Origin of the sequence: Micromonospora sp. WMMD723, assembly GCF_049863385.1 — a bacterium.
Classification (GTDB): Bacteria; Actinomycetota; Actinomycetes; order Mycobacteriales; family Micromonosporaceae; genus Micromonospora; species Micromonospora wenchangensis.
The window spans coordinates 4,588,158-4,818,843 of sequence record NZ_JBMKNR010000001.1 but is presented as its reverse complement, the minus strand read 5'-3'; the positions used below and the strand labels follow the sequence as shown (position 1 = coordinate 4,818,843).

The following is a 230,686-nucleotide window of genomic DNA, read 5'->3' as shown; positions in this document are numbered from 1 at the left end:
TCGACGTGGAAGTCGACGCCGTTGACCGCGTGCACCAGGCCGGCCGGGGTGTCGAACCGGGTGGTCAGCCCGCTCACCTCCAGCAGGTGGCGACCCCCGGGGTGGTCGGGGTCCGGCGCGGCGGGCCGGGTACGCGACCGGCGCAGTGCGTGCAGGGCGCTCATCGTTGCCTCGCCCGGCCGAACGAGTCCTGCAACTCGTCGCTGATGGCGTTGAAGCACAGCACGGTCAGGAAGATGGCCAGTCCCGGGAACACCGAGACCCACCACTGGCCGGTGGTCATGTTCTGCGCTCCTGTCTGGATCATGGCACCCCAACTGGCGTCGGCGGCGTTGATGCCGATGCCCAGGAAGGAGAGCGAGGCGATCACCACGATCGAGTGCGCCACCGCCAGGGACGCCTGGGCGAGGATGATGCCGGTCATGTTCGGCAGGACGTGCCGGAACATGACCCGGGGCCCGCTCGCGCCGATGGCGTGCGCCGCCTCGATGTAGCGGCTCTCCCGGATGGTGAGGCCCTCGCTGCGGACCAGTCGGACGAACCGGGGGACGTTGATGATGGCGATGGCGACCACGACGTTCTCGATGTTGTTGCCCATCAGCGCGACCAGGGCGATGGCCAGGATCAGCAGCGGGAAGGCCTGGAACACGTCGAGCGCGCGGACGACGCGCTCACCCCAGGGGCCCCGGTGCAGGGCGGCCAGGCCGAGCAGGACGCCGATCACCAGGGAGATCAGCATGCCGGCGAGGGCCAGCGGGATGTCCACGCCCGCCGAGGCGACGAGCCGGCTGAACACGTCGAGGCCGAACTTGTCGGTGCCCATCCAGTGCTCGCCGTCGGGTGCCGCGAGGGTCTCGGGCACCGGCACGGCCGGGTCGTGGGGCAGCGGCGCGACGTAGGCGGCCGCCAGCATGGCGGTCAGGATGCCGGAGGGCATCCACAGCCGTAGTCGCCGGCCGCTCCTGCGCCGTCGCGCCGTCGCCGGTGCGACGACCGTGGTGGGGTCTGCGGTCAGGGTCTCAGTCATAACGCACCCTCGGATCGAGCGCCGCGACCAGGATGTCCAGTGCGGTGAAGGCCAGCAGGGTCCCGAGGCCGGCGGCCAGGATGAAGCCCTGCACGGCCGGCATGTCGAGCTGGAGGATGGAGTCGATCGCCCACTCCCCGAAGCCGCCCCACGAGAAGATGGTCTCGATGATGGCCGCGCCGCCGAGCAGCGCGGCGAGCAGGATGCCGCCGTAGGTCAGGATCGGGGTCCGCGCCTGGCGGAAGGCGTAGGCGAGGACGGTCCGCTCGGACAGGCCGCAGGCCCGCGCGAACTCGACCTGTTTGGACTCCAGCGCCGGCACCAGTGAGGCGTACGTGCTGCGGGCGAAGTACGCCGAGTAGTAGATCCCGAGTGTGAGCACCGGCAGCATCGAGTGCGCCAGCGCCGACCGGAAGATCGCCATGTCGCCGGCGAGCAGCGAGTCGAGCAGCAGGGCCCCGGTCACGGTCGGCGGTGGTTCGTCCATCAGGCCGAGCCGGCCCACCGGTGCCGGTGCCCACCCGGCCAGGTAGAAGCAGAGGTAGATGAGCAGCAGGGCCAGGAAGAAGTCGGGGATCGACTGGAACGTGGTGATGACGAACCGGGAGGTCCGGTCGGCCATGGTGCCCTTGTAGTAGGCGCCCAGCGTGCCGAGCCCCACGCCGAGGAGCGCGGCGACGGTCAGGGAGAGCAGGACCAGTTCGAGCGTGGCCGGGGCGAACCGCAGGATCTCCGAGAGGATCGGCCGGTCGGTGTAGTACGACGAACCGAGGTCGCCCCGGAGCAGGCCGCCGAGGTAGTCGACGAACCGCTCCCACATCGGCCGGTCCAGGCCGAGCCGCCGCTCGATCTCGGCCAGTTCCTCCGGTGAGGCGGCCGGCCCGGCGATGACCCCGACCGGATTGCCCGGCAGCGCGTTGACCAGTAGGAACGCCAGCGCGATGACGGAGAGCAGCCCCAGCGGCAGGAACAGCACCCGCCGTCGCGCGTAGCCGAGGACCCGCATCACACACCTCCGGGCGAGCCGAGCAGCAGCGTCGCCTCGTCGAGGTCGACGATGTCGGCGTACTTCGCGCCGAGGTCGAACAACGCGGCCTGGTGCGGGCGTGGGTCCCGGTCCAGGCACGCGTCGGCGACGACGAGCGGGACGAACCCGTGCTGCAACGCGTCCACCACGCTGGCCCGTACGCAGCCGCTGGTCGAGCAGCCGCCGATGAGCAGGGCGTCGACCCCGAGCACCCGCAGGGTGCTGGCCAGGCTGGTGCCGAAGAACGCGCTGGCGTACTGCTTGGTCACGACCGTCTCGCCGGTGGCCGGGGCCAGTCGGGGCGGCGCGGCGGCGAATGCGCCGCCGCGCTCGAAGACCCTCAGTGCGGGCACCTTCCGCACGAACAGGCCGCCGTCCTGACTGCCGGGGGCGAGTTCGACGCGGGTGTGGATCACGGGTACGCCGGTGCGCCGGGCGGTGTCCAGGAGGGTGGCGCAGGCCCGCAGGGCCGGCGGGTCCTGGTCGCCGGCGAACAGCGGCGACGCCGGGTCGAGGTAGGCCTGCACGAAGTCGACCAGGAGTAGTGCCCGGCGTAATCCGCGGCCGAGGTCCGCGCCGAAGCCGGCCCTGCGGTAGTCCACCTGAAGGTCATTCACCGTGTCCGCCTCTAGATCACGCCGCTGGTGCGCAGCTCGTCGATCTCCGCCGTCGTCAGGCCGACGACGGCGGCCAGGATCTCGTCGGTGTGCTCGCCGAGCTGCGGCCCGGTCCACTTGACCCGCCCCGGGGTGGTCGACAGCCGCGGTACGACGTTCTGCATGGGGAACTCGCCGAACTCGGGGTGCGCGACCCGGATGATCGCCTCGCGGGCGGCGAAGTGTTCGTCGCGTAGCATCTCCGGGGCCCGGTAGACCCGGCCCACCGGCACGTCGTGCGTCACCATCACCGCCATCAGCTGCTCGGTGTCGTGCTGCTCAGACCATTTCGCGATGATGCCGTCCAGCTCGGCCTGGTGGTGGCCCCGGGCGGCGTGGGTGGCGAAGCGCGGGTCGGTGCCCAGCTCCGTCATCTCCATGGCCGTCGCCAGCCGCCGGAACACGGTGTCCTGGTTGGCGGCGATGAGCACCAGCCCGTCGTCGCGGGTCGGATAGACGTTGGAGGGGGCGATGTTGGGCAGGATGGCACCGGTGCGCTCACGTACGTGACCGGCCAGGGCGTACTCGGGAAGCAGCGACTCCATCATCGCCAGCACCGCCTCGTAGATGGCGGAGTCGACGACCTGACCGTGGCCGGTCCGGTCACGCACCCGCAGCGCCAGCAGCGCGCCCAGCGCGGCGAAGGTGCCGGCCAGCGAGTCGCCGAGGCTGATGCCGACCCGGCTCGGTGGGGTGCGGGGGTCGCCGACGACGTACCGCAGGCCACCCATCGCCTCTCCGACCGAGCCGTAGCCGGGTCGCGCGGAGTAGGGGCCGTCCTGCCCGAAGCCGGAGACCTGGACCATGACCAGGCCGGGATTGTCCGCCGAGAGCTGCTCGTAGCCGAGTCCCCAGCGCTGCATCGTGCCGGGGCGGAAGTTCTCGACCACCACGTCGCACCGGGCGATCAACCGCCGGGCGACGGCCTGCCCCTCGGGTGTCCGCAGGTCGACGGTGACCGACTTCTTGTTGCGCGCCACGATCGGCCACCAGAGCGACTTGCCGTGCGGCTTCTCCTGACCCCAGTCGCGCATCGGGTCGCCCTGGCGCGGTGGCTCGCACTTGATCACTTCGGCACCGAAGTCGGCTAGCAGCTGGCCGCAGAAGGGGCCGGCGAGCAGGGAGCCGAACTCGACCACGCGCACGCCGTGAAGCGGTCCGTCGGGGTGCAAATCGCTGGACATGAACACCTCTCATAGCAACCGCCGAGTGGTTGTTGTATACAACAACTCAATCCCACTCGCTGTCAACAACGGTTTTTCCTAGTCGTGAACACAAGGGGGTACACAGTCGGACATTCGTGCATACAGAACAGTCGGGATCAGCCTGCGGCGATCACGACCTCCCGCCCAGTCGCCGGCCGAGCAGTCGCCCGAACGCCAGCGCCGGGGTCACCGCCATCCCGCCACAGAACGCGGCCCCGCTGGTGGCCCCCATCCCGAGGGCCTCCCCGACGGCGAACAACCCGGGCACCACACCGCCACCGGCCCGCCGGACCCGCAGGCCGGTGTCGACGTCCAACCCGCCGAAGCTGCACAGCAGCGCGGCCACCGACCGCACCGCGTAGAAGGGCGGTCGGCCGATCCGGTGGTCGAGGGCCCGCCGCCCCCACGGATCCTCGCCCCGGTCGACCGCCAGGTTGTACTCCCGCACCGTGCGCGTCAGCCCCTCCGGGTCGATCCCCGCCCGGCGGGCGAGACCCACGAGGTCGTCGGCGACCCAGGCGGTGTCCCCCGAGGCCGCCTCGGCCCGAAACCGCTCGGCGTCCCACGCGGGCACCAACGGCGCGCCCGCCACCACGCCGGCCTCGTCGCCGACGATCCAGAACTCGGCCCCGCGCTGCTCCTGCACGGCCCGCTCGTGGCGCGTGACGTCGTCGAGGTCCTCGGCGACGAACCGTTCCCCGGCCGCGTTCACCCATATCTCCCGGGGTGGACGCTCCGCCGGAGCGAGGCTCGCCAGCTCCGACCAGAAGTCCACCCGACCCGGCTGCGAGCGGCGTTCGAGCAGGCCGAGGCGGGGAGTGTGCAGGTCACCGAAGCGAACCTGGGCCCCCAGCGGCACCGCCATGTCGATCGCGGCACCCGTCGAGGTCGGGACCGCGTTGGTCACCAGGCGTGGTCCGCCCGGCGTCAGCGCGGCGAACAGGCCGGGATTGGCCCCGTAGCCGCCCGAGGCGAGGACCGTGACGCCCGCGCGCAGTTCCCGGGGCCCCTCGGGGGTGCGCACGACGGCACCGGTGACCGCCCCGCCCTCGCTGGTCAGGCATTCGGCGCGGCAACGCAGCCGCAGCCGGATCGTCCCCCGGGCGACCTGCTCGTCGAGCATGGGCCGCAGCGTCTCGCGGATCGACCGCCCGTGCCCGACCCCCCAGTACGTCCGGGGCCGGGAGTACGGCGAGTGCCCGTGGTAGACCACCGGCGTGCCGGGGGCGAACGGGAAGCCGTTGTCGTCCAACCAGTCGACGACCCCGGCGGCCTCGTCGACGGCGAGCCGGATGAGGGCAAGGTCGCCCTGCTGGTGTCCGATGCGCAGCACGTCGGCGTAGTGCCGGTCCGGGTCGTCGTCGATGCCCGCCCGCCGCTGCCGGCGGGTACCCGCAGCGCTCAGGTGCCCCGCCGACACCCGCAGCGTGCCGCCGATGTCGGCGTCCGCCTCGATCAGTTCGACCCGCAGCCCGGCCCGGGCGGCCTCGACCGCGCAGGGCAGGCCGGCGGTGCCGGCCCCGATGACCAGCACGTCGGCGTCCTCAGCCACGATGCCCCTCCGGGATCCCCGACGGCCGCCGGGGCGCTGGCCCCGGGCCGGTGACGAAGGACGACACCACCGAGGCGAACTCCTCCGGCACCCGCCACGGCAGCTGACCGGTGGTGTCGGTGAGCCGGACGGCCTTCGCGTCGGGACGGATCGTCAGCGCGAGCGCGTCGCAGTGGGCGAGCATGTCCCGTCCGGCGGTCAGCAGCAGCACCGGGCAGGGCAGGGTCCGCAACGGCTCCACCGGGTCGTACCCGAAGGCGGCCCGGTACGACCAGTTGTACCGGTCGAAGACCGACGCGATGTTCGCCACGGCGAGGTTGACCAGTTCCGGGGGACGTTCCCACAGCTGCGCGTACCGCGTCCAGAGGTGCCTCAGGTGACCACCGTCCGGATCGATCGGCCTGTCCGGTGCCCAGGAGGCACCCAGCTCCTCCCGTTCGGCCCGGTCGAGGACGAGTCCGGACAGGACCGCGTGGGTGACCCGACCGGGCGCCGCGAGGTGGGCGACCGCCAGAGCCAGGGAGGCGCCGGTGTGCTGACCGACGACGGCGAACGTCTCGATGCCCAACGAGTCGATCGCCCGCAGCAGCAGACGGGCGTAGCCGGGGATGTCCAGGGGGTGCGGGGGCGGGTCGGAGAGCCCGTAGCCGGGGGTGTCGAAGGCGTGGGCGCGCAGCGACCGACCGAGGGCGGGCATGGCCGGGGCGAAGACGTTGGAGGCCTGCGGCGACTCGTGGAACAGCACCACCGCGGGCCCCTGGACGCCGCTGGCCCGGTAGTGGATCTGCGCACCCTCCGGGCCGACGTATCCGCGCATGTCACGTCCCTCCTGGCTGGTCGGTCGGTGCGCCGGGTGACGGTCCGGGCCCGCCGGTCGACGGTGGCGCTGGCCGCTTGCGGGTGGCCCGCCGCTTCGGGACCGTGCTGCTCCCACCGGGATCGCCGGTGCCCACCGGGCCGGTCGGCTCGGGTGCAGCGGGTTCAGCCGGCGGGTCCGGCAGCTCGGCCGCGCTGGTGGCTGACGGTCGGTGCTCACCCGGGGCGGTGTGCCGGAAGAGATCCGTCGGTACGGCGGGTCGGCCGATGACGGTCGAGGTGAGCGACCCGCCGGTTGCCGTGACGGCCTGCCGGGCGCTCTCGGCCGCCGCCGTCACCGAGGCGATGTCACCGATGAACGACACCGTGACAAGACCGCCACCGATTCGACGCACGCCGATCACTGTCACTTCGGCAGCCTTCGTCATCGCGTCGACGGCGACGATCGCGACGGCCAGTCCCTGCGTCTCGACGACGCCGAGGGCACCCGCATCCCAGAGGTCCACGTCAGTCCTTTACGTAGTTGACCCATGTGTCGGTCTCCAGCCGGTCGACGATCGCGACGATGGTGGAGTCCACGGGCGCCTGGGTGGGTTGCCGATCGGCCAGCCGCGCGGCTCCACCGGTGGCGATGAGGACGACCTCTCCCCGACCGGCACCGACCGTGTCGACCGCGACGAACGGCTCCGCAGCGGGCGTCTCCCCCAGGGGCACGACGACGAGCAGCTTGGCTCCGGTCAGCGCGTCGGCCTTGACGGTGCTGACGACCGATCCGATCACCCGGGCGATGCGCACTCCGGATCACCTCGTTTCACTAGCGTCGTTTGGACCAGGGCTTGGTGTCGAAGGCCTGCCGGACGGCGTCCCGCGCCGAGTCGACCTCCGAGTGCAGGCCCGAGACCCACAGCCGGCCGAACTGACCGACCCCCCGGACATCCACGATCTTGATGTCCGCCGATTTCTCCACCTCGTTGCCGACGGCCGAGATGTAGGCCGCCGGCTCGCACTCGACGACGAGCATCGACTCACCGGCCACCAGCAGCGAACCCTTGCGGGAACGGTTCACCAGCTGCGCCTGGTAGGCGTCGATGTTGGAGATCATCTTGGCCGACACCAGTTCCGCCGGTCGCGCGTCCGCCTCGGTCATCGTGAGCAGGTCGAGGATGGTCCGGCCGGCCTGGTGGACCGCGTCCTGCGACACCGAGTGCAGTTCCGTCATCCCGTACTGCCGCTCGACGACCTGGGAACCGGGACGGACACCGGCGGCCTTGACGGCGGCGTCCACCAGCGCGTAGACGTCACTGCCCGGGGAGATCTCCAGATAGAGCTGGGACATCCCCTCGACGACGGGGTCCCCCGACATCACGCTACCGAGCAGGGCCGCCATCTGCGGTTGCAGCCGGTCCACGAACGCGTACGTCCGCAGTTCAACATTGCTGTGCGGCATGTCAGCGCCTGCCCACCAGCAGCGCCAGGGTGCCACTGCGTTGCCGCTCGCCGCTCTGCAACACCCGGCCGGTCGGGGCGGTGACCTCCTCGACGCACTCGCGCTTGCAGGACAGCTCCGAGCAGTCGCCGGTGAATCCCGCGTCCCGGGCGGCCTGGACGAGATCCATGTCCCGCATCGGGCCCCAGAAGGGCTCGTTGTTGTTCCAGGTGTCCCAGTCGATGAGGAACTGCACCAGCGGGTCCAGCCCCGCGTAGCCCGGGAAGTCGGCATGGATCATGATGCCGCCGGGGGCCAGCAGCCGGTGACACTCCTTCAGGACCGCGCGGACCGCGTCCGGTGGCATCTCGTGCAGCAGGATGTGTGAGACGACCAGGTCGAAGTGGCCCGAGGGGAACGTCGTCGCCTCGGCGTTCTGCTGCGAGAAGTGCACCTTCCTGCCGAGGGACTCCGCACGACCGTGGGCGTACCGGAGCAGGGCCGCGCCGACGTCGATGCCGTGCACCTCGGCGTCCGGGTAGGCCTCGACGTACGGCAGTGTCGAGTTGCCCACCCCGCATCCGACCTCCAGGATGCGGCGGGGACGGAAGTCCCGGTGCTCCTTCTTGAGGTAGTTGTTGACCACGGATTGGCCGTAGTCGTCGTTGAGCGCACCCATCTGGCCCATGGCGTACACGTAGACGCCCCGGTCGTAGAGGGCCCCGACGGTGAGGTCGTCCGGCGCGTACTCGCCCCGGTAGCCACCGGGCATGGCGTGGATGTCGATGCCCCAGAAGTACCAGGGCAGCGTGAAGGCGGGGTCGAGTTCGAGCGAGCCGAGCTTGCGCCCTGCGGCATCCGCCCGCGTCTTCAGGTCGTCGAGCTGGCGGGCGATGCTGTCCGACACCACGTTCCAGAGCAGATCCTGGCTCGCCCGGCGGACGGAGCTCCAGAGCTGGTAGTACGGCTCCGGTTCCATCGCCCGGCGCACCGTCTCCCGGTCCCGGGGCGCAACTCCCATCTCGCGCTGGTACCGGGGTGCCACGCGGTGCACGTACAGCTCCCGCACCCCGGGCGTCACGTCGGTGGAGATGTGCGACTTCAACGCCCGGACGAAGTTCTCCCGGGCGAGTTCGTCGTGGTTCTCCTGCGGCAACAGGCCGTGCCGCTGCTGTTGCTTCACTGTTCCTCCCCCACCTGCGTGAAGGCCCGTCGGATGACCTCCCGGTACGACTCCGGGGTCTCCTCCCGCACGATCTCCTCACGCCATTCGTAGAAGACCCGCAGCACGCGGGCGACGAAGGCCGCCGCCTCGGTGTCACGGACCTGCGCGTCCTGCGCGGAGACGGTGAAGTCGTCCACCGCGCCACGGTCCAGCACGCGCCGGTCGGCGAGCAGCTGTTCCAGCGTCATGACCCGCTCCCGGAGCACCCACACCTCGGACGAGAGGGTCACCAGCGTCGAGACGACGGCCTCCATGCCCGGCTCCGCGAAGAACTGGGGGCGTGCCCCCTTGGCCTTCTTGGGCAGCCGCTGCCCGGGCAGCGGCTGCGCCTGCTCCGGGCTGCCCACCCCGGGCCCACCGAACGCGCCGAGCGCCCGCAGGGTCTCGTTGGCGACCGTCGACGCGTCCGCATCCGGATTCGCCGACTGGACGGCGGCGGCGATGGTACGGATGGTCCGCTCCGCCTCCTGCGCACCCTCGCAGCCGCACGAGCAGCCGTCGGCGTCGTCGCATCCGCCCGTCGTCGCGCCCGGGTCGGCCACCGCCCTGTCGTCGTCGCGGGCCGATTCGGTCGGCGTCGTCGGCGCGTCCTGCCCGACGCGACGGATGTCGATGCCCAGGCCCCGGGCGATGTCCGCCGCGTGCGGCGAGATCAGGTCACGCGGGCCCAGCAGGATCTCGCGCGGCTCCTGCGATCGGGCGACGTCCTCTATATCGACAGCAGTCCATACCCGACTCATGTGTCAACTCCTTCGGTGAGCACGCGGCGGCCCCGATCAGGCCTTCGTTCCACCCCGGGTCGCCCCGGTCGGCAGGATCGCCTCGACCTCGCCGTGCGGACGCGGGATGACGTGCACGGAGACGACCTCACCGAGCCGGGAGGCGCTGGCCGCCCCGGCGTCCGTGGCGGCCTTCACCGCACCGACGTCACCCCGGACGACCACGGTGACCAGGCCACCGCCGACGTACTCGGTACCCACCAGGACCACGGTGGCAGCCTTGACCATCGCGTCGGCGGCCTCGATCGCCGCGACCAGACCACGGGTTTCGATCATGCCGAGCGCGGACATCTGCAGGTCAGCCATGACAGTTCTCCTTCGAGAGTTCGTCGACGGGCGGGTGCCCGTCGTGTCCCCAGGGCCGTACCGGCCCCGAAGCGGTGGTGGATCACCGCCCGGTCAACTGCCGGGCGATGTGATGCACGAACACCTCCAGCGGCGAGTGCGCCGCCGGCTCCGGCCGGGCGGTCGACCCGGCGGGTCGCCCGCCGCCCGGCCCCGCCTGCGCGGCGGTCGGTCGGACACGGGTGGGCACGGCAGGCGGGCCGGCGGTCGGCTCCTGCGACCGTGGCCCCCGCGACGGATCACGCGGGGCCGCCAGCCCGGTCTCGGTCAGGCAGCTGGCGGCCAGTTCCTCCAGCGTGCCGCCCCGGTTGAAGCGGGGCAGTTCCCCCCGACCGGCCGCCAACCGTGCCCGCAGCGCGCGGGTGCCGTCGAGGTCGACGGCGCCGCCGGTGAGGACCACCCCGTACCGTCGGGCGCCCTCGGCGGTGACCAGGCCCCGCTCGACGTCGTGTCGAACCAGTTCGGGGTCCCGTTCGAGCGGATCTCCCCAGCCGCCACCACCCCAGGTCACGAAGTGCAGGAGGTCACCGGGGCGCACGGCGAGCCGATCGCACTTGGCCGGCACGACCTGCCGCGAGTCGTCAGGCCGCTCCAGGATCTTGGTCCCCCGTCCGCCCGGTTCACCGCCGAGCACCCCCCAGGGCTTGGTGAACCAACGGTCGTCGTGGATCGACACCTCGCCCGGTTCGAGGAACCGGTAGCCGACCCGGATGCCGTTGCCGCCCCGGTGCAGGCCCGCACCCCCGGAGTCCGGAACCGACTCGTAGGCTTCGATCCGCAGCGGGTAGTACGCCTCCAGGTACTCGTTCGGCACGTTGGTGAACGAGGGCCACATCGAGTGTCCGTCGAAGCCGTCGCCCACGGGCCGGGCGGGAACGCCCCCGAAGCCGATCTGGTAGAGCTGGAACCAGGTGCCGGAGCGGTCCAGCCCGGAGTACATCAGGTGCGGGCTGGAGGAGAAGCCGGCGGCGGCGAGGAACTCCGGCTGACACTGCCCGAGCAGTCCGGCCAGGACGTCGAAGAGCCGGCCCAGCGCGTGGGTACGGCACGAGATGGCCGCCGGCCGCCGGGGCTTGAGCAGGCTCCCCTCCGGGATCCGGACGTCGACCAGGGGATAGAACCCGTCGTTGAACAGGATCATCGGGTCGACTGCCATGATCGTGTAGACCCCGAAGAACATCCGCAGGACGTTCTCGTTGAGCAGGAAGTTGATCGATCCCTCGGCCTGCTCGCTGGTCCCGGTGAAGTCGAGCACCACCCGGTCGCCGTCACGCCACAGGGTGCAGCGGATCCGGAACGGCCCCTGACCGCGCCCGTCGTCGTCGACGAAGTCCTCGAAGGTGACCGGCTGCTCCGGGACGACCTGGCGGAAGAGCTTCGCCATCGCCTGCCGGTTGCGCTCCAGCAGCAGGTCGAGCGTCGACAGGTAGGTGTCCGCGCCGAACCTGTCGCACAGCTCGCGGACCCGGGTCTCGGCGGTCCGGCAGGAGGCCAGCACCGCGTTCAGGTCCGCCCGGTTCCAGCTGGGCAGGCGTACCTGGTTCAGGATCGTGTCGAGGAGTTGCTGGTCGAGCGTGCCGCCCCGCAGCAGCTTCACCGGCGGGACGATCACCCCCTCCTCGTGGATCGACACCGCGTCGGTGGGGAGGCTGCCGGGCACCTTGCCCCCGACGTCGCTCATGTGGCCGAACATCGCCGCCCAGCCGACCAGCGACCCCTCGAAGTAGATCGGCAGCAGCACCAGCCAGTCGTTGGCGTGGCTGATGGCGCCCTCGCAGGCGTAGGGGTCGGAGGTGAAGAAGACGTCGCCCTCCTCGACGGTGCCGTCGTATCCGGACAGGAAGCCGTCGATGAACGAGCCGAACTGACCGGCGACCATCCGACCGTGCCGGTCGGCGATCAGCGGGAAGGCGTCGTGCTGCTCCCGGATGCCGGGCGACATCGCGGTCCGCAGGACCACGGCGTCCATCTCGAACCGGGCGTTGCGCAGCGCATTCTCGACGATGTCGAGCACCGCGGTCTCGACCCCGACCGGACCCTGCGGACGTGGGGTCTCGACGATGACCGCGCTCATCGCGCCACTCCCTCCTCGGCGGGCAGGATGAGCAGGTTGCCCAGCCTGTCGACACGCGCGACGCAGCCCGGCAGGACCAGGCTGGTCGAATCCATCTCGACGACGATCGCCGGCCCGGGCAGTTCGTTGCCGGCCCGCAACGCCGTCCGGTCGTAGAGCGACGCCTCCTGCCAACCACCGTCGACGTACACCTGCTGCCGGCCGATCACCGCCCGGGACGCGTCACGGTCGCCCTGCTCGATCTCGACGGGCTTGATCCGTTCGGCGTCCGAGACCCCCACCGCCCGGATGTTGACGATCTCGTGCTGCTCGTCGAGGGCGAAGCCGAACAGCCGCCGGTGCGCCTCGTCGAAGCCGTGGCGCAGCTTGGGAAGCAGCGCCTCCCGTCGGGACGAGCCGACGTCGACGGAGACCTCGAAGCCCTGACCGTGGTACCGGACGTCCGCCTCGTACCGGATGGTGCGGGCCTGCGCGGGCACCTCGGCCCGGTCGAACTCCGCGCCGATCCGGTCCGCCAGCTCGGCGAACTCGCGCCCGAGGTGCTCCTCGTCAAGGTCGTCGAGCGGGCGTACCAGAGACTTGTTCGCCTCTGCCCGGACCCCGGTCGAGGCGTCTCCGTAGGCGCAGAGCACCCCCGGCGACTGGGGGATCACCACCGGCCAGGATCCGAGGAGCTTCGCCAGGGCGTTGACGTGCAGTGGGCCGGCACCGCCGAAGCCGAACAACGCGAAGCGCCGCGGATCGTAACCGCGCTGCACCGAGACCAGCCTCAGCGCACCGAGCATGTTCTCGTTGACGATGTCGACGATCGCGGCGGCGGCGGCCTCCACGGACACCCCGAGCCGGGACGCGACGGAGCCTACCGCTGCGCGGGCCTTGTCGACGTCGAGCGGCATCGCACCGCCCAGCAACGCGTGCGGGAGGTAGCCGAGCACCACGTTCGCGTCGGTGACCGTGGGCAGCACGCCGCCCCGACCGTAGGTCGCCGGGCCGGGCAGGGCACCGGCGCTGGCCGGTCCGACCCGCAGCGCGCCGGTCAGCTCGGGCACGTGCGCGATCGAACCGCCACCGGCGCCGACCGTCTGCACGTCGATGGACGGGGCCCGGACGGCCAGGTCGGCCACCGTCGTCTCGCGTCGGATGACCGGGGTGCCGTTCTCGATCAGGGCGACGTCGGTGGAGGTGCCGCCCATGTCCAGGGTGAGCAGGTCCGGGTGGCCGGCCGCCGGCCCGAGGGCCACCGCCGCCGCCACCCCACCGGCGGGACCGCTCATCAGCAGGCTGACCGGGATGTCCTCGGCCCGTTCGAAGGTCATCAGACCGCCGTCGGAGCGGAGCACCCGGCGCTCACCGACCAGCCCCTCGGCGGTCAGTTTGACGCTCAGGTTGCGCAGGTAGGAGCCGACACCGGGGCGGACGTAGGCGTTGGCCACGGTGGTCAGCGTCCGCTCGTACTCGCCCAGCTCGGGCAGGACCCCGGCGGAGGTGGAGACCGGCAGGCCGGGTGCCTCGGCCAGGGCGATCTCGGCCGCCCGCAGTTCGTGGGCGGGGTTGGCGTAGGAGTTGACGAAGCCGATGGCGAGGGCGTCCACCCCCCGCTCGACGAGGTGGCGGACCGCATCGCGCACGGCCGCTTCGTCCAACGGTTCGATCTCCTCACCCCGGGCGTCCAGGCGGCCCCCGACCTCGCGGACGTCCTCCAGCGCGACCAGTTCGGCCGGCCGGTCCCAGACGATCCAGCCGCCGAGTCCGCCCGGCACGAAGGATCTCGCGATGTGCAGGACCTGTCGGTAGCCGACGGTCACCACCAGGCCCACCCGGGCCCCACGCCGTTCCAGCACCGCGTTGGTGGCGACTGTCGTTCCGTGCAGGAACTGGCGGACGTCCGCCGCACGGGCCGCGGCGTCCGCGAGCACCCGGGTCACGCCTTCGAGCACCCCGACGGACTGGTCCTGGGGCGTCGAGGGCACCTTCGTCCGGCGGGTCCTCCCGGTCGCCTCTTCGATCAGAAGAACGTCCGTGAACGTGCCACCGACATCAACGCCTAGTCGGTACATCAGTGAACATCCTGCTTTCTCGAGTGCCGGTTTCGTCGGATATTCCAGCTTCTCGGTGGGCGTCCGGCTGGTCGCCCGGATGGGCGGGTGTCCCCGTCACCGCGGTGGCGGGGACACCCGCCCGGGCTAGCCGATGGAGATGTCGTAGTAGTTGACGTGACCCTGGGAGTAGCTCACGAACCCGGTCACGCTCTTCTTGAACACGTAGTACTTCTGGGCGTCGACCAGTGGGACGGCCGGCATGTCGCCCACCATGAAGTCGTTGACCTGCTTGACCAACGCCTCCCGCTCGGCTCCCGGCTGGGTTTCGAGGATCTTGCGGGAGAGACCGTCGAGCGTCGGTGAGCTGTAGTTCTGCAGGTTGGTCAGACCACCGGTGGAGTAGAAGACCTGCAGGTAGTAGGCGGGGTCGGGGATCAGCGGCGTGCTGGTGGCCAGCCAGGTCTGCAGCTTGCCCTCGCGTTTGGCGGTGTCGAAGTCCGCACCGGACGCCACGTTGTTCAGCTTCACGTCGATGCCGACCCTGGCCAGTTGCGACCGCAGCAGCACGGCCACCTGCTCGCTGTGCGCGCCGACGTTGGCCGCGTTGTAGGCCAGTTCCATCGGGAACCCGTTGGGCAGGCCGGCCTCGGCCAACAGCTGCTTGGCCCGGTCGACGTCGGTGGTCAGGGGCTGACCCGCCGCCGGCGCGCCGAAGTCGTCGTGCATGAAGTCGGTCGAGGCCGCCGAGAAGCCCTGGTACGCGGAGTCGACGATCGCCTTGCGGTCGATGGCGTACGACAGGGCCTGGCGGACCCGCTTGTCGTCGAAGGGCTTGGCCTTGAGGTTCGGCACCAGCACGTCGATGTTCGGGTAGAGCACCCGTTCGAGTCGTACGTCGCCGTTGCTCTTCAACGACGAGAGCTGGTCGAAGGTCATCGCCGTGGCGACGTCGACCTGGCCGCTCTGGGCCAACTGGAGCCGGTTCGACGTGTCGGCGACCGCCCGCACCACCACGTCCTTGACCTTGGGCACACCCCGGAAGTAGTTCTGGTTGGCGGTGAGCCGGACCTCCTTGCCCGGGTCGAAGGACCGCACCTGGTAGGCGCCGAAGGTGGCGGTGTTCTCCCCCAGCCATTTGTAGGCGAACGGGTCGTCGGCGGTGGCGTGCTTCTTGGCCTCCACCGAGTCGTAGATCGTCATGAAGAACGTGCTCAGGATCGTGACGCTCACCGCGTTCGGCTTGGCCACGTTGATCGTGAACGTCTTGTCGTCGGTGACGGTGATCGGGTTGGCGATGTCCCAGCCACCGACCCCCATCAGGATCTTGGCGATCGGCACACCGGTGCTCTTGACCATGCGGTCGACCGACCACTTCACGTCCTCGGCGGTCAGGGTGTTGCCGAACTGGCTCTTGGCCTCACGGAGCGTGAAGGACATCTGCTTGCCGTCCTCGCTCAGCTTCCAGGACTCGGCGAGCTCGGGTTCTATCTGGTCAGGTGTCTGGAGTGTCGTCGCGCCGGCCTCGGGCTTCTTGAAGCGCACGAGCGTTCCGGCGGTGTTCGGTAGCAGGTCGATCGAAATGAATCCCTGGTAGCGCTCGGAGTCGAGACTCGACAGGACCCCGGGTGCGGCGATGGTCAGGGTCCGGCCGTTGCCGGCGTCAGACCTCTGCGCGTCGTTGCCGCCGCAGGCCGCGGAGGCAAGGCTCGCCACGGCGAGCACTGCCACGGCCCGCACCCGCACGGAACACGTCCCCATGCCGATACCTCCAATTGTGTGCAAGCTTGCTTTGTCCACCGCAACGAACCTGGTAAAGCGGATAACACGAGGGATGCTTGTATACAACTTGGTGTGTGTCAAGACTCTTCCCAGGTAGATCCCACCGACCTACGCCGCACGACGGGACACGAACCGACCGGCGTCCTGACGACCGACGAACCGGCCGCGACGGGCGACGAGTTCACCCCGGAGGTAGACCGCGTCGATCCGTCCGGGCACGTGCCACCGCTCGAACGGCGTGTAGTCGCAGTCCTGCGTCATCGTCTGCGCGAGCACCACCGAGGCCGCCTGCGGATCGATCACGACGAGGTCGGCGTCCGCACCCGGCCGGATCACGCCCTTGGTCGGGTACAGACCGAACCGGCGGGCCGGACCGGTCGACACCACGTCGACGAACCGCTCCAGGCTCAGCCGGCCGGACCGCACCCCGTGCCCGTACAGCAGCGGCACGCGGTGCTCGATCCCGGGCGCACCGTTGGGGATCCGCCTGAAGTCGTGCACACCCAGGGTCTTCTGTCCGGCCATGCAGAACGGGCAGTGATCCGAGCTGACCACCGCGAGGGTGCCCTCCCGCAGCCCGCGCCAGAGTTCCTCACGGTGTTCGCGACCGCGCAGCGGCGGACTGACCACGTACTTCGCCGCCTCGAAGCCGGGCCCGTGGTACAGACCCTCGTCGAGCAGCAGGTAGTGCGTACAGGTCTCACCCGAGATCGGGCGCCCCGCCGACTGGGCCTCGGCGACGGCGGTGACCGCACCTGCGGTGGACAGGTGCACGAAATACAGCGGGGCGTCCGCCATGTTCGCGAGCATGATGGCACGCCGAACCGCCTCCACCTCGGTCTCGGGCGGCCGGGACAGCAGGTGACCCAACGGTCCGGTCTTTCCCGCCCGGATGAGCCGCTCGGCCAGGACATCGATGACGTGACCGTTCTCGGCGTGCACGCAGAGCGTCGCGCCCAGCCGGCTCGCCTCGGTGAGGACCGTGAAGAGCTGCCCGTCGTCGAGCATGGCCAGGCCCTTGTACGCCATGAACACCTTGAAGCTGGTCACGCCGTCGGCGACCACCAGCGCCATGTCGGCCGCGAGATCCGGGTACGGCGACGTCACCGCCAGGTGGAAGCTGAAGTCGACGGCGGAGCGTCCGCCGGCGCGGCCCGCCCACCGGGCCAGCACCTCGGGCAGACGCTCCCCCGGCCGCTGGAACGCGTAGTCGACGTAGGTCGTGGTGCCACCCACCGCGGCGGCCCGACTCGCCGAGGCGTGGTCGTCCGAGGTGACGGCACCCATGAACGGCGTATCCATATGTGTATGCACATCGACGCCGCCGGGAATGATGATCTTCCCCCGCGCATCGAACGTCTCGACGTCCACCGATGGCGGAATCCCGCCGACCCTCTCGATGCGCCCCGACTCAATGAGCACGTCAGTGATGCGAGCGCCGTCCTCGACGACCACCGTCGCACCAACAAGACCGAACCTTCGCGGCATCTCTCCCCGATCTGAGTAGATGAGGAAACGCAGCTAGCAGGGCAACTCGGATGCTGGATCGTATACAAACCGTCAAGCCAGGCACAAGGAGAACATCCGCAGCGCGCAGGACCGGCGCCACCGTCCAGCCCGCCCGGCGGAACTGGTCCGACTGCGACGGCCACTGCGACGCGAGCCAGCGGCAACGCTTGCCATCGAAACCACAGTTGCATACAACAAGACACCTGTGGTTGCTCAGCACGATCACCGACCCGGCACAAAACCGCATCTACCTCATGATATGCCAGGCAAGCCTGGACGCGGCCAACAGAATTACATACAATCCGACCCCAACGTGAAGGAGGCTACCGTGGCGCACACCGGCAAGCGTCGAGTCATCATCGAAGGGGTGCCCCAACGGGTGTGGCGGGAGGACGGACTGCCCTTCGGCCTCCTCACCCGGCACATCAACGGCGACCCGCAGACCGGCGCGCAGACCCTCGTCGTCGACGTGCCGCCCGGCTGGAGCATGCCGGAGCACTGGAACGCCGCCGACCTCGAACTCCTGGTCCGTGCCGGCGACCTGACCGTCGCCGGCCGGCAGTGCGGGCGCGGGCGCTACCTGTTCCTGCCGTCCGGCACCGGCCTCGGTCCGATCTCGTCGGTGGGCGGCGCGAGCCTGATCTTCTGGAGCGACTCCCGGTTCGAGGTCCGCACGGGCGAGCCGCCCGCACCGACGAAACCGCTGAGCGAGATCGTCGACGTGTTCGACCCGGCGAACTGGTCGCCGGTGCAGGAGGCGTTCGCGGGCGTCACCGACACCAGCAGCCACGGCGACCTGGAGGTGCCCACCCAGTGCATCCGGCTGCGCAAGGTCGAGGACACCGGCAAGGACACCATCCTGTTCGTCCTGCCGCGCCGGTTCGCCAAGACCGCGCTGGAGTTCCACCACAGCACCGAGGAGATCTTCTTCCTCGACGGCTGGTGCGCCACCGACCCGGAGCACGTCTACCACGCCGGCGAGTACCTCTGCTGGGAGCCGGGAGTCATCCACGGCGTGGTCTCCGGCTGGGAGGCCATCTGCCTGTCCAAGCACCACGGCCCGCTCACCAGTCCCCAGATCCCGTTGGGTGCGACAAGCGTGGACGCCGAGCGGTGACGGCCCTGCCCGCCGGAGGCCGCCGGACAGCGGCCACCGACGCCGCTGCGGGCGCGCCGCGTCCGGGGTTCGTCATCCACCGCGACGACCTGGAGTACGAGTTGATCTCCAGCCTCAACCACAACGCGGAGGATGAGGGGTCGGTGCACCGCCTCGTCGACCGGCACCGGACAGGCGACCCCCGATGCGAGTTCCTCACCGGTGTCTACCGGATGGAGCCGGGCATGACGCACCCGCTGCACCTGCACGCCGCCTCGGCCGAGTTCTACTACGTCCTGTCCGGTACGGCACTGTTCACGCTCGCCGGCGAGCGGTTCGAGGCGGGGCCGGGCACCGCCATGTACATCCCCGCCGGTGTCAGCCACGCGATCAGGACCGGCGGCACGCACGGCATGGAACTGCTGTATTCCTTCAGCACCCCCGACCTACGAGGCATCGGCACCCGGTGGCTCTAGGCAGCACGCACGGCCGGCGGTCCGCCCACGTACACCCCGGTGGCAGCTGACGGTTCACCCGACCACGACACCCACCAGACAGCAGGACGAATCAGGCGACGTTGAGAGCGCCAGGCAACGAAGGAGAGTGCGGTGCGCAGCATCGAGCACTGGATCGGCGGGGCGTCCGTCGCCGGTAGCGAGTACACGACGGTGTACCAACCCGCGACCGGCGAGCCCCAGGCACAGGTCGCCGTCGGCGACCGCTCCGAGGTCGACCGCGCCGTCGCGGCGGCGGTGACGGCCCACCGGTCGTGGGGCGAGATGTCGCTGTCCCGGCGGACCAAGGTGCTGTTCCGGATGCGGGACCTGGTGGAACGGCACGAGAGCGACCTGGCCCGGCTGATCACCGCGGAGCACGGTAAGACGGTCGAGGACGCGCGCGGCGAGGTGATCCGGGGTCGCGAGGTGGTCGAGTACGCCTGCGGCATCCCGGAACTGCTCAAGGGTGCCTACTCCGACCAGGTCTCCACCGGCGTGGACTCGTACTCCCTGCGGGCGCCGCTCGGGGTGTGCGCGGGAATCACACCGTTCAACTTCCCCGTCATGGTGCCGATGTGGATGCACCCGATCTCCATCGCCTGCGGCAACACGTTCGTGCTCAAGCCGAGTGAGCGGGACCCGTCCGCGTCGAACCTCGTCGCCCAGCTGTACGCCGACGCCGGCCTGCCGGACGGGGTGTTCAACGTGGTGCACGGCGGCAAGGCCGCCGTGGACGCGCTGCTCGACCACCCGGACATCGCTGCCGTGTCCTTCGTCGGCTCCACCCCGATCGCACGGTACGTGCACGAACGCGCCGCCTCCTCCGGCAAGCGGGTCCAGGCGCTGGGCGGGGCGAAGAACCACGCCGTGGTGCTGCCCGACGCCGACCTGTCCGACGCCGCACGCCAGATCACCTCGGCGGCGTACGGCTCGGCCGGGCAACGGTGCATGGCGATCTCCGCCGTGGTAGCGGTCGGATCGGCCGGTGACGAGCTGATCGAGCTGCTCGACAAGGAGGTCGCCGCGATCGTGGTGGGTCCCGGCGACCACGACGCCTCCCAGATGGGTCCGCTGGTCACCCGCGAGGCGCGTGAGCGGGTCATCACCGCCGTCGACGAGGCGGAACGGGCCGGGGCGACCCTGGTCGTCGACGGCCGGGGGCTGCGGGTCGACGGCCACGAAGGCGGATACTTCGTCGGACCGTGCCTGCTGGACCGGGTCACCCCCGGGATGTCCGCATATCAACAGGAGGTCTTCGGCCCGGTGCTGGTCGTGCTGCGGGCGGACACCCTGGACGAGGCCATCGAGATCATCAACTCCAACCCGTACGGCAACGGCACCGCGCTGTTCACCGCAAACGGGGCATCGGCCCGCCGGTTCGTCAGGGGCGTCACGGTGGGCATGATCGGTGTGAACGTCCCGCTGCCGGTCCCCATGGCCTACCACTCCTTCGGCGGATGGAAGGCGTCGCTCTTCGGCGACACCCACATCCACGGCCCGGAGGGGGTGGCGTTCAACACCCGGGGCAAGGTCGTCACCAGTCGGTGGCCGGCCCGGGCCGAGACGTCCCCCTCGGACCTCCGCTTCCCCACCGCCACCTGACATCCCTTCCCCTCACACCCACATCGCACAGCGCAATCGACGCCTGACCGGGAGGCCAGAGTCATCCTTCGCGGGTCGCCTGCGACACCAGCGTGCGGTCGGAGGGATCACGGTGGCGCGGTGGCAGGAGTCGGGTGGCGTCGACGGCGGCGAGCGGCTCGTTCGTGCCGGCGCTACGGGCGTGGCCAGCGGGAGCCGGTCGTCGTCGGGCTCGGTCACCGGTGGCAGTGGTGTGGGTAACCGCGGACGCCGTCAGTGGGGCACGCCGGTCGGAAACTCCTCGACCCCCAGCACGCGCAGCAGCTCAAGCCGCTCCCGGGCCTCGGCGTCGGCCGGGGTCAGCACCAGCAGTTGCTGGCCGAGGTCGGGGGTGACCAGGGTTTCGCAGTCCATCGTGATGCGGCCCACGCGCGGGTGGATGAACGTCTTGCGGTCGGCCCGGCGTACCGCCACCTCGTGCTCGGCCCACAGCCGCCGGAAGTCCTCGCTGGCCGTCCGTAACCGGTCGATCAGGCCGGTCACGGTCGGGTCGCCGGCCCGCCGGCCGGCCACCGCGCGCAGGTCGGCGACCTGCTGGCGGGCGTGCCGCTGCCACTCCCCCGGGTCGTGCAGGTCGCGGACGGTCGGGTCGGTGAAGTAGCGGTAGGGGACGTAGCGGCGGTCGCCGGTCAGCCCGGTGTGGTCTCCGCTGAGCAGGACCGACATGCGGTTCTGCGCCAGGACCTCGCCGAGGTCGGACAGGACCATGGCGGGGGTGTCGCCCACCAGGTCGAGCAGCCGGACCAGGCCGGCCCGGGCCAGGCGGGCGGTGCCCTCGGCGGGCGGCGGCTGGTGGCCGGCGAGGTGGAACAGGTGGTTGCGCTCGTCGTCGGTCAGGCGCAGGGCGCGGGCCAGGGCACCGAGCAGCTGGGTGGACGGCTGGCTGCTGCGGCCCTGTTCGAGACGGACGACGTAGTCGACGGACATGCCGGCGAGCATGGCGACCTCCTCGCGGCGCAGGCCGGCGGTGCGGCGGCGGGGGCCGTCGGGGATGCCGACCTCGGCGGGGCGGATGGCCTCGCGCCGACGCCGCAGGAAGTCGGCGAGCTGCTCACGCTGCATGCCTCCATGCTGCCCGCCGGGGCTGGCACCGAGCCAGGGAGTGGCGCTCCCACGATGAGCGCTCCGCTGCCGGCGGGCCGGGAAGTGGCGCAGGGTGGAGCCGGGATCGACCGACGAGGGAGAGTTTCGATGCAGACACGCAGGTTGGGTGACACGGGTCCCACGGTTTCCGCGGTGGGGCTGGGGGCGATGAGCATGTCGGGCACGTACGGCCCGGCCGATCGTGGGGAGAGCATCGCCACCGTACGGGCCGCGCTGGACGCGGGGGTCACGCTGGTGGACACGGGCGACTTCTACGGCATGGGGCACAACGAGCTGCTGTTGTCGGAGGCGTTGCGGGGACGCGACCGGGACAGCTATCTGCTGAGTGTGAAGTTCGGGCAGCAGGTGGGGCCGGGCATGCGGTTCGCCGGTCAGGACTCCCGCCCGGATTCGGTGCGCAACTTCCTGAACTACTCGCTGACCCGGCTCGGCGTCGACCACGTGGACATCTACCGGCCGGCCCGGCTCGACCGGTCGGTGCCGATCGAGGACACGGTCGGCGCGATCAAGGACATGATCGACGCCGGTTACGTGCGGTACGTGGGGCTGTCCGAGGTCGACGCGCAGACCGTCAGGCGGGCGCACGCCGTACACCCGGTTGCCGATCTCCAGATCGAGTACTCGCTGCTGTCGCGGGCGGTCGAGGCCGACGTGCTGCCCACGCTGCGGGAGCTGGGCATCGGGCTGACCGCGTACGGGGTGCTGGGCCGTGGCCTGCTCTCCGGCAACTGGGTGCCGGGGCGGGCGGACGATCCGCGTAACCACGCTCCCCGCTTCTCCGCCGGGAACGTGTCACACAACCTCGCCCTGGTGGAGGCGTTGCGCCGGGTCGCCGACGCGAAGGGGTGCACGGTGGCGCAGTTGGCGGTCGCGTGGGTGGCGGCGCAGGACCCGTCCATCGTTCCGCTCGTCGGTGCGCGTACCCGGCAGCGGCTGGCCGAGGCGTTGCCGGCGCTGGACGTGGAACTGTCGGCCGGTGATCTCGAAGAGATCGAGGCGGCCGTGCCGAAGGGCGCCGCGCGCGGTGACCGCTACCCGGCGGCGTTCATGGCGAGCCTCGGCGTCGGCAACTAGCGCCTCGGCACGCCGCCGTGAACGGCCGGTTCGGACCGGCCACGAGATCCCGGGTCGGGCAGCGCGCGACGGACGGCCACGACGTGACCGCCCTGCGGCGAGGCACCGGCCGGGGTCGCCGGTCGACGGCCCCGACGCCCTGAGATACGATACGGCACGTGGCGTATCGGAATGGAGAGTCTCCAGCGGCCCGCGGCCGACCGCGCGATGCCGACCTTGAGCGTCGGATCACCGCGGCCGTACTCGAAATCCTCGCCGAGGACGGGTACGAGGACGTGACCTTCGAAGCGGTGGCTCGACGCTGCCAGACGTCGAAGGCCAGCCTGTACCGGCGCTGGGGAGCCAAGCGGGACATGGTCATCGCCGCGGTGAAGGCAGGGCCCGCCCGGCACTCGACGTCCCCGCCACCGCAGGGGGCGACCCTGCGCGAGGACCTCCTGATCCTGGCCCGACGGCTGGAGGGCACGATGGCCGCCGCCGACATCGGCACCGCGTTGATGCTGCTCCAGGCCGGGCTGAAAGACCCCGAACTGTGCGACGCCATCGAGAGCTCCGCGGGACCCACGGGGGCCAGACTGCCGCAGGCGGTCATCGACGCCGCGGTCGCTCGCGGCGAACTGCCCACCGGGGCGAGCCCGTTCGCCTTCGACGAGGTCGTCGGGTCGGTGCTGCTGCTCCGGCACGCGAACGGCCTTGCGGTCGACGACGCCTACCTGTCCGCACTCGTGGACACCGTGATCATCCCTGCGCTCGTCGCCTCCGCCACCAGCGTCACCACGTTGCCCGCCGGCCTCTTCTCCGGCCATCCCGAAACCCGCGCCACCAACCGACCCCAGGAGGACCAGTGACCACACCATTTGTGATCGACAACTTCACCTACCGCACGATCGCCGGCGACACCGGCGTCGACCTCAACGTCGCCGTCGGCGGCCAGGGGCCGGCCGTCGTGCTGCTCCACGGTTTTCCGCAGACCCACTACATGTGGCGACACGTCGCCGGGAAGCTCGCGACCGACCACACCGTCATCGTCCCCGACCTGCGCGGCTACGGAGCCAGCGGCAAGCCCGTCGCCGACGACCCGGGCACCTACGCCAAGCGCACGATGGGCAACGACGTGATCGCCATCACCGGTCAGCTCGGCTTCGACCGCTTCGGGCTCATCGGCCACGACCGCGGTGCTCTCGTCGCCGTCCGCGCCGGGCTCGACCACCCCGAGGCGGTGCGCTACCTCGGCATCCTCGACGTCCTGCCGACCCTGGACACGTGGGCCGTCCTGCAGGGCGTCAACGCCAAGGTCGCCTGGCACCTCTACCTCATGGCCCAGCCGGCCGGCCTGCCCGAGAAGATGATCGCCGCCGTCGGTCCCGAGTTCTTCGGCTCCTTCCTCGACGCATGGGACCCCACCGGCACCACCTTCACTTCCGACGAGCGCGACCACTACGTCGACAGCTCCGTCGCCGCGATCGACTCGATCGTGGCCGACTACCGCGCGACGGCCAGCATCGACCTCGACATGGACATCGCCGACCGTGAACGCGGCGCACACCTCACGATGCCCGTCGGTGTCATCTCCCAGGACTGGGGCTCCCAACTCGGCTTCGACGCCTCCGCGCTCTGGCGCGCGTGGGCCCCGGACCTCACCTACCAGGCCACCGACAGCGGACACTTCATGGCCGAGGAGAACCCCGACGAGATCGTCACGTTCATCACCGCGCTGGCCAGGCGCGCTCCCGCCACCGGGCACCGGAACGAGGAATGAGACCTGTCCCGGGGGTCGAGTCGCCCGCCCGGCCGTACGAAAACCGACGCCAACGCCTCACACCACTGCGACAAGGCTGCCGCTCGTTGATCAGCGGCCCGTCCAGCAACTGAGTTCCATGCCGTCCTCGACCGGGAAGTCGATGCTGACGTAGCCGTTGGCCGGGTCGCGGACGTAGGCCAGGTAATCGCTCATCGACTCGAACGTGGAGTCGTCGCCGACGACCAGGGCGCCCGGGGCGAGCCGGTCCTCGATCAGGCGCAGGACGGGCAGGCACATCTCCTTCCAGCCGTCGAGCAGCGCCAGACCGATCGGGCCGCCGACCGCGCCGAGAGTGGTCAGCGCGTCGCCCTCGAGCACGGTCACCAGGTCACTGAACCCGGCCTCCTCGATGGTGGCGCGGGCCGCCCTCACCTTGGTCGCACTGAGCTCGGTCGTCGTGACGTGCCCGATCCCGTTGTCGCGCACGGCCGCGGCGAGGTAGAGCGTCGAGATCCCGTACGAGGTGCCGAACTCGACCACCGTCTGCGGTCGGGCCGCGCGGACCAGGGCGTAGAGCAGGTCGCCGCCGCGGGCCGAGATCGGCATGTAGATGTCTTCGAGCAGATCGGAACGTTCCTGGGGGGTGGCCGTGGGGGCGGGCCGACCCGGCGAGCGCTCATCGTCGCGCTCGGCCTCGGTGAACAGCCGGGCGATCAGGTCGCGGACCGCAGGGTCGTGCAGTGTCGTCGTCATGAGCATTAGACTAGACGCAACGTTGCGTCTAGGAAAGTGGCGGGTCTTGTAGCGTCTCCGAAGACGTGGATCTCACGGGAAAGGCACCTCACGGGAAGGAGCGCCCGATGCATCGCGGCAACCGGCACGGCCGCAGCGAGGCGGCCCGCGAGGCCGTGCTCCGGGCGGCGGACGACCTCGTCGCCGAGATCGGCTACGCCAGGGTCACCATCGAGGGCATCGCCGCCCGGGCCGGCGTCGCCAAGCAGACGATCTACCGGTGGTGGCGTTCCAAGACCGACATCCTGGTCGACGCGTTCACCGCCGACAGCGTCCAGGAGCTGACGCTGCCCGACACCGGTGCCTTCCGCACCGACCTGCGCGCCCACCTCGACGAACTGGTCCGCTTCCTGGAGGTGTCCGACTCGGGGGCGGTGTTCCGGGCCCTGGCCGGCCAGGCCCAACACGATCCCGACCTGGCCGCCCGGCTACGCGCAGAGGTCCTGCCACAGCTGCGCGCCCGCGACCGCATGCCGTTCGACCGGGCAGCGGCACGCGGCGAACTACCCGCCGACACCGACGTCGACCTCCTCGTCGACCAGGTGGTCGGGCCGATCCACTTCCGGGTACTGGTGACCGGCGAACCGGTGACACCCGCACTGCTGGACGCGCTGGTCACCAGGGCGGCCCAGCAACCACCGCGCGCGGCAGCCACCTAGAAGCGGCCCGCCGCACCGGCTGTCGGGGACCGGGCTCTCATCAGCGCCACGATCGCTCGGCTGCGAGCCGCGTACGGCCTCCACCCCACGGCGGTTGCCAGACCCCGGGCACTGACCATGATTCGAATCGCCTGCCTCCAGGCACGCCAAGGCGACGTTGCCAGTGCGCTCCAGTCGGCACGAGCCGGTTCAGCCGACGCGGACGGCGTGCACTCCAGCCGGCTACAGGACGACCTTCGCGTCCTCCACAGGGCTTTCGAATCCGTCGCTGTAGAGCCCGCTCTCCAAGACGAGCTGGCAGCGATGCGCGCCCACTCGGCCGACGTGCCGAGTAGCAGATCTAGAAGCCTGTCCAGCCAGCCGGAGCCGACCCGTCGCGCAATGTGATCAGCCGATGCGTCAACTGTCGCTGTCGCTGCGCATCAGTGTCCGCCGACTGCGCCAACCACAACGTCATCCGCAACATGCGGATCTGCCGAAGTGCCGGCCACGCAGGGCCCAGGCGGACGTCATACCCGTAGGTCTCCGCAGACGTCGCGTACCCGTGCTCGGTGAACCATCCGCACTCGTAGTAGAGAGCGCTGAGGGTCGGATCCCACTCCGGTGGTCCGACACGCACGGCCTCCGGGTCCACGAATGCCCACCGACCACCGGAAGTCATGAGAAGGTTCTCCATGTGCGCGTCGCCGTGCAGCACCGTCTCCCCGAGCGCAAACGTCGTCTGCTCCCACTGTGCCGCGAGATGTTCGCGCTGCTCCCGCAGAAACGTCCGGTCCCTCACACCCAGAGCGGCAGCCCTGTCCAACTGCTCACCGAGCTTGGCAAACGGCGACAGGCGGGGGGCAGCAGCCCTGACGGCCGGGAGACGCCGTGTAGTTGGCGTAGACAGTCAGCAAGTGTCACCAGGTCAGCTGCGCGACCGTCCATCACGTCGGTCGTGCTCGAAGACCGGCGGTGTCAGACGATGGGCCCGGCCCGCAGTCACGGCGTCACCACGATCTTGCCCGCCGCCGTTCCCTGCTCCAGGTACCGGTGGGCCCCGACGATGTCGTCCAGCGTGAACACCCGGTCCACCGCCGGTTGCAGCACCCCGGTGCCGACACCGGCGGTCAGGAACGCGGCGACCCGCCGGGCGGTCACCGGGTCGACCATGTCCGCGATGCTCATGTAGCGGTGGATGGTCAGCGACGGATTCGCCGGGAACGACGCCGGCCGTGGGTCCAGCCAACCCACCGTGGCCAGGGTGCCGCCGAGCTTCGCGGCCAGCGACAGTTCGGCAAGGCCCGGACCCATGACGGCGTCCAGGATGATGTCGACGCCCACTCCCCCGGTGTGCCGCCGCGCCGCCTCCACGACGTCCTCCCGGTCGGTGGCGATCACCGCGGCGGCCCCGGCGGCCACCAGGCTGTCCACCTTGGCGCTGTGTCGGGTGACCGCGATCGGGACCGCGCCGATCTGGTTGGCGATCTGGATCGCGGCCCGCCCGACACCGCCCGACGCCGCGGTGATCAGGATCTGGTCCCCGGGTCGCATTCCGGCCCTCTCCACCAGCGCACCGTAGGCGGTGAAGTACGACACCCAGAGCGCCGCCGCGTCGACGGGCTCCAGCCCGGCGGGCCGTGGCACCACCCGGTCGGCCGGCAGCGTGGTGTACTCGGCATACGCGCCTGTGGTCTCGAAGTCGGGGATCGCCCCCAGGATGACGGGGTCGCCGACGGCCAGTCCGGTCACTGCGGATCCGACCGCGTCGACCACACCGGTTCCCTCGACGCCCAGCCGCGCGTGCGGCAGCCGTACGGGCCGCGGGGACTGCCCGGCCCGGACCATCTGGTCGAGCGGGTTGGCGGCGAAGGCTTCGATCCGTACGCGTACCTCGTCGGCTGCGGGCGCGACGACCGGCTCGTCGACGATGCGCAGCACGTCCGGACCGCCGGTCTCGTCGAATACGACCACTCGTGGCATGAAAGGGCTCCCTGTGCTCCTGATGGGCTTCACCGGAAACGCTACGGAGCCGATAGGAACCTGCTGGTACCTTTCGACCTTGTGCACAACTCCCCCGGTCAGGTCTTTCTCGCCGACTGCCCCACCCGCCTGGCGGTGGAGATCATCACCGAGAAGTGGGCGGTGATCGTGCTGTTCGCGCTCAGCCGGCAACCCCGACGCCCCGGTGAACTCGCCCACCTCATCGGCGGCATCTCCCACAAGGTCCTCACCCAGACCCTGCGCCGTCTACAGGGATACGGCCTGGTCGAACGCCGCGCCTACGCCGAAGCGCCCCCACGCGTCGAGTACAGCCTCACCCCACTCGGGCAGACCCTGGTCGAGCCGATCAGGGTCCTGACCGACTGGGCCCGCGACCACGGCGAAGCCATCGTCGACTTCCAGGAACAGAACGCGCACTGACGCACCCGTCCCGCCGAGGAGATCGAGACGACTCCGGCCGGCCGGTGCGCCGCAGCGAGAGCCACGTCGACGAGGGCAACTGATCGCCACCGGGCGTCGTCGCGCCGTCGGTGACCGGTTGCCAGCGGATCTCCCCGGCGCTAGGTTGACGATCTATCGACAGACATCTACGTAATTGTCGGGGGTCACATGTCCACGTCGGTCACCCGCCGTACCGTCCTGGCCGGCGGTGCCGGCGCCGCCGTCGGCCTCGCGCTGCCCGGTGCCGCCCACGCCGACGGCCACCACCCCACCAGCGTCAGCTTCACTCTCAACGCCACGACGCTCGACGGTGGCGAACAGGTCACCTCGGTCACCCTCGACACCGGCCGACTCGGGCCGATCGACCCCACCGGGCTCAGCACCGGCACGTTCACCGTGCACGCCAGGGCCACCAGCCCGATCCCGATCGCTCCCGGCGACCTGATCTTCAGCGAGTACGACCTGGACCGCCCGGTGACCGCAGCCCGGCTCGACCGGCAGGGAAACATCGTGCTCGACCTGAGCCACGGCGAGGGTCAACTCGGCGGCGGCACCCTCGGCTACATCCTGAGCAAGGGCCGCAACGTCCGGCTGGACCTCGTCTACACCATCACGCAGAACACCCCGCTCGCCCGGCGTCACGGCCCACCCGTCACCGTCACCAGCTTCGTCCAGGGACGGCTGTCGAACCCCGAGGTGGACGCCTTCAGCCACCACGTCTCGGGCTCGGGCATGAAGTACCGGCTGTACTCCCCGAAGCGTTCACCGCGCCATGGCCGGCGACCGCTGATCCTCTGGCTGCACGGTGCCGGCGAGGGCGCCTCACTGCCCGACGGCTACTACGACAACGAAACCACGCTGCGCGCCAACCGCGGCGCGTTGGGCTTCGCCACCCCGCAGGGGCAACGGATCTTCTCCGACGCGTACGTCGTCGCCCCGCAGAGCACCTCCTACTGGATGCAGGACGGTCCCCGGTTCGCCCCGCTGATCGCCGACATCGTCAAGGACCTCGTCCGCCGCGAGCGCGTCGACCCCGACCGGATCTACGTGGTCGGCTGCAGCAACGGCGGATACATGTCCCTGAAGATGACCGTCGCCTATCCCGACCTGTTCGCCGCGTCGGTGCCGATCTGCGGCGTCGTCGAGCCACTCGGCGGGGAGGGCCCTCCGCTGGTCAGCGACGCGGAGCTGGCGGCGATCCGCACCCCGACCTGGCTGGTCACCTCGCTCGACGACGACACCGTGCCACCGGCGACCAACACGATCCACGCCCACGACCTCATTCCGGGGTCCCTGGTCACCCTGTACGACCACGTCGTCTGGAACGGCTACCGGTTCCCCGGTCACTTCTCCTGGATCTACGTGGCCCGCAACGACCCGAGCCTCGACGACACCCACCTCTGGCAGTGGATGGCCCGCCGTCACCGCTGATCGGCCGCATCCGCACCCGCAGCCAGCGGTACGGCTCGCCCCGACGGGCACGTACACGGCCTGATGGCAGGTCCTATTCCTCTCGGGCGGGACGGAGCACCCGGCGCACGGCGTCACGCAGCCACTGGTGGGCGCCGTCGACGCCGTGCCGGGGGTGCCAGGCCATGCCGATCGTCAGTGGTGGCAGCGGCAATGGGATCTCCAGCAGGCGCAGCCCCAGCGCGTGCGCCGCGTCGCTGAGCCGGGACGGAGGCTCACCCGGCAGCGCGGTCGGCACCAGGCAGACCACGTCCTCGGTTGCGGCCAGCATCATCGCGGCCAGGTGTCCGGGCAGGACGGCGCTGACCCGCCGGCTGAGCCCCTGTGCGGCCAGGGCCGTGTCCAGCGGGCCGGTGAAGCGTCCGCGGCGGCTGACCGCCACGTGCTCGGCCGCAGCGAGTCTGGCGGCCGTCAGAGTTCCCTCGGCGAGTGGGTGCCCGGCCCTGACCCCGGCCGCCATCCGCAGGGTGACGAGTTCTTCGACGTGGGTCTCCGGGTCGACGTGGTCGATGGCGCCGACTTCCAGGTCGATCCGTCCGTCACGCAGCGCGGGGCCCGCCTCCCACTCCTCGGCCAGCACCCGCAGCGAGACGCCCGGCGCCCGCCGTCGGGCCAGCCGGAGCAGACCGGGCGCGACCGCGTCACCGACCAGGTCCGCGGCCTGGATGGTGAAGGTCCGCCGCAGTGCCGCGGGATCGATTCCGCCGCTCGGGGCGAGCAACGCCTCCAGCCGGCGTACCACCGCGGCGGCCTCGTCCCGCAGCGCCTCGGCGCGCGCAGTGGGCACCATCCGCTGTCCGGCCCGCACCAGTAGTGGATCGCGGAGCACCCGGCGCAACCGGGCCAGGGTACGGCTCATCGCCGCAGGGGAGGTCTGCAGCCGCGCGGCGGCGCGGGTGACGCTCTGCTCGGTCAGTAGGGCGTCGAGAGCGACGGCGAGGTTGGCATCAAGGTTCGGGGCTGGGCTGCTCACCGCATTTATTCCACTTCAGGCAATGATTGGATGCTGAAGTTCCCATTGTGGCAATGCGGTGCCCGTCCGCACGATGGGTGAGTCCTGCCGATCCGACAATCGAGGTTTCATGATCGTCATTACCGGACCCACCGGGAACATCGGGCGGCACCTGCTGTCGCTGCTGATCGAGGCCGCACCCGCAGGCCGTGAGGAGTTGCGTGTCGTCGTCCGGGACCCGGCCCGGCTGCCCGAGGACGTCCGTGGCCGGGTCGAGGTGGTCGTCGGCTCGCACGGCGACGCCGCGACCGTCGAGCGTGCCGTCGCCGGGGCGGACGCCGTGTTCTGGCTGGTGCCACCGGACGCCTCCGGCACGCCCGACGACGCCTACAGCGGCTTCACCCGCCCGGCCGCGCGTGCTTTCGCCGCGCACGGCGTCGGCCATGTCGTCGGCGTCTCGGCGCTCGGCCGTGGCACCCCGCAGGCCGCCCGGGCCGGGCTGGTCACCGCCTCCCTGGCCATGGACGACCTGATCGCCGGCTCCGGCGTCGCCTACCGCGCCCTGGCCTGCCCGTCCTTCTTCGAGAACCTGCTGGAGGAGGTGGACGCGATCCGCGACGACGGCGTCTTCACCGACACCGCCGTCGCGGACCGTCCGGCCCCCATGGTGGCCGTCGCCGACATCGCCGCCGCCGCGGCCGGGCTGCTGCTGGACCGCTCCTGGACCGGTGTGGGCGACGTCCCGGTGCTCGGCCCGCAGGACCTCTCGCCCGACGACCTGGCCCGCATCATGACCGAGGAACTGGGTCGTCCGGTCCGCTACCGGCGTCAGTCGCTCGACGAACTGCGCTCCACCATGCTCGGCTACGGCCTCAACGCGGCGTTCGTCGAGGCCATGGTCGACATGAAACGCGCCAAGGACGAGGGCCTGGACTCGGGCGTCGACCGCTCACCGCAGGCGGGGCCGGCCACCACGTTCGCGCAGTGGTGCGCCCGAACGCTGCGGCCCGCCGTCCTCACCACCCAGGGGACCGTCGATGCCCGCTGACCGAACCGAGCCGCCGGTCACCGCTTTCATGCTTGTCAAAACCACCCCCGAGTGGCTGGCGATGACCGTGGCCGAACGCGTCCAGGCCTTCACCACCCACGTTCTCCCCGTCATCCAGGCCCGCACCCACGGTGTCCGCTCCCGCTTCTACGACACGGAGTTCTACTCGGCGCGGGTCACCGACATCTGGGTCTGGGAGGCGGACGACCACGACGCCTACCGCCTGCTGATCGACGCCTTGCGCGAGACCCCCTTCTGGGACCGCTACTTCGAGGTCGTCGACCTGCTCGTGGGCATCGAGAACGGCTACGCCCGCACCTACGGCCTGAAGCCGCTGGCCACCCTCGCCACCTGAGGCTCCACCGGACCGGCCGGTGCCGCCGTCGCCCGACGGCGGCACCGGCTCGGCGGAAGGCGATCCCCCGGAACCCTCCCGTTCCGTTCAGCGGGCGGCGGCCAGCCGGGCCAGCTGCCCGTCCTCCAACGGCACGTGCACCGCGTCGACGGCCTCGTCGAGCTGCGCGAGGCTGCTCACGCCGACGATGGGCCGGATGCCCTGCCGCAGCAGCCAGGCGAGCACCACCTGGTTGCGTGTCGCCCCCGTCTCGACGGTGATCTCGTCGAGCACGCCGAGGACCCGGCTCGTCCCCGGGTGGTCGTAGGCCTCGGGGAGGGGCTTGTCGGGGCGCACGTAGCCGCCGTTGATCAACGGGGTGTAGGCCCACACGTCCAGGCCCTCGGTGTGGGCGTAGTCGAGGTCGTCGGCGGTGAGAAGTTTGTGGCCCAGGTCGGGCAACACGGCACCGGGTCTGGGTTGCGCCAGCGAGTGCCGCAGCTGCACCGCCGACCACTGCGCCACCCCCTGGTCCCGGGCCAGGGCGCGGGCCTGCTCGACACGCCACGAGGCGTGGTTCGCCGCCCCCACCCGACGCACGGTCCCCCTGCCGACGAGATCGCCGAAGGCGGTGACGGTCTCGGTAAGCGGCACGCTGCGGTCCTCGCCGTGCGCCCACAGCAGATCGACCACGTCGACACCCAGCCGCGACAGGCTGCCGGCCACGCCCGCCGCGATCGCCCCGGCCGACAGCCCCTCGGCCGACTCGGGCCAGCGGTGCGCCACCAGCGGGTCGTACCGGACCTTCGTCGCGATCCGCACCCGGGCCCGCCCTCCCGGCCGGGCCCGCAGCCACGCCCCGATCACCCGCTCGCTCGCCCCGCCGACACCGGCCGGGTCGGACCAGAACGCGTAACAGTTGGCGGTGTCGATCCACTCCCCGCCCACCTCCACGAACCTGTCCAGCAGCGCGAACGCGCGTTCCTGGTCCACCGTCGTGCCGTAGTTCATCGTCCCCAGCACCAGCCGGGCCACCGCCCTGTCCCCTGCCACGGCGTCGACCCTGCCACCTGGAGCGCACTCCAGGTCAAGCCGCCCGCGACGGACAGGGCGGCACGCCCGGGTACGACGGCGGCTACCGGTGGCGGCTGGGCAGCGGGATCTCGAAGTGCACGGTCTGGCAGGTGGCGTCGGGGCCGTCACGCGCATCGTGGACCGGCGTCGCCAGGCTCCGCCAGAACGGTTCGGCACCGGCGACGCGGGTGTCGGTGTGCAGGTACAGCGCGCGGTAACGGGGTTGCCGGGTGACGAAGTCGACGGCGAGGCCGACCAGTGCCCGGGCGAGACCGCACCGTCGGTGTCCGGGCCGCACGTAGACCCGGAACAGCTGCGCGGTGGTGTCGTCGGGGTAGCGCTCGGCGAGGAAACGTGGGTGGGGTGGGCTCTTGGGCGCGGCGGCGCGTACCGCGGTGGTGCCCACGACCTCGTCGCCCTTGGTCGCGACGAACAGGGCGTGCCGGTCGGGTGTGAGATAGGTGCCGTCGAGGTCGATGACGTCGGCGTGCCATTCGGGCCGGTAGCCGAAGCCGAAGTCGCGGTAGAAGGTGTCCAGCATGACGCTGCGCGCCCCGTCGACGTGCCGGGGGCCGGCGATCTGGACCTCGTACGGGCCGACGCGCTGTCGGTGGTGCGGCATGGTTCCTCCGGTCACGGGTGGGTGGGTGCGGTGTCGTCCGCCGGGTGGGTGTGCAGCAGGGCGCGGCTCAGCGGGTGCTGCGCGTGGTGGAGCAGGTCGTCGGCGGGGCCGTCGTCGACGACGCATCCGTTGTCGAGAACGACGATGTGATCGGCGAGGTGCGCGACCACGTCCCGGTCGTGGCTGATCACCACGACGGTCAGCCGGAGGCTGTGCCGCAGTTCGTCGAGGAGGGTGAGGATGCCGTGCTGGGTGAGCCGGTCGAGCCCGGCGGTCGTCTCGTCGCAGATGAGCACCCGGGGCCGGCTGGCCAGGGCCCGGGCGAGCGCGGCGCGGTGCAGTTCGCCGCCGGAGAGCCGGTCGGGGCGTCGGGTGACCGTGGGTTCGGTGAGGCCCACCCGGGTGAGCAGGTCCAGGGCGGTGCGGCGGGCCTGCGCCGGTGGGGCGTCGTGGAGGCGTCGCGCGGGGGCGGCCGTCTGGTCGAGGACGGTCCGGTGGGGGTCGAAGCTGGCGCGGGCGTCCTGGAACACGTACTGGATGGCGGCGAGTTCGTCGGGGCGGCGGCGGTCAAGGTGCCCGGCGAGGGGTTGCCCGTCGAGGGTCACCAGGCCGGTGCGGGTGGGGTGCAGGCCGGCGAGGCAGCGGGCGAGGGTGGTCTTGCCGCTGCCGGAGCGGCCGACCACGGCCAGGCACCGCCCGGCGGGGACGGTCAGGGTGACGTCGTGGAGCACGTCACGTCGTCGGCCGCCGTCGCGGTGGGCGGCGCTCAGACCGGCGACGTGCAGCAGCGGCCGGTCCTGCCGGGTCGCCGTCGACGGCGGGTGCGGTGGCGCGGCGAGCAGGTCCCGGGCGTGCCGGTCTCGGGGGGTGGCGAGGACGTCGGCGGCGGTGCCGTATTCGACGGCGGCTCCCCGGTGCAGCACGAGAATCTGGTCGGCGACGGCGCGCACGAGGTGCAGGTCGTGGCTGAGCAGGAGCACGGCGATGCCGTCGCGGGCGAGGGTGGTGAGTTCCCGGGCGACGTCGGTGCGGGTGAGGGCGTCCTGCCCGGTGGTGGGTTCGTCGGCGATGAGCAGGACGGCGTGGGCGAGTAGGGCGTGGGCGATGACGAGGCGTTGCTGCTGACCGCCGGAGAGCTGGTGCGGGAAACGGCGCAGGAACCGGCGGTCGGTGGGCAGGCTGACCCGGTCGAGGACGGCGGTCACGGCGCGTCGGCGGGCGTTGCGGCCGGTGCCGGGCGTGTGGTGCCGGGCGATCTCGTCGAGCACGGCACCGATGCGGCGTACCGGGTGCAGTGCGGCACCGGGTTGCTGGGGGACGTAGCCGACGCTGCCGGGCGGTGGCGGGGTGCGGGTGGTGACGGGCGCGCCGGCCAGGGTGACGGTGCCGGTGTGGGCGACGTCGCCGAGCAGGGCCCGGCCGGTGGTGGTCTTGCCGCTGCCGGAGGCGCCGACGACGGCGAGGATCTTTCCGGCGGGCAGAGCGAAGGAGACGCCGTCGACCAGGCGGGTGTCGCCGCTGGTGACGGTCAGGTCCCGTACCTCAAGGAGGGTGCCGGGTGTCGGCGGGCGGGGGGCGGTCGTGGGGGGTGCGGGCCGGGGCGGGGGGTCGGTGCGGCGGCTGACCAGCATCTGATCGGTGGCCAGGTTGAGGCCGACGGCCAGGCAGATGAGCAGGGCGGCGGGGACGGCGACGGCCCAGGGTTGCAGGAACAGTCCGGCGCGGTTGCGGTCCACCATGACCGCCCAGTCGGCGGCGTCGGGTGCCACGCCGATGCCCAGGAAGCTGGCGGTGGCCACCAGGTACGTCGCGCCGACGAACCGGACGCCGGCGTCGGCGAGCAGGACCCGGCGGATGCCGGTGCCGACGTAGCCGGGGCCGCGTCGCCACCAGGTCTCGCGGTACAGGCGCATCGCCTCCATGGCCGGCCCGTGGGCCAGGGGCAGCGCGGTGGCCCGGGTGATCCGGGTGATCTCCGGCAGCCCGATCAGCGCGACGATCCCGACCAGGGTGAGCGGTCCGGGCGGTGCGGTGGCGGCCAGCAGGATCAGCAGCAGCAGTGACGGCACGGCCAGCGCCAGGTCCAGTGGGCGCATGAGCAGTTCGTCGGCCCACCGGCGGCGGGTCGACGCGGCCAACAGCCCGAGCGGCACCCCGACGAGGTACGCCAGCAGCGTCGCGGCGACGGCGACGGCGACGACGGACCGGCCGCCGAGCAGGACCTGCTGGCCGACGTCGCGGCCGACGAAGTCGGTGCCCAGCGGCCCGTCGGCGGCGAACGGGAACGTGCGGCCGGCCGGCTCCCCGGCCAGCAGCGGGCCGCCCACGGCCAGACCGAGCGGCACGCTGAGCAGCGCCGCCACGGTCAGGGTGCGCAGCCGCCTCATCGGCCCACCGGGGTACGCGGGGCGAGGCGGAACGCCACCAGGTCGGCGGCCAGGTTCACCAGCACCGTGGCGACGGCGACGAGGACGCACAGTGCCTGCACGGTGGGCACGTCGCGGGTGGACACGGCGTCGACCAGGGCGGTGCCGAGTCCGGGGATGACGAACACCGCCTCGACGACGATGACCCCGCCGAGCAGCCAGTCGGTGGTGCGGGCGAGTTGCTGCACGACCGGTGCCAGGGCGTCGGGCAGGGCGTGGCGCAGCCAGAGCCGGCCGCCGGTGATGCCGAGGCGTCGGGCGTGGCGGAGGTGCTCGGCGCGTAGCGCGTCGAGCAGGCCGGCGCGGGTGAGTCGGCTGATGGTGCAGACCGGCCGGGCGAGCAGCACGAGCAGGGGCAGTACGAGCACCGACGGCTGGGTGAGCAGGTCGGCGCCGAACGCGGTGGGTGGCAGCCAGCCGAGGCGCACGCCGAAGACCGCGACGAGCAGGATCGCCAGGGCGAACTCCGGCACCGCGTACAGGGCGACCGACACCGCGGACACCGTCCGGTCCAGTGGTCCCCCCTCCCGGCGGGCCGCCAGCATGCCCAGGGCGACGGCGAGCGGTACGAGCACGAGCAGGGTCACCGCCGCCAGCAGCAGGGTGACGCCCGCGCTGTCGGCGAGCCGGTCGACGATCGGCCGTCCCGAGATCAGTGACACGCCGAGGTCGCCGTGGAGCAGGTCGGTCAGCCAGTCGAGGTAGCGCTGCCAGGCCGGCCGGTCGAGGTCCAGCTGTTGCCGGACGGCCGCGATCCGGGCCGGGTCGGGCTGGTCGCCGGCGATCACCACGGCGGCGTCACCGGGCAGCGCCTCGGTGAGCACGAACACGATGGTGGTGATCCCGGCGACCTGCCCGAGGCCGAGCAGCAGCCGCCCGGCGGCGTAGCGGGGCAGACTCACCCCAGCCAGACCTTGTCGAAGCGGGCCCAGTCGAGGGTGTTGGCCGGCGCCTGGGCGGAGACGCCACCGACGCGGGGTGCGGTGGCGACGAGGAAGTCGGCGAAACCCCAGATCAGGAAGCCGCCCTCGGCGTGCAGGACGCGCTGCATGTCGCCGTACGCCTGCCGGCGGGTGGCCTCGTCGGTGCTGGAGACCGCCCGGGTGTAGAGGGCGTCGAAGTCGGGGCGGGTCCACCGGGTCGCGTTGGTGGTGGAGGTGGTCAGCAGCCGCTGGGAGATGTGCGTCTCGATGGGCATGGCGCCGGAGCGGTACGAGGACAGCACACCGGTGTCGAGGATGTCCTTCCAGTAGGTGTCCTTGTTGCCCAGCGCGGTGTCGATGACCAGGCCGGCCTGTCTGGCCTGGTCGGTGAGGATGCTGGCGGCCTCGACGAAGCCGCTGGCCACCGAGGCGGTGTCGAGGCGTATCCGCAGGCCCCGGGCGTCGGCCTTGTCGATCAGGAAGCGGGCCCGGTCGAGGTCGTGGGTGCGTTGGGTGATGTCGTCGGCGTAGTGCTGGTAGCCCTTGCCGAACAGGTCGTTGCCGATCTGCCCGGACCCGGCGAGGACGGTGTCGACGAGCTGTCGGCGGTCGGTGAGCAGGAACATGGCCTCGCGGAGGTCCCGGTTGTCGAACGGCGGCCGGTCGACCTTCATGGCGAAGGACTGCATGGTGCTGTTCGGCATCCGGGTGACGGTCAGCCGGGTGCTGCCGGCGTGGGTGCGGGCGGTGGTGGGGGTGATGTCGTGGGCGTACTCCACCTGCCCGGCGAGCAGGGCGTTGACCCGGGCCGACTCCTCGTTGCTGATCAGGTATTCCAGCTCGTCGAGGTGGGCTGCGCCCTCCCAGTAGCCGTCGTAGCGTTTGAGCAGCAGTGACCGGCCGGGCTGCCAGGAGTCGAAGGTGAACGGCCCGGATCCGACGGGCCGGGTGAAGCTGTCGGTGCCCTCGGGGACGATGTACGCGCCGAACGCGGCCAGGGCGTTGGGGAACTCGGCGAAGGGGCGGGTGAGGGCCAGTTCCACGGTCCGGTCGTCGATGACGCGGCTGCGGGGCAGGTCGAGCAGGCCGAGGCTGGCTCTGGCCCGGTACGCCTTCTTCGGGTCGGTGATCCTGGCGTAGCTGTACAGCACGTCGGCGGCGCGGACCGGCCGCCCGTCGTGGAACGTCGCCTCCCGCAGGCTGATCCGCCAGCGGGTGAGGTCGCCGTTGGGTTCCCATCGTGCGGCGAGGCGCGGCCGGATGGAGACGTCGGGGCCGTAGTCGGCGAGCTTGTCGAACATCGCCTTGGCCCGGGACGCCTCGTTGAACAGGTTGGCCAGGTGCGGGTCCAACGTCTCGTTGACGCCGCCGCCGGCGAACGCCGCCCGCAGCCGGCCGCCGCGCCGGGGTCGCCCGGCGGCGGGGGTGCTCGGGTCGTCGCCCCCACCGCAGCCGGCCAGCAGGGTGGCGGAGACGGCGGCGACACCGCTGAGCAGGCCGCGACGGGTCACCCTCGACACGTCCGCAGACGAGCTATCCATTATGAATGTCCTTTCCGATAAGATGGTGGGTCTCGCCGCGGCACTCCGCGGCCGGAGTCAGGCCGGGCCGACGCGTCGACGCGCGACCAGGTGCAGGCGGTCACCGGACAGCGTGGGCGACAACGTGGCGTTCGGCTCCCAGGGCGGGTCGGTGCGGGGACCGGGGGCGTCGAACAGGGCCACCACGTCGAACCCGGTGGTGTCGAGCAGGTACCGCAACTCGGCGGGGAACAGCAGCCGCCAGGCCGAGGTCTGCACCAGGGGTTGCGGGCAGGCCGGCCAGGTCCAGACCCGTTCGCGGCGCAGCAGCTGCCCACCGTGGTCGATCCACAGCCGCGTGCCGGACGTGTACGGGACGCCGCGCCAGGTCACGGTGCGGGTACGGGTGCCGTCGAGGAGTTCGGTGTTGCCGAGGAAGAACGCCCCGTTGCGCATCTCGGCCAGCAGCAGCCCACCGGGGCGCAGGTGCCGGTGGCAGCAGCGCAGGAACGCGGTCAGGTCGGCGTTGGTGTGGCAGTACAGCAGCGCGCTGTCCAGGCAGGTGACCACGTCGACGGGGCCGGCCAGGTCGAAGTCCCGCAGGTCGGCGTGGACGAACCGGACGCCGGGGTGGCGACGCCGCGCGTAGGTCAGCATCGGCACCGACGTGTCCAACCCGACGGCGGCGTAGCCGAGGGTGGCGAGGTGCCCGACGTCGCGGCCGGTGCCGCAGCCGACGTCGAGCAGCCGGGGCGCGACGTCGGTGCGGTCGGCGAACCGGCGTACGACGTCGTCGACGAACCGGGCGGCACGGTGACCCGGGTCGGGGAACTGCTGTTCGTACAGTTCCGGGTTGTCGGTCAGGAGGTTCCCGTCGCTCATGACACCCCCACCGGGGCCCGCGGGGGCACGGGCGTGCGGGGGCCGTCGAGGCGCAGCAGCCACACCGCGCCCGCCGAGGCCATCCCGACGGCGGCGGTGAGCAGCCACGCCGCCGGCGGCACCCCGGTTGCCGGGGCGGTGCCCACCGCCGCGCCGACGGCGGCGGTGCAGCCGGCGGCGAGGACCCCGGACACCAGGTAGAACAGGCCGAAGTAGGTACCGGTCAGCCGGGGGCCGGCGAAGGCGGGGATCAACTCCAGCACGAACGGCTGGGCGATCATCACCCCCAGGGTGAGCAGCACCGCCGCGGCCAGCACCGGCACCAGCCGCAGCACCGGCGACGACGACTCCACCCGCAGCAGCGGCAGCAGGAACCCGGCCCCCATGACCGCCATCCCGACGGTGATGCTCGCCCCACGGTGCCAGTGGCCCTGCAGCCAGACGGTCAGCGGCAGTTGCAGGGTGAGCGTCACGGCGGTGGAGACGACGAACAGCACGGCGACCGCCACCTGCTGCCCGGTGACGTGCTCCGCCTGCACCGGCAGGATCAGGTACAGCTGGGTCTGCAACGCGAACATGCCGGCCAGGGCGACGCTGAAGGCCAGGAACCGGCGGTCGGTGAGGCCGGTACGCCAGTCCTGCCAGAGCGTCGCCTCGGGGGAGGTGGCCGGGGTGGCGGGCAGCCAGACCGCCTGCGCCACGGTGAGTACGGCGAACAGCCCGGCGGCGGTCAGCGCGGCGGCCCGGAAGTCGACCAGGAGCAGCGCCGAGCCGAGCAGCGGCCCGAGCAGAGCGCCGGCACTGGCGAAGACGGTGAACAGGGCGAACGCGTCGGCCCGCCGGTCGGCGGCGGCCTGCGCCACGTAGCTGCGTACGGCCGGGTTGAACAGCGCCCCGGCCAGTCCGGACAGGATCGACGCGGCCAACAGCACCGGCAGTGCCGTGCCGAGGGCGAACAACCCGAAGCCGACGGCGCGCAGGGCACAGCCGGCGATGATGACACCTCGGGCGCCCAGCCGGTCGGCGGCGGAGCCACCCAGCAGGAACAGGCCCTGCTGGCTGAGGTTGCGCACGCCGAACACGATGCCGATGACGGCGGCGGAGAGGCCGACGTCGTCGGCCAGGTAGCCGGCGAGGTAGGGCAGCAGCAGGTAGAAGCCGACGTTGACCCCGAACTGGTTGACCACCAGCAGCCGGATCGGCAGCGGGAAACTGCGCAGGGTGGACCACGTGTTCATCGGGCCGCCCGCACGCCGAGACCGGGTGCCCCGCTCACCCGCAGGACGCCGTCGTGGCCGCCGATGCCGGTCCACGGATCGTCGGCGAGCAGCAGGTGCCCGTCCAGGTCGATCCAACGGGCGTCGCCGGTGAGGTGCACCGCCGGTGCGATGCCCAGCGAGCTGGCCACCAGGCAGCCCAGCATGAGGTCCATGCCGTGGGCCCGGGCCGTGGCGGCGATCTGCCGGGCGGCGTGGATGCCGCCGCACTTCGCCAGCTTGACGTTGATGCCGGCCACCGTGCCGACGAGGGCGTCGACGTGCGCCGCCGTGGCCGCGTCCTCGTCGGCGATGACCGGCACGTCGGTGCGCGCGCTGATCCAGCCGAGCAGCTGCGGGGTGCCGGGCGCGATGGGCTGCTCGACGGCGTCGATGCCGTACGGGCGTAGCGTGTCGAGCAACCGCACGGTCTGCTCGGGGGTCCACGCGCCGTTGGGGTCGAGCAGGAGCCGTGCCTGCGGCAGTGCGGCGCGGACGGCGGCGACCCGGGCCACGTCGGCGGGGTCTCCGCACTTGACCTTGACCAGTCGGAAGCCGCGTCGGGCCAGGTCCCGCGCGGTGGCCCCGGCGTGGTCGGGCGCGACGAGACCGATGGTGTGGGCCGTGGCCGCCGGGGTCGGGGCGGGACGGCCGAGCCACCGGTGCACCGGCTGTCCGGCCCTGCGGCCCAGCAGGTCGTGGACGGCGGCGTCCAGGGCTGCCAGCACACCGGTGGGCAGCTGCGTGGCGAGTGCCGGTAACTCCGCGAGCAGCACCTCGGGTTCGCCGCAGTCGCGCACCCGGTGCCGCAGCCCGGGCAGCAGCCCGAGGATGGCGACCAGGTCCGGTCCGTAGTAGACGCTGGTCACCACCTCGCCGTGCCCGGTGACGCCGTCGTGGGACAGGTCGAGTTGGACGGCGTCACGGCCCGGCATCGTCGCCCGGGAGATCCGCAGCGGTTCCCGCAGCCGCAGCGGGTAGCTGTGCCAGTCGAGCCTCATGCCGGCACCGCCAGGCGGCGCAGCGGATCGAGGACGGTCCGGCAGCGGCTCCACCGGGTCACCTCGACGACATCCGGGTACGGGATCTCGATCGGATGGTCCGGAGCCGGGGCGAACAGCCCGTGGCGGGCGCAGTACGCGTCGTCGAAGATCGAGTCGAGGTAGCGGTGCGGGCCGTCCGGGAAGATCGTCACCACCCGGGCACCGGGCTGCATCCGGCAGATCCACGCGGCGACCCGGGCGACGGCCCCGGTGCTCCAGCCGCCGGTGACGAACGCCGCCCGGGCCAACCGGCGGCAGGTGTCCACCGCCTCCACCGGGCCGACCCAGTGCACCTCGTCGAAGGCCGCGTAGTCGACGTTGCGGGGGAAGATGCTGCTGCCCAGCCCGCGCATCAGCCGGGGCCGCGCGGGCTGTCCGAAGATCGTCGAGCCGACGGTGTCGACCCCGACCAGCCGCATCCCCGGCCAGTACCGGCGCAACGCCCGGCCCAGACCGGCACTGTGCCCACCGGTGCCGACGCTGCACACCAGCACGTCCACGGCCTCGACCTGGCCGGTCAGCTCCTCGGCGAGGCTGCGGTAACCGGCGGCGTTGTCCGGGTTGTGGTACTGGTCGGGCCAGTAGGCGCCGGGGATACAGGCCAGCACCTCACGCAACCGGTCCAGGCGGGCCTGCTGCCAACCACCGACCGGGTGCGGCTGCGCCACCACCTCCACCGTCGCCCCGTGGGCCGCCAGCAGCGCCCGCATCGGCCGTTCGATCTCCCGGTCCACCACGAGGACGACCGGGTGGCCCAGGGCCTGCCCGGCGAACGCGAGACCGAGCCCCAGCGTGCCGCTGGTCGACTCCACCACGGTGCCGCCCGGCCTCAGGTCACCGCGCCGCCGGGCGGCCCGCAACATCGCCACCGCGGCCCGCGCCTTCATGCCCCCCGGGCTCAGGTACTCCACCTTGGCGTGGAACCCGCCGTGCGGGTGCGGCAGCGGGGTGTCGACGAACGCCACCGGGGAGCGTCCCAGCAGACCCAGCAGGTGCGGCGCGCGGGCGGCGGGCACGGAGGCGGTCAGCACGGCGACCCGGCCGCGGCACGGTAGCGGTAGACCGTCGTCGCTGCGCCGTCGAGCCAGAAGAACGGGTACGGCTCGGCGGACACGCCACTCAACCCCGCGCCGAGGAAACACGGCAGGATGGCGCTGCCGGTCTGGGCGAAGGCCACCATCGGCTTGCCGGTGGTACGGGCGTGCCGCAGCAGCGGCGCGAACGTGTCGTTGCCCAGGGTCATCCCGGACACCAGCAGCGCGTCGCAGCGTTCCAGCAGCACGGCGGCGTCCGGCAGGCACGGCTCCCCCCACTCCGTGCTCCCGCCGGCCCGGTCGCACGGCAGGTAGCCGACGCCCCGGTCCCGCAACTGCGCCAGCAGGGAGTTCACCACCCCGACGACCAGGACCCGCTGACCCGGCACCACCGGCAGCAGGTCCACCACGGCGGCGGCCCGGGCGGTCGACTTGGCAAGCGACGTCCCGGCCGGGATGGTCACCCTGTCGCAGGCGGTCTGCGGGTGCGGTCGGACCGTGGCGAGGTAGGCGTCCAGGGCCGCGACACGCACCGCCGACGCCGGGTGGGTGAGCAGTTCGGCGACGCTGCGACCGACGCATTCGTGGGCGACCTCGTCGGTCGGCTCGTCGGGTTCCGTCGCGCACGAACCGACGGCGGCGTCCACCCGCAGGCTCAGCACCTGGTTGCGGTAGCCACGGGCCCGGCCGGCATGCCGGGCGCCCTGCCGGGTGGTGAACGCGACGGTGACCTGCGCGGTGGCCGGGTCGGGGCCGAAGCGGCCCGCCCGGACCGCGTCGATCAGGTCCGGCACCGACGTGACCGGCCCACCGGTGTCCACCGGGGTCACGCGCGGGCTCCGGCCAGCTCGTCGACGTACCGGACGCCGAGCCCGGCGACCAGTGCGTCGGCCCGGACCCGGGCGCCGGGGCCCGTGGTGTCCACCGTCATGACGTGACCGAGGTAGTTGTTGTTGCTCACCGCGTCGCCGGTGCGGTGCCCGGCGGGCTTCACCGCCCAGTCGACCACGTCGGGAGCGGCAGCCAGCGCGGTCACCCCGTCGATCCCGGCGACGGTGCCGGCGCGGGGCGGGAGCAGGAACGCGATGGCGGCGCTACGGACACCCGTGTCGGCCACCGTGACCTGCGGCTGCTCACCCACGGCCAGCCGGGCGTACACCATGGGCAGGTCCACCCCGGTCGCCCGCCGCACCAGTTCGGTGATCTGGTTGCCCGCCGGGCGGGGGTTGATCTCCACCACCCGTGGCCCGGCGGCCGTCAGTCGCAGCTCGGTATGCGCCACCCCCCGGTCGAACCCGACCGCGGCGAGGGCGGCGACGGCCATGTCACCCACCGCGCCGGCCGTCGCGGCGTCGAGCGCGGCGGGGAACATGTGCCCCGTCTCCACGAACCACGGCGCACCGGCAAGGCTCTTGTCCGTCACACCCAGCACCGTCGTCTCCCCGTCGACGGTCACGGTCTCCACGCTGACCTCCGGCCCGACCAACACCTCCTCCAGCAGCACCAGCGGTGAGCGCTGCTGCCCCCGGGCGTTGACCGGGAACCCGCCGAGGGCGTCGAACGCCTCGCGTAGCTGGGTCCGGTCGGCCACCAGCCGGACGAACATCCCGGCGCACAGGTCGACCGGCTTGACGACCAGCGGGAAACCCAGCGCGCGGGCGGCGGCCTCGGTGCCCGCCCAGTCCCCGGTGACGGCGAACGCCGGGCCGGGCAGGCCGGCCGCCTGCATCCGCTGCCGCGCCAGGTCCTTGCGGTAGGCGCACTCGACGGCTTCCGGCCGTGCGCCCGGCAGGCCCAGGTCCGCGGCGAGCCGGGCCACGGTGCCGAGGTAGTAGTCGCAGGACGTGACGACACCGTCGAACCGCAGCACCTCGTGCAGCTTCCGTACGTGCGGCAGCAGCCGTTCCGGATCGTTGGTCTCGGCGGTGATCACGTGGTCGGCGTCGAGCAGCGGATGCGTTCCGGTGCCGCCGCCCTGGCGCAGGTAGTGGTGCAGGTTCCTGGTCAGGAACGTGAACCGATGTCCTGCCTCCCGGATCGCCCGGGGCAGCAGGGTGCTCATCGCACCGACCCAGCTCTCGACCAGCAACACATGACCCACCGCGCACTCCCGACGCTCGACGACTCGGACGAGCAGACGATAACGGTTCCCATTACCAATAGCTAGCGACACGCCCCGGGATGTTCGCCTGTGGAGCCGATCGAACCCGGAGCGCCGGCAACAGCGGGCAGATGCCATCGCGCGAACACCGCCGCCACCCACAGCGACCCAAGGACTGCAAAATGCGTAACTTGCCCGGTTTGTCCTCGTTCATTCGTTGACGGCTGCCGCCACATCACGCAGGCCCGTCATCCATCTGAACGGGGGAAATTGGTGAGGACCGTCCTGCGAAGAACCACGAGCGCCGCCACGGCGCTCCTGGTGACCGGCCTGGCAACCCTGGCCCTGGGTACGCCGGCACTGGCGGCACCGGGCGACGCGAGCGCCCGTGGCGTCGTCGTCGACCTGTCCGCCGAGGTGGCCGGGATTGCCGTGATCAGCGCCGACGCGACCGTCGGCACCGCCACCGCGCCGGCCGCCGGGGGCACCGACACCGAGACGCTGCTGGCGATCTCGGTGCCCGGGGCGGTCGGTGTGACCGCCAGCGGCACCGTCGAGGAGGTCACCGCCACCCGGGCGGCCGACGGATCGTCGGCGTCCTCCAGCGTCAACGGGCTCAACCTGACCGTGCTCGGCATCGACGTGCTGGACGCCGCCGAGGTCACCGCCACCGCGGTCTGTCCGCAGGTCGGCGCGACCAGCGCGGACACCACGCTCGTCGGGCTGGAGTTGTTCGGCTCGGCGGTGACGCTGACGGCGAACACCCCCGCCGTCGTGGGCAGCGCGGCGGTGGTGGTGCCGGGGCTGCTGGACGCGAGCCTGAACGCCTCGTTGACCCGGGTCGAGACGACCACCGCCACCGGCGCGACCGCGATCACGGTGCGGGCCGTGCTGACCCTGTCGGGCAGCATCCTCGGTGTTCCGACCACCATTCCCGTCGGCACCGTCATCGTGGCCGAGGCGCTCTGCGAGCGTCCGCCGGCGGCACCGACCACCGCGACGATCACCCCCGACGAGGGCCCGCAGTCGGGTGGCCAGACCGTGACGATCACCGGCACGGGCTTCATCCCGGGTGGCACCACGGTCACCTTCGACGGGGTGCCCGCGACCGACGTCACGGTCGCGCCGGGCGGCACCTCCCTGACGGCCGTCACCCCGCCCGGCGCGGTCGGACCCGCCGAGGTCGTGGTCGGCACGGTGAACGGCACCGCCGCGCCGCTGGGCTACACGTACCTCGCCGACGGCAGCGCGGCCACGATCACCGGCCTCACGCCGACCTCCGGGCCGACCGTCGGCGGCACCACGGTGACGATCACCGGCACCGGCTTCACCGGGGCGGCCGGCGTGGACTTCGACGGACTGCCCGGCACCGGGTTCACCGTCAACCCCGCCGGCACCACGATCACCGTGGTGACGCCGCCGAACCCGGCGGGCCCGGCCCTGGTCGAGCTGGTCTTCCCGGCCGGTCGGGTGACCGCGCCGACGTTCACCTACCTCGGGCCGACGATCACCTCGATCGTCCCGGACACCGGGCCGACCGCCGGCGGCACCACGGTGACGATCACCGGCACCGGCTTCACCGGGGCGACCGGCGTGACCTTCGGCGACACCCCGGGCACCAACGTCACGGTCAACCCGGGCGGCACCTCGCTGACCGTGGTGACCCCGCCCGGTCAGGTCGGCCCGGTGGACGTCACCGTGCTCCTGCCGGGCGCGGACGCGACCGCCCAGGACGGATTCACGTACGTCGCAGCGGCACCGACCGTCGCGTCGATCACCCCGAACACCGGCCCGCAGGCGGGCGGACAGACGGTGACGATCACCGGCACCGGCTTCGTGCCCGGTGACACGACAGTCACCTTCGACGGGGTGCCGGCCACCGACGTCACGGTCGCCCCCGGCGGCACCTCCCTGACGGCGGTCACCCCGCCCGGCGCGGTCGGACCGGCCGTCGTGGTGGTGACCACCGGCGGCGGCACGGCGGCACCGCTGGGCTACACCTACCTCGCCGACGGCAGCGCCGCGACCGTGACCGGGCTGACCCCGACGAGCGGGCCGACCTCGGGTGGCACCACGGTCACCATCACCGGGACCGGGTTCACCGGAGCGACCGGGGTGACCTTCGACGGGGTGCCCGGCACCGGGTTCACCGTCAACCCGGCGGGCACCACGATCACCGTGGTGACCCCGCCGAACGCGGCCGGGCCGGCGGACGTCCGACTGGTGTTCCCCGCGGGCACCGCCACCGCTCCGGTCTTCACGTACGTCGCACCGACGATCACCTCCATCGTGCCGGGCACCGGACCGACCACCGGCGGCACCACGGTGACCATCACCGGCACCGGTCTCACCGGCGCCACCGGCGTGAACTTCGGCAACACACCCGGCACCAACCTGGTCGTGAACCCGGGCGGCACCTCGCTGACCGTGGTCACCCCGCCCGGCTCGGCGGGGCCGGTGGACGTCACCGTCCTGCTGCCCGGTGACGACGTCACCGCACCTGACGGGTTCACCTACGAACCCGTCCCGCCGCGCATCGACACCGTCACCCCCGGACAGGGGCCGACCGGTGGCGGCACGACAGTGACGGTCGGTGGCTCCGGGTTCGTACCCGGCGGCACCACGGTCACCATCTGCGGCACGACCATCCCGGCCGACCAGGTCACCGTGTCGCCGGACGGTCGCTCGCTGACCTTCCGCACACCGCCCTGCGCGGCCGGTGACACCACGGTCGTGGTGAGCACCGCAGGCGGCACCTCGAACGGATCCACCTTCCGCTACGTCGGGGGGATCCTGCCGGTGACCGGTGACGCCGTCGCCGCGCCGCTGGCCGTCGGGGTGCTGCTCGCCCTGCTCGGCGTCGTCCTCGTCGTGCTGACCCGCCGCCGGCACCGCGCCGGCCGCACCGGCTGACCGGACGTTCCCGGCCAGGGTCCGACCGGACCCTGGCCGGGAGCGACGCCGCCCTTTCCGGTACGCGTGCTTCGCGCGCCGCCGGGGCAGGGCGGTTCGTCATGCCACGGTGCACCCGCCGCACGGCGTCCGCTCGGGCTGCACGGTCGAGGGGGCCGTAGGCCGGTCTTCGAGGGCGTCGAGGTAACCGGCGAAGCCGTGCGGGGCCCGACCGTGGTGGCGGGCACTGGTGCGTACCGCACAGCCGGCGTCGGTGACGACCCGCATGGCCTGCCGCCGACCGCGTTCGACGAGGTCGTGGTCCTCACCGTGGCGCAGGTCGGCGAAGCCGCCCAGCCGCTCGTACGCGATGGCGGCGCAGCCCAGGTTCGCACCGTGGACGTGCCGGTGGCCGGTGCCGGTCAGCCCCTGCCGGTACCGGGCCTCGTACCGGTCACGGACCTGGGGGGTACGGGGCGTCCAGTCGGTGACCCGTACCGTCCCGACCAGCAGGTCGGTGCCGGCACGGGCGTGACGCAACTGCCAGCCGCCCCACCGCCGGGGTACCCGGCTGTCCGCGTCGGTGGTGGCGAGCCACAACCCCTGCGGGCCGTCGCGCAGCGCGTACGCCATGCCGGCGGCGCGGGCCCGGCCGACGTTGCGGGCCCGCACCGTCAGCACGACGACGCCGGCCCGTTCGGCGACGGCGGCCGTGGCGTCCCGGCAGTCGTCGGCCACCACGATCACCTCCGAGGGCACCGGCAGCTGCCGCAGCGCGTCGAGGACGGAGGTCAGGCAGCCGGGCAGCAACGCCTGCTCGTCGTGGGCGGGCACCACGACCGCCATCCGGTTCACCACAGGCCGTCGGCCTGGGCGACGGACCTGGCCGGCGGCGGCACCCGCAGGAACACGTCGAGCAGGAAGTCGGCCTCCTCGTGCCGTGCCGTCCGCGCCAGGGCGTCCACGCCGGCGAGCAGCCGGTGCACGTCGTCGCCACTGCGGGCGTGCTCGGCCACCGGCGGCCGCCAGTGCACGGCCACCAGCGTGCCGCCGGGTTCGAGCGAGTCGACCGTACGGGCCACCAGCAGATCCAACCCGGCGTCGTCGAAGTAGTAGCCCAGCTCGGAGAGCACGATCAGGTCGAACCGGTCGTCCGCCACGGCCGGCCACTCGTCGGGGACCCGCATCCGCTCCACCCGGACGTGCGGCTGCTCCGCCAGCCGCCGTCGGGCGCTCGCCACCGGCGCGGCGGCGATGTCGACCGCCAGCAGCCGGTCGCACCGCGGGGCGAGACGGCGGGTGAGCATCCCGGTCGAGCACCCCGGTTCGAATGCCGACCGGTACCGCCGGCGCGGCAGGCAGGCCACCGTCACCTCGTGCTTACGCTGGTCGTACCAGCGGGTTTCGAAACTCCACGGGTCCTCCGCGCCGGCGTACAGGTCGTCGAAGTAGCCGGCCGGGGTGCCGCCTGGGGTCATGGCAGGAACACCGTTTCGTAGGGGCGCGCGAAGCGGGCGAGGACGTTCGGGGGAAGGATCGCGGCGTCGGCGGGTGCCGGCCCCAGCGGCAGCACCTGACTGCGGAAGGCGTCGATCGCGGTCAGCTTGGCCGCTCTGGCCGCCCCGGTCAGGTCGATCCGGCGCGCGCGGTGCCACGGCACGTCGGGATGGTCGGGTCGGGCCCAGTGCCACGTCCACACCGGGAACTCCACCAGCGTCGCGCCCGTACGCCGGCAGGCGGTCGCCGCCGCCCGTCCCACCGCCTCGTGGTCCGGGTGTCCGTCGCCGCGCCACGTCGTGACACACCACCGCCCCGGCACCAGCCGGCCGGTCAACGCCTCGGCAAGCGCCGGCTCGTCGACACCGCCGTCGGGATGCCCGAGGTGGTCGATGGCGGTGGGGGCGACCCCGAGCAGTCCGCAGGCCGTGACCGTCTCGGCCCGCCGGATCGCGGCCAGCGTCGCCCGCGGGTGGACCGTGGAGTCCGGATGTGACGCTTCGCCGTCGGTGACGACCGCGATCTCGACGTCGCCGGCGAGCATCGCGACCAGACCGCCCACCCCGAGCACCTCGTCGTCGGGGTGCGGGGCGACCACCAGCGGCGGCACCGTCCGCACCCGGTCGTCCAGCGCCAGTACGGGCCAGCCGGCCGGTGCCGGCCACGCACGCCAACTGCTCTCGTCGGTGCCCGCGTCGACGATCGGCCTCACCATCCGGGGTCCCCGACCGCCGCCGCCAGCTCGCCGAGGTGGGCCAGGTCCGCCTCCGCGTGACTCTGCCGCAGGTACACCGTCAGGTCGGCGACCCGGCGGGCATGGTGGGCGTCCTGGCACAGCGGGCCCGCCCCCAAGGCCCGGCCGACCCGGTCGACGACCGTGGTGGCGGCCGCCTCGACGGTGGCGCGGACCTGGTGGGCCAACCGGTCGGCGTCCCCGGTGGGGTTCGCGTCGATCTCGTCGGCGGCGGCGAACAGGACGCTCCGGGCGGCGGTCAGGGCCGCGTCGACCGCGCCGAGGTGCGCCAGGGCGTGCGGGCCGAGACGGCGGTGCCGCGCCGCGGTGTACAGGGTGTCGGCGACCCCGACCGCCCCGCCGTACCAGCACGCCGCCACCCCCAGCCCGCCGTGCCAGAAACCCGGCCGCGCGGTGTAGCTGCCCGGTCCGCCCACCGCGACGGCGGTCACGCCGTCGAAGCTGACGGTACGGCTGTCGCTGGCGGCCATGCCGACGGCCGGCCAGGTGTCGGGCAACGCGGTGACCCCGGCGGCGTCGACCTCGACGGCGAACAGCCGGATGCCGTCGTCGGTGGTCGCGGTGACCAGGGCGTGGGCGAGCAGACCGGCCCCGGAGCACCAGGGCCGGTCACCGGTCAGCCGCCACCGGTCGCCGTCGCGGGTCGCCGTGACCGACGCCGGCACGGCCGCCCAGACACCCCACGGCTCACGACGCCGGTCGGGGTCGGTCGTCACGCCGAGTTCGGCGAGGATCGCCAGGGCATCGGCGTGCCCCTCGCCCAGCCGGGCCAGGGGCAGGTCGGCGCGGCCGAGTTCGACGAACCGCAGGAAGCGGTCACGGGTGCGGCCGCCGCCGGGCAACGGCAGGTCGAGCAGCCCGGCGAGCACGGCCGACCGGAACGCCGTACCGGGGTCGTCGCCGTCGGGGCTCACCATGGGGTGCCCGCCGCCCGGGGCGGGTTCCCGGACCGCACCGGATGCCGTCCGGCCCGGTTCGACCCGCCGTCGACCACGGGCACCGTCTCCGGACGGTCGAGCGTCACCGGGGCACCTCCGTACGGGCGATGTGCGGCCCGTACGGGTCGCCGCCGGAAAGTGCCCCTCTCCCCCGGGGTGAAACATGGCGCGGCCGACGGGCCCGACCCGTCACGATGCTCGCGGCCGTCCGCAGCGGCGGCCATGATCGGTGCTGTGGTGGATCAGGCCCGGGGAGCACCCCCACCAGCGCGCTCGGCGAGCAGGGTGTGCGGGTCGCGGGATTCGTACCAGCCGAGGAACGGGGGACACACGTCGTAGCCGAGCAGGCGTTGCAACTCTTCGGGGTACTCGCGGACCACCTCCATCGGCACCGCGAGGTACTGGTTCTCCTCCTGGCGCATGTTGCCGGCGATGTAGGACAGCGTCAGCCCGGTGCGCGGCTGCGTGGCGGTGTTCTGCCCACCGCCGTGGTAGAGACCGCCGAGCCAGATCAGCGCCGACCCGGCCGGCATCTCGGCCGGCACCGCCTCGTCGCGGCGCGGCGCCCGCTCGTCGTCCCAGCGGTGACTGCCCGGGATCGCCATCGTCGCGCCGTTCTCCGCGGTGAAGTCACTCATCGCGACCATCACCTGGACCCGGGTCGTCGGTGCAGGGTAGGGCCGCAGGTGTGAGGTGTCGTCGCGGTGCAGGCACTGCACCCCCTCGTCCGGCCAGATCTGGATCACCTGGGTAGCGCTGACCTGGATGTTGGGGCTGATGCTCACCTGCTCGCCGCCGAACCACACCGGCACCGGCCGCTGGATGAGGCGGCGCGCGGCACCCAGGAACAGCGGGTGCAGCGCGACGGCGGCCATGTGCCGGCTGCGGGCGAACAACGACGACATCCGCTTGGTCTTGTGGCCTGAGAAGTCGTTGTCGCCGTAGCCGGACTCCTCCAGGGCGGGCCCGAGATCGTCCCAGAGCGCCTGCCGGGTCCCGGCGTCCAGGAACTCCTCGACGATGACGGCGCCGTCGTGGTCGAGCAGAGCGCAGACCCGGTCGATGTCGGCGTCGGAATGAACCGTGACGATGGCGTTGTCAGTCATTTCTCTTCCTCTCGGTGCGGGAACGGCTCGACGGTCCCTGAGCCCGACGGGTGGTGTGCCGGGGTCGTGTCGACCCGCGCCGAAGGTCGTCCCAGGGCCATCCGAGCCGGGTCGTCTCAGCGGACCAGCCCGGCGGAGCGCGGCGGCGGGGTCGGCACCTCAGGCCGCGATGGCCTTGAGGCTCTGGGCCCGGTCGGTGTTCTCCCAGGTCAGCTCCGGCAACTCCCGGCCGAAGTGGCCGTAGGCCGCGGTCTGCCGGTAGATCGGACGCAGCAGGTCGAGGTCCCGGATGATCGCGGCCGGACGCAGATCGAACACCTCACCGACGGCCCGCTCGATCCGCTCCACCGGCACGTTCTCCGTCCCGAAGGTCTCGATGAACAAACTCACCGGGTGGGCCTTACCGATCGCGTACGCCACCTGCGCCTCACACCGCTCCGCGAGACCGGCGGCGACCACGTTCTTCGCCACCCACCGCATCGCGTACGCCGCCGAACGGTCAACCTTCGACGGATCCTTACCCGAGAACGCACCACCACCGTGCCGGGCATACCCACCGTAGGTGTCCACGATGATCTTCCGACCGGTCAGACCGGCATCACCCATCGGACCACCGATCTCGAACCGACCCGTCGGATTCACCAGCAGCCGGTAATCCTCGGTGTCCAGACCCAGACTCTCCAACTCCGGGGCGATGACATGGTCCCGCACATCCGGAGTCAGCAACGAATCCAGCGAGATGTCCGCGGCGTGCTGGCTGGACACCACGACGGTGTTCAGCCGTACCGGACGCAGCCCCTCGTACTCGATGGTGACCTGGGTCTTGCCGTCAGGCCGCAGGTACGGAATCGTGCCGTCCTTCCGCACCGCCGACAACCGCTGAGCCAGCCGGTGCGCCAACGCGATCGGCAGCGGCATCAACTCGGGCGTCTCGGAGCAGGCGAAGCCGAACATCATGCCCTGGTCGCCGGCACCCTGCGCGTCCAACGCGCTCTCCGACGCACCCGTCCGCAACTCGAACGCGTTGTCCACACCCTGCGCGATGTCCGGCGACTGCGCACCGATGGAGACGCTGACGCCACAGGAAGCGCCGTCGAAACCCTTCTTCGACGAGTCGTAACCGATACCCAGGATCGTCTCCCGCACGATCGTCGGGATGTCGGCGTACGCCTTGGTCGACACTTCGCCGGCGACGTGGACCTGACCCGTGGTGATCAGGGTCTCGACCGCCACCCGACTGTGCGGATCCTGCCTCAGCAGGGCATCGAGGATCCCGTCACTGATCTGATCAGCGATCTTGTCCGGGTGGCCTTCCGTGACCGACTCGGAGGTGAACAGGCGGCGTGCCATGGGTAGTCCTTCCGTCGATGAGGGCATGACGTCGAACCGGCCTTCCACCTCGACCGATCGTGGGGGCGGACGGCTGACCCGGTGATCCCGCTCCGCTGCGGGACCGATCGAGCGGGCCTCCGGACGACGTGTCGCTGTCGCACCCGCAGGCCGGCGCGGCACGCGGGTGCCTGTGGGCAGTTGACCGACCGGCGTCGCCTCGCTGACGGTCGGGTCAGCGAGGGCTACCACCGGTCGGCCGGTCAGCCCGCCGGAACCGGTTGATCGCGTCGAGATGCTGCTCGCGCATCGCCGTGTCGCGGACGCCGAGACCCTCGTGCGGTGCCAGCGCCAGCACGCCGACCTTGCCGAGGTGCCGGTTGCGGTACACGTCGTCGACCGCCTGTCCGGCGTCTGCCAGGGCGTACGTCTTGGACAGCGTGGGGTGGATCCGGCCCTTGGCGATGAGCCGGTTGACCTCCCACGCCTCGCGATAGTTGGCGAAGTGCGATCCGACGATCCGCTTGAGCGACATCCACAGGTAGCGGTTGTCGTACTCGTGGCGGTAGCCGGAGGTGGAAGCGCAGGTCACGATGGTGCCTCCCTTGCGGGTCACGTACACCGAGGCACCGAAGGTGTCCCGCCCGGGATGCTCGAACACGATGTCGGGATCCTCCCCGCCGGTCAGTTCCCGGATCCGCCGGCCGAACCGTTTCCACTCCCCGGGGTCCTGGGTGTACTCGTCCTTCCAGAAGGTGAAGGCCTCGTCGGTGCGGTCGATCACCGCGTCAGCACCCATCGCCCGGCAGATGGCGGCCTTGGTCGGACTGGACACCACACAGATCGGCTTCGCCCCTCCGGCCAACGCGAGCTGGGTGGCGAACGCGCCCACCCCGCCGGAGGCACCCCAGATGAGCACATTGTCGCCCTGCTTCATCTGGGCGCCGTTGCGGGAGACCAGCTGCCGGTAGGCCGTCGAGGCGACCAGACCGGGAGTCCCCGCCTCCTCCCAGGTCAGGTGCGCTGGCTTGGGCATCAACTGGTTCGCCTTGACCAGTGCCAACTGGGCGAGACCGCCGAAGTTGGTCTCGTAGCCCCAGATCCGCTGATCCGGGTCGAGCATGGTGTCGTTGTGTCCCTCGGGTGCCTCCAGCTCGGCCGACAGACAGTGCGCCACGACCTCGTCGCCGGGCTTCCAGGCGTAGACCCCTGGCCCGGTACGCAGCACCACTCCGGACAGGTCGGAACCGATCACGTGGTAGGGCAGGTCATGGCGGCGGGCCAGCGGTGAGCGTCGGCCGTACCGGGCCAGGAAGGTGAAACTGGGCATCGGATCGAACAACGACGACCACACGGTGTTGTAGTTGATCGAGCTGGCCATGACCGCCACCAGTGCCTCGCCGGGCCCGACCTCGGGGACCGCCACGTCGTCGAGGTGCACGGCCCGGCGCGGCTCCCGGGCCTCGGCGGCGACCCCTGCGAACATCTCGACCTCGTCGGCGTGCAGGGTGACCGCGCGATAGTGCTCCGGAACGGGCAGGGCCGCGAAGTCCTCCGGTCGGGTGTCCGGGTCGAGAACGGCGCTGATGATGTCTTCCATCGGTGCTCCTCGGGTAACGCGACTGAGGAAAGGAGGTGGCTGCGGCCCGCTGCCTCGCCGTTCAGTGCACGAGCCGTCCCATCAGGCGCTTGAGTTCGGCCGCCGGATCGGTGGTGAGCCCGCCATGGACGGCACTGGTCTGGATCACCGTGCTGCGCGGCGCGGTCAGCCAGCCGAACCGCGCCCCCCGGGTGCCGGCTCCCGCCCGACCAGCAGCGGGATCACCGGCGCAGATCGCACGGATGGCGTCGAGGGCCGCAGCGACCATGTCGACGTCGATGTCCGGATCCAGCATCCGTAGCCGGTCGGCGTCGACATGGACGGCGGCACCGAGGAAGTCCGCGCCGGGGCAGTAGAGCAACGCTCCGACGTTGACCTGCTCACCGCGGTCGACCCGGGGCACGGCGCGCAACAGCGCGTAGTCGAAGCTGAGGATGGACGCCCTGGCGGTCATGCATCGACCCCCGGCCACCAGGCACCCACGCGGGTACGCCGGGCGAGGAGGTAGTCGACGTAGCGTTGTCGCAGCTCGGGCGGGTCCGCATCCTCGGGAACGGAGTTCATGCCCAACAGGAAGCTGTCCGGAACCATGGCGACGACCTCGGTCAGCAGGCCCTCGGTCACCGCCTCGGACAGCTCGGCGTCCAGCTTGGCCAGCGTCGCGGGCCCCAGCGAGGCGACCAGATCGGCCAGCACGTGCTGGGACAGGTCGTAGCGGCGCTCGGCCCAGGTGGCGACGGTCGGCCAGGAGTGGTGGAACAGCAGCGCGGCGCCGTGGTCGATGGCCCAGAGCTGGCGGTGCCAGATGATCAGGTTGGGGTTGGACCAGGTGCGGTCCACGTTGGCGGTGAGGGCGTCCAGCCAGTAGATCCTGGCTGCCTCCTCGGCCGGGGGCTGCCACCCGACGCCGTCGAAGCCGACCGAGCCGGGAAGGAAGTCCATGCCCAGGTTCACCCCGGCGCTGGCCCGCAGGAGTTCCTGGATCTCCTGATCGGGATCGCGGCGTGCCATCTCCGGGTCGATGTCGATGGTGACGAGCTCGGGGACGCGGATGCCGAGCCGGCGGCCGAGCTCGCCGACGACGATCTCGGCGACCAGGGCGGCACTGCCCTGGCCCGCGCCACGGAACTTGACGACGTACACGCCGTCGTTGTCCGCCTCCACCACCCCGGGCAGGGATCCACCCTCACGCAGGGCGGTCAGATACTGCGTTGCTACTACTGTGGGTAACACTTTTCATCCTACTGATCGTTGTCGGTCTTGGAGAACGGTGATCACACGAGCCGTACGGGCAGGCGTGACACGGCCTTGAGGAACCGCGGTCCCACCTCGTCGGGGTCGCCGGCCAGGCGGACACCGGGAAAGCGCGCGAACAGCTTGTTGAGCGCGATCTCGGTCTCCGCGGTGGCCAACGACGCCCCCGGGCAGAAGTGGTCGCCGGCAGCGAAGCTGAGCTGCGGATTGTCGACCCGGGTGACGTCCAGGGTGCGCGGGTCGGTGAACCGCTGCGGGTCGTTGTTGGCGGCACCCACCACGAGCTGGATCTGCCCGTCCTTGGGGATGGTCACCCCGTCGACCTCGATCGGCTCCACGGCGAAGCGGGGCAGGGCCATCTTGATCGGGCCGGCGTAGCGCATCAACTCCCGCACCGCCTGGACGGTGTTCTCCGGCTGCGACCTGACCAGTTCGAGCTGATCGGGATGGGTCAGCAGGTGGAAGAGGCTCAGCGAGATCGAGTGCCGGACGGTGTCGAGGCCGGCCTGCACCAGCACCAGCACCAGGGCGACCAGTTCGACCTCGTCGAGCTTCTCGGTCTCGTCGCTCGCCTTGACCAGATCGGAGATCAGGTCGTCGCCGGGCTGGGCCCGCCGCGCGCCGATCAGCCTGATGACCGTGTCGACCATGCCGCGCAGCGCGGGCGGCAGCATCACCGGGTCGGGGCGGACGAAGGTGGTGAACGCCTCGGTCCACCGCAGCCACCTGTCGCGGTACTCGTCGTCGACGCCGAGCAGCTCACAGATGATCGTCGTGGAGATCGGATGGGCGTATTCGGCGACGAGGTCGACCTCCCCGGCGGCATCCATCTGGTCGAGCAGGTCGTCGACGAGCTGCTCGATCCGGGGGCGCAGGGTCCTGACCCGCCGCGCCGAGAACGCCCGGTCGATCAGCGACCGCACCCGTCGGTGGTCCTCCGGCACCATCGTCATGATCGTGGAATCGAAGTACTTGAGCAGTTCCTCGGGCACACCCCGGCGGCGCATGCTGTCGAGATGGACGCCCTCCGGGGGATGGTTGCTGACCCGACGATCGGTGAACAGGCTACGGACCGCGTCGTAGCGGGTGACGACATAGACCTCGTTACCGTCGGAGAACCGGCCCGGACACACCGGCCGGGGCGCACCCAGCCAGCGCTCCCCGGCGTCCCGGTCGGTCACGAAGTTCACGTTGGACAGGTCGAACTCGACGTCCGTCCAGTCGAATGCTCCGGTCACCAGCATCCCCATTCGATTGCTCACGACGTTGACCCGAGTGTCGGTGCGCCGCCGGTGTTCGCTGCGACACGCCCCGGGGTGGGTTATGCGGCATTCGGATACAACACTGTATCAGAATACGGTACCGTATCTGAGTCTCACGAGGAGGTTGATCATCAGCAAACGACTCACCCGCCAGCAGAGCCGGGAGATCACCCGCCAGGAGCTGCTGCAGGCGGCAGCCGAGCTGTTCGCCGAGTTCGGTGTCAACGGCACCTCGGTCGAGCAGATCGTCGAACGCGCCGGGTACACCCGGGGTGCCTTCTACGGGAACTTCGACGGCAAGCAACAGTTGGTGCTGGCCCTGTTGGAGCAGCGCACCGAACGCGAACTGCAGGAGGTGCAGGCGCTGAGCCGCAAGGCCGGGTCGTTCGAGGAGACGATCGAGCACCTGCGTGCCTGGCACCGGGAACGGGACAAGAACTTCGCGAGCTGGCTGGCCCTGCGCACCGAACTGTGGCTCTACGCGAGGCGCGATCCGCAGGTGCTGTCCCTGATGGCCGACCGCGAACGACGGTCCCACGAGGCCATGGCCCAGGCGCTCGCGCGGGGCTTCGCCGCCCGGTCGGTCACGCCACCCGCGCCGGTGGAGCTGTTGGCGCTGATCGTGCACGCGTTGGACGACGGACTGTCCATCCAGCGCGTGCTGCTGGCCGGCGACAGCCCGGCCGGGGACGTCATGGACGTCGTGGAGCTGCTGATGCGGTCGTGGACCGCGCTCGCCCGTACCGGCACGTCCGAGGCGGACGGCGCGTCCGCTGCGAACCCGACCGCCCCCTAAGCCATCGCCGGTGTCCGCTACCGGCGACGAACCGCAAGAACTGGAGCACATTTCATGAGTCAGGAAGTGGAGCCGGCGCCCGCAGGGGCCATCGGAACTCCCGTCGCGGCCACCGACGGCCCACATCCCCACCGTTGGCTGGCGCTGATGGTCCTGCTCGTCGCGACCTTCATGGACCTGCTCGACGTCAACATCGTCACCGTGGCGATCCCGAGCATCCAGGAGGATCTCGGCGCTTCGGCGGCCGCCGTACAGGCCCTGACAGTCGGCTACACGCTGTGCTTCGCCGTCGTCCTGATCACCGGAGGGCGGCTCGGCGACATCTTCGGCCGCAAACGGATGTTCCTGACCGGGGTCGCCGGCTTCGTCCTGGCCTCCGCCCTGTGCGCCTTCGCCCCCACCTCCGAGGTCCTGGTCGGTGCCCGGGTGCTGCAGGGCATCGCCGCCGCGGTCATGGTCCCGCAGGTCCTGGCGATCATCCACGTCACCTTCCCACCGCAGGAGATCGGCCGGGTCGTCAGCCTGTACGCCAGCATGATCGGCCTGGCCATCGTCGCCGGGCCGCTGCTGGGTGGGCTGCTCATCTCGTGGAACCCGGCCGACCTGGGCTGGCGCACCATCTTCGTGGTCAACCTTCCGATCGGCGCGGCCGCCCTGGTCGCCGGCTGGATGTGGATGCGGGAGTCGCGGTCGCCGCGCGCCAACCGGCTGGACCTCGTCGGCATGGTGCTGGTGACCGCCGGCCTGCTGCTGTTGCTGCTGCCGCTGCTGCGCGGTCGTGAGCTCGGCTGGCCCGTCTGGAGCATCGTCTCGCTGGTCGCCTCCGCGCCCGTCCTCGCGGTGTTCGTGCTCTACGAGCGCTACAAGACCGCCAAGGACGGATCGCCGCTGGTGGCCCTCTCGCTGTTCAGGATCCGGACCTTCGGCGCCGGCGTCGGCACCCAACTGCTGTTCAGCTGCATCCCGGCCGGGTTCTTCCTCAGCTGGACGCTCTACCTTCAGGGTGGCCTCGGCTGGTCGGCGCTGCACACCGGCCTCACGGCGATTCCGTTCTCGCTGGGCGTCCCGATCGCCGGCAACCTCGCCGTCCGTAAGCTGTTCCCCCGCTACGGCCGCAACTGCCTGTTCGCCGGAGCGCTGCTGATGCTGGTCGGGCTCCTGCTGTACGCGCGGATCGCCCAACTGGCCGGCGAGACGATCACCTCGTGGCACGCCGTCGTGCCCATGCTGCTGCTCGGTTCCGGAATGGGCATGCTGCTCGCCCCGCTGACCGGCATGATCCTGACCGAGGTCGAGCCACGGGAGGCCGGGTCGGCGTCCGGTCTGATCAACGCTGCAGGTCAGCTCGGTGCCGCCCTCGGTGTGGCGATCATCGGCGGCATCTTCTTCTCGGCCCTCGCCACCAACGCGGGGACGCAGGCGGACCGGGTGCTCCCGGATGTCCCGGCCGTCGCCTCGCAGCAGACGGCCATCCGCACCTGCGCCACCGAGGCGCTCGGTCAGGCCGACATCACCGCCATCCCGCAGAGCTGCCGCACGCTGGCCGGCGGCGACCCCGCGCAGCAGGCCGCGATCGGGAGCACCCTGGCCGACATCAAGACCCGGACGTTCATCGCGACGTTCAGCGAAGCCCTCTACTGGGCGTCCGCCGGACTGGCTGCGGTGATCTGCCTGCTCTTCCTGCTGCCCCGGCGACCACGGCGGCTGGGGATGTCCTGAGGACCCCCGCGCCCCCGGCATCCGGGCCTCTGATCGGCGGGTTCCGTCCCGCACCACGGGTCGGGCACCCACCGGCTGGTGTCCCCCGTCGGGTCCGGCCATCATCGTGAACCTGCCCGCGCCGGCGCGGGCCGGGGAAGCCGGACCGCGTCCAGGACCGCGTCCTGGTAGGCGGTGAGTCCCGGAGCCGGCGGGGCGAGTGCCGGCCAGTGCACGTCGTGACCACACGCGTAGAGCGTGCCGAGCGACGACAGCACCGTCCTGCGCTCGGCCCGCCGGCGGCCGGAGGGCAGCAGTTCGGCCGTCCGCCCCACGCTCTCCAGCGTCTGCCTCAGGCTGCTGATCAGCACGGGGTGGGTGCTGATCTCGACGAAGACGTCGTGACCGTCCTCGGCCAGCCGGGTGACGGTCGCGGCGAACCGGACCGGCTCCCGCAGGTTCCGCATCCAGTACGCCGGTCCGAGCGCGGTGCCGGGCACGGGTGCGCCCGTCACCGTCGAGTACACCGGCACCCGTGACGCCACCGGGCACAGCGGGCGCAGCGCGGCGGCCAGGTCGTCGCGGAGTTCGTCGACGTAGTGGCTGTGCGAGGCGACCGTGCCCCGCACCATCCGGCAGTAGACGTCCCGCCGGTCGAGGTCCTCGATCAGCGCGGTCAGGGACCCGGTGTCCCCGGCCAGCACCGTCGACCGGGGGCTGTTCTCCCCGGCTACGCAGATGCGCCCTCCGCTGGCGTCGGCCAGCGCGTGCGCGGCCTCCGGCGACAGTTCCGTGGTGGCCAGGGCACCCCGACCGGTGATCCGGCGCAGCAGGGAGCTACGGCGGCAGGCGATCAGCAGGGCGTCGTCGAGGGTGAGGGCGCCGGCTGCGTACCCTGCGGAGATCTCACCCATGCTGTGGCCGACCACCGCGGCCGGTTCCACGTGCCAGCTGCGCCACAGGGCGACGAGGGCGACCTGCAACGACACCATCGTCGGTTGCAGCACGTCGATCTCGCCGAGCCGGGACGTCGCCGGGTCGGCCCGCAACTGCTCGGTCACCGAGAAGCCGGCCAGCGTACGCACCCGCTCCTCGCAGCGCAGTAGCGCCGCGCGGAAGACCGGCTCGGTGGCCAGCAACTCCAGGCCCATCCCGTCCCACTGCGCGCCCTGTCCGGCGAAGACGAAGACGGGGCCCGGCCGTCGCCGCAGCGGCTGCGCCGCCTGGCGGTCCGGCCCTGCGGCCGACAGTTCGGCCAGGCCGGTCGCGAGGCTGTCGTACGAGTCGGCGACGAGCGTGGCCCGGTGCGGCAGGCCGGCTGTCCCGGTCGCCGCGTCGTGGCAGTACCGGTCCAGCGGGGGCAGGTTCCGGCCGCCGCGGATCCGGTCGGCATGCGCGCGGACCGCGGCGAGCAGGTCGTCCTCGGTTGCTGCGGCGACGGCGAACAGGTGGCTGGTCACGTCTTCCCCCTCACACCCGCACGGCGACCTGGTGCCGGTAGCTCTCCATGGGCAGGCCGCTCATCCACGGCACGACGCCCAACCGGCTGAGCGCCCTGATCGACGCGGGTGGCCGGTAGCCTGCGAACATGCCGCCGAACATCAGGATCTGGCTGTGCGTGGCGATCGTCCGCACCAACGGGTTCATCCGCTGGCGGTCCAGCGTCCGGCGGAAGCGGCTGCCCGGGGTCATCCGTCGGCGGACCGCGGCCCGGACCGCAGCGGAGACGTCGTGATCGGTGACCCACGTCAGCTGGGGAAGTTCCGCGGTGATGCGCCGCATCGTCTGCAGCCGCTGGCGGGTGAACACGTCGATGTGCGACAGGGCCCCGCCCGGACGCAGCACCCGCGCGACCTCGCGCAGGAACCGATCGAGGTCGGGGTACGTGTGGGAGCTCTCGATGTTGATCAGGAGGTCCACCGAGGAGTCCTCGAACGGCAGATCCTCGGCGTCACCCTGGACGAAGCGCAGGTTGTCACCGCGCGCCAGGGTGGCGTTGGCCCGGGCGACCGCCCTCGGCGACAGGTCCAGGCCGGTCATCCGGGTGTCGGGAACGAGCCGGGACAGGAAGTTGAGCCCCTCCCCCGCCCCGCAGCCGACCTCCACGAGCGTCTGCCCGGCGCACCCGTCCAGGCCGCCCGGGAGGTCGCGCAGGGCCAGGTAGTAGAGCTGTTCGCTGAAGCCGTCCGTGCCGAACTCGGCGAACCCGGGCAGCCGGGCCTCGATCTCGGCGGCCAGGTCGGGATCGCACATGCCCCAGTTCCACAGCTCGCCCCGACCCGAGAGGGTGGCCGCCATGTCGTAGATCGAGGAGCTGGCCGACTTCATGGCGGCGGCCTGGGCCCCCGCCCGCCGGCCGTCGGTCTCGTCGAGGTTGATGTCGGCGAGACCGGTGGTGAACGAGGTCATCACGTCGGGTCGGTTCATCGCGGTCTCCGAGTTCGCCGGGTCGGTGCGCTCACGCATTGACGGTGTCGCCACGCATCAGGTCGTCGACGCCGGCAGGCACCTCGGCCGGATCGGACCCGATGTTCCGGGGGCGGTTGGCACCGTCGACGAAGACCACCGTCGGCCGGTACGAGCGGGCCTGCTCGTCGGCCATCGCCGCGTACGAGATGATGATGACCAGGTCACCGGGGCTGATCAGCCGGGCGGCGGCGCCGTTGATGCCGACCACGCCGCTGTCGGTGGGCCCTTCGATGACGTAGGTGCTGAGCCGGGCACCGTTGTCGACGTCCACGACGTCGACCTTCTCGCCGGGCAGCAGGTTCGCGGCAGCCATCAGGGTGGAGTCGAGCGTGAGCGAGCCGACGTAGTGCAGGTCCGACTGCGTCACCGTGGCGCGGTGGATCTTTGACTTGAGCATCTCTCGGTACATCGGGTGGTCTCCGTTCACCATGTCACCGGCAGCTCGTGCACGCCGTAGATGATCATCTCCGGACTGGTGCGGACCTGGTCCGCAGGTACCGCCAGGCGCAGCCCCGGCAACCGCCGGGCCAGCGACTCGAATGCGATGCGCAGTTCGAGCCGCGCCAGTTGCTGCCCGACGCACTGGTGGATGCCGTGGCCGAACGCGAGGTGCGGCACCGGCGTCCGGGTGATGTCGAGGCGGTCCGGGTCGTCGCAGAGCGCCGGGTCCCGGTTCGCCGCGGCCAGCGACAGCGACACCGCGTCGCCGGCGGTCAGCCGGTGCCCGTCGAACTCCAGGTCGGTGCCGGCCGCCCGGATCGACCCGGCGTGCACGATCGTCAGGTAGCGCAACAGCTCCTCGACCGCGTTGGTGCCCAGGCCCGGGTCCGCGGCCAGAGCCGCGTACTGGTCGGGGTGCTCCAGCAGGGCGAACGTGCCCAGCCCGAGCATGTTCCTGCTGGTGTCGTAGCCGGCGACGAGAAGCACACTGCCGACGGTCGCCAACTCCTCGTCGGTGAACTCGCCGTCGGTGACGAGCGTGCCGAGCAGATCGTCGGCGGGCTCTGCCCGCTTGGCCCGGACCAGGTCCGCCAACAGCCCACCGATCTCCTGCCAGCCGGCGATGGCCTGCGCCGCACTGGAGTGGACGGTGAACAGCGCCTTGATCCCCCGGACGAACACCTCACGCTGGTCGACCGGGACGCCGAGCAGCTCGCAGATCGCCAGCGCGGCCACCGGCTCGGCGAACGCGCCGACCAGATCGGCCGGACCGCCCGCTTCGATCATGTCGTCGAGGTACCGCTCGACGTGTTCGACCAGCCGCGGTTCCAGGGTGCGGGTGCGTCGGGCCGAGAACCAGGCGGTCAACCGACGCCGGAAGCGGGTGTGCTCCGGTGGGTCCATCGCCGTGAACATCCCCGGCGCCACCTCGGTGCGGTCCCCGGCCATCGGCAACGGGATGGGCGAGCGCAGCAGGTCACCGCGCGAGCTCATGCCCTTGTCGGCCAGGAGCCGGCGGACCTGGTCGTAGCCGGTGACCAGCCAGCCGAGGTGGCCGTCCGGGAACTCCATCCGGGCCACCGGTTGCTCCCGGCGCAGCTCGGCGAGCTCCGGCGCGGGGTCGAAGGGGCATGTGCCACGTGCCATGGGCAGGCCCTCGACGACACGAACGGTCTCGGACACGACGTTCTCCTTACTCTCTAGAGGCCGGCCGACCCGACGATCTCGGCGGCTTCGGTCATGAGCCGGTCGGCCAACTCGTCGACGTGCCGGTCGCGCCAGTCGGCGTGCGGGGTGCCACGCAGCCAGTGGTTGCAGGCGCCCAGCGCGGGCCCGCAGGCCACCTGGTAGTCCGCGGTCCGGGCGGGGGTGCCCTCGATCGCCCAGCGCTGTGCCTGGGCGCAGTACCACCGGAAGACCAGGGCCATCCGGCGCTTGGGGTCGGTGGCCGGACCGCCGGAGGCGGCGAGGCGCGACGCCACGTCCTCGAAGCCGGCACCGAGGTAGTCCCGCTCCACCCGGGACCGGACCGGTGCGGGCACGGCGTCCCAGGAGTCGTAGGTGCGCCAGAGGTCGTACAGCTTGCCGGCACGGACGTGGAAGAGCACGCCCTTGCGCATCACCCGGGCCCGGCCGCCGAGTTCGAACAGCCCGCCGTACGGAGCGTAAGCGGTGTCGTGCACGTCGAGCTCCGGCAGCAGGTCCTTGGTGGGCGCGGCGAGCCCGCTCTCGGCGGTACACAGGTTGATCGAGCCGGTGAGGACGAACTCGGCACCGAGCACGAACGCCGCCGCGGCCGACTCCGGGGAGCCGATGCCACCGGCACCTCCGACCCGTACGGCGGACGCGACCCCGCCGAGCCGGGTGCGCAGGCGGCGCACCGAGGGCAGCAGTGCGGTCAGTGCGCCCTGGTCGGTGTAGTCGGCCCCGTCACCGATCGCGCAGATGTCGTCGGCCAGGGCGATCCGTTCGCCGGCCGCGGCCTCCTCCGCAGTGAGCAGGCCCTCGTCCACCAGCCGTCGCACCAGGGACGGCGGCGGCGGCGCGAAGAACAGGCGGGCGGTGTCCAGACGGGTCACCTTGGCCAATAGCCTGCGCGGGGCGTGCACGCCGCCGTCCGGCAGGATCCGGGCGCCGGTCAGACGATGGCGTACCAGCGGGGCGGTCACCTCGACGTACGTGGCCGCCTCGACGAAGCGGACGTCCTCGCGCACCAGCAGGCCGACCAGATCCACCTCGGCGCCCGGGTCGAACGGATCGTAGGTGAGGTTGACCCCGAACGGCGCACCGCGCCCGGCGGCGGCCCGGATGCCGTCGATCGCGGCCGCGACATCCGGGACCGGCAGTCCGGCCGCCCCGAAGTAGCCGAGCAGGCCGGAGCGGGCCAGCCGGGAGACCAGCTCGACGGAGCTGACGCCGTGGTACATGCCGCCGGCGGCGTAGGCGTGCCGGACGCCGTACGCCTGCCGGAAGGCCGCCGAACCCAGCTCCGCGCGCCGCGGCGCGACCGGGGCCGGCACGGTGACCGCGACGGTCCGCGCCGGCTCGGGTAGCATCCGCGCCGGCTCGGGTAGCAGTGGGTCGGCCTCCTCGCGGATCCGGGCGACGAGCTTGGTCAGCACCTGCCCCGGGCCGAGTTCGCGGACGCGGAACTCACCCCGGCCCATGAGCAGCCGGATGCTGTCGGTCCAGCGCACCGGCGACACGATCTGGCGACGCAGCGTGTCGGCCACCGCGCCGGTTTCGTAGGGCCGGGCGTCGACGTTGCTGATCACCGGGATCTTCGGGGCGGCGAAGGTCGTCGCGTCCAACAGGCGTCCGAACTCCTGCGCCGCGGGTGTCATGTAGCGGCTGTGGAACGGGGCGCTGACGTTGAGCGGGGCACAGCGGGCACCCTTCTCCTTGAACAGCGCCACCGCACGCCCGACCGCGTCGGCCGGCCCCGCGACGACCGTCTGGGTCGGCGCGTTGTAGTTGGCGATGTCGACGTCGGACAGTTCGTGAGCGCGGAGCACCTCCAGGACCAGGTCGGCGTCGACGGCCGAGACGGCCGCCATCGTGCCGCCCGTGACCTGCCCCATCAGCCGGCCACGTTCGGCGACCAGGCGCAGCCCGGTCTCGAAGTCGTAGACGCCCGCGGCGAACAGGGCGGCGAACTCGCCGAGGCTGTGGCCGAGCAGGTAGTCGGGCAGGCGACCGCCCTCCTGCAGGACGGCCAGCCAGGTGAGGACTTCGACCACGTACAGCGCGGGCTGGGTGTACCGGGTGTCGCGCAGGTTGCGGTCCGGGTCCTTGAGGCACAGCTCCCGCAGGGAGTACCCCAGGACGGCGTCGGCCCGGTCGACCAGGTCCGGAAACCTGTCGAACACGTCGCGGCCCATCCCCCGGGCCTGGGCACCCTGGCCGGGAAAGACGTAGACGTCGAAGCCGTCGCCGGGGGTGGCGGGGCCGACGACGGGGGTCGCGTCGGTCACGGTGGTCACCTCGCTTCGTCGGGCCGGTGCGGCGACCAGGGGACGGGTGTCGAGCACCGCCCGGTACAGCACCTGGCCGCGGGCGTACGGGGAGAGCAGGGGCAGCACCCGGGACCGGCTGCCCACCGGCAGTCGTGCCCGCACCAGGTTGGCCATCGACCCGGACGGACCCAGATCCAGGAAGAGCAGGTCATCGCGCGCCAGCAGCGGTTCGAGGGCCCGCGACAGGTTGAACGGCTCGCGCAGCACCTGCCAGAAGTGCTCCGGGTCCGGGCGGCGTACCTCGGTGCCGGTCGTCCCGGAGATCAGCGGAATCGTGGCGGGCCGCAGGGTGAGCCCACCCACCAGTTTCGTGAACGTGTCGCGCACCCCGTCGATCAGCGGTGAGTGGAACGGGAACAGCACCGGCAGCCGCTGACAGAGCACCCCCGAGGCGTTCAGGTGACGTTCGATGCCGTCGAGCCGGTCGGCGGTGCCGGCCAGGACGAAGTTGTCCGGCGCGTTGATCGCGGCCAGGTAGGCACCGGCCAGCGCCGGATCGCGCTCCACGAGCCCGGCGTCGGCGAGGACCGCCAGCATGCCACCGCGCGGGCACTCCGCCTCGAACAGCTCCACCTGGTCGAGCAGCGAACGCAGGCAGTCCGCGGGGTCCATCATGCCGGCGACGGCGGCGGCGACCACCTCACCCAGGCTGGCGCCGAGGACCGCCGCCGGCTCGAATCCATGGGCACGCAGCATGCTGGCCAGCGCGTACTCCACCATGAAGATGGCCGGTTGGGTGAGGGCGAACCGGGTCATCGGCCGCTCCGCGCCCTGTTCGTCGCCGTGGATGCCCGCGACGACGGAGTCGCCACGGACGTCACGCACGACCGCGTCCAGGGAGTCCAGCGCGTCCCGGAAGATCGGATCGGCGCCGTAGAGCCACCGGCCCATCCCGTGGTACTGGGAGCCCTGGCCCGCGAAGAGGAAGACCGGTGTGAGCATGGTCAGGCGGGCCGCAGCGAGGTCTCGAGCACCTTGTGGCCGGTCGGCAGCGGGGTGACCGACTCGACGATCAGACCCGCCTCGGTCAGCGCCCGACGCAGCTCCTCCTCGTCCAACCCGAGGGTGCCCTCGTCGCAGGCGACCGCCTGGAACACCGCACGCCAGCCGTCCAGGTCGGTCTCCACCAGCGGCTCGACGACCAGTAGCCGGGCACCGGGTGGACTGCCGGCCAGGGCGGTCGCCACGGTGCGCAGGATCCGGACGCAGTTGTCGTACGTCCAGTCGTGCAGCACGTTCTTGAGCACGTACCTGTCGGCACCGGCGGGGACCTCGGTGAAGAAGTCGCTGGGGGCGAAGGTGATCCGGTCGATGACCGTCTTGTCGGTCACCCGGGCGAGGGTCGCCGGGCCGCGTGCGCAGACGCTCGGCCGGTCGACGACGGTGCCCTGCATGACGGGGTTGGCGGTGAGCAGCCCCGGCAGCAGGCCGCCGCTGCCGCCACCGACGTCGACGATCGAGGTGACCCCGCTGAAGTCGTGTACGGCGACCAGGCACGCCGCGATCGGCCCGGCCAGGTCGACCATGCCCCTGTCGAACAGGTCGGCGTCGTCCGGGTGGGTCTCCAGGTACTCGTACAGGGACTCCCCGAAGACCTCCTTGAAGCCGGAGCGGCCGGTCTTCACCGTGTGCATCAGGCCCGCGAACGCGTCGTCGTACAGCTCGGCGGAGAGGATGACGAAGTGCCGCAGGGTGTACGGGTGGTCGGCGCGCAGCATCTCGTGCCCCTCAGCGAGCCGGAACTCGTCCCCGGTGTGCACGACCACGCCCGGCACCGTGAGCATCTGCAGGAGCCGGTAGAGCACCTGCGGATCGGTGTCGGTACGTCGCGCCAGCTCGGCCGCCGTCATCGCGCCGTCACCCAGGATGTCCGGGATCTCCAGGCGGATGAAGACCGCCAGCGCGCGGGCGAACCAGCCGCTGATCGCCAGTTTCAGGATCTCCATGGATGTCCCCTTCCGGTCGCTCAGGTGAGTCCGCGCAGCCGGTCGGCCAGCACGGCGGGGGTCGGGTTCTCGAACACGTCGGTCAGGGCGAGCCGGACACCGGTCTCGTCCCTGATCCGCTGCGCCAGCGCGGCGGCGAGCAGCGAGTGCCCGCCGTTGGTGAAGAAGTGCGCATCGGCGTCCAGGTCCGACCGGCCGAGCAGCTCGGCGAAGAGCGCGACCAGGGTCGTGGTGAGCCGGTCGGCGGCGGCGGGGCCCCCACCCGGTGCGGCACCGCCCGCCCCCGCCGGCTCCCGGGCGGCGAGGTCCGCCAACGCCAGGTAGTCGACCTTGTCGCTGCCGGTGCGCGGGAACGCCTCCACCGCGAGGAACCGGTGCGGCACCACCGACCGCGGCAACCGCCCACGGGCGTACTCCCAAAGCTCGTCGACGGCCTCCGGCCGATCCGGGACCCGGACGAACGCGGCCAGGCTCCCGTCGGCGCCGGGATCCCCGACGACGACCACGGCGGCCGCCTCGACGTCCGGATGATCGGTGAGGACGCCCTCGATCTCGCCCAGCTCGATCCGGTTGCCACGCAGCTTCACCTGCCGGTCCATCCGGCCGAACAGGTCGATCCGGCCGTCGGGCCGCCAGCGCGCCACGTCGCCGGAACGGTAGAAGCGGCCGTACCCGGGATGCACACCGAAACGCTCGGCGGTCAGATCGGGGCGTCCGTGGTAGCCGTCGGCGACGCCGACCCCGGCGACGCACAGCTCGCCGCGCAGACCGACCGGCAGCGGCTCCCCGTCCGGGCCCGCGATGAAGATGCGGGTGTTGGCGACCGGTGCCCCGACGTCCACCCGGGGCCCCGGGTCCGCCGGTACCCGGCCGGCGGTCGCCCAGATCGTGCTCTCGGTCGGGCCGTAGACGTTCCACAGCCGGGCACCTGCCGCGGTCAGGGTGGCTGCCAGCCCCGGCAGCAGTGGCTCGCCCCCGCTGAGCAGCGTCCGTCCGGCAACCAGGTCGGTGATCTGGTCGACGACCAGTCGCCAGGTGGTCGGGGTCGCCTGGAGGAAGCCGATGTCGTGCGTCCGCACCGCCGCCGCCAGCAGGCTGCCGTCGGTGCGGGCCTCGTCGGGCAGCACGACCGTGTGCCCGCCGTGCAGCAGCGGCATCATCACCTCCAGCGACGAGGTGTCGAAGCTGTACGTGCTGAGCCAGCCGGTCGGCCGTTGCGAGCCGGCGACGCCGAAGCGCACCGCGTAGTCGGTGATGTGGTTGACCAGGCTCCGATGGGTGATCGGGATGCCCTTCGGCCGGCCCGTGGAACCGGACGTGTAGATCACGTAGGCCAGGGCGGACGGTCGCGCCACGGCGGCGGCGGTGGTGTCGACCCGGACCGTCGGGGCGGTGCCGACGTCGGGCACCGCAACCGTCCGCCGGTCGCCGGGCGGGACGAGCCCCGCTCCGGTCACCACCACCCGCGCTCCGGCGTCGTCGAGCTGGTAGGCGATCCGCTCTGCCGGGTGGTGCGGGTCCAGGGGGAGGTACGCCGCGCCGGCGAGCCAGGTGCCGAACACGGCGGCGGCCAGCGTCGCGCCCCGGGGCACGAGCAACGCGACGACGTCGCCGGGGCGGACGCCGGCCGCTGTCAGCCGCTCGGCGGTGTGCACGGCGGCGGACCACAGGTGTCCGTAGCTGACCAGCTGGTCGCCGTCGCGGACCGCCGGGGCGGCCGGGTCGGCGGCGGCACACCGGGCGAATCCGGCGAGCACCGACGTCAGCTCGACCGGGCGGTCGGTCGCGTTGGCTGCTCCGATGATCGCGTGGTCCTGCGGCGACCAGATCGACAGCGAGCCGGTCGGCGCGTCGAGGTCGTCGCCGACGGCGACCAGCAGCGCGTCGTAACGGCGGACGATCAGCTCGACGTCGGCGCGGTCGAGCACGCCGGTGTAGAACGCCGCGCGCACGGTCGCGCTGTCCCGGTCGGACGTCACGAAGAACTCCAGGTCGAACTGGCTGAACCCGTTCTCGACCACGACCAGTTCGGCGGCGGCGCCGGCCACGGTGAAGCGGCGCTGCCCGGCGGCGAACGGCACGTAGTTGAACACGTGCCGGAACAGCACGTTGCGCCAGCCGGAACCGTCGCGGTCGACCACGTCGAGCAGTTCGTCGGCGGGCATGTCCAGGTGGGCCATCGCCTCCATGAAGACCCGGCGGGCACGACCGGCGAGTTCCCGGAAACCGACGGTGCGTTCGGTCAGCAGGCGCAGGGTGAGCAGGTTGCTGTGGTAGCCGACCGCGCCGGCCGCCTCCCGGCTGCGGGCGTTGACCGGTGATCCGATGGTCAGGTCGGGGCCGGCGCCGTGTCCGGCCAGCAGCACCGCGTACGCGGTGAGCAGGATGACCGACTCGGGGGCGCGCAGCTCGCGTTGCAACCGCCGGACGACCGCGTGCGCCTCGGGCGACAGGACGTGGGTGACCTCGTCACCCTGGAGCGTGGTGGTCGACGGTGCCGGCTTCTCGCACCCCAGTTCCAGACCGGACGAGCGGAAACCGCTCATGGTGTCGCGCCAGAACTTCTCGCTCTGCTCGGACGGCGCGGGCTCGTGCCAGACGGGCACCTCGCCGGGGTCGGGGTCCCGGCCGGCCAGCACCGCCTCGTAGAACTCGACGAGCTGTGCCCGCAGGATGGCGGTGGACGTCACGTCGGCGACGGCGTGGTGCAGGGCGAGACACAGGACGTCGTCCTCGGGGCCGTGCAGCAGCAGGGCGCGCAGCAGCGGGCTGCCGTCGGCGTGGAACGGGCGGGCCACGAAGGCGGTCAGTGTGCCGCGCTCGTCAGCGGGCCGGCTGACCTGCTCCGGGGTGATCCTGAGGCTGGGCAGGACCGTCCTGGTCAGGGCGGCGTCGGTGCGGTGGAAGACCGTGCGCAGCGCCTCGTACCGGCGGGGTAGGAGGTCCAGCGCGGCCGTCAGGGCAGCCGGGTCGAGACGGCCGACGACGCGGAAGGCCAGCGACAGGTTGTTCGCGCCGCTGCCGGGCACGAGATCGTCGAGCAGCCAGAGGGCGGTCTCCTTGCGCGAGGCGCGGACGGGTGGGTCCGGGGCTACGGCCCTCACCGGCCGGCCCGCGATCCGGCGGCCAGGAGGCCGGCCACGGTCGCGGCGACCTCCGGGGTGCGCAGCAGGTCGCGGTGCTCCACCGCGAACCGGACCTCGTCGGCGATCCCGATGGGGGCCGTCCCGGCGGTGGCGCGCATCCGGTTGAGCCCGCTGGTCGGGGTCGCCGAGGTGATGACGGTGGCACGGGACCAGCCGGGACGGGGATCCAGCCCCGCGGCGACGCCGAGATAGGTCATGAACGACCCGACCAGCGCCACCAGCTCGGCGGCGTAGTCCTCGTCGAGGCCGGCGCGGCGTAGCGCCGTGGAGCCGACCGGCTCGAAGACCGCGTACAGTTCGGCGGCGAACTCGGCCGGTGTGCTCCCGGGGCGTGCCGCCAGCCGCTGCGCCGCGCCGGCCAGTTCGCTGACCTCCGCCGGGGTCAGCACGGCCGTCATGTTGCCGACGACCCGGCCGAACTGCAGGTGGACGGTGGGCACGTCGACCAGCTCGGGATCGAAGACCACCACCTGCGGCGCGGTGGGTTGCCGGGCGGCGATCCGCTCGGCCAGGACGCCGGCGAAGACCGATCCGGCGCAGTAGCCCAGGAGCGCCCGGACGGTGCGCCCGCTGTGGGCGACCTCGGTCAGCCAGGGGGCGAGGTACTCATCCTGGTCGACGCCGGAGGTGGGGACGCGGACGGGGGCGACGGTCTGCCACAGGGCGCAGTCCAGGCCCAGGTGCGGCGTCAGGTCGGCGAAACCACCTTCGTTGCGGCCCGTCACCGGGAAGTCGGTGGCCAGCACGACGTCGGCGTCCGGTGCTGCGTCGAGCACCACGTTCCACACGGCAGGGCTTGGCATCTGACAGTTCTCCTGATCAACTGAAGTCAATACTTAATTGTCTCTGACGCATCGGCGGAAGCTGCTTTCCGGCGAGACTATTCCACTTTCCCTCACGTTGTCCACCCGAATGGGAAAGTCATTGGACAAGCGATATTCGGGCGCGTCTAAGCAGGCGAGGATCCACTGGACCACGCTCGGAAAGTTGATTTCGGTATCAACCAGCGGCTATTCTTCCTCACTCAGTCGAGCGACTACCACATCGGCGAGCACCTGCGGGGTGTGGCATTCATAGAGCACGTCCGCCGCCCATTCCAGACCGGTCAACGCGACCAGGTGGTCGCGCAGTTCCAGCGCGGTGACCGACGACAACCCCAGGTCGAAGAACTCGTCACCGGGGTCGATGTCGGAGGCGGAGTCGTGCCCGAGTACGGCCGCCGTCAGTTTCCGCACCCCCGCCAGGACCTCGGCGTTCCACCGGTCACGGGGCAACCGCGTCAGCGCCGCCCGCAACTCGCCGGACGGAGCGGGGTCCTCCGGCGCGACGGCGGACGGCGCGGCGGCGGACGGCGCGGCGGCGGACGGCACGTGGGCGGCGGACGGCACGTGGGCGGCGGACGGCGCGTGGGCGGCGGACGGCTCCACCGCGACCGCGACCGCCGGACCGGTCGGTTCGTCGTCGGCGTACTCGCCGACGAACACCCCCTCCGGCCGGATCCGGGTCACGGGGTACCGCTGCGCGATGACCGCGCACAGCCGACCCCTGGCCAGGGCGTCCACCTCCGGTGGAAGGTCGACGACATGGTCGGCGACCGGGAGCGAGGCGTCCCGGGTGAGCGCCCACGACGGCACCCCGGGCACCACGACCGGCTCGGCGCCGGGCAGGGCGATCACCAGGTCCGGCCGCCCGGTGACGTCGACCGTCACCCGGGCGCCGTGTCGGGCCAGCGCGCCGGCGAGGGCATCGGTCAGGTCCGGGTCACCGCCGGGCGGTGGCACCAGTGCGACGGTCCCGTCCAGCACCGGTGGTGCGACGTCCGGCACCAGCCGCCACCGCACCGGCCGCCGGACCGCACCGGGCCGCAACCGGGCCACGGCCGCGAGAACCTGCTGCGGTGTCTCGTCGCCACGCAGGCCCAGCATGCCGAGGGCGACCTGCGGGTCCCCGGACCCGAGCGCAGCCCAGAGGGCATCCGCGGCGGGTCGGCGCGCGGTGGCCGCGACGGGCGTCGGCATCGGCTCGGGCCAGAACCGGCGCGCCTGGAACGGGTACCGCGGCAGCGCGCAGCGCCGAGGCTCGCGGCCCGCGTACACGGCCGGCCAGTCGACGTGGAGGCCGCGCGTGTGGAGGGTGCCGACGGCCGCGAGAGCGGCGTGGACCGCTGGCCGGCCCCGTCGGGCCAGCGCGACCGAGGACACCGGCGCCTGCGGCAGACAGGCGTGCACGGCCGGAGCCAGCACGGTGTCCGGTCCCAGTTCCAGAAACGCGGTGCCACCCGCCCGCTCCGCCTCGTGCACCGCGTCGACGAAGCGCACGGCACCGCGAAGCTGGTCCACCCAGTAGGCCGGCGAGATCAGTTTCTCCTCGGTCCGTACCGTGGAGACGACCGGAATCCGGGGCTGCTGGAATCCGAGTGTCTCGGCGACCGCCCGGAACCCGGCGAGCGCCGGTTCCACCCGGGCCGAGTGGAACGCGACCGCGACCCGCAGACGCCGGTGGCGGTGTCCACGGTCGGCCAGCACCCCGGCGACCTCCAGCACCGCGTCCTCGTCCCCGGAGAGCACGACCGCGTCCGGGCCGTTGACCGCGGCGATCGACACCCGGTCCCCGTAGCCGGCCAGCAGCGGCAGGACCTGCGCCTCGGCGGCGCGGACGGACACCATCGCGCCGCCGGCCGGCAGGTCGGCCAGGGCCCGCCCCCGGGCCGTGACCAGCGTGGCGGCGTCACCGAGCGCGAGCATGCCCGCCACGTACGCCGCGGACAGTTCACCGATCGAGTGGCCGATCAGCAGGTCGGGTCGCAGCCCCCACGAGGTGACGAGGCGGAACTGGGCCACCTGGAGGGCGAACAGGGCGGGCTGCGTGTACTCCGTGCGGTCGATCAGGTCGCCGTCGCCGAACACCACCTCGGGCAGCGGCGTGTCCAGTGTGAAGTGTGCGCTCACCTCGTCGAAGGCGCGGGCGTACTCGGGGAACGTCTCGTACAGCCCGCGACCCATCCCCCGCAGTTGGCTGCCCTGGCCGGTGAACACCAGGACCAGCCGCTGCCGCGTGGCGGTGGCCCGCAGCACGCCCCGGTCGGTCCGCCCCGAGGCGAGCGCGGCCAGCCCGGCCCGCAGCTGCGTCTCGTCCCCGCCGGTGACCATCGCCCGGTGCCGGTGGGTGGCGCGGGTGGTGGCCAGTGAGTACGCCACCGACGCCGGATCCGTGGCGGTGGCAGCCGCCAGCCGGGCCGCCTGTTCCCGCAGCGCACCCTCGGACCGCGCCGACAGCAGCCACGGCACCCCGTCGAGGACCGGCCGGTCCCGGTCCGGCTCAGGCTCCGGCGGTGCCTCCTCGACCACCACGTGGGCGTTGGTGCCGCTGATGCCGAACGACGACACGCCCATGCGTCGCGGCACCTCGTGCCGCGGCCAGGGCTGCGCCGCCGTCAGCAGCGCCACGTTCCCGGCGGACCAGTCCACGTGCCGGGACGGCTCGTCGACGTGCAGGCTGCGCGGCAGCAGGCCGTGCCGCAGCGCCAACACCGCCTTGATCACCCCGGCCACACCGGCTGCCGCCTGGGTGTGTCCGAGGTTGGACTTGATCGAGCCGAGCCACAGCGGCCGGGGGCGCTCGGCGCCGTACACCGCGAGCACCGCCTGCGCCTCGATCGGATCGCCGAGTGCCGTGCCCGTGCCGTGCGCCTCCACCGCGCCGACGTCGCACGGGCGCAGCCCGGCGGCGTTCAGCGCCGCCCGGATCACCCGCTCCTGGGCCGGCCCGTTCGGCGCGGTGAGCCCGTTGCTCGCCCCGTCGGAGTTGACCGCGCTGCCGCGCAGCACCGCCAGCACCCGGTGGCCCTGCTCGCGGGCCCGCGACAGCCGCTCGACGAGGACCACACCGACGCCCTCGCCCAGGCCGGTCCCGTCGGCGGCTGCGGCGAACGGCTTGCACCGGCCGTCCGCGGCGAGTCCGCGCTGGCGGCTGAACTCCACGAACACCGCGGGCGTGGCCAGCACGGTCACCCCGCCGGCGAACGCGAGGTCGCACTCGCCCGCCCGGATCGCCTGCGCGGCCAGGTGCAACGCCACCAGCGACGACGAGCAGGCGGTGTCCACGGTGACCGCCGGGCCCTCCAACCCGAAGGTGTACGCGATCCGTCCGGACAGCACGCCCCCACCGACGCCCGGGGCGAGGAACCCCTCGGCGGAGCCGCCCTCCAGCAACCGTCCGTAGTCCTGGTACATGGCGCCCATGAACACGCCGGTTCGGCTGCCCCGCAGGACGCCCGGGTCGATGCCGGCGTCCTCGCAGGTCTCCCAGACGGTCTCCAACAGCAGCCGCTGCTGGGGATCCATCGCCACGGCCTCCCGTGGCGACACCCCGAAGAACGCGGCGTCGAACCCGCCGGCATCCGCAAGGAAGCCACCCGACCGGGCGTACGAGGTGCCTGGCGCATCCGGGTCCGGATCGTGCAGGTCGGCGAGCGGCCAGCCGCGATCGTCGGGGAACGGCACGATCGCGTCCCGTCCGGCGACCAGCAGGTCCCACAGGTCCTCCGGGCCACGGACACCGCCGGGCAACCGGCAGCCGACGCCGACCAGCACCACCGGATCGTCTGCGGCACCGGTCGCGGCGGCGACGTCCCGGACGGTGACCGGTTGATCCGCGCCGGCCAGGCGTTCGTCGAGGTGCCGGGCCAGCGCAGCCGGGTTGGGGTGGTCGAATGCGAGCGTGGCGGGCAGCCGCAGCCCGGTGGCGCCGGCGAGCCGGTTGCGCAGTTGGACCGCGCTGAGCGAGCCCAGCCCCACCGTCTTGAACGCCCCGTCCGGGTCGATCGCGTCGGGGGAGGCGTGCCCCAGCACGGCGGCGGCGTGCGCGAGGACGAGGTCGAGCAGCATCCGGTGCCGGTCGGCCGGGGTCCTGCCGGCGAGTCGGCCCGCCAGCTCGGAGGCGAGGGCACCGCCCCGTGCGGCCAGCCGCCGCACCGGCGCCCCGGCGAGGTCCCGCAGCACCGGCGGTACGGCGTCGCCGGTGGCCCGCAACGCGGGCAGGTCGAGCCGGACCGCAACGAGCACCGGCACGGCGGTGGTGAGGGCGGCGTCCAACGCCGCCAGCGCGGCTTCGCGGGGCAGCGGCAGGAACCCCGAGCGGCGGAACCGCGACATGTCGGCCTGGCCGGTCATCGCACTCTCGTCGGCCCACATGCCCCAGGCCACCGAGACGCCGGGAAGCCCGGCTGCCCGGCGGACCCGGGCCAGCGCGTCCAGGGCGGCGTTGGCCGCACCGTAGTTGGCCTGGCCGAGCCCGCCGAACACGCCCACCGCTGAGGAGAACAGGATCAGCCGGGCCTGCGGAAGCAGTTCGTGCAGGAGCCAGGCCGCGTCGACCTTCGGACGCAACACCCGGGCGAGCCGTTCCGGCGTCAGGTCCGTCACCAGGCCGTCGTCAAGCAGACCGGCGGCATGCACCACCGTGGTGACGGTGGTCGTGCCGAGCAGCGCCGTCAGCTCCGCCCGGTCCGCGACGTCGCAGGCGACCACCGCGACCCGGGCACCGCCCGCGCTCAGCTCCGCGGCGAGGGCAGCCGCCTGCGGGGCCTGTGGGCCGCGTCGACTCGCCAGCACCAGGTCGCGGACGCCGCGTTCGTGCACCAGGTGCCGGGCGACGATGCCGCCGAGCGTGCCCGAGGCACCGGTCACCAGGACGGTGCCGAGGTCACCGGGGGGTTCACCCGTCGGTGACACCCGGACCAGTCGTAACTCCCGCGCGGCCCCGGCGGCGAGGCCCAGTTGCGGCTCGTCCGCGGCCAACGCGGCCGGCACCGCCGCGATGGTGGCGTCGTCGCCGTCGGCGAGATCGAGCACCGCCAGGCGGTCCGGGTGCTCCAGCTGCGCGCAGCGCACCAGCGCCGCCGCCGCGGCCTCGCCGGGGTCGTCGAGCACCCGCCGGGTGACCATGACGAGGGTGGCGGTGGCCCCGCGCTCGTCGGCGAGCCACTCCTGCACCATGGCGAGAGCCCGCTCGGCGGCTGCGGCGGGTGGGCCGGTCGGGGCAGGGACGAGCACGAACCGGGCGGCCTCGTCACTCGGCGTCACGCGCAGCAGTCGCGCCAGGGCGGGATCACCGACCGTGTACCCGACGGCGGATCCGTCCGGCAGGGGGCGGGGTGTCCACTGCGGAAGCAGCAGGTCGCCGTGGTCGGGCGGGCCGAGCGCGCCGTCCGGGAGCGGACTGAGCAGCAGGGACCGTACCGACGCGACAGGTGCCCCCGACGGGTCGGTCAGCTCGATACGCACGCCACCGTCCCCGGTGCCCGTGAGGGTGGCCCGGACGGTGTCGGCACCTGTCGCGTGCACCCGGATCCCGGTCCACTCGAACGGCAGCGCGGGCCGGTCCTGCGTCCCGGTCCCGAAGTCCCCGAGCGCCACCGGGTGCAGGCAGGCGTCCAGCAGCGCGGGATGGATGCCGAATCCACCGGGCTCGACGCCGGGCAGGGCGACCTCGGCGTACAGGTGCGCGTGGTCGCGCCACAGCGCCCGGACGCCCCGGAACAGCGGCCCGTACCGGAGCCCGACACTGGCCAACCGGTCGTAGAGGTGCTCCACGTCGAGTTGCTCGGCGTCCGCCGGGGGCCAGGCCGTGGCCGTCGGCGGCGGCGGGTCACCACCCGCGGTGAGCACGGCGGTGGCGTGCAGCGTCCAGCCGCCGGTGCCGACCCGACCGTGCACGGTCAGCTCCCGTGCGCCGTCCGCACCGGGTTCGCCGGTCTCGACCCGTAGCCGGACCTCGGTGTCCTCGGGCACCACGACGGGAACGAGCAGGGTCAGTTGCGCGATCACCGGGCAACCGGCCTCGTCGCCGGCCCGGGACACCATGTCCACCACGGCCGCGCCGGGGAGCACGACACGGCCCTGGACGGTGTGGTCGGCCAGCCACGGATGGGTGGCAACCGACAGCCGGCCGGTGAGCACGATCCGGTCGGCACCGGACACGGCGGCCCGCAGGACGGGATGCTCGACGGCGTCCAGGCCGAGCGCGCCCGGGTCTGCGCCGCCGGCCGGCAGCCAGTACCGCTCGGTCACGAACGCGGTGGTGGGCAGCTCGACCGCCCGGGTGCCGGGCCACACCACCGACCAGTCCGGCCGGACGCCCTGCACGTGCAGCTGGGCCAACGCCCGGACCATCTGCTCCGGTCCGCCCTCGTCACGCCGCAACGTGTGCAGGACGGCGACGTCGGCGTCGAGCGCGTCCACCGTCTCCTGGGCACCGGTCGACACCACCGGGTGCGGGCTGACCTCCAGCAGGGTGGTGCAGCCGTGGCGGGTGAGGGCCGTGACCGCCTCGTCGAAACGGACCGGCTCGCGCAGGTTGCGGTACCAGTAGTCGGCGTCGAGCGGGTCGTCGCCGTCGATCCACCGGCCCTCGACGCTGGAGAAGAAGGGCACGACGGGTCGGGCCGGGGTCACCGGGGCCAGGGCGTCGCGGACCTTGTCCCTCACCCGTTCCACGTGCGCGCTGTGGGAGGCGTAGTCCACGTCCACCCGGCGGGCCCGTACGTCCTCGGCCTCCAGCTCGGCGAGCAGTTCGTCGAGCGCGTCGCCGTCACCGGAGACCACGACCGAGGAGGTGCCGTTGACCGCGGCCAGCGACAGCCGACCGGTCCAGGCGCGCAGGCGCTCGCGCATCTGCCCGGCGGACAACGCCACCGACATCATGCCGCCGAGACCGGACAGCTCCGTCAGTGCCCGGCTGCGCAGTGCCACCACCCGGGCGGCGTCCGGCAGGGTCAGTGCCCCGGCGACGTACGCGGCGGCGATCTCACCCTGGCTGTGGCCGGCGACCGCGGCCGGTGTCACGCCCACCGAACGCCACACCTCGGCCAGTGCCACCATCATCGCGAACAGCACCGGCTGCACGATGTCGACCCGGTCGTAGTCCTGCTCGCCGCGCAGCACGGCGGTCAGGTCGAAGTCGACGTACGGCGCGAGAGCGGCCTCGCACTCGGCGATCTGCCTGCGGAAGACCGGGCTGCCCGCCAACAGGCCCACCGCCATCTGCCGCCACTGCGATCCCTGCCCGGGGAAGAGGAACGCCACCGGACCGGGTGCCCCGGTGACGCCCTCCACCACGGCCGGCGACGGCCGTCCCGCGGCGACGGCGGCGAGACCGGCGAGCAGTTCGTCGCGGTCGGCACCGCACACCACGGCCCGGTGCTCCCGTCCCGTCCGCGTGGTGACCAGCGACGACGCGACGTCCCACGGGTCCAGGTCGGGTCGGGCTCCCAGATGGGCGGCCAGCCCCGCGGCCTGGGCGCGCAGACCCGCCGGGGTGCAGCCGGACACGGCCCAGGCGTAGGGCCAGCGTCCATCGGGATCGGCCACCGGCACCGGTGCGGCAGCCGGGGGCTCCTCGAGGATGACGTGCGCGTTGGTGCCGCTGACACCGAAGGACGAGACGGCCGCGCGGCGCGGTTCGTCGCCGGCCGGCCAACCAACCGGCTCGGTCAGCAGCTCGACGGCGCCGGCCGACCAGTCCACGTACGGCGTGGGCCGGTCCAGGTGCAGCGTGCGCGGCAGCACCCCGTGCCGCATGGCCATGACCATCTTGATGATCCCGGCGACGCCCGCCGCAGCCTGGGTGTGCCCGAGATTGGACTTGATCGAGCCCAGCCGCAGGGGGACGGGGCGTTCCCGGCCGTAGACGGCGAGCACCGCCTGCGCCTCGACCGGGTCGCCCAGCGGGGTGCCGGTGCCGTGCGCCTCGACCACCGCCACCTGGGCCGGGGTGAGACCGGCGTCGACCAGGGCTTCCTGGATCACGCGGCGCTGGGCGGGGCCGTTCGGGGCGGTCAGTCCGTTGCTGGCCCCGTCCGAGTTGACGGCGAGGCCACGGATCGTCGCGTGGATCCACCGGCGGGCCGCCCTCGCGGCGGAGTGCCGTTCCAGCACCAGCACGCCGACGCCCTCGGACCAGGCGGTGCCGTCGGCCGCCGCCGCGAACGGCTTGCACCGCCCGTCCGGGGCGAGCCCGCGCTGCCGGCTGAACTCGACGAACGCGTCAGGCGTGGCCATCACGGTCACGCCGCCGACCAGCGCCATGTCGCATTCGCCGCGTTGCAGGGCCCGGACCGCCTGGTGCAGTGCGACGAGCGACGACGAGCATGCGGTGTCCACGGTGACGGCGGGGCCACGCAGGCCGAGCTGGTAGGCGACCCGCCCCGACACGACGCTGCCGCCGCCCTGGGCGCCGTGGTAGTCGTGGTGCATGGCCCCGACGTATACCCCGGTACGGGTGTCGCGCAGCGTCACCGGGTCGATGCCGGCCCGTTCCACCGCCTCCCACGAGGTCTGCAGGATCAGCCGCTGCTGGGGATCGGTGTAGGCCGCCTCCTTCGGGGAGATCCCGAAGTAGGCGGCGTCGAAGGCCGCGGCGTCGTGCAGGAATCCGCCGTCACGGACCGTGGAGGTGCCCGGGTGGTCGGGGTCGGGGTGGTAGAGGGCGTCCACGTCCCAGCCACGGTCGCGGGGGAACCCGGTGATGCCGTCGCGGCCCTCGGCGACCATGGACCACAGGTCCTCCGGTGAGTCGACACCGCCGGGGTAGTGGCAGGCGATGCCGACGATGGCTACCGGCTCGGCGGACCTGCTCTCCGCCGCGCGCAGCCGCTGGCGGGTGACCTGCAGTTCCGCGGTGACGCGGCGCAGGTAGTCCCGGAGCTTGTCCTCGGTGGTCATCGGTCCTCCTGACCCGCAACGGGGCTGCCGAGCTCAGCGTCGATCATGGCGAACACCTCGTCGTCCGTCGCGGCGGCGAACACGTCCGGCGGGGCGGCGTCGGGGGCAGGGGTGAGGGCGGTGAGCAGGTCCCGTACCCGCTGCACCACCCGGGTCCGGGACACGTCGTCGGTGGCCGCCGCCCCGGTCAGGCCGACGGCGACGCGGTCGAAGTCGGCGAAGAGGGTCGGCAGTTCATCGGTGCCGGTGGCGTCGTCGAAGCGGCCGGCGAGATGCTCCACCAGGTCGCCGGGGGTGGGGTGGTCGAAGACGAGGGTGGCCTCCAGGGCCAGTCCGAGCGCCGCGCCGAGGCGGTTGCGGAACTCCACCGAGCTCAACGAGTCGAATCCGAGTTCCTGGAAGGAGCGTTCCGGATCGACCGCGCCGGCTCCGGCGTACCCGAGCACGGCGGCGGCCTCACCGCGGACCAGGCCGGCGAGGCGGGCCCGCCGCACGGCCGGCCTCAGTTCGGCCAGGCCCGGCCCGCGCAGACCGGGATCGACCGCGCCTGCCGGCGCGTCGGTCAGCAGTCCACGCAACATCGGGGGCACGACCGCTGACGCCCGGGTGTGCAGCCGCAGCGCGACCACGTCCGGTTCCGTGCCGGCCAGGGCGGTGTCCAGCAGGTGCAGTCCAGCGTCGACCGTCAGCCGGTCGAGGCCCGCGCGGGCGAGGCGGTCCCGGTCGGCGGTCATGCCGTCGTCGAGGTCCCAGGGGCCCCAGGCGATCGAGACCACCCGTCCGCCCGCCGCGACCCGGTGCCGGGCCAGCGCATCCAGGTACGCGTTGGCTGCCGCGTAGTTGCCCTGGCCGGGTCCGCCGAGCACACCCGCCACCGACGAGAAGAACACCGTCTCGGCGTCCGGCAGCAGCTCGGTCAGCCGGTCGGCGCCGGTGGCCTTGGCCCGCCACACGTTCTCCAGTCGGGTGGCGTCCAGCGCGGTCACCACGCCGTCGTCGAGCACCCCGGCCGCGTGCACCACCGTGGTGACCGTGCGGCCGGCGAGCAGCGCGGTCAGCGCCGCGCGGTCGCCGACGTCGCAGGCGGCGGCCTCGACGCGGGCGTCCAGGCCGGACAGTCCGGCGGGGACCAGGCCACCGCGGCTGACCAGCAGCACGTCGGTGACCCCGTGCCGGGCGACCAGGTGACGAACCACGGGGACGGCGAGGCCACCGCTGCCGCCGGTGACGAGCAGCGTGCCCCGCTCGCGCGGCGGCACCGGCCCGGTCACGGGGACGCGGACCAGCCGGGGCGTCAGGAGCCGACCGTCCCTGACCGCGAGCTGCGGCTCGTCCGCGGCCAGCGCCCGCAGCAGGGCGTCCGGGGCACCCGCCCCGTCGAGCTCGACGAGGGTGAACCGGCCCGGATGCTCCGACTGCGCCGAACGCAGCAGTCCCCACGCGGCGGCCGTCGTCGGGTCCGGGTCGGTGGCGACGAAGACCAGCCGCGCGGCACCGAACCGGTCGTGTTCGAGCCAGTGCCGTGCCTGGGCGAGCACCTCCCGGGTCACCGCGAGCGCGGCGTCCGCCGACGACCCGGCCCCGGCGACGGGCACGATCACCACCTCGGGGACCTCGGACAACTGCGTCAGGGTGTCGGCCCGGGTCACTGTCACACCGGCCGTGGCGAGCGACGCGCCGACACCGGGGCGGTCCGGGCCCACGACGGCACACCGGCCGGGCGGGCCGGCGGGCGGGAGGCCGTCGAGGGGCACCCAGTCGACGCGGTACAGCGGGCTGTCCGGGGCCCCGGACGGCCGCAGGGTCACCGCGTCCACCGAGGCGAGGAGCCCGCCGGTGGCGTCGGTGAGCCGCACCGCGACGGTGCCCGCCCGGATCGGGGTGACGCGGGCGCGCGCGGTGACCGCCCCGGTCGTGGCGACCCGGACCGAGGACCAGGCGAACGGCAGGTACGCCCGCTCGTCGGGGACGAATCCGCCCAGGGCCACCGCGTGCAGCGCGGCGTCGAGCAGGACCGGGTGCAGGGCGTACGGGCCGGCGTCGCCGCCGGGCACGCAGACGTCCGCGTACACCGCGTCGCCGGCCCGCCAGGCGCGCAGCAGGCCCCGGAAGGCGGGACCGTAGCCGGGCAGCCGGTCGTAGAAGCCGCCGAGGTCGACCTCCTCGGCGTCGCCGGGCAGCGGTGGCGGCTCGGTCGCGGCGGTGTCGACGGGGGCGAGCACGCCTGTCGCATGCCGGATCCAGGTCGGCTCCCCGACGGCACGGGCGTGCACCTCGAAGGCGCGCCGCCCGTCGTCGCCGGGCAGCGCCGCGCTGAGCCGCACGTCGGTGTCGCCGAACGGGAGTGGCGTCCCGAGGACCAACTCGGCGACCACCGGACGGCCGAGCCGGTCGCCGGCCCGCAGGGCCAGGTCGACGAAGAACGTCCCGGGGACCAGCGTGGTCCCGTCGACGGTGTGGTCGGCCAGCCAGGCGTGTTCGTCCTGCGCGATCCTGGCCAGCAGGACGTGGCCGTCGGGCAGCTCCACCAGGTCGGGCAGCTCCAGCAGGGCGGGCCGGGACCGGCCCGAGTGACCGCCGGTGGCGACCCAGTGCCGGTCCCGGGCGAACGGGTAGCCGGGCAGGGAGAGCCGGCGCGGGCGGGCGGGCAGCGGCGGGGTGATCTCGGCCCCGGTGACCCACGCGGCGGCGAGTGCCGCCAGGTCGTCCCCCGCCGCCGCACCGGCCGCCCCCCGCCGACGGCCGCGATGACAGCCGTCACCGGTACGCAGCGCCGCCACGAGTTCGGCGGTGGTCGTGGCCACGACGGCGAGCCGCTCGTCGAAGTGCTCGCGCCCGGCCCACAACGTGTACGCCAGCGCGCCCGGATCCACGGCGACGGTCGCCGTGGCCAGGGCGGCCGTGAGGCCGGCGGCGGTGGTCTCCCCGTCGATCGGCGGGCAGGTCCCGAACACCGCCTCGACCCGGTGGGCGAGATCGGTCAGGCGCGGAAAGTCCAGTCCCAACTCCACGAACGGCTCGTCCGGTAGCGCCGTCGGCGCACCGGCCCGGGCCAGCAACGCGCCCACCGTCGCGGCCACGTCCCCACCGGTGTTCTCCAGGTGGGCCACGAGCCGGCCGACGGTCTCGTCGAGGCGGACGGTGTCCCGGGCGGACACCACGAACAGGTGCGGCGCGGCCGGTTCCGGTACGGCCGGCGGTACGGGCCACTCGGCGAGGACGACGTGCGCGTTGGCCCCGCCCGCACCGAACGAGCTGATCGCTGCGGCCCGGTGCCCGTGCGCACGGGCCGGCCAGGGCGCCCGCTCGCGCTGCACCCGGAACCGGGAGGTCTCCCACCGCACCGCGCTGGTCGGCGGGTCGGCGTGCAGCGAGGGCACCAGTTCCCGGTGGCGCAACTGGAGCACGACCTTGGTGAGCGCCGCGATGCCGGCGGCCGACTCCAGATGCCCGATGTTCGACTTGACCGATCCGAGCGGCCATGGTCCGCGGCCGGCCCCGATCCGGTCGAACGCCTGCTCCAGCGCGGCCACCTCGATCGGGTCACCGAGGCTGGTGCCGGTGCCGTGCGCCTCCAGGTAGCCCAGGTCGTCGGGGTCCACCGCGGCGTGTCGGATCGAGGCGGCGATCAGGGCCGCCTGGGACGCCGGGTTCGGCACGGAGAAGCCGGCGGTACGGCCGCCGTGGTTCACCGCGGTCCCCCGGATGACCGCGTGCACGTGGTCACCGTCGCGCACCGCGTCCCGCAGCGGGCGCAGCAGCACCACGCCGACCCCTTCGCCGGGCACGTAGCCGTCCCCGTCCTCGCCGAAGGCGCGGCAACGCCCGTCGCTGGACAGGAAGGAGGACTGGCTCAGCAACAGGTACTTGTTCGGGTGCACGGCCAGGTTGACGCCACCGGCCAGGGCCGCCTCGCACTCCCCCCGGCGGATGGCTTCGACGGCCAGGTGCAACGTGGTGAGCGAGGACGAGCACATGCTGTCCAGGGCGATGCTGGGGCCGCGCAGGTCCAGGAAGTACGACACCCGGTTGGCGATCGACGCGCTGAACGACGAGGGCACCGGTTCGGGTGCCGCGTCGACGCCGTACAGCTGGTACTGGTTGTACATCACGCCGGCGAACACGCCCACGGACCGGCCGCGCCAGGCCGACGGCGCATGACCGGCCTCCTCGAACGCGTGCCACGACTCCTGCAGGAACAGCCGCTCCTGCGGGTCGAGCACGGCCGCCTCCTTCGGCGAGACGTGGAAGAACCCGGCGTCGAACTCGTCGACGCCATCGAGGAATCCGCCCCACTTGCCGTACGACCTGCCGGGTGTCCGCCGGTCCTCGGAGTAGATCGCCGAGTGGTCCCACCGGTCCGCGGGCACCGTCGTGACACAGTCGCGGCCGTCGCGCAGGTTCACCCAGAACTCGTCCAGGTCGCGGGCCATCGGGTAGCGGCCGCTGATCCCCACGACGGCCACCGCGTCGTCGCCGTCGGGGATCGCATCGTCGCCGTCGGGGGCCGGTCCGGCCGTCACCGCTGCCGGGGTGTCCGCCGTGGCGTCGTCCGGCGTGAACGCGGCGGCTATCCGGGCCGCTTCCCCGGCCAGGACCACGACGTGGGAGCGGCCGCTGCCCACCGCCCGTAGCAGCACGTCGACCGCGAGCGGGGTGTCCATCGCCCGCAATCCCATCCGGCGCAACCCGGCGGCGTCGACCGGCATGCCGCCCTCCGCCCAGGCCGGCCACCCCACCGACACGATGTCGCGGCGGCTGCCGGCGAACAGGTCCAGGAAGGCGTTCGCGCACGCGTAGTCGGCCTGACCGGGGTTGCCCCAGGTGCCGGCGGTGGAGGAACACAGCACCAGGAAGTCCAGGGTGAGGTGCCGGGTGGCCGCCTCGACGTGACGCGCACCGTCGACCTTCGGGGCGAGCACCGCCCGGACGTCCTCGGCCCGTTTGCCCGTCAGGAGCCCGTCACGCAGCACCCCGGCGGCGTGCACGACCCCGTGCAGGGCACCGAAGCGGTCGACGGCGGCGCGCACCGCCCGGTGCACATCATCCGCCCTGGTCACATCCATCACGACGGTGAGCACCTCGGCGCCGAGAGCGGTCAGCTCGCCGACCACGGACGGGTCCGCGCCCGTGCGTCCGCCGAGCACGAGCCGTGCCCGGACCGACCGGGCCAGGTGCCGGGCCAGGGCGAGGCCCACCCCGCCGAGACCTCCGGTGATCAGGTAGACGCCGTGCTGCCGCAGCGGGCCGCCGCCCTGCGGCTCCGGCATCGTGCGGACGACGCGAACCTGCCGCGTGGCGTCGACGTACCGCACCTCCACGTCGGGCAGCCCGGCCGCGAGTTCGGCCAGCGCGTCGGACCGGTGCGGCGAACGGACCACCGCGGCCCGGGTGCCCGGCCTCTCCCGCAGCAGGGTCCGGAACAGGCCGGTGACCGCCGCCACGGGCGCGGCGTCGTCCTCGACGTGGCAGACCAGCCGCAGGGCGTCCCGTCCGGCGTCGGACGCGGCCCTGAGGAACTCGGTCAGGGCGACCGCCTCACCGGTGAGGTCCGACGGGTCGACGGGTTGCCACACCACCCCGGTGGCGGAGGTGGGTCCGATCGCGTCCGGCCACCGGCTCCGGGTGTGCGCCCCGATGGTGACCACCCGGGCTGGAGGCGGTCCGGGCGGCAGCGGAGCCGGACGCCAGAGCGACTCGAACCACACCGTCTCGGCCGGGACCGGAATCCCGGCGGCCGGCACCGTGGGCGGCGCGGACACCGCCGCGAACCCCCGCAGATGCTCGGCCAGCAGAGCGAACGTGTTGTGCTCGAACAGCAGGGTCGGGGAGAAGTCGACACCGAACGCCTGCTCCAGGTCGGCCGCGATGCCCAGCAACGCCGAGGAGTCCATGCCGAGCTCGTAGAACCCGGCCGTCTCGTCGAAGTCCGGGCGACCGAGCCTCGCCTCGATCAGCTCACGGACGATCCGCCCGGTGTCCGGTCCGGCCGGAGGGTGCGCGTCGAGACGGGTGATGGCCGCCGTGTCGCGGATCCGCTTGGACGTCAGCCCGTGCAGCCATGCCACAACGGTCCCGTCCTCGGCATGGAACTCCAGGTCGCAGGTGGTGAGATCCCCATCCGGGCCGGCCGGACGCGGCGGGGTGGCGTGCACCAGGGTCCGGGCGCCCAGCGGGCCCCGGGCCCGGACCGATTCGATCAGCATCGGCACGTACGGGCGGGCCTCGGCACCCGGCGGTGCGGTGGCGAACCGGGTGGGCAGCAGTGTCGAGGAGTCGAGCGCGGCGGGGTGCAGGTGGAAGTACCCGGCGTAGCCGGCGGCCGGTGGGCTCAGCGACAGTTCGGCGAGCAGTTCGTCCGGTCCGACGTGCAGGGTGCCGAGGGCCCGCATGAACTCGCCGTGTTCGATGCCGGTGGCGCGGGCCGTCGCGTACAGCTCGGTCATGTCGACGGTCTGCCGTGCCGTGGCCCGCAGTGCGGGCAGGTCCCGACGCCGTCGCGGGAACGGAAGGCCCAGGTGCAGCTGACAGTCCAGCACCGGTTCGCTGTCCCCACGGGGGCGACGCGTCCCGGTGACCGACACCCGGAAGTGACCGTCACCGCGGGCGAAACGCACCGTCAGTTCCGTGTCGAAGTCCGGGCCGGCGGCGACCGGGTTGCGGAACAGCACCCGGCGCAGCTCGACGCCGTCCGGGTCGACGCCACGCGCCCGCACCACGCGGAAGATGATGTCGAGGAAGGACACTCCGGGCAGGATCCGGGTGCCGTGGATGCGGTGGTCGCGTACCACAGGATCGCTGCTGCGGATGACGACGGTGCAGGCCAGACCATCCAAGGAGTCCACCGGACCTTCTCCCCCGCGCACTAGAACTGGATCTCGAAGAACGGCGCGAACGACTCCGGGCCGTGGTCGTGCCCGTGGCCGTTGGCTGACGTCGACACCGGTCCGTCGAACCAGAACCGGCGTCGCCGGTACCGCGGTGGCTCCAGCGGTTCACGCACCCGGGCCTGGGGCGGCGCCTGCCGCACCACCACGTGGGCGTTGGTGCCGCCGAAGCCGAACGAGCTGACCCCGGCCCGGCGTACGCCGTCGCGTCCGGTCCAGTCGCGCAGCTCGCGGACCGGGAACAGTGGTGACCTGTCGAACTCGAAGCGCCGGTTGAGCGTCGCGCAGTGCAGGGTGGGCGGCAGCTGCCCGTGGTGCACGGACAGGACCGTCTTGATCAGGCCGGCGATCCCGGCGGCGCTGAGCGTGTGCCCGATGTTGGTCTTCACGCTCCCCACGCCGCAGAACCCGACCTCGTCCGTGGCACCGCGCAACACCTCGGTCAACGCCTTCAACTCCATCGGATCGCCGATCATGGTGCCGGTGCCGTGCGCCTCGACGTAGCCGAGCAGTGCCGGGGACACGCCGGCGACGGCGAGCGCGGATTCGATGACCTCGCGCTGCGCCCGGGGGTTCGGGGTGGTGATGCCCATGGTGCGGCCGTCGTTGTTGACGGCGCTGCCCTCGATGACCGCGTACACCCGGTCGCCGTCGCGGAGCGCGTCCTCGACCCGCTTGAGCAGCAGGACGCCCACGCCCTCACCGAGGACGATGCCGTCGGCACGCTCGTCGAAGGTGTGGCACCGGCCGGTGGGTGACAGCGCCCCGGCACCGCTCATGCCGACGAACGGCACCTCGTCGAGCAGGATCTCGACGCCGCCGGCGAGCGCCGTGTCGGTTTCGCCGGCCCGCAGGCTCTGCACCGCGAGGTGCACCGCGACCAGCCCGGACGAGCAGGCGCTGTCGACGACCATGGCCGGACCGTGCACGTCCAGGTAGTGCGAGAGATGCGCGGCGATGAAGTTCTGCGCCATGCCGCTGATCGAATGGGTGGTCGCGGCCGTGTGGTGGGCGCCGAAGTTCGCCACCCGGGCACCGGCGAAGACCCCCACCCGGCGGCCGGCCACGTCGGCGGGTGTCAGGCCCGCGTCGGCCATGCACTCGGCCCCGGCCTCCAGGAACTGCCGCACCAACGGGTCGACGTGGGCGGCGCCGGCCGGGTCGAGACGGAAGAACTCCGGGTCGAAGTCCTCGATGGCGTCCAGGAACCCGCCCCACTTGCTGACGGTTCTGCCGGGCTGCTGGACCGGGTGCCAGAAGCGGTCCACGTCCCAGCGGGACGGCGGCACCTCGGTCACCGAGTCCACCCCGTCGACCAGGTTGCGCCAGAAGGTGGTGTGGTCGGGGGCGCCGGGGAAGTGTGCGGCGATGCCCACCACGGCGATCCCCCGCACCTGCGGCGTCCTCGGGACCGGTCGCGGCCCACCCTCCGCTTGCGTCCCACCCTCCGCTTGCGTCCCACCCTCCGGTTGCGTCCCACGCTCCGGTTGCGTCCCGCGCTCCGGTTGCGGCCCGCGCCCCGCTTGCGGCCCGCGCTCCGGTTGCGGCTCCGTGGGCACCGACTCCTGCGGCAGTACGCCGTTCAGGGTGGTGCTCAGCCGGGCGATGGTGGGGTTCTCCAGCAGCACCGACGGCTCGACGACCGCCCCGAGGTCGCGCTCCAGGGCGGCGAGCAGTTGGGCGATCATGATGGAGTCCACGCCGAGGTCGGCGAAATCGGCGTCGGGCGGAATCTGCGCGGCGTCCAGGCGCAACGTCGCTGCGAAGACCTCGGTGAGCCGCCGTACCCCGTCGTCGCCGGACCGGATCCCGTGCCCCGCCGGCAGCGCCTGCACGACGGCGGCGGCCGGCGCGGACGGGGTCGCAGCCGGGGTGACCTCCAGGAGGGCACGCGCGTCGAACCGGGAGGCGTCCACCACGCACGGCAGCACGACCGGGTCGGGCCCGGCCAGCGCCGCGTCCAGCAGCGCCAGGCCGTCCCGCGGGGGCAGCGCCAGCAGCCCTCGGGCCCGGTAGGTCGGGGTGTCCACCTCCGGCATGCCGGCCGCCTGCCAGCTCGGCCACTGCACCGACCGGAAGACCGGAACACCCGTGCCGGTGGCGGTCCGGTACTCGGCCACCCGGTCCAGCACCGAGTTGGCCACCGCGTAGTCGCTCATCCCGACCGCCAGGGTGGGCACCTGACCGGCGACCGACGAGTACAGCACCACGAAGCGCAGCGGGTCGTCCGCGCACGCGTCGAGCACGGCCTGCAGGCCTGTCGTCTTCGGTTCCAGCACCGCGCGCATGTCGGCGGTGCGCTTGCCGATGAACGCGGGGTCGGTCATCACCCCCAGCCCGGCACAGTGCACGAGGCCGGCGATCGGACCCCACTGCCGTCGTACCCGGTCGAGCACCTGCCCGACGCGCTCCAGCGGGGTGCTCTCGATCATCAGGTGCACCCCGGGGCGCTCCAGCGCGGTGAGGTCACGGAGCCGGGCGGCCAGGTCCGGATCGGTGTCCGCGGCGGCGATCAGGGCCGCCCAGGTCTCCCGGGCGGGCAGTGACGACTGCCCGAGCAGCACCAGCCGGTCCGCGCCCCGCGCGACGAGTTCGGCGGCCAGCAGCCGGCCGAGCGCACCGGTCCCACCGGTGATCACCACCGGCTGCCCGGCCAGCGCGGCCGACCACCGGGCCGGTGCCGAGGAGGCGTCCACGGGCCGCAGCACCGGGGTGTACCGGAGGCCGTCGCGCACGCACGCCTCGGTGACCGGATCGGTCGCCGCCAGCTCCGCGGCGACCACGTCGCGCACCACGTCCGGGTCCGTGACATCGACGTCGACGGTACGGGCGGACACGGCGGGGTACTCGGCGGTGAGCATCCGGACCAGCCCCGCGAACGCTGCTCCCCGCAGCGTCGGGTTCTCGACGCCGAAGGTCACCAACCCCCGCGTCAGGTGCAGGTAGGCCAGTCCGGTGGTCCGGTTCGCCGCGACCAGCTCCCGGGCCAGCACGATGCGCGCCCAGTCGACGTGCACCTCGGCCACCGGGACCGCGGACAGGTCGACGAGGTCCACCACGACCGTTGCCCGGCCGATCGCGGTGGCGGCCCGCAGGCCGGTCTCCTCGCTGGTGTCGTCCAGGCGGACCACCCGCGCGGTCCCCCCGAACGCCGCCAGCGCGAGCGCCTCGGTCTCGGCACCGACCAGGACCACCGGTTCGTCCGGTGCCGACGCGGACGGCAGCGACGCCGGCTCCCACGCTTTGACCAGCAGCCGCCGGGAATCCTCCGACGTCGGGTCGGACCCGGTGGGAAGCCAGTGCCGTTCCCGCGCGAACGGGTACGTCGGCATCGAGGTGAGGGCAGGTCGGTCGGTGCGCAGCGCAGCCCAGTCGATGGCCGCGCCGTCCTGCCACAGCCGCGCGATCCGGTCGAGCCGCCCCTCGCGGGCCAGCCGCCGCAGATAGCTGACGCCCTCCGGCTCGGTGAGCCAGTCGTGGTCGCCGGCCACGGTACCCGCCGCGAGGTCGCCGGCCAGGAACGCGGCGAGCAGGTCCCGCAACTGCGCCACGGACGTGCAGACCAACGCCAGACGCACCGCCATCGGGACCCGACCCACCTGCGAGGTGTGGGCCAACGACGACAGGGCGGGCTGCCGGTCCCCCAGGAACGTCCAGGTCGCTCGGGCGTACCGGTGCAGGGCGGCCTCGTCGCGCGCCGACAGCAGGAACACCTCCGGTCCGGTGTCCGGCGGTGACGGCGCGGGCGCGGGCGGTTCCTCCAGCACGACGTGGGCATTGACCCCGCCGAAGCCGAACGAGCTGACTCCGGCGCGCAGCGGCACGGACGTGCCGTCGGCGTCGCGCGGCTCCCACCGGCGGGTCTGCCGGACCGGCTCGAACGGCGTGCCGGTCAGCTCGATCAGCGGGTTGAGCCGGGAGAGGTGCAGCGTCGGCGGAAGCTGTCGGTGCCGCATCGCCAGCACCACCTTGATCACACCCGCGATGCCCGCGGCGGGTTCCAGGTGCCCGATGTTGCTCTTGACCGTGCCGATGCCGCAGGTGACCGGGGGCCGGACGGCCAGCGTCCGGTGGGCCCGGACCAGGCCGTCGATCTCGACGGGGTCACCGAGTGCGGTGCCGGTGCCGTGCAGCTCGACGTAGGACACCGTCTCGATCGGCACGTCCGCGTCCCGGTACGCCTCGACCAGCAGATCCGCCTGTGCGAGGGGGTTCGGTGAGGTGAGTGACGAGGCGCGGCCACCGTGGTTGACCGCGCTGCCGCGGATGACCGCGTGCACCCGGTCGCCGTCGGCGAGGGCCCGGGACAGCGGCTTGAGGACGACGACGCCGACGCCCTCCCCCTTGACGTACCCGTCGGCCCGCTCGTCGAGCGTCTTGCACCGGCCGTCGGGCGCGAGCACACCGAGCTGGTTGCCGGCGACGACGGTCTGCGGGGACAGCACGAGGCTCACCCCACCGGCTATGGCCAGGTCGCTCTCCCCCGCGCGCAACGAGCGGACGGCGCGGTGCAGGGCGACCAGCGAGCTGGAGCAGGCGGTGTCGATGCTCTCGCTCGGGCCGCGCAGGTCGAGCAGGTACGAGATGCGGTTGGCCAGCATGGTGCGGGCCAGTCCGGTGCCGGCGTGCGCGTTGACGTGCTCGCCGTTGAGCACCATCGACTCGTAGTCGGTGAACTGCACCCCGGCGAAGACGCACACCCGGCCACCCGCGAGCCGGTCCGGGCGGCATCCCGCGTCCTCCAGCGCAGCCCACGTCTGCTCCAGGAACAGGCGGTGCTGCGGGTCGATGACCTGCGCCTCGGCCGGTGAGATGCGGAAGAACAGCGGGTCGAACAGGTCTACGTCGGTCAGGAAGCCACCCCAGCGGGCGGTGCCGCCGAAGCGACGGGCGACCTCCCGCCAGTCCCACCGGTCGGCGGGCGTCTCGGTGATCAGGTCCCGGCCGGCCGCGAGGTGCTGCCAGAAGGAGTCCAGGTCGTCGGCGCCGGGCAGCCGCCCGGCCAGGCCGATGATCGCGACCGGCTCGTGGTCCGCCGGTGCCGGAGGGACGGGCCCGGATACGGGTACGGATGCGGGTGCGACGAACGGCGCGGATACGACCGGCTCGGGTACGAACGGCTCGGGTACGACCGGCGCGACGGCCGGGGTCGCGGGTAGCTCGGCCGCGAGGTGCGCGGCGAGTTTGGTGATGGTGTTGGCGGCGAACAGCGTCGTGGTCGGCACGGTCACGTCGTAGCGGACGGCCAGCGCTGCGGCCAGGTTCTGCAGGCCGAAGGAGTCCAGGCCGTACTCGCCGAAGCCGGCCTCCGGGTCGAGCGTGGACGGGGCGATCCCGAGGATCTCGCCGACCAACCCGCGGACCTGCCCGACCAGCTCCGACCCGGGAGCGACGTACGGCCCGGAAGCGATGTCCGGCCCGGAAGCGACGTCGGGCCGTGGTGCGGCGTCCGGTCCGGGAACAGCGGGAGCGGCGTCCGGCCCGGGAACAGCGGGAGCGGCGTCCGGCCCGGGAACAGCGGGAGCGGCGTCCGGTCCGGGAACAGCGGGAGCGGGGTGCGGGGCGGGAACAGCGGGAGCGGGGTGCGGGGCGGACGTCGGCACCGGGTAGCCGTCCTCACGTAGGCGCATCCCGGCCACCAGCTCCCGCATCGCGGCCGGCTCACCGGGCAGGACGGCCACCTGGTCCCGGTCGAGGCGCAGCACCAGGTCGAGCACCTGCCCGCCCTCTGCCGCCTCCAGGTAGCGGAAGCCGGTGGCGGCCAGGTAGCGGCGCTCGTCCCCGGCGTCCACGTGCATGCCGCCGGCACGCCACATCGGCCAGTCCACCGACACGGTGCGACCACGTCGGCGTCCGGCGCGGCGCTCCCGTTCCCGCGCGGCGGCGAACCCGTCGAGGTACCGGGCACCGACCGCGTAGTCCAGGAGACCGTAGTCACCGAGCTGCCCGGCCAGCGACGAGTAGAGCACGAACACGTCCAGCGGCTGGTCGCGGGTGACCTCGTCGAGAACCACGGTCCCGGTGAGCCGGGCCCGCAGGTGCGCACGGAACTCGTCGAGGCCCTTGCCGGGCAGCGGGGTGCGCGACACGGTGCCGGCCAGGTGGAAGACCCCGTCGAGAGGGCCCCAGGCGGCGGTCACCTCCGCCACGACACGGGCCATGGCGGCACGGTCGTCGACGGCCGCCTGGTGGTACCCGACCTCGCCGTGGGCACGCAGCTCCGCCAGTGCACCGCTGCGCTCGGCGGCCGGCGAGCGGCCGGTCAGCGCGACCCGGGCGCCACGCGAGAGCAGCGTCCGGGCCAGCAGCACGCCGAGGCCGCCCAGACCACCGGTGATCAGGTAGACGCCACCGTCGCGCAGCGGCGAGGGCAGGACCGGCTCAGCGGGGATCTCGCTGAGCACCCGGACCGTACGGCCGGTCACCGACACCCGTACGGCCGGACCCGACAGCCGGTGCGCGGCGATCTCGGCGAGTAGTTCGTCGGTACCGGTGGGGCCCTCGACCCGTACGACGCCGACGTTCGTTCCCGGCAGCGCGGCCCGCAACGACACGTCGAACCCGCCCCACGCCTCGGCGTGCGGACCCTCCGGCACCAGCACCTGGATGCGGGCCGGGGCGCGGGTGCCACGGGCCGTCAGCTCCTTGACGATCCGGAACATCGCCTCGATCCCCAGGTCGTCGCGGCCAGGCGTGAGCAGCGGCCACTGGTGCACGATCCGGGTCGGCGGGTCGGCCAGCAGCCGGGCGTAGTCGTCCTGCTCGCCGGGCCGGATGGTGACCACCGTGCCGTCGTCGCGGTACTCTGCGCCCGCCACGACGTGCACCGCGCCCGGCACCGGCAGGTCACCCAGGACCAGCACCCGGCCCGGGTGCTCCCCGGGCGCCGGGACCGGCTCGTCCCGCCAGGTCGCCGTGAAGTAGCTGATCGGCGGGGCCGTCGTGCCGTCGGTGAACCAGTGCCGTTCCCGCGCGAACGGGTACGTCGGCAGGGACCGCCGACGGGGCCGGTCCACCCACCGGCGACGCCAGTCCACCCGCGCGCCCCGTACCCAGGCGGCAGCGGTCTCGTCGTCGCCGTGGCCGTCGTACGGGTCACCGCTCGCGCCCCGCTCGACCCGCCCGGTGTGCAGACCGGTGGTGTCACCGGCGAGGAACCGACGCAGTGTGGTGACGGCGTGCTCGGCGGAGTCCGTGACGAACGCCAGCCGCTCGGCGTACGCCCCACGCCCCACCTGCAGGGTGTACGCGGTGCCCGCCAGGTCGTGCGCCCACCGGTCCGGCCGGTCGGCGAAGGCACGCGCGTACGCCCGCAGCCGGTCGCCGTCCCTGGCGGACAGGACGAACACCACAGGTCCCGTCGGCGGGTGCGGCTGCGGGCTCGGGTACTCCTCGAGGACGACGTGGGCGTTGGCTCCGCCGTACCCGAAGGCGCTCACCCCGGCGCGGCGTGGCACTGCCGGCGCGGGCGGCGGCCACTCCCGCAGCCCCGTCGCCAACTCGAACGGGGTGCCCTCCAGACCCAGGTGCGGGTTCGGCCGCGGGCCGTGCGGGTCGCCGGTGATCCGGCCGTGCCGCAGCGACAGCAGGACCCGCAGCACGGCGGCTATCCCCGCCGCCGGTTCGAGATGGCCGATGGTGTTCTTCAGCGCCCCGAGGGCGCAGTGCGGCCGGGCCGGCGTCCCGTGGCCCCAGTCGCGGTAGAGGTCGGCGAACGCCTCGCGCAACCCGTTGGTCTCGGCGGGGTCACCGATGACGGTGCCGGTGCCGTGCGTCTCCAGGTATCCGATCGTCCGCGGGTCGACCGCCGCCTCCCGGTGCGCCTGTCGGATCACCTCGGCCTGGGCACGCGGGTTGGGTGCGGTCAACGAGTTGGCCCGGCCGCCGTGGTTCACCGCGCTGCCCCGTAGCACCGCCAGGATGGGGTTGCCGTCGGCCCGGGCCCGGCTGAGCCGGGTGAGTACCACGACGCCGACCCCCTCGCCGCGTACGTAGCCGGCCGCGTCGGCGTCGAACGCCCGGCCGACACCGTCCGGGCTGAGCATCCCGGCGCGTTCCAGCGAGGCGAACGTGACCGGGGACAGCATCAGGCTGACACCGGCGACGATGACGGTGCCGCACCGTCCGAGGCGCAGCGCCTCCGCCGCCCGGTGCAGCGCGACGAGCGAACTGGAACAGGCGGTGTCCACCGGTTCACTGGGACCGTGCAGGTCGAGCTGGTAGGAGATGCGGTTGGCCAGCATCGACGGGGCGAGACCGGTCGACGAGTAGGCGTCGGTGGCGGTACCGGAACGCTGGATCAGCTCGGCGTACTCGGAGGAACCGACGCCCACGAAGAGCCCGGTGTCGGTGCCGGCCAGGTCGCCGGGGTCGATGCCGGCGTCCTCCAGCGCAGCCCACACCGTACGCATCAGCAACCGCTGCCGCGGGTCCATCCAGCGGGCCTCCCGGGGGGAGATGCCGAAGAACAGCGGGTCGAACCGGTCGACGTCGGCGATGAAACCGGCCCGGGTCACCCGGGTGTGTTCCGGGTGGCCGGCGGGATCGCCGTGGTGCTCCCGCACGTCCCACCGGTCGGCCGGCACGTCGGAGAAGAGGTCCCCGCCACGTTCCAGGTTGGCCCAGAACTCGTCCAGATCGGCGGAGCCCGGCAGCACCCCGGCCATGCCGACGATCACCACCGGATCGTCCGTCCCGGGCGGACCGGACGGATCCGGTGCCGCACGCGGGTCGTCGCGGGTGAGCCACCCGGCCAGGGCCGTGGCGGTCGGGGTGGCCAGCAGCTGGTCCGGGCCGACCGGCACCCCGAACGCGGCGGCGACGTCACCGGCCAGCCTCAGCAGCGCCAGCGAGTCGAGCCCGTGATCGTGGAACGACGCATCCGGGTCGAGGTCGGTCACCGGATAGCCGCTGATTCCGCTGACCAGTCGCAGCACGGTGTCCAGCGCGGGGCGGCGCGGGCCGGTCGGCCGGTCCGGCACCGGCGTGGCGGCCGTCGGCCCGGCGGACCGGATCCAGCAGCGGACCCGCTCGAACGGGTACCCGGGCAGCGACAGCGGCTCCGGTCCGCGGCCGGGCGTCCCCCGCCAGTCGATCACGTCGCCGGCGACCCAGCGGCGTGCGACGTCGCGCGGGTCCGTGCCCGGCGCGACCGGGGGGCCGGGTTCCGCGGTGACCACACCGGTCCAGCCCGACGGCCGTCCGGCGAGGAAGGACTCAAGCTGGTCGATCAGCTCGTCGGGCCGACGGGCGACCACGGCGAGCCGGTGTGCCATCGCCTCGCGCCCGGTCTGCAGCGTGTAGGCCAGCCGGTCGAGGTCGAGGTCCGCAGCGGCCGGCAGGGCCGCGGCAAGCTGACGCAGGGTCGATCCGCTGTGCACGGTCCCGACGTTCAGGGTGCTGTCCCGCCCGGCCAGCCGCATGATCACGGCGGGGTCCAGGCCGAGTTCGTCGAGCGGCTCGTCGACGGCGGTGACCGGCACCCCGGCGGCCGAGGCGATCTCGGACAGGCCGGGTCCGGCCGCCCCGCCGCGCAACCGGTCCAGCATCCGCTCGACGACGCGGCGCAACGCCTGCGCGTCGCGCGCCGAGAACGGGAAGACGGCCGGCACCGGCACGACGCCGGAGGGTGATCCGGCCCGGTACTGCTCGACCAGGACGTGCGCGTTGGAGCCGCCGGCGCCGAAGGCGCTGACCCCGGCACGCAGTGGCTGCGGGCCGGTCCACGGGGCCACCTCGCGCTGCACGCGGAACGGGACGCCCGCCCAGTCGACGGCCGGGTTGAGCTCCTCGGCGTGCAGTGACGGCGCGAGTTCCCCCACCCGCATCTGCAGCAGCACCTTCGTCAGACCCGCGATGCCCGCCGCAGACTCCAGGTGACCGACGGACGACTTCACCGAGCCGATGGCGATCGAGGCGGCGGGGGCGTCGCCGAACACCCGGGTCAGGCCGGCGATCTCGGCGGGATCGCCGAGCGCCGTGCCGGTGCCGTGCGCCTCCACGTACGACACGGTGGCCGGGTCGACGCCGGCGGCCCGCAGGGCGCTGGTGACGACCTCGCTCTGGGCACCCGGGCTGGGTACGGCGTACCCGCCGGTCTTGCCGCCGTGGTTGACGGCACTGCCGAGGATGACTCCGAGGATGCGGTCACCGTCGCGTTCGGCGGCGGCCAGCGGCTTGAGCAGGACAGCGCCGACACCCTCGCCGGGGACCATGCCGTCGCCGCCGGCCGCGAAGCTGCGGCACCGTCCGGAGTCGCCGGTGAACCCACCGGCCGCGAGTTGCCGGTACTTGCGCGGATGTGGGGTGAGGTTCACGCCGCCCGCCAGCGCGTAGTCCGCGCTCCCGGCGGCCAGTGCCGTACAGGCGAGATGGATGGCGGTCAGGGACGACGAGCACATGGTGTCGACAGCCAGGCTCGGGCCGTGCAGGTCCAGGACGTACGACACCCGGTTGGCGATCGACGCGTAGCCCATTCCCCCGGCCAGCCCGCGCTCGTCCTCCAGGAGCTGGTAGTGGCCGTACATGACGCCGACGTAGACGCCCACGCGGCTGCCCCGGAGCCGGGCGTGCGGATAACCGGCGTCCTCCAGGGTGTGCCAGGCGGTCTGCAGGAACAGTCTCTCCTGCGGGTCGGTCAGTTCCGCCTCGCGCATCGACATCTGGAAGAACCGCGGGTCGAACTCGTCGATGTGGTCGAGGAAGCCGCCCCACCGGCTGACCGGTCTGCCGTCCACCTCGGAGACCACCGACGGATCCCAGCGGTCGGCCGGCACCTCGCGGACGCAGTCCCGGCCGGCCCGCAGGTTGGCCCAGAACGTGTCGACGTCGTCGGCGAGCGGGTACCGGCCGGCCATGCCGATCACGGCGATCCGGGTGTCCGTCGTCGGCGTCGGTCGCCCGGCGGGCTCGACCGTCGCCGCCGGCACGGACGGTGCCGCCGGACCGACCACCGGTACGGGCGGGGGTTCGGCGGGCAGCAGGCCCCTGACGCTCTGCGGGTACCGCTCGACCAGATGGTCGGCGACCTCGCGGATGGTCGGGTGCTCGAACAGCAGGGTGGCCGGCAGGTCCCCCATCCGTTCGGCGAGCAGGTCGGCGATGCGGGGCACGGTCAACGAGTCGACCCCGAAGTTCTCGTACGTCTCGTCCAGCCACAGCCGGTCGCGGGGTACCTGGAGGACCTGGACGAACGCGTCCTTGACGTACTCGCGGGCGGCCTCGACGAGCCGCTGCGCGTCGCCGGTGCGCGGCGGCGACCCGGCTGTCGCCTCGCGGGCGGGCTCGGCCAGCGGCTGCGCGTCGCCGGGGCTCGGCTGCGACACCGCCGGCACGGGTGTCGCCGGGGCCGGGCCGGTGGCCGCGACGACGACGTGCTGGGTGAGCGCCCGGTCGGCGGGGAAGGCCCGGCTGCGGGCGAACCCGGCCAGTTCGAGCGCGGTGCGCCAGCCGGCCCCGGACAGCAGGGGGGATCCGGGCAGGCGCAGGCCGGTGTCGCGGTGCAGCCACCAGCCGTCGAGCAGGCCGAAGGTGAGCGTCGTGGTGACGGCGTTGTTGCTGGCCTCGTTGAGCACCAGGTGTCCGCCCGGTTTGAGCAGCGCCGCGACCGCGCGCAGGGTGTGCAGCAGGTCCGGGGTGGCGTGCAGGACGTTGGCCGCCACCACGAGATCCGCCTCGCCGGGCGGGAATCCCTGCGCGGCCGGGTCGCCGGAGATGTCGAGTCGTTGGAAGCGCACCGTCGGGTAGCGCTCGGCGAACCGCTGCCGGCCGTGTTGCAGGAACGCGGGTGAGATGTCGGTGTACACGTAGGTCAGATCCCTGCCGGTGGCGGTCAGGGCGGGCAGCAGGCTCGCGGTGGTGCCACCGGTCCCGGCCCCGATCTCGACGACCGTGACCGGTCCGCCCAGCCGGCCGACCCGGTCCAGCGCCGCGGCCACCACGAGTTCGTTGGCACGGTCGACGACGGGGCTGCCCCGGTAGGCGTCCTCCACCAACGCCGTGGACCCGCCGGGGAACATCACCTCGGTGGCGCGCACGCTGCCCCTCAGCACTCCGAACAGGTCGCGCATGCAGGGCCTCAGCAGGCGGTCGATGCGGTTCAGTGCCGGCTGGCGCGCGCAGAGTGCGATCAGCTCGTTCTCCGGGTCCACCGGGGCCGACCGGTTCGTGGGGACCAGCGCGGTGCCGTCGTCGCGCAGGAAGCCGGCCGCGGTGAGCACCCGCAGCAGTTCGGCGAAGAGCCGGGACTGCCCGTCGGCGATCCGCAGCCGTCGCTGGACGTCGGCGGCGGTCCACCGCTCGTCGTCGCTGCGGAACACGCCCTCGTTGCGGAACAGCTCCCACAGCCAGCCGGTCACGATCCCGTCCAGCGACGCCTGGTCGGCGTCGGTCAACAGCGGCGCGACCGGTGCCAGGGCGGCCGCCGACGGCGCCAGTTCGTCGTCGCCGGCCGGGTCCCCCGGCCGCTCGACCCCGGCGGCGGCCAGCACACCGGCGTCCGCCTTGATCACCACGACCTGCCGGTCGGTACGACCCAGCACGTCGTGCACCGCCGCCATGCCCTCCGCCGGGGTGATCGACCGGATTCCGGTCCGGGCCAGTCGCTGCCGGTACCGTTCGTCCGCGACGATGCCCACGGTGCCCCAGTAGCCCCAGTTGATGACGGCCGAACGGGCGGGCAGGACGCCGTCGAGGTGCTGCGCGAACGCGTCCTCGAACGTCGATCCGGCGGCGTAGTTGGCCTGCCCGGCGCTGCCCGACAGCGCCACCGCGGAGGAGAAGAACAGCACGAAGTCGAGCCCGGCGGCGGTGGCGATGGCGTGGTGCAGTGCCACCGAGGTCCGCGTCTTGGCGTCGAGGACGGTCCGGAAGGTCTCCTCGGTCATCGTGGCGACGATCTGGTCACGCAGCACGATGGTGGCGTGCACGACCCCGTGCAACGCGCCGTGCCGGCTCCGGACAGCGGTGACCACGTCGGCGAGTGCCGCCGGGTCGGTGGCGTCGGCCCTGCGGTACGACACCAGCTCGCCGGCCGGGTCCAGGCGGCGCAGTCGTTCCCGACGTCCGTCGTCCAGCTCGCTGCGGCCGACCAGCACCACCCTCGCCCGGTAGCCGCGTACCAGCCATTCGGTCAGCTCCAGGCCGATACCTCCGGCGCCGCCGAGGATCAGGTAGACGCCCCCGTGGCGGATCGCCTCGCGGGGTGCGGCGGCGGTGACGGGGACCAGGCTCCGCCGGTGCAGGACACCGGCGCGCAGGGCGTACGGGCCGCCGGCGGGCACGTCGAAGACGTCGGCGGACAGGGGATCGGTCGACGAGCGGTCGACCACCGCCACCCGCCAGCGCGGGTGTTCCCGGGCCAGGGAGAGGGCCAGTCCGTGCAGGCTCGCCGCGTAGGGGTTGCCGACCGGCTCCGGGCCGGTGCTCAGGGCGTCTTCGGTGACCACGGTGAGCCGTACCGGGGCACCCGACCGCTGTAACGCCTTGGCGACGCGGAACAGGGCCAGGACGCCGTGCTCCTGCGCGCGGTCGAGGGCGGCGAGGTCGTCGGTGCGGCCGGTGGCAGGGCCGGAGAGCACGACCACGTGGCCCGGCCGCCCGGGCGGTACGACGGAGCCGTCGGCACCGATGTCGGTGACCGCACCGCCGAGCCGGGCGGCGAGGACGGCGGCGAGCGGAGCGGCGGCGGCAGGACCGATCACCCAGGTGTCCGGGTCGTCCACGGTCAGGGGCTCGGCCGGAGTCGGGGACCAGCGGGGTACGTACATCAGGTCGTCCACCGCCGGCCCGGCCACGGCGGACCCGACCCGGGACGCCCGCGCCCCGGGAGCCGGGCGCAGGGCCAGGTCACGTAGCCGGACGCAGACGCCGCCGGCCCGGTCGGTCAGGGTCAGGTCGTACCGGTCCGGGCCGACGGCCCGGACGTGGGCGTACACCTGGTCCGGTAGGGGCGCGAAAACCTCGGCGGCGGCGAGCGCGAACGGCACCATCGCCGGTCCGTCGGTGGGGTCGCGCAGCACCGCGAACGTGTGCAGTGCCCCGTCGACCAGGGCGGGCGGCAGCGCGCAGCCGGCGAACGGGGCGGCCCCGCTGGGCAGGCGCAGGCTGGCCAGCGCCTCCCCGGTGCCCGACACGATCCATTCGACGGCACGCAGGGCGGGGCCGTAGACCAGGCCGGCGGCGGCGAGGTCGGCGTAGACGGCCGCCCCGTCGTGCCGGTGCGGCAGGGCCGTCCGGATCCGCTCGACCGCGACGGGCTCCGGCACGGTGCCGGTCAGTGTCTCGACGCCCCCCTCGGCCACCAGGTCACCGGCGTCGTCGAGCAGGGAGAAGACCAGGCCGGTGCCGTCGCTGCGCAGCCGGGTCGCGAGGCGGCGGGTGGCGTCGGCGACCACGAACGGGCGCAGCCAGCGGACATCGCGCAGGCGGACCGGCACCGGGTGGCCGACGGTCGCGGCGGCCGCCCGGGCCATCTCCAGGACCGCCGCGGCGGGAAGCAGGCGCATGTCGCCGACGCGGTGTCCGTCGATCAGCGGATGCCCGGGTGGGAAGGTGGTTCGGTAGGTCAGTCCGGTGATGCTGCCGGCCGGATCGATCGCGCCGAGCAGCGGGTGCGTGGCCGGTCCGACCGTCGGCGGTGCCCAGGTCTGCTCGGTGATCCAGCAGCGCAGTTCCTCGAACGGGTAGCCGGGCAGCGGCAGCCGCCGACCGGTGCCACCCCAGTCGACTGTCGCGCCGGCGGTCCAGGCCGCCGCCAGGCCCGAAAGGTCCGTGCCGGCCGCAACGACGGCACGGGAGGCGTTGCGGCCGCGGACGCTACCCGTCCACACGCCGTCTCCGGTGCCCGCGCGCAGCCGGTCGACCAGCTCGTCCGCCGTCGAGGCGAGCACCACCATGCGGTCGGCCCAGGCCTCACGTCCCTGTTGCAGGGTGTACGCCACGTCGGCGAGCCGGTCGGCGGGGCCGTCGGCCACGGCGTCGGCGAGCCGCCCGGCCAGCAGGCGCAGGCTTTCCGGCGTACGGGCCGACAGCGGGAAGAGCCGGGGGCCCGGCGCGGCGGCCGCAGGGGGCGCGGCGAGGTGTTCCTCGACCACCAGGTGGGCGTTGGCTCCGCCCGCGCCGAACGAGCTGATGCCGGCGCGGCGCGGCTGCCCGCCCCGGCGGGGCCAGGGGGCCACCTCGGTCTGCACCCGCAGCGGCGTGGAGGCGAAGTCGATGTTCGGGTTCACCGGGTCCGCGTGCAACGACGGTACGAGTTCCCCGTGCCGGATCTGCAGGAGCACCTTGCAGAGTCCGGCCATCCCGGAGGCCGACTCGAGATGGCCGATGTTGGATTTCACCGAGCCGATCGGCAGGCTGTCGCGGGGTAGGCCGGAGGCGTCCAGAGCGCGGGCCAGCGCCCGGATCTCCACCGGGTCGCCGAGGGCGGTACCGGTGCCGTGCGCCTCCAGGTAACCGAGCGAGGCGGCCGTGACGCCGGCCTCGGCCAGCGCCCGCTCCACGAGGTCGCTCTGGGCGACCGGGTTGGGCACGGTGAAACCGTTGGTCCTGCCGCCGTGGTTGACGGAGGTGCCGAGGATGACGCCGTGGATGTGGTCGCCGTCCCGGATGGCGGCCGACAGCGGTCTGAGCAGCACCACGCCCACGCCCTCGCCGGGCACGTAGCCGTCACCGTCCGCACCGAAGCTGCGGCACCGGCCGTCGCTGGAGGTGAAGCCGCCCTGGCCGAGGAACCGGTACTTGTAGGGGTGGACGTGCAGGTTGACACCCCCGGCGAAGGCCATCTCGGTCTCACCGGAGCGCAGGTCGCGGACGGCGAGGTGAATGGCGGTCAGCGAGGAGGAGCACATGGTGTCCACGCCGAGGCTGGGACCGGTCAGGCCCAGGGTGTACGAGACGCGGTTGGCGATGGACGCGTGCGACGACGCGCCGATCCGGCCGTCGGCGGCCTCGTGGAGCTGGTAGAGGCCGTACATGGCGCCGGCGTAGACCCCGACGCGGCGGCCCCGCAGGCCGGCCCGGGTGTGTCCGGCGTTCTCCATGGCGTGCCAGGCGGTCTGGAGGAACAGCCGCTCCTGTGGGTCGATGATCTCCGCCTCCCGGGGGGAGATGCCGAAGAAGAGCGGGTCGAAGCGGTCGATGCCCCGCAGGAAGCTGCCCCACCGGCTGTACCGGGCCGCCCGGTCGGCCGGGGTGGCCTGGTCGTAGTCACGCCAGTCCCAGCGGTCCGCCGGGATCTCGGTGATCAGGTCGCGGCCGGCCCGCAGGTTCGCCCAGAACTCGTCGAGGGTGTCGGATTCGGCGAACCTGGCCGCGACGCCGACGATCGCGATGGGCTCCGGCTGCGGGGACCCGGGTGCGGCGTGGTCGGGTCGCGGGGCCGTCACCGCGGCCGGGACCACCGGCGGCTCCGGTGCCGGATGTGTCGTCGGGACGAGTTCGGTCAGGCGGGCGCCGTGCTGCTCGGCGAACCAGCCGGCGAGGCCGCGCAGGTCCTGGTACTCGAAGAAGAGGGTCTTCGGCAGCGATCCGAAGTGGTCCTCGAGCCGCCGGGTCAGGTCCATGATCAGCAGCGAGTCGATGCCGTACTGCTCGAACGCGGTGTCCGCGTCGATGTCCTCCGGCGGGTAGTCGAAGACCTCGGCCAGCACGCCCCGCAGGAACTCCTCGGCGACCGCGGTGACCGCAGCGGTGGCGTCGGCCGGCGTCGCCGCCGGGGCCGGTGCCGCTGCCGGGACCGGTGCCGGCGCGTCGAGCAGCTGCCGGATGCGGTCCAACTCCCCGTGCGCGACCAGCACGTGGTCGCCGTCGTGGCCCAACGCCCTGTCCCAGGCGGCCAGGGCGGCCGCGGTCGGCAGTGGACGCAACCCGGAGCGGCGGACGATGCGGTCCTGCGTGGCGTCGTCGGCGTCCATCCGGATCCCGCCGTCGGCCCACAGCGACCACAGCACGCTGAGACTGCGGCCGGGCCGGTCGCTGTCGCGTCGCCAGGCGGTGAACGCGTCGAGGAAGCGGTTGGCGTAGGCGTAGTCGGCCTGTCCCGGGCTGCCCGCCCCGGACATCGAGGAGAAGCAGACGAAGAAGTCGAGCGGGTCCGTGGCCGTGGCCCGGTCCAGGGCGAGCGTGCCGTGGACCTTGGGCCCCAGCACCGCGGCGATCTCCTCGTCGGTCTTGCGCAGGAGGAACGAGTCACGGGTGACGCCGGCCAGGTGCAGCACCCCCCGCAGCGGCCCGAACGTCTCACGGACCCGCGCGACCAACCGCTCGGCCGCGCCCGGCGCGCCCAGGTCGCAGGACAGGTAGTGCACGTCGATCCCGGCGGCACGCAGGACGCTCAGGTCGGCGTCGGCGGACCGCCCGGTCAGCACGTACCGCGCCGACGGCCCCAGGTGGGTGACCAGGTGTCGGCCGATCACGCCGGCGCCGCCGGTGACCAGCACCGTCCCGTGCGGCGTCAGCGGCGTCGGGGCGGGTGCCGGGACGATCGGCTCCCACCGGGCCACCTGCCGGCCGCCGGCGGCGTACCGGACCCGGAACTCGTGTTCGGCGGCGGCCTCCCCGGCGGCGACCGCCCGCGGGTCGGCGTCATCGGTGGTGATCACCGCGACCCGGAAGTCCGGATGCTCGTTGGCGATGCTGCGCGCCATGCCGTCCAGGGCCAGCAGGCGGGCGTCGGTGGCCGCACCGGACGGTCGGAACACGTGCAGCACCCGGACCGGCCGCCGGCTCGGCTGCGCGGCCCAGGCCCGGAAGAGCCGGATCAGGCCGGGTAGCGGATCGTCGTCGCCGAGGCGGACCACCACCAGCGGGTCGGGGCTCGGGAAGGGGCTGTCCGAGCCGGGGTCCAGCACCACGGTGCGCCCCGCCGGGACAGCGGGGCGCACCGGGGCGTCCCGCCACCGTTGGGCCAGCAGGTGGGTGGCCACCGCGTCGGCCTGGTCCCGGACCGCGCGGGTGACGACACCGTGCAGCCGGACGGCGACACGGCCGTCGGCGGCGGCGAGGGCGATGTCGTGTCCCGTACCGGTGGCAACGGCGTGGACGTACCCGTGCTCCGGCAGCGGCCCGAGGATCTCCACCCGGTCGATGGAGAATGGCAGCTCGCGCGGGCGCGGGGCGGACGGGTCGGCGGCGGTCCAGAGCGCCGCCTGCAGCATCGCGTCCAGCAGGGAGGGGTGCAGGGTGAAGTCCTCGAACGGCAGGTCGGCGGCGTCCGGCACGCCGACCTCGGCCAGCGCCTCGCCGGGGGTGCTACGGATGCCGCGTAACCCGCGCAGGCTCGGTCCGTACCCGCCGCCGAGCGCGGTGAAGACCGCGTAGCAGTCGTCCGCCGAGGCGGTGCGGGGCAGGCGGGCACGCACGGCGGTCAGGTCGAGGGGGGCCACCGTCTCGACGTCGTCGAAGCGCAGGGTCCCGGTCGAGCACAGCTCCCCGTCCCGGGTGCCGTCGACGCGGCGCAGCTCGTAGGCGACGCCGTCGGGGGCGGGCACCAGGCGCACCCGCACCCGGACCGGCTCGCCGGTGAGCACCACCGGTCGGGCCCAGATGACGTTCTCGACGCCCGTCGCGGTGCCGTGCCCGGCCCGGGCGGCGGCGTCGACGGCGAATTCGAGGGCCACGACGGCGGGCAGGATGCGCACCTGGCCCAGGGCGTGGTCGCGCAGGTAGAACTCGTCGCCGGTGAGGGTCCGCTCGGCCGGATCGGCGGCGAGGGTGGCCGGCGGGTCGATCCAGTACCGGTGGGTCACCGGCGGCGGCTGCGGTAGTGACAGCCGGGCCGGTCGCCGGCCCGTGCGCTGCGGCGGGGCCACCGCGGCACCCGCGACCCACAGCCTGGCAGCCTCGTGCGGGTCGCCGGTCACGACCGGCTCACCGGTGGTGCGCGTGGCCGTGCCGGTGACGGTCCCCGTGCCGTCACGGAGCCGTTCGGTCAGCTCCGCGACGCTGGTCACCACCACGGCGAGCCGTTCCGCCAGCTCCTCCCGGCCCGTCCACAGGGTGTTCTCGATCTGGTCGAGCGTCGTCTGCGGGTGCGCCTGCAACCATGCCACCAGCTCGGTGCGGTACCGGTCGAGCTGTTCGCGGCCGGCGGCCGACAGGACGATCAGCCGGGCGGCGCGGTCCTCGGTGCTGTTGCCCATCACTGCCTCTCCGCTTCCGCCACCACGACGTGGACGTTGCTGCCGCCCATGCCGAAGGAGCTGACGCCGGCGCGTGCCGGTACGCCCCCAGCCGGTTCCCAGGGCTGTGTCTCGGCCTGGAGCCGGAACGGGCTGCCGGTCAGATCGATCATCGGGTTGGGGGTGCACAGGCCGACCAGGCCGGGCAGCAGCCGGTGTCGCATGCTCAGCAGCACCTTCACCACTCCGGCGACACCCGCGGCGGCCTCGAGGTGGCCGATGTTGGCCTTCACCGAGCCGAGTCCGGTGCGCCCCGGCACGACCGGCAGTCCCCAGTCGCGGTACAGCTGCGCGAACGCCTCCCGCAGCGCGTCCACCTCGATCGGATCGCCGAGCGGTGTCCCGGTGCCGTGCGCCTCGACGTAGCCGATCGTGTCGGGTGGCACCGCCGCCGCCCGGTGCGCCGCGATCAGGACGTCGCGCTGAGCCTGCGGGTTGGGCACGGTCAGGGAGTGGGTGTGGCCGCCGTGGTTCTCGGCCGAGCCGATCAGCACGGCGTGCACCGGATCACCGTCGGCCACCGCCCGGTCCAGCAGCTTGAGCGCCAGCAGCACCACGCCCTCGCCCCGGCCGTAGCCGTCCGCGCGCTCGTCGAAGGTCTTGCACCTGCCGTCGGGGCTGAGCATGCCGGCCCGACGCAGGCCGGTGAACCCGTGGGGGGACAGCAGCAGGTTCGCGCCGCCGGCCAGGGCCAGCTCGCAGTCGCCGAGGTGCAGGGCACGGGCCGCGCGGTGGATCGCCACCAGGGAGCTGGAGCAGGCGGTGTCGTAGACCGCGCTGGGGCCGCGCAGGTCGTACACGTACGAGATGCGGTTGGCGGCGATCGACGCGACGTTGCCGATCAGGAAGTGGTCACCCATGTCCGGCGATCCGGGGGGCAGCAGACTCAGGTAGTCGGCGCCGCTGAGACCGACGAAGACCCCGGTGCGGCTCCCGGCCAGCGCCGCGGGCCGAAGCCCGGCGTCGAGCAGCGCCTCGTCGGCGGCGTGCAGCAGGAGCCGGTGCTGCGGATCCATCTGAGCCGCCTCGCGCGGCGAGATCCGGAACCGCGCCGCGTCGAAGGCGTCGACGTCCCGCACGAACGATCCGCGGAACCGTTCCGGGAACAGCCGCGCGGAGAAGCCGCGCCCCACCGGGTAGGGCTCGGTGAGGTCCCGGCCCTCGGCGAGGTGCGTCCAGAACTCGCGCAGCGACCCGGACGCCGGTAACCGGCCGCCGACGCCGACGATCGCCACCGGCGGATAGCCGGTGCGCGGCGGCGGTGCGTCGGATCCGGCGACCCGGACCGGCGTCACCGTCGGCGACCCGGCGTCGGGTCCGCTGTCCGTGACCGCTGCCGGGTGGGTGGCGCCCAGGTGCGCCGCGAGGGAGGTGAGGACGGGGTGGGCGTAGAAGAGCGTGGGGCTGACCGGGACGCCGAAGCGGACGCGGACCGCCATCGCCAGGCGGGTGAAACCGACCGAGTCGAAGCCGGCCTCGCCGAGCGGCCGGTCCACCGGGATCTCGTCCGGGTCGACGGCGGCCACTCCCGCGGCCAGCTCCCGCAGGGTGGCCAGCAGCCGGCCGCTGTCGTCCGGCCGGGGTGCCCGTGGCGTCTGCGGGTGGCCGAGGTCACGGATCAGCTCGTCGAGCGGGGCGGTGGCGAGCCGGACGGTGTCGACCTTGGCGTTCGGGGTCATCGGCAGCCGCAGCAAAGGCACGGTCCGGGACGGGATCATGTACGCCGGCAGCCACTCCCCGATCCGCGCGACGACCGTCGCGGCAGCCTCAGGGTCGGCGACGACGAAGGCGACCAGGCGCGGCTGCTCGTCGCGCAGGACCACGCCCGCCTCGGTGGTCACGCCGGTACGGCGGATCGCCGCCTCGATCTCGCCCAGCTCGATGCGGTGGCCACGTAGCTTGACCTGCCGGTCGGCCCGGCCCGACAGCAGCATCTCGCCGTTGTCGGTCCACCGGCCCAGGTCCCCGGTGCGGTAGCGGCGCTGCCCGTCCCGCACGACGAAACGCTCGGCGGTCAGCTCGGGACGGCCCCGGTAGCCCCGGGCGACGCCGTCCCCGCCGATCAGCAGTTCCCCGGTGGCGCCGAACGGGACCGGGTCACCGTCCGGGCCGGCGAGGTGGAACGTCGTGTTCGCGATCGGGGTGCCGACGGTGATCGGCCGGTCGCGGCGTACCCGCAGCGCCGAGGACCAGATCGTGGTCTCGGTCGGGCCGTACATGTTCCACAGCTCGCCGGCCCGGTCCAGCAGCTCCGCCGCCAGTTCGGCGTTCAGCGCCTCCCCACCGCAGAGCAGCCGGGGCACCCGGCCGCGCCAGCCGGCGGCCAGCAGCATCTGCCAGGTGGCCGGGGTCGCCTGGACGATCGTCGCGCCACTGTCGTCGAGCAGACGGGCGAGCGCGAAGCCGTCGCGGGTGACCTCCGCCGGTGCGAGGTGGACGGTGGCGCCCCGGGTGAGCGGCAGCAGCAGTTCCAGGCCGGCGATGTCGAACCCGGCCGTGGTGACGGCCAGCAGCACGTCGTCGTCGGCGCAGCCGGGCTGCTCGGCCATCGCGGTGAGGAAGTTGACCAGGTTGCCGTGGGTGACCTCGACGCCCTTGGGCTGGCCGGTGGAGCCGGAGGTGTACAGCACGTACGCGAGGTCGTCGTCGCGGCAGGCGACCACCGGACCGGGGGCCGCGGTGGCGGTGCCGTCGAGCGGAATCCGGGTGCCCGGTGCCGTGGCGGGCAGGCGGTCGGCGTACGCGGGGTCGACGAGGACCGCGGCGAGACCGGCGTCGGTGCAGACGTGGGCGAGGCGGGCGGGTGGGAAGTCCGGGTCGAGCGGCACGTACGCGGCACCGACGGTGTGCGCCGCCAGCATCGCCGCGATCATCGCGGCCCGCCGGCCGGACAGCACGCCGACCAGGTCGCCACGGGTCACCCCGGCGGCACCGAGGGTTCGCGCCAGGGCGTGCACCCGCCCGGCCAGCTCACCGAAGCCGGTCGTGCCGTCGGCGTCGACCACCGCGACCCGCTCCGGGGCCGACGCCGCGCGGGCCAGCACGAGATCGGCCACGGTCACGTCGTACGGCCGCCCGACCCGGGTGGCGTTGGCCCGCTCGACGAGGGCGTGCTCCTGCGCGGTGGTGAGGGCGAGGTCACCGATCCGCTGCCCCGGGTCGGCGGTGACGGCCGCAAGCAGCAGCCGGAAGTGCTCGGCCAGCCGCTCGGCCGTGGTCCGGTCGAACAGCTCACGGTCGTACTTGACGTACACCAGCGCCGCTGGTCCGCGCACCACGACCTCGACGACCAGCGGGTTCTCGCCCTCCTGGGTCAGTTCGAGGGCGTCTCGGAAGACGGTCTGCCCGGCGGCCATGTCCTGGTCGCCGCCGACACCCTGTTGGAGGTAGAAGCCGATGTCGAAGGAGACCGCGGCGCCGGATTCGCGGCGCAGGTCGCCGACCACGGCCGCGAACGGGTAGTCGCTGTGCTCCTCGGCCTGCGCCATGTGGTCGTGCACGGCGGTCATCAGCTCGGCGAAGCTGCGCCGTGGGTCGCAGTCCACCCGCACCACGACCGGATTGATCAGGTAGCCCACGGTGCGGTCGAACCGCTCGGAGATCCGGCCGTCGGTCGGCACCATGACGCTGACGTCACGGTGGCCGGAGTGCCGGTGCAGCAGCACGCTGAAGGCGCCCAGCAGCACGCTGAACGGGGTGAGCCCGGCCGCGCCGGCGGTGCGGCGAACGGCCGCCCAGCTGGCCTGCGGCAGGCGGAACTGCACCATCGCGCCGGTGTCCCCGGTGGCCGGCCCGGTCCGCCGCCGGTCGGTGATCGCGTCGAGGACGGGCCCGCTGGACGCGCCGGCCAGCCGGTCGAGCCACCAGCGGCGGTGCGTCGCGGCGGCCGGCCCGTCGAGCAGTTCCTGCTGCCGGCGGACGAACTCGCGGTAGCTGGCGGCCGGTTCGACGGGTGGCAGGACGCCGGGGCCGGCCAGCGCGTCGTGGCAGGCCACGATGTCGCGCAGCACCAGGTGGCTGGAGATCCCGTCGGTGATCAGGTGGTGGAACACCAGGAGCAGCAGGGTGCGGTCCCCGGGTGCCGTGATCAACCACATCCGGTGCAGTGGGTCGTGTTCCAGGTCGAACGGGGTGTGCACCAGACGTCGGACCCGGGCGGTGAACTCCCCGTCGGTGACGTGCCCCAGGTCGAGCCGCACCACCTCGACCGGTCGCTCGACGATCTCCTGCACCGGTGTGCCCCCGTCCAGGCGGACGGCGATCCGCAGCCCCGGCTGCCGCTGCACCGCGGCGACCAGGGCCCGGGTGAGCACCCCGGGATCGACCCCGTCACCCAGCCACAGCCCCAACGGGAGGTTGTACGAGGTGGTGCCGGGCCGGCTGGCGTGGATCGCCCAGAGTGCCGCCTGACCGCGGCTCAACGGGTACGGTCCGGCCGTCTCCGGTCCCGGACCGGTCAGGCCGCGCAACAGCGACTCGGCGACGTCGTCGGGCAGCTCACCGGCGGCGACGGCGGCGAGGATGTCCCGCAGTGCCGGGCTCATCGGCCGTTTCCCCACCGCAGGTCGGCCAGCACGTCGTCGACCTTGACCGATCCGTCGCGCAGCCCGGCCAGCAGGGCGCCGATACCGTTGCCCGGGGCAGGGGCCGGGACGGGTGCCGGCGCGACGGCTGCGGGCAGCGGCCCGTACGTCTCGTGCATCGTCCGGGCCAGGGCGCGTACGGTCTGCCCGACGTTGAACAGACGGGTCGGTACGTCGACACCGTAGGTGGCCCCGAGGCGGCGGCTGAGGCGACGCAGGCCCAGCGAGTCCACGCCGACGTCGGAGAGCACCCGGTCGGGCGACAGCCGGTCCGGGTCCATCCCCAGGTGCGCGGCGAGCAGGTCGCGGACGTGGTCGCGTACCGCCGCCTCCGGGTCGCCGCCGGTGCCGGTGGCCGTGGGTGCGGGGGCCACCGCGCCCACCGGTGCCGGGTCCGGCGGTACCGCCTCCGGCACCGCGTCGACGACCTGCGCCGGATCGGCTGCGACGAGCCCGGTCGCCGCGGCCTGCACCCGGTCGAAGCGTGGTCCGGGCGTGATCCAGTAGCTCTGCCGGGCGAAGGCGGAGGTCGGGGCGGCGATCCGCCGTACGGGCTCCCCCGGCCACAGGTCGGCCCAGTCGATCGCGGCACCGTCCACCCACAGCCGGGCGATCTTGTCGAGCTTTCCGGCCGTCATCACGGCGCGCAGGTACTGCCGTCCCTCGACGCCGTCCAGCAGCAACGCGGTGGCGGTCCCCCGGCCGTCGCCCACGCTGACGCCGTCGTCGCTCGTCCCGGCCAGCCACCCGGTCAGGCGTCGCTCCAGTGCGGCGGTGCCGTCCGCGACCACGGCGAGCCGTTGGGCGAAGACCTCCCGGCCGGTCTGCAACGTGTAGGCCAGGGCCGCCGGGTCCACGTCGGTGGCGTCCCGCACCCAGCGGACCAGGTGTTCGGCGTACCCGCGCAGCCGCTCGGCGTCCCGGGCCGACAGCACGAACAGGTGCGGGCCGGGCCGACCGGCACCGGGCCGGACGGGGAACTCCTCCAGGACCAGGTGCGTGTTGACACCGCCGAGACCGAACGAGCTCAGGCCGGCGCGCAGTGGAACCTCGACGCCGTCCGGGTCGACGGCGGGCCGCCACGGCTCGTTGCCGCGCAGCACGTGCAGTGGACTGCCGTCGAGCCGCAGGTGCGGGTTGAGCGTCTCCAGGTGTGGATTGCCGGGTAGTTCCCTGTGCCGCATGGCCAGCAGCACCTTGATGAGTCCGGTCACCCCGGCGGCCGCCTCCAGGTGACCGGTGTTGCTCTTCACCGCGCCCAGCGCGACCCGATGTCCCCCGCCGTCGATGCCACGATCGGCGTACAGCTGACGGAAGGCGGTCTTGAGTCCCTCGATCTCGACCGGATCGCCCAGCTCGGTGCCGGTCCCGTGGGTCTCGACGTAGGTCACCGTGCGCGGGTCGGTCCCGGCCCGACGGTGCGCGGCGACGATGCAGGCGGCCTGGGCCGCCGGGTTCGGCGCGGTGAGCGAGTTGCTGCGCCCGCCGTGGTTGATCGCGCTACCGAGCAGCACACCGTGGATGACGTTGCCGTCGGCGAGGGCGGCGCTGAGTCGTTTGAGCACCACGATGCCGGCGCCCTCGGCGCGGGCGATGCCGTTGGCGCGGGCGTCGAAGGCCCGGCAGCGACCGTCCGGGCTGAGCATGTCGGCCTGGCTCATGTCCACGAACAGCGTCGGTGACGCGATCACGTTGACGCCGCCGGCCAGCGCCACCGTGCACTCCCCGCTGCGGATCGCCTCCGCCGCGTGGTGCACGGCGACCAGCGACGACGAGCAGGCGGTGTCGATCGTCTCGGACGGGCCGTGCAGGTCCAGCAGGTACGACACCCGGTTGGACAGGATCGCGTGCGCCCGGCCGACGGTGTGGTACCCGTCGAGCGGCACCGCCAGGGCGTGCTGGAGCTCGAAGTAGTCGTAGGTGCTGCTGCCGACGAACACGCCGGTGTCGGAGCCGGCGAGATCGCAGGGGCGGATGCCGGCGTCCTCGATCGCCGTCCAGGCCGCCTCGAGGACGAGACGGTGCTGCGGGTCCATCGCGGTCGCCTCGGTGGGCGAGACACCGAAGAACTCCGCGTCGAACAGGTCCACCCGGCGCAGGAAGCCGCCCCAGCGGGCGGTGGTGCGGAACTCGCCCGGTTCGGGGGTGCCGTGGATGCGCCGCCAGTCCCAGCGGTCCGGTGGAATCTCGGTGACCAGGTCGTCACCGGCGACGAGGTGGGCCCAGAACTCGTCCAGGTCGTCGGAGCCGGGCAGCATACCGGCCATTCCGACGATCGCCACCCCGTCCTCGGCGGTCGGCTGCGGGTCCGGGACGGGCCCGGTCAGCGCGGCCGGAGCGATGCTCCGGGGGGCCACGGTGACCGGAGCGGCCGGGGTCGGCGCGGGCGGGGCCGGCGCGGCGGAGGTCGGCGCGGCGGAGGTCGGCGCGGCGGAGGTCCGGGGGCGGTGGTGGCGGGCCAGTTCCGCCCCGTACTCGTCGAGGATCTTCGCCACCAGCTCCCTGGCGGTGGACACCCCGAAGAACGCCGCGGGGGTCGCGTCCAGGTCCCATCGCACGTTGACCTGGTGACTGAGCCTGGTGTACATGATGGAGTCGAAGCCGAACCGGTTGAGCTGGTCGTCCTCGCCCAGTTCGGCCACGCTGAGCCCGGCCACCGCACGCACCATGGCCAGCAGCTCGGCGGCCACCGGCTCCCGCCAGGGGGCTTCGGCGGCCACCGCCTCCCGCCAGGGCTCCACGGCCGCGACGCCGGGTGACTGGCCCGTCGTCTCCACGCCGATCCCGTTCAGGGCGCTCTCGGTGCCCGACATGACCACCACCTGAATCTCCGGCCGGTCGAGCACGCCGGCCAGCACCTCGATGCCCGTACGGGGCGGGAGTGGATGGAAACCTGCCGCGGCCAACCGGCTGCGGTGACGCTCGGTGAGCGTCGAGCCCGACCACGGTCCCCAGTTCAGGACCCGGACGGGGTACGGCAGCCGGGCGGCGAGCGCGTGGCCGATGGCGTCCTGGGCGGTGCAGGCCGCGGCGTAGGTGGCCTGGCCCGGATTGCCGAGGAACGACTGCAGCGAGGAGAAGATCGCGAAGAAGTCCAACCGGCGGTCACCGATCGCCTCGGCCACGGCCAGCGTGGTCCGGGTCTTCGCGATGAGCCCCTCGACGAACCAGTCCTCGTCCAGCGCGGCGAGCGAGCGGTCACGCGCCACCGTGGTCGCGTGCACGACCCCGTGGACCACGCCGAGCCGGTCGAACACCGCCCGCATCCGGTCGGCGTCGCGGGCGTCCGCCTGCTGGAAGTCCACCAGGGTCCCGGTCGGGTCGAGGGCGCTGATCCGGGCTGCCCGCTCGCCCGCAGGGCGGGTCCGCCCGACCAGCACCACCCGGGCGCGGTGGCTGCGGACCAGGTGTTCGGCCACGTCCAGGCCGACGTCCCCGGCCCCGCCGACCAGCACGTACGTCCCGCCGTCGCGGAACACGGGACGGGTACCGGCGTCGTGCAGCGGTTGGAGCACCCGCCGGTACCAGCGGCCCGAGCGCACCGCGTAGTCGCCGGGCGTGGCGGCCGCGACCAGCGTCGGGTCGGCGGGGCCGACGTCGATGGCGCTGACCCGCCACCGCTCGCACTCGCGGCGGGTCGACTTCACCAGCCCGTGCGCGGCCGCCGCGACCGGGTCGACGACCGGTCCGTCCACCGCGGCAGCGGCCCGGGTGACCACGGTCAGCGTGAGGTCGCCCGCGCCACCGGGCCGGGTCTGCAGATGTCGGATCACCCGGAACAGGTGCAGGACGGCCGGCTCGCCGCCGGTGACGACCGCGTGCACCACGGCGGGTGTGGGCAGCGACTCCAGCGACGCGGAGGTGACCCGGTGCACGTCTGCGGCCGGGTAGTCGCCGTCGCCAAGCAGCCAGACGGTCCCGGTCGCCGGCAGGTGGGTTCCCAGGTCCGCGATCTGCCGCCAGCGCGGTGCGTAGCTGACCGCCGGCCCGCCGGCCCCGGCAACCGTCTCCGGCCGGGGGTCGGTCCAACACCGACGTCGCTCGAACGGGTAGGTGGGTAGCGGGATCAGGGTGCCGCCGGTGTCCGGCCAGTCGACGTCGGCGCCGGCCGTCCACCGGTCGGCCGCCGTGACGCCGTCGGGGTGGGCCAGCGCGGCGTGACCGGTGCCGTCGATCGCCGCGGTCAGGGCCGCGACGAGCGTCGCCCGGTCACCGGCGGTCACCGCCAGCCGCACGGTCATGGCGTCCCGGCCGTGCTGCAGCGTGTGCGCCACGTCCGCCAGTTCGACGTCGGTGTCCACGGCGGCACGCAGCGCCAGCGCGTAGCGGTGCAGCGCCTGCGCGGTGCGGGCCGACAGGGGGAACACCCACGGGCCGGTCGACGCCGTCGGGACGGCCGGGGCCGCCGGCTCCTCCACCACGACGTGGGCGTTGACCCCGCCGTACCCGAAGGAGCTGACCCCGGCGCGGCGGCGGCCGCCCGGCGGTCGGTGCCACGGCGTCGCCTCGCGGATCAGCTGGAACGGGCCGCCGTCCAGGCGCAGGTGCGGGTTCGGTTCGCCGAGCCCGGCCACCGGCGGCAGGACGCCGTGCCGCATCGCCAGCAGGACCTTGACCAGTCCGGCCACGCCCGCGGCGGACTCCAGATGGCCGATGTTCGCCTTGACCGCGCCGAGTGCGCAGAACGGGTCGTCGGGCAGCGGCCGGCCGTGCCGGCGTGCCAGTTCGTCGAAGGCCAGCCGCAGCCCGTTGACCTCGACCGGGTCGCCCAGCTCGGTGCCGGTGCCGTGGGTCTCCAGATATCCCACGGTGGCCGGATCGACGTCCGCCTCCGTGTAGGCGCGCACGATCATCGCGGCCTGTCCGGCCGGGTTGGGCGCGGTCAGCGACCGGGCCCGACCGCCGTGGTTGACCGCCGAGCCCAGCAGCAGCCCGCGGATCAGGTGCCGACCCGCCGCGCCGGCCCGGGTGAGCACGACCAGGCCCAGCCCCTCACCCCGGACGAAGCCGTCCGCCCGCGCGTCGAACGCCTGGCAGCGCCCGGACGGGCTGAGCATGCCGGTGCGGCTGAGCAGCACATGGTTGTGCGGCGACAGGATGAGGTTGACGCCTCCGGCCACCGCGACGTCACACTCCCCGGCGCGCAGCGCCGCAGCCGCACGGTGGATCGCCACCAGGGAGCTGGAACAGCCGGTGTTGACGGGCTCGCTCGGGCCGCGCAGATCCAGCAGGTAGGACACCCGGTTGACCAGGATGGAGTGCGCGGTCGCGGTGGCGGCGTACGCGTCGACGGGTCTGCCCGAGCGGCGGCGGATCTCGTCGTAGTCGCTGGACCCGACGCCGACGAACAGCCCGACCGGTCGACCGGCGAGGGTGCCCGGCGGCAGTCCGGCGTCCTCCAGCGCACTCCACACCCCCTCCAGCAGCAGGCGCTGCTGGGGGTCCATGCCGTCGGCCTCCTCCGGCGATATGCCGAAGAACAGCGGATCGAACCGGTCGACGTCGCCGATGAAGCCGCCGCGCCGGGCGTGCACGCCGTCGGGCAGGGACCGCCAGTCCCACCGGTCGGCGGGTACGTCGCTGACCAGGTCGGCACCGGCCACGATGTTGTTCCAGAAGGCGTCCAGGTCGGGGCTGCCGGGCAGTCGCGCGGCCAGGCCGATCACCGCGATGTGGTCGTCGGCTCCGGTCCGTCGCGCGGGCGCCGGCCGCCTGTCGGGCTGCGCCGTCTGCGGTACGGCCTGCGGGTACCTGTCGCGCAGCAGTGCGGCGTGGTCCCGCCCGAGCCGGGTGACCAGTGCGCGCAGGGTGGCGGTCTCGTAGAACAGGGCGGGCGTGACGTCGAAGCCGAAGGTGTCGTTGAGCCGCCCGGCAAGCAGGCTGTAGCTGACCGAGTCGAACCCGTACTCCCCGATCTCGGTGTCCAGGTCGAGATCCTCGACGGGGATTCCGGAGGCCGCCGCGGTGAGCGCCAGCAGTTCGGCGGTGAACGGGGCGTCGTCGGGTGCCGGGGCCTGCGCCGCGACCGGCCCGGGTGCCGGTGCCGGTTCGTCGACGGGTGCCGCGGCGGCGGCCACGATGACGTGCTGGAAGTTCCGGGAGGTCGGTGCCGGCCCGGGCACCGCCCGGACCTGGGCGTAGCCGGCTGCGCTGAGCACCGCGTCCCAGCCCGACACGCTCAGCAGCGGCGACCCGGGCAGGCGCAGCCGGGTGTCGGTGTGTGCCCACCAGCCGTCGAACAGTCCGTACGTGACGGTGGCGGCGAGGGTGACCGTGGTCAGCTCGTTGAGCAGCAGTTGCCCGTCGGAACGCAGCACGGCGCGCAGGTGCCGTGCCGCGCGGCTCACGTCCGAGGTGGCGTGCAGGACGTTCGCCCCGACCACGAGATCGAACCCGGCTGCGGGGAACCCCTGGGCGACCAGGTCGGTGTCGAGATCCAGCCGCTTGAACCGCACGAACGGGTACCGTCCGCCGAACTCGCGGCGACCGTGCGCCAGGAAGGCCACCGACAGGTCGGTGTACCAGTACTCCAGGTGCTCGCCGTGGGCGGCCAGGGCACGCAGCAGACCGGCGGTGGTGCCACCGGTGCCCGAGCCGACCTCCAGGATCCGGATCGGGTCGTCGGGGCGCAGCCGTCCCCGGCGGTGGTCGACGTGTTCCAGCAGCCGTGCGGTGAGCAGGTCGTTGTACAGGTCGCTGATCGGGTTGCCCCGGTAGATCTGTTCCATGGCGGTGGTGCCCGAGGCGGGGAACAGCAGGTCGGTGGCGAGCAGCTCGCCGCGGAGCAGCTCCGGGTAGTGGTCGAGACAGCGACGCAGCAACGCGACGAAGACCGCGGAGTCGGGGTTCGCGGCGGCCAGCTGGTCGAGGCGCGCGCCGTGACCGCCGGCCAGAGCGTCGGCGAGCGCCGCCGGTTCGGGCCGGAACCGACCCTCGTGGACGGTGAGCACACCGCCGTCGGCGAGCATGGTCAGCAGGGTGTGCAGCAGGCGCTCGTAGCGGGCGGTGACACCCACCCGGCGGGCGACCTCGGTCGCGTCCGGGTCGGGTCCGCGCCAGGCGTGCATCTCGTGCAGCAGGGCCAGCAGCGCGCTGCGGGCGATGGCGGTCAGCTGCCCGTCGACGGCGTGGAAGTCGTCGACGACCATCCGTTCGGCGTCGGTCAATCCGTCGGTGGCGGCCACGCCCGTTGTCGTCCCTTCGCTGGCGGTCATCCGCTCCCGTAACGCGGCGGTGCCGGGCACCACCACGAGTTGGGGAGCCGGTCGGCGCAACGCCTCGGTCAGCGTGCCGAAACCGGTTTCGGCGGTGATGGAGTGGAAACCGGCGGCGGTCAACTCGGCGCGGTGCCGGTCGGTGGCGACCGAACCGACCGTCCCCCAGAAGCCCCAGTTGATGGCCCGGACCGGGTACGGCAGACGCTCGTCGAGGGCGTGCGCGTAGGCGTCCAGGAAGGTGGAGCCGGCAGCGTAGTTGCCCAGACCGGGCTCGCCGAGGAAGGACTGGGCGGAGGAGAAGAAGAGCAGGAAGTCGAGTTCCCGCGCGTCGATGGCGTCGATCAGGGCGGCGGCGACGCCGGACTTGGCACCCAGGCTCTCGACGAGATCGTCGTCGGTGAGGTCGCGGACCAGCCGGGAGCGCTGGACCATCGCGGCGTGCATGATCCCGTGCACCGTGCCCGCCCGCTCCAGCACCGTGGCGAGTTGCCCGACGTCACGGGCGTCGGCACGCAGGTAGCGGATACCGTGCTCGGCCGCGAGGTCGGGTCGCTCCCGGCGGCCGACCAGCACCACCTCCGTGCCCCGGTCCGCCACGAGTTTCCGGGCGAGGGCCAGGCCGATCCCGCCGCCACCACCGACGATCAGGTAGCGGCCGCCACGGCGCAGCAGCTCGGGACCGCGTGGGGTGGGCGCCGGGCGCAGTGTCAGCCGGTGCGGGGTCGCCCCGGTGTAGGCGACCCGGGTGCCGCGCCGGACCGGGGCGAGCAGGCCGGCGGACACGTGGGCCGGGTCGACGTCGACAGCCGCGACCGACCAGCCCGGATGTTCGTTCTCCAGTACCCGGGTGAGGCCGAGGACCCCGGCCACGTAGGGGTCCGTGAGCTGCCGTCCGGGCGGGGCGGCCGCACCGACGGTGACCACGATCCAGTGCAGCTCGGGCAGGTGCGCCCAGCGACGGGCGTAGGCGGCCAGCGCGCGTACCCCGGCCGCCTCGCCGTCGGCGACCCGCGCGGTCTCGGTGCCGACGGCGGGTGCCGACCCGGTGAGCAGGTAGATCACTCCCGGGTCGCCGGTGACGCTGCCGCCGAGTTCGACGAGCTGCGCGCCGGGGTGCCTGGCGGCCAGGCCGGTCGCCAGCCTCTTGCGCCCGGGCGCGTAGAGCACCAGAACGGGCCCCTGCGTGGGCACCGGCTCGGGGCTGGCGCACACCTCCCACGACGGAACGTCGGCGTCGCACGGCACCGGCTCCCGGTGTCGGGCCGCCCCGTCGGCCCCGGCCGCACCGCCCGTGCCGGCGGCACCGCTCGCGTCGACGGCACGGCTGGTGTCGACGGCAACGGCCGTGCCGTCGACGGCACCGGTCGCGTCGGTGTCCGTCCCGACCCAGCACCGCACCCGCGCGAACGGGTAGCCGGGCAGGGCGACCTTGTGTGCCCGCCGGTCGCGGTGCAGCGCCCGCCAGTCCGGGGCGGCACCGGTCACCCAGGCCGCGGCCAGGGTGTCCGGGTCGGTCGACGCGGGCGCGGTGGCCGGCGTCGTGGCGCGGCCCCGGTGGACCCGCGACCCGTCACCGGTCAGGAAGGCCCGCAGCGCCGCCCGCAGTTCCTCGACGTCGGTGGCCACCACGGCCAGCCGCTCGACCATCGCGTCGCGCCCCACCTGGGTGGTGTAGGCGACGTCCGCGAGCGGGATGCCGCCGCCCAGCGCCCGCGCCACCGCGGCCAGGCTGGACTGGGCGTCCATCCGTGGCACCCGTCCGTCGCTGCGGGCGGCCACCGCCTGCATGAGCCGACGCAGATCGTCCGCGTCCAGACCCAGGTCCTCGAAGGAGGCGTCCGGGTCGGCGTCGCTGAGCCCGGCCGCGTCGGCCAGCTCCGTCAGCCGGTCCCCGGCGGGCAGTTCGGTGTACCGCTCGGCGAGCAGGCGCAGGGCCTGCGGGGTACGTGCGGACAGCAGCACCACCTGCGGCCCGGTGCCTGTCTCCGGGGCGGGTTGCGGGTACTCCTCGACGATGACGTGGGCGTTGCTGCCCCCGGCGCCGAAAGCGCTGATCCCGGCCCGCCGGGGCAGGCCATCCGGGCTGTGCCACCGTTCGGTCTGCTGTTGGACGCTGAGCGGCGAGTGCTCCCAGTCGATCGCCTCGTTCGCCGGGCGCGCGTGCAGCGAGGGCACCAGGGTGCGGTGCCGCAGTTGCAGCAGCACCTTGGTGAACGCGGCGATCCCGGCGGCGGATTCCAGGTGGCCGATGCCCGACTTCACCGAGCCGAGCCGGGTGGTCCCGGTGTCGAAGACCTGGCTGAGGGCGGAGATCTCCACCGGATCGCCGAGGGCGGTGCCGGTGCCGTGCGCCTCGACGTAGCTTACCGTGGCCGGGTCGACCCCGGCCCGGCGTAGCGCCTGCCTGAGCACGTCGGCCTGTGCCGACGGGTTCGGGACGAAGAATCCGCTGGCGCGTCCACCGTGGTTGATCGCGCTGCCCTTGATCACCGCGAGCACCCGGTCCCCGTCCGCCACGGCGTCCGCGAGGGGTTTCAGGACGACGACACCGACACCCTCACCCGGGACGTACCCGTCGCCGCCGGCGCCGAAGGCCCGGCACCGCCCGTCCGACGAGACGAACCCGACCTGACTCAGGTGCAGGTACTTGTACGGGTGGACGATCAGGTTCACCCCGCCGGCCAGCGCCAGCCCGCTCTCCCCGGAGCGGAGGCTCTCGCAGGCCAGGTGCAGCGCCGTCAGCGAGGACGAGCACATGGTGTCCACCGCGAGGCTGGGGCCACGCGCGTCGAGGAAGTAGGAGACCCGGTTGGCGACCGACGACGCGAACGACGTCGGCAGCACCGGTAGCCGGTCCTCGGCGCCGAGGCCGAGCATCTGGTACTGGGTGAACATGACACCGGCGAACACGCCCACTCCTCGGCCGGCGACGGCCGTGCGGGTGATCCCGGCATCCTCCAACGCGTGCCACGCCACCTGCAGGAACAGCCGCTCCTGCGGGTCCATGCCCTCGGCCTCGCGCGGCGTGATGCGAAAGAACGCGGGGTCGAACTCGTCGATCCCGTCCAGGAATCCACCCCACTTGCTGTACGAACGCCCGGCGGCCGGCTCCGGGGCGAAGAAGCCGTCCAGCCGCCAGCGCTGCTGCGGGATCTCGGTGACGCAGTCGCGTCCGTCGAGCAGGTTCGCCCAGAACCGGTCGAGGTCCGCAGCCATCGGGTAGCGGCCCGCCACGCCGATCACGGCGATGTCCCGGTCGGACGACCCGGATCCGCCCACGGCGGCCCGGTCAGGTTCCCCGGACGTCGACGGGCGGGCGGCACGCGAGCCGTCCGTGGGCGGTGCCGCGGTCGTGACCGCCGAGGGGGTGGCGGGCTCGCGCAGGCCCAGTGCCCGACGGGCCTGGTCGGGTCGGCCGTGCAGCACGACGATCTCGGTGCCCCGACGGTCCCGGATCGCGTCGAGGACCGCGAGACCCGTCCCGGTCGGCAGGGGCGTCTGCCCCTGGCGGCGGAACACCGCCCCGGTGGCCGGGTCGGTGCGCATGCCCCCGTCCGCCCACAGCGGCCAGGCGACCGAGGTGAGCCCGTGCTCGCGTGCGTAGGCGTCGACGAAGGCGTTCGCCGCCGCGTAGTCAGCCTGCCCGACGTTGCCCGCCACCCCGGTCACCGAGGAGAACGCGACGAAGAAGTCCAGGTCGAGGTGCCGGGTCGCCTCGTGCAACAGCACCGTGCCGCGCACCTTCGGTGCCAGCACCGCCGACAGGTCGTCCGGGGACTTCCCCGCGAGCAGGCCGTCGCGCAGGACACCCGCGGCGTGCACCACGCCGTCGAGCCGGCCGTGCCGGGCGATGATCCCGTCGACCAGCCGCCGCACGTCGGCGGCCACGGTGACGTCGGCGCGGACGAACTCGGCGGCCGGCGACTCCCGCGCCGGGTTACGTCCGGCGAGCACGACGGTGGCGCCCCGCGACGTGAGGGACGTGGCGAGCGCCCGGCCCAGGCCACCGGCCCCACCGGTGATCAGGTAGACGCCGCCGGGCCGCAGCGGTTGCCCGTCGCCGGGGGTCTCGTCCCGGTAGCGGCGCACGAACCGGCCGGCCTCGTGCCGGACCCAGGTCTCACCGTGATCGGCCAGCTCGGCGAGCACGGCCTGCGGATCGGGGTCGCCCGCGCACTCCACCGCGGTCACCGCGAGGCGCGGTTGTTCGAGTCGGATGGTGCGGGCCATGCCCGCCACCGCCGCGGCCACCAGGGGCTGCGCCACGTGCACGACGGGCACCGGGGCGGCCAGCAACACCTGGGCGATCGCCAGCATCTCCCGGCACGCGGTCTCCACCGCCGCCGGGAGGTCGTCGCCGACCGGCGGTCCGACGTGCACGACCGCCCCGGGGGCGGTGGGCAGGCTGGCCAGCAGGGTCTGCAGGTCGGCCCGGTCACCGGGGCGGAGTTCGTACTCGCGGTCGCCGCAGCGCCGGAAGGCCGGGCCGCGCCGGACGACGATCTGGTCGGGCCGCAGCGGGGCATCGCCGATGACGACCAGCGGTCCGATCGACGGCACGTCCGGCCGGACCGCAGCGCACCACTCGCCTGTCACGTACGCGGTGCCGTCCGGGACGTCGTCGCGCGGTCCCGGTGTCGTCCCGCCCGGCGGAGCGGCCGGGACGAGGCCGGCCAGGTGCTCCGCGACCGCGTCGACGGTGGGGTATTCGAACAGCAACGTCGGATAGAGCGTGATGCCCCACCGCTGCTCGAAGGAACGGACCAGCGACAGCAGGTGCGTCGACTCCAGGCCGAGGTCGTAGAAGCCGCAGTCGGTCTCGACGTGCAGGTCCGGGTCACCGGCAGCCTGCCGGACCATGGCGATGATCTCAGCGTGCAGCGAGCCGTCCGTTCCGGACGCGGCGGTGGTCACGGGAGGTGCCGTCGCGGTCGCCGGGGTGGTGAGCCGGGTGATCGCCTCGGTGGACCGGACCCGCTTGAAGACCAGGTCGCTGAAGCGGGCGGACAGCACGCCCGATGCGTCGTACAGATCGATGTCCGCCCTGACGATGTCGGCGGCCGGTCCCGCCGGGGCCAGCCGGACCGCGACGGTGCACCTGTCACCGAGGGGTCGGGTCGCCCGGAACTCCCCGATGTGCAGCGGGATCAGGGGCCGTGCGTCGGCGTCGGCACCGGCGAAGGCCAGCGCGTACGCCTGCATGGTGGATCCGTCGAGCAGTGCGGGGTGCAGCATGAAGTCGTCCACCGTGGCTTGTGCCCCGGTGCCGAGCGCGAGTTGCGTCACCACCGTGTCCGCCTCGACCCGCAGCGTGCCGTGGCAGCGCATGAAGGCCCGGTGTTCGACTCCGACGGACCTGCCGGTCGCGTAGACCTCGCCGACGTCGCGCGGCGCGGCGGCTCCCGCCGGTGGCGCCGACCCGGTCAGGGCCGGCAGCCCGGTACGGACGGTGGCCCGGAGGTGGGTGGTCGGGTCGTCGGCCGCGACACCGTCCACGACCCGCCGGCTGGTGGCGGTGACCCGCACGACCTCGCCGTCCGGTTCCAGCGCGACCGTGACCTCCCGGTCGACGTCCCCGCCGGTGGTCAGCGGGCTGACGAAGAGGACGTCGCTGAGCCCGACACCGCCCGGCTCGATGCCACATCCGTCGAGCAGGCGGTACACGATGTCGAGGAAGGTCACCCCGGGCAGGGTGCGGACCCCGTGGACCCGGTGGTCGTCGACGATCGGGTGGTTCCCGATCACCCGCAGACGGCAGCTGACGGCTGGAAGGTCCACCCGGCCGCCTGCCGGCGGGGACGGCCCGAGGGCGGGGGTCGGTGCGTGCGCGGCGGTGACGGTCAGGTCCAGTCGCGCCGGTCGGACCGGGGTGGCGACGGGGTGGGCCGGGATCGTCCGGGTCGCGGTGCCGCGGGGCCAGAACCGACGACGCCGGTACGTGGGCGGCGCGAGCGGAGCCCGACCGGTTCCTTCGGGTGCGCCGGGGCCGAGCACGACGTGGGCGTTGGTGCCGCCGAATCCGAACGCGCTGACCGCGACGCGGCTGCCGGCGGGCAACTGCGTCGTCGTGCGCGCCGGGAAGAACGGCGACTCGGCGAACGCGAAGCGTGGGTTGGGCCGCTCGCAGTGCAGGGTCGGGGCGATCAGCCCGTACCGCAGCGTCTGCACGGCCTTGATGAATCCGGCGATTCCTGCCGCGCTGAGCAGGTGACCCATCGAACTCTTGACGCTGCCGATGCCGCAGTAGGCCCGGTCGTCGGTGTGCCGCCGGTAGACGGCGGTCAGCGCCTGCAACTCGATCGGGTCGCCGATCATGGTGCCCGTGCCGTGCGCCTCGACGTACCCGATGGTGCGCGCGTCGATCCCGCCGCGGGCCAGCACCTCGGTGATCAGGGCCCGCTGGGCGGGACCGCTGGGGGTGGTGTGACCCATCGTCCGTCCGTCGTTGTTGACGCCTGACGACTCGATGACCGCCAGGACCCGGTCGCCGTCGCGGTGCGCGTCGTCGAGCCGCTTGAGCAGCACCAGCCCGGCGCCCTCGCCCGGAACGAACCCGTCGGCGGACTCGTCGAAGGTGCGGCACCGTCCGGTCGGCGACAGCGCGTTGCCGGCGCTGAGCATGAGGTACGGCTCCTCGTCGAGCAGCAGGTCGACACCGCCGGCCAGGGCCAGCTCGGACTCGCCCAGCAGCAGGCTCTGCACCGCCAGGTGCACGCTGACCAGCGCCGACGAGCACGCGCTGTCGACCACGAGGTTCGGGCCGGTCAGGTCGAGAAAGTGCGACACGTGCGCCGCGATGTAGTTCTGGTTGATCCCGATGATGGACTCGCGGGTCAGCGGGCGCAGGTAGGTGCGGTGGTTGCCGGTCCGGCTGCCGACGAAGACGCCGACTCGGCGGCCGTGCAGCTCCTCGTCGGTGTATCCGGCGTCACGGACACACTCGACGGCGACCTCCAGCGTCTTGCGCACCAGCGGGTCGAGCTGCCGTGCCGTCTCGTCGTCGAAGCCGAAGTAGGCCGGGTCGAACAGGGCCGCGTCGTCGAGGAAGCCGCCCCACCGGCTCTGGCTGAGCCCTGGGCCGCCACCCGGCCGGTAGAGTGCCGTGACGTCCCACCGGTCCGGCGGCACGTCGCCGACCATGTCCCGCCCGGCGAGCAGCGCCTGCCACAGTTGCCCCGGGTCGGCGGCACCGGGCAGCCGGCAACCCATCCCGATCACCGCGATCCGCACCGGCGTGCCGGGCGGGACGGGCGTCGGTGCGGGCACCACGGCCGGACGGGCCGCCGGGGGGTGCGTGCTCCGGGTGGTGAGGGCCCGGCCGAGCCCGGCCAGCGTCGGATGTTCCTGGAGCAGGCTGGGGTCCACGGCGTCGTGGACCGCCACCTCGAGGTCGCGGACCAGTTCGGCCATGAGCAGCGAGTCCACGCCCAGGTCGACGAGGTTCGTCTCGGGTCGCAGAAGGGACCGTTCGGTACGGGTCGTCCGGGCCACCACGTCGAGCAGCCAGTCGATGTCGTCCGGCCTCGGCTCGTCCCCCGGGTCGAGGACCGGTGCCGTCTCCCCCGGGTCGAGGACCGGTGCCGGCTGCGGCGGGGCGGCGGGGCGGGGCGCGCGGAGGAACTCGTCGGCCGGTACGCCCGTACGACGGGTCAGGCAAGGCAACAGGACCGGCTCGTCCGGTACCCGCAGCGCCAGGTCGAACAGGCGTAGCGCCTCCGCCTCGCCCAGGTCGGGGATGCCGAGGTCGCTCCCGGCGCTGGTGTGCCGCTCCCCCATTCCGATGCCCCGCCAGAGCGGGAACCGTAGCGACCGGACCAGGCACCGGGGTTCGTCGGCGTGCGCCTCGGCGAAGTCGTCGAGGACGCCGTTGGCGGCGGCGTAGTCGAGGTGCCCGCCGGCCAGTCGGGGAGACGAGGCGGCGATCGACGAGAACAGCACCAGCAGCCGCGGCAGCCGGTCACCGAACGCCGCCCAGAGCGTCTCGACGGCGAGCTTCGGCCGGAGCACGTCGGCTGTCTCGTCCCGGGTCCGGGCCAGGAACGACTGGGGCGCGTGCATCACCCCCGCGCAGTGCAGGACCGTGGTGAGGTCGCCTGCGGTGCCCCGCACCCGGTTCATCAGTCGACGCAGCGACGTCACGTCGTCCAGCGGATGGGTGTGGACGGAGAGCGTCACGCCCCGGTCGGTGAGCGCCAGCAGTCGGGTCAGGCGGGCGCGCAGCAGCGGATCGGTCGATTCGGCGGCGGCGAGGGACACCCAACGCCTGCGGACGGGCAGCGGGGAGCGACCGATCAGGACGAGGTGTCGCGCGCCGCGATCGGCCAGGTGGGCGGCGAGGCGCAGGCCGATCGCGCCGGTGCCCCCGGTGATCAGGACGGCACCGTCGTCCAGGTTGGCCAGCGGGTCGGGGTCGGTGGGTAGGGCGAATCCGACCGTGCGGCGCTGCCGTCGGGAGCCGACGTACCGGATCTCGGTCTCGCGGTCGTCGGCCGCGCGCTCGGCGGTGACGGCGGCGGCCAGGTCGCTCCGGTCGCCGTCGACCCGGACGGTGCGGGAGACGACCATGGGCAGCTCTCCGGAGAGGGCACGGTAGAAGCCGGCCAGCACCGACCGGCGGGCACCGCTGACGTGCAGGCAGCGCAGTCCGGTACGCGGGAGCCGGCCGAGCACCTCACGCAGCAGCTCGATCCGCTCGGTGACCAGCGCGCCCGGCTCGCTCCAGTCGACCAGGTCGGCGAGCCCGGTCAGGCCGTCCACGGCGGGCAACGGGTCACCGGGCCGGTGTGCGACGGCGTCGTCGCCGAACAGGGCCGGTGCCAGGTCCGGGTCCGTCGTGACGACCAGGAGGCGGCCCCGCGGGGCGGGCGTGGGCGGTGGCGCGTCCCGCCAGAGCGCGGTCAGGAACTCGGGCGTCGCGGTGGGCGCGGCCCAGTGCTGGTCCCGGCGGAACGGGTAGGTCGGCAGGGAGACCACTGGTGCGGCGGGCACCGGGCCTTCGACCGGGGCGTCACCGGCGGGCGGCCCGGCCTCCAGGACGGCGGCGAGTCCGTCCGCCAACTCGCCGAGGTCAGCCGCCGCGACGGCGACCCGGCAGGCCAGCGCGGCGCGCCCGGTGCGCATCGTCCGGGCGATCGAGGCCAACGGGGGTGCCTGGGGCGACCGGACCACGTCCAGCAGCGCGGCGACCGCTTCCCGCAGGGCCTGCGGGGTACGGGCCGACACCGGCACCGTCACCCGGCCGGTGGGCGGCGCGTCGGCGGTGGGCGGTGCCTCCTCCAGGACCACGTGGGCGTTCGTGCCGCCCATCCCGAACGAGCTGACGCCGGCCCGGCGGGGGCCGCCGCCGGGCGGGGGCTCCCAGGCGGCGCGGTGCACCTGGAGGCATAGTGGCGATCCGGCCAGGTCGATCATCCGGTTGGTCCGGCGGACGTTGCGGGTGGCGGGGAGGGTCCGGTGGTGCATCGCCAGGATGACCTTGATCATTCCGGCGATGCCGGCGGCCGACTCCAGGTGACCGATGTTGGTCTTGACGGAGCCGATCCCGCAGTGCGGTAGCTGCGGCATCGGGTGCGGGCTGCGGGCGTACAACCGGCGGAAGGCCGTCACCATGGCCGAGACCTCGATCGGGTCGCCCAGCCGGGTGCCGGTGCCGTGTGCCTCCAGGTAGCCGACGGTCGTGGGGTCGACGCCGGCCGCGGTGTACGCGCTGACCAGCAGATCGGCCTGGGCGTCCGGGTTGGGCGCGGTGAACGACTGGGCCTGGCCGCCGTGGTTGACCGCGACCTCGCGGATCACCGCGTGCACCCGGTCCCCGTCGGCGAGGGCCCGGTCGAGGGGCTTGAGCAGCAGCGCGCACGCTCCCTCGCCGCGGACGTAGCCGTCGGCGGCGTCGTCGAACGTGTGGCACCGCCCCCGCGGGCTCAGTACGCCGGCCCGCTGGTACGCGGCGTGCCGTCCCGGGTCGCACAGGACGTTCACCCCGCCGGCGAATGCCTGGTCGCAGATGCCGGCCCGCAGCGCCGCGACGGCGTTGGCGACCGCGACCAGCGACGACGAGCAGAGCGTGTCCACGGCGACGCTCGGGCCGCGCAGACCCAGGGCGTAGGAGACACGGTTGGCCACCAGCGACGGTGAGACCGCCACACTCAGGTGCGGCTCGTCGCGCCCGGCGTGTTCGGCCAGCACGGCGGCGTAGTCGGAGTGGCACACGCCGGTGTAGACGCCGGTCCGGCTGCCCGCCAGCGTGCTGGGGTCCTGTCCGGCGTCCTCGGCCGTCGCCCAGGTCACCTCGAGCATGAGCCGCTGCTGCGGGTCCATGAGCGCGGCCTCACGGGGGCTGACGGCGAAGAACTCGTGGTCGAAGCGGCGGATGTCGTCGAGCAGCGCCGCCCGCCCCACCAGTCCGGGATGGGCGGCGGTGTCCCAGCGGTCGGTCGGGATGTCGCGGATCGCGTCCTCGTCCCGGCCGAGCAGGTCCCACAGCTCCGCGACGCCCGCCGCGCCGGGGAAGCGCCCCGCCATGCCGATCACCGCGATCGGAGCCGCGGTCTGCGGCTGCGGCACGGCCGTGACGGCGGCGATCGGCTCCGGATCGCGGTCCTCGCCGCGGATCACCCGCCCCATGGCGGCGACGGTGAATGCCTGGAACATGGCGCTGGGATCGATCCGCAGACCGTGCTCGCCCTCAGCCAGCGCCACGACCTCGGCCAGCGCGACACTGTCCAGGCCGTACCGGCGTAGGTCGTCGTCGGCGGCCAGGGTGCCGGCGGGCCGGTCCAACGCCCGTTCGAGCAGCGGCAGCAGCAGCGCGTCCAGGTCGGTCGTCCCGGGGCCGGTGTCCGCCGGCGGGGCGGTCGTGTCGGGGCCGGCGTCCGCCGGCGGGGCGGGGGCACCGGTGGCGGCGACGTGGTCGCCCCAGAGGGCACCGAACACGCTGCTACCGCGGAGCACCTTCACGGTCTCGATGCGGGCCAGCGGCCTGCCGTCCCGCTCACGTAGCAGGGTCGAGGCCAGCACCACCCGGTGGCCGTGTTCCCACCGGAGGTCGTCGAGCCGGTACCGCACCGCGTCCTCGGCACCGCAGTTCGCCAGGTACATGATGTCGCGGCTGACGGTGGCGGCGGCCGTGGCCCACTCGCCGCCGGGTGCCAGCGAGTGCAGGTACCGGCGCTCGCCGTGGTCGTTGATGTGCGGGTACGACGCGAAGTAGAGCAGGCCGAGGGCGTTGACGTCCACGACCGGATTGAGTTCGTAACGCTCGGTGTGCAGGCCGGAGCCACCCGCTTCCCGCCCACCGTGCGTCTGGAAGTCGTGCAGGAAGTCGAGCTGGTCGGCGGTCGGCTCGCGCACCGGCAGGCAGCCGGGCACCTGTGGCACGCCGGGGACCAGCCAGTTGCGGTCCGAACGGCGGACGAAGACGGTGAGCAACCGGACGTCGACGTGCGCCGTCCCGGTGGTGAAGCGGATGTCGGACAGGAAACGGCGGTCGTCCAGCCTGGTCAGTTGGCCGGTCATCTCGCCCTCGTCCAGCTCGGCGAACGAGGCGAAGGAGGCGCTCGCGGTGTGCCGGACCCGGACGAAGGCGGGGAGCAGTCGCGTGCCGTCGGAGTCGGCGAGCTTGGTCACCGAGGTGCCGAAGTGCTCGCCGATCAGGGACCAGTGCAGGTCGCCGCACTCGCGTAACAGCCAGTTCTCGGAGAGACCGCCGGTGGCGAGCGTCGGCAGGCCCAGGATGACGTGTCGGGCCGTCATGACGGGGTGCCGGGATGCCGGTGGCTCGGAAGCTGTGGCCAGCCGAACGGCTGCCCGCTAGATCCGCCTCTCTCGTGAAATAGACGTCCAGAAGTGGCCAGAGCGCGACTCAAAAGATCACCCCGTGTCATCGACTGCTCTCGGAACGTAGCCCATAGGGCACCGTCCGTCGATAGATACACGTGATTGCTTGGCGACCCGCCCGCCACGACCCGGGGTCATCCCCGGGCCACCTCGACCCCGCCGATCCCCCAGCACAGGCCGGGGTTCGCCGCACCCGCAACAGCGGGACCGAACATCAGGCCCCTAGATCGTTAAGTACTGTTATTGCGATATAAGTCACACTAGACAACCCCGGTTGGGCATGACCACCGTGCCCGCGAAACACCCGGTCGATCCGTCCCGCCACGCGGACAGGGGGCGCTCACGTGCCGGGAAAGCTCCCGCCACAGCAGGGCTGCGGCGGGAGCGGGAGCGCCGAACGACCAATCCGCCCGGTGGACACCGTCGCCCAACCGGGCGGCACCGGTCCGCTCCCTCCCGGGCATCCGGGGCGGTGTGGACCGGGTGGCGTCGAGCGTCACCGGCCTACCGGCTCCTCTGCGGACGCGACCAGCACGTACCAGCCGGCCGACCGGTTCAGCAGTCCGGCATCGACGAGGAGACGCCGGAGGGTGACCGCGTCGAGCACGCCGTCGGTGCACCACGGCCGCAGGCGGTCGGTCACGACCCGCTCGTCGTACCGCTCGTCGGGGGCGAAGCTCTGCCCCGCCACGTGCCGCAGCACCGTCCGCCGGGCACCGTCCTCCTCCGGCAGCCGGACGACGACGTTGCCCCGCACGAAGCCGCGCAACCCCGGATCCGGCTGGTCGGCGACGGCCCGCTCCTCCTGCCGTCGGGCCGCCGTCGCCGCCACCCCGGCGAGGCTCTCCCCCGCCAGCGCGAGCCGCCCGGGGCCGTCCATCCGGAGCAACCCGGCCCGCAGGAGCTTTCCGATCGCCGGGGCCGCCTGCTGCCCCGTGAGCCCGGCGGCGGCCAGGATCTCGGTCGAGGTGGCCGCGCCGAGGGTGACGGCAGCGAAGACCTGACGTACGTCGGAGTCGGCGAGCAGCAGTGCAAGTTCTTCAGGGGTCATCGAATTCCCTCCCGGGTGCCGGCCGGCACCTCAGCGGCTCCGGCGACGGAGCATGTCCTCAAGATCGCTGGAGACGGAGTTCAGCTCCGTGCAGTCCGCACCCAGCTCCCGTACGGCGGCGGCGGCCGACCGCTCCGCCTTGCCGAAGATCGCGGCCTCGCCGTCGTCGGGAGCGCCCGAGACCAGGCAGCGGAAGGTGAACGTGCGCAGCGACCGCTCGTAGGTCACCGTGCCCTCCGACGTGAAGCGGGCGGAGAAGAGGTCGTGGTCGTCGGCCCGGGCGAGCAGCGCGGCGCGCTGCCCGTCGGTGAGCGGGGCGAATTTGCCACGGACGATGACCTTGTAGGTGTTGCTGCTCATGACTGCGGATCTCCCCATCAGAGGGTGGGCCGGTCGACCGGTCGACCGGAGCCGGCCGGCAGGGACGAACGGGGCGCGGACGGTTCCGCCGGCGCCCGGCGTCGGCTCCACCGGACCAGCGGCCCGTCCGGGGACAGGCGGTAGACCGGCCGGGTTCGCGTCCCGCCGACGGTGCTGGGAGTGCGGGCGCTCCGGCCCCGGATACAGCACCATATCCTAATACGGTGCTGTATCTGAAAGCCCGACGTTACCTCCTGGCAAATCATGATCTTTCGCGATTTCGGCTGTCGCCGGCGGTCCCGCGTCCCGCAGAATTAGCCAGGTGTTGATTCGGTACCTCCTCTCCCACGCCCTGTCCCTCCTGGGCAACTCCATGGCCGCGATCGCCCTGCCCTGGCTCGTGCTGGTACGCACCGGGGACCCGGCGGCAGCCGGGGTGATCGCGGCGGTGAGCGCACTGCCCATGCTGCTCGCCGCAGTGGCCGGCGGGCTGGTCGTCGACCGCTTCGGTCGCCGCCGGACGTCGATCTGGGCCGACCTCGCCTCGGCGGTGGCGGTGGCCGCGCTCCCTGTCGTCGACCAGGTCACGGGGCTCACCGTCGGCTGGTTCGTGGTGCTCGGGGTCGCGGGCGCGCTGCTCGACGTGCCGGGCATGACGGCGCGCGAATCCCTGGTGCCGGACGTCGCAACGGCGGCGGGGGTCGGCCTGGAACGGCTGGCGGGCCTGCGCGAGGGGATCAACGGCGTGGTCCTGGTCGTCGGCCCGGCCGCCGCCGGCGGCCTGCTCGTCCTCTTCGACCCGACCACGGTCCTCTGGGTCACCGCGGCGTGTTCGGCGGCGGCGGCCCTGACCACGCTCACCCTCCCGGCCCGGCTGGGTCGAGGTTCGGGTGAGGCGGGCGGCGGGATCCGCACCGAGTTGCTCAAGGGCTTCCGGGTCCTCGGCGGCGACCGGGTGCTCGCCGCGATGACCTTCGTGGTGACGATCAGCGTCCTCGTGCTGGCCCCGCTCCAGAACCTCCTGCTCCCGGTGTACCTCGTCGGCCGCGACTCGCCCGGCGGCTTCGGTCTGATGGTGGCCTTCCTCGCCGTGGGCGGCATCGGTGGGTCGATCGTGTACTCGATCGCCGGGGCGGGCCTGTCCCGGCGTACGGTGTTCGTCGTCGCGCAACTGCTCACCGCGGTGGGTACCGTGGGCCTGGCCCTGCTCCCACCGGTCCCCGTGCTGCTCGCCGCCGCCACGCTCGCCGGCTTCGGCGCAGGGCCCATGCAGGCCCTGGCCCTGGTGTTGGTCACCGAACGCATCCCGGAGCGCTACCGGGGTCGGGTCCTGGGCCTGCAGAACGCCGCCACGACCACGGCGGTTCCGGTCGGTACGCTGGTCGCCGGCCTGCTGATCAGTGGGATCGGCCTGCGTGAGACGGGTGTCCTGCTCGCCGTGGCCTGGGGGGTGGTCGCCGCCTTCGCCCTGCTGGTGCCGGCTCTGCGCCGGCTGGAGCCGCCGACGGACGCACGGCGGACACCGGACGCCGACGTCGACCGGGAGCCGACGGTGGAGAGCGCGTCGTCGGTCGACTGACGCGCGCTGCCGGCCCCGGGCAGGGGCCGGCAGTTCCCCGGTCAGGGGAAGGCGAAGCGCGAGAGGTGTCCGACGCCGCGCGAGACCGGCAGCTTCGCCAGCACCTTGGTGTCGAGCAGCAGCCGCAGCCGCAGGCCCAGAGGCAACCGTCGGTGGTCGTCCGGGTCGGCGGTGTCGTAGGCCCTGACCGACTCGACCAGCCGCAGGCCCGGGACGTCCTGCGGCACCTCGCGCGGGTCGTCGATGCCCCAGCGCATCTGCGCGCCGGTCTGTCGCATCACCGGTAACGGTCCGCTCAGGCGCACGGTGGCCCGGGAGTACGAGTCGAAGGCGATCTCGCCGCCGAGCGGGAACCGGGCCACGATGGTGCGCAGCATCCGCGGGCCGTCCTGGGCACCGAGGTACATGGCCAGTCCTTCACCGAGCACCAGCACCGGCCGGTCGGTCGGGATCTCCGTCAGCCAGCTCTCCTCGACCACCGAGGCACCGAGGGTGCGGCAGCCCGGACGCGCGGGATAGAGCGCGTCCCGCAGGGCGATGACCTCGGGTTGGTCGATGTCGAACCACCGCACCCCGGGACCAGGGGCAAGCCGTTGCGCCCGCCCGTCGAGGCCACAGCCCAGATGCAGCACGGTGGCCTCGGGGTGGGCGTCGAGGAACCGCCGGGTCCAGCGGTCGAAGAACCGTGTGCGGAGGGCGACACCGACAGCGGTCGCCGGTTGGATCTGCAACTTCGCGAAGTCGTAGTCCAGCTTGTCGAGGATCCCGGCCGCAGTGTGGTCACCGAGTATCGGGTGCGGTGATCGGGCGTCGACGGCCCGCGCGCAGAGGGTGGCGAGCGTCGTCTCCGCCGCTCCGGTCAGCGATACCTTCATTCCACATCCCCAGTCGGGTGGACGCGGGTCCCATGGCACGGGTGGACGGTGCGGCGGGGGCCGGCAGTGGCGGCACACCTGGTGTGGATCTCCGGCCGCAGGTCGATGCTATCGATGCCGGCTACGGTAGGCAAGGCAGCACTGACTTTCCGTCACCATCTTCCGTCCGCTGTGGATCCGCCCGCCACATCCGACCGGCCTGGTGGGCCCCTCCGACACACCGGCGCACCAGGAGCCTGAGTTCTGCGGTGCCGGGATGGTCGCGGACACCCGGTGCGGTCAGCCACCGGTCGGCCAGGACCGGCCACGGGGCGCACGGGGGGATGACCTGGTGACGGAAGCGCCGGCGTCGGGCCAGCCAGCGGGCCACCGCCCGCGCCTCCGCCCCGGGGCGATCGGCGCGGAGCACGTGCAGCGTCCCGTCCGGCACCGCCGCCTCCACCTCGGCCAGGAACGGGATCAGCCGCCGGGCCGGGCCCGACGCACCGCCCGCCGGGCCCGGCCCGGCGACGCTGTGCAGCGCCGGCGGGGCCATCACCGCGGCGGGGGCGGCGACGCCCGTGGCGTCCGGATGATCCACGGCGAGAACCAGGGTGCTCTCCCGACCCGCCAGGTGTACGCCGACCACGCCACGCACGGCGGCCACGAACCCCGGATCGGTCACCAGCCGCCACGCGCGCACCCGGTCCGCCCGCAGGCCGTACTCGCGCCAGATGCGCGAGACCGTGGTCTGCGAGACACCCGTGGCGGCCGCCAGTGCGCGGGTGGTCCAGCGCTCGCCGGTGGGCGGCGGCAGGTCGAGGGTGGCGACCACCACCCGGTGTACGAGGTCGGTGCCGATCGTGCGCGGGGCGCCCCGGCGCGGCTCGTCAGCGAGGCCGGCGAGCCGGTGGACGGCGAACCGGTTGCGCCACTTGCGGACGGTCTCCCGGCAGACCCCGAGTCGTTGGGCCACCTCGGCGGTGGTGTCCCCGGCGGCGCAGGCGAGGACGATGCGGGCGCGTAGCGCGAACGCGGATGTCCCGGCCGGAGTCCGGGCCAACTGCTCCAGCGCGATGCGCTCTTCGGTGGAAATGTGGTAGCCGTCGTCGGCGACAAAGGTCATGGAACATCCCGCCAACGAACTTGAAACTCATCGGCTGAATCTCCGCACGTCGAACGTGGTTCTGGGGATGAGTGATCACCGAATGGGACTTGACGGACGCGCTGCGTAGTAGTGAACATGAGTCCAGAATGACACATCGATCGAGGTGGTGATCGGTCATCAAACCACGCAGAGTCTCACTTGTATCAATGCCGTGGAACAGCGCGACACGACCGTCCATTCAGGTGGGAATTCTACGTTCGGTGGCCGAGGCCGAGGGCTGGCAGGTCGACTCCCATTACGCCTACCTCGACTTCTATTCAATGGCTCCGAAGATTCTCGGGCTGTCCGACGACGACTGGGCCCAGGCGTACGAACTCATCGCCGAGCGGCTCTACCACCTGTCGGTCGGCGACTGGATCTTCAGCCGACGCGGTGCGGCGCCCGAGGAGCGGGCGGCCTACGTCGACCTGCTGCGCTCCAAGCGGGTGGACGAGACCAGCATCGGGGTGATCGACGCGCTGCGGGCGGTGGCCGAACGGCACGTCGCCGCCACGACCGAACGGCTGCTCGCCGCCGAGCCCCAGGTCATCGGGTTCACCAGCATGTTCAGCCAGAATGGTGCGACCCTGGCGGTGGCCGAACGACTCCGCGAGGCGGGCTACACCGGGACGATCGTGTTGGGCGGCAGCAACTGCGAGGGCTCGATGGGCCGCGCGCTGCTGGCCAACTTCCCAGCCCTGGACGCCGTGGTCGACGGGCCGGGCGAGGAGGCGCTCGCCGCCCTGCTCGCCCAGGTGGCGGCAGATCAACCGGTGCGCTCGGCGGGCCGCCTGGTGGCGCGCGGGGAGGGGACCGCCCAGGTCGCCGAACTGATCCCCGCCGACCGGTTGACCGTTCCCATGCCCAACTACGACGGATTCTTCGAGCAGTTGTCGACGGCCGGTCTCGACCGGCTGGAACCGGATGTTTCATTGCCGGTGGAATTCTCACGCGGCTGCTGGTGGGGGGCCAAGACGCACTGCACCTTCTGTGGCCTGAACGGGGCCACGATGCGCTACCGAAGCAAGCACCCCGACTCGGTGGCCGGCGAACTCCGGCACCTGATGGACCAGTACGGCGTGCTCGACTTCTTCGCGGTGGACAACATTCTCGACCTCGGTTATCTGGATACCGCCCTACCGGCGGTCGAAGAACTGCGGTCGGACCATTCCCTGTTCTTCGAGGTGAAGGCCAACATGGAGTGGGCGGACATCCGCCGCATGCGTCGGGCCGGGGTGCGTTCGGTGCAGCCGGGCATCGAGAGCCTGAGCACCGAGGGGCTGCGGGCACTCCGCAAGGGTGCCACCGCCTTCCTGAACGTACGGTTCCTGCTCGGCTGTGCCGAGTACGGGGTGCGGGCGGACTGGAACATCCTCACCGGCTATCCCGGGGAGGCGCCGGCGTCCATTCTGGCCCAGATCGATCTGGTCGCCTCCCTGTCACACCTGGTACCGCCGCACGTGACCCTGATCCGCTTCGACCGCTTCAGTCCCTACGTGGAGTCCCCGGCCGAGTACGGGCTCACGTTGACCAAACCGTTCCCCGGCTACCGCTTCGCCTACCCGGCGCTGTCCGAGTCGGACCTGTGGAACATCGCCTACCACTTCGAGGGTGAGTTCACCGACGACCCCCGCAACGTCGAGTTGCGCCGCCGGTTGGCCGCACGCATCCGGCTCTGGCGCAGCCGTCACGGGGAGGCGTCCTTCACCTACCGGCTCGGCTTCGCCAGCGTCGTGCTCGACGACCGGCGGCCCGGCCTGCCACCGCAGCGGGTCACCCTGAACGGGGACTCGGCCCGACTGTTCCGTGCGGTGATCGGAGGTACCCGGTTCCGGGATCTCCAGGCCCAGGGGTGGGACGGGCCACGCTGGGACGCCGCGCTCGAACTGTTGCAGTCCTGGCAGCGGCGGCGCTGGGTGTTCGTCGAGGGCACCAAGGTGATCGCCCTGGCGGTGCGCTGGCGACCCTCGGCCTACCGCACGCCGCCGGCCAAGGGCACGCCGAAGCGCGTCCGGACCCAGGTCCCGCTCACCCTCTCCAGCCCCGCCACGCGTCGCTGACGTGGTGGCGGTGGACCACCGTCCGTACGACGCCCAGAAGGGAGGAAACATGGGACCGGTTGTCGTGTTCGACTGCATGACCGCAGATTTCCTGAACGACGACCCCAACAACGCCGAGCTGAGCGAGCTGGAACTGCACGAGCTCGAGACGTGGGGGGCCTGGTCGGACGAGGCCGAGCCGACCACGTGAGTCGGCCGGCGTGAGCCGCCCAGCGGACGCGTCCTGACCTGACCGGCGGGGCGTGACCAGTCGACGGGCGAGCGGGTCCGGGAGGAGGGTGATGATGACCGTGACAGCGGTGGTGACGTGCATGTTGCGCAGGGTCGAGTACCAGGCGTTCCCTGCGGAGCAGACGATCACCGTCCGGTGTACGGCCGTCGCCGACACGGCGCTGGCCCACGGCTACGGCACTGCCGTCACCGAAGCCGTCGCACGGCGTAAGGCACTGTCCGAAGCCGTCGAGCGCATGCTCGCGTGTACTCCCTTCGCCCTGCTCGCCCGCCCGTCGACCAGCCGGGCCACCGCAGCCGACGCGCGGTCCGGCCCCGACGGTGCGCGTACGGTCCCACCGGGATGCCGGCTGCGCCGCTACCGGGCGCTCGACGGTGGACCGGACCTGGCGGTCCCGCTCTTCTGGTCCGCGCCGTGGGTGGCGGGCACGGAGTTGGCCGAGGGGACCCTCACCCCGCCCGTGGCGCGACTGTCCAGCACGATCGGCTGGGCGGTGGCGCCGACACCCGACGCGGCGCTGCGGGGGGCGGTGCTGGAACTGACCGAACTCCTCGACCACGGCGCCTTCCTCTACCGGTCACTCGCCGTCGCCCCGGCCGGACGCTGCGGCACGGCGGCGACTGACCGGGCCGAGGTGGAGACGATCCCCCTCTCCTTCGTCGGGGGTACCCCGGTGGTGCTGGTCGTGGCCCGAGCCGGCCGGCGGATGCCCGCGACGGGCCTGGGCGCGGCGCAGACCGTCGCCGCCGCCACCGAGCGCGCCCTGCTGGAACTGGCACAGGCCGAGACCATGTGGCGGGCCAACGAGACGGCGGTACCGGCCGAGCGGTACTTCCTGCGTCGCTTCGAACGCTGGCCCCTGCTGCTACGGTGCGCCACCCTCGACTTCGAACCGGTCCCGGCCCCCGTCCCCGGCCGGCCTCCCGAAGCACCCGAGCAGGAGTTGGCAGCCGCCGGTGTACGGGTCTGGGCCGACACCGGGGAGCTGGCGGTCACCGCGCCCGAACTACCGACCACCCGGCTGCACTTCGCGCACGCCGTCTCCCGACCACAGCCGCTCCTGGGCCTCGTCCGCGCGGGCGTTCCCGTCTTCGACATGGGAGAAGTGAGGAAGATCCTTGACGACCGAGTACGCAGACAACGACCTCTTGACCGCCGTCCTGCAGGGCGGGGCACAACGCGATGACGTCCCACCGGAACGGGAGACGCCCATCGGCACCGCCCTCACCGCCGTGCGCGACTGGCTGACCGCCGAGCGGCTCACACCCGACATCCGCAGGTACGGCCCGGACACCGCACCCACCTACGAGGTACGTCTGCACGACGCCGACGGCGTGCTCTGTTCCCGCAGCTCCGGCAAGGGCCTCGGCCACCGGAGCCTGGCGAGCGCCCTGTTCGAGAGCGCCGAGCACTACCACCTGGACTGGCGGCGCGACGCGGGCGGCGGCTGGAGTGGCTTCATGCCCGGCCGGGCGGTGGCCGGGCAACCCACCGCGCGCCGTTCGGCGCTGCTGCGGCGGCTGGGCGGGATCATGCCGGACTCCTCGGTCTTCACCCGCGACTATGTTCCGGTCGCCACCACCCTCGGGCAGGACGGCGGCAGCTCCCACCGCCAGCCGGTGTTCCTGCGCGACGGGGGCTACCAGAACTGGCCGCATCCGCAGGACGACGGAGCCTTCCGTCCGCTGTGGCACTACACCTCGAGCGCCGGCTACGCCGCCGGCACCACTCTGCACGAGGCGTTGGTCCATGCGATCAACGAGGTCATCGAGCGGGACGCGTGGTCCTGTCAACTCGCCCGCAGCTACTTCGGCCTCGGCGAGCCCGGCCTGGTGGTGGTCGATCCGGCGACGCTCACGACGGAGCTGCGGGCCCTGGCCGACGACGTGGAGGAGCTGACCGGCGCGCCGATCCTCATCGTGTCGATCACCTGCGACACCGGGGTGCCCGCCTACGTGGTCTGCGACGGCAGCGCCGACGAGGTGATCCGTCTCATCGGCAGCGGCGCCTCGCCGGTGCGCGCCTACGCCCTCCAACGCGCGTTGCTGGAGTATCTCCAGGTACGCACCATGTTCCAGCACGGGCCGGTGAACGCCGACACCGAGGCGGGGCAGATCACCTCCGCACTGGCCCGCTATCCCCGGCACCTGGCCGCCGCCCGCTTCGACGTCCGCACGTTGCCCCGACGCACCGAGCCCTTCCGTCCCGAGGACGGGCTGCCCGTCGAGGCCACGCCCGAGCAACTGCTCCGCCATCTGGTCGATCGGCTGGCCGCGGTCGGGGTGCACGCCTACCACCGGGTGCTCACCCGACCGGGGTCGATCACCGTGGTCGACGTGGTGGCACCGGGGCTCGAACTGCTCGACAAGGCACGTGCGGGTTACCCGGTGCTGCCGACCGGGCGGCTCGGTGCGGCCATGGCCGGGCAGGGAGGCGCACGGCCATGAGACTCGTCCTCGTCGCGCCCCCGTGGAACAGCCTCTACCGGCCGTCCATCCAGGTCGCCTCGCTGATCGCATTGGCCGCCGGGTCCGGGGGCGGTCCCGTGACCGCCGAGTACATCTACCTGGACTGGTTCGAGTTCGCCGTCAAGGAGCTGGACTGCGAGCCGGCGCGGTTCGCCGCCGTCTACGACACCATCGGCGAGGAACTCTACGGCCTCGGCGTGGGTGACTGGATCTTCGGGCGCGGCCTGCCCGCGGCGCGCGACGAGGACGAGGAGGCCGCCCGTGCCGAGTACGCCGGATTCCTCCGTGCCCGCGGCGTCTCCGCCGAGTTGGTGGACCTCGTGCTGGCGATGCGTGCCAGCGCGCCCCGGTTCGTCGCCGACACCGCCGACCGGCTCCTGGACACCGGCGCGCAGGGGTTCGGATTCACCACCTCGTTCAGCCAACTGGTGCCCGCCCTGGCGGTCGGCCGGGCCATCAAGGACCGGGCCCCCGACCGGCTGGTCTTCCTCGGCGGCGCCAACTGCGACCGGCCGATGGGTGAGGCGGTCATGCGCGCCTACCCGTTCGTGGACCTGGTCGTGCAGGGTGAGGGGGAGGCCGCGGTCGCCGCGCTGTGCGCGGCCGAGGACCCGAGCGTGCCGATCTCGGCACCGGGGGTGGTGACCCGCGCCGGCACCCGGCTGGTGGTCAGCACGCCGGTGGTGCAGTCGGTCGACGCCGTGCCGGTGCCCCGCTACGACGACTACTTCCGCCGGCTGGCGGAGCTTCCCTGGAGCGAGCTGATCCGTCCCCACGTGGCGCTGCCGTTCCAGATGTCGCGCGGCTGTTGGTGGGGCGAGAAGATGCACTGCACGTTCTGTGGCGAGAACGGCAGCGGCATGCCGTACCGCAGCAAGCCGGGCCGGCAACTGGTGCACACCCTGCGTGAGCTGACCGAGCGGCAGGGGGTGCTCGACACGTACGCGGTGGACACCATCCTCGCCAAGGACGACAACGGACTGGCCGAGCTGGCCGAGGCCGAGGTGGACGTGACCACCTTCTTCGAGGTCAAGGCGAACCTGGGACCCAGGGCGCTCGGGCAGCTGCGGGCGGCCGGGGTGATGACCGTGCAGCCGGGCATCGAGAGCCTCAGCACCGGGTCGCTGAAGCTGCTCCGCAAGGGTGCCACCGCCTTCCACAACCTGCGTTTCCTGGTGCTCTGCCGCGAGCTGGGCATCGAGGTCGGCTGGAATCTACTCTCCGCGATGCCCGGGGAGCAGGCGGAGATGCTGGAGGAACAGCTTCGGCTGATCCCCTTCCTGTCGCACCTGGACCCGCCGTCCACGGTGAGCAAGGTCCGCGTCGACCGCTACAGCCCCTACTTCGAGAGGCCGCAGGAGTTCGGGATCGAGCTGCGCGGACCCGAGGCGAAGTACCGTTTCGTCCACCCGGGCGACGACGTGGACCGGGCGACGCTCGCCTACTCGTTCGACCACGCCGAGCCGGACGCCGCCGACGGCGCGCTGCTGCTGACCCTGCGCCGGCGGCTAGGCGCCCGGGTCGGACTGTGGAAGAAACTGCACCCGCAGAGCCGCTTCACCTACCGCCTCGGCCCCAGCGTCACGGCGGTCCACGACCATCGTCCGCACGTCGGACGGGGTCGGGAGGTGCTGCGGGGCTGGGAGAACGTCCTGTTCCGTGGGCTGACGCACGGGGGTCGGATCACCGGGTCGGTGGCGGCGGCCGTCGAGGCGGGTGCCACACCGGAGCTGGCCCACGGGAAGCTGGCCGAGTGGTCCGTGCGCGGCTGGGTGTTCCTGGAGGCACCGCAGGGTCTGGTGCTGGCCGTACACGACAGCGGGCGCGACGAACTGGGTCGGGCGATGGCCTTGGGAGGGCGTAGTGCAGCAGCGTGACCTGGAACCGTTCGAGACCACGTCCGCCGACGGCGCCCGGTTGCACGGCATGCGCAGGCCGGGGACGGGGACACCGGTGGTGCTGGTGCACGGGGTGGCGATGGACTGGCGGATCTGGGCCGACTCGGGGTTCCTCGACGCCGTTCCCGACGCCGACCTGCTCGCCCTCGACCTGCGGGGGCGGGGGGCCAGCGAACGCGTCGGCGTGCCGCAACGGCACGGTATCGACAGGCACGTCGAGGACGTCCGGGCGGTGATGGACCTCTTCGGGCATCCCGAGTACACGGTGTTCGGTGTCTACTTCGGCGGGCGGACGGCCCTGCGGGTCGCCGCGGACGATTCGAGGGTGACCCGGGCGTACTCCTTCTGCGCGCACGCCGAGGAGGTGGAACTCCCCGACGACGCGGTCGAGCAGGAGGCGGCGGCGATCGAGGCCCCCGACGGACACCGCTACCTGACCGACCACTTCCACCGGGTCGGCGCGCCCGACTGGATGGTCGACGCGTGCCGTCGGGTCGACCTGCCGGAGCTGGCGGCGGTCACCCGTGGCCTGTGGTACGGCTCTGCCCGGGCCGTCCAGCGTCGGGACCCGGGCCAGGACCTCGTGCTCGTCACCGCCGGGGGCGACCCGGAACTCGACGTCTTCACCGCGGGTGAGCGCCGCCTCGGTGCCCGGATCTGGTTGGTCGACAGCCCCACCCGGGTGCGGGCGGCCCACCGCCTCGCCGAGGTGGGAGCGCGCGTGGCGACCGAGGCCGCCGGGCAGGCCGCTGGTACGGGTGCCCGATGACGCCCAGCCAGGACGCGCAGTGGCGGCTGCGGGTCGGCCTGCTGCCCGCCGGCGATCCGCAGGCCGACGCGTTGCGCGCCCTCGCGACCCGGCCCCGCGCCCACCGCATTCCCGCCGTCGCGCCGGTCGGGCCGGACACCGGCCGCCCCGGACCGGTACGGGATCTGGTGGTCGAGGACGGAGTCCTGGCGCACGGGCCGCCCGGTGACGGACCGGCCCGGTGGTACGCCCTGCCGGGCTTCGTGGACGCGCACGCGCACGTGTCGTCGTCCGGCGATCTGGTCGGTCTGCTCACCCACGGCGTGACGTCGTACCGCCAGATGTGGGGCGAGCCCGCGCACCGCTACGTGGCGGGCGTGCACCGGGCCCGGACCGCCGTGGTGCCCCGCGCCTGGGTCAGCACGGCGGTGGTCGACGGCCCGACCACCCGGGTGCCGGGCGGGGCGATGGTGGTGGACGACCGGCACTCGGCCGACCACGTGCTCAACGAGGCGCTCGGCTTCGGCTTCGACGGCATCAAGGTCTATGACGACGTGGAACCCGCGTGGTTCGCGGCGATCACCGCCGCCGCCGACCGGGTGGGTCTCCCGGTGGTCGGACACGCCCCCGAACGGGTGCCGATCGCCGAGGCGCAGGCCGCGATGTGGTCCACCGAACATCTCTACGGTCTGGTGCCCAACATCTTCCGGCTCCCCGGTGACCGACGGTGGCAGGTCCTTTCCGCCGCCCTCGACCGGGTGGAGGCGGAGGCCGCCGCCCGGGTCGAGGGGTACGCCGGACGTTTCGTCTGTCCCACCCTGGTCACCTGGCGGGCGTTGACCGGCGAACGGCGGTGGACGCGTCCCTCGCCCACCGCCCTGGCGCTGGCCGACGCGGGTCGGACGCAGGCCTGGACCGTGGCCGCCCGCGGGGCCCTCGCTCTCGACCGCGCCGCGGCAGCCGAGCGTGGCGGGCTGGTGGACCGGCTCGGTGGCCTGGTCCGCGCCGTCGCCGACGCGGGGGCACGCGTGCTGGTCGGCACCGACTGCGGCAACCCGTTCGTGGTGGCGGGCCCGTCGTTCCACAAGGAGCTGGCCGAGTTGTCCCGCGCGGGAATCCCCTTCGCCGCGGTGCTGCAGGCGGCCACCGGAGCGGCCCACGCCGCGATGCGTCGGGGCCCGGCCGCGACCACCGAGGCCGATCTGGTGCTCTACCGGCGGCTGCCGACCACGGTGGCCGACCTCACCCGTCCCGACGCCGTCCTGGTCGACGGCGTCCTGCTCGACGCCGGGGATCTCGACGAACTCTGGTCCCTGCGACTGACCACCGCCGGGCTGAACGCCGGGGTCTGGCCCCGGGGCGGGCTCGACCCGGTGCCCGCCCTATCACGGGAGAAGGAGAGAGCTGGTGCAGGCTGACAGGTGCCCGGTCACCGGGGCCACCGCCGCGACGGCGAGGGACTCGGTCGACTTCGACTTCTTCGCCGCGCCGCAGGCGTACCGGCGCGTCGCGGCGGAACACGCCCGCGACGGCGCGTTCCACAGCTCGCACGGCGGCAGCTTCTGGGCCCTGTCCACCTACGAGGGGATCTGCGCCGCGTTCCGCGACGAGGACACCTTCAGCGTGTCCCGGGTCAGCGCCGCCGAGGGTGCCGAGGACGAGCGCTGGATCCCCCTGACGATCCAGGGTCGCGCCCACACCGAGTGGCGGCGACACCTGGCGGCCTGGTTCACCCCGCAACGGGCGCGGGATCTGACCCCCGCGATCCGGGCGAACGCCCGGCGGCGCATCGAGGCGTTCGTCGACCGGGGCGAGGTCTCCTTCTCCGACGAGTTCGCCCGCCCGTACGTGCTGGAGAACCTCATGCTGGCGGTCGGGTGGCCGCGGGCGGACCTCGATCACCTGCTCGCCATCAACGTGGCGATGATCCGGTCCCGGGAGGCGCCGGACCCACGCCAGGCGTTCAACGCCGAGACCGCGTTCCCCGCGCTCCAGGAGTACGTGCGGCGGCACGTGGCGCGGCGTCGTGCGGAGCCGGTCGAGGCAGACCTGACCACCGCCACCTTCGACTGGGACATCGACGGTTCCCCGGTCAGCGACGCCGACCGGGAGTCCCTGCTCACGGTCCTCTTCCTGGCCGGGGTCGACTCCACCGTCAACCACATGGCCAACGGCATCCAGCATCTCGCCCACCACCCGGGGGACCGGCGCCGGTTCCTGCGCGAGCCGCAGATCCGGCCGGCTGCGGTGGAGGAGTTCCTCAGGGTGAACTCCTGCATGTATCCCGGTCGGCTGGCCACCCGGGAGGGTGCGGGCGGGGTCGCGTCCCGGGGCGACACGGTGCTGCTGCCGCTGGCCCTGGCGAACTACGACCCGGCGGTCTTCCCGGACCCGGAGCGGGTCGACTTCGACCGGACGCAGAATCCGCACATCGCCTTCGGCACCGGTCACCACCAGTGTCTCGGTGCCGCCTACGCCCGCGCGCAGATCCTCACCGCCTGGGAGGAGTGGCACGAGATGATCCCCGACTACCGGCTGCCCGAGCCGACGGCGGAACCACCCTTCCTCCGTAACGTCTACGACCTGCGCATCATCTGGTGATGACGTGATGAGCGACGCTGGCCGCGCGGCACTCGTCTCGATGCCCTGGAACAACGTCCACCGCCCGTCGATCCAGATCGGCACCCTGCGGGCGGTGGCCGAGGCGGAGGGCTGGGAGGTGGTTTCCGACTACGCGTACCTCAGCTTCTACGCCCTGGCCGGACGGATGCTCGGGCTGTCCCCGGACGACTGGGCGGCGGCCTACACGCGGGTCGCCGAGGGCCTCTACCACCTGTCGGTCGGCGACTGGGTGTACGCCCGGCGGGCGGCCGGCGACGCCGAGCGTGCCGCCTACTACACGCTGCTGCGGGAGCGGGGGATCACCGAGCGGGAGATCGCGCTGGTCGACGCGTTGCGCGCGGTCGCCGACCGGCACGTGGTCGAGACCGCCGAGGGGCTGCTCCGGGCCGCGCCGCAGGTCATCGGGTTCACCACGACGTTCAGCCAGAACGGTCCGACGCTCGCGGTCGCGGAACGGCTCCGGGCGCAGGGGTACACCGGGACCATCGTGCTCGGCGGCAGCAACTGCGAGGGGCCGATGGGCCGTACCCTGCTGGCGAAGTTCCCGGCGGTCGACGCCGTGGTGGACGGGCCGGGCGAGGACGCCTTCGTCGCGTTGCTGCGGCAGGTCGCGGCGGGTGGCCCGCTCGCGGCGGCCGGTCGCCTGGTGGTACGCGGGCAGGACGCCGCGGCCACGTCCCGGGCGCTGCCGGCCCGGCGTACCACCGCGCAGCTCGTGGTGCCCCGGCCCAACTACGACGGCTTCTTCGAGCAGTTGCGGGAGGTCGGCCTGCATGCCCTGGAGCCCGACATCACGCTTCCGGTGGAGTTCTCCCGGGGCTGCTGGTGGGGGGCGAAGACGCACTGCACGTTCTGCGGGCTCAACGGTGCCACCATGGAGTTCCGTAGCAAGCACCCGGATTCGGTGGCCGAGGAACTGCACCACCTGATGGACCGGTACGGGGTGCTCGACTTCTTCGCCGTGGACAACATCCTCGACCTGGGCTACCTGGAGACGGCGCTGCCCCGGGTGGAGCAGATGCGCACGGACCACTCGCTCTTCTTCGAGGTGAAGGCGAACATGGACTGGGCGCAGATCCGGGCGATGCGGCGGGCGGGGGTGCGTTCGGTCCAGCCCGGGATCGAAAGCCTCAGCACCGAGGGACTGCGGGCGTTGAAGAAGGGCGCCACCGCGATGCAGAACGTCCGGTTCCTGCTGGGCTGCGCGGAGTTCGGGGTGCTGCCGGTGTGGAACATCCTCACCGGGTATCCCGGGGAGACCCCCGCGTCCCTGCTGTCCCAGCTCAACCTCGTGGCCTCGCTGACCCACCTGGAACCGCCCGACGCGGACATCCTCGCCGTGCACTTCGACCGGTTCAGCCCGTACGTGGAACGGCCCGGGTCGTTCGGGTTGACCCTGTCGCGTCCCTTCCCCGGTTACCGGTTCGCCTATCCCGGGCTCTCCGACGAGGAACTCTGGGACATCGCGTACCACTTCGAGGGTGACTTCCACGACGACGCGCGCAACGAGGAGCTGCGCCACCGGTTGGCCGCCCGGGTGCGGCTGTGGAAGGCGCACCGGCACACCGCCCGTTTCACCTACCGGCTCGGCTTCAGCTCGGTCGCCCTCGACGAGCAGCGGCCGGGTCTGCCGGCGGGTCAGACGGTCCTCACCGGTGACGAGGCGCGGCTGTTCCGTGCCCTGATCGGGGGTACCCGCTTCCGCGACCTGCAGGCCGGGCACTGGTCGGGCACGCGCTGGGAGCCGACACTGGAGTTGCTGCACGCCTGGCAGCGCCGACGTTGGGTGTTCATCGAGGGGGCCAAGGTGATCGCCCTGGCGGTGCGGCACCGTCCCTCGGCGTACCGCACACCACCGGCGCAGAGCACTCCCCGCCGGGCCCGGACGCAGCCGCCCGTCGTGTTGGAGACGCCGACGGTCCGGGGTTGAGTCGACGGCCGTGGCACCGGCGGTTCGGCCGACGTGACGGGATGCGACTGCTAGGTTATCGACAGTGGACAGATCCGGGAGAGGTCCGGTCGTGGTGAACGGTCCGCCCGACGACGCAGAGGTGAGGTGTCCGGTGCCCCCGGCCGACGAAGAGCCGCAGTCCGACTCCGCTGACCGTCCGCCGTCCTGCGGGGACATCGTCGGCCTGCTGGCCGAGCCGGCCCGGCGGTCGGCGTTCGCCGCGCTCGTGCTCGGGGCACGCACCGTGGGGTCGGTGTCCGAGCAGACCGGGCTCACCCCCAAGGCCACCGCGGGCGCCCTGCGTCGGCTGGTGGACGGCAGGATCGTCGCCGAGGACCGGGCCACCAACACGTACGCCCTGGTGGACGACGCCTTCCGCCGTGCGGTCCAGGCCGAGGTCCGGGTTGCCGGCCGCAGTGGCGGGGACGGCGCGGGGGCCTACTTCCGTCGTGGCCGCATCACCGCCATCCCCGCAGACGCCGAGGTGCGGGCCCGGGTGCTGGCCGTGGTGGTCGACACCTTCTCCCCCGGAGAGGTCTATCCCGAGGCCCGGGTCAACGCCCTGTGCGGCGAGTGGTTCGACGACTGGGTGGCCCTGCGTCGTGCCCTGGTGGACGAGGGGCTGCTCACGCGCAACCAGGCCGGCACCGCCTACGAGCGCGCCTGACCCGTGCCGGGCGTGATCGTGACCCCGGTCGCCGATGCCCGGCCCGCCGACGTGGTGGCCCTGCCCTGGCACCACGGCACGCGCCCGGGGACGTTCGCCCTGCGTCGCGGGTTCACCGGCCGCGCCGGTCAGGTCGTCGCCGAACCGGGCCCGGACGATCGGGTGGTGCTGCTCAACGTCGGCCTGGGTCCCGCCGGGGCAGCCACCCCGGCGACCTTCCGCCGGGCGGCGGCCGCTGCCGTCCGGGCCGCCGGCCCAGCCCGTACCCTGCGGCTGGACCTCGCCGAGACGACGGAGGGCCCGGTGTCCGCGGGTGCCCGTGCCCGTGCGGTGGCCGAGGGTGCGGTGCTGGCCGCCTACCGCTACGACCGCCACCGCAACGGTGCCGCTCCGCCCCTGGGTGAGATCACCATCCGCACCGCGCACCCCGGTGCGGTGGCCGAGGGCGTCGCGGTCGCCGATGCCGTCTGCCTCGCGCGGGATCTGGTGAACAGTCCCGGCGGCGCACTGGGCCCGACGGAGTTCGGCCGGCGCGTCGCCGGCCTCGCCGGTGGTGCGCTGTCCTGCGTCGTGCACCACGGCGAGGCGCTGCACACCCTGGGCATGGCGGGCCTGCTGGCGGTGGCCCGAGGTTCGGCCGAGCCGCCGTGCCTGGTGGAACTCCGGTACGACCCTCCGGCGCCCGGACGAAGCGTCACCCTGGTGGGCAAGGGGATCACCTTCGACTCGGGCGGGCTCTGCCTGAAGAGCCCACCCGAGATGCGGACGATGAAGGCCGACATGGGCGGGGCCGCAGCCGTCGTCGGTGCGGTCTGCGCCGTGGCTGCCCTGCGCCTGCCGGTGGGGCTGCGGGCGCTGCTCCCGCTCGCCGAGAACATGCCCGGCCCGGCGGCCCTACGCCCGGGGGACGTCGTCCGGCACGCCGACGGGACGACCACGGAGGTCCTGAACACCGACAACGAGGGCCGGGTGGTGCTGGCCGACGCTCTGCTGCTGGCCCGCGACCCGGCCCCGGACGTCCTGATCGACGTGGCGACCCTGACGGCGGCGGTGCCGCACGCGCTCGGGACCCGCGCGGCGGCCTACTTCGCCCGGGACGATGCGCTGGCCGCCGAGGTGTCGGCCGCCGCCGCCCGGTCCGACGAGCTGTTCTGGCGTCTCCCGCTGTGGGAGTCCGAGCGGCGTCACCTCAGATCGTCGGTGGCGGATCGGGCGAACGCCGCCTTCCGCCCTGGCGACGCGATCCAGGCGGCGCTCTTCCTCCGGGAGTTCGTGGGGCCACGGCTCCCCTGGGTCCATGTCGACCTCGGGGCAGCCGCGTTCAACGACGAGGCCGCCTTCGACGAGACCCCGCACGGGGGCACGGGCTTCGGGGTACGGACCCTGGTGGAGTTTCTGCGCGGTCCGCAGTAGGGCGGCCCCGGTCGCGGCTGGGCGCGATGGCTGGTTCATGCCGGTGGACGCGTCCCCCGTGCCGCGTCGGCGTGGACTTTTCGCGGTTCGAGCGAAAGTCGGTCGTGATTCGACAGAAGGCATGGACAGCGGAATCGAAACAGCTTAATGTCTTCGCCATCACGCAAGTGTTTCAGCGAGGTGAACCGGCGGCGCGGTGATCCATCGACCCCCTCCCCCGCTACGGCATCCGGCGCGACGGCGCGCGCCCGCCCTGGCAATCGAACGTCAGGAAGGGACGGACAGCCAGTGTCCTCACACCATGGCGCGTTCGGCCGGCGAACGGCGTCGGTCAGCTCCGCACTGCTCCTGGTCGCCGCCGCCGGGCTGCTCGCCCTCGGCAGCCCGGCCCCCGCCCAGGCCCACACCATCAACCCCACCGACTTCCAGCAGGTCACCCTGGCCAAGGGGGAGCCCGAGGTCGGCGAGCCCATGACCATCGCGGTGCTGCCCGACCGGTCGGTGCTGCACACCGCCCGCAACGGCACCCTGCGGCGCACCGACGCGGCCGGCACCACCACCGTGGTGGGCACGATCCCCGTCTACACCCACGACGAGGAGGGCCTGCAGGGCGTCGGGGTGGACCCGAACTTCACCACCAACCGGCACGTCTACCTGTACTACGCCCCGCCGCTGTCCACCCCCGCCGGGGACGCCCCGGCCACCGGCACGGACTTCTCCGCCTGGCAGGGCGTGAACCGGCTGTCCCGGTTCACCCTCAACGCCAACTGGACGCTGAACACGTCCAGCCAGGTCACCATCCTGGACGTGCCGGCCGACCGGGGCATCTGCTGCCACGTCGGCGGGGACATCGACTTCGACGCGGCCGGAAACCTGTACCTGTCGACAGGCGACGACAGCAACCCGTTCGACTCCGCCGGCTATTCGCCGATCGACGAGCGGACCAACCGCAACCCCGCGTACGACGCGCAGCGCAGCGCGGCCAACAGCAACGACCTGCGCGGCAAGATCCTGCGGATCAGGGTGAACGCGGACGGCAGCTACTCGATCCCGGCCGGGAACATGTTCGCCCCGGGCACCGCACGGACCCGCCCGGAGATCTACGCGATGGGGTTCCGCAACCCGTTCCGGATGAGCGTGGACAGGGCCACCGGGGTGGTCTACGTCGGCGACTACGGCCCGGACGCCGGCACCACCGGCGCGCGCGGCCCCAGCGGGCAGGTCGAGTTCAACCGGGTGACCGGGCCGGGCAACTACGGCTGGCCGTACTGCACCGGCACCAACACCGCCGCCGAGACGTACGCGGAGTGGGACTTCGCCGCCGGGACCGCGGGTGCCAAGTACAACTGCGCCGGTGGGCCGACGAACAACTCGTTCCGCAACACCGGCCTGCCCACCCTGCCCGCGGCACAGCCGGCCTGGATCCGCTACGCCGGTGACGCCGGCACCCCGGCGGAGTTCGGCGGCGGCTCCGAGTCACCGATGGCCGGCCCGGTCTACCGCTACAGCGCGTCGAACCCGTCCACCACGAAGTTCCCGCAGTCCTTCGACGGCCAGTTCTTCGCCACCGAGCTGGGCCGGGGCTGGATCAAACCGATCCACGTCAACGCCGACGGCTCCCGGGGCGCCATCGACGCGTCGTTCCCCTGGAACGGCAAGCAGGTGATGGACTCCACGTTCGGCCCGGACGGCGCGCTGTACGTCCTCGACTACGGCACCGGCTACTTCAACGGTGACGCCAACTCGGCGCTGTACCGGTACGACTACGTCGGCGGTGGCAACCGCGCGCCGACCGCCGTCGCCGCCGCCGACCGGACCTCCGGGGCGGCCCCGCTCACGGTGGCCTTCTCGTCGGCCGGGTCCTCGGACCCGGAGGGTGGGGCGCTGACCTACTCGTGGGCGTTCGGTGACGGCACCACCTCCACGGCGGCCAACCCCAGCAAGACGTTCACCGCCAACGGCACCTACGACGTCACCCTGACCGTCCGTGACCCGCAGGGCGCGACCGGCACGGCCAGCGTGCAGATCGGCATCGGCAACACCGCCCCGACGGTCACCATCACCGGCCCGGCGAACGGTTCGCTGTTCTCCTACGGCGACACGGTGCCGTTCAGCATCACCGTCACCGACCCGGAGGACGGCACCATCGACTGCACCAGGGTGAAGATGACCTACGTGCTCGGCCACGACCAGCACGGCCACCAGATCACCGCGAAGAACGGCTGCTCCGGCACGATCACCATCCCGGTCGACGGCGAGCACGACGACGCGGCGAACATCTTCGCGATCTTCGACGCCGAGTACACCGACGCCGGTGGGCTGACCACCCACCGGCAGCACACCCTCCAGCCGCGCAAGCGCCAGGCCGAGCACTTCAAGACCTCGTCCGGGATCACCGTCTACGACAAGACCCCCGCCGAGGGTGGCAGGACCGTCGGCAGCATCGACAACGGCGACTGGATCGCGTTCGAGCCGTACCGGCTGGACAAGGCCACCTCGTTCAGCGCCCGGGTCTCCTCCAACGGTGTCGGCGGCACCCTCCAGGTGCGGACGGGTTCACCCACCGGCACCGTGCTGGGTCAGGCGACCGTCCCGGTCACCGGCGGCTGGGAGACCTTCACCACCGTCACCGGCACCCTCTCCGGCGCGCCGGCCAGCACCGGCACGCTCTATCTCACCTTCGCCGGGGGCACCGGGGCGCTGTTCGACCTCGACACGTTCACGTTCGTCACCGGCGGCACCGCCGGTACCGGGCCGATCGTCGGGCTCGGCGGCAAGTGCCTCGACGTCCGCAACGCCGCCACCGCCGACGGCACCCAGATCCAGATCTACACCTGCAACGGCACGGCCGCCCAGACCTGGACGGTCACCCCGAACAGCACCGTCAAGGCGCTGGGCAAGTGTCTCGACGTCTCCGGCGGCGGCACCGCCGACGGCACCAAGATCCAACTCTGGACCTGCAACGGCAGCGGTGCCCAGAACTGGTCCGCCCAGGCCGACGGCACCCTGCGCAACCCCCAGTCCGGCAAGTGCCTCGACGTGTCCGACAACAGCGCCACCGACGGCCAGCCCGTCCACCTCTGGACCTGCCTGGCCGCCGCCAACCAGAAGTGGACCCTGCCGTGACCCGGCAAGCGGGGCACCCGGCACCCTCCTCCACCCGTCCGGGAGAGTGACATGCGCAGACTCCTTCGATCCGTCCTCGGCGCGGTGACCGCCGCCGCCGCGGTGCTCGCCGTCCCGACGCCGGCCGGTGCGGCCGACGCCCCGTACGACGTGCTGGTGTTCTCCAAGACCGCCGGGTTCCGGCACGACTCGATCGCCGTCGGTATCCAGGCGATCCGGGAACTCGGCACGGCGAACGGTTTCACCGTGACCGCGACCGAGGACGCGTCCCGGTTCACCGCCGCGAACCTGGCCCAGTACGAGGCGGTGGTCTTCCTCAACACCACAGGTGACGTCCTGGACGCCGCACAGCAGTCCGCCTTCGCGTCGTACGTCGACGGCGGCGGCGGGTACGTCGGCGTCCACGCCGCCGCCGACACCGAGTACGGCTGGTCGTACTACGGCAGCCTGGTGGGGGGCTACTTCGCCTCGCACCCGGCCATCCAGCAGGCCAACGTCCGCGTCGAGAACCGGGCGCACCCGGCCACCGGGCACCTGCCGCAGACCTGGACCCGCACCGACGAGTGGTACAACTTCCAGACCAACCCGCGCTCGGGTGCCCGGGTCCTCGCCACCCTGGACGAGTCGTCGTACTCGGGCGGCTCGATGGGCGGTGACCATCCGATCTCCTGGTGCAAGACGGTCAACTCCGGCCGGTCGTTCTACACCGGCCTGGGACACACCCAGGGGTCGTACGCGGAGGCGGCGTTCCGCAGCCACCTGCTCGGCGGCATCCGGTACGCGGCCGGCCGGGCGAAGGCCGACTGCCGCCCGGAGACCGGCTACGTCACCCTCTACGACGGGTCCACCACCGGTTGGTCGCAGGCCGGTCCGGGCAGCTTCGGCAACGCCGACGCCACCCTCACCTCCGTCGGCGGCATGGGCCTGTACTGGTACAGCGCCAGGCAGTTCACCAACTACTCGCTGAAGCTCGACTGGCGGATGGCCGGCGACGACAACTCGGGCGTCTTCATCGGCTTCCCGCCGTCGACCGACCCGTGGTCGGCGGTCGACAACGGGTACGAGATCCAGATCGACGCCACCGACGCCGCCGACCGCACCACCGGCGCGGTCTACACCTTCCAGTCCGCCGATCTGGCCGCCCGGGACGCCGCCCTGAACCCGCCGGGAGAGTGGAACACCTACGAGCTGCTGGTCGAGGGGGAACGCCTCCAGGTCCTCCTCAACGGGCGGAAGATCAACGACTTCACCAACACCGACCCGGCCCGCTCGCTCGCCGGCCACATCGGGCTCCAGAACCACGGCACGGGCGACGACGTGTCGTTCCGCAACGTCCGGATCAAGGAGCTGGGCGGTACGCCGGGCGGCACCACCACCGTGCAGGCCGAGGCGTTCGGCTCGGCCAACGGGGTCAGCGCGTTCACCAAGGCCGGGGCCAACGGCGGGCAGACCCTCGGCTACGTCGACCCGGGCGACTGGGCCGCGTACCCCGGTCTCGACCTGACCGGGGTCACCTCGCTGCGGGCCCGGGTGGTCTCCGGTGGGGCGGGCGGCACCATCGGCATCCGGACCGGCTCGGCCACCGGCCCGCTGCTCGGCCAGGTGGCGGTGCCCAACACCGGAGGCTGGAGCACGTACGCCGACGTCGGCACCACCCTGGCCGGGGTGCCCACCGGTACGCAGACCGTCTACCTGACCTTCACCGGCTCCGGGACCGGCCTGTTCGACGTGGACGACTTCACCCTGGTCCGGGGCGGCGGAACCCCCGGCACCCCGGGGACCGGGCCGGTCGTCGGGCTCGGCGGCAAGTGCCTCGACGTCCGCAACACCGCCACCGCCGACGGCACCCAGATCCAGATCTGGACCTGCAACGGCAGCGGTGCCCAGACCTGGACGGTCACCCCGAACAGCACCGTCAAGGCACTCGGCAGGTGCCTGGACGTCTCCGGCGGCGGCACCGCCGACGGCACGAAGATCCAACTCTGGACCTGTAACGGCAGCGGTGCCCAGAACTGGTCCGCCCAGACCGACGGCACCCTGCGCAACCCCCAGTCGAACAAGTGCCTGGACGTGTCCAACAACAGCGCCACCGACGGCCAGGCCGTCCACCTCTGGACCTGCCTGGCCGCCGCCAACCAGAAGTGGACCCTCCCGTGACCCGGTAGCGGGCAGGCCGTGCCCCCGCTGTCCGTCCGACAGCGGGGGCACGTCGGGTCTTCGGCCCGACGGCGGCGGATGGCCGTCCACCGCCGTCCGGCCGGCGAGCTGCGACACGTACGCGAAGGTGGTGCCGCGTACCGGTGTCAGCCGACGGTGACGTCGCTCGTCGACGCCGGTGCGGCCACCGGCGTGCCGGGTACGGCCCGTCGCGGGCCCCGGGCCAGGACGTACCCGAGGAGGACCACCATCACGGCGGTGCCCACCCACATGGCCTGCTGCCAGCCGTCCACGAAGGACTCCTGGGCGGCACGGACCAGTGCGGGTGCCTGGGCACCGGCGGCGTCGGAGGCGGCGATGGCGGTGGCGATGCCCTCGCGGGCGGCGTCGGCGGTGTCGGCGGGGACCGTGCCGAGGCGGGTGTCGACGGCACTGCGGTAGCCGGCGGTGAGGACCGCGCCGAGCAACGCGACGCCGAGCGCGGTGCCGAACTCCCGGGTGACGTCGTTGAGGGCGGACGCGACACCCTGGCGGTCGCGGGGCAGGGCGGAGGTGATGGCCTCGGTGGACGGGGTCTGGGTGAGGCCCATGCCGAGTCCCATGGCGAGCATGCCGGGCAGGATCGCCGGGTAGCCGCCGTCGACGGAGACGAGGGTGGCCATCAGGGCCAGGCCCGCGCCGCCGAGCACGATGCCGGTGGCCATGGTGGCGCGGACCCCGGCCCGGGCGGCCACCCGCGGGGCGAGGCCGGAGGACAGCATCATCGTCGCCGCCATGGGCATGAGCGCGAGGGTGGCGCGCAGGCCGGACCAGCCGAGGACGGCCTGGAAGTAGGGGAACAGAACGACGAAGATCCCCGCCTGGACGCCGAAGAGCGCCAGCAGCGCCAGCGAGCCGCTGGCGAGGCGTCGGTCGCCGAACAGCCGCACGTCGAGCAGGGGTGCCGGCCGGCGTAGTTCCCACACCACGAAGCCGATCGCGGCGACGACACCGACGAGCAGGCTCGCCGTGGTCAGCGGCGCGGTCCAGCCGTGGACCGGGCCCTCGTGCAGGACGTAGATGAGGGCGGTCACGGCGACCACGGACGTCAGCGACCCGACGACGTCGAAGCGGTGCCGCGTCTGCTCGCGGGAGTTCGGGACGGCCCGCAGGGCCGTGCCGGCGGCGGCGACGACGAGGACGACCGGCAGCAGGAACAGCCACCGCCAGTTCGCCCAGTCGACGAGCACCGCGGACAGGTACATGCCGAGGATGCCGCCGCCACCGGCGACGCCGGTCCAGATGCCGATCGCCTTGGAGCGTTCCCCGTCGGGGAAGGTGGAGGTGATGACGGCCAGCGTGACCGGCATGATCATCGCGGCGCCGACGCCGGCGAGCAGCCGGGCGGCGATCATCATCGTGGCGGAGGTGGCCAGGCCGGCCGCCGCGCTGGCGACGCCGAACAGGGCCAGGCCGGCGAGCAGGATCGGCTTGCGGCCCACCCGGTCGCCGAGCGCGCCGAGCGGGAGCAGCAGCGCGGCCAGGCTGATGGTGTAGATGTTGATCATCCACAGGACGGTGCTCTGCGACGCGTCGAACTCGACGGCGACCTGCGGCTGGGCAACGTTGAGCCCGGAGACGGAGGCGATGACCGCCATCAGGGCGATACACACCGCGACCAGGATGGCGCGGCGTCGGCGCGGGTCGTGGACCGTCGCGTCGGGGCCGTTCACGTGGGACAAACTGTCGGGCGAGGACATGCGCGGGTTTCCTTTCGAGGGCGCGGTTCGGTACGGCGCCGGGGGTGGACCTCGGTCCCGGCGTCGCGGCGAAGAGGAGGTCAGGGGCGGCGGGTGGCGCGTACGACGACGTCGTGCAGGGTGGCCGTGCGTCCGCCGGGCCCGGGAATGCCCCGGTGGTGTTCCTCGGCGGTGCGGATCTCCCACTCGGCCACGTCCAGGCCGGCGATGATGTCGGTGAGGGTGACCGTCGCCTCGGCCGGATGGTGGTGCCCGTGGCCACCGGAGTGCGGCGCTTGCCCGTGGCCACCGGAGTGCGGCGCTTGCCCGTGGCCGCCGGAGTGCGGCGCTTGCCCGTGGCCGCCGGGGTGCGGCGTGTGGCCGTGGCCGACGATCAGTAGGGTGCCGCCGGCCGCCACCCACCCGCCGATGCGCCGGTAGAACGCGAGGTGCGGCATCGCGGGGTGCGCGTAGTGGGTGGTGACCAGGTCGAAGCGGACGCCCGGCTCCCAGCCGGTCAGGTCCGCCTCCACCCACCGGATCGGCGTCCCGGTCGGTCCGGCGGCGCTCGCGCGGTCGGCGGCCCGGGTCAGCGCCTCGGCGGCGATGTCGACGGCGGTGACCTGCCAGCCACGGGTGGCCAGCCAGATCGCCTCCGCGCCGGCACCGCATCCGGCGTCCAGCGCGGTGCCCGGTGCCAGGCCGGCGGCCTCCCGGGCGAGGTACGGGTTCGGCGGGTTGCCGGCCATCGAGCCGGGCCCGTGCCCGGCCGTGGGCTGCCAGTGCCGTTGCCAGTAGTCCTGGTCGAAGCGGTGCGTCATCGGACGGCCTCCGCGTCCAGCAGGCGGGCGACCGCCCGGTCGGTGTCCTCGGCGACGAGGTCGGCGTTGAGGTGCGCGGCGGCGCGTGCGCCGTCGGCGGCGGCCGCACCGACCTGGGCGGACAGGTCCCTGGTGTTGCCCGCCACCCACACCCCGGGCACCGGGGTACGACCGGTCTCGTCGGCGGCGACGAAGGACCCGGCCGGGTGCGGTGTCGCGGTGACGCCGATGCCGGCGAACACCTCGGCGCGGGCGACCATCCGCGACGCCACCGCCACGGTCTCGACCGGCACGATCCGGTCGTCGAGGCGGACGCCGGCCAGGCGGTCCTCGACGATCTCCAGTCCGGCGACGCGGCCGGAGATCACGGGAATGCCGAGCGCGTCGAGTTTCACCCGGTCCTGCCCGTCGAGTTCCTGGTCGTGGAGGAAGAACCGCACGTCGTCGCTCAGCTGCCGGAACAGCAGCGCCTGATGCGTCGACATCGGTCCGGTGGCGAGCACCCCGATCGTCCGGTCCCGCACCTCCCACCCGTGGCAGTACGGGCAGTGCAGCACGTCCCGCCCCCACCGTTGCCGCAGCCCCGGGATCTGCGGCAACTCGTCGACCAGGCCGGTGGCGATCAGCAGCCGACGTCCGTGCAGCACGGCCCCGTCGCGCGTGCGCACCGCGAACCCCCGTGGGGTACGCGACACGTCGTCCACCTCGGCCGTGACGACCTGCGCGCCGTAGCGGGTGGCCTCGGCGCGGCCCCGGCTGAGCAGTTCCCGTGGGCTGAGCCCGTCCAGCGCCAGCAGGCCGTGTACCGCCTGCGCCGGCGCGTTGCGCGGCGCTCCGGCGTCGACGACCGTCACCCGCCGCCGCGACCGCGCCAGGATCAGCGCCGCGCTCAACCCTGCCGCGCCGCCACCGACCACCACGACGTCCCTGACGATCTGCTTCGACTCGACCATCCGACCTGTCCCTTCCCCGTCTCCGCCGGTCATGAGGTGATCCTGCGACCGCCGAGGAAAACCCGCAAAGATTCTTGCCGAATGGCAAAATGGCCTGGTGGACGAGAACCTGAACCGCACCCTCGACGCGGTCGGACCCCGGCTCAAGCAGCTACGGCTGCGCCGCAACATCACCCTGACCGACCTCGCCGAGGAGACCGGCATCTCCGCCAGCACCCTGTCCCGGCTCGAAGCGGGCCTACGACGTCCCACCCTCGAACAACTGCTTCCGCTCGCCCGCGCCCACAGCGTCACCATCGACGAACTCGTGGACGCTCCGCTGACCGGTGACCCCCGGATCAACCTGCGACCCGTCGCCGCCGCCGACGGCGTGACCATCCTGCCGCTGACCCGCCGGCCCGGCGGCATCCAGGCCTACAAGTTCGTCCTGCCGGCGGGCGACGACGACCGCGTGCCCGACCTGCGCACCCACGAGGGGTACGACTGGGTCTACGTCCTCAACGGCACCCTGCGTTTGGTCCTCGGCGACGACGACCTCACCCTGCACCCGGGGGAGGCCGCCGAGTTCGACACCCGCACGCCGCACTGGTTCGGCGCGACCAGCTCCGGGCCCGTCGAGTTCCTCAGCCTCGTCGGCAGGCAGGGCGAACGCGCCCACGTACGCGCCGCACCACGACCGGGCACGACCGCGTGAGCAGGCTTGTCCCCCGCGAGAGCTACCCGCAGGTGTCCACCGCACGGTGACGATTCCCGGCCCGCCGATCCCTAGCGTTCCAGGTGGCCCGCGGCACTCCGGCCGCCCACCCCGCAAAGGAACCCGTCATGCGTGTGTTGAAACAGGTCCTCGCCGTCGCGGCAACCGCTCTCGTCGGCAGCCGGGCCGTCGCCGCGGTGCAGGACGACCCCTGGCTCACCCTGCTCCTCGGCGTGGCGACCGCCGTTGCCACGCTCCTCGCGTACCGGTGGGTGGTGCGTCGTACCGAACGACGGGAGGTCACGGAGCTGGCCCGGCCCGGTGCCGGCATCCGGATCGTCCGGGGCGTGGTCATCGGGTTCGTCATGTTCGCCGCCGTCGTCGTCACCATCGCCCTGCTGGGTGGCTACCACGTGCACGGCACGGGTTCGGTGACCGGCATGGTGGGCCTGTTCGGGTTCATGGCGGCCGCCGCCGTGACCGAGGAGTTGCTCTTCCGGGGCCTGCTGTTCCGCCTCGTCGAGGAACGCCTCGGGACCTGGCTGTCGCTGCTGGTGACCGGGGTGCTGTTCGGCCTGGTCCACCTGGCCAACCCCGACGCGGGCGTGTGGGGCGCGACCGCCGTCACGATCGAGGCAGGCTTCATGCTCGCCGCCTGCTACGCCGCCACCCGCACCCTGTGGGTGCCGATCGGGCTGCACTTCGGGTGGAACTTCGCCGCCGCGGGGATCTTCAGCGTCGTGGTCTCCGGCAACGGCGAGTCGCAGGGACTGCTGGACGCCAGCACGTCGGGCCCGACGCTGCTCAGCGGCGGCGACTTCGGCCCGGAGGCCAGTCTGTACACGGTGCTGGCGGGGCTGGCACTGACCGTGGTGTTCCTGGCGCTGGCCCACCGTCGGGGTCGCATCATCCCGCGTCGCCGGCCGGTCGACGTGCCGACGGCGGACGTTACCGTCTCCTGATGGTCGACCCGCGGACGCTTGCGGACCGGTGGCGGCGCTGGCCGGTCACGGTCCGGGACCTCCCGCTGGCGCTGCTGCTCGCCCTCGCCTGCGCGCCGGTGCCGGTGTTGCAGGACCGCAGCACGCAACTCGGTGACCTGCCCGGCCGCCCGTTCGACGCGTTGACCGTGGTGGCGATCGCCCTGGAGTGCCTCCCGCTGGCCGTCCGCCGGCGGTGGCCCGGGATCTGCCTCGCCCTGGTGTCCCTCGGCTTCGCCGTCGACCAGGTACGCGCCTACCACACGGTCGCGGGCACCGCGCTTGCCGTCGCGTTGCTCAGCGCCGGCGTCCACCTGGAACGTCGTCGACGCGCCACCCTGGTCGTGGGCTCCGCCGCGTACGTCGCCCTGGCGGTCACCCTGCACCGGCAGGGGTCGACGGAGGGTGTGGGTGGCTTCCTCACCTTCTACCTGGCGTTGACCCTCGCCTGGGGCGCCGGGGCCTGGCTGCGGCAGAGCCGGGCCGCCGAGGCCGAACGCCGCCGGCGGGCCGCCGAGGCCGCCCGCGCCACCGAACGCGCCCGCATCGCCGGTGAACTGCACGACATCGTGACCCACCACGTGACGGCGATGGTCGTGCAGGCCGAGGCGGCACGCTACCTGACGGCCGCCCCGGACCGCCTCGACACCACCCTCACCGCCATCACCGACACCGGCCGGCGGGCCATCGCCGACCTGCGGATCCTGCTCGACCTGCTCGACCCCGACCACCGCGCCGACCCGCGCGTGCCGTCCGTCGGGGAGCTGCCCGCACTCATCGAGCAGACCCGGCGGGCCGGGCAGCCGGTGGAGTTCACCCAGGACGGCAGCCCGGCGGAGACCGTCGGCGGCGCGGAGGCCGCCGCCTACCGGGTCGTGCAGGAGGCGCTGACGAACGCCCTGAAGTACGCCCACGGCAGCCGCACCGCCGTGCACGTCCACCACGGGAAGAGGGAGATCACGGTGGAGATCAGCACCGCCGGCCCGGGTACCCGCCCCGCCGGCCCGGGTGGGAGCGGGCGCGGCCTGGCCGGGCTGCGGGACCGCGTCGCCGTGCTCGGCGGCGAGTTCAGCGCGCAACGCCGGGACGACGAGGGCTTCGTCGTCCGGGCCCGCATCCCCACCGGTGACGCGTCGTGACCGCGCCGATCCGGGTGCTGGTCTGCGACGACCAGGCGCTGATCCGGACCGGCTTCGCCACGATCATCGGCGCTCAACCCGACCTGGAGGTGGTGGGCGAGTGCGGGAACGGGCGCGAGGCGGTCGATCTCGCCGGGCGGCTGCGTCCGGACGTGGTGGTGATGGACGTACGGATGCCGGTCCTCGACGGCATCGCGGCGACCCGCCTGCTGGCCGGCAGCGGGGTGACCCACCCGGTCAGGGTGCTCGTGGTGACGACGTTCAACCTCGACGAGTACGTCTACCAGGCGCTGCGCGCCGGGGCGAGCGGCTTCCTGCTCAAGGACGCCCCACCGGCGCAGCTGCTGCACGGTATCCGCACCGTCGCCGGCGGGGCGGCGCTGCTGGCACCCGAGGTGACCCGGCAACTCGTCGGCCGGTACGCGGCACGCATCCGCCCCGCCGAGGGCACCCCGGACGACACGGGACTGACGCCGCGCGAGTTGGAGGTGCTGCGTCTGATCGCCGACGGCCTGTCCAACAGCGAGATCGCGGCCCGGCTGGTGATCAGTCAGGAGACCGTCAAGACGTACGTCTCACGCATCCTCACCAAACTCGACCTGCGCGACCGTGTGCAGGCGGTGGTGTACGCGTACCGGACCGGGCTGGTGACCTGAACGCCCCCGCTCCGTCACCGACGACGATGTCCGGGCCCGGTTCGGCGGCGGTGCCTGCGCATCCGACTGCTCTCCCGGTACCGTCCCGTGCACCAGGGGGTGACACACGGCAGCGAAGTGGTTACTCTTGTATCAGAACTTCGATACAAGGAGGGGTCATGACCACTGGTGGCCGGTATCGAATGGTCGGGATGGCTGTCGGTGTGGGGACCGCCTTCGCACTGACCCGCACCTACCTGTTCGACCTGGCTCCGATCGCCCTGGTCCTGGCGACCCTCCTCGGTGCTCTCGCCAGTGAAGCCGTCACACCACGACCGGGCCGGGGCCGTGGCACCGCCAGTCTGGTTCCCCGACGCGTCCGGGATTACGCGCCGAGACGGGAAGTCGTCGTGATCGCGCTGCTCGGGGTCGGCATCACGCTCTTCGCCGGCTTCCCCACCCCCGAACGCCCCGATCACGAAGTCAAGTACTTCGGCACCGCGGCACCGGTCAGCCTCACGAGCACACTGATCACTCTCGGTGTCACCGCCGCCCTGACCATCGTCATCGTGTGGCTGATCGTTCGTGCTCCCCAGGCGGGCGCCGACGAGGCGGATACGGCAACGGACGACAGCTGGCGTCACGCCGCCATCCGCCGCACGGTCTACACCTGCACGGCGGTGTTCGCCATCGTGTTCACCACCCTCGCCTTCTGGTACGCCGATCGCCAGTGGGACTGGCGCGCCGGTGGCTCACCCGCCTGGGGTCTCGCCCTCAGCCTCCTTGCCGGGCTCGGCCTGATCATCTTCGGCGGCTACGCGGGTGCCCTGGTGATGGCCCCGCACCGGCTCCCCGGCGCCGTGACCGGTGCTGCCAGCCACGTCGGTGCCGACGGGCTAGCCGGATGACGAGCGGCCCCGCCATCCGGATCAACCCGTCCTCGGCTGTTCCCCCGTTCGAACAGGTCCGTCAGCAGATCGCCGAGCTCATCCGGTGGGGGGTGCTCGCGGAAGGGCAGCGACTTCCGACGGTCAGGCAACTCGCCGCCGATCTGGGGTTGGCCAACGGAACCGTGGCTCGCGCATACCAGGAGCTGGAGGCGGCCGGCCTGGTCGTCACCCGACGGGCGGCCGGCACCCGGGTGGCTTCCGCAGCCGTCCTGCAGCCGGATGCCCGGCTCGAAGCCCTGACCCTGCGGGCCCGTGAGTTCGTCACCGCCGGTCGCCTCCTCGGTGCCGGTGATGAGGAACTCACCGACGCCCTCGCCGCCGCACTGAAAGCAACGCCGTCAGCCGTGGAGAACCCCTGAGATCGGCAGCGCCCTGCCGCACCGTCGAACGACGCACCGACACCGGATCCTCGACGCTGAGGCTCACGCGGGCCGCCGGTCGGCGGGGACGCGCAGGCGCAGCAGCGGCAGGCAGGACAGGAGCAGACCGGCCGCACCCACCCACAGGGCCGTTCGGGCACCGGCGGCGGTCCCCAACACGGTGCCCGCCAGCGCACCCACCGGCATCGCCCCGCCGAGCAGGAACCGCATGGTGGCGTTCATCCGGCCGAGCAGTCCGGGCGGGCACAACTGTTGACGCAGGCTGACCTGGGCCACGTTGGAGGCCGTCGCTCCCGCCCACAGCAGCAGGTAGCCGCCGGCCGCCAGCCAGATCCCGCCGACGCTGTCGATCAGGGGGGTGAGCAGCGCGCACGGCGCGGTGGCGAGGAGGCAGAGCCAGACCGCTCGGTACTGCCCGAGCCGGCGGGTCAGCCGCCGGGCCACGACCGCGCCGAGGATGCCGCCGGCGCCGCCCGCGCTGAAGTACGCGCTGGCCGTCGCCGGGGACGCGCCCAGCTCGCTGACCAGCCGCACCGGCACCATCGTCTGCACCATCAGGGCGAACATGTTGTACGCGCCGCCCGCCAGCGCCAGCACCCGCAGCACCGGGTGGCGCAGCACGTAGGCCACGCCGTCGCGGATCTGCCCGGCGAGCCGGGACCGGCCGGTGGTGGCGGGCCGCGGATCGGCCGCCCCGATCCGGGCCAGGTACGCGGCGGACCCGGCGAACCCCACCGCGATCAGCAGGACGGCGGTTCCGGTGCCGGCCAGCTCGACGGCCAGCCCGGCCAGTGCGGGCCCCGCGACCTGCGCCACCGCGAGGGTGGTGCTCAGCCGGGCATTGCCCTCGACCAGCTCGTCGGGCCGCACCACCCGGGGCAGGTAACTCTGGTGGGCGACGTCGAAGAACACGGTGAGCACCCCGACGCCGAGGACGACGACGTACAACTGGCCGAGCGCCACCCCGCCCGGTGCCGCCGGCACGGCCAGCGAGGCGACGAGCACGGCCCGCCCCAGGTCGGTGCCGATGAGCAGCCGCCGTTGCCGCACCCGGTCGACGACCGCGCCGGCGGGCAGGCCGACGACCAGGAACGCCACCGTGCCCAGGGTGCCGACCAGACCCACCTGCCAGGCGGAGGCGTGCATCGGGCCGGCCGCCACCAACGGCAGCGCCACCAGGGCCATCCGGGCACCGAACTGGCTCGCGACCGCCCCGAGCCACAGGGACCGGAAGTCGTGCTGCCGGAGCAGCCCGCCACGGCGGTACGCCACGTCAGGTCGACGCGGCCGTGGTCGGGGTGTCGGCCGTCCGCAGCCACGTCGCCCGTAGCAGGTCGGCGGCCCGGTCGGCGGCGATGTCGGGCCGCTCGGCCAGCAGCGCGAAGAACCGGACCAGGGCGGCACCGACCGGCGCGGCGGCCGGCAGCACCTCGGGGTCGTGGTGGACGGTCACCTCGGGCTGCTCGGCAGACCACGTCACCGCCAGGTGCAGCGCGTTGTGGGCGGGGAAGCCGCGCCGGCCTGCGGGCGGGCGTACGGCACCGCGCAACAGCCGGCCCGCCGGGCCGATCGTGGCGTTGCCCACCGTGACGGTGGGCTCCGCCGCCACCACGTTGAGCACGAGCCGACGCCGTTCCCGCAGGGCTTCGACCCCACCGAAGTCGGTGAGCCACCGGCCGAGCAGCGGCGGCGCGGCGGCGTTGACGGCGGTGAGAGCACGGACGTGGTCGGCGAGCGAGACGGCGGGCAGGTGGTCCGGCGGTACGCTCACCACCGCCTCGTGCAGCGCGCCGGGCACCTCGACGCTCTCCCGGGTCCACCGGCCGCCCCGCGCGTACAGCACCGGGACGTGCGCGTCGGCCCAGAGTCCCAGCAGGAACGACAGGGCCGCCAGGAGCAGACCGGAGCCGGTCGCGCCGGTGAGGTCCCGGCCGTACCGGATGGCCCGGGTGGTCGCACCGTCGAGCCGCAGCGGCCAGGCGGCGGTGGCGGTGGTGTCCCGCCACGGTTTCCAGCGCCCGCCGGGGAACGCGACGGCGGGAACGTCCCGGCTCATCGCCTCCGCCCAGAACTGCCGGGACGCCGGGCGTCGTGGATCGGCGGCGGTCCCGGCCGCGTGCGCGAAGAACGACGGCAGCGCCGGCAGGGCTCGCCCCGGATGCTCGTACGCGGCCGCCGTACGGCGCACGAACCGGGTGTGCGTCGCGTGGTCGGCGAAGCCGTGGTCCACCACGAGGGCGAGCGCGTGCTCGTCCGGGGCCAGCCGCACCAGGCAGGCCCCGGCCAGCGGGTCGTGGCGCAGGTCGATCGGCGCGTACACCGCCTCGCCGAGCGCCGCCCCGGCCGCCTCCAGCAACCGGTCCGCCGGCACGTCGGCACAGTCCACCATGGTCACCGGGAAGGGCTGCTCGGGTCCGTACACCAGCTCCGGGCCCGGGGCGAACCGGGCCCGCCACACATCGTTGCCGGCGGCGACGGCCCGCATGGCGGCGGCCAGACGTGGCACGTCCACCTCACCCCGGACGTGCCACAGCGTCCAGGCCCGGGGCATCGGGTTGTGCCGGGGCAGGCCGGCCCCGTCGGTGTCGCTGAGCAGCAGCAGTTCATGCTGCGCCCCGTAGGGCGGCACCCGCACCCGGCTCACCCCGGGAACGCGGGCAGCTGCGGCCACGCCGGTTGGCCGGCGATCCAGGCCGCCAGCACTCCCCCGTCGTCGGGCAGCAGACCGCGCAGGTGCAGGTCACGCAGGCGGCGCAGCGGCGTCACCCCGGTCGGCCAGTGCGCGAGCGACAGGCGGTAGCACTCGGCGGCCAGGTCCGCCCGGCCGAGCTGCTCGTGCACCTGGCCGGCGTTGAACCAGGAGATCCGGCCGTACGGGAACTGCAGGTGCGCGGCCCGCAGGTACGCCTCAAGCGCCCCGGTGTGGTCGCCGGCCTGGTAGCGCAGCTCGCCCGCGGTGAGCCAGGTCTTCGGGTCGATCGGGTCGATCCGCTGCGCCAGGTCGTCGACCAGAGCCAGCGCGGTGTCCCGTTCGCCGAGGTGGGTGTGGGTGCGCACGGCGGTCTCCACGGCCGGGAAGTAGTTGTCGGCGGCGATGACCCGGGTGTGCCCGTCGTGTCCGGTCAGCTCCCGGGCGATGCCGAGCCACCGGTCCATGTCCGCGCGCAGCAGGTCACGGTCGCCGGTGAGGAACGGCAGGAACCCCATGGCCCGGAACCATCTGCTGGTCATGATCGCGGCGTCGAAGTCCGACACCTCGGGCAGCGCGGTGTACCGGGCCAGGTCCTCCTCGCCGAGCTTGCGCCACCGGGCGATGGTGTCGGGCTCCCGGCGTCGGGCCGCGTTGACGGTGGCGTTGATGGTGGTGACCACCCGCGTGCGGGCGTAGCGGACGTCGTCACCGAGCTGGTCGTACAGGGTACGGAAGTGCGGCTCCAGCTCGGCCGCGTGCCCCGTGGTGAGCATCTGCTCGGCGAAGATCCAGCTGGCCAGCGCGTACGCGCTCTCGGGGTCGCGTACCGGCACGTCCGGCCCGGGGAGGATCCGCTTGGCCTCGGCGTGGAAACCCAGCGCGGACAGCAGCCGGCCCAGCAACGCCCGGTCCAGCAGCGGCAGGTCCGCCACGTCGGCCAGTCGGTCCCGCACGTCGGGCGGGCAGCCGTCGGAGGCGGCCAGCCACGTCGCGTAGTCGGCCGAGGCGGCATCGGAGGCGTACCCGTACACCGCCGCTGTCGCCTGTAGTTCGTCGCGGAACATGGCGGCCGTGGCCCGCTGCGGGTGGATCTCCCGGAACCAGGGCTCGCGACGCTCCAGCACGGCGGCGTACGACATCAGCGGCGTGTGGATCGCGACCGGTGGCGTGTCGACCGGGTCGAGGATCGCGCTCGGCTTCAGGTCGAGGAACGGTCGGTAGCGCTCCAGCGGAAGCGGACGCGCCCCGGCCGCCGGGTCACCCTGCGCCGCGACCGCCCACCGCACCGCGTCGGCGCCGGCGGTGCCGTCCAACGCCGGACGCCGCGCCACGAGCACCGCCAACCGGTCCCGATCTGGGCGGCGATCCGTGGCGAGCAGGTCGGCCAGCGCCCCCACCAGCTCGCCGGTGTCCGCTGCCGGAGCCGACCCACCGGTGGGCTCGTCGGGCGCGGCGGGGGTCGCCAGGTCGAGCAGTCCGGCCAGCGCGGCGGTGCGCTCGGCCAGGCCGGTGCGGACGGCCACCCGGTAGTGGGTGCGGGCCGTCTCCCGGTCGCCCGCCGCCCGGGCCGCGTCCGCCGCGAGAAGTCTGGTCGCCGCGCCGGTGGGATCGAGGTCGAGGGCGGCACTGGCGAACTCGTACGCCGGCCCGACGCCGGTGCCGTCCAGGGCGGCCCGGGTGGCGGCCCGCAACAGCGCCAGGGCGGCGTCGCGGGCGAGGAAGTCGGTCCGGTCCGTTCCCAGGACGTGGGCGACGGCGCGGATCGTGTCGGCGTCCGGCACCGGCTCGCCCGGGGAGCGCAGCCGCGCGGCGAGGACCCGGGCCCGGGCGGTCACCGCGATCCGGTCGCCGGTCAGGGCGGCGGCCAGGGAATCCGCCGTGGTGAGGGCCCCGGTGGCCGGTTGCCCGTCGGTCACAGCGGAGCGGGCGTGGGCGAGTGCGGTGGTGAGGCGGACCGGCAGGCCCGCCGCCTCGGGGGGTACCGGGGGCAGTGGTTGCCGGCCGTCCTCGGCGAGCAGGAGATCACGCCAGGCGTACACCGGGGGCGGCGCGTCGGAACCGATGCGGCGCAGCAGGGTCGCGGCGTCCTGCCGGCGGCCCAGCGCCCGCATCAGTCGGGCCGCCCACAGCAGGCCGGCGGGGTCCTCGGCCGTGAGCCGCTGCGCCACCCCGGGTGGGACGACGAGGGGGTCCGTGGCGTCGAGCAGGCCGGCGCGGCACATCGCGCGTCGCAGGTCGGCGGGGGGCGCGTGGGCGGGCAGCCAGCCGCAGGGGTCGGGCTGGTCGGCGCAGAACAGTGCCGTCTCGGCGACCAGGGACGGCGGGACCGTGGCATCGGCGGTCAGGTCGATGAGCGGGCGCAGCGGCGATGCCGCCGGGTCCCGCCAGGTGAGGTCGGCCAACGCTGTCCTCCCGCCCGGTCGGTTGGTTCGGTCCGAGGGGCGGACACGCGACGATGGGACAGCCCGTGCCCGCCCGGTTGGTGACCGGCGACGTCAGTTGATGACGGCGTTGATCAGACCGACGGCGGTTCCTTCGAGGTCCTCGTAGCGCTCCATGCTCGACACCTCCTCCCGACCGGACGAGGAAGACGGGCGATGACGGCCCCTGATCCCGCCATTCTCGCCCAACAATTGAGTTGAATCAATCTGTTGGGGCGTGGTCGGCGGCGGATACCCGTCGTGCTCGGCCGATCGGGACGGCCGCGCCTGCGGCAGGTGCCAGCGGGGCGGCACGGCCGGAACCGATCAGCACCGTCGTGCCGCAGATCGTTGACAACGCCGCCGAACGCCGACGGGCATCAATGCAAGGAGATCCGACAGGTATCGTGGTACCGTCCTGGTTCAGGCGGCCCGGACCGTCCGACGGACCTGTTGACAGGCCCGGAAACCCTTACGATCAGGGGAAAAAGTGACCCAGCCGGCGCAGCCGAAATCTCTCGCCGTCGCGTACCTGCTGTTGGTCTTCCTCGGCCTGTTCGGCGGCCACTACTTCTACCTCGGCGTGAACAGGCGCGCAGTCGTCTACCTCCTGACGCTCGGCTGCCTGGGCATCGGTCCACTGATCGACCTCTTTACGCTGCCCGGCGAGGTCCGGCGTATCAATCAGCTGATCATGTCGGGACAACCGCACATGTAGACGCGCTCCGTGAACCGCCAGGACGCCGGAGTGGCCGCGGAAAGACGGCGAGGTGTCGTGGCGACGCTGTCGTAGCCACGATTCGCCAGTGCTCTTGTTGCCGTCGCGGACCGGGTGGAGCCGACGTGGCACCACCGCCACGTAGTCGATCGTCTCGTCCTGGTCAACGGTTTGCCCGGCTCGGGAGGGAGCACCCTCGCCGGGTTGATGGCTCCGACCCTCGGCTTCGTCCTGATCGGGAGAGACGCCCTCAAGGAGGCCATGTCGGTTGCGGCACCAGGGGTTCCGGCCCGGCGTTCGGTGCCGCAGCGTCTCGGGTGATGTGGGAGTTGGCCGCGGCGACGCCGGGTGGCGTCGTCCTGGAGTCCTGGTGGTTCACAGGCTGTGGATCTCGCCTTCGTCGAGGTGGATCTCCACCGGTGCGACAGTCCTGCAGGAAGACGACCACCACCTGCGCGAATCGTGGCCGGGATGGGCTGCGGAAGCGGAGCCGCCGTGGGGAGCGGAAGCGATCAGGGTCAGGACCGACGAACCTGTTGATGTGGCCGGTGTCGCAGGGCGGATCGGGACGGTGTTCGCCGGGTCCGCTGGTGCGGATTTCGGCAGTGAGGTGATGATGTGTGGCGCTGCATCCGGCAAAGTTCTGGAGGATCCGTGGACCCCCGCGACGTGTTTCAGATGTTGTCTGGCATCGGCGGCATGACATCTGCCATCTACGGTGTCCATCTCCTGCTGACCGGTCGCCCGTCGCCCGTTGTGCGGAGAGGATGGCGGCAGCCGGCCGATGCGGGGATGTTCTTTCTCTGCAATGGGCTGTTCTTTCTGTTACTCGCAGCGGCGTACCTCGGACGGCTCGTCAGCGCGAGGGAACCCGCAACAGCGTTGTCGCTTCTGGGCGTCGCGTCTGCAGTCTGGGCGCTCGGTCTTCTCAGGTATCGGCCACGCAACAGCGGACGCGGTGAATCCTCGGACACGCCTTAGCCGTACGGCCAAGCCTCCGAGCGAGCAGCCACCTCACGTCGGCGGTCTGGATCGGCTCGGGTTCCACTGCTAGCGATAGAGCGTTAAGGTCTAGCTGCTCTCCCGGGAGGGACCACGTGCGAGAGATCGACACGCAGGACACCGTCAAACGGGATCCGGTCCCTCCGTTCATGGTCCTGCTCGGCTGGCACCTGCTGGTGGTCGCCGCCTACCTCGTCGTGCTGAGCCAGCAATCTCACGAACGGGTGGGCCATGACGAATCACCGTGGATGGAGATGGTGATCTTCGGGCTCACCGTCGGGATGCCGTTACTGCTCGTCCCTCTGATCACCGGTCTGATCCTGCTCTGGCTCTTTCCGAGCTTTCCGAGCAGAAGCGGCCAGATCAGCTGGCCCCTCATCCGCGGTACCCTCGCCGCTGCACCGCTGTTCCTCATGGTGGTTTGGATCATCCCCGCTGTGCCGCACTGACGAGGGTTCGTTTCGCCTTCGACGTCTACGCCTTGTCCACCGGGACCTGGCATCGAAGATCGATCGTCTCGTCGCCGTCGCTGCGGACGCCGCATCGTCAGGTTCGTGCGCCAGTACGCGGCCACCAGCAACACCCGATCGGGCCTGGTCGAGCGACCACTGCCGGCCCGGCCGACCGTCAGCGATCGCATCACCATCACGCTCGGCGACCAACCTGACCAGTCTGCGGAACTGGACGGGCCGCAGCCCCGTGAACGGGAAGGTCCACTCCGTGCGAGCCGCACTGATCACCTGCACCCCGACATGATCCACCATGGACCAGCCACCGAGCTACGAGACGTCCTTGAGGGCCTCTGCTCGGGGTATTCGATGCCGTTGTCGTCGCGGTTCGCCTCGTGGCCGTTCGCCGTGGTGATCTTGTGATCGACGCCAGCTCGATTCGGTCGTGTCTCGTCGCGCTGCGGTCGTTTTCCTCGTGACAGGGGCGGCACCGCGAATAGCGGATGGAATTCGAACGTGGCTTCCCATCAGATTTCCGCGCCGGTCTGGTGGTGCTGGCGAGCATCGGCGCCTTCAGGATCCGGGCCTGCACCCTGAGCACCGCATTAATGATCGTCTCAGATTCGCTCGGTACGAAATACGCGTCAGACAGGCGATGTAACGCGTATGTAGGAGGCCATTGAATGGCGGTTAACGCAGCGCCCCACGGAGAAGCGCCGCCCAGCCGGCTGGCGGGCCGGTGGGTGCCGTGGTTGGTGATCGGCTTGTGGATGGCACTGGCGGCGGTGATGGTGCCGCTGAGCGGAAAGTTGAGTTCGGTCACCACCGACAGAGCCGCAGACACCCTGCCGGCCAGCGCCGAGTCCACAAAGGTGGCGGTGCTGGAGGACGGTCTCCCCGGCGGTGAGGACAACACGTACGTCTTCGTGTACAGGCGCGCCGGCGGCCTGACCGACGCCGACCGCGCGACGGTCGAACGCCACCACGACACTCTGACCAGGCGGTACCCACCGAAGGTGGCGGCTCCGGCCGACGAAGACGACGAAGGCTCAGCGACGAGGCGCTCCACCGACGGCAAGGCGATGATGTTCACCCTCGACGTGAGCACCACCTACGGCGCACCGGAGGCCATCGTCGGCCCGTTACGTGACGCCGCGAAGGACCGCCCCGCCGGCCTGGAACTCGACGTGACCGGCCCCGCCGCGATCGACGGCGACATGGACGCCGTCTTCGACGGCATCGACCTGCAGGTCTTCCTCACCACCGTCATCGTCGTCACGGTCCTGCTCGTCCTCACCTACCGCAGTCCGGTGCTGTGGCTCATCCCGCTCGTGGCCGTGGGCGCGGCCGCACTGACGGCGATGGCAAGCGTCTACCTGCTCGTCAAGGGCTTCGGCATCGTGGTCAACGACCAGAACTCGGCGCTGCTGACGATCCTGGTGTTCGGCGTCGGCACGGACTACGCGCTGCTGCTCATCGCTCGATATCGGGAGGCACTGCATCACCACGAGAACGTCCGGGTCGCGATGGTCCACGCGCTGCGCGGTGCGGCACCGGCCATCGTCGCGTCCGCGGCCACCGTGGTCGCCGGCCTGCTCTGCCTGCTCGCCGCGGACCTGAACAGCACCAGCGGGCTCGGGCCGATCGGCGCGGCCGGCATCCTGTGCGCGCTGGTGGCCATGCTGACGCTGTTCCCGGCGATGCTGGTGGTGCTCGGCAGGCGGATCTTCTGGCCGGCCATCCCCCGGTTCGACACCGCTGTGCAGCAGAAGCCGGGGCTGTGGGGGCGGCTCGGCACCGCCATCAGCCGCCGCCGGTGGGTGGCGACGCTCGGGTCGTTCGGAATCCTCGGCTTGCTTTCCATCGGGCTGACCGGGAACACCGGCGCTCTGCAGGAACAGGACCAGTTCCTGAACGCGCCGGAGTCGGTCACCGGCTTCACCGTCCTGCGCCAGCACTTTCCGGAACTCGGCGGCCAGCCGATGACGATCTTCACGCGGCCGGCGTACCAGGAGCAGGTTCTCGACATCGCCAGGCGCACCCCCGGCGTGGCCCAGGCCATCCCGGGCCGGACGAGCGGAGGCTGGACCGACATCTCCGTGTTCCCGACCGACGCGCCGGACACCCCCGCGGAGTACGACACGATCAAGCGGGTACGCGCCGCCGTGCACACGGTGAACGGAGCCGAGGCGATCGTCGGCGGACCGAGTGCGGAGAACCTCGACACCGAGGTGACCACCCGGCGCGACGAGAAGCTGGTGATCCCGCTGGTGCTCGCCGTCGTCCTGATCGTCCTGGCACTGCTGCTGCGCGCGATCGTCGCCCCGCTGCTCCTCATGGCGACCGTGGTCGTCTCATTCGCTGCGGCCTTCGGCGGCAGCGTGTTCATCTTCGACACGATCCTCGGATTCACGGGCATCGACTATTCGGTGCCGCTGCTGGCGTTCCTGTTCCTGGTGGCGCTCGGCGTCGACTACAACATCTTCCTGGTCAGCCGGGCCCGCGAGGAGACCGTACGTCTGGGCACCAGAGACGGCATGCTCAAGGCTCTCTCCGCCACCGGCGGCGTCATCACCTCGGCGGGCCTGGTCCTGGCGGCCACGTTCGCGGTCCTCGTCACGCTTCCGCTGGTGATGCTGGTCGAGGTCGGGTTCCTGGTCGCCTTCGGCGTGCTGCTCGACGCCCTGCTGGTGCGGTCGGTGCTGGTGCCCGCCCTCACCCTGCTGATCGGTCGGCGGATCTGGTGGCCGAGCCGGCTGTCGCGACCTGTGGAACTGCCGGACCGTCGGCGGCCGCCCGTCGACGACGAGGAGCCCGCCCTGCAACGGTGAGCGCGCAGACACGTACGAGATCCGGGACGGGCTTCCAGGCCCGCCCCGGGTCTCGTCGTCGGCCCGAGTGGCGGTCGCGGTGTCGCGCGGTCTCGGCCAAGACGGGTTCGCGACGGTGAGCGCCGGTGACGCGCGTGGCGGTGCGGTGGCGTGACGTGCCTTGCGGGTCGGTTCCTGAGAGTCGATCTTCATGCGCTTCTGCGGGTGGGCCTTGGAGGGCACCTTCTCCCGGATGCCGGCCGGGGTCTTGGCCGGGTCGGAGCTGCCGGGTCCTACCCTGAGGTGGGCCGCGCGGGGCCATGCTTGATGCCTGCTGCCTCGTATCGTGCGTCGTGCTGCCGGGGCGGGTCAGCGCACTGCGGTGCCCTCCGTGGCAGCGAACGGGGCGGGCGGGGCCGCGGCCGGAAGGGCGACCCGCAGCAGCGCGCCCCCGCGTGCGGACCGGACGACGGTGACCCGGCCGCCGTGGGCGTGGACGACCCGTTTCACGATCGAGAGGCCCAGACCGGATCCCGGCAGCGCCCGTGCGCTGTCGGCCCGGTAGAACCGGTCGAACACCCGGGGTATGTCGGCGTCGTCGATGCCCGGCCCGGCGTCGTCGACCTCGAGCACCGCCGACGTGTCCTCGGCCCGGAGCCGGATCCGGACCGGCTGGTCCGGCGGGGACCACTTGCCGGCGTTGTCGATGAGGTTGAGCACTGCCCGTCGCAGAGCAGCGGGGCGTCCGCTGACCCACACGGAGGTCACGTCGAGCGCGACCTCGATGTCGGGCATCCGGGAACGCGCCTGGGTTGCGGCGGCCAGCACCACGTCGGCGAGATCGAGCAGCTCGGTGCTCTCGTCGCTGACGTCGCCGCGTGCCAGGTCGGTCAGCTCGGCGGCAAGGGTGCTCAGTTCGGCCACCTGGGCACCGAGATCGTTGAGCAGCCGGGTGCGGCTTTCCGCCGAGAGGGCGGTGCCGAGGGTGCCGCGCCGATCGAGGCGGATCAGCAACTCGATGTTGAGGCGCAGGCTGGTGAGCGGGGTCTTGAGTTCGTGGGCGGCGTCCTCTGCGAGTAGCCGCTGGGCCTGTCGGGAGTCCCGCAGCGCGGCCAGCATGTCGTTGATCGCCTGGATCAGTCGCCGGATCTCCCCGCCGCCCTCGTTCGGGATGTCGGCGTCGAGATCCTGGGTGTGTGCGACACGTACCGCGGCGGCGGTCAGCCGGTCGATCGGGGCCAGCCCGGTCCGCGCCACGGTCCGCCCGATGAGGGCGCCGCCAACCACGCAGAACAACCCGATCAGCAGCATGCCGAACCCGAACTGGTTGACCGGGCCGTCGTCGGCGAGGTCGACCACCTGGACCGCGCCGTCAACCGTGCGCAGTGTGTAGATGCGGTAGCCGTCGTTCCAGTCGGTCGACTCCAGCAGATCGGACGACGCCCCCTGCGCCACACGCCCGGCGCGCTCGCTGACGGCGGGCAGCGCGGGTTGGCCGGCCGGCGTCCGGGTCGAGCCGTCGGGCAGGATGAGCCGCACCAGCCGACCGGACCCGGAGTACTGCGGTAGCTGGACCTTCGTCAGGCCGACGCGCTGCGCGCTCGTCGCCAGCACGCGGGCGTCGGCGCGCAGCTGGGTCTCGGCCGTGTCCCGCAGCTTCTGGTCCATCAGCTCGCTGGCCACCTGGAAAGCCACGAACACGCTGACCGCGATGGCCGTCGCCGCGATCACCGTCAGCCTGCTCCGCAGCGACTGCCGATGCCACCAACGGCTCAGCCGGCGCTGCTCGCGGCCGACGAGCCCGCTCACGGAGGGGTCTCCCGCAACGTGTACCCCAGGCCGCGCAGCGTGTAGATCAATCGGGGTTCGCCCTCGGACTCCATCTTGCGGCGCAGGTAGCTCACGTACACCTGCAGGTTGTTGGCGGTGGTGGTCATATCGAAGCCCCAGATCGCCTCGAACAACGCGTCGCGGGTCAACACCCGGGTCGCGTTGCGCATGAGGACCTGCAACAGGGAGAACTCGGTACGGGTCAGGCGTAGCGGTCGCACACCCCGCCACGCCTCGAACCTGTCGGGATCGAGGCGGACGTCGGCGAACGACAGGATCGGCGACTCCGCGTCGCCCGAGGCGCGGCGGCGCAGCAGGGCACGCACCCGGGCCAGTAACTCCTCAGTGGCGAAGGGCTTGGGCAGATAGTCGTCGGCGCCCGCGTCCAGCCCCGCCACCCGGTCGGAGACCTGATCGCGGGCGGTCAGCATCAACACCGGCAGATCCCGGCCGGCGGCCCGCAGCCGCCGGCAGGCTTCCAACCCACCGAGGCGAGGCATCATCACGTCGAGGATCAGCAGATCCAGGGTGTCACCGTCCGGTCTGTGGATCCCGTCGAGCACGGCGAGACCGTTGGCGGCGGTGCTGATGTCGTAACCCTCCACCTGGAGCACCCGCTCCAGTGACTCACGGATGGCCGCCTCATCATCCGCGATCATGATCCGCACGCCGGCCCGCCCCCTTCCCATCGACGCGTTTGCCGATCATCCTCCCCGATCCACCTGAGGCCAGTATTAGAGCCGCTGCGGGCCGGGCTCATCCGGACGCCTCAGCTCAGGGCCAAGAGTTGGTCAGACGAGCTCCCGCCGCTGCACCTGTCGGTAGGTCGAGGATGGCCGACGATCCGAGCAGGGCGGCCGGCCTCGCATCGCATCGGCACCGCCTGGGTGACGAGGACGAGGCGAGTATGTTTGACCTCGCCCCAGGGGCATGGCCCAGGCTGGGCGGGTGAACGACGTGGAGCTGATCCCGCCCGGCGAGTTCGGTGCCGCGACCCGCCTGTCGTCGAAGGCACTGCGGCTCTATGCCGAACAGGGTCTGCTGGTGCCCGCGGCCATCGATCCCGCCACCGGCTACCGCCGCTACCACCGGGATCAGATTCCCCGTGGTCGGCTGATCGCCCGGCTGCGCGTCCTGGGCCTGCCGCTGGCGCGCATCGCCACCCTGCTGGAGTTCAGCCCGCAGGCCCGCCAGGCCGAACTCCGCGCCTGGCTGGCAGCCGAGGAGGCCCAGCTTCGACGCCGGCGCGAGCTGATCGAGGCCCTTGACGGTGCCGCCGCACCGATCACGACCGCTCCGGGGCTGCGACTGAGGCCACCACGCAAGCTGTTGTGTCAGGAACGGCGCGTGCGCATCGGCGAACTCGACACCTTCGTCACCGATGCACAGCACCGCATCCGGGCCCGGCTGCAGGCGACCGGTGTGCCCTGCGACGGGCCGACCCTGGTGCACTTCCACGGGTTCGTGACCCACGACAGCGACGGACCTGTCGAGGTCGCGGTGGCGTTCACCGGCGCCGTCGAACCCGTCGACGACCTGCGCGTCCGGCTGTCGCCGGCCGGCACCGACGCATACCTGCCGGTCGCCGAAGCCGACGCCGGATTCCCCGACATCCTGCACGCCTACGAGACATTGGAGGCATGGATCGACGCGAAACGCCTGATCAGCCTCGCCAGCCCGGTCGAGATCCGGCCCGGCACCGACGGTGCGCTCCTCGACGTCACCTACCCCGTCTCGACCGGCGAAGGAAGCTGAAGCATGCACCCCTACATCGGTTCCGGGCCCTACTGCTACGCCGACTCGCTGGCGATGGCCCTCGGCCCGACGGCCCCCTCCCCATCGATTGTCGAAGTGCTGACCGGCTCGCCGTTCGGCATGCATCTGCTCGGCGGGCGGCTGCCGCTGTTCGACCCGTACGGCTGGGACGACCGCGGCATCGACGACGCGATCGCTCTGCTCGGCTGGACCTGCCGCCGACACGGCGCCGACGACGGCGAGCAGGCCCTGGCGATGCTCAACGAAGCGGTCACAACCGGCCCAGTCCTGGCCGGTCCACTGGAGATGGGGCTGTTGCGGCACGTGCCCGGGATGACCGGACCGATCGGGTCGGACCACTTCGTGGCTGTCCTGGAAGCCGACGAGACGCTGGTCCGGTTCCACGATCCGTACGGCTGCCCCTACGCGACCCTGCCGACCCGGGACTTCCTGGCCGCCTGGCGTGCCGAGACGATCACCTTCTACCACGCCGAGCCGTACACCATGCGTGGCGATTTCCAGCAGGTCCGCGAGGTCACCACCGAGGCAGCGCTGCGCGCGGCCCTGCCCGGCGCGGTCGCCTGGCTACGTGGGCGCGACGACCTCGCCGTGCCACCCGGCACCATCGGCGGTGCCGCAGCGGTGCACCGCCTCGCTGACCTGGTTACCGACGGACTCGACCCCGAGACACACGCTCACCTGACGCATTTCGCGATCCGGGTCGGCGCCCGGCGGCTCACCGATGCCGCCACCGCACTCGCCAGCCTCGGCCACGACGAGGCCGCCGCCGTCGCTACCCGGCAGGCCCGGCTGGTCGGCAGCCTCCAGCACGACATCGTCAACGGACGCCCGGAACCCGCCGCCCGAACGTTGCGGCAGCTCGCTCCGACCTACGACCACCTGGCGGCCGTCCTCAGCTGACCCCGCCACGCCGAGAGCGCCCAGCGCGGCGACAGCCCTCCGACGACCGGACCGATGGCGCTGACCGGAGCAGTCACCTTTTCCGCCTTCTCGTCATCGGCCTCCTGCCCGGGGGCCACCGCGCCACGGTGCGGGTGTCCGCCGAGCCTGGTGAACGCGGGTGGCGGTGCCGTTGCGGCCGTGCTCGGCGGCCGCCTTCTCGTCGTGGGTCTCCTGAGTGACCAGCGTGCCGGCGTCGGTCTCCAGGTGCGCCCGGACGAACCAGTGGAACTGCTCCAGGCGTCCGGCCTGGGTGATCAGCATGTCCTGGGTGACGGGGTCGGCCTTCTCCGTCTCGTTGATGGCGGCCCGGTGCGCCTCGATCACTGCGCCGTAGACGACGTTCATGGCGGCGAGGTGGGCGTGGGTGTCCGCCCGGCCGATCGGGTAGTCGTCCCAGTCGCGCTGCCTGACCAGTGCCCCCGGCGTCCCCACGGGTGATCCGCCGAGAGCGGCGATGCGCTCGGCGACGTCGTCGACCATGACCCGTACGGCGTCGACCTGCGGGTCGAGCATGGTGTGGACCGCGATGAAGTGGGGTCCGACGACGTTCCAGTGGACGTGTTTGAGGGTCAGCGCGAGGTCGTTGAGCGCGTTGAGCCGGTCCTGCAACAGGAAGATCACCTCGGCGGCGGTGTCCGGCTTGAGTCCGGGGACGGTGTAGGCGGGAACGTTCGGCTGGTAGGTGCTCGGCGACATCTCTTCTCCTTGTTCGGGATCGGTGTGGCGAAGCGCGGTGACGTCGAGACGGCAGTTCGGGTCAGCGCGGGGAGGGTCGGCTTCTCGGGCACCGTCCGTGTCCATCGGGAGTCCACCGGTGGCGTACCGGTGCGTCCGGGCATACGTCGCCGCGCCTACATCGTGTCGGCGGTGCTGCGCCGGGCGGTGTCCTTCAGCGCTGCCGGGTGTCAGATCCGGGCAGGATGGCGCAGCAACGACATGGCGGCCAGCCCGGCGCCGTTGAGCGCCGCGGTGCGGGGAGACGCGGCGCGGTGCACCGGCAGGCGGAGCGCGGCGGACAACGCCGGGGACAGGCCGGGATGGGTGGCGCCGTCGCCCACGAGCAGCAGCCCGCGGGTGAGGGCAGGGGCCAGTCGCGTCCGCGCTGTCCCGGCCCGCAGGGTCTCGATGTGGTATGCGACGACGTCGCTCACCAGGTCGACGGTGGCACCGTAAGCGAGGTCGCGGGTGCCGATGTCGGCGCGACGGGCCGCGACGACCCGCCCGTGGTGCAGCAGGGCGACCTCGGTCAGCTGGGCTCCGACGTCGGCGATCAGCAGGCTGCCGGCGGCTGCTCCCGAACCGATCGCGGCGGCGCGCACGGTGTCGATGAACACCAGGTGGGAGGGGGCGAGGACCGCCTCGACGACGCGACGCACCACGGCTCGGTCGTGGTCGCCGGCCAGGACCGGGCGGCAGGCCGCGACGACACCGCCGGCAGGTACCGGTTCGCTGAAGCGGCTGATCACCTGGGACAGCAGGATCTCGCAGCGGTCGACGTCGATGATGCGGCCGCGCCGGATCAGCGAACCGGCGGAGAGGAACGCGTCCCCGCACGGCGCGCTGATGGTGCCGCGGTGCGCCGCCCAGACGCCGATGGAGCTGCTGCCGAGGTCGATCGCGACCGCGGTCGGCGGGGCCGGGCGACACATGCCGGCGGCGCGCTGGTCGGAGGAGAGGACGTTCGCGGACACGGTCACACCGATCACTTCCATTGGTACGAGCGTTCACCGGCTCCGATCGTCGCCGCTGAACAGATCGGTGACAGCGGCCGGGTCCGGCGAAACTTCGTCGCGCTCGTTGCCGACGCCCGGCAACCCGGCCTGCGGTCACCGACTGCTCGGTAGGCCGGACGCCGGTGACCTCGGCCGACGGGTCGCGTGCTGTCGTGGCCGTTCCTGGTCCGGACGGCTATGGTGGCCGCCATGGGTGACGGGCGCGGCTTCGGGGGCGTCGGCCGGCGAGCTTCGCTGCCGACGTTGCTCGTGTGGGCTGTGCTGGTGTTGGTCGTGTCCGCCGCCCGGGACATCGGGTTGTGCATCGTCTTCCGGCTGACCCGCCGTGCGGTCCCGGGCTGTGTACCGGCATGGTCGGCGGACCGGGCTCCGCCGACGTGGACGCTCACCGCCTGAAGCCGCCCGTTGCGCGGCGTCGGACACGACGCTGCCCCTTGGCTGGGAGCACCATGCCACCCCTCGTTCATGACTGTCGCTTCGGCACGCCCGTTGAGCTGCCGGCGACGTCGCTTCCCTTCGTTGACCCTCGACACCTGGTCCCCGCCGTACCCGGGTGGACGACATGCTGACCGCCGGTGCCTACGCTCGTCCGCGCGTACAGGCATGCCTTGCTCTTGACCTCGGAACGTCCACCGTGCGGATGTGGACGTCGCAGTCGGGAACGGTGATCACGGAACCGGCGGTGCTCTGCCGTCCCGGTTCCGACCGGCACGTGGCCGGACGGGCCGCGCTGACCGCTCAGGCCGGTGGTGTGACCGTCACCTGGCCGGTGCGCGACGGCGTGGTGCGTGACTTCTTCGCCTGCGTGCAGCTGCTGCGGCTGCTGACCGCCGACATCCGCCTACCGTCCGACACCGCCTATCCCGTCCTGGTCGGTGTGCCGGCGACCGCGACCCTGCGCCAGCGCAACGTGCTTGTCGCCGTGGTCCGCCGTGCCGTCGGCGGACGGGTCAGCGCGGTGGAGGAGCCACTCGCGGCCGCTCTGGCCTGCCGTCCTGACCCGGGCGGTGACGTGGTCGTGGTGGACATCGGATCCGGACGTACCGAAGTGGCACGGATCGGTGACCGCAGCATCGTCGCGGTGGAGCGTGTCGAGGACGCCGGGTCCGTCGACCGGATCCCGGCGATCGCCGACTGTGTGCGCCGTCTCGACCGTCCGCGGGGCGGTCAGCGGCGGCTGCTGCTCACCGGTGGTGGTGCGACCGCCCCCGGAACCGCCGCGAGGTTGGCCGCGTTGACCGGCCGCTGCGTCACGATGCCCGCCGAACCGCCGCTGGCCACGCTCACCGGTCTGCGCCGGCTACTCACGGGCTGACGTGGGCCTGTCCCGCATCCGTATCCACTTCCCGGCCGCGGTGAGCGGTCGCCTTCTTCCGGAGTTCTGTCATGGACGTCGAATTCACACCGCTGCCGGGCATCGGCGAGTGCCACACGTTCACCACCGTCACCGGTCATCGGGTCGGCGTCGTCACCCACTACGCCGGCGGTCGACGCGAGCTGATCCACGGCGTCGGCGACGATCCTGATGCCACCTGCAGCCTGGCTCTCTCGCGGGGCGAGGCGATCGCGTTGGCGGGATTGCTGGGGATCCTGGACGTCATCGACGTGGATGTCACCGGCACCCGGCCCCGTCACCCGGCTGCCGGGTGACGGGGCCGGGTGCTGCCACGATCAGCGGCCGCGCCGGCCTCGTCGCCGGCGCGGCCACTGCCGTGGCATTCGGTCAGCCCTGGTGTTTCTGCTGGCAGGGGACGCAGAACCGGGCGTGCGGTAGCACTTCGAGCCGTTCGGCGGGGATGGGGCCGTCGCATTTCTCGCAGCGGCCGTAGCTGCCCTCGGCGATGCGGCGCAGCGCACCGGTGATCTGTTCGAGGTTGTGCCGGGTGGCCGCCACCAGTGCCGCGCGGTTGTGTGCTTCGCCCGGGTCGCCGGTGTCGGCCGAGATCTCCGTGAGTTCCTTGAGCCGGGTCGTCTGGGCGGCGAAGTCCTCGCTCAGCGATGCGCGGAGGCCGGCGAGCCAGCCCTGATCGGATACTTCGATGTCGACGCTCATGTGCCGCTCCTTGCTCGGGAAGCCGGAAGTGCTTCGGGAAACCACAGGGCGGAAGCTCGAACGGCTCCGCCCTGGCGATCGGTGGGTGTCGTGAACCACCCCGCCCGCCGGTGGGTCTCGACCCGACGGCTGCGGGCTGCGTTCGTTCCGGAGGTTCGGCAGTGCTGACGCGCCCGCTAACGCAGCGGGTCGAACGGCGTCAGCTCCGCGGGCACCTCACCCTTGAGCACCGCTTGGGCCACCAACTGGCCGGTGACCGGCCCCAGGACGATGCCCCACATGCCGTGGCCGCCGGCGACGAACACCCGTGGCGCGGCGGTCGCGCCGATCAGCGGCAGGCCGTCGGGAGTGCACGGCCGGGAACCGACCCACTCGTCGCGGCGGTCATCGAGGTTCACCCCGTCGAGCAACGGCCGCACCGCGTCGACGACGGCGGTGATGCGTCGCGGGTCCAGTTCGTCGGCGGGTCGGCGAAACTCCATCATCCCGGCCACCCGCAGCCGGCTGCCCAACGGAGTGCAGGCGACCCGCTGCGTCGGGAAGTACAGCGGGCCGGCGGGCATCCGTTCGGCGGGCACGCTGAAGCTGTAGCCGCGCCCGGCCTGCACCGGGCGGCGTACCCCGAAGCGTGTGGCCAGCTCGCCGAAGGCCGCTCCGGTGGCGATGACCACGGCGTCATGGCGGTGCTGCTGCCCGGACGGGCCGGTGACGCGGACGTCGGTGGTTGCCGGCTGCAGACCGGTCACCGCGCTGCTGTCGAGGATGCGGCCGCCACGGTCCCGGACCGCATCGGCCAGCGACGTGACGAACGCGGGAGGGTTCAGGTACCGCTGCCCGAAGATCTGGACGGCGGCGCCGACCCGGTCGCTCAGAACGGGCTCCATCGACCGGAGCACCTGGCCGGTCACCGGGCGGAAGGTGACGTCCTGACCGGCGTCGCCCATCTGTTCCAACTCGTCGAGCAGGGTACGGCTGTCCCGCTCGCGGGCGAAGCAGGCCAGGAAGGGATCGGCCGGCGTCGTCACGGCGCTCACCCCGCCGGCCGCGAGGGCATCGAAGGCGTCCAGGCTGCGCTCGTTGAGCGGGACGTAGGCGGCCATGCCCCGCCGCCACCGCCGGGCGGTGCTGTGGAACACGAACGACAGCAGGAAGCGCCACAGGTCACGGTCGGCGCGCAGCGGCAGGTACACCGGGGATCGGGTGCTGAGCACCGCGCGCAGACCGTAGCGCAGCACCGCAGGTTCCGGCAGTGGGGCGGCCAGCCCCGGGGTCAGCCAGCCGGCGTTGCCCCACGACGAGCCGGCGCCGGGGTGATGACGCTCGTAGACCGTCACCTGTGCGCCGGCTTCCTGTAGGAACCAGGCCGTGGACAAGCCGACCATGCCCGCTCCGATCACCGCGACGTCCCGCGGTGAGCTGTGCACGAACGCGGGAGTGCCCGTCATGCTGAGCTCGTCAGACATACCGCTCCTCCGCCGCGCCGGGCCGGCTGGACAGCCGATCGGTTGGTGGGCCACGTTGTCCGGGCCTGCTGTCCCGCCATGGTCGCTTGATCACCGGGAACCGGGCCAGGGCTGTGGCCGGTCAGCTGAACCGTCATACGTTGCCGACGCTCGGCAACCATCAGACGATCACCACCGCAGGACCGCTGCCCTCGGTGCCGTGTCCGGAACGCGGTGGCGGGGTGCCGCGTACACGGTGCCGCCGTACCGCAGGGTGGCCACCGCGGCGCGGTCCCGGTGGTCCACCGCGGCGCTCGCCGACCGGTACGGACCGCGAATCGGTGTCTACCGCCGCCAGGATGGGCGATGCTGGGTTCGACGCGACGGTGAACGGGAGCGGCCACGTGAGTGACAACGGCACACGGCGCATTCAGCGGCCGGCGGCGGCCGAACCCGACGGGCAGTGGCTCGCCGAGGTCGCCGCCAGCGCCAGCCGTGACGCCGGCAACGTGCCCGTGGCGTTGCTGGGCGACTACCTGCCGCTGCTCGCCGATGCCGCCATCACCGGCCGCAAACCCAAGCGCGCCGAACTCGACGCCGTCGAGACGCTCGGCCGCAAAGCCGCCGAGCAGGGCATCTCCGCCGGCCGGGTGGTGCAGCTCTACCTCTCCGCCGCCCGACGGCTGTGGCAGGATCTTCCGGACGTCGTACGTAGCCGTGACCGTGAGGCCGTGCGTGCGGCGGCCGCCGCCGTGCTGCACGTCATCGACGATGCCGTCGCGACCCTGGCCGAGGGTTATGCCGTCGCCCGTCGCGACCTGGTCCGCCATGAGGAGACGCTGCGCCGCGAACTCATCGACGACCTGCTGCGCGGCGACTCCGACCTCGGCGGTCTGGTCGACCGGGCCGAACCGTTCGGCCTCGACCTCGCCCGCGTCCACCAGGTCGCCCTGGCCGCGCCGAGCCGGCGGCTGCCGGACACCGACACGGCGACAACGGCGCTGGAGGCGGTCATCTTCGACCGGCTCGGCGACCGTGACGTTCTTGTCGCGACCAAGGACGGGCTCCTGGTCGTCATCGCTCCCGCCGACACCACCGGCTCCGACGGTGTGCCTGCCGGCCACGACACCGACGACAATCTCGGCCGGCTCATGCACGACCAGTTGCGCCGGTTGCCCCACGGACAACCCTGGCGCATCGCCGTCGGCCGGCCCCACCCGGGCCTCTACGGCATCGCCCGCTCCTACGAGGAAGCCCGCGAGGCCCTGACCATGGCGGGCCGGCTCCGCATGCCCACCCCCGTGGTCAACGCCCGGGACCTGCTCATCTACCGCGTCCTGCTACGCGACCAACCCGCCATCGTCGAACTCGTGCACGCCGTGCTGCACCCGTTGACCCGGGCCCGTGGCGGTGCCGAACCGTTGGTAGCCACCCTGCAGGCATACTTCGACACCGGCGGCGTCGCCACCGAGACCGCCAAACGCATCCACGTCTCGGTACGGGCGGTCACCTACCGCCTCGAACGCATCCACGCCCTCACCGGTTACAACCCGGCCGACCCCGCCCAACGGTTCACCCTGCAGGCCGCGGTGCTCGGTGCCCGCGCCCTCAACTGGCCCGGACAGCCGCTGCCTGCGGCCGGTTGACCTGCTCCTCACGCGCCGGGTCTCGGGCCCTGACCTGCTCGGCTGGTGGATACCGCAGCCGACCCGACAGGGCCCCGGGCGCGGTACCGGGAACACTGAAGCCGTGGGGTATCCGGTTCGCGTTCTACGGCCGGGGCGTGAGCGTCGCCGAGTTCCTCGACCGCGACAGCGGGCGCGGGAAGCGCACGGCAACCCCGCCGGAGTGGCGTTCATGTGGGTCTACCGGGAGTGACCTTCCGTCTCGTCGTTCTCCGGCCAGCCGCGGCGCACGTCGGGTTCCGCGTTGACCTGTGCGTAGGAGGGAAGGTCCGCGCGGACGGTGAGGCCGTCGCGGACGGCCAGAGCCGTCTGCACGGATGCGGCAAGAGCGGCGCGGAACAGCAGGGAGCCGGTGCTGATCCGTCGTACGCCGAGCTCGGTCAGGGTGGCGACGGTGTGTCGTCCGGGCAGGAACAGGACGTTGACCGGTACGTCGACCGCCGCCACGACGGCGGCGATGTCGGCGGGCTCCGCTATCCCGGGCACGAACACGGCATCGGCACCGGCGTCGGCGTAGAGCCGTATCCGGCGCAGGGTCTCAGCCAGGTCGCCGGAACGCTGCCAGTGGGTGTCGGTGCGGGCGTTGACGAACAGACCCGGCACTTCCCGTTTCACCGACCTGATCAGTGCCGCGTGCGCCGTGGCCGGGCCCATGGCGTCCTCCATGTTCACGCCGACGGCACCGGCTGCGGCCACCGCAGCCGCAGTGGCGACCGACCCGGTCTCGATGTCGACGGTGAGGTGGGCCGGGAGCGTCGCCAGGCTGCGCGTGAGGCGCAGCGTGTGGTCGTCGGTGGCGTTGACACCGTCGCGCAGGCCGTTGGCAGCAGCAACGCCGAGGCTGGTCGTGCCGAGCGCGGGGAAGCCAGCGTCGACGAGGCAGCGGGCCGAGGCGACATCCCATACGTTCGGTAGGACGAGGGGCGCCGCAGTGCGGTGCAGCGCGGCGAAGTCCCTCACGCACGGGCTCCTTCGATGAGAGCGAGCACGCCTCCAACCGGGGCGGCGTGGCATAGGGATGCTGAGCGTCAGGTCCCTGGCGCGGCTCACCTGCTCCAGTCGCCGGCATTGATCCTGGCACACGCCCTGGCCGCCGTCATGGGCACCTGCCGTTCGACCTGAGGTCCCCCGCTCTCCAACTGCCCGGGGGAGTCGAGGTCGTGGCCTTCCGCGACGGCGCGTTCCGAGTGCCCACCGACGCCGTCCGGCTGCGCACGATCAGCGGCACCGTGCCCGGGGCCCTGCGGCGGACAACCGGCCGGGATACCTGGATGCGGTAGGTCCCTCGCTCAGTCTGCCGGGCGGTCGGACGGCGTCCGGCACGTCGACCCCGAGACGGTCGAGGGCCGCTACCCTGGCCGCCGCCGGTCTCGCCGTGCTGACCGCGTGACCGTACGGCTCCATCAGGGCGACCACTGCCGCTACGAGGTCGTCGCCCGGCTTCGATCCGGCGGTCTGAGCCCCCTGCCCGGCAGCCGCCGGCCGTGCCCAGGGCGTCTGATTGTCGACAGTGGCGAATCGCGAGCTGCGCGCACTTTGATCTCGGAGCCATGCCACTCTTGCGCGCGTCGCCTCGCATAGGAGTCACCATGGTGTGGAGTCGAAAGTCGTTTCGGGCGTCGTGGAGTTTGGCCGCCGTGGCTTTGCTTGTCGCTGTCGGCGGTTGTTCCGCTGTGGACGGCACCCCCGCCGGCCCGTCCTCGGAGCCCGCTGTCGTCTCCGTGCAGGCCGCCTATCCTGGCGACAAGCAGGGTGCCCGAGCCTTGATGGCGGAGCTCGCCGCGCACGGCGATCCCGCGCTGGTCGCCTCCCTGCGCCCGACGACCGCGGACTATCATGCGCTGTTCGAGCCGGCCTTCGCCGAGCGGGCGCAGCGCTTCTACGAGAAGGGCCTCTGGGCCTCGATGCCGCCCACGGCGGCACCGTTCGCCAAGCCGGACCAGACGGAGGTACGGGTCTGGGGCGCGACCACCGAGGAACTGCGGGCCTGGGGGAAGGACGCCCAGGCCAACTTCCCGGGCGGGTACGAGGAAATCAAGGACCAGTTGCGGCCTGGACTGACGATCTACTCCATCGACATGGTGGTTCCCGGCGAGGAGCACGGGATGGCGTACAACGGTCTGACGTACGTCAACGGTCATTGGGCTTTCTTCCCCAAGCCCTGGCGTGTACTCGAGTCCGAGAAGTGAAGGGGTGTCGATGACTGAGCTTGCTCGGATACCGCTCGCCGGGGGCGGCGTCGTCCTGGTGGAGTCGGCCGAGGTGGACACCGCCGGTGGCCCGGTGAAGGCCGGTCGCGTCGGCGACCGGGTGCACGAGATGTCCGCGACCCTGCAGGACCTGTTGGAGCCGGTGGTCGACGCCGCCCAGGTCCTGCTCGACCAGCTCAGCCGGGCCAGGCCGGCCGAACTGGAGGTCGAGTTCGGAATCGCGCTGTCCGCCCAGGCCGGTGCGGTGATCACCAAGACGGCGATGAGCGGCAACCTCAAGGTCAAGATGAAGTGGCGGCGGGACGGGCCAGAGGTCCTGGTGCAGGAGGAATCGGGCAGCATGGACATCGCGTGACCGGTGCCGTCGACCTGCGGTGGGCCAGCAGCGTGGCCCAGATCCTCGACGCGCGGGACACCGCGGCCGGAGCGGGCTTCCTGATCGCCGAGGACGTCCTGGTCAGCTGCGCGCACGTGGTGCTGGCGGCAGGGGCCCGGATCGGCGACCCGGTGCGGCTGCGCTTCCCGCAGGCGGCGGGCACCCCGATGGTGAGCGGCCGGGTGCTGGCCGACGGCTGGCAGCCGCCGGACGGCGACGACATCGCCCTCGTACGGCTGGATTCGGTCCCTGGGGGTCTGCGACCGCTCCCCCTGGCCGGGTCCGGCGGCCGGCGGGGGAACCGGGTGCGGTCCTTCGGTTTCCCGGCCCAGGCCGGTCCCGGCGGCCACTTCGGGTACGGGCGGGCCGGTGACCTGCTGCAACCGGCACTGCTGCAGCTCACCGCAGCCAACGACCTGACCCAGGGGTTCAGCGGCAGCCCCGTGTGGGACGACAGCGCCGACGCGGTGATCGGCATGGTCTCTGCGGTGACCCGCCCGGACGCGCTCGACCGGGGCACCGGCATCGGGTATGCGACGTCCGTCGCGGCCCTGCGGTCGGCCTGGCCCGCGCTGGCGGTGTCCGATTCCTGCCCGTACCGGGGCCTGGACCCGTTCGGGCCGGAACACGCCGGGGTCTTCCACGGCCGGGCCGGCGCCGTCGACCGGGTCGTGGCCGCGCTGGCCGACCGGCCACCGCTGCTGTTGCTGCTCGGCCCGTCCGGCGCCGGGAAGTCGTCGCTCGTCCAGGCGGGTGTCCTCCCGGCGCTCGCGGGGGGACGGCTGCCGGGCAGCGCAACGTGGTCGACGATCGTGGTCAGGCCGGACGATGCGGGCCTCCCGTTCGGGGAACACGAGTTGCTGGTGATCGACCAGTTCGAGGACCTGCTCATCACGCCCGCGGCGGGGCCGGTCCTCGACGGTCTGGTCGCCGCCGGGCGGCCGGGACGCACCGTGCTGCTGGTCATGCGGGACGACTTCTACCCCCGGCTGGCCGCCGAAGCGCCCGCCCTGCTCGAGCTCGTCGGCCCGGGAATCATCAACATCCCGGCCACGCTCACTCGCGCCGAACTGCACGACATCATCGAAGCACCGGCCGCCGCGGGCGGCGCGCGGCTGCAGGACGGCCTGCCGGAACGGATCATCGACGACGTCCTCGCCGCCGATCCCCGGGCGGCCACGGCAGTCCTGCCGCTGCTGGAGGTGGCGCTGAAGCAGCTGTGGGAGAGCCAGGAGGACGGGGTTCTGACGCACCGCGCGTACGAGAGGTTCGGGGGCCTGCGCGGCAGCATCACGACCTGGTGCGACCAGACCGTCACCGGTCTCCCGCAGGTCGCCAGCCGGGACGTCCTGACGGCGCTCGTCCGCCCGGCCGACGCCGCGCACCACATCCCCGCCGTGCGCCGCCGACGCCGGTTGTCCGAGCTGCGGGAACTGGCGGGCGACGCCGACGACGTGCTGGCGGTCCTCACCGCCCAACGGCTGGTGGTGACCAGTGCCCCGGCACCCGGTGCCGAACCGGTCGCCGAGCTGGCGCACGACGCGCTGATCCGTGACTGGGCCACGCTGCGCAGCTGGGTGCGCAACGACGAGCAGTTCCAGCAGTGGCTGCAGCGCGTCGAGGAGAAGCAGCACCGCTGGTCCGACCGGCGCGAGCCCGCCGAACTGCTCCGCGGCCGGGACCTCGGCGAAGGACGGGACTGGTCGGCCAACCGGCGGCTGCCCCAGGACCTGACCGTCTTCCTCGCCGCCAGCGAGCGGGCCGCCAGGCGGGCGACCCGGGCACGCCGGACCCTGCTGGCCGGCCTGTGCGTGCTGACCCTCGTCGCCACGGTCGCCGCAGTCGCCGCGCTCCGCTACGCCAGGAACGCGAACGAGCAGCATGCCATCGCCCTGTCCCGGCAGCTCGCGGCGCAGAGTGGCAGCATCGACGGCACGCAGCCGGTGACCGCCCGCCGGCTCGCGGTCGCCGCCTGGAAGCAGGCACCCACCGCCGAGGCCGGGGACGCCCTGGCCGCGCGCCTCACCGAGGGGCAGTCCGGCTTCGTCGGTCACTCCGGCGCAGTCCACGCCGTGTCGTTCTCGCCGGACGGCCGGCAGCTGGCGTCCGGCGGCGAAGACGGCACCGTCCGGTTCTGGCAGGCGGCAACCGGCAGGGTCTGGCAGACGGCCGCCGGGCGGCCCGCTGCCGCGCCACCCGCCGGGCACACCGGGGCGGTCACCGCCGTGGCGTACGACCCGGCCGGGACGGTGCTGGCGTCGGCCGCGGCGGACGGCACCATCCGGCTGTGGGACACCACGACGGCACAGCCCACCGGCGGACCGCTCACCGGTCACACCGACCGGGTCAGCTCGGTGGCGTTCGCCCCCGACGGCACCCGTCTGGCGTCGGCCGGGTGGGACGGAACCGTCCGTGTCTGGAACCGCGGTACCGGCGAGCAGATCGCCTCGGTCGCGCATTCCACCCGGGTGCAGGCGGTGGCGTTCAGCCCGGACGGCAAGTGGCTCGCATCCGCCGCCGACGACGAGACGGTGGTTCTCCGCGACCCGCATACCGGCCGGGCCGTCGGCTCCCCGATCACGACCCGGAGTTCGATCCGTGCCCTGGCCTTCGACCCCACCGGGACGAAACTCGTGACGGGCGGTGACCGAGGCGACGTCACCCTGTGGGACGTCGGCAGACGCCGGTTCGCCGACCTGCCCGCCGGCTCCGAGCCGGTGCTCACCGTGGCGGTCAGTCCGGGCGGCACCCGGGTGGCGGCCGCCGGCATCGACCGGACCGCCCGTCTCTGGAACCCGGCCACCCGGGTGCCGGTGGGTCCGCCGATCACCGGCCACGGCGCAACGGTGTGGTCGGTGTCGTTCAATGCCGACGGTCGCGTCCTCGCCACCGGCGGTGCCGACGGCCGGATCCGGCTGTGGGACTCGACCACCGGCGCGCCGACCACCGCGCCACGGCCACTCGACGGGGGGCGAACGCTGCCCGTCACCACGGCCGGGACGTCGACCCTGACGGCCACCGTCGACGGCGAAGACAACCTCCGCCTCTGGGAGGCGACGACCGATCAGCCCTACGGGGTACCGCTGCCAGGTTCCGTCGGAGCGGTGTCACACGTCGCCACCGACCCTGACCGGCGGGTCGTCGCGGCCGGGGCCGGCAATCGCATACGGGTGTGGGATCCGCGCTCGGGTAGGCAGATCGCCGGTCCGATGAGCACCGACAGCGACTACGTCGCGAGTCTGACGATCAGCCCCGACGGCACCCGCGTGGCCGCCTCCGGCAGTGACGACCGGGTCCGGATCTGGGACATCGCCACCGGGCGGCTGACCCAGATCATCCGTACCGGCGGCGACTTCTTCGTCCACGAGGCGATCTTCGCCCCCGACGGTTCCCTGGTCACCGTGGGCAGCGAAACCGGTGTCCGGTTCTACGACCCGGACACCGGAACGCTGATCCACGACTACCGCACCACCTACCGGTACCCGGTCAGCGCACTGGCACTGGATCCCGCAGGCACCCGGTTCGCGACGGGCAGCCGCGACGGACCGGTCGAGATCCGGGACACCGGCACCGGTGCCCTGCTCACCCGGTTGCAGTCCAACGACGCGAAGGAGGCGACGGCCCTGGCGTTCATCGCCGACGGGTCGGTCCTCGCCGTGAGCGACGGAGCGTTCCGCGAGCCCGGCACGATCCGCTTCTGGGAGATCGCCACGGCACGCCTGCTCGCCACCCGGACCGGCCACCCGTCCCGGATCGCGGGCCTGGCGGTGAGCACCGACGGCGTCCTGGTCGAGTCGGTGGACGAGGTCTTCCAGACCCGGGACTGGTACGTGCCGGCGCCCCGGGTCGCGTACGCGGAGCTGTGCGCCCGCCACGGCCCACCCACCGGGGCGGAGTGGAAGCGGTACGCCCCCGACGAACCCGGCCCCCCGTCCTGCAAGCCATGAGTTCCCTGAACCGTTGCCACGCAGTGAGCACCGCCGCACGAGCGATCAGGAGAACTTGATCGAGCCAGCCCGGTTGTTCCAGCCGTCGCCGATGGTCGCGAGGTTGGAGGCTTCGTCGATCCAGACTGACTGGGCACCGGTGAAGTTGATCCCGTCGAAGAACTTGACGTCGCACTGGTTGTAGGTGCGCACCGATGTGATTCGGTTGTTCCAGTTGCCCCCGCTGGTCGTCCGCAGGTCGTCCCACTGCAACTCGACGTCGTACTCGGGGGTGCAGCTGCCGTTCTGAGCCCAGGCCAACTGCGCGCCGCTGAAGCCCGTACCGTCGTAGGTGCGGGCGATGACGACGCTGGCCTGCGTAGCCCCCACCGCGCGCAGCGCTTGCGCCTCGGTATCGGCACAGCGCAGTACGCGGGTGTCCACGTTGACCGCGCAGTTACGCGGCTGCTCCTTGGCGACGGCCGGCGAGCCGGGTACCCCGAGCAGGCCCAGCACACCCAGCACGGCACCGGTCGCGACGATCGTTCTTGCGTCCACCGTCTTCTCCTTCAGGTTGGCTGCGGCGGCAACCAGCACGGCACCCACCTCGCCGCATTGATGATCGTCGATAACATTACCGGAACCGGGACCTCCCTGCCCCGGTATCCGGTCGGGACCGTCCGTGCGATGCCACGTGCTGACGGCGGGACATGACACCCAACGCTCGCCAACCACAACGCCTGATCCTGTGCGTGAAACCCGGTGCCGCCCGGTCGCCATCTGCGCGACCGGGCGGTGCCGTGTTTCGTGACCGGCTACCTGGTTCAGGAGGCAGTCATGCGAGCCATGGTCTACCGCGGTCCGTACCGCCTGCGGGTGCAGGAGAAGGACCGTCCCGCCATCGAGCACCCCAACGACGCGATCATCAAGGTGACCCGGGCAGCGATATGCGGGCCCGACCTGCACCTTTACCACGGGATGATGCCCGACACCCGGGTCGGGCACACCTTCGGCCACGAGTTCGTCGGCGTGGTCGACGAGGTCGGTCCGTCGGTACGGAACGTCCAGCCGGGCGACCGGGTCATGGTGCCTTTCAACGTCTACTGCGGTTCGTGCTTCTTCTGCGCCCGAGGGTTGTTCAGCAACTGCCACAACGTCAACCCGACCGCCACGGCCGTAGGCGGTATCTACGGCTACTCACACACCTGTGGCGGCTACGACGGTGGTCAGGCCGAGTACGTCCGGGTGCCGTTCGCCGACATCGGCCGCTGGACGGTGCCCGTAACCCCCACCGGAGGCGTGCCGGATGTGGGCGGGGGCGTCGAAGCCCTTCGTCGGGGATGACCGACGCTGCAGGCATAGACCCCTGTCGCAGCGTCCGTGAGGGAGCGTCGAGAATGGTGACGCCGGCTCAGGCTTCGAGGCGGTGGACCGGTGCGACGACCAGGTCGTGGATGCGCCAGTCGAAGTCGCGGGCGAACTGCTGTAGCTCCTCCAACCGGTCGACCAGCCGGTCCGTGCCTTCCCGGGGCACGACGATGAGTTCGCCGACGAAGACGTGGCCCTCCTCCCGCAGGCGCAGGCATGCGTCGACGACCCAGTCGTGGTCCTGGACGGCGGTGAGCAACCGGTGAGGCAGTGGGTGTTCGTGGCTACCGTCGACCACGCGGGGTTTGTTGTCCATCAGGTTCGCCACCGCGCCGCGGGTGGTCCGGACCCCGTCGCGGACGATGTCCCCGCCGATGATCAGGGCGGCGACGGCGTCGGCCCACCACAGACCGATACCGATGCCGGCCACGCCGAGGATGGCGGCGCCGGCGGTGAGCCAGTCCGCGCGGTTCATCTCGGCGTCGGCGAACAACACCTTGTCGTGGAGTTGGCGGGCGATCCGTTGCTTGGCGCGGCCGAGCAGGATGGCCGGCACCATGGTGACGAACAGGACGGCGATCATCAGCCAGCCCAGCCAGAACCGTTGTCCGAAGACCTCGATGAGGCCGATCGGTGCCCGTTCCCGCGCGATGAGCCGTACCGCGGAGTCGTAGACGACGTATCCGCCGAGACCGAGCAGCGCGACCGAGCCGGTCAGGAACGCCACGCTCACCGAGCGGTGGTAGCCGTAGGGGAAGCGCTCGTTCGGGGCGCGGTTGCGGTACCGGGCGGCGATGAGGAACGCCGCGGGTGGGACCAGGCCGAGCATGTCCTCGATCCAGGCGGCCTTCATCGCCTGCGACTGCCCGAGGGTCACCGCGAGCAGGGCGACGGTGGCCACGAAGAAGGCGATGGTCCACCATTCCAGCCGGATCGCGCGCCGGTGCAGAGCGGCCTTGTCCGGGGGCAGTTCGAATCGGTCGTACATCCTCATCGGGCCGCCTCCGCCCGCTGTGCCTCGACCAGCAGCCGCATGACGTCGGCATGCGAGCGCTCCAGCAGGAACCGCTCCACCTCCACCTGCCACGCATTCTCGCCGGGCGGTAACGCCCACACGTGATCGGTGCTGGCGAGTTCGTGCCGTGAGGAGGTGAGCCCGAGTTCGGCCAGCCGCCACTCGCCGACGACGACGGGCAGACCCTCCGCGCCGGTCACCTCGTCCACGGCCACGACGTCAGCGCCCTCGCTGGTCAACGCGGCGACGTCGGCGGTGCCGCCGCGCACGGCCACCCGGTGTCCGGTGAGGTCGTCGGGAACGCGGACGCCGGCGGGGGCGGCCACCAGGGTGCGCGTCGTGACGTACGGTCGGGTCAGCGACGCCTCCTTCGTCCACGGTGCCTTGGCATCCAGGCCGCCGACCACGACATCGAGGACACGGTCCTTCAGCGCGGCCATCAGTTCGGACTCCGGGCCGGGGTACCACTCGACCTCGGCTCCCAACTCCGCAGCCAACTGGGCGACCAGCTTCACCTCGGCACCGGAGGGTGGACCCTCGTCGGGCACCGTCACCCAGGGCGGGTTCTCGGTGACGCCCACCCTCAGCACGCCGTCGCGGACGCCAGCGAGGGTGTTCGCCGTGTCTCGCGGCAGGCCACATGCCGTGACCAGCAGCATCATCAGAGTCAGCACCGCGCCACCGCGTCGCATTCATCCTCCTGTCGGGAAGGTCGTCGGCCCCGCAGCCGTCTCAGCCCTTGCGGCCGGTGGTCGCGATGCCCTCGACGAAGTGCCGTTGGGCCAGGAAGAACAGCACGATCATCGGGATGGTGGAGATCACCGTCCCGGCGAGCAGCACCTCCCACTGCTGGTGCTCACCGCCGTAGCCGAACCGGTCGACCATCACCTTCAGCCCCCGGGGCAGGGTGTAGAGCGGCTCGTCGCGCAGGTAGATCAGTGGCTTGAGCAGGTCCGTCCAACTCGCCTTGAACTCGAACACGAACGCGACCAGCAGCGCCGGGCGGATCAGCGGGAAGGCCATCCGCCAGAACAGTTGCGGGTAGCTCGCGCCGTCGACCCGGGCGGCCTCGAAGTACTCCCGGGGCAACGACAGCAGGAACTGCCGGATCAGGAAGATGTAGAACGCCGAGCCGAACAGGTTGCCCGCCCACAGCGGCACCTGGGTGCCGACCAGCCCCACCTCCGACCAGATCAGGTAGGTCGGGATCATCGTCGCCGCGAACGGCAGCATCATCGTGGCCAACACCAGCCCGAACAGCAGGTTGCGCCCCGGGAACCGGAAATAGGCAAAACCGAACGCCACCCAGGCGCTGGAGATGGTCACCGCAGCGGCGGCGGCGAGCGACACCACCAGGCTGTTGCCCAGCCACTGCGCCAGCGGGACGGCCTGCCACACCGTCCGGTAGTTCTCCGGCGCGAAAGGCACCGGCAGGAAGCCGGTGTCGAAGACGTACGCCCGGGGGCGCAGCGACGCCGCGACCAGCCAGACGAACGGGGCCACGAAGAGCACCGTGGCACCGAGCAGCGCGGCCAGCCGCAGCGCCCGCGCCCACCACGACGGCCCGTCCCGCCCGACACCCGCCGGTCGCCGCCCTCCCGTCGCGCCCGACACCTGCCCGGGTACGCCCCGGCGCACCGCGATGCTCACGAGTCCCCCTCGTAGTAGACGAACCGGCGGGACAACCTGACCTGAACCAGCGTGATCAGCGCGATGACCAGGAAGAGCGCCCAGGCCATCGCGGAGGCGAAGCCCATGTGCAGGAACTGGAACGCCTCCTGGAACAGCCGGATGACGTAGAAGCTGGCCGCGTCGCTGTTGAAGGACCCGGCGTTCTGCCGGTTGCCGAAGTACATGGTGTAGACCTCGGTGAACATCTGCAGCCCGGCGATGGTGTTGACGATCAACGTGAAGAACAGCGCGCCGGAGATCATCGGCAGGGTGACGTGGCGGAACCGTGCCCAGCCACCGGCGCCGTCGAGTTCAGCCGCCTCGTAGAGATCGCGCGGCACGTTCTGCAACGCCGCCAGATAGATGATCACGCTGGAGCCGAGACTCCACAGGCTCATCAGCACGATGCCGGGCAGCACCCAGTCCGGGTCGGTGGTCCAGCTCGGACCGTCGACGCCGACCAGGCCCAGCGCCCGGTTGACCAGACCGTTCTGGGTGTTGAGCAGCAGCAGGAAGAGCACGCCGACGGCCACCGCCGGGGTCATCACCGGCAGGTAGAACACCGTCCGGAAGAAACCCTGCCAGCGACCGACCCGGCGCAGCAGCACGGCCAGCCCGAGCGAGAGCACCATGGTCAGCGGCACGTGCAGCAGCGTGTAGTAGATCGTGTTGGTCAGGCTGCGCAGCACCTGCGGGTCGGCGGCGAGCCGCTGGTAGTTGTCCCCGCCGGTGAACCGGGGTGGGTTGATCACGTCGTACTCGGTGAAGCTGAGCCAGAGACTGGCGACCATCGGGCCGGCGGTGAAGGCCAGGAAGCCGACGATCCACGGCAGCAGGAAGACGTACGCCCAGCGGGCCTCCCGGCGGGCCGTCGGCGTCATCCGGGGCCGCCTGGTGGGCCGGGGGCGGGCAGCGTCTCCGGCGGTGTCGGTGGTAGGGGTGGTCATGGCTGCGGTTGCTACTTCGACGCCCGGTCGAGCGCGGCGGTGGCCTCCTGCTGGGCGCGGCGCATCGCGTCGGCCGGCTGCGCCTGCCCGGACAGCACCCGGTTCACCCCATCGGTCCAGGCCTTGTCGAACTCGGCGCCGGCCGGCGACGCCGGCAGCGAGAACGCGGCATCCTGGGCCGCCCGGATCACCTGCACCGCGTCGTCGAACCGGGGGCTGCCGCTGGGCTGGTAGAGCTCGTCGAAGATCTTCTTGTCGGCGGGGATGTTGCCGGTCCAGACGCCGGTGAACGGCAGGTTCTGCGCCTTCCGGGCCGCCAGTCGTGCGTTCGCGGCGGTCATCCAGGTGTCGGTGGCGGTCACCGTTCTGGCGAAGGTACAGGCGGCGTCCGGGTTCTTTGCGCCCTTGGGGATCACCCATGCCTGACCGTTGGCCATGGTCAGAGGCTTGCCCTGGCGGTCGGTGAAGGGCTTGACGACGAACGGGACGTCCGGGGAGTTCTTCGCGATCTGGTTGAGGAACCAGTCCTCCAACGGCCACACCCCGATCTGGTGTCGCGCGATCGGGTTCTTCGCCCCGAACAGGTCGAAGGTGTCCCGGAAGGACTTGACGTTGCCCCAGCCGCCCTGCACCTGGATCAGCGAGGTGGTGGTCCGCACCGCCTCGACGACCGACGGATCGTCCAGCTTCGCGGTCCGGCCGTCGGCGGAGATCATCTCTCCGCCGTTGGCCCGGACCCACATCGGCAGGAACTCCGGGATCTTCGGGTCAAGGCCGATCCGGGTGACCTTGCCGCCGTCCACCCGGGCCAGCCTGGTCGCCAGCGCCGGCAGGGCCGCCCAGTCGGCAACGTCGACCTGGTCGGCGCTGATCCCAGCCTGTTCGAGCACCGTCTCGTCGAGATAGAGCACCCGTACGCTGGAGAACTCCGGGATGCCGTAGACGGTGTCATCCAGGGTGACCTGGGCTCGCGCGTCCGGCCGGTACTGCCCCAGGTCGATGCCCTGCTCCCGCACGCAGTCCGTCAGCGGCTGGACCGCACCGCTACGGGCGTAGGTGCCGATCAGCTTCCGATCCAGGTAGACCAGGTCGGGCGGGCTACCCGAGGCGACGGCGGAGAGGAACTGCTGCTCGTCGAAACTGCCCTCGGTGATCGTCAGCCTGACATCCGGATTGGCCTTCCTGAACGACTCGACACGGGACTCCGCGATCTCGTCGGACAGGCCGAAACCCATCGTGGTCAGTGTCCCGGAACCCTTCGCTGCGCCGCCCGCGTCGCTTCCGCCACCACCGACGCCGCCGCAACCGGCAAGTGCGGTCGTAGCAGCAAGGGTGAGGGTCATCAGCACCGCCGTGGGCCGTCTACCGTGTGTCAACGTCGTCTCCCTCGATGGATGCCGATAGATACCTCTTCCATCGGGTGGGTTCTTTAAACGCATCGACGAGAGGCGCTACTCTCCGCGACTTCTCAGGGCTGAGAGCCAAGGCTGCGTGATCTGAAGCCTCAGCGCTCGGCTCAGCCGGAGAGCAGGCTGACGCACCACCAAGCAGCACCAACGTGATCGCGCCACGCTCGTCGTCTACAACTACGACGGGGTGGTATCACCGGACGGCGGCGAATCGGGGGCCGAGAGAGCAAGTGACCGGGTCGCCTCACCGTTGGCGGCCGGGCTGACCGACGAGCCCGTCCCGGCGACCCGAGGCGGCTCCTGAGTCGCCGGGTCGATCCGAGGGTTCGCCGACGGCTTACCGTGCGGCCCGCATTCTCCGCCGCACACCTACCCGGCGCTCGGGATGGCGATGCTCCTGCCATGCCCGGCTGTCATGTTCCGGGGACGGGGCAGGCAACAGGGCATGTAGACGAGCATCGCAGAAAGTGCCATGGCGAGCAGAGCCAGAGAGAGCTCGCGATGGCCAGCACCCGCGCACGGCAGTTGACGGGCCGGTCGCCGACACCGGTTAACCGGGGGACCGGGGGCGTTCAAATCCCCCAAGAAAAGCTCAAAGCCCTGATCAGCGTTCTCGCTGATCAGGGCTTTTCGTCTGTCGGGACGGCCGGATTCGAACCGACGACCCCTTGACCCCCAGGACGATTCGGTAAGCATTCCCGCACGTCACACACGCTATGCCCAAGATCAAGCCGTGCGGTCAACGGCATGGCGGCCAGCATCGCGCATGACGTGTGGTCCCCGCTTGGTCCCCAGCCGCGTCGTCAGGACGCTGCGCTAGCGATCTGCAGGAGGATGAGGCAGAGGGCGACTGCATGTCGGCTATCAGACAGATTCATGAGCAATTCGCCCAAAATGCGCGGATTAAGGCTAAGCGAATTGCGTGAAAGGCAAAGCGCGCACTTCCCCAGTCCCGCCAGGTGTTCTAGCCTGAATGAATGAGTGAGCGGAAGAGCCTCGAAGAACTGGTGAGCCTATATGGCGGCGAAGAGTGTCGAGAGCCTCTCCAGACATTGCTAGACTTGCGCGAATTGCTTACTGAATGCATAATCCGACGGAATTACAGGGTATCGCGCGAGATGTATGAGACAGTGAAGCTATCACCGTTAGGAGAACGCGTAACGGATAGCTTCGTCAAAAAGGGAATCAAATATCCCGAAGCCCGTTTCATTTGCTACCTTAGGCTTTTTCATACAGACCTTTTGATTGATCCCGTTGGGTCGGACCACGGCAAGCTGGCCGAAATAGTGAGCAAGGAAATCCAGAACAGGGAAATACTATTCCCATACACTTACGGACGCGCACTATACGACAAAATCAACTCCATGCCCTTCGGGGCCAGTAGAAACTTTTTGACGGCGGAGGAGACCCAAGAAGTACTTGACGGCACGCCGCAAGGTGTATTTCAGCTAGGAAGATTCATCACAGGGCCTTTCGGTTTGATTAAGTCGCCCATTCGAAGAGTAATTCCCCCCAAGAAGGACATCCCTTTCCACTGCTCCGACACGCGATGCACACGCACGCACTACCGTAACCTCTCGTCTGACCAACTGGCACCGGTGAACGAGTGGCGTTCGATCTCAGAAAAGATCTTCGACAAGGATGCGAAAAATGTCAGCGACTGGAGAGGATTCCTCAAAAAGATCGACCTAGCCGCCAGCAATGTATATGACGATCTAGCGGGCGATTGCGTCGCATACCTGATCGGCGATTCTTTAACTCTCGATGAGCAGCGCCGCCTTGTCGAATGGCTCCTTGACAACACCAAAAACGAGGTTCGGCAGGTGGCGTCGGCAGTCGGACTAAAGAACGGGCCATCGGCTCGCATGGCGGGCGACCTAAACGCTGCCGAGCTACTTCAGCTCACGCTCTGTGCGTCCAATGTAGCGATTTTCTCAGGCATAGACACCTTGGTCATGGATGAGACAATCAAAGTACCTTTAGGCGAAGTTCGGCGGCCGGTGGTCAACCAGGGCGAGGAAACAGGCGCTTACGGACTTGAGCCAGAGCTAGGGAGGTTTGGTCTTAGGATCCGCTCAAGTGACCTGCCTTTAGGCCTCATGCGGTTACGTCGACTTGTTGGGCAGATGTATCGAATGGACGACGAACGCGACCGACAGGATCTCGAATGGCAGCTTCGAGGCGAGGAAGGCCCGAGTCTCGAAGCCAAGATTGAGCACTATCTGCAACGGGGCGAGCCTCGCCAGGTCGTTTCATCCCTGTTGCTTGCGCGCAGAAGCAACTTTGTTGTGGCTGCCTCGCGGCTCAGCCTTGCTGAGGAGATCCTCACCACGGACGACGAGAGAGTCAACGCAGTCATGTGGAAGCTTGGCTTCTCGGTGGAGGACCTCCTAGATCCGCACAAGGACTTCTGGCAATTGCATGAGAAAGTCCTTCAGGCGCTACGGCAAGCTCCACCGACATTGACGTCACGTGACGTTGACCGAATTCGTGGGAATACAGGTGCGTACTTTCCGCAGCTTGAGTCCGTTCTCCGCGAAGCTCTCTACTACACTACCTGGGCGTTGACAACAGATCACGCTTCTAGTCCACGTCCTTTTGTCTACCGCCCAAGTGTAGACGAGGAAGGAGCGCGACTTAGGCTCGACGCCCTTGGACGGGGCAGTCGACAAGAAGGTGAATTTGCGGTTCGCTTCAACACGAAACCCGACCTTTACGCCCTGACGCGCGGTTTCCAGATTCTAGGCGATCTTTTGTCAGAGCAAGAGGCACTAAGCGGCGACTTCGAGAGAGCAGCCAGCGGTATCCCCGACTGGGCGGCCAAGCAGGAACTGCAGAGCTTCGCATTCCGCTCAACCTCACCATTCCTCAACCTACTGCCAGATAGTAGGTCTTTCATCGTTCAGCAACTTCGGATGATCAGTCAGAGACTGGTAAGCGCCGAGGCACACGAGGCGCGAAATGAATGGGCGCATGGACGGCAAAGCATTCCCGACATCGAGATTCTGAAGCGAGCGGTCGATGCTATTCGTGACGCCGTGACGTGGCTAGAGGACGCAGGCTTCTGCCGACAGGTATTTCGCCGGGTTAAGACCACCTCTGACGATGCAAGCCGGCAAGAAATACTGTTTCTCGACGGCCGAGGAAGGGAATTTGTCTTCCACCGCCCGTCGCGGTTTAGCTGGCTAGACCTACCCTCGCTCGGGCATTCTCAGCACATCATGCCAGCCGCTCGATTTGCTGAGCCAAATGAGGTCTTGAGGTTTGTTTCCGAAAGCGACTCTCCTTTTGCTCAGATGTGGCAGGATTATCCAGTAAGAACGGCCGACCCTTCGAACTCGGGAAACGTTCCGCACGCGCACTCCGTGAAGGGCGGGATGGGCTGATCGACCCGACAAGCCCCCACCACGCCTTTCGCGAAGGAAGACGCAGCTCCTGCGTGCGTGGGCACCTTTCCTGTTGGCTGCGATTGAGGTATCTCAGATGCCCTATGCGTGCACATAAGGTCGAAGGGTTTCCGGTCACACTGGTAACTGCGGTGACAGGTCGATGAGCGCGGCGGGGATATCGGCCAGCCCGATTACCTGATCGGGACCGATGAACCGCCGTGCAACCAGTAGACCCGCCTCATGCGCCTCGGTGCCCGCGTGGCTTGCTGAAGCGTCCGCGATCAGCCACGGCGTGAAACCTTGTTCGAATGCGTCCACGGCACCCTTCAAGACACAGCTTTCGGTAGCGATGCCGCAGAAGTAGAACTCTTCCCATGCGCGCTGCTCAAAAAGCGCCAACCCCTCCGACGTGAATGGGCTGTAGATCCTCTTGTCTAGCACCAAGCCCTGATTCACGTACGGGCGCAACTCGGGCACGAAGTCAATGTCGGGGGAAGACTGGAGCCGCTGCCAGCCAAAGAAGCGCTCAAAGGGACTGCCCGGATAGTTCAGGTACCGGGTGAAAAGTGTGTCGCCGCCGGCCGCCTGCCAGCGGCGCACCAAGTCGACAACGACAGGAACGATGTGCGCCGACTGCTCTCGCACGAAGCCGTTTTGCATGTCGGTCACGACAAGTACAGTGCGACTCGATGTCATTGGCTCAACCTCGATCCGTCTCACGAAGGGTTTCGATGGCTTGGTCTAGGGCTGGCATTAGGTCACACGTCCGCAGAATTGCCCTCCGCATCGCCTGATGCTGGCCGGGCTCTCGAAGACGGGAAACATAAAGGCGAGAGCGCACTCCCCGAAGGTAGCGCCACCCGTATTCGGACGGCACCCATGGGTCCCGCCCCTGCTCTACCTGGCGGGCGATTGCGTCGCAATACGCCCACATGGATTGGATCGCAAGCTCGCAGGATATTACCTCAGCCTCCGTCAAGGAACGCTCGGCTGAGATCGGATGGTAGACGACTCCGGACCATGAGGCGTATCCCACCGAGATGCCCTGCACGCCGAACGACTCGATGCCAACGTGGTCGTATGCCTCAGATAGCAAAGACTGCTCGATCAGTTCGGCGTGCGCCAGGTGTTCGTCATCCATGGGGCGGTCACGGTGTAGCAACACCTTTGGCGTCGACATGACGCGTAGGGCAGTTCCTAGCAACTCCGCCGGCCACGCTGGCTCGACCACCCAATGAGCGCCAAGCACATATACCGCAGACTCGTCCTCTACTGGTGAAATGGGCGCGAGGTAATCGATAGCCCATGCAATGTTGTCACCGTAAGAGGCCACCCGCCACGCGGCCAGAGCTGCGATTGTGGACAACTGCACTGGCTCGACGAGGTGGAAAACCACGGACCCGCACGGCCACACGTACAGCGTGCAGTCGCCTTCCGGGTGCTCGACGGGTGCCGAGCAGCAGGTGTGCCACTCCCCCACGGCTGGCGTGCAGCCCGCAGCCTCCCGCAGTCGGGCAGCGCCATCGGCACCGACGAACGCTGTCACGAACTTGTGGGATCGCGCTGAGAAGTGCGGTCGGTCCTCAGCGCCACTGGTTAGCTCACCGAACAGATCGTGGGGCTTCGCGTCGTACACCAGGCAGTAGAGCTGGCGGTAGATCGGGTCGGTGACGGCGACGCGCCCCGTCTCGTGGCGGTACATCGCCTTCTCGATGGCCTCGACGGTGGGCGTCTCCCGGATGCCGCGCTGCTGGCCGACGCGGTGCAGCTCGCGCGCAGCGCGCTTGCGTGACTCCCAGCCGGCCGCCTTCCGGCGGTTGACCAGGACAAGGTTCGGCTTGAACTGCAGAGGGACCTCAGTGGACATGGGTCGTGTCCTTCGTGTCCGTAGGTAGTACCTGCCCGGATCGCCGCGCACCAGGCAGTCTCATTGGCAGGCGAGCAACGTGCCGCCGCAGACGGGAGCCGAAGACAGGAGGCACCAGATGAACCGATCTAGCCCGTGGTGCCTTTACGCGGCCTGTCCGCCTGCCACTTCCGGATCGTGTCGGGCTGCCACGCCGGGGACCGGCCGAACATCCGGTCGGGCGCGGGAGCCTGGCCGCGTGAGACGTAAGAAGCCCAGGTTGCGCGACTGATCGGGGCACCTACCGAAGCGAGGTAGGTGCGTACGTGGTCCGTCGTCCACCAGTCGGCGGGCAGGTCAGCGTCGGTCATCAGTACAAGCCTACGCGGTACAGGTGCTTGCACGAATACAACGTGGCGCTGTAGCGTCTCGAATACAACGCCACGTTGTACCGGCCGGATGGCTCGGGGAACGACGGCACGCCGTTGCCGCACGCCCATGAGACGCCGGATCAGGTCGTTAGTTGACAACTCCACAGCGACAGGAATGAGCGCGCGTAGCCCGTTGAGCAGCAACTTCGCCTTGATCCGCATGGCGGTCGACCCCGGTAAGTCCCGGGCGAGCGAAGCGAGTGAGGCCGGTTGCGCGCGCTGCATCTACCGATCCGGCTGTGCCGGATCACGTGTCACCCCGACCGGCAAGGATCGGGGGATTTGTCCATCTGACCTGACCCTGTGGGGAGAGGTGATCCCGCTATGTCCGTGATTGCCGCGTGTGTGCGTGTCACCAGCAAGAGCCGCGCCATTTGGCGTACCTGCACGGCGTGCGGGGTGCTCGCTCCGCTGGCCCCTGACGAGAGCAGCTGCCGGGCCTGCCCGCAGCCGTCGCGTTCTCGCCGTACCGAGAGGAACCGATCGAAGTGACCCCCGCCGAGATGGACCCGACCCCGGTTGACCTGGCCGCGATCGACGCCGAGTGGCCGTTGATCGCCGCTGAGTTGGACGTGCTCGACGCTGAGATCAGCCTGTTCTACGCCGACGACCGGGGCGGCCCGTCGCCGTTGGACTGGCGCAGGTTGCGCCGGGCCGAAGCTCGCGTCACCCGCGCCGCCACGACGGCGGTTCGCCCGCCTTGGCACGCCGATGGGTGCGTGCCTCACCGCCTGGCGGTGGTCGGCCGGACCGGTTGCGGCCACGACTGCGAGATCGTGCGCTGCCCCGGCTGCGGTGGCGAGCAGGTTCTCCACCGCGCCGACGACGGGTGCCGGGCCGGCCTGCCTCGCGCGGCCTGATGTCCCGCATCCGCGCCGCCTACAACGACCCGGACGGCAACCGGTACGGCATCCCCACCTACTGGTGGCAGGGTGCCCCGCCCGGCTACGCCACCCGCCGTCAACTCCGCGCCGCCGGCCTGCGGCCCGCCGGTCAGCCGATCGCCGCTCAGGTGCTCTGGCGTGGCGTCGGCGGCACCCGCGCCGCGTACCTGTACCGGGTCGATCTGGCCCGGCCGAAGCGCACCGCCACCCCCGCCCAACTTCGCGCCGTCCGCGCCGCCCTGCTGGCCCGCCGTACCTGCCGCATCTGCGGCCGGGTGCGCCCCTACTACATCCCGCGCTCGCTGGGCGAGTGCCTTGACTGCTTCGAAGGAGTCCCCTCGTGATCTGGCTGTTCCTGATCCTGCTGGGCGGGCCGCTGGTGATGCTCGCCCCGTTCGCCCTGGCCCACGCCCTCAACCACGCCACCCCGACCGTGAAGGAGACGCTGCGATGACCGCCCGCAAGACCCGTCGCGCCGTGATGGCCGAACTGATCCTGCTGGCCGACCCGACCTCCATCCGTTTCCACTCCGACGGCACGTCGCTGGCCGTCGAGTTCGCCAGTGTCGCCGCCCTGACGTCGTGGCTGGACTCGGCCGGACTCAACGACCCGGAGATGCTGACCGCCGAGCACACCGACACCGCCGACGACGGCCGCGCGTACCGGCGGATGAACGCCTACCCGACGTGGCACGGCTGGGAGTTCTACGCCTCCGCCACCGAGTACACCGACCCGACCCCAGCGCTCGACGCGTCGACGGCTGACCGGCTCGCCGCGCTGGCGGTGGCCTGATGACCGCGCCGACGCTGAGCATCTACCCCCGGTCGGTGGACGAGTTGATGCCCGAGGCGCACGCCCTGGTGGCCCGTCTCGGCGCGGTGCCGTCGCGGAACCGGATCAAGACCGAGTTGCGGGTGGGCGGTCCGAAGGCAGACGCCATCATCGACCGGCTGACCCGCCCCCCGGTCGACCCGGACCCCACCCCGACCGGCACCGACCCGGGTGCCGCCGACTCGCCGCCGGTCGACCTGGACCCGCACCCGGACGCCGACGCGGTCGACCCGCCCGCGCCGGACGCGCTCACGGCCCCGGTGCCGCACGACCCGACCGCACCGGGCACGGCCCCGGACGGGACCGAGGCACACGAGGTCGCGTCGGGGCAGGCAGTACCCGCCGCAGACCCGGGTTCCAACATCACCACCGCCCCGACCAGCACCCGGGCCGCTGGTCGTCCGTCGGGGCGGGGGTGGGCCTATGTCGGGGTGATCCTGGGTGGGGTGGTGTCGATCGCGGCGAACATCGCCCACACCTACCTGCCGAAGTCGCCCCACGGTGCGCCCGCCGGGTGGGTACCGGACCCGGGGTGGTCTCCGTCGCCGTTGGCGGTGGCGTTGTCGGTGTTCTGGCCGGTCGCCTTGTTCGTGACGGTGGAAATCCTGACCCGCATCCCCTGGGGCAACGGAGCCAGTTCGGTGTTCGCCCGGGTAGCCGGGGTGCTGCCGGTCGCGGTGGTCGCCGCTGTCGTGTCCTACCGGCACCTGTCCGGGCTGCTGGCCCACTTCGGCGAGGACCCGCTCACCATCGCCATCGGCCCTCTCGCTGTCGATGGGCTGATGGTGATGGCGTCGGCCGCGCTGCTGGTGACCAGCCGTCGCAGTCGTACCTGACCCCGCCCGGCGGCACAGCCCTGATGGCCTGAGAAACCTGTGCTGTGCCGCCGGTCCGGTCACCCAACCCCTCATATGAGAGGAGGGCACCTCTGATGGTGCCAGTACCCGACCCGGCCTGGTTCACCGACCGGATCACCGAAGTCCGCACCGAACTCGCCCGCGCCGACAGCAAAGCGTCCACGTTGATGGCCGTCGCCGGTGCGGCGGTGACGGTCGGCGTGGCGATCCTGGCCCGCACCGACCTGCCCGGCCTCGCGCTGGCCGCCGGGGTGGTCACGGTCACCCTGGTCGGTACGGCGGTGGCACTGCTCGCAGGTGCGGTGCGGCCGTGCCTCGGTGGTGGTCACGGCCTGGTCCGCTACGCCACCACCGCGCCGGGGGACCTGATGGCCGAGGCCACCGCCCCGCCGCTGACCGCCGCCGCCGAACGCGCGCACCACCTCGTCTGGCTGTCCCGCACCGCCGTCCGCAAGTACCGGCGGGTCCGCACCGCCGTGGATCTGCTGCTGGCCGGCCTGGTCAGCACCGCGTTCACGGCTGCTCTGGCCCTGTTGCTCGGCTGACCGGTTTCCCGGCCGTGCCCACCCGCTCCCCCCCCGGGCGGGTGGGTGCGGGGGTCGACCGGCCCGCACCACCCCAGTTTTGCGCCGGACGCGGTACCGCCTGGAAACGAACCCGCGCCCGGCCCTCCCACTGAAGGAGAACCACAGCATGGCAGGCATGCCTCAGGAACGTGGCATCTTCACGGGTGCCGACGCTCTGACCGACAACGTGGCGTTGGTGGAGTGGTTCAACTCCACCCGCCGTATCCTGCACGCCGCTGCCCTAGAACTCGGCGTGACCGCTTCCGAACTCGACGCCCGGCTGCGTGTCGTCGGCGGCGGCATCATGGTCGGCGGACTCACCGGCCGCGCTCGCGCCCGGCAGGTCGCCCGCCCCATCACCCACGCCTCCGAAGCCCTCGTCACCGCGTCGCAGTACATCGTGACCGCGTCGACCCGCTTCGAAGCCGTGTACCTGCCCGAGCTGGAAGCCGTCGGGTACAAGCCGCGCCGCGACGGGTTCCGGTTCACCACCGGCAGCGGGGGTGGCCGCTGATGGGCCGCCGCACGAGGATGCCCCGCCACGGTGGGCTTGCCCCGATGTCCTACAGCGTCGACCTTCGGTCGGCTGCCCTTCCCTACCTCGTCTGCCCCGCCGGGTGCCTCCTCGCGTGGCCGGCCGCCGCCGCGTCGCATCACTGGTGGGGCACCAACCCGTGGGCCGCCGCCGGCATCACCGCCGCCGGTGGCGGACTCACCGCCCTCACCTGGGCCACCGGCCGCGCACGGGGTGTCATCCGGCAGCGAGTGTCCACCCTGCTCACCGCGACCGGGTCGGCGTGGGCGCTCGGCGCGACCATCGGCGCACCCTGGGAACGCCCCTGGCTCGACGTGTGGGCCGGCGGCACCGTCGTCGCCTCCGTCGCGGTCGCGGTCATGCGGCTGATGGCCAAGGCCAACCCCGACGAACAACCCACCACCACCGGCGGTGGGCTCGCCGAGACGGTCGCCGCTCTGCGGGATGCGCGGATCGGACGGCCGAAGGTCGACGGGGCGAAGGTCCGCGCGTCGGTCGCCATGCCCCACGGCGACACCCTCGCCGACGTCGAAGGCTCCCGCGAATCCATCGCGTCGGCACTCGACGTCGCGCCGACGGCGGTGCGGGTGCACCGCAACCCCGACAGCGTCCGCACCGGCCACATCGAAGTCGTGCCGGTCGACCAGCTCCGCGACACCATCGCGTGGGCCGGCCCGTCCGCCCCCGGCCGGTCGGTGGGGGATGCGCCGTTGCGGTTCGGTCTGGCTGAGGACGGGGAGCCGGTCGGGTTATCGCTCACCGGTCGGCCCGGGGTCCGTCCCGCCACCCACGTGCGCGCGACCGGCATGACCGGTTCGGGGAAGACCGAGTGGGCTTTGGTGGTCATGACCGACTACCTGACCCGCACCGACGGCGCGTTGATCGTGGTCGACACCGTCAAGCGGGACCAGACCGTCAAGCCGCTCAAGGGCGGGTTGACGCTGCTGGTCACCGAAGACGACCACGCGGAAGCGTTCTTCGACGTCCTCGCCGAGCAGGTCATCCCCGCCCGCACCGAAGCCCTCGGTCGGGAAGACCTGACCGAGTGGATGCCCGGTTGCTCGCTGTCGCACCTCACGGTGTGGGTGGAGGAATCAGCCGCGTGGTCCGGTCACCCGGCCCTCGTCCAGGTCGCCGAACGCGCCCGGTCGGCCGGCATCTGCCTCGTACTGTCCCAGCAACGCTGGACCCACGACCGCGCCCCCACCTCCCTACGGTCGCAGTTCGCCACGAACGTGTGCTTCGGCATCGACAGCCGCGACGACCCGTCGTTGGCCTTGACCGGGGAGACGGTCGACGCCGGAGCGTCACCGCAGACGTGGGGCAGCAGCAAACCCGGCTACCTCTACATCGAATCCCCCGGCATCCCCACCCACCGGTGGCCGATCCCCTGCCGCGCCGAACTGGCGCAGCGCGCGGACCTCGCCGAAGCCGTCACCGGCTGGGCACCCGTGCGCCGACCCCTCGACCCCATCACCGCGAAAGCCCTCGCCCCCGTCATGCCCACCACCCCCACCACCGCGACCGCTGGGCCGGTCGCCGCGACGGTCCGCCCGACCGACAACGACGACGGCCAGGAGGTACCGGCCATGGCCACCCGCCCCGGCGTCAACCCCAACGACCCACCCGACGACGTCGACCCCTCCCAGGAGATCGACACCACCCCGACCCCACGACGGTTCGCCCTCGCCCTGCCGAAGCAGGTCGGCCCCGAACAGGCTCGCACCCTGCTCCGCCAACACCTCACCGCCCTCGCCGAGCAAGGGCACACCGAGGTCCGGCCGGCAGACTTCGGCGACGTGCTCGCCGCGACCGGCTACGGCGCAGCCTGGCTCACCAAAGCCCTCAAAGAACTCACCGTCGGTCACGAACCCCTGCTGATGCCGGTCAGCCGCAACGGCCGCTACCGCATCCTGCGCACCACCTGACCACCCACCGCGCCGGCCGTGTAATCGGCGTGAAGTACACGCCGATTACACGGCCCCCACCTAGGCAAACCCGCCGTGAAGTACACGTGCAATTCACGACCACCCCACCCTGCCCACCCACAGGAGCAGATCAATGAACCCGGCCACCATCGCGCTTACCGCGCTCGCCCTCGGCACCATCCTCGGCATCACCCTCGGTGTCCCCCTCGGCCGTCGCGTCGAACGCGTCGCCTGGTACGCCGACGCCACCCTCGCCCGTGCCCGCGTCACCGGGTGGCTCCTGCGCGACCTCAGTGGCTGGCTTCTGGCCGTCGCGGTGGTCGTGGCCGTCGTCGTGTTCGTCCTCTGGGCGCTGCTGCGGCCCCACCGCTAACACCTCTGAACGGCGCGCTTCGCGCCCTCACCCCATGAATGGCCAGTGCCCGCCCGGCACTGGCCATCGTCACGCCGCACCCGGGAAGGAGCGGCCTGATGCCCCCGCACGGCACCCGGTGCGGGCACTGGATCGGTGCGGAACGGCGCTACTGCCACCACCCCGACGGTGTCCGCCCCTACCTGCAAGGGCCACGCTGCCCGGCCCACACCCCCAACGCCCTCGCCGGACGGCCCGAGCCCCCATCGACGTCCCTGAACCAACCCGAGAGGAGCGCCATGCCCGACACGCCTGCCCTGGTCGCCCCCGCACTCACCTACGCCGAACGCGGGTGGCCCGTGTTCATGCTCGCCCGCTCGAAACGACCCGTCGCCAACTGCCAGCCCTGCACCACCGCCGGCCCCGACCACGACCGGGAAGGCTGCGTGTGCCTGACCTGTCACGGCTTCTACGCCGCCACCACCGATTCGGAACGGGTCGCCGCGATCGTGGCCGCCGTCCCTACCGGGCAGCTCGCCCTGCGTACCGGTGCCGCGTCCGGCACCGTCGTGGTCGACGTCGACCCCGCACACGGCGGCAGGGACACCATGAACACGCTCATCGCCGCTGGGCTGTTGCCGCCCACCGCCTACGTGGTCACCGGGTCGGGCGGCCTGCATCTGTACTACCGGCACCCCGGACAACCGGTGCCGTGCAGTCAGGGCAAGCCGGGGCAGGGACTCGGCCCCGGCATCGACGTCAAGGGCGACGGCGGTTACGTGGTGCTGCCGCCGAGCGTGCACCCGCGCACGGGCCGCCCGTACCGGTGGGCGCCGCGCAGGGAGATGCAGGAGATGCCCCCCGCGCTGGTCGACGCCTGCCGACCCGCCCCGCCCCCACCGAACCCGGTCCCGGCGCACACGCCGACCAGCACCCGTGAGGCGGAGGGCATCTCCCACCCCGACCGACTGTTGGCCGCACACCTGCACGCGGTCGCCACCGCCCCGCAGGGCAGCCGCCGGACCACCCTCTACGGCGCAGCCCGAGGCGTCGCCCGCATGGTCGCGGTCAACGCGATCAGCCACGACGACGCGGTAGCCGCGCTCACCACCGCCGGCCACCAGGCAGAGCAGACCGACCGGGACATTCGCGCCGCCATCACCGGTGGCTTCCGTGCCGAAGGGATTGCCGCATGAACCAGCCAACCAGCACCGTAGATCAGCCCGTAGACGGTGCGGCGATTCTCGACCAGTTGCACGGCTGCCTCACCAAGTACGTGATCCTGCCCAGCCCCGAGGCGGTCGACGCGGTGGCGCTGTGGATCGCCGCGACCCACGCCCAAGCCGCCTGGGCACACGCGCCACGGCTGGTCATTCGCGCGCCGGAGAAGCGGTGCGGGAAATCGCGGCTGCTCGACATCGTGGAGGGCTGCTGCCACGACCCCCTCATCACCGTCAACGCCTCACCCGCCGCCGTCTACCGGGCCATCGGCACCGGACAGCCGCCGACCCTGCTCGTGGATGAGGCCGACACCCTGTTCGGCGGGAAGAACGCCGACGCCAACGAAGACCTACGCGGACTCCTCAACGCCGGCCACCAGCGCAACCGGCCCGCGATCCGGTGGGACAACAACACGCAGAGCCTGGAGAAGATCCCCACGTTCGCCATGGCCGCTCTTGCCGGCATCGGCGCGATGCCCGACACCATCGAAGACCGCGCCGTCGTCATCCGCATGCGCCGCCGCGCACCCGGCGAGAAAGTCGCCCCCTACCGACACCGCCGTGACGGCCCCGCCCTGCGGAAGGTCGCGCAGCAGTTGGCCGGGTGGCTTCGCGCCAACCTCACCGCGCTCGAAGCCGCGGAACCACCGATGCCGGTAGAGGACCGGGCCGCCGACACCTGGGAACCCCTCGTGGCCGTCGCCGACCTGGCCGGGGGCACCTGGCCGGCACGCGTCCGGCAGGCCGTCACCGTCCTGACCGCCGAAGCCGACGAAGCCGGCAACGTCTCCCACCGGGTGCGACTGCTCGCCGACATCCGCACCGCCTTCACCACCCTCGGCGACCCCACCGCCGCACCCACCGCCGACCTGCTCACCGCACTCAACAGCGACCCCGAAGCACCCTGGGCCGACAGCGGACCCAACGGACTCACCGGCAAGAAACTCGGCGACCTGCTCCGCGACTTCGAGATCCGCTCCGAGACGATCCGCTTCACCGTCGGACAGGCCAAGGGCTACACCCGCGACGCCTTCACCGACGCCTGGCAGCGCTACTGCCCCGGACCCGAAACCCCTGCCACCGGGGTATCCGTACCATCCGTACCAACCTCGTTTCCGCAGGTCATCCCCGGTACGGATTACCCCACTGGTACGGATCGATCCGTACCACGACGCACCCCCGCCACCGTCCCCGGTACGCATTAATCCGTACCAGAAACCAATCAGTACCAGCCCTGAACAGGCAAAACGAGCTTGGTACGGATGGGACGGATACCCCCGGCCCTGGCGGCACCCCACCGCCGCACCGGGAAGCCAACCAGCAGAACGGCCCGCTGAGAAGTCGCCAGCCGTAGCCCTACGGCGCTCTCAGCGGGCCGTTCTGCACCCCGCTGCATCGACACCTCCCCCCGATCGCTGACGCCGTCTGTCGACCGAAAGGCGCTCACCGTGCGACTCGTGACGCAGAATCCCTCACCGGAGATGCCCGCTACGCCGAAGGAAGACGACACCATCCGACTCTCGTCCAAGCCGTTCATGTCCACCGAGGAACTTGCCGTGCTGCTCGACGTCGACCCGTCGACCATCCGCCGCTGGCGCACCGTCCCGCCCTTGCAGGGACCGCCGTTCATCCAGATTTCCGACCGGGTCGTGAAGTACGTGACGGCCGACGTAGAGCGGTGGCTGAGCGCCCGCCGGGTCTACCCGAAGGCAGCTTGATGGCCCTTCCTCAGCAACCGCCGATCGGCGTACCGCTCGCCACCGACATCGAGTTTCGGCCAGACCGCGCATGCTCCTACCGGGCACGCGTCCGGTGGGTCGACCCGACGACCAAACGCCGGCTGTCCAAGTCCGAAGCGGTGGCGACACCCGAAGAGGCACAGGCGTGGCTCGACGCCATGGTCAGCGCGGCACAGGGTGGCGTCGACCCGCTTGCCGCGACAAAGCGACTGGCCGAGTACGGCGACAGCGTGATGACGCTGGCCCTGCGTGGCCTGGAACGCAAGACGCTCGACCCGTACCTTGCCGGTTGGCGTAAACGGGTGGTGCCAGCACTTGGCCACATTCCGATTCGCATGATTACCAACGGCGCGGTAGATCGGGCCGTGCACGGCTGGATTGCCGACGAGTGCAGTCGATCGACGGTCAAGAACAGCCTTGCCGTGCTGGTCCGGGTGATGCAGCAGGCCGTACGCGACGGCATCATCGCGCGGAATCCCGCACAGGTCACCGGGTGGCAGCGCGAATACCAGCGGGCCGAAGACGAGTTGGACGACCCGCGCACCCTGGCCCTGCCGCACTGGGAAGCACTGACCGGACTCGCCGCAGCCCTGGTCGAGAGGTCCGCAAACATGTTTCCCGGATGGGGCGACGTGACGATCTTCGCCGCGTGCACCGCCGCACGGATCGGGGAGGTGTCCGGCGTCCGCGCCGAGGACATCGACCGGGAATCGTGGATGTGGACCGTGCGCCGGCAGACCACACCCGGCCCCGGTGGTCTGATCGACAAGGGCACCAAGGGGAAACGCGCGCGGATGGTGCCGCTCATCGAGGAAGTGCGACCGATCGTCGCCCGCCGCCTGGACTCGGTGACCGCGCCACACTCCCGGCTGTTCACCGGGCCGCGCGGTGGCCGGATCAGCACCGCCGTGCTGCGGGACGCGACCCATTGGGACGAGGTGGTGACGAAGCTCGGCTACGAACACCTGCGGCGGCACGACCTACGGCACACCGGGCTGACCTGGATGGCCGACGCAGGGGTTCCGGTGCACGTCCTACGGAAAATTGCCGGCCACGGGTCGCTGACCACGACACAGCGGTATCTGCACCCTGACCGGCAGTCGATCACCGACGCAGGGACGGCGCTCAGCGCCCATTTGAAGGCTCGCCGGTCCCCAGGTGGTCCCCAGCTACGCGCCGTCTAGATCACGGAATCCCCACTGCCCCAGTACGAATTAGAGGCCGTTGGCCAGGGCGTATGCCCCGGTCGACGGCCTCTTTTCGCGCTGTCGGGACGGCCGGATTCGAACCGACGACCCCTTGACCCCCAGTCAAGTGCGCTACCAAGCTGCGCCACGTCCCGATGCTCCCCGCGTGGTTTCCCCCGCGGCAGCCGGTACAGCTTAGCGCAGGATCTTCGCACCGCGCGCACAGCCCCCCGCCGCGCCGGTGCGCACCGCCACCACCCCTAGAGCATCCTAGGAAAGGGGGCTGCCGTTCTCCCGAGGGAGGAGCGGCAGCCCTCGTCCGGTGACGGTCAGCCGTGGGCCTTGCCCCGACCGCCGGGGCCGAGCTTCTTGCGGGGGCGTACCGAGATTTCCACCGGGCTGCCCTCGAAGCCGAACTCCTCGCGGAGCTTGCGCTCGACGAAACGCTGGTAGCCGGCGTCCAGGGGTGCGGTGGTGAACAGCACGAACCGGGGCGGGGAGACACCCGCCTGGGTGGCGAAGAGGATCTTCGGGGCCCGGCCGCCGCGCACCGGGTGCGGGGTGGCCTGCACCAGGGCGGTGAGCCACTGGTTGAGTTGTGCGGTGGGCACCCGGGTCTCCCAGCTCTCCAGCGCCTTGCGCAGCGCGGGGGCGAGCTTGTCGACGGCCCGGCCGGTCTGCGCCGACAGGTTGAGCCGGATCGCCCAGGGGATGCGGCGCAGCTCCCGGTCGATCTCCTTGTCCAGGTAGTACCGGCGGTCGGCGTCGACCAGGTCCCACTTGTTGAAGGCGATCACCAGGGCCCGGCCGGCCTCGACGACCATGGTGAGGATCCGCTGGTCCTGCTCGCTGATCGGCTCACTGGAGTCGAGCAGCACCACCGCCACCTCGGCCGCCTCGATCGCCCCGGCGGTGCGCAGGCTGGCGTAGTACTCGGTGCCGCTGGCCTTGCCGACCCGCTTGCGCAGCCCGGCGGTGTCGACCAGTTGCCAGGTCTCGCCGCCGATCTCGACGAGGCTGTCCACCGGGTCGACGGTGGTGCCGGCGACCGAGTCGACGACCGCCCGTTCCTCACCGGAGAACCGGTTGAGCAGGCTGGACTTGCCGACGTTGGGCCGGCCGACCAGCGCCACCCGGCGGGGGCCGCGCGGCCGGTTCTCGACGATCTTCGGGGCCTCGGGCAGGGCGTCGAGGATGGCGTCGAGCAGTTCCCCGGAGCCTCGGCCGTGCAGGGCGGAGATCGGGTGCGGCTCGCCGAGCCCCAGCGACCACAGCGAGGTGGCCTCCAACTCGATGGCGCTGTTGTCGGTCTTGTTGGCCACCAGGATCACCGGTTTGGCGCTGCGCCGCAGCATCCGCACCGCGGCCTCGTCCACGTCGGTCGAGCCGACCATCGCGTCGACCACGAAGATCACCACGTCGGCGGTGAGCACCGCCGTCTCGGCCTGCGCGGCGATCGCCGCCGCCCGGTCCTTCGCGTCTGGTTCCCAACCGCCGGTATCCACCACGGTGAACGAACGGCCGTTCCACTGCGCGTCGTAGGGCACCCGGTCCCGGGTCACCCCGGGGACGTCCTCGACGACCGCCTGCCGGCGGCCGATGATCCGGTTGACCAGCGTCGACTTACCCACGTTGGGGCGGCCGACCACGGCCACCACCGGCTGCGGACCGGTCGGCTCGTCGACCTCGACGTCCGGTTCGCGCAGCTCCACCCATCCGTCGCTCATGCCACTCCCCGCTCGGTGAGCAGCCCACGCAGCCGGTCGACGACCTCGTCGATGCCCAGCTCGGTGGTGTCGAGCTCGACGGCGTCGGCGGACTGCCGCAGTGGGTCGACCGTGCGGGTGGAGTCGAGCCGGTCCCGGCGGGCCAGGTCCGCGGCGGTCGCCGCGACGTCGACGGCGTCCTCGGCACTGCGTCGCCGGGCCCGGGCCGCCTCGGAAGCGGTCAGGTAGACCTTCAGGTCGGCGTCGGGGGCCACCACGGCACCGATGTCCCGACCCTCGACGACGATCCGGCCGGCGTGGGTGATCAGTTCCCGCTGCCGGGCCACGAGCAGCGCCCGCACCGCCGGGACGGCGGCCACCGCGGAAACCGCGCCGGTCACCTCGGGACCCCGGATCTCCCGGTCGACGTTCACCCCGTCGACGGTCACGCCGTACCCCTGGGGGTCGGTGCCGATGCGCAGCTCGACCTCCTCGGCGACCTTGCCCACCGCGGCGGCGTCGGCCAGGTCGACGCCGGAACGCAGCACCGCCCAGGTGATCGCCCGGTACATCGCACCGGTGTCCAGGTAGCGGGCACCGAGGCCGGCGGCGAGCCGCCGCGAGACGGTGGACTTACCCGAACCGGACGGCCCGTCCACAGCGACCACGCAGCGCCCGGCCCGTACGTTTTCCTCCACCGTTGTCCTCCTCAGCCCGTATCTCTCAGGTCGCCGGTCGTCCCGACGCCGTCGAGCGGTCGTCCATCGTCGTCCATCATCCCGCGCCTCGCGGGTCTCTCCGCGCCGCCGGTGCGGCGCACGCCACCACCGGCCCGTCGGCCGCGTGGAAGCCTACCGGCACACCTACCCGCTCAGACGGGGTCAGTCACCCACGGCCTTGAACAGGGCGGCGACCTCCGCGTTGGTCAGCCGCCGGATCCGCCCGGTGCGCAGGTCACCGAGCTTGATCGGCCCGATCGAGGTACGCACCAGCCGGGACACCGGGTGCCCGACCTCGGCCAGCAGCCGCCGGACGATGTGCTTGCGTCCCTCGTGCAGGCTCAGCTCCACCTGGGCGGTCCGTCCCAGGGTGTCCACCACCTTGAACGAGTCGACCTTGACCGGCCCGTCCTCCAGCTCGACGCCGGCCAGCAGCCGCTTGCCGAGGTTACGCGGGATCGGCCCGGCCACCTCGGCCAGGTAGGTCTTGAGCACCTGGTACGACGGGTGCATCAGCTTGTGGGTCAGGGTGCCGTCGTTGGTGAGCAGCAGCAGGCCCTCGCTGTCGGCGTCGAGCCGCCCGACGTGGTAGACCCGCTGCTCGACCCGGTTGCCGATGAACTCGGCCAGCTCGTTGCGGCCCTTCTCGTCGGCCATCGTGGTGACCACCCCGCGCGGCTTGTTCATCGCCACGTACACCAGGCGGTTGTCGGCCTGCAGGCGTTCCCCGTCGACGTGGATCACGGCGGTGGCGGGGTCGACCTTGTCCCCGAGCTGGGCGACCCGCCCGTTCACGGTCACCCGACGCCGGAAGATCAGATCCTCGCAGGCACGTCGGGAACCGACGCCGGCGGCGGCGAGCACCTTCTGCAGGCGCTCGGCACCCTCGTACACGGGGGCGTCGGACTTGGGGGAACGGTTATCGCGTGGCATCGGCAAGCTCTTCTACGTCGTCGGGGAGGAACGGGGCGAGCGGGGGCAGGTCGGCGACCGAGTCCAGGCCCAGCTTCTCCAGGAACATCGTGGTGGTCCGGTAGAGGAACGCCCCACTGTCCGGTTCGGCGCCGCACTCCTCGACCAACCCCCGGGAGACCAGGGTACGGAGCACCCCGTCACAGTTGACACCCCGGATGGCCGACACCCGACCCCGGGTCACCGGCTGCTTGTAGGCGACCACCGCGAGTGTCTCCAGGGCGGCCTGGGTCAACCGGACCGACTGCCCGTCCAACACGAACCGTTCCACGTACGTCGCGTATTCCGGCCTGGTGTACAGCCGCCACCCGCCGGCCGCCCGGCGTAGCTCGAACCCGTGCCCGGCGGCGGTGTAGCCGGCCGCGATGTCGTCGAGCACCGGCCCGATCCGCTCCGGCGGCTGCTCCAGCACCTGCGCCAGCACCAGTTCGCTGACCGGTTCGTCGACCACCAGCAGGATGGCCTCCAACGCGCCGCGCAGCTCCACGTCGTCGAGTTCGGGTGCCGGCGGCGGGACGACCGTCACCCGCCGTCGTCCCCCCGGCTGCCGCTTCGGTACGCCCGCCGCACCCCGCTCCCCCGCGGCCTCCGGCCCGGCGTCGCTGCCACCCGCCCCACCGGCTGCGGTGGCGGCTGCGGTCACGTCCTCGCCCGGTTCGGGATCGGGTGTCCCGCCGGCAGCACGCTCGGAACCGGCCGTCCCGACGTCTGTCGTTTCGGCGTCGGCCGCTGCCGGGCCGGCCGACACCGGGTCGGCGGACACCGGGCCGGCCGACACCGGGTCGGCCGATGCCGTTGGCGCGGGCAGCCCGGAAACCGGGTCCGTTCCGGGCACACCGGGAGCGTCCACGCCCTCGGGCGCGGCCGTCTCCGGACCGGCCGCAGCAGAATCGGCAGCGTCGGGATCGGCAGCGTCGACTGCGGGCGGTGCCGCCGCAGCGGGGAGTTCGGGGACGGTGTCCGTTTCCGACGGGACGGCAGCGTCCTCGACCCCGGGGTCCGGCGCGCCGGGTGCGGGCTTGCGCTGCGGGGCGGGCCGCTCCCACGGGGGAATCCAGGCGGCGGCCTGGTCGGCCAGCGAGTCCCGGCGCTCCTCGTCGCTCATCAGTTCTCCTGCGCAGTCACCGGGGTGGGCGGGGCGGCGGCCGGGGTGTCGGTGGCGGGCCCGGCCGGGTCGGGGTCGGCGGGGCTGCCGGCGTACTCGTCGACGTGCAGGTCGGCGCCACCGTCGGCGGGGCCGGTCCAGCGCACCGTCAGCTCCTCCAGGGCCTCCTCCTGGACGAACGCGACCAGCCCCTCCCGGTACAGCTCCAGCAGGGCCAGGAAGCGGGCCACCACCTCCAGGGTGATCTCGCAGTCGGCGCAGAGCAGGGCGAAGGTGGCGACCCCGGCCCGGCGTAGCCGCTCGGCGATGACCGCCGCGTGTTCCCGGACACTGACCCGGACGAGGTGCACATGCGCGATGGACACCTCGGGCACCGGCTTCGGGGTCATCGCCCGCACGGCGAGCGTGCGCAGCCGTTCCGGGCCGATGCCGAGCACCAGGTCGGGCAGGGCCTCGGCGTACCGGGCCTCCAGGGTCACCGCCCGCGGGTAGCGTCGCCCGCCGACGGCCTCCAGTTCGGCGATGTGCGCCGCCGCCTCCTTGTACGCCTTGTACTGCAGCAGCCGGGCGAAGAGCAGGTCCCGGGCCTCCAGCAGGGCGAGGTCCTCCTCGTCCTCCACCTCGGCCGACGGCAGCAGCCGGGCCGCCTTCAGGTCGAGCAGGGTGGCGGCGACGAGCAGGAACTCGCTGGTCTCGTCGAGGTCCCACTCGTCGCCCATGGCGCGCAGGTAGGAGATGAACTCGTCGGTGACGGTGTGCAACGCCACCTCGGTGACGTCCAGCTTGTGTTTGCTGATCAGCTGCAGCAGCAGGTCGAACGGGCCGGTGAAGTTCGCCAGCCGCACGGTGAAGCCGCCGCTCTGCCCGGCCTGCGGCACCCCCGCCGGGTCGGTGGCCACGTCGGCGGCGACCTCGGCGGCCAGCACGGGCGGCTGCTGCGGGGTCGTCGGCGGGTCGAGCGGCGGCGCGGTCACCGGACGACCGTAGTCCACGCCCCGGACGTCGTCGCCGTCCGGGACGCCCCGGCGTGCACCCCGACCTACCGGTCGGCCTGGGCCGCGATCACCTCACGGGCCAACTGCCGGTAGTTGCGGGCCCCCGAGGAGGCCGGGTCGAGGGTGGTGATCGGCGCACCGGCCACCGTGGACTCGGGGAACTTGACCGTCTTGGTGATGACGGTCTGGTAGACCTTGTCGCCGAACGCCTCGACCACCCGTTGCAGCACCTGCCGGCAGTGGGTGGTGCGGCTGTCGTACATGGTGGCGAGGATGCCTTCGAGTTCCAGGTCGAAGTTGAGCCGCTCGCGCACCTTGTCGATGGTGTCGAGCAGCAGCGCCACCCCGCGCAGGCTGAAGAACTCGCATTCGAGGGGGATGAGCACGCCGTGCGCGACGGTCAGCGCGTTGATCGCCAGCAGGCCCAGCGAGGGCTGACAGTCGATCAGGATGTAGTCGTACTCCTTGCGGATGGTCCGCAGGACCCGGGCCAGGGCCATCTCCCGGGCGACCTCGTTGACCAGCTGTATCTCGGCGGCCGACAGGTCGATGTTGGCCGGCAGCAGGTGCAGACCCGCCACGTCCGTCTTGATCAGGACGTCCTCGGCGATGACGTCGTCCTGCATGAGCAGGTTGTAGACGGACAGGTCGAGGTTGTGCGGGTTGACCCCCAGGCCCACCGACAGCGCGCCCTGCGGGTCGAAGTCGACGAGCAGCACCTTGCGGCCGTACTCGGCCAGGGCCGCGCCCAGGTTGATGGTGGTGGTGGTCTTACCCACGCCACCCTTCTGGTTGGCCATCGCGATGATCCGGGCCGGACCGTGCCGGTCGGTGGGCATCGGCTCGGGGATCGGCTTGCGCATCGTGTAGGCGGCCGGATCGGCCGGGCCCAGGTCGGCGCCGAGCGACGCCTGCTGCTCACGGAGCTCCGACGTCCAGGCGTCGGCACGGTCACCGTTGCCAGCCATGTCCTCGTTGCCCCCTCCCGACGACCACCCGGCGTCGGAACACTCCGACGTCCTTCGCAGCGCCGCTGCGCACCCCGGTTGTCGCCCAGGAGGTCCGCGCCGATGCCGACTCTACGCCACCGACGACCAGCGCGTTCGGCACCGGTCCGGCGTGTCGGGCATAGCGGCCGGTCAGCGGGCCGGCGGGGGGTCCGCGTCGCGGGCGCGGGGGTGGCTGGTGGCGTACACCTCGCGGAGCCGGTCCACGGTGACCAACGTGTACACCTGGGTGGTGGTGACCGAGGCGTGGCCGAGCAACTCCTGCACCACCCGCACGTCCGCGCCGCCGTCGAGCAGGTGGGTGGCGTAGCAGTGGCGCAGGGTGTGCGGGGAGACCGCCTGCGGCCCGTCCACCGGCAGTCCGGCCCGGCGGGCGGCCCGCCGCAGCACCGTCCACGCCCCCTGCCGGGTCAGCGGCCCGCCCCGGGCGTTGACGAACACCGTCGGGGTGCCCCGCCCGGCGGCCACCAGCGTCGGCCGGGCCCGCACCAGGTAGGCGCGCAGCGCGTCGACGGCGTACCCGCCGATGGGCACCAGCCGGGTACGGCCACCCTTGCCGCGCAGCAGGGCGGTGCCCTCGTCGACGTCCAGGTCGTCGACGGCCGCGCCGACCGCCTCGGAGATCCGCGCGCCGGTGCCGTACAGGAACTCCAGCAGCGCCCGGTCGCGCAGGGTCAGGGCCGCCCCGTCGCCGGTGGCGGTGACCGGGCCGGCCGTCTCCAGCAGCCGGACCACGTCGTCGACCGGCAGCGCCCGGGGCAGCCGGCGGGCCGGGGTGGGTGGGCGCACGTCGCGGCTGGGGTCGTCGCCGGCCAGGCCCTCGCGGACGGCGAACCGGTGCAGCCCGCGCACGGCGGACGCGGCCCGCGCGGCCGAGGTCACCGCCAGCGGCGGATGGTCGTCGTCGCCGGCGCGCAGCCGGGCCAGGTGCGCCTCGACCTGCCGGGCGTCGACGGCGGCCAGGTCGCGCACCCCGGCGGCGGCCAGGGTGTCCAGGTACCGATCGAGGTCCCGCCGGTACGAGGTGAGGGTGTTGGTCGACAGTCCCCGCTCGACGGTGAGGTGGTCGAGGTAGCCGCGCACGGCCCGCCGCAGGGCCGGCGCGGGCTCCCCGCCCACCCCGGCCCCGTCACCTGCCACCCCCGGCACCCCGTCCGCGGCCGCGCGGGACACGACGTCGGGTGCCGGGGCGTGCGTCGTCGGCCGGGTCAGGCCAGCACCTCGTCCAGTGGGAGGGTGGCCATGCCGTGGGCCTCGGCGACCGGGCCGTAGACGACCTGACCGTCGTGGGTGTTCAGGCCCAGCGCCAGGGCCGGGTCGTGGCGCAGCGCGTCGCGCCAGCCCTGGTCGGCGAGCTCCAGTGCGTACGGCAGGGTGACGTTGGTCAGCGCGTAGGTGCTGGTGTGCGGCACCGCGCCGGGCATGTTCGCCACGCAGTAGAAGATCGAGTCGTGCACCTGGTAGGTCGGCTCGGCGTGGGTGGTGGGGCGGGAGTCCTCGAAGCAGCCACCCTGGTCGATGGAGATGTCGACCAGCACGCTGCCCGGCTTCATCCGGGACACCAGCTCGTTGGAGATCAACGTCGGGGCCTTCGCACCGGGGACGAGGACCGCGCCGATGACCAGGTCGGCGTCGAGCACCGCCCGTTCGATCTCGTACGCGTTGGAGGCGACCGTCTGCAGGTGTCCCCGGTAGATGGCGTCGGCCTGCCGCAGCCGGGCCACGTTCTTGTCCAGCAGCAGCACCTCGGCCTGCAGGCCCAGCGCGATCGCGGCGGCGTTCATCCCGGACACGCCCGCGCCGATGACGACGGTCTTCGCCGCGTACACCCCGGAGACGCCGCCCATCAGGATGCCCCGCCCGCCGCCCTGCCGCTGCAGGTGGTACGCGCCGACCTGCGGGGCGAGCCGGCCGGCCACCTCGGACATCGGAGCGAGCAGCGGCAACGACCGGTCGGGCAGCTCGACGGTTTCGTAGGCGATGCCGGTGACCTTCCGGTCGACCAGCGCGTCGGTGCACTCCTTGGACGCGGCCAGGTGCAGGTAGGTGAAGAGCACCTGCCCGGCGCGCATCCGGTGGTACTCCTCGGCGATCGGCTCCTTGACCTTCAGCACCAGCTCGGCGGTGTCCCACACCTCGTCGGCGGTGCCGAGGATGGTGGCCCCGGCGGCGGCGAACTCGTCGTCGGTGAGGCTGGACCCGACACCGGCGCCGGCTTCGACGAAGACCTGGTGACCGTGGCGGACGAACTCGTTGACGCCCGCCGGCGTGATCGCCACGCGGTACTCGTGGTTCTTGACCTCGCGGGGGATTCCGACCTTCACGTGAGACACCTTCCTCCGGGGTGCCGCACCCCGGACTGCGCGGTGCCCCGCCGGCTCCGTTGCCGACGCGGTCCACCGTTCCCGCCGGCGGCAGTCTAGGCGTGCCGCCGGCCCCCGACGGGCGGCACAGTGACAACCGGTGCCCGGTGCGCCTGACGGTGTGTCAGGCATACCGCGTAGGCCAGCCGTTCGGCGTCACACCCATCGTCGCACCGCGCGGCCCCGACCGCCGCACGGGAAACGCTCCCGCAACGACGTCGTGACACAGCGGGCCGACCGGGGTGGCGGACGACACAGGGGCCGCGCGGCGTACCGCGACGGCCCCTGTCGGCGTACCCGATTCAGCGGTGCAGCGGGGTGTCGGCGCGGCGCAGCACCGACCAGCCGGCGTCACGGGCCCGCGCGGCGGCCAGCAGCCCGGCCACGCACGGACCGTTGGTGATCTCCCCGGCCAACGCCATACCGACCGCCTCATCCAGGTCGATCCGGACGACCTGCAGGTCGGCCTCCTCGTCGTGGCGCTCGTGCCGCTGCCCGACGGGCACCTCGGCCAGCTCGCGGGCGAGGAACACCCGGACCACCTCGTCGGAGAAACCCGGCGAGGTGTGCACGTCGACCAGCAGGTCCCACCGGGCGGCGGTCAGGTCGGCCTCCTCGGCCAACTCCCGGGCGGCGGCCACCGGCAGGTCCTCCCCGGAGACGTCCATCAACCCGGCGGGCAGCTCCCACAGGTGCCGGCCGACCGGCTGCCGGTACTGCCGCACCAGCACCACCTGACCGGCGTCGTCGAGGGCGACCACGGCGACCGCGCCGACGTGCCGGGCGTAGTCGCGGGTGGCGGTGCCCCCACCGGGCATGGTCACCTCGTCGGTGACCACGGTGAAGATCCGCCCGGCGTAGCGCTGCACCCGGTTCAGCAGCTCGTAGCGGTGCTCGACGGCGCTCACGACGCGGACGACGCCGTCGCCGGGGCGCCGTTGCGGGCCGCGTTCTTCGCCGCCGCCTGCGTCTTCCTCGTCGTCTCGGGCGTCGCCGCCCCGGGGGCCGGGTCGAGGTCCACCGGCAGCTGGTCGGCCTGCGAGTACGCCACAGCCGCCTTGACGAACCCGGCGAACAGCGGATGCGGGCGGGTCGGGCGGCTCTTCAGCTCCGGGTGCGCCTGGGTGGCCACGAAGAACGGGTGCAGGCTGCGGTCCAGCTCCACGAACTCGACCAGCCGGCCGTCCGGGGAGGTGCCGGAGATGTGCAGGCCCGCCCTGGTGAGCTGGTCCCGGTAGGCGTTGTTCACCTCGTAGCGGTGCCGGTGCCGTTCGCTGATCTCGGTGGCCCCGTACGCCTCGGCCACGATCGACCCCTCGGAAAGCGTCGCCGGGTACGCCCCCAGCCGCATGGTGCCGCCGAGGTCACCCCGGCCGGCGACGATGTCCTCCTGGTCGGCCATGGTCGCGATGACCGGGTGCTTGGCGTCCTCGTCGAACTCCAGGGAGTTCGCCGCGTCCAGGCCGGCCAGGTGGCGGGCCACCTCGATGGTCATGCACTGCAGACCGAGGCAGAGCCCGAGCAGCGGCACCCCGTTCTCCCGGGCGTACCGGGCCGTGCCGATCTTGCCCTCGATGCCGCGGACACCGAACCCGCCGGGGATGACGATGCCGTCCACGCCGGCCAGCGCCGACGCCGCACCGGCCGGGGTGACACAGTCGTCGCTGGGCACCCAGCGCAGCTGCACCCGGGCCCGGTGGCCGAACCCGGCGGCCCGGATCGCCTCACTGACCGACAGGTAGGCGTCCGGCAGGTCGACGTACTTGCCGACCACCGCCACGGTGACCGTGTGGTGCGGCTGGTGCACCCGCTCCAGCAGGTCGTCCCAGCGGGTCCAGTCCACGTCCCGGAAGGACAGGCCGAGCCGGCGCACCACGTACGCGTCGAGCCCCTCACGGTGCAGCACCTTGGGGATGTCGTAGATGCTCGGCGCGTCCGGGGCGGCGACGACCGCCTCGGCGTCCACGTCGCAGTAGAGCGACAGCTTCTGCTTCAGCTTCTCCGGGATCTCCCGGTCGCAGCGCAGCACGATCGCGTCGGGCTGGATGCCGATGTTGCGCAGCTGCGCCACCGAGTGCTGGGTCGGCTTGGTCTTCAGCTCCCCCGACGGCGCGAGGTAGGGCACCAGCGACACGTGCAGGTAGAAGCAGTTGTCCCGGCCCAGGTCGTGGCGCACCTGCCGGATCGCCTCCAGGAACGGCAGCGACTCGATGTCGCCGACGGTGCCGCCGACCTCGGTGATCACCACGTCGGGGATCTGGCCGTCGGCGTCCGGGTCGGCCATGCCGACGATCCGCGCCTTGATCTCGTTGGTGATGTGCGGGATGACCTGGACGGTGTCGCCCAGGTACTCGCCGCGCCGCTCCTTGGCGATCACGTCGGAGTAGATCTGGCCGGTGGTGACGTTGGCCTTGCCGGAGAGGTCCCGGTCGAGGAACCGCTCGTAGTGCCCGACGTCGAGGTCCGTCTCCGCGCCGTCCTCGGTGATGAACACCTCGCCGTGCTGGAACGGGTTCATCGTCCCGGGGTCGACGTTGAGGTAGGGGTCGAGCTTCTGCATGACCACCCGCAGCCCGCGTGCGGTGAGCAGATTGCCGAGGCTGGAGGCGGTGAGGCCCTTACCGAGCGAGGAGGCGACGCCCCCGGTGACGAAGATGTGCCGGGTCGTGCGTGCTGAAGGGGCCAAGGCCTGCTCCCGTGTCGTCCGTAGCGGTCGTGCGAACCGCCGTGCCGATCAAGTGATCACGCGATCCACGGGATTCCACGGTAACACCTCTCCCGGGGCCACCTGGCGTCGCACCCGACCTCGGGCTAACCGGTCCCGCCGCCGGCCGGGCCGGCCGCCGCCCCGGTCGCGGTCGACACCTGCGGCGCGGCGGTCCGCGCCACCGGCACCCGCGGTGCGCTGCGGCCCGCCGGCCGGGCCCCGACGTCCGGGTCGCCGGCACCGTCGTCGACCGGCCCGTCCGTCCCGCCGCCGTCGGACGCGGCCGTCGCGGTGTCGGTGCCGTCGCCCGCGCGGGCCGCCCCACCGTCGTCGGGTCGCCCGCCGGTGGGGCTCCCGCCGGGCGGGCCACCGGACGGACCGTCCGGACGCGGGTGGCCGCTGCCCGGCTGGGTGCGGTCGGTGGAGTGGTCCAGCACCCGCAGCGAGGCCAGTGCCGCCATCGGTACCACCAGTGCCGCGGCCGCCCCGGCCACGTCCAACGCGGCACCGCCGAGCAGCCCGGCGATCACCGCGGCCAGGGCCGTGCCGGCCAACGCCGCCCGGATCGCCGGGTAGATGCCGAACAGCCGCATCAGCCCACCCCAGGGCTGCAGCAGCGCGAACCACACCAGCAGCACACCGACCAGCGCCAGCACCGTCAACGGGCTGTTCACCAACGTCTGGAAGTTGGCCGTGCTGGACCGGTGCACGGTCAACCCGCCGGTGCCCTCGCCCAGGGCGGTCAGGAACCGTCCCAACGCCCCCCGCTCCTCCACCGGCCGCCGCAGGTCCACCACCGCGAATCCGATGGTCAACGCCAACCCGGCCATGGTCGCCCAGACCAACCGGCTGACCGTCAGCCAGCCACCGGTGCTGATCGCGGCGGCCACCGCCACCCCGGCGGTCAACGCGATCGCCCCGATCGAGTCGGCCCCCAGGTAGGGGCTGCCGACCACCACCACGGCCAGCCCACCGACCGCCACCACCACCATCGGCCGCCACTGCCGGCGGACCCGCTGCGCCAGCCAGCCGGCGCTGAGCAACGAACCGGCGAGGAACACCCCCAGGCCCACGGTGCCGAGACCGGAGAACCGGCCCCCCTCCAGTGCCGAGTAACCGACCACCCCGTTGAGCTGCAACCGGGCCCCGCTGAGCACGTCCGCGCCGACCACCAGGGTGGCCAGGCCGGCGACCGCGCCGAGCGGGCCGAGGGTCCGGTCGTGACCGGGGGTGAACCGGACCAGGGCCGTCGCGGCGACGATCAACGCGACCGTCACCACCGCGAAGTAGGCCCCCGCGTGGTCGCCCCGCCACCACGGCACCGCGTCGGCGAGCAGCGCCGCGGGCACCGCCAACGCGGCGGCGATCAGCAGCAGCTCCACGGCCGCCACGATCCGCGGCGACACCGGCGGCGGGCTGTGCGGGCCGGCCAGCCGCCGCGCCCGCCGCAGCAACGGCAGCACCGCGACCGCCAGGATGATCTGGGCGGCGGCGAGCAGCCCGAAGAACCAGCCGGCCACCGCCCGCTGGGCGGCGGCCTCCCGGTCGGCGTCGGCCGGCGCGGCGATGGCACTGGCCAGGTCGTCCGGGCGACCGTCGACCTTCACCGCCGGACGGCCCAGGAACAACCGCTCGGGCAGCGGCCGACCCAGCGCCGTCAACGCCGTCGGCGCCAGGTCGACCAGTTGCAGGTAGCCCTCCCGGCCCGTGCTGGCGGAGGTCAGCCAGCCGTTCTCCCACCCCGGGCCGTCCGCGACCACCACGTGCAGCCGGGCTGGCGCCTCCGTGTCGGACACCCCGGCGACCAGCACCAGCGACCGCTGCGGCCGGGCCGCCAGCACCTTCGCCAACGCCTCGTCGGCCCGCCGGGCGTCGGCCCGCCGGTCGGCCGGGTCGGTGCCGCTGACCGTGCCCAGGTCGACGATGCTCAGCACACACGAACCGAGCAGCCCGGACGGGTCGGCCGGCAGCGCCGGGGCGTACCGGTCGACGCGACCGAAGGGTCGGGCGGCGGCGACGGCGGCACCGGGGCCGACCGCCACCGAGCAACGCACCGACTCCGACAGCGAACCGGGCACCGCGCCCCACGGCTGCCGGTCGGCGTTGTAGGCGACCACCCGCTCCTGGTCGGGCAGGTTCGCGCCGATCCCGTCGGGCTGCTCCACGGTCACCGACGCCGGCGGACACCCGCCCGGGCGGCGGCTGCCGTTCCAGCCGGCGTAGCTGCCCGCGCCGAGGGTGAGCCAGCCGTCCACCGGGCACGTCGGGCGGTGCGCGGAACGGGTCGACAACGAACCGATGGAACCCTGCTGGGCCATCCGCCACAGCGTCGGGGTGCTCTGCGGGTCGACATCCGACCAGCGCAGCCCCGCCACCCCGGCCAGCACCACGTAGTCGGCGCTGCGCCGGGGTGGGCTGCTGTCGGGGCGGGCGGCCAGGGCGGTGACCCCGAGCGCCACCACGACCAGGGTCAGCAGGACCGGGGTGAATCGGCGCAGCATCAGGCGCGTCCCGTCGAGGGGGTGTCGGTGCCGGGGGCGGACGCCCCGGCACGGCCGGGCGGGTCGGCGTCCAGCTCGGTGTAGAGGGCCCGCAGCGCGGCGACGGTGTCGGCCTCGGTGGGCCAGGTGGCGGCGCGGGTGGCACCCCGCTTCGCCAGGTCGGCGCGCAGGCTCGGGTCGTCCAGCAGCGACCGGACGGCCGCGTCGACCGCGTCGACGTCACCGGGCGGCACCAGCAGCGCACCGTCACCGACCAGCTCGGGCAGCCCACCGACGGCGGTAGCCACCAGCGGTACGCCGGCCCGCAGCGCCTCCTGGGCGAACAGTTGCCGGGCCTCCCAGTCGCTGGTCACCACCGCCAGGTCGGTCCCGGCGAGCAGGTCCGCCACGTCGGTACGGTGCCCGAGCAGCGTCACCGGGGCACGCTCGGCGGAGATCCGGGCGGCCAACGGCAGGTAGGCGGGGCCACTGCCGGCGATCACCACCACCGGCGGCGGGGTGCGGTTACGCCACCGGGCGGCGGCGTCGACGAGCACGTCGTAGCGCTTCTGCGGGTGCAGCCGGCCGACGGAGAGCAGCAGCGGCTGCCCGGCGGCGACACCGAACTCGGCGCGTACGGCGGCGCGGCGGCGACGCGGGGCGGGCAGGGCCGGCGCGGCGACCGGGGCGAGCCGGGCGTCGGCGGCGCCCAACGCGGCGGCCCGCTGCACCAGGTCGGTGGAGGCGCCCAGGGCGACCCGGGCGGACCGGGCGACGACCCGCTCGGCGAGCCGGGACAGCCGCCCCCGCAGCCCGCCAGCGAGCACCGCGTTGTGCCAGGTGACCACGAGCGGCGCGGCGGGCCGGGCGAGCGCGGCGACCAGCCCGGCGCGCAGCCCGTGGGCGTGCACCACCCGCACGGGCTCACCGGCCAGCGCGCGACGCAGCGCGGTGACCGCGCGGGCGTCGGCGGGCGTCGGGTTGGCCGAGATCTCCACCGGGGTGAAGCGGGCCCCGGTGGCGGTGAAGTCGAACTGTTCGGCGGTGGCGGCCGGGCCGCAGACCAGCACCGGCTGGCCGGCCTCGACGAGCCCGCGCGCCACCGACCGGACGTGCTGGCCCACCCCGCCGGTGCTGGAGGCGAGCAGCAGCACCACCGTGCCCCGGGCGTCGGGGGCGGACGTCGCGTCGGTCATGGGGAGAGGGTCTCCTTCCCGTCACCGGCGTCGCGCGCAACGCCGTCCTGCGGGTCACCCGCCGCCCGCCGGCCGCCCAGCCGACGTCGCACGCCGGTGAGCAGCGGCCCGACGTCCCGCCGGTCCACCAGCCAGGCGACGGCGAGGAACAGCACGCCGACCACGGCCCCGGACAGCATGCCCTGCACGAGTGCCCCGGCTGTCGTCGGGGTGCCGCCGCCGGCGGCCAGCCGGGCGGTGAGCCCACCGGCCGGGGCGGCGACCAGCGCCGCCAGCAGGCCGGCGGTGGCGGCCCGGCGGCAACCGGCCAGCGCCGCCGGCCCGGCGCTGCGGCGTACCGCGACGACCAGCAGCGCCCCGAGCAGCAGCATGCCGACGGAGTTGGCCAGGGTGACGGCCAGCACCCGGTCGGCGCGCGGCAGCAGCGCCGCAAGCGGCAACGCGACCAGCGGCACCACCAGCCAGCCGGTGGTGATGGCGGCGGTGGCGGCGCGGGTGGCACCCCGGGCGTAGAGGGCCCGCGACAGCACCGCGAACAGGCCGTAGCCGACCAGGCCGGGGGCGAACCCGGCGATCGCGGCGGCGGTCGGCTCCGCGCCGAGCGGGAAGAACCGGCCGACCGGTTCGGCGGTGCCGATCAGCGCCGCCGCGCCGAGGAAGCCGAACAGCAGCACCCCCCGGGTGGTCGAGGCGACGGTGGCGCGGTAGCCCTGCTCGTCGCCGGACGCGGCGGCGGCCGACAGGCCCGGGTACGCGGCGACCGCCAGCGGCACCGCCAGCACCGCCCAGGGCAGCAGGTAGACGGTCTGGGCCAGGTTGTACACCTGCGGGGAGCCGGTCGGGCCGCCGGAGACCCGGTTGAGGATGACCACCAGGGCGATTTGCTGGGCGGTGACGGTGACCGCCCCGGCGACGGCGAGCCCGCCGACACGGGCCCGCGCGTCGGCGGGGAACGCGTAGCCGGGCCGCCAGGTCAGCCCGAGGCGGCGCAGCGGGATCAGCAGCGACAGCGACAGCACCACCACCCCGAGGGTGGTGCCGCCGGAGAGGATCAGCTCACCGGCCCGGCTGACCTGCGCGATGCTCGTGTCCCGCCCCTGGGTGACGCCGAAGACCAGGTAGACCACCACGACGGTGACGCTGGACAGCAGCGGCGCGACGACCGGCCAGGCGAACCGGCGGTGCGCCTGGAGCACCCCGGTGAGCACGATCCCGATGCCGTAGAGCGGCAGTTGCGGGGCGAACACCCGCAGCATCCGCGCCCCGGCGGCCAGTTCCGCCGGGGACCGCCCGTCGGAGATCGCCGCCACGACCGGGTCGGCGAACACCGCCACCAGCGCCGCCAGCGGCACCAGCA

The 230,686-nt window shown here is 72.4% G+C and carries 153 protein-coding genes, 1 tRNA gene and 2 pseudogenes (2 of these 156 only partly in view); 59 read left to right on the top strand and 97 right to left on the bottom strand.

Annotated elements, in window-relative coordinates:
• From ACN261_RS21085 to hydA, 17 genes are all read right to left on the bottom strand, one after another.
• On the bottom strand, window positions 1-164 hold the 5' end (the start) of the coding sequence (locus ACN261_RS21085) for an ABC transporter ATP-binding protein (protein WP_302742543.1). It extends 877 nt beyond the left edge of the window; the window shows 164 of its 1,041 coding nt (coding positions 1-164); the start codon lies at window positions 162-164; the stop codon falls past the left edge of the window.
• Window positions 161-1,027: an ABC transporter permease gene (locus ACN261_RS21080; RefSeq protein ID WP_425851723.1), complete on the bottom strand. Its 867-nt coding sequence runs from the start codon at window positions 1,025-1,027 to the stop codon at window positions 161-163. Before ACN261_RS21080 ends, ACN261_RS21085 begins: the two co-directional genes overlap by 4 nt.
• Complete coding sequence (locus tag ACN261_RS21075; protein ID WP_302742540.1) at window positions 1,020-2,033, bottom strand: ABC transporter permease; 1,014 nt, start codon at window positions 2,031-2,033, stop codon at window positions 1,020-1,022. The genes ACN261_RS21080 and ACN261_RS21075 overlap by 8 nt, the downstream gene beginning before the upstream one ends.
• Window positions 2,033-2,671, bottom strand: a complete 639-nt coding sequence (locus ACN261_RS21070; RefSeq protein ID WP_302742538.1) for an isochorismatase family protein — start codon at window positions 2,669-2,671, stop codon at window positions 2,033-2,035. Before ACN261_RS21070 ends, ACN261_RS21075 begins: the two co-directional genes overlap by 1 nt.
• Window positions 2,672-2,682: 11 nt before the next feature.
• Entirely contained in the window at window positions 2,683-3,855 is a 1,173-nt protein-coding gene (locus tag ACN261_RS21065; RefSeq protein WP_302742537.1) for a CaiB/BaiF CoA transferase family protein, read from the bottom strand.
• Between the two features lie 190 nt (window positions 3,856-4,045).
• A complete protein-coding gene (locus ACN261_RS21060; RefSeq protein WP_421481386.1) occupies window positions 4,046-5,467 on the bottom strand; it encodes an FAD-dependent oxidoreductase in 1,422 nt (473 codons plus the stop codon).
• The gene (locus ACN261_RS21055) at window positions 5,460-6,284 is read right to left on the bottom strand and encodes an alpha/beta fold hydrolase (protein WP_302742533.1); all 825 of its coding nucleotides are present in this window, start codon (window positions 6,282-6,284) and stop codon (window positions 5,460-5,462) included. The genes ACN261_RS21060 and ACN261_RS21055 overlap by 8 nt, the downstream gene beginning before the upstream one ends.
• Window position 6,285: 1 nt before the next feature.
• The gene (locus tag ACN261_RS21050) at window positions 6,286-6,789 is read right to left on the bottom strand and encodes a BMC domain-containing protein (protein ID WP_421481385.1); all 504 of its coding nucleotides are present in this window, start codon (window positions 6,787-6,789) and stop codon (window positions 6,286-6,288) included.
• 1 nt (window position 6,790) lies between these two features.
• Window positions 6,791-7,078 carry a EutN/CcmL family microcompartment protein gene (locus ACN261_RS21045; protein ID WP_145919059.1) on the bottom strand — a complete coding sequence of 96 codons (288 nt, stop codon included), beginning with the start codon at window positions 7,076-7,078 and terminating at the stop codon, window positions 6,791-6,793.
• A gap of 19 nt (window positions 7,079-7,097) precedes the next feature.
• Complete coding sequence (locus ACN261_RS21040) at window positions 7,098-7,730, bottom strand: hypothetical protein (protein WP_302742527.1); 633 nt, start codon at window positions 7,728-7,730, stop codon at window positions 7,098-7,100.
• Between the two features lies 1 nt (window position 7,731).
• Entirely contained in the window at window positions 7,732-8,892 is a 1,161-nt protein-coding gene (locus tag ACN261_RS21035) for a class I SAM-dependent methyltransferase (RefSeq protein ID WP_302742525.1), read from the bottom strand.
• Window positions 8,889-9,674 (bottom strand): hypothetical protein, encoded by a 786-nt coding sequence (locus ACN261_RS21030; protein ID WP_302742524.1) that lies wholly within the window; start codon window positions 9,672-9,674, stop codon window positions 8,889-8,891. The genes ACN261_RS21035 and ACN261_RS21030 overlap by 4 nt, the downstream gene beginning before the upstream one ends.
• Before the next feature lie 36 nt (window positions 9,675-9,710).
• A complete protein-coding gene (gene eutM / locus ACN261_RS21025; RefSeq protein WP_117230296.1) occupies window positions 9,711-10,010 on the bottom strand; it encodes an ethanolamine utilization microcompartment protein EutM in 300 nt (99 codons plus the stop codon).
• 91 nt (window positions 10,011-10,101) lie between these two features.
• Window positions 10,102-12,132, bottom strand: coding sequence for a hydantoinase B/oxoprolinase family protein (locus ACN261_RS21020; protein WP_302742522.1), 2,031 nt, complete (start codon window positions 12,130-12,132; stop codon window positions 10,102-10,104).
• Entirely contained in the window at window positions 12,129-14,189 is a 2,061-nt protein-coding gene (locus ACN261_RS21015) for a hydantoinase/oxoprolinase family protein (protein WP_302742521.1), read from the bottom strand. The genes ACN261_RS21020 and ACN261_RS21015 overlap by 4 nt, the downstream gene beginning before the upstream one ends.
• Before the next feature lie 126 nt (window positions 14,190-14,315).
• Window positions 14,316-15,929: an ABC transporter substrate-binding protein gene (locus ACN261_RS21010; protein WP_421481384.1), complete on the bottom strand. Its 1,614-nt coding sequence runs from the start codon at window positions 15,927-15,929 to the stop codon at window positions 14,316-14,318.
• Between the two features lie 129 nt (window positions 15,930-16,058).
• A complete protein-coding gene (hydA, locus tag ACN261_RS21005; RefSeq protein WP_425851717.1) occupies window positions 16,059-17,405 on the bottom strand; it encodes a dihydropyrimidinase in 1,347 nt (448 codons plus the stop codon).
• 367 nt (window positions 17,406-17,772) lie between these two features.
• Between hydA and ACN261_RS21000 the strand changes: the two genes are divergently transcribed.
• The 3 genes from ACN261_RS21000 to ACN261_RS20990 all read left to right on the top strand — a co-directional run bounded on the left by ACN261_RS21000 (window position 17,773) and on the right by ACN261_RS20990 (window position 20,654).
• Complete coding sequence (locus tag ACN261_RS21000) at window positions 17,773-18,576, top strand: hypothetical protein (RefSeq protein ID WP_421481382.1); 804 nt, start codon at window positions 17,773-17,775, stop codon at window positions 18,574-18,576.
• Window positions 18,573-19,031, top strand: a complete 459-nt coding sequence (locus ACN261_RS20995; RefSeq protein WP_302742517.1) for a dimethylsulfonioproprionate lyase family protein — start codon at window positions 18,573-18,575, stop codon at window positions 19,029-19,031. Before ACN261_RS21000 ends, ACN261_RS20995 begins: the two co-directional genes overlap by 4 nt.
• A gap of 132 nt (window positions 19,032-19,163) precedes the next feature.
• Window positions 19,164-20,654 carry a CoA-acylating methylmalonate-semialdehyde dehydrogenase gene (locus ACN261_RS20990; protein ID WP_421481381.1) on the top strand — a complete coding sequence of 497 codons (1,491 nt, stop codon included), beginning with the start codon at window positions 19,164-19,166 and terminating at the stop codon, window positions 20,652-20,654.
• 252 nt (window positions 20,655-20,906) lie between these two features.
• Here ACN261_RS20990 and ACN261_RS20985 read toward each other — a convergent pair whose 3' ends face one another.
• Entirely contained in the window at window positions 20,907-21,755 is an 849-nt protein-coding gene (locus ACN261_RS20985; protein WP_425851715.1) for a helix-turn-helix transcriptional regulator, read from the bottom strand.
• A 129-nt stretch (window positions 21,756-21,884) separates the two neighbouring features.
• On the opposite strand from ACN261_RS20985, the gene ACN261_RS20980 reads away from it, so the two are divergent.
• The 3 genes from ACN261_RS20980 to ACN261_RS20970 all read left to right on the top strand — a co-directional run bounded on the left by ACN261_RS20980 (window position 21,885) and on the right by ACN261_RS20970 (window position 24,630).
• Entirely contained in the window at window positions 21,885-22,871 is a 987-nt protein-coding gene (locus ACN261_RS20980) for an aldo/keto reductase (protein WP_425851713.1), read from the top strand.
• 158 nt (window positions 22,872-23,029) lie between these two features.
• Window positions 23,030-23,719, top strand: a complete 690-nt coding sequence (locus ACN261_RS20975; RefSeq protein WP_421481378.1) for a TetR/AcrR family transcriptional regulator — start codon at window positions 23,030-23,032, stop codon at window positions 23,717-23,719.
• Window positions 23,716-24,630: an alpha/beta fold hydrolase gene (locus ACN261_RS20970; protein WP_421481377.1), complete on the top strand. Its 915-nt coding sequence runs from the start codon at window positions 23,716-23,718 to the stop codon at window positions 24,628-24,630. The genes ACN261_RS20975 and ACN261_RS20970 overlap by 4 nt, the downstream gene beginning before the upstream one ends.
• A 90-nt stretch (window positions 24,631-24,720) precedes the next feature.
• Here the strand turns inward: ACN261_RS20970 and ACN261_RS20965 are convergent, their stop codons facing one another.
• Window positions 24,721-25,365: an O-methyltransferase gene (locus ACN261_RS20965; protein WP_421481376.1), complete on the bottom strand. Its 645-nt coding sequence runs from the start codon at window positions 25,363-25,365 to the stop codon at window positions 24,721-24,723.
• Between the two features lie 107 nt (window positions 25,366-25,472).
• Here ACN261_RS20965 and ACN261_RS20960 point away from each other — a divergent pair, with 107 nt between their 5' ends.
• Window positions 25,473-26,063, top strand: a complete 591-nt coding sequence (locus tag ACN261_RS20960; protein ID WP_302742505.1) for a TetR/AcrR family transcriptional regulator — start codon at window positions 25,473-25,475, stop codon at window positions 26,061-26,063.
• Between the two features lie 340 nt (window positions 26,064-26,403).
• On the opposite strand, the gene ACN261_RS20955 is transcribed toward ACN261_RS20960, so the two are convergent.
• Window positions 26,404-26,844 carry a phosphotransferase family protein gene (locus tag ACN261_RS20955; RefSeq protein ID WP_425853635.1) on the bottom strand — a complete coding sequence of 147 codons (441 nt, stop codon included), beginning with the start codon at window positions 26,842-26,844 and terminating at the stop codon, window positions 26,404-26,406.
• 200 nt (window positions 26,845-27,044) lie between these two features.
• Entirely contained in the window at window positions 27,045-28,025 is a 981-nt protein-coding gene (locus tag ACN261_RS20950; RefSeq protein ID WP_425851710.1) for a zinc-dependent alcohol dehydrogenase family protein, read from the bottom strand.
• 81 nt (window positions 28,026-28,106) lie between these two features.
• Between ACN261_RS20950 and ACN261_RS20945 the strand changes: the two genes are divergently transcribed.
• Window positions 28,107-28,466, top strand: a complete 360-nt coding sequence (locus ACN261_RS20945; protein ID WP_302742499.1) for a winged helix-turn-helix transcriptional regulator — start codon at window positions 28,107-28,109, stop codon at window positions 28,464-28,466.
• 189 nt (window positions 28,467-28,655) lie between these two features.
• Window positions 28,656-29,918: a prolyl oligopeptidase family serine peptidase gene (locus tag ACN261_RS20940; RefSeq protein ID WP_425851708.1), complete on the top strand. Its 1,263-nt coding sequence runs from the start codon at window positions 28,656-28,658 to the stop codon at window positions 29,916-29,918.
• A 73-nt stretch (window positions 29,919-29,991) separates the two neighbouring features.
• Here ACN261_RS20940 and ACN261_RS20935 read toward each other — a convergent pair whose 3' ends face one another.
• Window positions 29,992-30,930 carry a LysR family transcriptional regulator gene (locus ACN261_RS20935; protein ID WP_425851707.1) on the bottom strand — a complete coding sequence of 313 codons (939 nt, stop codon included), beginning with the start codon at window positions 30,928-30,930 and terminating at the stop codon, window positions 29,992-29,994.
• Between the two features lie 109 nt (window positions 30,931-31,039).
• Between ACN261_RS20935 and ACN261_RS20930 the strand changes: the two genes are divergently transcribed.
• Window positions 31,040-31,957, top strand: coding sequence for an NAD(P)H-binding protein (locus ACN261_RS20930; protein WP_302742493.1), 918 nt, complete (start codon window positions 31,040-31,042; stop codon window positions 31,955-31,957).
• The gene (locus ACN261_RS20925) at window positions 31,947-32,312 is read left to right on the top strand and encodes a darcynin family protein (protein WP_302742491.1); all 366 of its coding nucleotides are present in this window, start codon (window positions 31,947-31,949) and stop codon (window positions 32,310-32,312) included. Before ACN261_RS20930 ends, ACN261_RS20925 begins: the two co-directional genes overlap by 11 nt.
• An 87-nt stretch (window positions 32,313-32,399) precedes the next feature.
• Here the strand turns inward: ACN261_RS20925 and ACN261_RS20920 are convergent, their stop codons facing one another.
• The 11 genes from ACN261_RS20920 to ACN261_RS20870 form a co-directional block, all read right to left on the bottom strand.
• On the bottom strand, window positions 32,400-33,344 hold the full coding sequence (locus ACN261_RS20920; RefSeq protein ID WP_425851704.1) for an aldo/keto reductase: 945 nt from the start codon (window positions 33,342-33,344) through the stop codon (window positions 32,400-32,402).
• Window positions 33,345-33,426: 82 nt separating this feature from the next.
• On the bottom strand, window positions 33,427-33,987 hold the full coding sequence (locus ACN261_RS20915) for a GNAT family N-acetyltransferase (protein ID WP_425851702.1): 561 nt from the start codon (window positions 33,985-33,987) through the stop codon (window positions 33,427-33,429).
• 11 nt (window positions 33,988-33,998) lie between these two features.
• Complete coding sequence (locus ACN261_RS20910; protein WP_421481370.1) at window positions 33,999-36,374, bottom strand: ATP-binding cassette domain-containing protein; 2,376 nt, start codon at window positions 36,372-36,374, stop codon at window positions 33,999-34,001.
• Window positions 36,371-37,315 (bottom strand): ABC transporter permease, encoded by a 945-nt coding sequence (locus ACN261_RS20905; RefSeq protein WP_425851700.1) that lies wholly within the window; start codon window positions 37,313-37,315, stop codon window positions 36,371-36,373. The genes ACN261_RS20910 and ACN261_RS20905 overlap by 4 nt, the downstream gene beginning before the upstream one ends.
• Window positions 37,312-38,877: an ABC transporter substrate-binding protein gene (locus ACN261_RS20900; RefSeq protein ID WP_363658222.1), complete on the bottom strand. Its 1,566-nt coding sequence runs from the start codon at window positions 38,875-38,877 to the stop codon at window positions 37,312-37,314. The genes ACN261_RS20905 and ACN261_RS20900 overlap by 4 nt, the downstream gene beginning before the upstream one ends.
• A gap of 57 nt (window positions 38,878-38,934) precedes the next feature.
• Complete coding sequence (locus ACN261_RS20895; RefSeq protein ID WP_363658224.1) at window positions 38,935-39,738, bottom strand: class I SAM-dependent methyltransferase; 804 nt, start codon at window positions 39,736-39,738, stop codon at window positions 38,935-38,937.
• A complete protein-coding gene (locus ACN261_RS20890; protein WP_425851698.1) occupies window positions 39,735-40,976 on the bottom strand; it encodes an MFS transporter in 1,242 nt (413 codons plus the stop codon). The genes ACN261_RS20895 and ACN261_RS20890 overlap by 4 nt, the downstream gene beginning before the upstream one ends.
• Window positions 40,973-41,995, bottom strand: a complete 1,023-nt coding sequence (locus ACN261_RS20885) for a dipeptide epimerase (RefSeq protein ID WP_425851696.1) — start codon at window positions 41,993-41,995, stop codon at window positions 40,973-40,975. Before ACN261_RS20885 ends, ACN261_RS20890 begins: the two co-directional genes overlap by 4 nt.
• Complete coding sequence (locus tag ACN261_RS20880) at window positions 41,992-43,068, bottom strand: PLP-dependent cysteine synthase family protein (RefSeq protein ID WP_425851694.1); 1,077 nt, start codon at window positions 43,066-43,068, stop codon at window positions 41,992-41,994. Before ACN261_RS20880 ends, ACN261_RS20885 begins: the two co-directional genes overlap by 4 nt.
• Window positions 43,062-43,901, bottom strand: coding sequence for a Rossmann-like domain-containing protein (locus ACN261_RS20875; RefSeq protein WP_363658232.1), 840 nt, complete (start codon window positions 43,899-43,901; stop codon window positions 43,062-43,064). Before ACN261_RS20875 ends, ACN261_RS20880 begins: the two co-directional genes overlap by 7 nt.
• Window positions 43,898-45,172, bottom strand: coding sequence for an ATP-grasp domain-containing protein (locus ACN261_RS20870; RefSeq protein WP_425851692.1), 1,275 nt, complete (start codon window positions 45,170-45,172; stop codon window positions 43,898-43,900). Before ACN261_RS20870 ends, ACN261_RS20875 begins: the two co-directional genes overlap by 4 nt.
• Before the next feature lie 321 nt (window positions 45,173-45,493).
• Between ACN261_RS20870 and ACN261_RS20865 the strand changes: the two genes are divergently transcribed.
• Window positions 45,494-48,085, top strand: coding sequence for an IPT/TIG domain-containing protein (locus ACN261_RS20865; protein ID WP_425851690.1), 2,592 nt, complete (start codon window positions 45,494-45,496; stop codon window positions 48,083-48,085).
• A gap of 99 nt (window positions 48,086-48,184) precedes the next feature.
• Here the strand turns inward: ACN261_RS20865 and ACN261_RS20860 are convergent, their stop codons facing one another.
• The 10 genes from ACN261_RS20860 to ACN261_RS20815 form a co-directional block, all read right to left on the bottom strand.
• Window positions 48,185-48,910, bottom strand: coding sequence for a glycosyltransferase (locus ACN261_RS20860; protein ID WP_421481364.1), 726 nt, complete (start codon window positions 48,908-48,910; stop codon window positions 48,185-48,187).
• Between the two features lie 5 nt (window positions 48,911-48,915).
• Complete coding sequence (locus ACN261_RS20855; RefSeq protein WP_425851688.1) at window positions 48,916-49,542, bottom strand: class I SAM-dependent DNA methyltransferase; 627 nt, start codon at window positions 49,540-49,542, stop codon at window positions 48,916-48,918.
• Entirely contained in the window at window positions 49,539-50,276 is a 738-nt protein-coding gene (locus ACN261_RS20850) for a PIG-L deacetylase family protein (RefSeq protein WP_425851686.1), read from the bottom strand. The genes ACN261_RS20855 and ACN261_RS20850 overlap by 4 nt, the downstream gene beginning before the upstream one ends.
• Entirely contained in the window at window positions 50,270-51,232 is a 963-nt protein-coding gene (locus tag ACN261_RS20845) for an acyl-CoA dehydrogenase family protein (RefSeq protein WP_425851684.1), read from the bottom strand. The genes ACN261_RS20850 and ACN261_RS20845 overlap by 7 nt, the downstream gene beginning before the upstream one ends.
• Window positions 51,233-51,495: 263 nt before the next feature.
• A complete protein-coding gene (locus ACN261_RS20840; RefSeq protein ID WP_363658246.1) occupies window positions 51,496-52,359 on the bottom strand; it encodes a phytanoyl-CoA dioxygenase family protein in 864 nt (287 codons plus the stop codon).
• Between the two features lie 159 nt (window positions 52,360-52,518).
• Entirely contained in the window at window positions 52,519-53,709 is a 1,191-nt protein-coding gene (gene metK, locus ACN261_RS20835) for a methionine adenosyltransferase (protein ID WP_204925152.1), read from the bottom strand.
• Between the two features lie 214 nt (window positions 53,710-53,923).
• Window positions 53,924-55,288, bottom strand: coding sequence for a crotonyl-CoA carboxylase/reductase (gene ccrA, locus ACN261_RS20830; RefSeq protein WP_421481358.1), 1,365 nt, complete (start codon window positions 55,286-55,288; stop codon window positions 53,924-53,926).
• A gap of 61 nt (window positions 55,289-55,349) precedes the next feature.
• Window positions 55,350-55,742 carry a DUF3037 domain-containing protein gene (locus ACN261_RS20825; RefSeq protein WP_421481357.1) on the bottom strand — a complete coding sequence of 131 codons (393 nt, stop codon included), beginning with the start codon at window positions 55,740-55,742 and terminating at the stop codon, window positions 55,350-55,352.
• The gene (locus ACN261_RS20820) at window positions 55,739-56,521 is read right to left on the bottom strand and encodes a HipA family kinase (protein ID WP_425851681.1); all 783 of its coding nucleotides are present in this window, start codon (window positions 56,519-56,521) and stop codon (window positions 55,739-55,741) included. The genes ACN261_RS20825 and ACN261_RS20820 overlap by 4 nt, the downstream gene beginning before the upstream one ends.
• A 41-nt stretch (window positions 56,522-56,562) precedes the next feature.
• Window positions 56,563-57,804, bottom strand: a complete 1,242-nt coding sequence (locus ACN261_RS20815) for a cytochrome P450 family protein (RefSeq protein WP_421481355.1) — start codon at window positions 57,802-57,804, stop codon at window positions 56,563-56,565.
• A gap of 124 nt (window positions 57,805-57,928) precedes the next feature.
• Between ACN261_RS20815 and ACN261_RS20810 the strand changes: the two genes are divergently transcribed.
• Together ACN261_RS20810 and ACN261_RS20805 are read left to right on the top strand one after the other, a co-directional pair.
• Window positions 57,929-58,600 (top strand): TetR/AcrR family transcriptional regulator, encoded by a 672-nt coding sequence (locus ACN261_RS20810; RefSeq protein WP_363653782.1) that lies wholly within the window; start codon window positions 57,929-57,931, stop codon window positions 58,598-58,600.
• A gap of 54 nt (window positions 58,601-58,654) precedes the next feature.
• The gene (locus ACN261_RS20805) at window positions 58,655-60,319 is read left to right on the top strand and encodes an MFS transporter (protein WP_425851678.1); all 1,665 of its coding nucleotides are present in this window, start codon (window positions 58,655-58,657) and stop codon (window positions 60,317-60,319) included.
• A gap of 101 nt (window positions 60,320-60,420) precedes the next feature.
• Here the strand turns inward: ACN261_RS20805 and ACN261_RS20800 are convergent, their stop codons facing one another.
• From ACN261_RS20800 to ACN261_RS20730, 15 genes and pseudogenes are all read right to left on the bottom strand, one after another.
• A complete protein-coding gene (locus ACN261_RS20800) occupies window positions 60,421-61,758 on the bottom strand; it encodes an acyltransferase domain-containing protein (protein ID WP_425851676.1) in 1,338 nt (445 codons plus the stop codon).
• 10 nt (window positions 61,759-61,768) lie between these two features.
• On the bottom strand, window positions 61,769-62,764 hold the full coding sequence (locus tag ACN261_RS20795) for a class I SAM-dependent methyltransferase (RefSeq protein ID WP_363653788.1): 996 nt from the start codon (window positions 62,762-62,764) through the stop codon (window positions 61,769-61,771).
• Window positions 62,757-63,176, bottom strand: coding sequence for an aspartate 1-decarboxylase (gene panD, locus ACN261_RS20790; protein WP_204925161.1), 420 nt, complete (start codon window positions 63,174-63,176; stop codon window positions 62,757-62,759). The genes ACN261_RS20795 and panD overlap by 8 nt, the downstream gene beginning before the upstream one ends.
• A gap of 14 nt (window positions 63,177-63,190) precedes the next feature.
• Window positions 63,191-64,390, bottom strand: coding sequence for a cytochrome P450 (locus ACN261_RS20785; RefSeq protein WP_421481350.1), 1,200 nt, complete (start codon window positions 64,388-64,390; stop codon window positions 63,191-63,193).
• Between the two features lie 17 nt (window positions 64,391-64,407).
• Window positions 64,408-67,665: an ACP S-malonyltransferase gene (gene fabD / locus ACN261_RS20780; protein ID WP_425851675.1), complete on the bottom strand. Its 3,258-nt coding sequence runs from the start codon at window positions 67,663-67,665 to the stop codon at window positions 64,408-64,410.
• A 2-nt stretch (window positions 67,666-67,667) separates the two neighbouring features.
• Entirely contained in the window at window positions 67,668-68,669 is a 1,002-nt protein-coding gene (locus ACN261_RS20775) for a methyltransferase (RefSeq protein WP_421481348.1), read from the bottom strand.
• Window positions 68,670-68,689: 20 nt separating this feature from the next.
• Window positions 68,690-71,773 (bottom strand): non-ribosomal peptide synthetase, encoded by a 3,084-nt coding sequence (locus ACN261_RS20770; protein WP_425851673.1) that lies wholly within the window; start codon window positions 71,771-71,773, stop codon window positions 68,690-68,692.
• Window positions 71,770-72,618, bottom strand: a complete 849-nt coding sequence (locus tag ACN261_RS20765; protein ID WP_425851671.1) for a hypothetical protein — start codon at window positions 72,616-72,618, stop codon at window positions 71,770-71,772. The genes ACN261_RS20770 and ACN261_RS20765 overlap by 4 nt, the downstream gene beginning before the upstream one ends.
• Before the next feature lie 207 nt (window positions 72,619-72,825).
• Window positions 72,826-81,525: pseudogene (locus tag ACN261_RS20760) on the bottom strand (SDR family NAD(P)-dependent oxidoreductase); the annotation flags it as partial.
• A gap of 8 nt (window positions 81,526-81,533) precedes the next feature.
• Window positions 81,534-88,382 (bottom strand): SDR family NAD(P)-dependent oxidoreductase, encoded by a 6,849-nt coding sequence (locus ACN261_RS20755; protein ID WP_425851669.1) that lies wholly within the window; start codon window positions 88,380-88,382, stop codon window positions 81,534-81,536.
• Window positions 88,383-88,402: 20 nt separating this feature from the next.
• Window positions 88,403-107,563 (bottom strand): L-histidine N(alpha)-methyltransferase, encoded by a 19,161-nt coding sequence (locus ACN261_RS20750; RefSeq protein WP_425851667.1) that lies wholly within the window; start codon window positions 107,561-107,563, stop codon window positions 88,403-88,405.
• A complete protein-coding gene (locus ACN261_RS20745; protein WP_425851665.1) occupies window positions 107,563-112,146 on the bottom strand; it encodes an amino acid adenylation domain-containing protein in 4,584 nt (1,527 codons plus the stop codon). The genes ACN261_RS20750 and ACN261_RS20745 overlap by 1 nt, the downstream gene beginning before the upstream one ends.
• Complete coding sequence (locus ACN261_RS20740) at window positions 112,143-131,153, bottom strand: SDR family NAD(P)-dependent oxidoreductase (protein WP_425851663.1); 19,011 nt, start codon at window positions 131,151-131,153, stop codon at window positions 112,143-112,145. The genes ACN261_RS20745 and ACN261_RS20740 overlap by 4 nt, the downstream gene beginning before the upstream one ends.
• A gap of 580 nt (window positions 131,154-131,733) precedes the next feature.
• A complete protein-coding gene (locus tag ACN261_RS20735; protein WP_425851661.1) occupies window positions 131,734-132,288 on the bottom strand; it encodes a DUF2087 domain-containing protein in 555 nt (184 codons plus the stop codon).
• Window positions 132,289-132,318: 30 nt separating this feature from the next.
• Window positions 132,319-132,648: a DUF6204 family protein gene (locus tag ACN261_RS20730; RefSeq protein WP_425851659.1), complete on the bottom strand. Its 330-nt coding sequence runs from the start codon at window positions 132,646-132,648 to the stop codon at window positions 132,319-132,321.
• A gap of 322 nt (window positions 132,649-132,970) precedes the next feature.
• Between ACN261_RS20730 and ACN261_RS20725 the strand changes: the two genes are divergently transcribed.
• Window positions 132,971-134,227 (top strand): MFS transporter, encoded by a 1,257-nt coding sequence (locus tag ACN261_RS20725; RefSeq protein WP_425851657.1) that lies wholly within the window; start codon window positions 132,971-132,973, stop codon window positions 134,225-134,227.
• Window positions 134,228-134,268: 41 nt separating this feature from the next.
• Here the strand turns inward: ACN261_RS20725 and ACN261_RS20720 are convergent, their stop codons facing one another.
• On the bottom strand, window positions 134,269-135,102 hold the full coding sequence (locus ACN261_RS20720) for a class I SAM-dependent methyltransferase (protein ID WP_421481338.1): 834 nt from the start codon (window positions 135,100-135,102) through the stop codon (window positions 134,269-134,271).
• Window positions 135,103-135,223: 121 nt separating this feature from the next.
• The gene (locus ACN261_RS20715) at window positions 135,224-136,207 is read right to left on the bottom strand and encodes a helix-turn-helix domain-containing protein (protein ID WP_425851655.1); all 984 of its coding nucleotides are present in this window, start codon (window positions 136,205-136,207) and stop codon (window positions 135,224-135,226) included.
• A 158-nt stretch (window positions 136,208-136,365) separates the two neighbouring features.
• On the opposite strand from ACN261_RS20715, the gene ACN261_RS20710 reads away from it, so the two are divergent.
• The 13 genes from ACN261_RS20710 to ACN261_RS20650 all read left to right on the top strand — a co-directional run bounded on the left by ACN261_RS20710 (window position 136,366) and on the right by ACN261_RS20650 (window position 155,570).
• Complete coding sequence (locus ACN261_RS20710) at window positions 136,366-138,288, top strand: RiPP maturation radical SAM C-methyltransferase (protein WP_421486789.1); 1,923 nt, start codon at window positions 136,366-136,368, stop codon at window positions 138,286-138,288.
• A gap of 49 nt (window positions 138,289-138,337) precedes the next feature.
• Window positions 138,338-138,478 (top strand): bottromycin family RiPP peptide, encoded by a 141-nt coding sequence (gene botA / locus ACN261_RS20705; RefSeq protein WP_204925177.1) that lies wholly within the window; start codon window positions 138,338-138,340, stop codon window positions 138,476-138,478.
• Between the two features lie 94 nt (window positions 138,479-138,572).
• Window positions 138,573-139,706 (top strand): hypothetical protein, encoded by a 1,134-nt coding sequence (locus tag ACN261_RS20700; RefSeq protein WP_425851653.1) that lies wholly within the window; start codon window positions 138,573-138,575, stop codon window positions 139,704-139,706.
• Window positions 139,639-140,967, top strand: coding sequence for a YcaO-like family protein (locus ACN261_RS20695; RefSeq protein ID WP_363791938.1), 1,329 nt, complete (start codon window positions 139,639-139,641; stop codon window positions 140,965-140,967). The genes ACN261_RS20700 and ACN261_RS20695 overlap by 68 nt, the downstream gene beginning before the upstream one ends.
• Entirely contained in the window at window positions 140,964-142,865 is a 1,902-nt protein-coding gene (locus tag ACN261_RS20690) for a RiPP maturation radical SAM C-methyltransferase (protein WP_425851651.1), read from the top strand. The genes ACN261_RS20695 and ACN261_RS20690 overlap by 4 nt, the downstream gene beginning before the upstream one ends.
• The gene (locus tag ACN261_RS20685; protein WP_425851649.1) at window positions 142,852-143,655 is read left to right on the top strand and encodes an alpha/beta fold hydrolase; all 804 of its coding nucleotides are present in this window, start codon (window positions 142,852-142,854) and stop codon (window positions 143,653-143,655) included. The genes ACN261_RS20690 and ACN261_RS20685 overlap by 14 nt, the downstream gene beginning before the upstream one ends.
• Complete coding sequence (locus tag ACN261_RS20680) at window positions 143,652-145,052, top strand: hypothetical protein (protein ID WP_421481333.1); 1,401 nt, start codon at window positions 143,652-143,654, stop codon at window positions 145,050-145,052. The genes ACN261_RS20685 and ACN261_RS20680 overlap by 4 nt, the downstream gene beginning before the upstream one ends.
• The gene (locus tag ACN261_RS20675; protein ID WP_425851647.1) at window positions 145,042-146,235 is read left to right on the top strand and encodes a cytochrome P450; all 1,194 of its coding nucleotides are present in this window, start codon (window positions 145,042-145,044) and stop codon (window positions 146,233-146,235) included. Before ACN261_RS20680 ends, ACN261_RS20675 begins: the two co-directional genes overlap by 11 nt.
• Before the next feature lie 7 nt (window positions 146,236-146,242).
• The gene (locus ACN261_RS20670; protein ID WP_425851645.1) at window positions 146,243-148,186 is read left to right on the top strand and encodes a RiPP maturation radical SAM C-methyltransferase; all 1,944 of its coding nucleotides are present in this window, start codon (window positions 146,243-146,245) and stop codon (window positions 148,184-148,186) included.
• Between the two features lie 133 nt (window positions 148,187-148,319).
• Window positions 148,320-148,874, top strand: coding sequence for a DUF2087 domain-containing protein (locus ACN261_RS20665; protein WP_421481330.1), 555 nt, complete (start codon window positions 148,320-148,322; stop codon window positions 148,872-148,874).
• Window positions 148,875-148,886: 12 nt separating this feature from the next.
• Entirely contained in the window at window positions 148,887-150,287 is a 1,401-nt protein-coding gene (locus ACN261_RS20660) for a leucyl aminopeptidase family protein (RefSeq protein WP_425851642.1), read from the top strand.
• A 288-nt stretch (window positions 150,288-150,575) separates the two neighbouring features.
• Window positions 150,576-153,413, top strand: coding sequence for a PQQ-dependent sugar dehydrogenase (locus ACN261_RS20655; protein WP_425851640.1), 2,838 nt, complete (start codon window positions 150,576-150,578; stop codon window positions 153,411-153,413).
• 51 nt (window positions 153,414-153,464) lie between these two features.
• A complete protein-coding gene (locus ACN261_RS20650; protein WP_425851639.1) occupies window positions 153,465-155,570 on the top strand; it encodes a ThuA domain-containing protein in 2,106 nt (701 codons plus the stop codon).
• 146 nt (window positions 155,571-155,716) lie between these two features.
• Here the strand turns inward: ACN261_RS20650 and ACN261_RS20645 are convergent, their stop codons facing one another.
• The 3 genes from ACN261_RS20645 to ACN261_RS20635 form a co-directional block, all read right to left on the bottom strand.
• Window positions 155,717-157,309: an MFS transporter gene (locus ACN261_RS20645; protein ID WP_421481326.1), complete on the bottom strand. Its 1,593-nt coding sequence runs from the start codon at window positions 157,307-157,309 to the stop codon at window positions 155,717-155,719.
• An 80-nt stretch (window positions 157,310-157,389) separates the two neighbouring features.
• Window positions 157,390-158,109: a class I SAM-dependent methyltransferase gene (locus ACN261_RS20640; RefSeq protein WP_425851636.1), complete on the bottom strand. Its 720-nt coding sequence runs from the start codon at window positions 158,107-158,109 to the stop codon at window positions 157,390-157,392.
• A complete protein-coding gene (locus ACN261_RS20635) occupies window positions 158,106-159,062 on the bottom strand; it encodes an NAD(P)/FAD-dependent oxidoreductase (RefSeq protein WP_425851635.1) in 957 nt (318 codons plus the stop codon). Before ACN261_RS20635 ends, ACN261_RS20640 begins: the two co-directional genes overlap by 4 nt.
• A 97-nt stretch (window positions 159,063-159,159) precedes the next feature.
• Here ACN261_RS20635 and ACN261_RS20630 point away from each other — a divergent pair, with 97 nt between their 5' ends.
• From ACN261_RS20630 to ACN261_RS20605, 6 genes are all read left to right on the top strand, one after another.
• Window positions 159,160-159,756, top strand: a complete 597-nt coding sequence (locus ACN261_RS20630) for a helix-turn-helix domain-containing protein (protein WP_421481323.1) — start codon at window positions 159,160-159,162, stop codon at window positions 159,754-159,756.
• A 128-nt stretch (window positions 159,757-159,884) separates the two neighbouring features.
• Entirely contained in the window at window positions 159,885-160,718 is an 834-nt protein-coding gene (locus ACN261_RS20625; RefSeq protein ID WP_421481322.1) for a CPBP family intramembrane glutamic endopeptidase, read from the top strand.
• Entirely contained in the window at window positions 160,718-161,875 is a 1,158-nt protein-coding gene (locus ACN261_RS20620; protein WP_425851633.1) for a sensor histidine kinase, read from the top strand. The genes ACN261_RS20625 and ACN261_RS20620 overlap by 1 nt, the downstream gene beginning before the upstream one ends.
• Window positions 161,872-162,531: a response regulator gene (locus ACN261_RS20615; RefSeq protein ID WP_421481320.1), complete on the top strand. Its 660-nt coding sequence runs from the start codon at window positions 161,872-161,874 to the stop codon at window positions 162,529-162,531. Before ACN261_RS20620 ends, ACN261_RS20615 begins: the two co-directional genes overlap by 4 nt.
• Window positions 162,532-162,689: 158 nt before the next feature.
• A complete protein-coding gene (locus ACN261_RS20610; protein WP_421481319.1) occupies window positions 162,690-163,418 on the top strand; it encodes a hypothetical protein in 729 nt (242 codons plus the stop codon).
• On the top strand, window positions 163,415-163,819 hold the full coding sequence (locus ACN261_RS20605) for a GntR family transcriptional regulator (protein ID WP_421481318.1): 405 nt from the start codon (window positions 163,415-163,417) through the stop codon (window positions 163,817-163,819). Before ACN261_RS20610 ends, ACN261_RS20605 begins: the two co-directional genes overlap by 4 nt.
• Window positions 163,820-163,882: 63 nt before the next feature.
• Here ACN261_RS20605 and ACN261_RS20600 read toward each other — a convergent pair whose 3' ends face one another.
• The 4 genes from ACN261_RS20600 to ACN261_RS20585 all read right to left on the bottom strand — a co-directional run bounded on the left by ACN261_RS20600 (window position 163,883) and on the right by ACN261_RS20585 (window position 169,267).
• Complete coding sequence (locus tag ACN261_RS20600; RefSeq protein WP_421481317.1) at window positions 163,883-165,112, bottom strand: MFS transporter; 1,230 nt, start codon at window positions 165,110-165,112, stop codon at window positions 163,883-163,885.
• A 1-nt stretch (window position 165,113) separates the two neighbouring features.
• Complete coding sequence (locus tag ACN261_RS20595; RefSeq protein ID WP_425851630.1) at window positions 165,114-166,475, bottom strand: condensation domain-containing protein; 1,362 nt, start codon at window positions 166,473-166,475, stop codon at window positions 165,114-165,116.
• Between the two features lie 5 nt (window positions 166,476-166,480).
• Window positions 166,481-168,934 carry a hypothetical protein gene (locus ACN261_RS20590; RefSeq protein WP_425851628.1) on the bottom strand — a complete coding sequence of 818 codons (2,454 nt, stop codon included), beginning with the start codon at window positions 168,932-168,934 and terminating at the stop codon, window positions 166,481-166,483.
• Window positions 168,935-169,027: 93 nt separating this feature from the next.
• Window positions 169,028-169,267, bottom strand: coding sequence for a hypothetical protein (locus ACN261_RS20585; protein ID WP_421481314.1), 240 nt, complete (start codon window positions 169,265-169,267; stop codon window positions 169,028-169,030).
• Between the two features lie 175 nt (window positions 169,268-169,442).
• Between ACN261_RS20585 and ACN261_RS20580 the strand changes: the two genes are divergently transcribed.
• On the top strand, window positions 169,443-169,670 hold the full coding sequence (locus ACN261_RS20580) for a TM2 domain-containing protein (RefSeq protein ID WP_421481313.1): 228 nt from the start codon (window positions 169,443-169,445) through the stop codon (window positions 169,668-169,670).
• Window positions 169,671-170,767: 1,097 nt separating this feature from the next.
• Window positions 170,768-171,121 (top strand): hypothetical protein, encoded by a 354-nt coding sequence (locus tag ACN261_RS20575; RefSeq protein WP_421487060.1) that lies wholly within the window; start codon window positions 170,768-170,770, stop codon window positions 171,119-171,121.
• Between the two features lie 86 nt (window positions 171,122-171,207).
• Here the strand turns inward: ACN261_RS20575 and ACN261_RS20570 are convergent.
• Window positions 171,208-171,418 (bottom strand): annotated as a pseudogene (locus ACN261_RS20570) (IS5/IS1182 family transposase); the annotation flags it as partial.
• Window positions 171,419-171,876: 458 nt separating this feature from the next.
• Here ACN261_RS20570 and ACN261_RS20565 point away from each other — a divergent pair.
• Window positions 171,877-173,952, top strand: a complete 2,076-nt coding sequence (locus ACN261_RS20565) for an MMPL family transporter (protein ID WP_425851625.1) — start codon at window positions 171,877-171,879, stop codon at window positions 173,950-173,952.
• A gap of 348 nt (window positions 173,953-174,300) precedes the next feature.
• On the opposite strand, the gene ACN261_RS20560 is transcribed toward ACN261_RS20565, so the two are convergent.
• Together ACN261_RS20560 and ACN261_RS20555 are read right to left on the bottom strand one after the other, a co-directional pair.
• Complete coding sequence (locus ACN261_RS20560; RefSeq protein WP_425851623.1) at window positions 174,301-175,740, bottom strand: HAMP domain-containing sensor histidine kinase; 1,440 nt, start codon at window positions 175,738-175,740, stop codon at window positions 174,301-174,303.
• Entirely contained in the window at window positions 175,737-176,420 is a 684-nt protein-coding gene (locus ACN261_RS20555; protein WP_421481310.1) for a response regulator transcription factor, read from the bottom strand. The genes ACN261_RS20560 and ACN261_RS20555 overlap by 4 nt, the downstream gene beginning before the upstream one ends.
• Window positions 176,421-176,709: 289 nt before the next feature.
• Between ACN261_RS20555 and ACN261_RS20550 the strand changes: the two genes are divergently transcribed.
• Together ACN261_RS20550 and ACN261_RS20545 are read left to right on the top strand one after the other, a co-directional pair.
• Window positions 176,710-177,516 (top strand): MerR family transcriptional regulator, encoded by an 807-nt coding sequence (locus tag ACN261_RS20550; protein ID WP_425851621.1) that lies wholly within the window; start codon window positions 176,710-176,712, stop codon window positions 177,514-177,516.
• A 3-nt stretch (window positions 177,517-177,519) separates the two neighbouring features.
• Window positions 177,520-178,437: a hypothetical protein gene (locus ACN261_RS20545; RefSeq protein WP_425851619.1), complete on the top strand. Its 918-nt coding sequence runs from the start codon at window positions 177,520-177,522 to the stop codon at window positions 178,435-178,437.
• A 93-nt stretch (window positions 178,438-178,530) separates the two neighbouring features.
• Here ACN261_RS20545 and ACN261_RS20540 read toward each other — a convergent pair whose 3' ends face one another.
• Together ACN261_RS20540 and ACN261_RS20535 are read right to left on the bottom strand one after the other, a co-directional pair.
• Complete coding sequence (locus tag ACN261_RS20540) at window positions 178,531-179,175, bottom strand: Dps family protein (RefSeq protein ID WP_421481307.1); 645 nt, start codon at window positions 179,173-179,175, stop codon at window positions 178,531-178,533.
• A gap of 209 nt (window positions 179,176-179,384) precedes the next feature.
• On the bottom strand, window positions 179,385-180,170 hold the full coding sequence (locus ACN261_RS20535; protein ID WP_425851616.1) for a rod shape-determining protein: 786 nt from the start codon (window positions 180,168-180,170) through the stop codon (window positions 179,385-179,387).
• A gap of 604 nt (window positions 180,171-180,774) precedes the next feature.
• Between ACN261_RS20535 and ACN261_RS20530 the strand changes: the two genes are divergently transcribed.
• Complete coding sequence (locus ACN261_RS20530) at window positions 180,775-181,527, top strand: rod shape-determining protein (RefSeq protein WP_425853634.1); 753 nt, start codon at window positions 180,775-180,777, stop codon at window positions 181,525-181,527.
• 71 nt (window positions 181,528-181,598) lie between these two features.
• A complete protein-coding gene (locus tag ACN261_RS20525) occupies window positions 181,599-181,862 on the top strand; it encodes a potassium transporter TrkA (RefSeq protein ID WP_421481305.1) in 264 nt (87 codons plus the stop codon).
• A 73-nt stretch (window positions 181,863-181,935) separates the two neighbouring features.
• Here ACN261_RS20525 and ACN261_RS20520 read toward each other — a convergent pair whose 3' ends face one another.
• Both ACN261_RS20520 and ACN261_RS20515 read right to left on the bottom strand, forming a co-directional pair.
• Window positions 181,936-182,265, bottom strand: a complete 330-nt coding sequence (locus tag ACN261_RS20520; RefSeq protein WP_421481304.1) for a TraR/DksA family transcriptional regulator — start codon at window positions 182,263-182,265, stop codon at window positions 181,936-181,938.
• A 176-nt stretch (window positions 182,266-182,441) separates the two neighbouring features.
• Complete coding sequence (locus tag ACN261_RS20515; protein WP_425851614.1) at window positions 182,442-183,728, bottom strand: NAD(P)/FAD-dependent oxidoreductase; 1,287 nt, start codon at window positions 183,726-183,728, stop codon at window positions 182,442-182,444.
• Window positions 183,729-184,111: 383 nt separating this feature from the next.
• On the opposite strand from ACN261_RS20515, the gene ACN261_RS20510 reads away from it, so the two are divergent.
• The gene (locus ACN261_RS20510) at window positions 184,112-185,353 is read left to right on the top strand and encodes a PucR family transcriptional regulator (RefSeq protein WP_421481302.1); all 1,242 of its coding nucleotides are present in this window, start codon (window positions 184,112-184,114) and stop codon (window positions 185,351-185,353) included.
• Window positions 185,354-185,572: 219 nt separating this feature from the next.
• Here ACN261_RS20510 and ACN261_RS20505 read toward each other — a convergent pair whose 3' ends face one another.
• On the bottom strand, window positions 185,573-186,352 hold the full coding sequence (locus ACN261_RS20505) for an isocitrate lyase/PEP mutase family protein (RefSeq protein WP_421481301.1): 780 nt from the start codon (window positions 186,350-186,352) through the stop codon (window positions 185,573-185,575).
• 806 nt (window positions 186,353-187,158) lie between these two features.
• Between ACN261_RS20505 and ACN261_RS20500 the strand changes: the two genes are divergently transcribed.
• From ACN261_RS20500 to ACN261_RS20490, 3 genes are read left to right on the top strand one after another with little or no spacing between them, the layout of a single operon-like run.
• Window positions 187,159-187,581: a hypothetical protein gene (locus ACN261_RS20500; protein ID WP_425851612.1), complete on the top strand. Its 423-nt coding sequence runs from the start codon at window positions 187,159-187,161 to the stop codon at window positions 187,579-187,581.
• A 10-nt stretch (window positions 187,582-187,591) separates the two neighbouring features.
• On the top strand, window positions 187,592-187,957 hold the full coding sequence (locus ACN261_RS20495) for a CU044_2847 family protein (RefSeq protein ID WP_425851610.1): 366 nt from the start codon (window positions 187,592-187,594) through the stop codon (window positions 187,955-187,957).
• Window positions 187,954-191,925, top strand: coding sequence for a trypsin-like peptidase domain-containing protein (locus ACN261_RS20490; RefSeq protein ID WP_425851609.1), 3,972 nt, complete (start codon window positions 187,954-187,956; stop codon window positions 191,923-191,925). Before ACN261_RS20495 ends, ACN261_RS20490 begins: the two co-directional genes overlap by 4 nt.
• Window positions 191,926-191,970: 45 nt before the next feature.
• Here the strand turns inward: ACN261_RS20490 and ACN261_RS20485 are convergent, their stop codons facing one another.
• A complete protein-coding gene (locus tag ACN261_RS20485) occupies window positions 191,971-192,501 on the bottom strand; it encodes a peptidase inhibitor family I36 protein (protein WP_425851607.1) in 531 nt (176 codons plus the stop codon).
• A gap of 210 nt (window positions 192,502-192,711) precedes the next feature.
• Between ACN261_RS20485 and ACN261_RS20480 the strand changes: the two genes are divergently transcribed.
• Complete coding sequence (locus ACN261_RS20480; protein WP_425851605.1) at window positions 192,712-193,248, top strand: alcohol dehydrogenase catalytic domain-containing protein; 537 nt, start codon at window positions 192,712-192,714, stop codon at window positions 193,246-193,248.
• A gap of 67 nt (window positions 193,249-193,315) precedes the next feature.
• Here the strand turns inward: ACN261_RS20480 and ACN261_RS20475 are convergent, their stop codons facing one another.
• From ACN261_RS20475 to ACN261_RS20455, 5 genes are read right to left on the bottom strand one after another with little or no spacing between them, the layout of a single operon-like run.
• Window positions 193,316-194,266, bottom strand: coding sequence for a cation diffusion facilitator family transporter (locus tag ACN261_RS20475; protein WP_425851603.1), 951 nt, complete (start codon window positions 194,264-194,266; stop codon window positions 193,316-193,318).
• Entirely contained in the window at window positions 194,263-194,979 is a 717-nt protein-coding gene (locus ACN261_RS20470) for a substrate-binding periplasmic protein (RefSeq protein WP_425851601.1), read from the bottom strand. The genes ACN261_RS20475 and ACN261_RS20470 overlap by 4 nt, the downstream gene beginning before the upstream one ends.
• Before the next feature lie 40 nt (window positions 194,980-195,019).
• Window positions 195,020-195,937 carry a carbohydrate ABC transporter permease gene (locus ACN261_RS20465; RefSeq protein WP_421481294.1) on the bottom strand — a complete coding sequence of 306 codons (918 nt, stop codon included), beginning with the start codon at window positions 195,935-195,937 and terminating at the stop codon, window positions 195,020-195,022.
• Window positions 195,934-196,905 carry a carbohydrate ABC transporter permease gene (locus tag ACN261_RS20460; protein ID WP_425851599.1) on the bottom strand — a complete coding sequence of 324 codons (972 nt, stop codon included), beginning with the start codon at window positions 196,903-196,905 and terminating at the stop codon, window positions 195,934-195,936. Before ACN261_RS20460 ends, ACN261_RS20465 begins: the two co-directional genes overlap by 4 nt.
• An 11-nt stretch (window positions 196,906-196,916) precedes the next feature.
• A complete protein-coding gene (locus ACN261_RS20455) occupies window positions 196,917-198,140 on the bottom strand; it encodes an extracellular solute-binding protein (RefSeq protein ID WP_425851597.1) in 1,224 nt (407 codons plus the stop codon).
• Window positions 198,141-199,291: 1,151 nt separating this feature from the next.
• On the opposite strand from ACN261_RS20455, the gene ACN261_RS20450 reads away from it, so the two are divergent.
• On the top strand, window positions 199,292-201,700 hold the full coding sequence (locus ACN261_RS20450; RefSeq protein ID WP_425851595.1) for a hypothetical protein: 2,409 nt from the start codon (window positions 199,292-199,294) through the stop codon (window positions 201,698-201,700).
• Between the two features lie 135 nt (window positions 201,701-201,835).
• On the opposite strand, the gene ACN261_RS20445 is transcribed toward ACN261_RS20450, so the two are convergent.
• Window positions 201,836-202,399 carry a cysteine hydrolase gene (locus tag ACN261_RS20445; protein ID WP_363656126.1) on the bottom strand — a complete coding sequence of 188 codons (564 nt, stop codon included), beginning with the start codon at window positions 202,397-202,399 and terminating at the stop codon, window positions 201,836-201,838.
• A gap of 4 nt (window positions 202,400-202,403) precedes the next feature.
• Window positions 202,404-203,570 carry a hypothetical protein gene (locus ACN261_RS20440; protein ID WP_425851593.1) on the bottom strand — a complete coding sequence of 389 codons (1,167 nt, stop codon included), beginning with the start codon at window positions 203,568-203,570 and terminating at the stop codon, window positions 202,404-202,406.
• A gap of 898 nt (window positions 203,571-204,468) precedes the next feature.
• Between ACN261_RS20440 and ACN261_RS20435 the strand changes: the two genes are divergently transcribed.
• The 12 genes from ACN261_RS20435 to ACN261_RS20380 all read left to right on the top strand — a co-directional run bounded on the left by ACN261_RS20435 (window position 204,469) and on the right by ACN261_RS20380 (window position 214,076).
• Window positions 204,469-204,840: a DUF6284 family protein gene (locus tag ACN261_RS20435; RefSeq protein WP_425851591.1), complete on the top strand. Its 372-nt coding sequence runs from the start codon at window positions 204,469-204,471 to the stop codon at window positions 204,838-204,840.
• A complete protein-coding gene (locus ACN261_RS20430) occupies window positions 204,840-205,208 on the top strand; it encodes an RRQRL motif-containing zinc-binding protein (RefSeq protein ID WP_204962014.1) in 369 nt (122 codons plus the stop codon). Before ACN261_RS20435 ends, ACN261_RS20430 begins: the two co-directional genes overlap by 1 nt.
• A gap of 136 nt (window positions 205,209-205,344) precedes the next feature.
• Entirely contained in the window at window positions 205,345-205,656 is a 312-nt protein-coding gene (locus tag ACN261_RS20425) for a hypothetical protein (protein WP_425853633.1), read from the top strand.
• Complete coding sequence (locus ACN261_RS20420) at window positions 205,656-206,531, top strand: DUF2637 domain-containing protein (protein ID WP_425851588.1); 876 nt, start codon at window positions 205,656-205,658, stop codon at window positions 206,529-206,531. The genes ACN261_RS20425 and ACN261_RS20420 overlap by 1 nt, the downstream gene beginning before the upstream one ends.
• Window positions 206,532-206,626: 95 nt before the next feature.
• Window positions 206,627-207,097, top strand: a complete 471-nt coding sequence (locus ACN261_RS20415; protein WP_425851586.1) for a Pycsar system effector family protein — start codon at window positions 206,627-206,629, stop codon at window positions 207,095-207,097.
• Window positions 207,098-207,245: 148 nt separating this feature from the next.
• Entirely contained in the window at window positions 207,246-207,632 is a 387-nt protein-coding gene (locus ACN261_RS20410; RefSeq protein ID WP_363655980.1) for a hypothetical protein, read from the top strand.
• A gap of 44 nt (window positions 207,633-207,676) precedes the next feature.
• A complete protein-coding gene (locus ACN261_RS20405; RefSeq protein ID WP_425851584.1) occupies window positions 207,677-209,581 on the top strand; it encodes a conjugal transfer protein TraB in 1,905 nt (634 codons plus the stop codon).
• 133 nt (window positions 209,582-209,714) lie between these two features.
• Window positions 209,715-209,954 carry a hypothetical protein gene (locus tag ACN261_RS20400; protein ID WP_425851582.1) on the top strand — a complete coding sequence of 80 codons (240 nt, stop codon included), beginning with the start codon at window positions 209,715-209,717 and terminating at the stop codon, window positions 209,952-209,954.
• Between the two features lie 278 nt (window positions 209,955-210,232).
• The gene (locus tag ACN261_RS20395) at window positions 210,233-211,129 is read left to right on the top strand and encodes a bifunctional DNA primase/polymerase (protein ID WP_425851581.1); all 897 of its coding nucleotides are present in this window, start codon (window positions 210,233-210,235) and stop codon (window positions 211,127-211,129) included.
• A complete protein-coding gene (locus ACN261_RS20390; protein ID WP_425851579.1) occupies window positions 211,126-212,358 on the top strand; it encodes a DUF3631 domain-containing protein in 1,233 nt (410 codons plus the stop codon). Before ACN261_RS20395 ends, ACN261_RS20390 begins: the two co-directional genes overlap by 4 nt.
• Window positions 212,359-212,610: 252 nt before the next feature.
• Entirely contained in the window at window positions 212,611-212,871 is a 261-nt protein-coding gene (locus ACN261_RS20385) for a helix-turn-helix transcriptional regulator (RefSeq protein WP_425851577.1), read from the top strand.
• Window positions 212,871-214,076: a tyrosine-type recombinase/integrase gene (locus ACN261_RS20380; protein ID WP_425851575.1), complete on the top strand. Its 1,206-nt coding sequence runs from the start codon at window positions 212,871-212,873 to the stop codon at window positions 214,074-214,076. The genes ACN261_RS20385 and ACN261_RS20380 overlap by 1 nt, the downstream gene beginning before the upstream one ends.
• Window positions 214,077-214,160: 84 nt before the next feature.
• Here ACN261_RS20380 and ACN261_RS20375 read toward each other — a convergent pair.
• From ACN261_RS20375 to murJ, 14 genes are all read right to left on the bottom strand, one after another.
• Window positions 214,161-214,234: transfer RNA gene (locus ACN261_RS20375), tRNA-Pro, on the bottom strand.
• A gap of 174 nt (window positions 214,235-214,408) precedes the next feature.
• On the bottom strand, window positions 214,409-215,806 hold the full coding sequence (der, locus tag ACN261_RS20370; protein ID WP_363655968.1) for a ribosome biogenesis GTPase Der: 1,398 nt from the start codon (window positions 215,804-215,806) through the stop codon (window positions 214,409-214,411).
• Window positions 215,803-216,483, bottom strand: coding sequence for a (d)CMP kinase (cmk, locus tag ACN261_RS20365; protein WP_204928589.1), 681 nt, complete (start codon window positions 216,481-216,483; stop codon window positions 215,803-215,805). Before cmk ends, der begins: the two co-directional genes overlap by 4 nt.
• 183 nt (window positions 216,484-216,666) lie before the next feature.
• Window positions 216,667-217,437: a pseudouridine synthase gene (locus tag ACN261_RS20360; RefSeq protein WP_421481288.1), complete on the bottom strand. Its 771-nt coding sequence runs from the start codon at window positions 217,435-217,437 to the stop codon at window positions 216,667-216,669.
• Window positions 217,424-218,254: an SMC-Scp complex subunit ScpB gene (gene scpB, locus ACN261_RS20355; protein ID WP_421486787.1), complete on the bottom strand. Its 831-nt coding sequence runs from the start codon at window positions 218,252-218,254 to the stop codon at window positions 217,424-217,426. Before scpB ends, ACN261_RS20360 begins: the two co-directional genes overlap by 14 nt.
• Before the next feature lie 326 nt (window positions 218,255-218,580).
• Window positions 218,581-219,480: a segregation and condensation protein A gene (locus ACN261_RS20350; protein WP_421486786.1), complete on the bottom strand. Its 900-nt coding sequence runs from the start codon at window positions 219,478-219,480 to the stop codon at window positions 218,581-218,583.
• Between the two features lie 140 nt (window positions 219,481-219,620).
• Window positions 219,621-220,544, bottom strand: a complete 924-nt coding sequence (locus ACN261_RS20345) for a ParA family protein (protein WP_088644512.1) — start codon at window positions 220,542-220,544, stop codon at window positions 219,621-219,623.
• 171 nt (window positions 220,545-220,715) lie between these two features.
• Window positions 220,716-221,723, bottom strand: a complete 1,008-nt coding sequence (locus ACN261_RS20340) for a site-specific tyrosine recombinase XerD (protein WP_421481287.1) — start codon at window positions 221,721-221,723, stop codon at window positions 220,716-220,718.
• 68 nt (window positions 221,724-221,791) lie between these two features.
• Entirely contained in the window at window positions 221,792-222,907 is a 1,116-nt protein-coding gene (gene ald / locus ACN261_RS20335) for an alanine dehydrogenase (RefSeq protein WP_425851572.1), read from the bottom strand.
• Window positions 222,908-223,248: 341 nt separating this feature from the next.
• The gene (locus ACN261_RS20330; RefSeq protein WP_421481285.1) at window positions 223,249-223,854 is read right to left on the bottom strand and encodes an NUDIX domain-containing protein; all 606 of its coding nucleotides are present in this window, start codon (window positions 223,852-223,854) and stop codon (window positions 223,249-223,251) included.
• Window positions 223,851-225,632 carry a CTP synthase gene (locus ACN261_RS20325; RefSeq protein ID WP_421481284.1) on the bottom strand — a complete coding sequence of 594 codons (1,782 nt, stop codon included), beginning with the start codon at window positions 225,630-225,632 and terminating at the stop codon, window positions 223,851-223,853. The genes ACN261_RS20330 and ACN261_RS20325 overlap by 4 nt, the downstream gene beginning before the upstream one ends.
• A 125-nt stretch (window positions 225,633-225,757) precedes the next feature.
• A complete protein-coding gene (locus ACN261_RS20320) occupies window positions 225,758-228,154 on the bottom strand; it encodes a hypothetical protein (RefSeq protein WP_425851569.1) in 2,397 nt (798 codons plus the stop codon).
• Window positions 228,154-229,329 carry a glycosyltransferase family 4 protein gene (locus tag ACN261_RS20315; RefSeq protein ID WP_425851567.1) on the bottom strand — a complete coding sequence of 392 codons (1,176 nt, stop codon included), beginning with the start codon at window positions 229,327-229,329 and terminating at the stop codon, window positions 228,154-228,156. The genes ACN261_RS20320 and ACN261_RS20315 overlap by 1 nt, the downstream gene beginning before the upstream one ends.
• Window positions 229,326-230,686: the 3' portion of a murein biosynthesis integral membrane protein MurJ gene (murJ, locus tag ACN261_RS20310; protein ID WP_425851566.1), read on the bottom strand. It continues 310 nt past the right edge of the window; only the last 1,361 of its 1,671 coding nucleotides appear in the window; the start codon falls outside the window, past its right edge — the gene reads right to left on this strand; it ends in the stop codon at window positions 229,326-229,328. The genes ACN261_RS20315 and murJ overlap by 4 nt, the downstream gene beginning before the upstream one ends.

Bases quoted from the DNA above. Each gene is read 5' to 3' on its own strand.
- ACN261_RS21080 (WP_425851723.1), bottom strand. From the start codon at position 1,027: ATGACTGAGACCCTGACCGCAGACCCCACCACGGTCGTCGCACCGGCG.
- ACN261_RS21075 (WP_302742540.1), bottom strand. From the start codon at position 2,033: ATGCGGGTCCTCGGCTACGCGCGACGGCGGGTGCTGTTCCTGCCGCTG.
- ACN261_RS21055 (WP_302742533.1), bottom strand. From the start codon at position 6,284: ATGCGCGGATACGTCGGCCCGGAGGGTGCGCAGATCCACTACCGGGCC.
- ACN261_RS21040 (WP_302742527.1), bottom strand. From the start codon at position 7,730: ATGCCGCACAGCAATGTTGAACTGCGGACGTACGCGTTCGTGGACCGG.
- ACN261_RS21030 (WP_302742524.1), bottom strand. From the start codon at position 9,674: ATGAGTCGGGTATGGACTGCTGTCGATATAGAGGACGTCGCCCGATCG.
- ACN261_RS21020 (WP_302742522.1), bottom strand. From the start codon at position 12,132: ATGAGCGCGGTCATCGTCGAGACCCCACGTCCGCAGGGTCCGGTCGGG.
- ACN261_RS21015 (WP_302742521.1), bottom strand. From the start codon at position 14,189: ATGTACCGACTAGGCGTTGATGTCGGTGGCACGTTCACGGACGTTCTT.
- ACN261_RS21010 (WP_421481384.1), bottom strand. From the start codon at position 15,929: ATGGGGACGTGTTCCGTGCGGGTGCGGGCCGTGGCAGTGCTCGCCGTG.
- ACN261_RS20985 (WP_425851715.1), bottom strand. From the start codon at position 21,755: ATGCAGCGTGAGCAGCTCGCCGACTTCCTGCGGCGTCGGCGCGAGGCC.
- ACN261_RS20980 (WP_425851713.1), top strand. From the start codon at position 21,885: ATGCAGACACGCAGGTTGGGTGACACGGGTCCCACGGTTTCCGCGGTG.
- ACN261_RS20965 (WP_421481376.1), bottom strand. From the start codon at position 25,365: ATGACGACGACACTGCACGACCCTGCGGTCCGCGACCTGATCGCCCGG.
- ACN261_RS20960 (WP_302742505.1), top strand. From the start codon at position 25,473: ATGCATCGCGGCAACCGGCACGGCCGCAGCGAGGCGGCCCGCGAGGCC.
- ACN261_RS20950 (WP_425851710.1), bottom strand. From the start codon at position 28,025: ATGCCACGAGTGGTCGTATTCGACGAGACCGGCGGTCCGGACGTGCTG.
- ACN261_RS20940 (WP_425851708.1), top strand. From the start codon at position 28,656: ATGTCCACGTCGGTCACCCGCCGTACCGTCCTGGCCGGCGGTGCCGGC.
- ACN261_RS20930 (WP_302742493.1), top strand. From the start codon at position 31,040: ATGATCGTCATTACCGGACCCACCGGGAACATCGGGCGGCACCTGCTG.
- ACN261_RS20925 (WP_302742491.1), top strand. From the start codon at position 31,947: ATGCCCGCTGACCGAACCGAGCCGCCGGTCACCGCTTTCATGCTTGTC.
- ACN261_RS20915 (WP_425851702.1), bottom strand. From the start codon at position 33,987: ATGCCGCACCACCGACAGCGCGTCGGCCCGTACGAGGTCCAGATCGCC.
- ACN261_RS20910 (WP_421481370.1), bottom strand. From the start codon at position 36,374: ATGAGGCGGCTGCGCACCCTGACCGTGGCGGCGCTGCTCAGCGTGCCG.
- ACN261_RS20900 (WP_363658222.1), bottom strand. From the start codon at position 38,877: ATGGATAGCTCGTCTGCGGACGTGTCGAGGGTGACCCGTCGCGGCCTG.
- ACN261_RS20895 (WP_363658224.1), bottom strand. From the start codon at position 39,738: ATGAGCGACGGGAACCTCCTGACCGACAACCCGGAACTGTACGAACAG.
- ACN261_RS20890 (WP_425851698.1), bottom strand. From the start codon at position 40,976: ATGAACACGTGGTCCACCCTGCGCAGTTTCCCGCTGCCGATCCGGCTG.
- ACN261_RS20885 (WP_425851696.1), bottom strand. From the start codon at position 41,995: ATGAGGCTCGACTGGCACAGCTACCCGCTGCGGCTGCGGGAACCGCTG.
- ACN261_RS20860 (WP_421481364.1), bottom strand. From the start codon at position 48,910: ATGGCGGTCGTGGTGCCCGCCCACGACGAGCAGGCGTTGCTGCCCGGC.
- ACN261_RS20855 (WP_425851688.1), bottom strand. From the start codon at position 49,542: ATGACCCCAGGCGGCACCCCGGCCGGCTACTTCGACGACCTGTACGCC.
- ACN261_RS20850 (WP_425851686.1), bottom strand. From the start codon at position 50,276: ATGGTGAGGCCGATCGTCGACGCGGGCACCGACGAGAGCAGTTGGCGT.
- ACN261_RS20845 (WP_425851684.1), bottom strand. From the start codon at position 51,232: ATGGTGAGCCCCGACGGCGACGACCCCGGTACGGCGTTCCGGTCGGCC.
- ACN261_RS20840 (WP_363658246.1), bottom strand. From the start codon at position 52,359: ATGACTGACAACGCCATCGTCACGGTTCATTCCGACGCCGACATCGAC.
- metK (WP_204925152.1), bottom strand. From the start codon at position 53,709: ATGGCACGCCGCCTGTTCACCTCCGAGTCGGTCACGGAAGGCCACCCG.
- ccrA (WP_421481358.1), bottom strand. From the start codon at position 55,288: ATGGAAGACATCATCAGCGCCGTTCTCGACCCGGACACCCGACCGGAG.
- ACN261_RS20825 (WP_421481357.1), bottom strand. From the start codon at position 55,742: ATGACCGCCAGGGCGTCCATCCTCAGCTTCGACTACGCGCTGTTGCGC.
- ACN261_RS20805 (WP_425851678.1), top strand. From the start codon at position 58,655: ATGAGTCAGGAAGTGGAGCCGGCGCCCGCAGGGGCCATCGGAACTCCC.
- ACN261_RS20795 (WP_363653788.1), bottom strand. From the start codon at position 62,764: ATGCGTGAGCGCACCGACCCGGCGAACTCGGAGACCGCGATGAACCGA.
- panD (WP_204925161.1), bottom strand. From the start codon at position 63,176: ATGTACCGAGAGATGCTCAAGTCAAAGATCCACCGCGCCACGGTGACG.
- fabD (WP_425851675.1), bottom strand. From the start codon at position 67,665: ATGCTCACACCGGTCTTCCTCTTCGCGGGCCAGGGCTCCCAGTACCAC.
- ACN261_RS20775 (WP_421481348.1), bottom strand. From the start codon at position 68,669: ATGGAGATCCTGAAACTGGCGATCAGCGGCTGGTTCGCCCGCGCGCTG.
- ACN261_RS20765 (WP_425851671.1), bottom strand. From the start codon at position 72,618: ATGCCAAGCCCTGCCGTGTGGAACGTGGTGCTCGACGCAGCACCGGAC.
- ACN261_RS20750 (WP_425851667.1), bottom strand. From the start codon at position 107,563: ATGGGCAACAGCACCGAGGACCGCGCCGCCCGGCTGATCGTCCTGTCG.
- ACN261_RS20745 (WP_425851665.1), bottom strand. From the start codon at position 112,146: ATGAGCCCGGCACTGCGGGACATCCTCGCCGCCGTCGCCGCCGGTGAG.
- ACN261_RS20740 (WP_425851663.1), bottom strand. From the start codon at position 131,153: ATGACGGCCCGACACGTCATCCTGGGCCTGCCGACGCTCGCCACCGGC.
- ACN261_RS20735 (WP_425851661.1), bottom strand. From the start codon at position 132,288: ATGACCCCTGAAGAACTTGCACTGCTGCTCGCCGACTCCGACGTACGT.
- ACN261_RS20730 (WP_425851659.1), bottom strand. From the start codon at position 132,648: ATGAGCAGCAACACCTACAAGGTCATCGTCCGTGGCAAATTCGCCCCG.
- ACN261_RS20720 (WP_421481338.1), bottom strand. From the start codon at position 135,102: ATGAAGGTATCGCTGACCGGAGCGGCGGAGACGACGCTCGCCACCCTC.
- ACN261_RS20715 (WP_425851655.1), bottom strand. From the start codon at position 136,207: ATGACCTTTGTCGCCGACGACGGCTACCACATTTCCACCGAAGAGCGC.
- botA (WP_204925177.1), top strand. From the start codon at position 138,338: ATGGGACCGGTTGTCGTGTTCGACTGCATGACCGCAGATTTCCTGAAC.
- ACN261_RS20700 (WP_425851653.1), top strand. From the start codon at position 138,573: ATGACCGTGACAGCGGTGGTGACGTGCATGTTGCGCAGGGTCGAGTAC.
- ACN261_RS20690 (WP_425851651.1), top strand. From the start codon at position 140,964: ATGAGACTCGTCCTCGTCGCGCCCCCGTGGAACAGCCTCTACCGGCCG.
- ACN261_RS20680 (WP_421481333.1), top strand. From the start codon at position 143,652: ATGACGCCCAGCCAGGACGCGCAGTGGCGGCTGCGGGTCGGCCTGCTG.
- ACN261_RS20670 (WP_425851645.1), top strand. From the start codon at position 146,243: ATGAGCGACGCTGGCCGCGCGGCACTCGTCTCGATGCCCTGGAACAAC.
- ACN261_RS20650 (WP_425851639.1), top strand. From the start codon at position 153,465: ATGCGCAGACTCCTTCGATCCGTCCTCGGCGCGGTGACCGCCGCCGCC.
- ACN261_RS20645 (WP_421481326.1), bottom strand. From the start codon at position 157,309: ATGTCCTCGCCCGACAGTTTGTCCCACGTGAACGGCCCCGACGCGACG.
- ACN261_RS20640 (WP_425851636.1), bottom strand. From the start codon at position 158,109: ATGACGCACCGCTTCGACCAGGACTACTGGCAACGGCACTGGCAGCCC.
- ACN261_RS20635 (WP_425851635.1), bottom strand. From the start codon at position 159,062: ATGGTCGAGTCGAAGCAGATCGTCAGGGACGTCGTGGTGGTCGGTGGC.
- ACN261_RS20625 (WP_421481322.1), top strand. From the start codon at position 159,885: ATGCGTGTGTTGAAACAGGTCCTCGCCGTCGCGGCAACCGCTCTCGTC.
- ACN261_RS20620 (WP_425851633.1), top strand. From the start codon at position 160,718: ATGGTCGACCCGCGGACGCTTGCGGACCGGTGGCGGCGCTGGCCGGTC.
- ACN261_RS20610 (WP_421481319.1), top strand. From the start codon at position 162,690: ATGACCACTGGTGGCCGGTATCGAATGGTCGGGATGGCTGTCGGTGTG.
- ACN261_RS20605 (WP_421481318.1), top strand. From the start codon at position 163,415: ATGACGAGCGGCCCCGCCATCCGGATCAACCCGTCCTCGGCTGTTCCC.
- ACN261_RS20555 (WP_421481310.1), bottom strand. From the start codon at position 176,420: ATGATCGCGGATGATGAGGCGGCCATCCGTGAGTCACTGGAGCGGGTG.
- ACN261_RS20545 (WP_425851619.1), top strand. From the start codon at position 177,520: ATGCACCCCTACATCGGTTCCGGGCCCTACTGCTACGCCGACTCGCTG.
- ACN261_RS20540 (WP_421481307.1), bottom strand. From the start codon at position 179,175: ATGTCGCCGAGCACCTACCAGCCGAACGTTCCCGCCTACACCGTCCCC.
- ACN261_RS20530 (WP_425853634.1), top strand. From the start codon at position 180,775: ATGCTGACCGCCGGTGCCTACGCTCGTCCGCGCGTACAGGCATGCCTT.
- ACN261_RS20525 (WP_421481305.1), top strand. From the start codon at position 181,599: ATGGACGTCGAATTCACACCGCTGCCGGGCATCGGCGAGTGCCACACG.
- ACN261_RS20520 (WP_421481304.1), bottom strand. From the start codon at position 182,265: ATGAGCGTCGACATCGAAGTATCCGATCAGGGCTGGCTCGCCGGCCTC.
- ACN261_RS20515 (WP_425851614.1), bottom strand. From the start codon at position 183,728: ATGTCTGACGAGCTCAGCATGACGGGCACTCCCGCGTTCGTGCACAGC.
- ACN261_RS20500 (WP_425851612.1), top strand. From the start codon at position 187,159: ATGGCGGAGCTCGCCGCGCACGGCGATCCCGCGCTGGTCGCCTCCCTG.
- ACN261_RS20495 (WP_425851610.1), top strand. From the start codon at position 187,592: ATGACTGAGCTTGCTCGGATACCGCTCGCCGGGGGCGGCGTCGTCCTG.
- ACN261_RS20475 (WP_425851603.1), bottom strand. From the start codon at position 194,266: ATGAGGATGTACGACCGATTCGAACTGCCCCCGGACAAGGCCGCTCTG.
- ACN261_RS20470 (WP_425851601.1), bottom strand. From the start codon at position 194,979: ATGCGACGCGGTGGCGCGGTGCTGACTCTGATGATGCTGCTGGTCACG.
- ACN261_RS20460 (WP_425851599.1), bottom strand. From the start codon at position 196,905: ATGACCACCCCTACCACCGACACCGCCGGAGACGCTGCCCGCCCCCGG.
- ACN261_RS20455 (WP_425851597.1), bottom strand. From the start codon at position 198,140: ATGGGTTTCGGCCTGTCCGACGAGATCGCGGAGTCCCGTGTCGAGTCG.
- ACN261_RS20450 (WP_425851595.1), top strand. From the start codon at position 199,292: ATGAGTGAGCGGAAGAGCCTCGAAGAACTGGTGAGCCTATATGGCGGC.
- ACN261_RS20445 (WP_363656126.1), bottom strand. From the start codon at position 202,399: ATGACATCGAGTCGCACTGTACTTGTCGTGACCGACATGCAAAACGGC.
- ACN261_RS20440 (WP_425851593.1), bottom strand. From the start codon at position 203,570: ATGTCCACTGAGGTCCCTCTGCAGTTCAAGCCGAACCTTGTCCTGGTC.
- ACN261_RS20430 (WP_204962014.1), top strand. From the start codon at position 204,840: ATGTCCCGCATCCGCGCCGCCTACAACGACCCGGACGGCAACCGGTAC.
- ACN261_RS20425 (WP_425853633.1), top strand. From the start codon at position 205,345: ATGGCCGAACTGATCCTGCTGGCCGACCCGACCTCCATCCGTTTCCAC.
- ACN261_RS20420 (WP_425851588.1), top strand. From the start codon at position 205,656: ATGACCGCGCCGACGCTGAGCATCTACCCCCGGTCGGTGGACGAGTTG.
- ACN261_RS20415 (WP_425851586.1), top strand. From the start codon at position 206,627: ATGGTGCCAGTACCCGACCCGGCCTGGTTCACCGACCGGATCACCGAA.
- ACN261_RS20410 (WP_363655980.1), top strand. From the start codon at position 207,246: ATGGCAGGCATGCCTCAGGAACGTGGCATCTTCACGGGTGCCGACGCT.
- ACN261_RS20405 (WP_425851584.1), top strand. From the start codon at position 207,677: ATGTCCTACAGCGTCGACCTTCGGTCGGCTGCCCTTCCCTACCTCGTC.
- ACN261_RS20400 (WP_425851582.1), top strand. From the start codon at position 209,715: ATGAACCCGGCCACCATCGCGCTTACCGCGCTCGCCCTCGGCACCATC.
- ACN261_RS20395 (WP_425851581.1), top strand. From the start codon at position 210,233: ATGCCCGACACGCCTGCCCTGGTCGCCCCCGCACTCACCTACGCCGAA.
- ACN261_RS20390 (WP_425851579.1), top strand. From the start codon at position 211,126: ATGAACCAGCCAACCAGCACCGTAGATCAGCCCGTAGACGGTGCGGCG.
- ACN261_RS20380 (WP_425851575.1), top strand. From the start codon at position 212,871: ATGGCCCTTCCTCAGCAACCGCCGATCGGCGTACCGCTCGCCACCGAC.
- der (WP_363655968.1), bottom strand. From the start codon at position 215,806: ATGAGCGACGGATGGGTGGAGCTGCGCGAACCGGACGTCGAGGTCGAC.
- ACN261_RS20360 (WP_421481288.1), bottom strand. From the start codon at position 217,437: ATGCCACGCGATAACCGTTCCCCCAAGTCCGACGCCCCCGTGTACGAG.
- ACN261_RS20345 (WP_088644512.1), bottom strand. From the start codon at position 220,544: ATGGCTGGCAACGGTGACCGTGCCGACGCCTGGACGTCGGAGCTCCGT.
- ACN261_RS20320 (WP_425851569.1), bottom strand. From the start codon at position 228,154: ATGCTGCGCCGATTCACCCCGGTCCTGCTGACCCTGGTCGTGGTGGCG.
- ACN261_RS20315 (WP_425851567.1), bottom strand. From the start codon at position 229,329: ATGACCGACGCGACGTCCGCCCCCGACGCCCGGGGCACGGTGGTGCTG.